Here is a 222514-nt window from a genome sequence, read left to right on the forward strand (position 1 = left end):
TCGTTGGTGTCGCATCCGGTGTTAAATTGATCGGAGCCGACGTATTCGATGGTGACTTTGCTGCGTCGATTGATATCGGTGACGGTATTTTGTATGCGATCGAGCAGGGAGCAGACGTCATCAACCTGTCGCTCGGACAATATGAATTCGATCCCTACATGGAAGAAGCAATCAAAAAAGCAGAAGCGAAGAACATCCTTGTCGTTGGAGCAGCGGGGAATGATGGGCGCAATAAAGTGCTCTTCCCAGGTTCGATGAGTCAAGTCGTCGCCGTTGGGGCTGTTGGCACACTCGGTCGAGCGTCGACGTTCTCGAATTACGGCAAAGGACTTAACATCATGGCACCGGGTGAAGGGATTTATTCAACGATCGTTGGGAATAAGTATGGTTACTTAGACGGGACATCGATGGCAACACCGGTCGTCAGCGGGGTATTGGCGCTTGCGAAATCAAAGAATCCATTCGTCACGAATGAAGCGATGCGCAGTAAACTGTATGCTGCTGCGACCAAAAAAACAGGAGATACAAGTTCACATTACGGAGTCGGTCGCTTGAATGCCGGAATGTTAGCGGCGCTTCCAGCGCCAATTTCTAAAGTGTCGCTCCCTTCAACAGTCAAACCGAATCAACTATTCGCGTTTTACTTTGACGAATATTCGAATGCGAAAACGACGACCCGTCTTTATAAAGATGGGAAAGTTATTAAAACGTTCACCCAGTCGAAATTAAAAAATGGGACGCACAAGTTCACGTATCAATTGAAACAAAAAGGGTCCTATAAACTCGTATTCAAGACGAGTGGTGGACGCCATACGCGAACGGTCGAACGACTCCTGACCGTGAAATAAAAAAAGCGCCTCCCACCGAGTGGGAAGCACTGTACGAGACCTGAAGGTTACTTCGGGTCTTTTCCTTTTTTATAGACGGGCGTCGGAGGTGTTAATGCCTCTCCAGTCCACGTGATCATCGCTTCCATCTTGTATCCTGTGTCATCCTCATGGACGAACGACAAGCGACTGGAATCGATCAATTGGTATAAACCATAAGCGACCTGGTCGGCCCAAGAGCGTAACGTCATTGCTTCATCATACAACGGGATTTGCTCAGGGAAACGTTCATTCATAAGCAAGATATCGTGTTGATCGAAATGATAGCTACGTTTTGAGAGTGCATCGGGCGCCTTGACGTTGAACGGCTCGAACGCGTGGATGAGCTCTCCTTGACGATAGAAGGCGAAGATGCCGTTTCGCAGATGAAGTGCCTTGATCTCATCGATCTCGATCAGGAACGTCAACTTGCGAACCGTTCGCCGGTTCGTACCAGAGCGTCGTTTTTTCATACTGCATGCCCCCTTCTGAACTCTTGTACTATACCGTGAAATGAGGCAGGGACGCAACTTTTTCGTTTATAAAACGAGAATTGCCTCTTGCAGGAAAGCGGCATCTACGCTACACTCATAAGCAGTGACTATGTTGGTTCGGACAATCGCGGGGCATTTCGGTGCTTTGAGGAAAGTCCATGCTCGCACAGCCTGCGATGGCTGTAGTGATCGTGCTACACAAAAAGATAAGTGTAGGCAGCGTCAAGCTGACGGCAGAAGGAACGCCTAAGTCTTCGGATAGGGCCGAAACTTCTTGAAGGTGCCACAGTGACGGAGCTTCATGGGAAACCATGAAGGTGGAACGAGGTAAACCCCACGAGCGAGAAACCCAAATTTGGTAGGGGAATTTCCTGAGCGGAACTGAACGCGAAGGAGAGCGTATGCAAATACGGAGATAGATGATTGTCGCCTGCGTGTGAGGGTCAAACCGTTTGAAACACTAAGGAACAGAACATGGCTTACAGGACCACATAGGCTGTTATTTTTAAGTTGAACGAGAGTCCAGGTCCACCCTGGGCTCTTTTTTTATTGCAATGAAACGATCCAGTGGAAGAAAAGATAAAGGAGTGAACGCGATATGGCAAAACGCTTAGTCATCGCGACAGCGGCGATGGGAATCGAAGCGCTCGTCGCAAAAGAAGTCCGTGCGTTAGGATACGAATGTACGGTCGAGGACGGAAAAGTCTACATCGATTGTGAGATGGAGGACATTCCCCGTTTGAACATGTGGCTTCGGACAGCGGACCGGATCAAACTCGTCGTTGCTGAGTTCCGCGCGACGACATTCGAAAAATTGTTCGATCAAGTCAAGGCACTGCCGTGGCACGAATTGATGCCGTGGGATGCGAACTTCATCGTCAACGGTCGTTCGGTCAAGTCGAAGCTGTTCTCGATCCGTGACTGTCAGAAGATCACCGAGAAAGCAATCGTCTCGCACATGCAAGAACAGTACAACAAAGGAACGGAATGGTTGCCAAAAACCGGCGCAAGTTATCCGATTGAAGTTGCTTTGTTAAAAGATATCGCGACATTAACGATCGATACGTCAGGCGACGCATTACACAAACGCGGCTACCGTGAATTCCACTCAGCAGCCCCACTCAAAGAAACGATGGCAGCAGCGATGCTGATGCTGACGAACTGGAAGCCGGATATGCCGCTCTACGACGTCTTCACCGGTTCAGGTACACTGGCGATCGAAGCAGCGATGATCGGGCGTAATATCGCACCAGGCATCAACCGCGAGTTCGTCTCACAGGAATGGAAATGCATTCCGAAGAAGGCATGGTTCGATGCGATCAACGAAGCGAACGAAAAAGCAGAGTGGGACAAACCGTTGAAGATCTACGCAAGCGATGTCGATCCAGAGATGGTCAAGCTCGCGAAAACGAACGCAGAACTCGCAGACGTCCGCGATGCGATCAACGTCATGCAACGTGACGCAGCAGACTTCAAACCGAAGGAAGACTTCGGTGTCATCATCGGGAACCCGCCTTACGGGGAGCGTTTGGAGGACGCACGTGAAGTCCATCAGCTCTACCGTAAGATTGGAACGGCGTACAAAGAATTCCCATACTACAGTGTCTATATGATCACGTCGTATGTTGAGTTCGAAAAAGCGTACGGTCGTCCAGCGACGAAGCGCCGGAAGCTCTATAACGGGAACATCGAAGTTCAGTTCTACCAATACTATGGTTTGCGTCGAAAACGTCCGCAGGCTTAAGCCATTTCTAGCACCTATAAAAATCTCATTGCACAGTTGATGTGAAAATCGGGATTTTTCTCACGAACCGCTCTGTTGAGCGGTTTTTTATTTTGAATTTCTACTTTCTTTTATGACTAAGGTACAAAGTTCCTGAATAAACATTTCATCTGACCTGTTTTCTTAGTTCTTTAAAACTATTTCGATAAATAAGTAGGGAAATTAGACTAGTCTATCGAAAGTTATCCTTAGAAAAAATCTAAGAGGATTAACTTCTTTAATGAAGACTTTGAAGTGGAGGGAACATGTTGGATAATTTTTTAATGATATCGTCAACGATTTCAGCTCCAATCGAGACCGTATGGCGTCTGTGGACAGAACCGCAGCACATGATGCAATGGTATCGATCATCGAATGGCTGGTATACGACACATGTCGAGAACGAATTAATGGAACAGGGACATTTTAAAAGTCGAATGCAACGCGAAGGAAGTCCGACATATGTTGAATATTTGGGTACGTATCAGGAAGTCTCACCCTTAGAGCATTTGCGCTATCAATTAGAAGATGGACGACTTGTCGAAGTCATGTTCATTCCGTTGCGCCATCGAACGAAAGTGATTGAAATTTTTGAAGACGATCAAGTGAATGATCCGGATGCACAACGTGCTTCATGGCAAAGTATTCTGGATCGTTTTACGACTTATGTCGAAGCAGGTAACTATACTCTTGTTGATCAGTTAAATCCATAACACTCTAAAAAAGAGAAATGTATCGTTTTGCATATTAAATCCCTTCTTACATGGACTTTAGTCTAAGAAGGGATTTTTTTGTGAGTAAGGTATAGAAAGTAATGCTGTTTAGTTTGTAAAAAGATAAAAAATAAAAATATAAAATTTTTAATAATTGTTAAATGATGTTATTTAAAGTATAATATAAACATTTTATTTAGAGAGAATGATATGATGGAAGAAAGGAGGTCAAATTATGCTTAGAAAAGTATTGCTCGTGTTTTTAACAATGTGCTCCGCAGTGGCATTATTATTCATCGCATCAAAAAATGCAGTGGGAGATCATGTCATTTCGTTAGAGGAGCCGTTAGCCTTTCGTATTTCGGTGATCATGACTATCGTATTGTTCTTACCACCGCTCATTTTATCGTTCTTTAACCATCCACTAATCAATATCATCAATGTAGTCTATCAATCCTTTATTGTTCTAACATTTATCGGATTGATGCCAATTGGCTTCATGATACAAAATGGAATGACGACAACATTATTTTCGTTCATTGGAACGATTTTAAGTGTTTTCAGCATCTGGAGTATTTATAAATATCGCTCAACACACGCTTGAAAAACGCGTCTTATTAAAGTAAATGAATGATGCCAAAATTTTATGAGTGAAGTAGCATGATGCATACATAGTCTTGAAAAGCGTTCAAAACGAACGGTATTATACAACGATTATCTTTGGGGGAAATGAAAAATGTGGATCATACTGGGTTTACTGGCGATTGGATTTACGGCACTGAATATCATCTTTTATTTGATCGGTAAGGACTATCGTTTCCTGATGGTGCTCGGACTGAGTTTTACGGCACTGACGCTGTGCGCGGAATACCGACTCGTCGCAGAATTCGTGGCGCGGGAGGACTGGGCAGCGTTACAAGACGTCGTACCAGGCATGGAGCGGGCACTGTGGGTATTGACGTTCATCTCGATCGGATTAAATGTATTGCCGCTACTGTTAGACTACCGAAAGAATCGATCTCGTTGAGGAATCCAAGAGGAGCTGAATCCTGATGAGCTATACATTTTCACCGCTGACGCAACGACAGGCGGAACAGATTGCCTACGAGTGGCAATATGACGGGGCGTTTGCATTTTATGATATGCCGAATGACGAAGAAGATTTAGCAGAATTTCTCGATCCAGCAAAGCGGACGGAACATTATTTTGCTGTGTTGGATCGGGAAGAATTGATTGGTTATTATGTATTTGAACCAAACGCAGACGTCGTTGACGTCGGACTTGGCATGCGACCAGACTTGACGGGCCGAGGAAATGGAGTGGCATTTTTAGAAGCCGGTCTTTCGTTCATCATGGACCGATATGCACCTAAACAAATTGAATTAGCTGTCGCGACATTCAACGAGCGGGCGATTCGCTTGTATACGAAAAGTGGCTTCCTTCCCGTCGAACGGTTCCAACAGGCGACGAATGGTGGAAGCTATGAATTTTTGAAGATGCGTTTACAACCCATCCACTCGACGGAACCTTTTCCAAACTCTATAAGTAGATAACAGAAAAGGAGATGATGTCATGGCACGCTGTACGAATTGTCAGTATAAGTTCAGCACAAAAGAAGTGCTCGCTGTCAGTGTTGCGATACATGGGAAAGGCAAGACGTGTCCGAACTGTGGCGTGAAACAATACATGTCCCGGAAGTCGCAATTTTACCTATCACTCGGGAATATCAGTCTCTTGTTCGTCCTGTTCTTGCCATTTCTAATTCGGTTGAGCGACCGGGAAGAATCGATGAGGTAAGATGTCGGTTACTTTTATTTTCATGAAACTTTTTCCTGAATCCACCAGTAGATAAGGAAGAAGGAGATGGTCAGATGGTACGTTGTACGAATTGCCAATATACGTTCAAAACGAAAGAAGTGCTCGCTGTCGGATTTGCGAAACATGGAAAAGCGTGTCCGAACTGCGGCGTGAAGCAATACATTTCAAAAGACTCGCAACATTACTTATCGCTCGGATACGTCAGTCTCTTGTTCGTCTTGATCCTACCGTTCGTCATCAAACTGAGTGACAAAGAAGAGACAATCTGGTAAAGCATTACGCGCATGCCTGAAAACGACAGGATGCGCGTTTTGTCTTATACTCGGGGCAAAGGAGCTGGGAAACATGCAAACCGTATACGATGCAACCGTACAAAACGCAGCGGGCGAGACTGTTTCATTAGGTGACTATGCGGGGCGTGTCCTCGTGATCGTTAACACGGCAAGCAAATGTGGGCTCGTCAAACAACTTGGCGAACTACAGGCATTGTACGATAAATATGACGAGCAAGGAGTCACGGTGCTTGGCTTTCCGTGCGATCAATTCAATCAGCAGGAGTTCGCGAGTCAGGAAGAGACGATGCAGTTCTGTCAGCTGAACTATGGCGTGACGTTTCCGATGTTCCAGAAAATCGACGTCAATGGACCAAATGAACATCCGCTTTATACATTCCTAAAACGCGAACGCTCCGGTCTTCTGTCGTCGAAGATTAAATGGAACTATACGAAGTTTTTAATCGATCGCCAAGGACGTGTCGTACAGCGGTTCAGTCCAGTCGATTCCGTCCAGTCGGTTGAAAATACCTTATCTTTGTATCTATAATCCAAGTAACCGTCCGGCGCGAGCCGTTGGGCGGGACGAACGAATACCCTACCTTTGGCGAGGTAGGGCTTTTTTTATGTCATTCAACGCTAAAAGAATCAAATGAATAGGTGACAATCGCATCGCTGCGCTTATGTCCGAGGTCGGTCAGAACCGGTGGACGGGGGGACAAGACATGAAAATCCTGCTCGAACGCCCGGAGCCAGTAATGAACCCAGTCTTTTGTAGGATCGAGATTCATCATTTCACGTGCGAATGTCAGCAGCTTTGAATCGGTCAGCGTCAGAAGTGGAATCGGGTTGATCTCGACATCTTCTTTTAGTTCATAGAGGTCCGGTGAACGAAGCAGAATCGCATCCGCTTCGAAAGTCAATTGAAAGTAATTACAGCTGTAGTCGCCGACGATGACCATCGTCTCCTCCGTATGTCCACGGAAATGAAAGATCAATCGGTTACCATTTGCGACATCGATCAAGAACTGATCGAGTCCGATGTGATAATCCTCGCGAAATTGTAGTTTCTCAAGCGTGATTTCTTGCATGATTTAGCCTCCAGTCCGAGTTTGTCGTTCTTCTGTCAAAACGGTTTGGCGCGCTGCTAGGCGAGACGAACCGATCAATAAGGCGATTCCGAGTAACAATAACGAGATTCCGAACCAAGCCGTACGACTTAATTCTTCACCAAGGACGAACACACCAAGCAAGGCGGCAGTCAGCGGCTCACCGAGCGAGAGCGTGACGGCAGTCGACGATGGTACGTTCGACAGTCCTTTCGCGAATAACCAGTAAGCGAGTCCGGTCGCGACGACGCCAAGATGGAGGCTGATTCCGGCACCACGTGACGTGAACAACCAGGAGAGGTCGAATAAAAACAGCAGAGGTGACAACAGTAAGGCGCTCGTCGTGAAAATGACGGCAACGACTGACAGCGGTGCGTGTGTCTTGACGAGGTCTCGACTGACGAACGTGTACCCGGCAAACGACAGTCCGGCACCGAGTGCAAGGATGATTCCGATTGGATCAATTGCGACCGTTCCTTGATTGTTCAAAAGCAACAGACAACCGGTGATCGATAGTCCGGTCGATGCCCACCACAGCAGCGCTGGACGTTTCTTGAGGAACAGCCACTCGATACATCCAGAAAAGATCGGCGCGCTACCGATTGCGACGACGGTACCGACGGCGACACCGATCATCAATACAGCGGAGAAGAACAGCGGTTGGTAAGCCGCCATGCTGACGGCAGCAAGTAAAATCGTCCGCACCGGCCAGTCGCGTAACGTCAGCGTTCCTTTGAAGAGAACGAGACAGAGTAAGAACAGTCCACCGACAGCAAGACGAACGGCACCAATTGCAATCGGGTGTGCATCTTCCGGCGCAAAGGCTTGTGAGGTTCCCGTCGTGCCCCAAAAGATCGCAGCGAGTAATATGAGCAACATCGATGATGATTTAGACATGGGTCACCTCTTCGAATGCAATTTTTTAAAATGATATTAGAACGAGAATACCACAGAACGAATAGGACGGAATACACCAAATAATTGAAAAAATGGTTATGTTTATAGGGTGAAGTCGTATCATTCACGAATACGAAAATGAAAAGGATGGGACCCATGAAAGAAATGAACCAAATCGAAGCAATTCTTGACGTCTTATCACAAAAAATCAATCACGGGTCGACCTTCATTCAGCGGCGATACGATACAGGAGTCGCTCAATTCAATTTAAATGATCCGGTGACGGAACAGGCGATTCAGTCATTTGAAAAACAGTTTAAACTAACGTTACCAAGTGAATATAAGACATTCCTCCGTTTACATGACGGAGCGGAGTTGTTCATGATTCAAGGTCTCGGCATCGAGCTCTATCCGCTTGAAAAAGTCATTGAAATGACGATCCAGGCTAAAGAGTACGACCTGATCCATGAAGACTATGATCATTTCTTGATGATTGGCGAAATGAACGAAGGATATGTCTTGATTCAAACGGAAGATGCGAAGACAGATGAGACACCCTATATGCACTGGATGTTTCATGAGTTGTCGACAGAGGAGACTGATCCGATTGGACAGAACTTCGGCACGTTCCTTGAATATGCGATCATTGCGCAAGGGGATATGTTCTGGGAGTTCAAGGACTTCTCGATTGCAACAGATGCTTATTATGTAGAGAATCACAATTCTGAAGAGGAAGTGAACAAACCACGACCGATTCGCTTCGTCGACTCGGTTCGCGTTGAAATCGAGTATCCGATTGCGAAAAGGGATGCGTATTTCTCGGTTAAGATTTTCGAAGGGAAACAAGAAAAAGAACGTCTTGGCAGTAGCTACGACTCGGATTCGCGCTTTGAACAAGTGATGCAATCGGTTCGAGAATATCTAATGGCAGAGCGATTCCAGTATTCGTCGATCATGGTTTTTCAAACGGAACATCGGTTTTGGCAGAACGAGGACGAGACAGGTGATCCGTTGATTCGTAACCATAATCCGCAGCGTCAAGGACTGAGCTTCGATGGATATCGTGCCTTCGTTGAAGAGCAACCACGACCACTTCCAGGGTGGGAATGATACAATCACTGTTTGAATTCGATGATTTTCACCATCGAAACTCAAAATAAAGTTTTATCTTGTATCCCCTCATCTTTCAAAAAAGAATTGACAATGAACTGGATGAATCTGTATGCTAATCAAAATTACATAATCAAGGCAATGACGAGAAGAGTAGGAAGAAATTGACGGTGCCAAGCGAGTCCGAGATGGTGAGAGCGGATGACCGGTTTTCTCTCTGAAAAAAGCCTCCGAGCTTCGTACGGATTCCGATATGGATGATGCTACGATGGGTTCTCCCATTATCGAGAGCATGTATGATTGTACATGTGAAGGTTCGTCTGGTGACAGGCGGACGAACAAAGGTGGTACCACGGGAAGCTGATTCTCGTCCTTTAGGCAACTAACGGGCGAAAATCAGCTTTTTGTCTACTACTGGAGGAATCATCATGCATTGGGCAGAACACACTGCAAGAACCATTATCGAGTGTCAGCCAGATAAAGAGACATACGTCTGTGCTGCCGGGATCAGTCCATCGGGTCCCGTTCATATCGGCAATTTCCGGGAAGTCGTCACGACGTACTTCGTTGCGCGTGCGCTGCAAGACCTCGGCAAAGACGTCCGCTTTTTGTTTTCATGGGACGATTACGATCGTTTTCGAAAAGTACCAGCGGATGTCGATCAAGCATTTACTCGATACATCGGGATGCCTTATAGCGCCGTTCCGGCACCGGATCGATCCGACATGAGTTACGCGACGTACTTTGAACAGCAATTCGAAACGATGCTGACAGCATTCGAGATCACACCAGACTACCGTTATCAACACGAAGCCTATACGTCTGGCATTTATGCTGAACAAATCATCCACGCGTTTCGCCATCGTCACGCGATTTATGACATCTTGATCGACCATAAGACAGCAGCAGGATCCGATGATGAGCGAGCAGCGTTTTACCCGGCGACCGTCTATTGTGCTGCTTGTGGAACCGACGCCACTACCATCGATTCGTTCGATGAAGCTGAAGCCACGTACCATTACAGCTGTCGATGTGGTCATATGGCAACGGTCGATATGCGGACGGAACATCGGATGAAATTGAACTGGAAAGTCGACTGGGCGATGCGCTGGGCACATGAAGGCGTCGATTTCGAGCCGGGTGGAAAGGATCATTCAGCAGCAAACGGAAGTTACACGGTTTCGTCCCGGATTGCGCAAGAAATTTTCCAACAGCCGGCACCGCTCTATCTCCCGTATGAATTCATTCGTCTAAAAGGGGAGTCGAAAAAAATGTCGAGTTCATGCGGTGGTGTCTTGACTCCGCAAGATCTACTCGCCGTCTATCCACCGAGCATTCTTCTGTTCTTATTTGCGAAACATCGTCCGAATCACGCCTTTCATATCGGGCTAGATGAAGATGTGTTACGCAATTACAGTGAGTTCGAGCGTTTTGTCGCACACTCATCGCGTCAATCCGAAGACATTCAGCAAAGTCTGCGTTGGAGTCATCGTGGAACTGCTCATCTCGTTTCGTTTACGCAGTTGACGATGATTGGTCCGATGGTTGGTTTTGAACCTGATTTGATTGAAAATGTGTTTTGCGCGAGCGTTCCGCCTGAACAGATTGACCGTGCTCGTACTTTCGTTACGCAATGGTGTCCGGAGCGGGAACTTCATATCAGTTCTGTTCCGAATTATGAACTACATGCGCAACTGACGGGAACGGAACAGGACTGGATCCAACAATTCGTCGTTGCTCTTCGAACGGATGAAGACATCCTCTCTGCCTTCTACCGTTTGACACGGCAAGCTGAAAAAAAGGAGACGCTTCGCCTGCAGAAACACTATGCGACGCTACTCTATCAACTGACGATCAATCAATCCTACGGACCACGCATCCCATTACTCGTCGCGACGATTGGACGGGAGCGAATGTCTGCGTTATTGGACTTTGCGAATAAGGAAATTACGACAAGCAGGAAATCAAGAGACCGAGCCTGAAAAAGAAGGACAAAACCTTATTTTTATATATCGAAATTTAATTTCAAAATTAAATAAATAATATTGAATTAAAATTTCTTAATTGTATAATAAAGGGAGGGAAGAGAAAGGGTGAAGCAGATGTTAGATCAATTAGCAACGGAACGTCGAAATGAACGGACGATGCAACTCGATGAGATGACAGTCGAAGATGTCTTACGGGTGATGAACGCTGAGGATCAAACGGTCGCGACGGTCATTCGGGAACAAATCCCCGTCATCGCGGAAGTCGTCAAACACGTCATTGCATCATTCAAAAACGGAGGACGCTTGATTTACATCGGTGCCGGTACGAGCGGACGGCTTGGGATTCTCGACGCGGCAGAATGTGTGCCGACGTTCGGGGTCTCACCAGACATGGTCGTCGGTTTGATTGCTGGCGGCGAACGCGCGTTGATCAAAGCGGTCGAGGGAGCAGAGGATAGTCGGACGCTTGCCGTCGACGATTTGAAAGGGCTCCAGCTAGAAGCTCGTGATACGGTCATCGGGATTGCAGCAAGCGGTCGGACGCCGTATGTCATCGGCGGGCTTGATTACGCGAAGGAAGTCGGAGCGGTGACGGCAGCGATTTCTTGCAACACGGATGCGGTCATCAGTGGGCACGCGCGTTATGCGATCGAAGTCGAAACAGGTCCGGAAGTCTTGACGGGGTCAACAAGACTAAAGGCTGGAACGGCACAAAAGCTCGTCTTGAACATGGTTTCGACAGCGGCGATGATCGGTGTCGGCAAGGTCTATCAAAACCTGATGGTCGACGTCCAGTCAACGAACGAAAAACTGGAGATTCGGGCGAAGCGGATGATCCGTGAGGCCACAGGAGTCGATGCCGTAACGGCGGAGCGTGTCTTCCATGAAGCACACGGGCACGTCAAGACGGCGATCGTCATGATTCTCGCGAATGTTCCGCATGCGGAAGCCGTCGAACGATTACAGCAAGCGAACGGATTTGTCCGAGACGCACTCTAAGGGGGAAACACGATGAAGAAGGAAGAAGTGCTGGCACACGCGATTCTCGAGCACGTCGGTGGAAAAGATAATCTCCGGCAGCTTGCGCACTGTATGACGCGGGTTCGTTTATCGCTAAAGGATCCGACGCAAGCCAATATCGATGCGTTAAAGCGGATTGATGGGGTCATGGGGGTCATCGATGACGAGACGTTACAAATCGTCGTCGGTCCGGGAACGGTCAATCGGGTAGCAGAACACTTAAGTCGCGAAACAGGACTCGCGATCGGGGAAGAGTCCGTTGATCCGAACTTGACGCCAGAAGAACGAGCTGCCGTCGAACGGCAAAAAGTAAAAGCAAAACAACAGTCACCATTCAAACGCTTCTTGCGCCGAATCGGGAACATCTTCATCCCGCTCATTCCGGGACTCGTCGCTTCGGGGATCATCAACGGCGGTGCGAACTTTGCTAAGAATGCGGGTGTCGATGCAACACAGACATGGATGCAGATTTTACTCTTGATCGGTGGGACGGTCTTTGCATATCTCGCAATCCTTGTCGGATGGAATACGGCGAAGGAGTTCGGCGGCACGCCGGTGCTCGGGGCGATTGCTGGTGGGATTCTATTCAACCCCGTGCTTGCGGACATCACGATTTACGGGGAACCGCTCGTTCCAGGCAGGGGCGGCTTGTTTGGTGTCATCTTCGCTGCGTGGTTGATGACCTATCTTGAGAAACACATCCGTCGCTTCATGTTCGCATCGATCGATATCATCTTTACGCCACTGTTTACGGTGCTGATTGTCGGATTCGCCTCGCTCTATGCGATCATGCCGGTTGCTGGACTCTTGTCAGACGGTATCATGAAAGCAATCAATGCCGTACTTGAGGTCGGTGGACCACTCGCCGGGGCAGTACTGGCCGGCTTCTTCCTACCACTTGTCATGGTCGGTCTCCACCATGGACTGACACCAATCCATCTCGAGTTCTTGAACACGATTGGCAACACGCCACTCTTACCGATTCTTGCAATGGCAGGAGCGGGTCAAGTCGGAGCGGCAATGGCGATTTTCGTCAAGACGCGCAATCCGCGCCTGCGTAACATCATCAAAGGGGCGATTCCGGTCGGATTCCTCGGAATCGGTGAACCGTTGTTATACGGTGTTACGTTGCCGCTCGGTCGTCCGTTCGTAACGGCATGTCTCGGCGCAGCAGTCGGTGGTGCCTTCCAAGCAACGATGAAGACGACGGCACTTGGAGTCGGCGTATCCGGGTTATCATTGACACCGTTGATCGACAACGGAATGTACTTGACGTACATCGGTGGTCTCGTCATCTCGTACGCGGCAGGATTCCTGTTCACGTACTGGTTCGGTTTCAAAGAAGAGATGGCAGACGGTATTTAAGGTGTGGACCAGCAGTTGAATCCTTCCCAAAAGAAGGAATCAGCTGCTTTTTCTCTAAGTAGAGAAGTGAAGGAGTGAGTCGATGAAAGGATTATCAATCTATTTAAGTGAACCGATCACAGACGAGACGAGCGAGTGGCTACAGCGGATGCGTGTTGTTGGCTTTACGTCGCTCTTTACATCGCTGCATATTCCCGAAGACGATTCTTCACTGTACGTCGAACGCTTGCAAGCGCTCGGTCGTTTAGCACGTGAGCTCGGTTTCGAACTCGTGGCGGACATCGCACCAGCGTCGCTCGCGACGCTTGGCAAGACATGGGAGACGGCAGCGACGTTAACGGACTGGGGTGTGACGGGACTCCGTCTTGATTACGGCATCAGTCCGCAGCAAATCGCGACGTTATCGAACCAAATGATGGTTGCGCTGAACGCCAGTACGTTAACAGCAGATGAATTAACCGAGATGAAGGCACAGGGTCTGCGAATCGATCACACGGAAGCGTGGCATAATTTTTATCCGCGACCGGAAACGGGACTCGACCGGACGTGGTTTGACGAAAAGAATGCCTGGTTGCAGGCGCAAGGATTGCGCGTCCAAGCGTTCATACCGGGTGACGGAATACTTCGTGGACCGTTGTTTGAGACGCTACCGACACTTGAAGAACACCGGCATACGTCACCGTTCGCCAGTTATATCGATTTACAATCGACCGTCGATCGAATCCTCGTTGGAGATCCACGATTGACGGAGGCGACAATCCGGCAATTCGAAGCAGAACAAGACGGAATCATTATCCTCCGAGCCGTGGCGAACGGACGACAGATACAACGAGAGACGGAAACGAATCGGTTTGATCCGGCGCGGGATGTCATTCGGTCCGTCGAGTCGCGGATGAAGCCGTCGACGATCGATCTGACACCGCAAGACCCGTCTGTCCGCCCGCTTGGAACGATCACGATCGATAATGAAAAATACGGGCGATACGCGGGCGAGGTTCAAATTACGAAACGTAATCTACCTGCGGATGAGCGAGTCAACGTTCTCGGACGTGTCATTGAGGCCGATCAACCATTGATTGCACAGCTTGGTCCAGGAAGTAAGTTTCGGATCGAATGGGTGATGCCATGAAGCAGCTCGTTGCGGAACGACTCGCCTATTTGTACCGGGGAGAATTGTTCACAGTAATTACGATTTTACCGCTGAGTTGGTTTGGTAATCGTGTCTTTCCTCGACTGCAGTTATTTGAACTCAGTGCCTTTTGGATGTCACTTTTTTTGTTTGAGCTGTTGTTGATTCAAGGAGCTTGGTATTGGTACAGCAAGTCAAGGCGTCTGAAGAAGGAAGGAACGTCGATCACCCCGGAATCCGTCATCCGACGATTACGTCACTGTCGTGTCTTCAATCTGGCTTTGATCGTCCTGACAGCATGTGCATTTGGACTCGATTGGATTCGCTTTCAATCCGATTTTCCAGTGTACGGGTTACGAATCACGTTGTTTTTGTATGTCTTTGCGATTCTTGAATACATTAATTATTTCCACATCCAACTGATGTACGATAACCGGTCGGATGTGCAATACTTAATACAGAATAGACGTTTGAAACGATCGGCTTTATATAAGGATATGCAACGACTTCGTCCAGTCATCTAAGGGTTCATCGAAAATAGGAGGGATTGTATGCTCGATATGCTCATTCGTGGCTATCGAAAGTTACGGAAGTTAAGAGGGCGATAAAAAGGAGGGTGTTATGAATGAAATGGCTCAATCGACCGACACGGATCAAGGAGGAAACACCATTACGTTTCATGACGGATCCAGATACGGATTTTTGGCGCAATACCCATTATCAGTTTAACCGTCTGACAGGTCATGCGTTGTTACAGGATGCTCCGGACGGGGAATTCAGGTGCAGAATCGAAGTAAAATTAAACCCGAATGCGACATATGATCAAGCGGGGATTTTGCTTTATGTGAACGACGATCACTGGGTGAAAGTGTCGGCTGAATTCATTCCGGATGGTCCGTCACATCTCGGTGCCGTCGTGACGAGCTTCGGGTACTCGGATTGGTCGTGTCGGGACGTCGATAATACGCTGTTTGATGCACCGCTGGTCTTTGAACTCCATTACCTCAATCAAGACGTCACGTTGTATCACGTGACAGGAGAGCACAAAGAGCAACTCCGGATCGCACACTTACATGACGTGACGGATTTGAAGATTGGACCGTATGCGTGTAGTCCGGATGTAGAAGCGGCAGGGTGTGAAGTGGAAGTACTAGATTTCTCATTAGAGACAATCGTTAAATAAAACGCCATAGCAAATGGACCGATGTCAGACATCGGTCCATTTTTTGATCGTATCTAGAGACTGATTAAAACTTAGCTGCTTGTTCCGGCATCTGTCCTGTATAGGACGATTGTGGTCTGAAGATCCGGTTATCTTGCGATTGTTCGAGGATGTGTGCCGTCCAGCCGATGATACGGCTAGAGGTGAACGTCGGTGTGAACAGTTCTTTCGGAATGTCGAGTCCTTTTAAGACGGCTGCCGCGAAGAATTCAACATTCGTATACAGTTTTCTACCCGGTTTGTATTCCTCGAGTAAATCGATCGCTGTTTGCTCCATTTGTGTAATCAGGTTGAACCAATCGCTCTCTTGCGCGAGATCTTTTGAGACGACTTTTAAGGCTTCTGAACGCGGATCGCGTGTTTTGTAGACGCGGTGACCAAAGCCCATCAGTTTTTCGCCTTTTTCTAACTTGTTTCGGATCCACGGTTCGATGTTGTCGATCGTTCCGATCTCATCAATCATCTCAATGACTTCTGACGGAGCTCCACCATGAAGCGGTCCTTTCATGGAACCAATCGCGGCACAGACGCCAGAAATCATTTCCGATTCCGTCGAGACGACGACACGGGAAGCGAATGTCGAAGCATTCATACCGTGTTCAATCGTTAGGATCAGATACGCCGTCAGCGCTTTAATCTCAACTTCACTCGGCAATTGTCCTTTAATCATATAGATGTAATTCGCGACGTGATCGAGTTCCGGATTCGGTTCGATGAAGTCAGCGCCTTGATTTTTTTGATATTTATAGGCGATGATCGATGGTAAGAGTGCTGTTACGTGCATCGCTTGATCAATTGTCGGTGGCCAAGCGAAAGCGGGTGTACCGAGTGCCGAGATCGCTGTTCGCATCGTACTCATGACATCCATCTCGTTCGGCAATGTATCGAGAATCGTCTTAATATAAGAAGGAAGTTCACGATAGCTCGTCATCTGTTCCTTGAATGTGACCAGTTCCGCTTCAGTCGGGAATTCACCATTCCAGATGAAATACGCGACTTCTTCAAACGAATAAGATAATGCGAGTTCCTTTGCCCAGTGTCCGCGATAAATAAGGTGACCTAACGTTCCATCGACTAAACCGATTTGTGTTTCAGCGGCAATGACGCCTTCGAGTCCTTTTTTGTATTCCATCTTTAACACTCCTTTTCTATTACCTACAGTCAGTATGACGTACGTTACCACTAAATCACCAGTAATTTGAATGCGTTTACAAAATTATTCTGAGGAGTGGTATAAACTAAGGTATGTGGGAGTCATCAGTTTATGCCGAATGTTCCATCTTTTTTCAATAAATCTAATATTTCTTAAGACACTTGGATTTTCTATAGTTTCTCATACCTTAACGTAACTATATGTGTATATACTATCTTTTATCAAAATGCATATCGCAATCCAAGGTATGTTTTAGATGTACTCATTAAAAAAGACTAGGACATCTACACAGTCCCAGTCTTTTTATATTAAATGTGAAGAGATCATCCTCCTAATTCATTATGCATGATCTCTTCGTTTAAATAGATAGATCAGTTGTAATCCATCGCTTGGAAATCCACTAAATAAACGAAGTGGTAATAGATTGAAAATGACGAATATAGCGGACATACGTACGAAAGCTTGTAGAATGTAATGCATTGTTTCATTATGCAATAGAAAAAGGATCAGACTCCCGATCACAACACAAATGAAGTTAAACAATACACCACCTAGATAATAAAAAGATTTTTGCGTGCGATTTAACGTACTGATAGGGCCGTCCGGAGTATATAACCCTTCCCAAATGTACTTTCTAGAAATAAAGAAATGTCCCAGTTGAAAAAATGGTTTTCCTTTTCCTAATGCAATGGATTTAATCGGAATACCATAACATCGTGCAGCGAACGCATGACCATACTCATGAATAATCAAACAAGGGAAATAGAAGAGAAACATGATGAAGTTGTAGAGTAAAACATCCATATTCAGTCATCCTTTCATAAACTCATGTTACAAAATATGGATGATGGTTTCAAGAGGAGAGTATATACGAAAATGAGCAAACGACACCACTGTGTGACGTTTGCTCATTGATTAAAAAGATATTAGGTACTCGCAATCAGCATCAATAGACGGCAATCGGACCGTATGGACCTTCGATGATCTCAAGTCGTGTCTCGAAAATCTCGGATAATAGCGCTTCATCCATGACTTCGGCGACCGTTCCGAAAGCGGCAATTTGTCCGTCCTTCATCGCACAAATGTGATCGGCATATTTCGCGGCAAAATTGATATCGTGTAAGACGGTGATGATCGTCCGTCCAAACGTATCAGCGACGTGTCGCAGGTACCCCATCATCTGGACCGAGCGGGCGATATCGAGGTTATTGAGGGGTTCGTCGAGTAGAATGTATTCTGTTTCCTGACAGAGTACCATCGCGACATATGCCCGTTGCCGCTGTCCGCCCGATAATTCATCGAGGTAACGGTTCTCAAGCGACGTCAACTCGAGAAAATCGATGTATTTCGAGATGATCGTCTCATCGTCAGCCGTCAAGCGACCTTTCGAGTAGGGGAAACGTCCGAAGCCGACGAGCTGCCGGACGGTCAACCGGGTCACGAAATGATTTTCCTGTCGCAAAATCGTGATGATCTTCGCTAAGTCTTTTGATTTACTACTTGTCACATCTATGCCAGCGACTTCGATCTGTCCGGCATCGAGATCAAGCAAACGACCGATCATCATCAACGTCGTCGACTTACCGGCACCGTTTGGACCGATCAACGCTGTGAATCCGCCTTTAGGGATCGTTAAGTCGATTGGACCGATTCGGACCTCATCCGTATACGATTTTTTAACTTGTTCAAGTGATATCATAGGGACCTCTTTCTAAGCAACACGATAAGGAATATCAGTCCGCCGAACAGTTCAATGATGACGGAGACGACGCTTGGCGTGTTGAAAATGTGATACATGAAGAAATAGGCAGTCGTCAAAACGAAGAAACCGATTGCGAATGCCATCGGGAAGACGTATTTATGATCGTACGTCGCAGCGACCTGATAACTGAGTGTCGCCACTAAAAAGCCGAAGAACGTCAACGGTCCAATCAATGCCGTTGACATCGACATCAGGAGTGAAATCAGAATCAAGAAGTAGATGACACTGCCACGATGATTGACGCCGAACGATGTCGCGACCTCTTTACCGAGTGCGACGACGTTGAGTCGTCTTGACGAGAAGAAGAGCAATAGACCGACGATGAGGACGACCGGAATGACAATCGGGAAGTAAGACGCGTCGGCATTCGTGACCGAACCAAATAATCGTGCTTGTAAGATATCGAATTCGGACGGTGCAAGCATTTTTCGCATGAATGACGACAGCGAGTTCAGACCCGTGCCGAGAATGATTCCGACGAGTAACATCAGCTGCAGGTTCGCGTATTTTCCGGATAACAACCATCCGTATAATAAGAGACTCATCGCGAGCATGATCGCGACCTGTGTCAAAAAGGCGCTCGTGCCGGTAAAGCCGACGAGTGCTCCCGCACCGAAGAAGAAGATCATCGATGTCTGGATCGTCGAGTAGAGAGCATCAAAACCAAGCAGGGATGGTGTGATGATCCGGTTGCTCGTGACCGAATGAAAGGAGACGGTCGCGAGACTTTGACAAATTGCTGCGATCGCCATCGTGATGACGGCGGTAATTCGGCGTTCGACGACCGGCCAAAAGGATGGAGAATCAAACGGGACCGGATTATTGTAGAGCAAGAGACCGATCGTACTGAGCACTCCGCCGCTGAGGAACAGAATGAGGAGAATCCAGTAGCGGCGCTCGAGTCGTTTCGACTGAAACGCAGACGCCCGGCGATTGGTTTCACGTGTAACGCTCGGTTGAATTCGTGTATGTTCCTGTTGTTTAATCGCAGTACTCATCTGACACCTCCAGTCTTCCGTCGACGTAACAGAATGATGATGAAGACGGCTGCCCCGACCGTTCCGAGAATCAACGAGACCGGTAGTTCAAACGGACGGATGATCGTGCGTGAAATCAGATCACTGATTAAAATCGTTGCCATCCCAATCAGACAGACCCACGGCAAATTACTACGGAGATCGTCACCGCGAAACATCGAGACGATGTTCGGAACGATTAAGCCGAGGAAGGGCAGATTGCCGATGACGGTCGCGACGACACCGACGGATAGGGCGATCAGCCCGGTCGCGATCAGCATCAGCCGATTGTAGTTGACGCCAAGACTCGTCGCAATGTCTTCGCCGAGTCCAACGAGCGTCAAGCGACTCGCGAGAAAGAAGATGCAGACCGTGACACCGATGATGATCCAGAGGTATTCGTAGCGACCGATTTGGACGGACGCGAACGAACCGACGAACCAGCCTTCGATCGCTTGGCTGGCACGGAAGAACAACCCGAGGAACGTCGAAATCGCGGAGATGACGGCTCCGAGCATCAGACCGATGATTGGAACGATCAACGATGACCGCAATCGGACCGAACGGAGAAACCAGAAGAAGACCATCGTCCCGATGAACGCAAACACGATGGCTCCGGTCATCCGCATCAACAAGGACGGTGCCGGAACGAGTAAGTAAACGGCTAACAGTCCGAGTCCCGCCCATTCGATCGTTCCCGTCGTCGTCGGTTCAACGAGCCGATTTTGCGTGATCAGTTGCATGACGAGTCCAGCCATTGCCATCGCAGCACCGGTCAGCATCAAGGCAAGTGTCCGTGGAACACGTGTGATCCAGAACATATCGAAATCGTTCGCGGCACTCCGCAGTTCGTAGACGCCTGTGAAGAGGGACGCCGTCGCGAGCGCTAAGACGAGACATAAGGTTAAGACGAACGGCTTCGTCCAAACGACAGAAAAGGAAGGTCGAGCGGGTGGCTCAACTCTTCCATTCATTTGTTGCTGTGCGTGTGCCATTACTTCTCGAGCGCTTTCGCGATGTCAGTGAAGAATTCCGAGTACGTCTGAATCGATTCATTCAAGTACGTATCTTTCGGTGCGTAAACGATGTTGTCGTCTTTGATTGCTTTTGTTTTCTGCAGAGCAGGCGCACGGTCGATGACATCTTGCGCCGGTACGGCACCTTCTGCGTTTCCAAGTGGTGCGTCACGGTCAAGAACGAGTAACCAGTCCGGGTTACTTTGAGCGATTGCTTCGACCGAAACTTCATCCCCTTGGTCGTTACCTGATTTTTGTTTGACTTCGAGGGCTGGTTTCCAGTCGAACAAATCATACATTGGTCCGAAGACACGTCCACTCATCGGAGCCGAGAAACCGATATCGCCACCTGAGACGATGACCGACATGATGCTGTCCTGTCCGTTATATGATTTTTTAACGTCTTTGATCGATTGCTCGAGCGTCGTCACGAGCTGATCCGCTTCTTGTTTTTTATCAAAGATCTGTCCGAGTGTCTCAGTCGTATCTTCAAGTCCTTTGACAAGTAATTCGCCTGGCGTACCAGAGTCTTCCGGTAAAGTGATGTCAAGGTCGATGACAGCGGCGTTCGGAACAAGTTTTTTGATGTCTTCATAATGATCAGCGAAGCGCTGGCCGACGATGACGACGTCCGGATTAACACCAGCGATCGCTTCGAGATTCGGTTCGAAGTGCATGCCGACATCGACGATATCCTTATCTTTCGCATACGGTGACTCAGCCGGGAGCAGTCCGACTGGTGCTGCTGCGAGTTCGACGTCCCATGCGGCAAGCGTCTCGAATGTCCGGTTGTCGAGTGCGACGACCTTCTTCGGATCAACCGGGACGTTGACCGTTCCATGTGCGTCCTTGATTTTGACCGTCTTCGGTGCTTCCGCGTCTTTCTTCGTGTCTGCTTCTCCTGCGTTCCCGCATGCCGCCAGTAAGACAGCAAGCGAACTCACGACGAGTGGTGTTTTCCATTTCCCCATGATGATTCAGCTCCTCTTGTTTAATTTGATAACGCATGAATCACGGATTAAGTAGCAGATGGATTATGTAGTTCTATCTGAGTCATCTGTTCTTAATAAGTGATAATGATTATCATTGTCATGTTCACTGAGAATGATAGCAGACGATTTTAGAAGACGCAATGCTCATTTCCAGTCAAATGGCTGTCCGAATTTTTACCTTCTATAAACTATACGAAAATAAAAAAATGATAATCTTTCTCATTTAGGACTGGAAGTAGGAACATTGGACGCTTTTGACGAAAAGAGGTTTAGGTGACTGAAAAAAGAGAAAGTGGTAATAAATGTAACCTTTTCGTTTTTTAAATCAGAGACGCTACAGAAGATGACTTCGAAATGAGGTGCTGTATGAATCAACCATTCGAAGACTTGAAGATGTATCAAAATTTTGATGAGCTCGCAGATGATGTCCTCGATTTCGCAAAAGAGATTCTACCGGACCAGATGCTGTATTTATCAGCGATCGAAGCAGGGCAACAACGGATGTTGAAAATCGCGAACGATAAAGCGGATATCCCGATGGTGGAAGGCATGCAGCTTGAATTGAACCAATCGTTATGTAAACTGATTGATTTCGAGACGAAACAGCCGGTCGTCCTCGAAGATATTCCGAACGCGGAACAACTCGGCGACTGGCGAAAAGGTCTGGAGGAGGCTCACGTTCGGTCCTATTTAGGTATTCCGATCGTCTTGACGAGCGGTGAGACGTTCGGAACGTTATGTGCGATCAATAATCAGGTCAGCTTGTATGAGCAAAAGAACATTCAGCTATTGCAACGCATCGTCCGGTTGTTTTTGTACTACTTGGAGCTCGAGCGTCATGCTTGGAAAGACGCGTTGACAGGACTGCACAATCGGAGGTACTTAACGAAACAGTTCGAGGAGTATCGCGGGCAGACAGGAGCCGTCTTCTTCCTTGATTTAGATGGCTTTAAGCAGGTCAACGACGTTTATGGACACGAGACGGGGGACATCGTCCTGCAAGAAGTCGCACAACGCTTGCGACAATTCGTACGTGAACAGGATGATGCGATAGCCGTGCGACTAGGAGGCGATGAGTTTATTCTGCATTTTGGACATGCTGATTCGAGGGAAGGCTGGGAACGACTTGCGGAGCAGATCGTCACCGCGTTAAGTGAGTGGAAAACGGACTACCGGGTGTCGACGAGCATCGGGATCGTGATGTATGACGGTGAGTACCGTCCAGAGTTGCAAGCCTTGTTACAACAGGCAGATGCCGCGCTATATGCCGCTAAGTCGTTAGGAAAGAATACGTATCAGTTCTATGAGTTGGCGAAGAAATGAAAGAAATGAAAGAAATGAAAGAAATAAAAAATGACCTGACGCTTCTGAATCTTCTCAGAAACATTCAGGTCTTTTTAGTTGCCATGAAGACGATAGACGATCCGAATGATGTCCTTTTTCGGAAGATCAGGGTACTTGAGACATAACTGTTCGACACATGTCACGGGATCGACATCTTCTAACAAGCGGATGGCTTCTTGGACGATTGGCTCATGTTGTGCGCTGCCTTCAGAAGACGAAGCAGTCGAATCGCTCGATTGATGAATCAGGTAAAACAATACCGTATGTACAGATACCAGCACGACTTTTGTCGCGAGAGAAATCGTGATCGACGCAACGTAGAGGTCCATCCAAAGTAAGACGCTCAAACTGACGGAACCGTTCACGACAGCAAACAGTATGTTCGAGAAACGACGCTTGAACAGTCCGCCAAGCGCACGCATCATCCCGTCGAAGACGACGCTGACGACCAGGCTAGCGAGATAGAAACATACGAGAAACACTAGACAACCAACGAACGAGTCGTAGGACACATCTCCGACGTATAAAATCAGTCCATCGATCATCAGTAAAGGGAGCACTAAGAGCAGACTGAGCAAAACAAGCGAGACGGAGGAAACCAGTCGTGACATCCTATCATCCTTTCCGTGCAATTGATTTCGTTAGACAAGAAATGCAGCATACAAACTAGGATACCGTTTAACACAGTTGATTACAATTATTTACAAACAAGAGACGTACACAGAATGTTACTCAGTTAAGCGTGGAAATCCTGTCAAAAAGCGCCTGTACGTCCAGTTAACATCTAGATTATCCATTGACAATCCTTCCCTTTCCCTCATACAATTGAAAATGATTATCAATACAAGTTGGGAGTTCTGCCTACCATGAACGTTAACCGTAAAAAATTACTGATTTCTACCGTCTCGATCCTGTCTTTGACATCTTTATTGATCGGCTGCTCGAACCCGGGCGAGTCGACAGGAGAGCGAAAAGATAAAGATACATTGACGCTCGCGTGGCCACGCGACGTCGGAACGATGAACCCGCACGTTTATAACCCATCACAACTGTTCGCACAGTCAATGATCTATGAACCACTCGTCCACTACGGAGAAGGTGGAAAGCTCGAGCCATACTTAGCCTCGTCTTGGAAGATTTCTGAAGACGGAAAAACGTATACGTTCACGCTCCGTGACGGCATCAAGTTCTCGGACGGTTCGATGTTTGACGCAGCGATCGTCAAAAAGAATTTTGACGCGATCCTCAAACAAAAAGCCTTACATAGCTGGCTTGGCTTCATCACGAAAATCGAGAAGACGGAAGCCGTCGATGCGAAGACGTTCCGCCTGACATTATCTGAAGCCTATTACCCGACGATTCAAGAGCTCGCGGTCGTCCGCCCGGTCCGTTTCCTCGGAGAAGCGGGATTCCCGGGAAACGGCGATACGTCGAAGGGTGTCAAAAAAGAAGTCGGGACAGGTCCATGGATGCTTGACGAATACAAACCGGATCAGTATGCGACGTTTAAGGTCAATAAGAACTACTGGGGTCCGAAGCCGAACATCGATCACATCAAGGTCGACATCATCCCGGACGCGGAAACGCGTGTCTTAGCACTCGAAAAAGGACAGGTTGATCTGATTTACGGTGAAGGGGCGATCAGCATCGATGCCTTCAATCAGTTGAAGACGGATAAATCCTACAAAACAGAGATGTCCGAACCAGTCGCGACGCGTCTCCTCGTCTTGAATACGAAAAATAAGCGTCTGTCTGACGAACGCGTCCGCCAGGCGCTCCAGCACGGGTTTGATAAAGCCGCTCTCGTCGAAGGGATCACGTCGGGAATAGAAGCACCGGCTGACTACCTGTTGCCACCGAACATGCCGTACACGTCGAACCTGAAAGTGAAGCAACGGGATTATGACGTCAAGGAAGCGAATCGTCTTCTTGATGAAGCAGGTTGGAAACTGCCGAAAGGTGAAAAGGTTCGCGTCAAGGACGGGCAACCGCTGCAAATCGGGATGATGTATGATGCGGCCGAGCAGGTCCAAAAGGCGATGGCCGAAACGTTGCAGTCGGAATGGTCGAAAATCGGCGTCGAGCTGAAGACGGAAGCTGTCGAATTACCGGATCAAGTCCAGCGCTTCAAGGACAACCGATTTGACATCAACTTCTACAGCAACTTCGGTGCACCGTATGATCCGCATACGTTCGTGAACCTGATTGATACGGATGGCTTCGGCTTCAAAGAAGCGATTTCGGCTTATCCGAATAAAGAACAACTGTTGCAAGAGATCAAAGATGTCTTGAAGACGACAGACGAGACGAAGCGTCAGAAGATGTACGCCGACATTCTGCCATCACTCCAAGATCAAGGGGCATTGATTCCGATTTCGTACTTGAAGAAGATGGCGGTCTATCAGTCGGACGTGACGAACTTCCAGTTCCCGGCGAACCGGGATGAGAGTCCATTTGCCCGAATCGGAATTAAGTAAAGGAGGGATGACATGGGGGTCTTCCTCGTCAAACGCATATTATCCGTCATCCCGATCTTGTTACTTGCTGTCTTGATTCTGACAGGGTTGATTCATTTGTCACCAGTTGATCCGGCACAGGCCTATCTATCCGCTGCCCATATCCAACCGACGGATGAACTGCTCGCTGCAAAACGAGCAGAATTCGGACTCGATCAACCGTTCTACAAACAATACTTCGATGCCGTCATCCGCTTGGCGCAGCTCGATTTCGGCACATCGTATCTTTCCGGCAAACCGGTCCTAGAAGATGTCTTGCTTCGCTTACCACCGACGGTCGAGCTAGCAGTGACGAGTCTGCTGCTCGCACTCGTCGTCAGTATCCCGCTCGGGTTCCTTGCTGGGATCAAGAAGAATGGCTTCTTTGACCATCTCAGTCGGGGGATCGCATTCATCGGTGCCTCGATTCCGTCGTTTTGGCTCGGGTATCTGTTCATCTTCTTCTTTGCCGTCCAGCTGGATTGGTTTCCAGTCGGTGGAACGGGAAGTGTGATGCACTTGATCTTACCGGCATTGACACTCGCCTTTCCGTTAATTGCCTTGTATACACGATTGCTCCGTGGCAGTGTGATCGAAGCATTGAACGAACCGTATGTCTTGTTTGCCCGGACACGTGGCTTAAAGGAAGGACGGATTCTTGGGAAACACGTCCTTCGGATGGCGATTCCGCCGATGATCACGGGTCTTGGGATGAACCTTGGGAAGTTGCTGACGGGAACGATCATCGTCGAGACCGTCTTCTCGTGGCCAGGATTCGGTCGTTACTTCATTGAAGCGATCTTTGACCGGGACATGCCGGTCATCCAAGGCTATGTCTTTCTCGCTGCCCTCGTCTTCATCGGGAGCAGTTTGCTCGTCGACATCATTCAAGCCGTGCTCGATCCACGCCTAGCGAAAAAAGGAGGGACGGTATGAACACTCCACTTCCAGCAACGATGATCCGGTCGCGGTATACACCGCTTCTTTATCTTTGTGCATTCGTCTTAATCGGGATGGCAGGCATTGCTTTGTTCGCACCATGGATCGCGCCGCATGATCCGAATCTCGTTGACTTGACGCAAAAACTACACGGTCCGTCGCCGGCTTATCCGCTTGGCACTGACCAGCTCGGTCGGTGTCTGTTGTCACGCTTGATTTACGGCGCGCGGATTTCACTCGGCTGTGCCGTGTTGATTTTCGTCGCCTCACTTGCGATTGGATTGTTCGTCGGAACACTTGCCGGTTACCGTGGTGGTTGGGTTGACCAGCTCTTGATGCGCCTGTGTGACGGTGTAATGGCATTTCCGAGTCTGATTCTCGTCCTCGGTCTCGTCGGTATTTTCGGTCCAGGTCTCAAGCAGGTCATCATCGCCTTGATGCTCGTCCAGTGGGTCTACTACGCGCGGATGTTCCGCGGAATGGTCATGACGCTGAAAACGGAAGCGTTCATCGCTGCTGCTCGCGTCAATGGTTCGTCTTCGTGGAAGATCATTCGGACGCACATCCTGCCGAACATCTTACCGCCGCTGCTCGTCATCGGAACGCTTGAGATGGGCTGGGCGATCATGGATATCTCGGCGATGTCGTTCCTTGGGCTTGGTGTCCAGTCACCGACAGCCGAGTGGGGGGCGATGATTCACGAAGGAAAATCGTACATCCGGACGAATCCGGAATTGATGATTTATCCGGGACTTGCGATCATGCTCGTCATCATCAGTTTTAACCTAGTAGGAGAACAGTTAGCAGAACGATTCGGTGTATCAAAAACGATGAAATGAGAGGAGGTGCCCGTATCGAACCGATCTTAGCTGTCGACGGTCTGAACGTCCGTACGAAACAACAAGTAACATTGATCGAAGGGGTGACGTTCTCAATTCAAGCTGGACAGATTCTTGGTCTTGTCGGAGAGAGTGGCTGTGGGAAAACGGTGACGAGTCTCGCTTTAATGCGTCTACTTAATCCACAGACAACAGACGTCACTGGCGATATTCGACTGAACGGAACATCAATTCAATCCTTATCAGAACGCGCTGTGCGAACGATTCGGGGCGGTGAGATTGCGTTCATCATGCAAAATCCGATGAGTGCCTTCACACCGGTCTACTCGATCGGGCACCAGATGATCGAGACGATTCAGACCCATACGCGTTGTTCAAAACGTGAAGCGAAACAACAAGCGATGACGGCACTCGAAGAAGTCAATCTGACGGATGCCGCCCGGTTGCTCAAAGCTTATCCGTTCGAGCTGAGTGGAGGGATGTTGCAACGGATCATGATCGCCTTAGCTGTTGCCCTGCGCCCAAGCGTCTTGATTGCCGACGAACCGACGACAGCACTCGACGTCTTCAATCAGAAGACAGTTCTTGAGTTACTCGAACGGATGTGCGCGACCTATGGAACGGCGATGTTACTCATCACACACGATCTCGGTGTGATCGCTGAACTTGCAGACGATGTCCTCGTCATGCAGCAAGGACGGATCGTTGAGCAGGCAGATGTCTTTGATTTGTTTGATCGACCGCAACATCCATATACACAGTCCCTTCTTGCCCAACATCTAGGAAGGGAGGCGTTCGGATGAGTTTACTACAAATCGATCAAGTCTCACACGTCTACAAACGCCGGTTTCGACCAGCTCAGACCGTCTTACATGATGTCTCGTTGACGCTTGAAGCGGGGCGGTGTCTCGGACTACTTGGGTCGAGTGGTGCCGGCAAAAGTACGCTCGGACGATTGTTACTCGGACTCGAACGTCCGTCAAGCGGTACGATCTGGTTCAACGGTGTCGACCGGCATGCGACAAAACGACCGTTTCAAGGAGATGTCCAAGTCGTCTTCCAGGACTCCTTCGCTGCTGTCAATCCGAAGCTGACGGCGGCCGATATTATCGCCGAACCGCTTGATAACTTCATTCGTTTAAAGGGTGAAGCACGGCGACAGCGTCTCGTCACGCTAATTGAACAAGTCGGGCTCAAGGCGACGGATCTGACGAAATATCCGGCGCAGTTCAGTGGTGGGCAACTCCAGCGGATCGCGATTGCGCGAGCGATTGCTGCTGAACCACGTCTGATCGTTTTAGACGAAGCAGTCAGTAGCCTCGACATGGTCAACAAACGATTGATTCTTGCATTGTTAGCTGACTTGAAACGGCTACACGGTCTAACATATGTCTTCATCACCCATGACATTAAAGCTGCCGAACAACTGTGTGACAGCTTTGCGATTTTGGAGCAGGGACGTCTCGTCGGGCATTACCCGAGTTTAGCAGCGTTCGATGCTGCGACGGATCCTGCCGTTGAACGGATGCGCCAAGCAAAGCTTGCCGTGCATCCAAGGCAACGAACGATTCGAAAGACACAAGCAAACAAAGGATAACGGACGGCTGAACGGCTCCGTTATCCTTTTTGTGTTGTAGCGGTGGATCAATAAGCTGTTTTTCGGAATCGAAGAGCCGACCAGCCGAGTGTGAGAAGAATCCAAATGAGACAAGAAGCGACACCAATCAGATGAGACGAAGAAAAAAACGACGTGTGCGATGGGAGCGACAGTAGCGCACTAGGCATAAAGAATAGAATGTCTGGCATTAATGAAGGAAGTGCAACAAGTAGTAAGGAAACGACGAGCGACAGGATACCAATCGGAACAGCACGTCGCAAGAAAGTGCTGATCAGAAGTGTCAGACTGACGACGAATAACGTCCAAAGACTAAAATCGAGGGTGATGCGTAGTGCAAGCATCGGCGAAAGGGATCCGAACCAATAGACGGTCAGACAGTAGGATGTGAGGGCGCCGATCAGCATCCCGAATAGACTAATCATCCCGTGACTGAACCATTTCGACAGCAGATAGATATTTCGCGAGACGGGACGCGTCAGAATGAAATCCTGCATGCCAGTTTGTCGGTCTGAAGCAAGCAATCCCATGAAGCTCATGATCAGGACGATCAAGCCGAGCTGATTGAACTGTCCGTGGATCGTTGCGCTGAAGACGTCAAGCGGTTGCGGAGTAGGACGATTCGGATCAACGATGATTCCGTCTGCATTTCCGACGTGTGCGAGCAAGACATCCATGTACATCAACAGCAACGGTTGGGTCACACCGAGAGCAATGAAGAACAGCGGTAACCAAACGATCTTCCATTCTTTCCATGCTTCCAACCACTCGGTCCATGTCAGCGTATAAAAGGTCCTCATACGTCTGCCACCATGTCGAGGAACCGTTCCTCAAGTCCGATTGGTTGATAGGCAATCGAAGCAATCGACCATCCCTGTTGAATCAGAGTAGTCGCTAACTGTGAGAGATCAAGCGGCTGCTGTGCGGAGAACTGATAGCAGCATGGGTTGATTCGATCAATTTCGACTCGTGGAAATCGTGTCGCAGAAAACGACGGGGCAGCTGTAAGCGTCTCGACTTTAATCCTGTATTGATCCACGTTGCGCTGATTATCGAGCGGTCCCAGCAATTTTCCGTGTTTAATGACGAGGAAGCGGTCGCAACACGTCTTTGCGTCTTCTAAGAGGTGCGTCGAGACGATGATCGTCATCCGTTTCTTTAAGCGGAGAATCAATTGATTGATATCATGTCGACCACTCGGATCTAGGGCGGAAGCCGGTTCGTCAAGAATCAAAAATGTCGGTTCATGTAAGATCGCTTGGGCGATTCCGAGACGTTGGCGCATGCCGCCGGACAGGCGTTCGATGACTTCTGTTTGTTGATCGTGGAGTCCAACTTCATTTAGAACGTTCGGAATCCGCTTATTTAACGTTGCGCGATCGAGACCTGACAAGCGACCGAAAAAACGTAATGATTGTTCGCATGTCATCCAAGGCTTAAAGTCGGTCTGTTGTGATAAGTAGCCGATCGATTGCTGGTTTTGACGGATGGAGCGCGAAGACATCGTGATGGAACCACGGTCACTCTCGATCATGCCGCTCAGACATTTCAGGAGTGTCGTCTTTCCGGCACCATTCGGACCAATCAGTCCAAGACATTCATGTTCGTGAATCGTAAAGGAAATATCGTCTAGGATAAGACGTCTTTGAAGTGAAAGCTGGAGATGAGAAATCTGAATCATGCTGTCATCCTCCTTCCGAGGACGAAGTAGAGAATCGAGCCAATCGGTTGGACGAGGAGAATAATCAATAACCAAGTAGTCGGTGTCGCGATCCGGTCCTTCCGTCTAAACCAATCGATACAGGCGCAGCTGAGTAGAATCAGGTTGATGGAGATGTAAATCAATAATAGGGGCAGGAATCGTTCCCAGTCGATTTGTGATAAGGCAGAGAAATCTGTATTCATAAAAACCCTCCTTTTCTATTACCATTATCAATAATGAAAATAGAAAAGTCAATGCCATAGACGAATCATCGTTAGTTCTCAATCAGTTAGAGCTATGATAAACTTCTCTTATCAAAATTTTCCAAATGCGATTTGAATCAAATCGTTTAGATGAAAGGCGAACTATCAAACGAATCATGATGTCGAGGAGGATTATATGCAGATTTATCAATTCAAAAAAGAGGTGGGTAAGAAGATCACGAAATTCGATTCGAACTTCGTGATGTCACGGATCATGCAGACGGAAAAAGTGACGCACATCGGATGCATCCATTTAGAGAAGGATGGCGTAGTCGGTTATCACCAGGCGGTCGTGCCGCAACTCTTGTTAATTGTAGAGGGTGAAGGATGGGTAAGAGGAGAAACGGATGACTACATAAATGTTCAGCGTGGAGAAGCCGTGTTTTGGAATCAAGGAGAATGGCATGAAACGAAGACGGATACGGGGTTAACAGCGATCGTAATTGAAAGTGAAGAACTCGATACATCATCTCTTGTTTCCATATGACGAAACCAAGTGCGATACATAAAAAAAGCTATCTCAAAAGAAGAATGATTCGTTTTCTCACGCCCTTTCCTCACGCGAGGCACAAGCCAGTTTTCCTGCTTCATTCAAGCAGGAAAGCGGGTCTTGTTTGTCTCTGACAGCGCAAAAATGCGCTTTTCCTATAGGAGTGGTGTGTAAAGCATCATTCTTTTTATCTTTGTAGAGACTAAAGTTTACGTCAGCCTCTACTCTGATTCCGTACACCATTTTTCTAATTCTTCGAGGCATAGATGTAACCGAGCAGTGATCATTTCTCGATTTCCCATCTGTTGCGTTGTTTTATGAGTGAGATGAGGCTGATGTAGAATGTCGAAGTGCTCATACGCTTCTTGCAATATCCATAGTGTATACTCATCCAGTAATCGTCGAGTTTGCGTGGTGCGTTCGTCTCCAACCACGTTAAAGCAATATCCGCTTATAAATCCATCAGCTATGTTATTTAGAATATTACTTTTTTCTTGATACGCTTGATTTATGTATCGTGGAGCATTTGAGAAGGCTGGTAACAAAAATTTGTAACAAAAAACAAAGTAAGCTGCATATTTCAAATCAAAATCCAATCTTGGAAACGGATCAATGATTGCAATGTGTTCATCACTTAAAATTAGATTTTCTGGTGTTACATCTTGATTCACGAGCGAGATGTTTTGAACCTGAGTTCGTCTATTCTCAATTAAAGCATGAATATGCTGACTGACTTTTTCTTTATCAAAGCAAAGACTAGAGTGAATGAGCATATTTAAGGCGGTTAAGACGTGTTCATTTTCTTCCTGCCATAATTCATCCCTGTTTTTTGAATCGCTACCTCGTAAAGTTCCCCCTTGCCAATGCAATTCCCCGAAGCCTGTAATAGAGGTTTTCTGGTTGTGTATATGATGATAAATTTGTCCTAATTTCGTACCGTAAGAATGGGCTTTATTCTGATCGAGTAACAATAAATCTGTTCCACGACCCATGAACGTTTCTACTGTAAATACTGTGTCATTTTCAATAAAATAATTATAAAAGTCAGGACAGATATTTTGATCACTTGTATTGGCATGTAAATAATAAGCTTTCGTAGACTCATACTCTGTAGTCAACTCTTGTTCATCAATTGCTTGTAATTCACCGTACGCTTCGTTCTTTTTTATACGAATCACAAGGTCTTGATTATCTAATCTAGTTACTCTATAAACAGAGTGCCAAGCTCCTTCACCAATCTTTAGAATCTGTTCTGCTTTTATGTTTAACGTATCCAGTACAATTGCATCAAGATCTTCTTTGATCCGTTTCATGGGGTCTATTTTCTCTCCCTCACAATGTTGTCTCGTTTCAGTTTGGTGAAAATACGCTTCTAGAAACGGAGCGTGTTTAGGGCAAGATGACGAGTGAGACGGTCCGTTCAGTTGCCTGGTCTTCTGTCTCTAGGTGATGATATTTTTCGAGCAATGTTCGCATGTCCTGTTGGAAATCGTTGAAGGTTTCATCCGTCAGGTGCAATTTCGCGATCGAGAACGTCGAGTGGTCCTGACCTTGCGTTTGAACGGTCTGTTCGAAGTACGTCTGGTACTGCTGCAAGACGTACATGAAGTAGAACGAGACGAAGTTCACTTTTTCATCGTACGTCGCACTGTTCCAGTCTGCTTCGCTGATTTGATAGCCGCTTGTGTTCAAGGCATAGATCTTCTCTTCGACTTTTCCAACACGCTGGACTGCGACGACCTTCAACAACTGATCGTCCATCATCGCATTGACTTGTCGGTATAAGGTCGACTGCGGTACATCCGTTAAGCGTTGATTCAGTTGCATGATTGATAAACCGTCTTCGCGATCAATTAATTCAAGTGCAATCTTAAACCGGGCATGATTTTTGAATAAGTTAAAGTTCACGACGTGTTTCACTCCTTCGTTCAATCGATTCTAAAACTATCTTATCATGCTTTTGGAAACATTCTTAAAAATGATAATGTAAAAAGAGGGAATTTGATGTATTCCTTGAATGATTTAGATTAGAGTATGTTTTAGAAAGGAGTCGTCATATGAAAAATACAAGTTATCGCTATGGTACATATGCACTCATTACAAGCTTTTTCTTATTCTTCATCGTTCAGATGTTTCGTGCGTATGTTGAGTTATCACCAGAGTTTCTAGGAGAAAATCTTGGCGAATACTACTTAACATACTTCCCAATCGGTGCATTGATCCTTGGACTCGTATTACTGATCCACGGCTGGTGGACTGAAGATGAGAAAAAACAGCGTGAAAAGCTAGCTGCAAAAAATCAGCAAGAATCGAATGAATCGGTGTGACATTATACCGTTGATACAGAAGACCGACAACGCATTTTCGTTGCCGGTCTTTATCGTTTCATGTGTTCAATTATTTAAATCGCTTAATCGCGAACGGTCCGATCGGTTCGGTCGTCGATCGTTCCATGATCAATTCACTGAGTACTTTTCCGACTAAGCTGCTGAACTTGAATCCGTGACCGGAGAAGCCGGCGGCGATCGCGATGTGCGGATAGTCCGGATGCAAATCGATGATGAAATCTTCGTCTGGCGTCATCGTATAGAGACACGGTTTGCCGTGAGCTAAAGTATCGATTGAGGGCATGAACGTATTCGTGAACTGTCGTAAATCAGCCAGATCACCCGTCTCTTGACCGAAAGGACGGCGTGGTTGATTCGGATCAACCGGGATGCCGCCGTCGTGGCGTCCGATTTTCAGACCGGCTTGAGCGATACTTGGAAAACCGTAATAATAACCGGCGGGTGTATCAAAGGCGAAGGCAGGGAACACCGCGTCATTGAATACCTCTTCCGCTGCTTCGAACCAGGCGAACGTCTTACGGATAGGGCGCAGCGGTAAGGAGAGTCCAGTCTGTTCGAGCAACGGACCAGACCAGGCACCGGCTGCGACGATTAACGCGTCAGCTGAGTAGGTGTCTGCTCCGACGGTTACGTCCACACCATGAGTGTGGGCGGTAAGCGTCGTCACTTTCGCATTCGTCCGGATGTCGACACCGTTCGCGACAGCAAGATCGCGGTATGCTTCAATACAATCCTCGCACTTCAACACACCGGACGTCGGTTCAAAACAACCGATATACTCGTCGGGCATCGTTAAGCCGGACCAACGCGTTCTCATTTCGTCAGCCGTCAGGATCTCAAGCGGTAAATCATATTGCGCTGCACTCCTGATGATCGTCTGCATCGAACGGGACGAGCGGTGACCAGCGTTTAAGACTCCGGTGTTCAGGAACAGACTCCGACCGCTGATCTGTTCTAACTCATACCACAAGCGTTGCGCGGCTAACGCCAGCGGCACATAAGCTTCACCTTCCCCGTAGGCATGGCGAATGATCCGTGTCTCGCCATGATGGCTCGCTTGATCATGCGGTGGATTATGGGCGTCTAGTAGTAAGATGTTTTGATCGGTTCGTGAGAGATAGTAGCCGGCTGCCATCCCCATGGAACCGGCACCGACGATGATGACATCATAATGGGACATCTGGTTCGACTCCTTCATATGTAAGTTCACACCAGTATAGAGTGAGAACTAGAAAAGAACAAATGAAAGATTAAATCTCGAAGCGACGGGCTTCTTGTTTTAAGTGTTCTGTTCGTGCGTTTAAATCACCGACGAGCGTATGCAGCGTCGTAATCGTCGCAATCATTTGTTCAGACGCAGCGGCAACTTCCTCGTTACTCGCCGTATGTTCTTCCGCGACAGCGGCAATTTCCGTCAAGGCATTGCGAATGAATCGTTCTGCCTGCAAGACGTCTTCCATCTGTTGCGTCATCTGTTTTGTTGCCGTTGAGACGTGCGTGACTTGATCCGTTAATCGTTCGAACGTCGTATCTGTATCGAGAACGATCTGTTCACCGGCTGCTGTTGCCTCGACCGTCGTCTTAAAGCTATGTTGCATCTGCTGCGCACTGGCTTCGATTGACGTGACAATCGTTGCGATCTCACTGACACTGCTAGCGACATGGCTCGAAAGATTCTTGACCTCGGTCGCAACGACAGCGAATCCTTTGCCTTGTTCACCAGCCCGTGCCGCTTCAATCGCGGCATTAAGGGCGAGTAGATTCGTCTGTTCGGAAATTCCGCGGATGATACCGACGAGCGTTTGGATATCTGATGATTGCTGTTTCAGTAGATCAATCTGTTCAGCAGATTGCGTGACGTGCTGATGAATGTGACGCATCTGTTCGACGGAAGCGGACATTTGCTCCCGTCCGACTCGTGTCAGTGTTGCCATCTGCTCCGTCGTTCCTTGAATTTCGACACCAGATTGATTCGTCGTCTCGATCAATGTTGCGAACCGATTCATCTCATCATTCAATGAAAGCGTGACTTGGGTCTGACTTTCGGTTCCGGTCGCGATTTCCGACATCGTATGAGCGATTTGCTCAGAACCGTCGAGTACTTCCGACGTACTTTGGTCGATCGATTGACTCGTCGTCGAGACGAGGGTAGCCGTCTGTTTGATGTCGACAATCATCGTCCGCAGCATCTCGTTCATATCACGAATCGAGATCGCAAGCGCATAGATTTCGTCTTTCGAAGCAATCGTCAAATCGGTCAACGTCTGTTTTGCCTGATCCAGTCGTCCCTCGGCAATCAAGGCAGCGACTTTCTGTAACGTCTCGAGCGGACGTAACTTTCGACCGAGGACGATGTAGAGCAATATGAGTGTGGCCGTTAACAGAAGAAGTAAAAGTCCAATGAAAATCGGAGCATTTTGTTTTAATAATTCTGTTGTGAGGGCATCGATTTCCTTCGCAGCGATGTCGACGCCAAGAATTCCGATGATTTGACCAGACGCATCCTTTAACGGAACGTAGACACTCATATACTGTCCATATACAGGATCATCAATGATGTCCGTCGCGTGTGTTCCACCATTTAATACGTCCTTCATGTCAGTAACTTTTGCGCCACTCGCCGGTTCATTAATCTTTGCGGCATCTTTCTTAGGGAGACCGTCAATCAGCAAACGGACCTTGTTTTGGTCGATGCGTGCTGTGTATGTATACAAGAGTCCGTTTTGTTTACGTAAGGTATCAAGTTGATTCCGTAGGGTTTCATACTGCTCGGACGCGACAGGCGATTGTAGGAATTCGCTATAAGCCACTGTGTCGAATGTTTTGCTGATGCGAAGCGCGTCCTTTTCGGCGGTCGCTTTCAGCGTTGAGACCGCAGTTTGTTTCGTATTGAAGTATAAGGCCAGACTACTAAAAACAAAAAAGGCAATCAAAATCAAACTGATCATTACTAAAAGACGTGTTCGGATGGAATGGTTCTTGGTTGTGTTTTTCACATGCAACCGTCCTTTCAACTCATATTTTCTATCTGTAATTCATTTATCGGTCGTTAAAATACATATTAAACAGGACCTTTTGACGATTTTTTTATAAAAGGTCGTAAGAAAAACCGTTTTTTCTTAAAAAAGGATTTATTAAGAATGATTCAGGGCACATATTAGATAGAAAAAAATACAAGTTGAGGGAAGAGGGATTGAGATGGAAAGTGAAGTTGATCATCGAATCAAGGCAAGACATGTATATGAAAATGAATTACGAAGACACGCGGTCAGCACAAAAAAAGCCACATTTCGATTGATGACATGTCTACGTTGTCAATCGAAGATTCTGTTGAAACAGGGACATCAGGATAGCCATCAATGTGACGCGAATTAAAAAATCCCGCTCTTAGGAGCGAGATTGAACAAAGTGCTAGGTAGGAAAAGCAACGGATAGAATGACAAAAACAATCATGAGCACTTGTTTTTCGGTCGTTCACGTTAGGATTTCATCGGCAACACATAGCGTAATAATAATTGTTGGATACAGGCAAGTAGCGTTCCGATTGTCAACGGAGTAAGAATCAAACCCATTCCGATGATAATCAGACCAGGCGCGTCGTCAATCTGACCAATATAGAAAAAGACGGGAAAGAGACATGCCGTTAAAATAGCAACGATATAAAAAGACAATTTCATCGATTGAATGGAAGCAGTGATGAGTGGAAAAGCCGGAGGAGCCATCGACATATATCGAAGGATTCGGAGCGCATGGAATAAAATCAAAAGAGTCGGGATGAAGATAAGGTATGCGGTCAATAGAACACTGTAGCCAGGTCGCTCGAGTAACAAGTTTTTCGTGATACCATGCCAGACAAGTAGGATACCAAGACCAGCTAAACCGAACAGACTGAAGATGATACCGAAGACGATAAAGCGTAAAAACCGGACTTGCCAGACGAAATGATTCACGATATCAACTCCTTTCGAGGCAACAAACGTTTCTTTTAGTATACTGCATCCCCCGAGAGGCTAGTAGAAAATTCAAGTGAAGAGGCAACCGCACTTTAAAATAGTGTCATTAAGATGAAATAGATTAAGGAAATGGAGGTCACGTGATGAAACGAGAGCAACATGTCACGCCACATCCTAAAGGTGGCTATCAAGTGAAAGCTGCTGGTGCGACTCGAGCAACAAAGCGATTTGCTACACAGAAAGAAGCGATTGCAGAAGGGCGTCGGATTGCGAAAAAACAGAAGACGGAGCTTGTCATTCATAACAAAGAAGGGCAGATTCGCGAAAAAGATTCCTACGGACACGATCCATTTCCACCACGAGGTTGAGCTATCATATACGACACGTTCTGAGCATCAGAACGTGTTTTTTAATGATTTTCGTGTCAAATGTTTTTGACATGAGGATGGAATTTCATTACAGTAGAGATGTAAAAAGAATTTGACACGTCGTGGAGGAATGGACATGAGAAACCACATTAAGGAGCGACGTCTAGCGGCAAAATTATCGCAACAAGAACTGGCTGACCGCTGTCAGGTCAGTCGGCAGACGATCAATGCGATTGAAAACAACAAGTATGATCCGACTTTACAATTAGCGTTTAATATCGCCAAAGTATTGCAGACACAAGTCGATCATCTGTTCATTTCAGAACAGGAGGAATGGGATGTCTAAGAAAAAAACGGGTTTATTTTTAGTAACGCTCGTGATAGTGGCGAGTCTTACCATCATTAGTATGATCATCGAAAACAACGTAACGTTCTTCTCGATTGTTCAATTGGCGATTTTGTTGATCATGTTCTTCTCGTATTTTACGTGGGCACGTTCAGGAGAAGACAGTCGACCGACACCGAATGATGAACTTGGAGAAAAGATTACGACGGAGAGTGGGCTCGTTAGCTACAAAATTCTGATCGTCCTGATTTTTGGATTCATCTGTCTCGATTACTTTTTGCATGAATCAGCGAATCTGTTATTGATCGTCTTGTTCGCGATCGGACTGACACTGTTGCCGATCATTGAATTCCTAAAGGCACGATCCTATCGATGAAAAGGAATGGCAGTCGATCTTCTGCAATGGATGTTAGATACATTACTGGGAGAGACGACTCGTGTAAAAGTGCAAGTGCCAATTAACAGCGATTTTTTATGGAGGAAGGGAATCACCGTGACAGAATTAGAGTACCGATTAAGGAAACATATTGCTGAGATGGATTTCGAGAAAGCAGCGAAACTATTTTTAGAGTTAACAAAAGAAGAGCAATTCAACATGATTCTTAGTGCAGGGTTTGATACGTTTCATCTCACGATATATGCCTTTATGAATTATTTACTCCAACACCACGAATCGAGCGAGATACATGATTTGACATCTTCATTGATGCTACATCCACTTTGCCATCTCGAGGGAGCTTGCGTAATCGCTTTATTCCATGCAAAAAAAGCAGTCGAACTAGATCCTGATAACATCGAATGGTACATCAATTTGTTGATGTTTGAAAAGCATCCCGATGCTTGGTTTGCGCAATCAGAAGTAGAAGAAGTCTACCGACGGATCAAAGAGTTAGAGTCGAAGAACCTAAAGTGAGATCTTTGACAGACCACTCACTCCGCAAAATCGAGTACATATACAAATCATCGAACTGACCACGTGTTTTCTCATATTGACGAAGCAACCCTTCACGCTGAAAACCAAGACGTTCAAGCAATTGGTGTGAAGCAGTATTTGCTGGTAAGACAAGTGCTTCGATACGATTTAAAGAGAGCTCCTCAAACCCATATGTGATGACTGCAAGTGCTGCTTCTTTCGCGATGCCTTGTCCCTGATAAGCTGGACTCAACTCAAAACCAAGTTCTGCCCGCTGATGGCGTGCCGACTGATTCAAGAATCCGCAACTGCCGATGATGACATCGTCTTCTTGTAACGCGATCCCGAACCGGATGCCCGTGCCATCGCGACGAATCGAAGCGTACCAGTCAATCTCTTCAAGCGCGTCTGCTTCTGATTGAAAGGGGTCGAGCCCCATCTGTTTGACGACTTGTTCGTCTGATAAATAGGCGAGGACACTCGTAGCATCTTCGGATAACACTTCGCGTAAGACGAGACGGTTCGTTTTAAGCGTTGGGAAAGTATGTAACATTCAAAAAAACTCCTTTGCAAGAAAATGTATAAAGCTGTTGTGCAGACTTTAAGTCATATGGTAAGATTCTCCACAACAAGAGCATATCATTTCGTTGACGAGAAAGAGTAATGATTGTCCCTCTGCCTTACAGAAAACCGGGATTGCTGAGAGCCGGTAGCCAGATCAATCATGAAGATCCTCTCTGAGAAGTCACGCTGAACCATTCAGTAAGCGTGACCGGGTGTCCACCGTTACATGGAATGCGCATGATAGTGTGCAACTAAGTGCTGTCGAGAATAAGCATTCTCGGCGGAATATGGGTGGTATCGCGGTGAAGTCCGTCCCTGTCAAAGGGGGCGGACTTTTTTGTATTCTCTTAGTTACCGACAAAGGAGCGAACAAGAGATGACGTCACAAAATCAAGCAGAAACCGTACAACAACGCGAGGAGCGTGTCCGCAACAGATGGAAACAAGACCAAGTCTTCGCACGATCGATTGAACAACGCACGGAAGCGGAATTCGTATTCTACGAAGGACCGCCGACCGCGAACGGCTTACCCCACGTCGGTCATGCACTCGGACGAACCGTCAAGGATACCGTCGCCCGCTATAAGACGATGCAAGGATTCCGGGTCGAACGAAAAGCTGGCTGGGATACACATGGACTACCGGTCGAACTCGGAGTCGAGAAACAACTCGGCATCTCCGGCAAACAAGCGATCGAAGACTATGGTGTTGAAGCATTCATCGCACGCTGTAAGGAAAGTGTCTTCTCCTATGAAACACAGTGGCGCTCCTTCACGGAAAAACTCGGCTACTGGGTCGACATGGATGACCCTTACGTGACGATGGAGGACGAGTATATCGAAAGCGTCTGGCACATCCTCGGGACGATCCATGACAAGGGCTGGTTGACGAAGGGACATCGTGTATCACCGTATTGTCCGAGCTGTCAGACGTCACTCAGTTCCCATGAAGTCGCGCAAGGCTATCAGGACGTGACGGACTTATCGGCGACGGTCAAACTCCCGATCGTCGGCATGGAGCAGACGTTTCTACTTGCATGGACGACGACACCGTGGACGTTACCGGCAAACGTCGCGGTGGCGGTTCATCCGGAATTGACGTATGTCACAGTAGCGTTTAAAGGAGAGCGATTCATTGTCGCAAAAGCGTTAGTCGCTGAACTGTTCTCAGAATCCGTCGAGGTCGTATCCGAACAGCTCGGTGCGGAACTCGTCGGCTTGCGTTATGAACCACCGTTTGATTTCGTGACGCCAGAGAACGGCCACACGGTCGTCGAGGCGTCCTTCGTCCAAGCGACGAGCGGAACCGGACTTGTCCATCTTGCTCCAGCGTACGGGGAAGAAGATTACCGGGTCGTCCGGGAAAACGGACTGTCATTCGTTAATGTCGTCGATGCTGCTGGGTGTTACACGGATGCCGTTCCATCACTCATTGGTCGATTCGTCAAGGAGTCAGACGTCGCGATCATCCAGCTGCTCGCTGAACGGGGACGCTTGTTTGCGAAAAAACGCTATACGCACAGCTATCCGCATTGTTGGCGATGTGACTCACCACTGCTCTATTACGCACAAGACAACTGGTTCATCGAGACGACGGCCGTCAAGGAACAACTCCTTGCGAACAATGCTTCTGTGACGTGGTACCCCGATCACGTCAAGGAAGGGCGGTTCGGAAAGTTCCTCGAGCAACTCGTCGACTGGAACATCAGTCGTAATCGCTACTGGGGTACACCACTGAACGTCTGGGAGTGTGAAGCGTGTGACACGACGTTCGTTCCAAAAAACAAGGCTGACTTGTTGCACCGGACGACGACATCGACGGAATCCGTCGAGTTGCATAAACCATACGTTGATGCGTTATCGGTCTCGTGTCCGACGTGTCAGGGAGTGATGCACCGGACACCAGAAGTCATCGATGTCTGGTTTGATAGCGGAGCGATGCCGTTCGCGCAACAGCATTATCCGTCACGGACGCAGACGCTTAACCGCTATCCAGCCGATGTCGTCATCGAAGGCATCGATCAGACGCGGGGCTGGTTCTACAGTTTGCAAGCGATCTCGACACTCTTCACGGGACAGCCTGCCTATAAGCGCGTCCTCGCACTCGGGCACGTCCTCGATGAGAACGGACAGAAGATGTCGAAGAGTCGCGGGAATGCCCTCGATCCGGTGGCGTTAATCGAAGCATATGGTGCTGATAGCCTGCGCTGGGCGCTACTCGTCGACAGCAGTCCGTGGAGTGCGAAACGGTTTGCCGAGCGGATCGTTCAAGAAGCAAAATCAAAGCTAGTCGATACGCTGGATCATGCTGTCCAGTTCTATCTGACGTATGCCGAACTGGACGGATTTGAAAGTTCACGTCCGCAAAAACGGACGCGTCTCGACGAATGGTTGCTCTCGCGTGTCCATCAGACGACGCAAGACGTGACGGATGCAATGGACGATTATCAATTGACTCAAGCAGCACGGAGTCTTGCGCAACTCGTCGATGAGATCAGTAACTGGTACATCCGCCGTTCGCGGGAACGTTTCTGGCAAGCTGACTGGTCGCAAGAGAAACAAGCCGCGTACACGACGCTTCACTTCGCACTTTCGACGACGGCACGACTACTCGCTCCGTTCACGCCGTACCTTGCTGATGATGTTTATCAGCGATTAACAGGAATGAGCGTACATGTAGCGGATTATCCGGTTGCCGATCCAAAGATGCTCCGACCTGATCTGGAATATGAGATGACACAAGTCGTGTCTGTCGTCGAGTTAGGACGACAAGTACGTAATACGCACGCCTTAAAAGTCAAACAACCGCTTGCTAGCCTAAGCGTCCAATCGAGCGAAACCTTTTCGTGGGCGGACTATACGGCAATCATCCAAGAGGAACTGAATGTAAAAGACGTCCAAATCGTCCCGACGACCCAAGCGACGACACAGTTCCGTCTTAAACTGAACTTCCGCGTAGCCGGAGCGAAATTCGCACAGCAAGCGAATGCGATCCATCAATGGCTACAACAATTGTCTGCACAGGAGACTTCAGACTTGCTCGAGACCGGAAAATTGATCTACCGGACCGCTTCAGGCGATGAAGTCGAGGTGCGTCAAGCGGACGTCATCGTCGAACCAATCGTCCAGACGGGTTTTGCTGCTGCGACGAATGGTGGACTCACCGTGACGCTCGATACACGAATCACGGAAACACTGGAGCAAGAACGCTGGATGCGGGAGCTCGTCCGTTATATCCAGTCGGAACGAAAGGCACAAGCGTTATCGCGGGACGCCCGAATCGATCTCGTCTTGTCGGTCGATGCGACGTTCCAACCGATCGTCGAGACGTTTGAGCCTTTGTTATTCAAACACCTTGCCTTGTCCTCCGTGCGAACTGAACCGCTACAAGGAGCAGGGGATGTTCAGCTAGGCGGACACGATGTCGGTGTCTCGTTCACACCAACGAAAGAATATTGTTAAGGAGAAGAACATGATTGTATTAGAAGCATTAAAAGATCGACTCGTCGACGGTTTGTTAGAGGTCCAAAAAGAAGAAGGGGAAGTAGCCCGAGAACGTTTCATCTTTAACCGAGGAGCGACGGACGAACAGCTCGCGCTGTTACCTGCGTGGACGGCAGACGACTATCAGACGTTCTTACGTCAACATAACGGGGCGAAGCTGTTTCAGCAAGAATCGTTATCGTACAACGATGGATTCGAACTCTTTTCGATCGAGGATTGCCTGACGTATAGCGAGATTTGGGAATGTCCCGAAGACTTCTTAGCGATCGGTGCAGGACCAGACGGGGAGTGGATTGTCTACGAGATGAATCGCCCGGCAGGAAATCGGATTTGGAGTGGGGAATTTCTTAATTTCGAGGAATGGGAGGAAGACGCGATGCCGTTCGGCTTCGAGCGATGGCTCGACTACTTGATCGTCGCGCAGGGCACGCAATTTTGGGAATGGTTCCGGTAAGAGAGGAAGAGGTTCAGTGGACATTCAATTACAGACAGCGTCTCTTGCAGACGCTGCGAAGCTTCATACGCTTCAAATCAAGGCGTTTTCAGAAACGCTTGAGCGGTATCAAGATTTTGCAACGAATCCGGCGAACGAATCGATCGATCGTGTCATTCACCGGATCACGCATCCGAGCAGTACGTTTCATCAAATCATCGTCGACGATGTCGTCGTCGGCGGGATTTGTGTCGTTACGAAAGCACCGAGTCGCTACGCGATCAGTCCGATGTTCTTAGATCCAGCCCGTCAAGGTGAAGGAATCGCCCAACGCGCATTACAGCTCGTTGAAGCAGCGTATCCGGCTGCTGCGACTTGGGAACTGCGGACGATTCGCGAAGAGACACGTAACTGTTATTTCTATGAGAAGATGGGCTATCGATTGACCGGTGTCAGTCAACCGCTCAACGAACGAGCGACACTCGTTTCTTATCAAAAATCGGTTTCGGAATGAACGGGTTTTGTCGGAAGGAAGAACCACCACAGATTCGTTAATAGAGCGGCAAGGACGGCAAAGTTAAACAGATAAAGGCAAAAGAAGAAGACGAACTCACCGATGTCCTCAAGGTTAGCTAACGGATTATCGACCAGGTATGATTCGTGACTGATCCCGAAGATGAATAAAGGAAAGAAGACATAGAAGTATCGTTTCCAAAAGAATGACGCACGACCTGTTTGAGACATATGAGCACCTCCTGAAGGAATGGCACGCTTCTTCTGACCGGAAGAAGCGTGTGTTCGTTTACGATAAGGATGGTGTACTGACGACTTCGACGTGGCGCGTGACCGTATCAAACAGACGTGTCCGCGTATCGTTATGAGACAACAGCAACGGCTCACCCGTCTCGTCATAGATGAAGGCAAGCGGAATCGAAAAACCACAGTTGCGGTACGAACCATCGGCATGACTTGTTCCGATCATGAGTGCTTGTTGCGCCTGACTGATGATGCGCGCTTCACCGGACCACTCAACGTACTGTTCCTCGCTGAACATGCCGACGCCAATCGGGTTGAAGATGAGATCAAGTCCGGATTCCTCGCGTAGTCCGTCGTTTCCTAAGAAGATTTCGCGACAGAGGACGTATCCATAGCGGAACGACCCGTCGTTTGCTGTTGAAGGTGTATATAGCGGTCCAGCTTCTGGTGTTTTTGCGCGATTGAGCAGAATCGTCCCGGTCGCATCGATGATGGCAGCACGATCGAGATTCGCTTCATCTTTGTAACCGAGGACGATTGCTGTCTCGAACTGCTTGGCAAGATGTTGCACGCGTTCGAGTTCGGTGACCGTACAATAGCCTTCCGGGTAGACGATCAGGTCGACTTCAGGATAAGCGGCGATTTCACGTTCGAATTGTTCGAGTCCGGTCTCGCGTTTTGGTTGAGCGATTAATAATTTCATCAAAACATCCTCTCAGGCATAAATATATCTGAAAAATCAGACTTTCCATTCGTCATGATTTTACCATTAGTGGTAAAATAAAGCATATCGCTTTTTGATAAATTTTACTGCAAATGAAGGAAGGTCATCAGCTTGAACATTTCAAAAACCATTCTTGTGACACGCAATCTACAGGCGATGAAGGCTTTTTACATAAACCAGATCGGATTCCCGCTCGTCTCGGAAACGAATGATTCGTTTACGATGCAAATCGGTACTGATCAGCTGACATATCGACAGACTGACGATGTTGATACGCAATACCATATGGCGTTCAACATTCCGGAAAACGCCTTCCAACAAGGAAAAGCGTGGCTCGTAGAACGGACACCACTCTTGATCGAAGATGGACAGGACGAGATTTATTTTGACTTTACGGATTCGCATTCCTGTTACTTTTATGACCCGGATGAGAACGTCTTGGAACTGATCGCGCGGCATCAAATTAATCCGTCTAAAGCGGAACTGACGTTTGATGTATCCGACATCCTCGGAATCGGTGAGATGAGTCTGACGGTGAAAGATGTGCTTGAAGTCGGTGAGCAGTTAGCGGAGATCGGCGTTCTCGAGCGACGGGAACGTCCGCTCAATGGCGCGTCACTCAACTTCCTCGGACCGGTCGCGGATGGAACGCATATCTTGCTCGTCCCAGAAGGTCGGACATGGTTGTTCTCACCGAAGACGGCGAAGGTCAGTCCGATCGAGATGGAACTCGACGGCAGACATCGGGTCCGGCTTGATGCAGCGGGCGTATGGCATCAAAGTACCGTTTCTTCATAATTCATTATTCTAAAAAGTGAGGGAAGTAAGATGAACAAAGCGGTGAATGTGAGTATCGCGTTCGGATTATTGTTGTTCGTATGTGGTTTCTTTTTTCTGTTTGGCTATTTGACCCGGTCGATGCCGATTCAGCAAGGCGGTGACCCGGTCATCTTACCGGTCGCAGCACTCCTCGTTCTCCTACCATTCGTGATCCGTGAAGGCATGCGCGTTTTGACGTATGTCTCGCTGACACGTCGACAGGTCGGAGTACTCATCTTACTTGCAATCAGTGGAATCATACTAAGTAGTTGGATTGAGATGCAGCAGAATGTGGCACTGATCGATTTCCGTTCCTTCTTTACGATTCATACGTACGTACTTTTTGTTTCGGGCATCATCTTGTTGTGTCTTCTATTGACGGGACTCAAACGGATGCGCGTCCGAACGAAAGTGATTTAAATGGAAAAGGACTGAATGACATGGGATATATCACAGAATTACGCAAACTCGTCGGCACACGACCGCTCGTCATGGCAGGAGCGTGTGTCATCGTCGTCAACGATAAACAAGAAGTCTTATTACAACTTCGGCAAGATAACGGATGCTGGGGACTCGCTGGTGGAGCGCTTGAGATCGGGGAAACGCTCGTAGAGACGGCAAAACGAGAATTAAGGGAAGAGACCGGTCTTGAAGCAGAGCACCTCGAATTATTGAACGTCTATTCGGGTGATGCGTTTTACTATAAGTATCCGCACGGGGATGAAGTCTATAATGTCATCTCAGCATTTCTGTGTACGGCTTATACGGGTGAAATCGTTCGGGATCCGTCAGAAGTCGCGGAATTACGCTTTTTCGCTATCGATCAGCTACCAGAAAAACTCAATCCACCGGAACGACCGATCTTGATGGAGTTTGTTCAAAAACAACAGACAGCGCATCACGTCTCCATTTGAAGCAAAGGGTAAAACAAAAATCTTGAATGAACTGTTCATTCAAGATTTTTTGTTGCACTGGGATGCGTTTCAGCCTGTAGCATCAAGAGGACACGAAAAGGAGGAAACGCGATGCGATGCTTTGCGATTGATTTAGATGGAACGTTATTGAATAAGGAACACAGAATTTCGGCGGGAAATCAGGTAGCCATCAAGAAACGGCAGGATAAAGGAGATATCGTCACCATCGTCACCGGGCGAGCTGCCTTTGATGCGCGGCGGATTCTAGCGCAACACGAACTGGATTGTGCGCTCATTGGTGCGAACGGGGCAGAGGTCGAGGTGGGACAAGGTAGACGGTATTTTTTGAACCGTTCCAGCAGTCGAACGATTTGGGAGATCGTACGATCTACAAACGTATTCATACATATTTATCTACAAGACAACATCCTGTTACCGCAGTTTTCGCTTGCTGCTCTTCAAGGCGGAGATCGTGCGTTTCAAGAAGCGATTCAGGCTCAATTAACGCAATACGGTGTTGAGGAAGTTGACGAAATCGCAATCGATCAACTGGACGTCATCAAATTCATGTTCGTCTCACCTGACACATGGCAGCTCGAACACCTCGAGCAACAACTCCTTCAGCTGAAGATCTGTTCCGTGACACGTTCAGGTGCCTATAACTTAGAAGTCATGGCAAACGGCGTGACAAAAGGGACTGCCCTTCAAGACATCGCGAGAGCGTACGGGATGACAGCCGAGGACATCATTGCGATCGGTGATAATCAAAACGATCTACCGATGTTCGAAGTGGCGGGAACATCGATTGCCATGGGAAACGCTGAAGCATCTGTCAAAAGCAGAGCGACATACCTCACCAGTGATCATGATGAGGACGGTGTAGCGGAGGCATTAAACGGCTTAGAACGATGGGAACAAACGAAGGAGGAACAGTATGGCGAACATCTCGGATATCGCTAAACAAGCGGGTGTCTCGAAGTCGACGGTATCCCGTGTCTTAAACGGTCATAAGCATGTATCAAAAGAAAAGCGGCGGATCATCTTAGACGTGATGGAGCGACTGGAGTATAGTCCGAACGGAAATGCGATCAACCTCTCACGCGGTAAGACGAATACGATTGGTGTCCTCGTGCCGCGTGTCGGTCATCCGTTTTTTCATCAATTACTCGAGGGGATCGGTCAAGTGTGCATGGAACGAAACCACACACTCCTTGTCATCCAGACGGAACACGATTCAGCAAAAGAAGAAGCGAGTATGCAATACCTTCGCGATAAGCGGATTGACGGATTGATCATTGGCGCCATCAGTCAGCCGCAGTTACTTGAGACGATGCGGACGCTTGGACCAGTCGTTGCCTGCGAAGACCATCAGGATATCGTGCCGTCGATCTCTTTTAATCATGGAAAAGCGATGACGATGTTACTGCAACATGTAGAAGAACGAGGAGCAAAAACAGTCGGTCTCTGTCTTGGAAATCCAGATAGCGGAGTCGGAAGAGTCAGACGGGAGGCGTTCGACCAATATCTCAAGACGTCTACGCTCCGTCATAGCTATCAATGGTACGCGGATCGGTGCTATTCTTTCGAAGACGGACAAGCACTAGCAGGTCAACTTCTAACGATAGACTTGCCAGACGCCATCATCGTGGGCAATGACGAAGTCGCAGCGGGTCTCATCCATCAATTTCGCAAGGATGGCATTCGGGTGCCAGAGGATATCGCGATTACGGGATTTGATGACGTACCACTTGCCAGAGCGCTTGAAATAACAACGATCCGACAACCGGTTGTAATGCTTGGCAGACTGGCAGCAGAACAATTATTGGATGACGCGCTGAATCAGAGTGAAAGCGCTAATTCTTTACTGGAACCTTCTTTGATGATTCGACAAACGACATAAGAGACTGGGGGTTATACAGATGAATAAGGAAAAAACCGGTGCGACCGCTACCGTGATGACGATCTCTGACGAACGAGTCCGTAAGTACTTTCAAGCATCGATTGAAAAACAACGGATCACTCAGGAATTTCGCATGCTCGAAGAACTTGAGCGGACGGCCATCCCGACACCAAACGTATATGCCGTTGAATTAGAAGATTCGCCTTTCATTGAGATGCAGCGGGTCGACGGCAGCGAATTGTTAGAGTTGTTCGAACCGGAGCGAATAACAGATTTTCTTAACGCCTTCGCGACATTACATCAACGGATTCATCAGCAACAATCGCGTGTAGCTCCTGAATGGTACGATGTCACCGAGCACAAAATACGTCATCTATCACTAGAGTTACGCTTGAAGGCGGAACGATTACTCCAAAAACTTTACGTTCCGCAACAGCAAGGATTGCTCCACGGGGACTTCCATTTCCAGAACATCCTCGTGACAGCAGATGAAACGTTCGTCGTCATCGATTGGCATGATGCGACGACAGGTCCACCGATCGCGGATGTCGCGCGGACGTTGCTCTTGCTGTGGACAGCAGGTGAAACAACAGTATCGGACGAGGTGCGACGATACGTCTGTCGCGAATATCTTGACCGTTATCAAGCTGTTTCGTCAATCCAGCTATCGAATCTTTCAGACTGGTTACGACTCATGGCCGTTCTTAGGACGCTTGAGCAAATCCCGAGTGCAGAACAAAGGCAGTTAAAGGAATTGATCAGTCATCCAGACCTAGGCGCTTATTTTTTTAATACTTAAAGTATATACAAGTAGGAGGAACACCATTCATGAGAACCATCCTCTCGATCCAAGGCGGCATGGCATCAGGGAAGACGACATTAGCGCGAGCGCTTGAAGACGCTTACCCGGAGTTGCATGTCTATTATGAAAATCCATATCCGATCGTTCAAAAACGAAAAGAGCTCGGATTAGACATCCATACCGAAGACGGATTCGTTGAGAATCAGCGCTTGTTCATTCAAGCGGAAATCGAACGATTTCGCCATTTTCCCGATGGACACATCATATTAGATCGTGGTCCGGAAGATCTTGAATTCTACACGCTTCATTATCCACAGATACATGGAAACGACTGGGATATGGAACTCCGTTTAAAGACGGAACTTGAGGCATTAAGGACGTGTCGGTCCGACCAGATTCTTTATTTACAGGCATTAGACCATCTCTTACAAGAGCGGCGCGACGCTGATCAAGAAAGATCTCGTCAATCTTTTGAACAGCATCAACCGCTTTGGGCACTCGAAGAAAACTGGTATAAACAGTTTCCGGTCTATTCGATTGATACGACAGCAAAAACGCCGGAGCAAGTCCGACAAACAGCGGTGCAGTTACTTGCGTTTGGAAAATTCATATAAAAAAATTTGTTCACTAGGTAAAATCATCTTGGCGCTGCTCAAGATGGTTTTTTCGCTTTCCTGAAGCCGGTTGTTGTAAAATGAACTAAAGACAGAGTTGATAAAGGGGCGAACCGACATGGGGAAGCGATCCATTCAAGATGCAGCCTTTCTAGGGAAGAAGAAGCAGGTCATGCGCTGTATCGAACGAGGGGATGATCTGAATGAGTGGGATGAAGAAGGATTCGCGGCACTACACTGGGCAATCCAGGAAGGACACATCGCGATCGTCGCATTGTTGCTCGACCACGGAGCAGACATCAATCTACCCAATCAAGATGGAATGACGCCGCTACACATCGCATTGTATGACCGGAAATCTGAGATTGCTTTGTTATTAATGAAGCGCGGCGCCTATTTAGATTTAACAGGTGATGGATTTACAGCACTACATCTAATATCAGGTCGGTCTGGCAATAAAAAAATCCTGCGTCAATTGGCTCAGGATATGGAATTATTACACGAACGAACTGAAGAGGGTGAGGGAATGACGCCTCTACACATTGCCGCTCAGGCAGGGAAAGCAAAAAAAGTCACCTTATTGCTTGAAGCGGGAGCGGAAATCGAGGCAGAGGGTCCAGAGGGCATCACACCACTGTATTTAGCAGTTGAAAATAATCATCCGAAAGCCGTTAAGGCGTTACTCAAAGCAGGAGCAGATCATGAGATGAGTCCATCAGAGGACGGGGAGACGGTATTGACGCTAGCTAGCGCGAAGGGATACGAACGCATCGTCCGAATATTACTTTCTTATGGAGCAAATCCGCTTTACCGCGACGCTGCAGGGAGTTCCGCACGCGATCTAGCTCTTGCGAACGAGCATCATCAAATTGCGGAGATTTTACGCCAAAAAGAGATCGATGCGTTGTCTGAGGAAAAGAATAAGTGAACGATGGACGACAAGACAGGAAACATCTGCGGATGCTTCCTGTCTTTAATTTTTAAAGGATTTTCAATTTGCTTTGTCAAAATAGAGATTAAGAGAACGCATATTCGGGATTGAAAGGAAGGATATATCATGAACACAATCGATTGGATGGTATGGAATTTAAATGAGGTGAGAAGAAGAAGCACTAAAGTCTGGCAGTCAATTCCTGAAGATAAATTGAACTGGAAACCGGATGAGAATGCGATGACGTGTTTTGAGATGATCCGTCATGTGTTAGATAGTGAGTATTATTATTACTTAGCGTTGCAGAATCGAGGCAGTCTACCGTCGTATGAGTCCCCGTTTGAAGGGCGCGACTTCGTATCCGTGCAAGAGGAATTAGACTTTGCGGAAGCCTATCGCGACGAATTCATGGCATATGTTAAGCAACTATCCGAATCTGATTTAGCGACGGTTCAGATTGACCGTTCCGAATCGGGATATGTGCGTTCACTCGGTGATATGCTGTTACGGATTGCCTATCACGAAGCGGTACATACGGGACAGTTACTCGATTATCTGAGAACAGCAGGTGTTGAGCGGGTACGAGTTTGGGACTAAGATGAGTGGATAAGAAAAAAATAGTAGTGGTATGAGCTACTAATACAATCTGTCAGGTAGGGGTGAAATTTTTGAATATACGTTTAGCAACATCCAACGACATGAAGGCAATAGCAAAGATTTACGTTGATACGTGGAGGACGACATACGCCGGTTTAGTGCCCGATGTATATTTAGAACAACTCTCTGTTCAACAAGCTGAACAAAAATGGACACAGTTTTTGAACGATTCCTCACAAGATACATTTTTATATGTGGTATTGAATGAAAAGGGAATGATAATGGGATTCGCAGCAGCTCAAATTCATACTATTGATGGTGTACGGAAAGGAGAGTTGTCTGCCCTCTATATATTACCTGAAGCACACGGTTTAGGGATTGGTAAAAAGTTGATGGCGACTGTCAGCTTGCATTTCCTAAAAGCAGAGGTCTTCTCGATGATGGTTTGGGTAATGAAAAAGAATGAGCCGGGACGAGCATTTTACAAACGGCTTGGAGGTAAATACCTAGGTCACCGTGAGAGTCGTTTTGGGAATGTCATGGTAGAAGACGAAGCATATGAGTGGCTGGATGTCGCTACGCTTGTCCATTATCAGAATTAAAAATAAGGAGGAAGCACGATGCCATTGTACTTCCTCCTTATATGAATCACAGACTCCATTTCATTAATAATCCAGCTTGTGTCAAACCGCCACCGAATCCATATAACAGCAGCATGTCATCCGTTTTGATTTTCCCTTCTTTGACACCTTGATCTAAAGATAAGGGAATGGTCGCTGAAGAAGTGTTGCCATAATTGACTAGGCTGAAAAGCGTTTTATCAAAGGAAACACCACTTTTGTCGCAGATTGATTGAATCATGCGAAGGTTTGCACTATGTGGAATGAACCAATCGATTTGATTTAAAGTCATCGATGCCTGATCCACTACCTGTTTCATCCCACGGGGAACCGTGCTAACCGCCCACTTGTAAACTTCGCGTCCATTTTGGATGATTTTATTAGTATGAATGATAGGATCTTCGAACAAGTGATTTGACAGGTTCGAGCAATATAGATTTGCTCCCTTTTCTCCTTCCGAGTTCAAGTAGAATGAAATAAAATCAGACTGGACTTCATCGCGTTCCACAAGAACTGCTCCGCCACCGTCTCCAAACAAAATACATGTATTTCGATCCGCGTAGTCAGTAATTTTAGAAAGTGTTTCTGCACCGATGACAAGAATCTTTTTATGAAGACCAGATGAAATTAATCCGTTCGCTAGGTGTAATCCGTATGTAAATCCTGCACAGGCAGCGTTCAGGTCAATTGCTCCGGCATGTTCGATACCAAGTTTTGCTTGCACCAATGACGCGGTACTTGGGGTCTTAAAATCAGGTGTCATCGTACAGATGATGATCATATCGACATCTTGGAAATCTTTATTGTAACGCTGTTTTAAATTCATAGCCGCTTGATACGCAAGATCACTTGTCGATTCAGTCTGAGCCGCGATTCTTCGTTCTTTGATACCTGTTCTTTGAACTATCCATTCATCATTTGTCTCTACTAGCTTCTCTAAATCATGGTTCGTCATGATTTTCTTTGGGACATAAGAGCCGATTGCTGTCATTCGAGCATGATATACAGTCATAAGTAGTTCCTCCTCATCGAAAATATTTATACTTGGTTTTAGTACTAGGTACTAATTTAAATGTATTTTCTTTTAAATACAAGTAATATCACTTGCCGTACGCATTATCAGGTCGACTAGTTGAAAAATAGAGCAGTTTCTAGCGAATGCACGAAAGGAGAAGGATGGAATGATTGGTATCAGCATCGCCACCAGATGGGAGTTCGATGCGACGCTTGCGTATTTTCATGTCTCACCTGAAGAAAAAATCACCTATCCGTATGGTGAATATTTCACGCGCGAGATGAATGGGAAAACGCTCTTGTTTTACAGCACAGGCGTTCGAAAAGTAAACGGTATCGGTGCGAATCAATATATGATCCTCCGCTTTCCATTGACGAAGGTCATCGTTGCTGGAACGTGTGCCGGGATCGACCCGAGGTACGACGTACTCGATATCATCGTTCCGAATCGCGCCGTTCAGTATGATTGTACGGTCAAAGAGATTGAAGCACTTATCAAACCATCGTTCGTCGTCAATCTCGATGTGTCGAAGTATGGCAACGATTTTCATACTGGAACGATCGGAACGGCAGACCGCGCTGTCGTCATGTGGCGAGACTATATCGAACTGCGGGATAACGGTCTGACGATTGCCGATACGGAAGCGGGAGCTGTCGCGTACATCTGTCAGAAAAACGCCGTCGAATGTATCATCATCAAAGGCATCTCCGATTTTCCGACCGAAGAGAAGGACGAGGATGCTGTCGAGGCAAACGTCGAACAGATGCGGATCTATATCGAGAACACGCCGAAAGTCATGACGAAAATATTTGATTTGTATCTTAACCGATTTTTATAAATCAACTCTTTCAAAAAAATTCAACGATGTTTGCTTCTATAGTCAAGTTTCTGTCATCTCATTTCATTTACTTCATTCATTAAATTGCTCCTAAACATACTTTTCTATTAAACATATGTTATGTTTCAACAAACTATATTCTACGCAAAAGGATGATTTGAATGTGGAAGGCGTTATTGTTTAATTCTGTTTGGATGGGTATCACAATACCAATTCTTTTGAGTATGGTTTTTACAATTTTGCATCCTCTACTTGTTTCTGATAACAGTGGTGTTCTCATGATTGTCGTTGCGTTAATCATTGGCATAATCGATGTTTACCTATCAATTCGGATTTGGACATGGATCGAAGGAAAGTCCTACAAACGAAAACGGTACATGTGAGTGAAGCCTAACGGATGAACACTTTAAAAAGTCGCTTTACCTTTTTACATTGCTATGAGATGGCTTCGGTATTGAACCGGAGTCATTTTTGTCGTTTTCAGATGTCACGATACCCTCCATTAGGAAAAAATAAAAAATCCCAAAATTGTATTATGAAATATATAATATATGGTAGAAGATATTTATTGGAAATGACATTTTTTAATGTCATGAAATGAGGATATAAAAATATGAATTACATAGAACACTTAGAAGCCCATTGTGGTGAAAGTACTGGTCACCTTGAGATGGAAGAATTACAAGATCATGCGATTCAAATGTTGCAGTTTCAAAATGCACCGTTTGCGAATGCGAATACCGTGACATCACTTGGATTATTGCATCACCCATTGCAATTCGAGAACGGTGCCGTTGTCCATCAAGAAGTGATGCTATCCGTCATGCAACAAGATGCCGAGTCGGATTTAATTGAGTTGATCTATCGCTTGACGCTGGAAGCATTAAAGACTGGACACGCTTATGATTTAGGCGAGTACTTACCGATGCCGGTTGGGTTGTTATCGAAGTACGACTTCGCTGCCCTATACGTGACGACACCGTTCTACTTTGAAGAATCATTTCAAGTCTATAAAGGGAACACGGCATTCGGGGAACCGGAGACGGTGTTACCAGTCTGGTTCGTACCCATCTTTGCTTCGGAAGTCGCTTACATCGAAAAATACGGTACTGAGGAATTTAATGAGATGTTATATGAAACTGAGATGCAGCTGCTTAATTTAAAACGACATCCGCTCGTGGGAGACAATGAAGAAATTGAAGAATCGATTTTTAACAGGGAGGTATTCGTTTGCGAATGCGAAATTACCGACGCCCTTTTTGAAGACGATATCCAACGACCATTAGTACTAAATGGACCGCTAGCGAAAGCGTATCACATGAGTGTTGAATCGGGAGAACAAGGCGATACAGATCAAAATGAAACTTTCCTGTTTGATTTTCTAAATCATCAAAATCGTTTTCCGATCTACGTGACCTTTTTTGCTTTTGAAGAGGAAGACAAAGACAACAGGGCTTTTTTCTCGCAACATCATATGTCGTTCACTTCACATGTCTTGTCTAGACAGAAACAAACGAACGGTTGGTTACGTGGAAAACGAACATCGACAAGTGAGAGTCATTTTTTCACGGTAAAGATTGAAAATGCTAGGATGCTCGAACTCATCCTTGAACACGCTTATAGAGTTGCGTCGATGAACGAACTGTTCATGTTTTCGTATTCCAATCGCTTGTCGATTCAACAAGAGGTCGAAACGACGTACCGAAAAACACGTGTCTTAGAAGATCGGTTCGTTTATCCGGAAGATACGACCGTCGTGATTGTCGGCCATGATGGAACAATGCTTTATCTGCTATCGAACGAAGAACACTTCGCTTATGATCTTCGGACGGACTGGGCGAAACGACTACGACAACAGTTACCGAACGATACGGTGATTCGCCAGCTGAATGGCGAATTGTTCGCAGACCTATAAGAGTGGAGGGAACTTCATGCAACTCATCAAACCAATGAACGGTCAGAATCATTTTTGGCTGTTCGAAAAGGATGGACGGACACTCTACACGTTTCACGGCATCTTGGGAGAGAGAGTGAAAGAACCAATGAGCGAGCAAAAGTTCTCGCGCTTTTTTAATCTAGATGCCTATATCCGAGAACTCGTAGCTGAGAAAGAAAAGGACGGATACTCGGTCGTTCAAGAAGCGGATTACCACGAAGTTGTCGTAGAGATCTTTTGTCAGGATACAGAGTATGACGTCATCTTTGAGCGTCGCTCGAGCATTGAAGAAGACCTCAATGAATTTCTTTTTGAAATCGGCAATGGGTATTTTGTTGAAGATGAATATGGTCCAGAAGCGATCGAATTCGTCCTTCATATCTTGGAGCCGTCTTATATCGTTGAACCCGTCATTGATTATTTTAAGGACCAGTTTAATCTGAAGAAAATCCGAATGGGGCAGGCAAAAGTTCATTACGGCAGACGTTTGACCGGACTTTATCCCACAGGCAAGAACTTTAACCGAAAAAATTAAACACAAAATGTATAACGAGGAGTCATATAGATGGCATATCAAATCGGTTTACCAGGCGTCACAGAAGAGAGATTACAAGAGGTAGAAGCAGAACTCGGCTTCGAGCTTCCAAAAGAACTACGAAGTAGGTACAAGCACGAAAATAAATTTAGCATCGGCGAATGGGAGTTTCATCCGATCAAGGACGAGCAATATATCAAGCGGACATGGGACGACCTTGTTCGTGTTAACACGACGGATGCGGAGGACTACCCATCCGGTTTCTTACGAATTGCCAGTGACGGAACAGGTGACGAACTCGGATATCAGCTTCTGGACACAGAGACGATCGTCTTGTGGGACCACGAAGAACAAGAACTATTTCCGGTAGCACCGACGTTGAATGCGTTCGTTAAAAAGGAACAACAAATGGAACAGAGTGCGGAACAAGCAGAAGATTTCTTACAGACGGTTGTTGAGACGGGTGCTGTCTATGGTCTATCGAAGTTGGAACAGACGGGCTGGGCGTACTGTCCGTCGAATCAAGAGGAAACGGACGTCCTGTTATTCTTTTCGACGGAAGCGGCGGCAAAAGCACTGCAGACGAAGGAATGGGCGGACTATCATCTGATTCGATTGGATTTAGACTTGTTTATTAACGGTTGGTTACCGAACATGATTGACGACGATCTGTATTGTGGCTTGGATTGGGGACCGGAGCTCGTCGGACTTGAGCTGGATCCAGAAGATGTCCTAGCAGATCTGGAGGGTTAACATGATTCGGACGCTTCGTAAACAAGTCGATGGAATGACAGCCGTTTGGCTCATCTATCGCGATGGACGAAAATTGTATACGTATCACGGTGTCATAAACGAAATTCATCAGGACGATATGAAACAAGCGATGGAAGAGCGCTACTTGTTCCGATATCAAGCGAAACGTCGGATGGATACGTGGATTTCGGAAAAACAGGCAGAAGGATACATATTCGAGGACGTATTCGGACTGACACCGAACCGCAAGAAAAGACAGACGTTCAAGCGTCGAATGATCGGACTCGCGTCTCTGCTGATTAGTGTCGGTTTGTTTCTGGTAGTGATGCCTTTTCTCGTCTCTCCAATTATCATCGCAGTGCTTGCGCTACTTCAAATGGGAATGGTCGTTTTCAGTAAAGACTATTTACCGGGCTGGCTACGCACGGTTTGTTTCATCAGTTGCTGTGTCATGAACGTTGAATACCAAGAGGGGTTATACGCTGGTTTCGCGATTGGAACGGGTACACTCCTGTTGTTTTATGTCCAAAACACATACAATCAAACGGATTTTCTAGCGGAACAGCCGAACCATGCTTCTATTTAAAAACTGCTACAGGAGACCAATTCAATTGATAAGGATGATAATTTAATGATTGTCACGCTCAGTAAACAAGTGGATGGCATCATCTATTTCTGGTTCATGTACCGGGATGGTCGAACAATCCAGATGTATCACGGTGTCACCGAACAATGGAAACTCGATCAGGATGTCAGTGATTCAATTGAAGAACGATATACATTTCGGCGTCAAGCTAAACGACGACTGAAGGAATTGATTGCTGAGAAACAGGCTGAAGGATACAGGCAGGATGATTTTTACAGGATGCAACCCGGACGTAAAGAGCGTGAGAAATTTCACCGCCGGACGTCCTGGCTCGCTTATCTTCTTCTGGGTCTCGGTCTGTTCCAGTTCGTGATACCGTTCACTATATTACCGTTTGTTGTATTAGGTATCGGTATCACTCTGATGTTCTTAGCGTTTCTTAGTAAAGATCAGTTTCCGATGTGGCTACGTGTCATCTGTTTCGTCGATTATTTCTTAATGCATGTCAGTTTTCGGCAAGAGCAGTATTTCCCGCATCTATTTCCGGTTCTGTCGATTGGAACGGGTTTACTCCTCTGGTTTCATCTTCGAAAAACGAGACAACAAATGAAAATGGAGCAATGACATTTTAGAAGGAAATGAAAGATGTCGCTTCTAGATAAGTTACTACAAGAACCTGCCGTTTCTGAGGTACCACGTTTACATAGTGCTCTTCTTGCGAAAGAACGAGGCTTGCGCAAAGCGTGGTTGTTACATATGGAGGGGTTCATTGAAGAAGCGGATACATGATACTTCGAACGACAGCGGACGTTTGTGAGTTGGTTATTATCTACCTGTGAAGGAGAGACAGACGCTTCGTTCCTCTTGATTCATCCGCTAAAAGAACGTCTTCTAAAACCGACTTTGAAGAAGTGGATGAAAGAGTTGCCGGATGACGTCCGACCGTATCGCTGGTATGGTCTTTTCTTTGATGAAGATGACCGTTTCATCTACTTACAAGAGGCGATTACACGAGGGGGAAGACGGGAGCAGTTAGCGATCGAGACGATGATTGATCATCACTTGTATGGACTTTGGTATTCTTTCCACCATCTCGATGATGATTTGTATTTAGGAGAAATAGAAGAGGACGCAGCAACCTTATCAGTGGCTTGGTTACTAATCGAGCAACTCGAAGATGCGCTTTTCAAATCGGAATGTATTAACGAATGGCAGAAGATGAATCAAACCTTAACGGATTGGACTCGTTTCCGGCAAGAGCAAACCACCGGATTCATGGAGTGGCGCATGCAACAAGAATCAAGGGTTGAGTTTGATTAATCCAATGGCATTACCAAGTTAGAAATGTCCTCTCCGTTATATTTAAGAAAGAGGTATTTAACATGAAAAAACTAGGCACGTTTACAAGTCACAAAGGGAATCTGATTGTCTCGGATCCGGCTTTCCTTGAGCCGGATGTAGAATACAACGTGACAATTCCAGTTGAACAAGGTTCGATTTGGACGGTCTTCTATGACGAAGATGAGTTCGAATCAATCAATTTGCTTTACCTAACAGTGAACGAAAAAACGGAGATAGCTCCATCCGATTTCGAACCGCTATCCGATCTAGTCGTCGTCGATTCAGCGCAACTCGTCGTCATGAACACAGCGGATTACGGGAGACGGGAAGCCATCGACTGGGAGATTCGAAATACGCTAGAGTTCGACGAAGAAATCGATCCGTTCTATATCGCAATCTCAGATGAAATGATGGAAGATGAAATCTTCCTGTTTCCGTTCGGTGTCGCCGTTCAGTTAATGGGGGACGGACACTATGAAGTCCTTGTCCGACGGGAAAACGGTGACATGACAGGGATTGCGATCGTCCTCGGAGAACATGAGGCTTTTGAAGAACACGATGACGAGAAAGAAATATCGCTGGAAGACGTTGAAGTTCCACGACTGAATCATCAGAACACTGCTTTACCAGACGATGTCTTTCTTACAAATATCCTTCAGGCGATGCGACTATTTTATGTGAACGATCAAAAATCCTTGAAATACAGTATTCCAATCGAAGGTGAGAAGGTGGAGCACAAGCTGTATTTGTATGATTATTCATCCTCCATCCAAAACTATCAAGTGTCCGTGGAGAGTCCTTGTCCAGAAGCCCGCATCCAAGCATTCGAGATCGATCATTTTGCGATTCCGGAGTGGTATAAAGGTATTTTGAAGGTATGTAACGGTGTACGTTTTACCGAAGAGTTGAACTTATACGGTATACCGCTAACGAGCTGGAACGGGTTATCGCATGAGATCCAGGGCAATCTCTCGGACAGTCTCGATGAATACGCGTTAACCGAGTTCGATGCAATCCGTGACAAGTATTTCTTTTTTGGCTCGTCGTTTAGACAGGACGAATACTATGCAGTATTGAAAGAGCGTCCAGACGAAGCCGTCTATCGCTTCGATTATAGAACGTTGAAACTCAAACCGAAGGCAACGACTTTCCAAGATATCATCCGTGATGCATGGCGCGCGTGTAATCTGAAAGCACTACATAAAAGAATGTGAGGATAATATCATGAAAATAATCTATTCTCGTGAAGACTTACTCGCACTCGAAGATCCCTTTGAATATGAGGTGGGTCTGCCGATTCGCATCAGAGAACTGCCGGCTTCCGTCATCGAAGAGGAGCTTCCGGATAGCCGAGAACAATTGAATCATCTTCTGAAAGAGGGCTATACCTTGGTCATTCAAAAACCGCGAATTCCGAATCCTCCTGTATTCGCGGGGTTACACGTGATATCGGAGAACACGGTCATGAAATTATATGTCTACGAGGCGAATCATTGTGAAGATGCGTTATGGGATGTCCTATCCGAAAATGAATACAATCGGCACTGGGCATATTTTTTACTGAAGAAAATCGAAGGTGTCAGATTCGAATGGCCTTATACGAATGAAGCTCAAAGTTCGCTGAAACTGTCTAATCTCAAAACAAATGAACTCGTACATCTACGATTTGAAACCAATCAAAGCGTAACGTGTCAATGGGAATGAAAAAGGAGATACTTCATGAAAACGTATCTTGAAGAGCATAGCGATGCGACACGCATCTTTCCATGGCTTGCGGATGCGAGTTCATCAATTCGCTGTCTATGTGTGGTCGGTGAGATGCTTTTGTTTCCAGAAGATATCGTCCAGTTCAAACAAATCAGTAGTGAGATGTTCCGTGATGAGCTAGCGAAAAAGCATGCGCTAAGCACGTATCGCTTTTATGTAGTAGTGTGTGTCAGAAATGAGTTTCAGTCCAAAAGAATCTTTGATTATTACAAGCTGTGGCGTCTACTCGAACGAGAAGAGATGCTCGAGGGCTTCACCTCTCGAATAGAAGTACTGGTCCAAGTGGGGAAAGAACCGTACTACGTTGGGATTGCTGAATTTGGTATCGAACAGCTCACAACAGCTATCGAGATGATTAGTGATTCTCCAGCTATGTATACCATTATTTGTGCGAATCATGATCGACCGTCACACTGTCAGGAGTTACTTGATCAGGTGCTCGAGATTGGCTTAACAGAAAGTGGAAACTTACCAGTTGTCGAGATGGTCACGACACTAACCGCACAAGGTTATGCCATCTGCACATGGGGAAGTTCGAGTGAAGAACAGGAACTACAGTGTTTTTATACGGCAGCTTTCTTATAACAATGTAGAAAGAAGGAATTCGATGAGTCTGCGTGGCGTATCGTTTGAAATTCCGAATGAACCGGGACGTGTCTTGCTCGACATATTAAGTGCGATTGAAATGAAGGCGTATGATTGGTTTCTTCGTAACTTTGATTTTCCGATCCAAACCATGGGTGGGGAGTTGTATGACAGTTTAGAAGAGTTTTCAATCGATCGGATAGCGACAGGACATGAACTAGCGAAATGGCTAAGGGGACCAAGCAATTACTTGATCTTTGCTGAATTGTTTGCATTTCAAAGTGGTCAGACTGAAGAAGTGGGAACAAGTTATGAGTGGTTTCAGGAAAGCAATTGTCAAATCGCGATTTTGGTATATGACTGCATGTACGTCGATATCTATTGCAAGGAGCAGCACGTATCTGAAGCATTTTATGAGAATGCGATGAAACGTGGGTATACCGGAATCAAGTGGGTGACCGATGACAATGATCCTCGGACTCGTTTGTCGGTATGGGCTGAATAAGACACTGTTCAGACGAACAGATGTAAAAGCTAAACGTTCAAGATAAGAGACATGAACTACGAACTGTTGATGGAGGAGCGAAACTACTCATGATCCAACTGACAAAACAAAACGGCTCGGATACGCTCTACCAAACAATCTATACAGAGGGACGCCTCATCGTTCAACATCAAGGAATCGTTGGAGCGTGGGTGAAAGCAGAAAACGTAAAGCAAATGCGTGTCTCGCGCTTCAAACGATTAGGTGTACAGATTTTGCAGCTGATCGAGAAGTTTGAACGTCAAGGCTATCGCGAGCTGAACGAGACAGATTACCGGGAATTAATCGTCCAGTTTTCTTATGAAAAGGATCAGGAAGAAACAGCGCTCGAGCGACGTTACATGATGGAAGAAGTAATCAATGATGGTTTGCTTCATACGGGGAACGGCTACTGCGAAGGGGGAGATATCGGTAGCGGTACGACGAATATCTTTTACCATGTCCTTGATGTCGAGGCAGCCATTGCACTAATTTTTGAAGAGACGAAAGCACGCGATGTACAAGACGAACCAAAAATTGCAGTACAAGAAGGAGCAGCGTACACCGTTCTATATCCTCAAGGAGCGACGTTCGATTTGATTGGTGAAGGTAAACCATGGAGCTGGATTCCGATGACGCAAGCGGAGGACGAGAAGATATGGCACGTCATTGATCAACAATTTCAATTCGCACCCAGTACGACAGTTTTCCCCTCATACCATGCCCCGAGTCCGTTCATTACATACGAAGTGGATTATGAAAAAAGCGAAGAAATCGAGCAAACGTTAAAGCGTATTCTGATCGAGCTAAGTGTTGAAGGAGAACGCGTCATGGCGCTCGATTGGAATCATCAAGGGTATTGGATCGACCCAAGACATCCGTTTCTTCGCAATGAAGAAGGAGACTGGATGATTCCAGCAGTTCCAGATGGCGATTACTCCTTTTTCATCGCTCGTGATTTTCGCTGGGGATATCTCGGTCACCCGTGGGAGGGTAGCATCACGTTGTTTGGAGAAGACATGATCTCTGCGTTTCAAAGAACGGAGAGTTTTTCGAATGAAATCCGAAGAGGATAAAAGGAGGACCGGAAGTGAGAACACCATACGACGAGTATCACGGAACCGCATTATGGCAGGTCATCTCGGAGACAATCAATGAATTAGTTGACAATGATGATCTTGAAGAACGGACGACGCATGAACATATCGTGGGCTATCTTTGTAGCAAACTAGAAGGTCGGATGAAAGATGAAAAATAAGAATAGGATGCTACTTGACCGAAACGAGTGGATCGATGTGTTCCGGGAACTGCTACCACGCGATGATTGGCAAGACCTCGTCCGTCTTCAAGTAAGTCAGCATTCGTATCCATTTGAAGTAAAGTTACTGGAACGACCACTCAAGCAGAATCCAAACATCGACGATTTTTCAGATTGGACGGTCCGATCTCACATGATTATGACCGACGACTCAAAGCTTGAAAGATTTCTCGAACACCTTGTCATCGAACAGCAGGAAATGGCGACTAAAGCAGAAGTGACGCTCATTATCCAAAAACAAGGACAAGGAATCGTCCGAGTCACGAACGATTGTGTCTCGATGTATGGAGTCGCGTATGAGGAGCTTGATGACGTTGGAACAGAGTATGAGAACTTTTTCGATGCAGTTTTACCGCATGTCACGTTTCCAGTCGAGATTGTCTTTTGTGGTCGGGATGTTCTAGATAATGATGGTTCGATTCACGTGTTGACGTTGCACGACTCCAATTGGCAAGCGGTATTTGAAGAATGTTTATTGCATTTGCTGAATCGAAAAGAATTCACGCCAGGATTTTTTTCGAGAGATGCACGTCCCGCACGGCAAACGCTTGAAGACTTCATGTCTGAATTCTCGTTATTGATGCCCTATAACTTCATCGTGACCCGCGATGCAACGAATCGATTTGGCATGCTCGATCACTTTTGTACGAATGGAAAGATCGCTCATTTTGGAAAGATGGACGATCGAAAGACGTTTTTCAACTAACGATGGAAACATCATACATAAGGAGGAAGCATAATGAGCTTAGCGTCATATATTTGTATGGAGAGACAAATTCCTGAACAGTATCTCAATTTATATGAAGAAGATGAGACCGTTCCTTTATATATCGGTCCCTGTTTTGCGGATGAAGACTGTCTGTATGAAGTAAAAACGAAGCATTTTCACAAATGGTATGTATATGAAATTTCGAGTAACTGGGGCATCGAGATCGTTGAACCTTTTGATTCTGAAATTGCACTGGAGTCGAAAGAAAAGCTACGTTATCTGTTTACGTTCATGAATGACTTCTTAGACGAGGGTGAATCGTTCGAATTGTATACATGTTGGATTGGGGAAGAGTACTATCCAAAAGTAAAAAGTATGACACTATCTTTGGAACTTGATCAGTTAGAAGACATTGAGATTCCTGAAAGAACGCATATTTTGATCACGAAACAGAGTAAAAACTAAAAAGCCGCTGATCCACAGCGGCTTCAGTTTATTTGGTTCACCCTTGTGCATAGACGATATCTGCGATGGCGTGGACTTGCGTAAGTATTGACTCAGGATTATTGTAATGAATTAGGCGAGGTGACAGAAGCAGTCTTATGGCTTCGGTGGGCGATTTTTGAATATGAACGCTGTAATTAGAAGCAAGTAATCATAAATTTTAATGGAGATTTATTTAATGAATTATCTTGATCATTTAGAACAGCATTGCGGAGAATTCACGGAAGCATTTCCAATCGAGGAACTTGAACGAAAGAACGTCCAAATCTTGAAACTCAAAGATGCACCATTTAATGAAACCTATACGATTGCATCCCTTGGATTACTTTTTCATCCACTCCAAATGGAAGACGGTTCACTGATGCATCAAGAAATAATGATGTCAGCGGAACAACCAGACGTTCAGGATGAGATCATTTTTCTACTCTGGCAATTGGCTGAATACGCTATGAGAACAGGACATGCATTTGATGCAGCAGAGTATTATCCACTCCCTGAAGGAATATTTGAAAAGTATCAGTTCTCCTCTGTTTATGTTACAAGTCCTGTGTACTTTGATGAATCCTTCTTCCTATTTGAAACAGATTCTAATGTTGGGAATGAGCCAGATACCGTATTGCCAGTCTGGTTCGTACCGATTTTTGAATCTGAGGAGAAATATATTGAAAAACACGGAGCGGATCAATTTGAAGATCTTTTGTTTGAGACAGATGAGTTAGTAGATTTTAACCGTAAACCTTTAATCTAAAGAAAGTAAAGAAGCAAAAACACCTCTGATGTTAGTACTTTTTTTTAAGTGTACTATTCAAGAGGTGTTTCGTATTTCCTCAAAATTTAAGACTAGATCACTTTAAACGTACGTAAGTTCTAGTCATCTTATTTATAGATATCCCTACGATGTCCGATTTCAAGAATCAAGATTATGACTTTTTCATCTTGGATGTCAGCAATCAGACAATAGTCGCCGATGCGATTCCGCCATTCACCTGAGTGGTGCGATATGAGTCCTTTACCATGACGACACCGATTATCCGTTCCAACAAGGTTCTTCTTGATCCAGGACATGATGATCCGCGCCTTTTGGGGGATTCATCTTCTTGAGAGACCTTTGAGCTCCGCGCTCAAATTCTACTGTATATGCTATCATTTTAAACCGAGTTCCTTCATCATGGCGTCGAAAGAGATCGCTTTTGATTTTTTACGGTGCACTGATATGGAATCATGATAGAGTTGTAAATCGATTTCGCCTTCGATGTAGTCGAGGGCGGCATCGCGAACTAGTGTAGAAATCGTGATGTTCTTTGCCTTCGCATATTCCTTGATGAGTCGTGTATCCTCTTCATCCAGACGTACAGAAATGGTACTCATGATTATCAACTCCTTTGTAATACATTGAAATACAAATTAAGGTTTTAGTATATAGAATTAGTCGATAATCTTGAATAATGACTCCTTGAAGGCTGAAATTTGAATTGTAAATATTTCAGATGGGTACGATTAAATCTAAAAAAAGTGAATGAAATCATATTCAAATTGAAGTAAACATAGTCATTTGTCTTTGTTTTGACCATGTTTAGGGAGGCGATGATCATTATAAGTTCTTTCATTCTCCTCGTTTGCGAAAACAGGATATGCATCAGACGGCGCCGTGTATCTATTACAAGAAAACAAAAAATGTTTAAAATTGAAGAAAGATCAAGATACAGATCTGTTTAAAGCAGCTGTACCTTGATCTTTTTTTTGTCATAGATATTGGTCCATATTAAGATGTTATTGAGCTCGGTAGAGAAATTTCCCTAGGACACGTAAGCTGTTCTTGTTATTTCATCTGTCTGTTTTTTATGGAATATATCAAAAATATACTTTTCTCACTGAAGTAACTTTTGGTATTTGTATCCTTTCAAAAGATCAGCTTCACCTTTAAAGGACCATTCCTCTATTTTAGAATCTGGATGTAATTTAAAATAATGATTGAGGATATCGTGTCCTAAATTGTAGTTACTCCACCGGGGGATGTCTTTTTGAGGACTACCGCCTACGAGGTCCTCGTAAGTAGCTTCACCAGTTTGAATCAACTTTGCGACATGTTTGATTGTCGTATCATCCATGGGTTCATCCCACGGGGCCTTCACATTTTTTAAGACTCGATCAGCAAAAGCATCTGCTTTTCCCTCAACAATGACCGAATCGAGTAATTTATTCATCTGATATTCTGGTCTATCTTGAAGGATTAAATGATGGTATTCATGTGCAACGGTATAGGCGAGAGCATCCTTATCAAAATCTTCCGCCAGATAGAGCACGACCGCATCTTTGTACGTTCCTGCTGCTACTCCACCCATCGGTTCGGTCATCGTCGTATATTCCGAGTTAATCGGTACGATGAAAATCGTACTCTTTTTCTTTGGAAGGACTTTATGCGCAGCAGTGTAGTTTTTTGTGATGATTTTTTTAATCTCGTCTTGTCGTTCTTCCAGAGCATCGATTCGATCAAGCAGTGCTTGCTGATAAGCAGTCGATTGCAGCATGAAGAAACCTTTTAAAGAAGTAGTATCAAAATCTTCTTTTTCACCCGTTTTATCGATATCGTTTAGAACATATTTTATGTAATTTTGTTTACTCACTTCAATATCATTATCTTTTAGTGAAGCTTTTAAGTATTTTTGATAGGGGGAGTAAAGAGGAACGATATTCACTTCACTGTCATTGTTGATTTCAATGGACTCCGATTTAAATTTTTCGCTTTGACTTTCTTCTGAACATGCGGTTAAAACGACTAAAGGAACACATAAAAAAGGTATAAGTATTCTTTTCAACATATAATCATCCCTTCAACACATACATGAATATCCTGGAATATTATTTAAAAAATAAATAATCACTATAATAAAGATAACATTCTGTCTCTTTATAGTCAAAATATGTAATTTTAGAGTCGAAAATACATGTGTTATGTTTCTATATACTAAGTGAAGGGATAAGAACTATTACTACTTGTCTTAGACAGGATGTCTATCTCTTCGACCTTCATGTAAGTAAAAAAGCCACCTAGTACGGTGACTTTTTTACTTACATCTACAGCTTTATGAATGTGGAACACTCAATTCTTCTGCTTTTCGTTAAAAACTCTTCATGGATACCTGTGACACCGTTTTGCGCCCAATTTCCTGGGGGCATTTCTCGAATAAGAATCAATATCTTATCTCCCGGTGCATGGGTGAAAAGCGAGAGAACTTCAGTTAACTTATTCACCCAAGCATCTTTTGTTTCTTGATCGAACGTATCCCACACATCGATCGTCAAGATAGCCATTCCTACGACCGGAGTGGCGTCAGTTGCATAAGACGTTCGTGTCTGCCAATTTGTTATGCGACTATCGGAAGAAAAGGTTGGGTCGGATGCCATGGCACCCGCTTTTCCAAAGTTTTCTGGTTTTTGTTCGTGAATCATGACTCGAATCTTGTCAGGAATCATGTTCAGTGTCTCGACCGTTGTATTCGTCAGTTGATGGATGAGTTGTCGTTTCGTATCACGTGACATCACTGGCCAAGTATTTAGAGAAAGTAATGGCATCAGAGCACCTCCCGTTCGTTTAGATAAGTACGCAATGCATTTACTACGATCTCATGATCTTCTTCAGGAGTTAACCCTGAAACGGTGATCATTCCGACAATCAGTCCACCATCGAGTATGATCGGGAAAGAACCACCGAAAGCAGCAAAGCTTGAGTCTAATCGATGTTCCTCGTTATACGTCATCTCACTACGTGCAGATCGTAATTGCATGAAGTAAGAACTGTGAAGATGGTAGTCGACGACTCGTTTTTTTCGTTCGATCCATTCGCCGTTGATACGGGTCGTACCTGGCATCTTATAATGGAACATCGACGTACCATTGACGGTAATATCAATGGCGATGGATACGTTGTTTTTCTGTGCTTCTTGAATCAAGGTCAATCCTAACGGAAAGATATCATCGTGTGCGAATCGCTTAAAACGTAAAGTATGTTCTTCCTGTTGTGTTTGTTGTATCAAGTCTTCGATCGACATCGATAAGCTCCTTTTCAGAGAAGATAGAGTCTCTGTATTGATTAAAAGTCAAACGTATCTGGATCCGGTCCACTCCGAAGATTCTCATTCAATTGGTTTAATCGTTCCATATCTTCTGGAAGGATTTCGAAATCAGTGATGCGCAGATTTTCTTGCATCCGTGAAGGCGTCATGGACTTAGGAATCGTGATGATGCCCTGCTGAATATCCCATCGTAGAATGATTTGAGCAGCTGATTTTTTGTATTGTGTAGCGAGCTCCTGAATGACCTCATTTTCTAGAAGTTCCGCATTCATAAGCGGTGACCAGGCTTCAATTTGAATCCCATGTTCACTGCAGAATTGACGCAACTCTGACTGAGTTAGCTTCGGATGGAGTTCGATTTGATTGACGACAGGTATGATGGATGCATGTTGCAGTAAGTCTTCGAGATGGTGGATTTGAAAATTACTCACACCAATCGCGCGGACCTTGTCCGTTTGAACCAATTCTTCAAGTGCTTTCCAAGGAGCTTGATACTTGGCTTTCCCTGGCCAATGGATCAAGTAGAGATCGAGGTACTCCAACTGCATTTTTTCTAAGGATTCTGCGTAAGCAACAAGTGTTTCTTCATATGATCCATGTGCATTCCAGACTTTTGATGTCACGAATAGTTCTTCGCGTGTTACGAGTCCTTCTTCGATAGCTTTCGCAATGCCTCTGCCGACACTTTGTTCGTTACCATAGATGGCTGCAGTATCGATACTACGATAGCCTTCGCGAATCGCAGTAACGACCGCTTGCTCGAGATCCGCACCGTCCTCGACACGAAATACGCCATATCCGACTTGTGGCATGTCCACGCCATTGTTTAACCGTACTGTAGAGATTTTCATATTCATCTAGCTCCTTTATCAAAATTACAGCAAAAAAATCATGCTGTCTGTGTGACATCATCATATCGGGAGCAATCAGAAATAAGAAGACGGCACTTTAAAGTTCCATAGTCACCAAAAAGTGACTTTTCCTAAATCACAGGGGCGAGGGAAGTAAAAAAAATCAAACAGCAAACAGCCCTGCATTCGAAAATGCAGGGCTGTTTAGGGAAGTACAGAAAAATTAACAGCTATTCTTCAAGTGTTCATTTTGGAGATGTTGCTCTCCCCAGTCACATAAGACATCCATGGTCGATTTTAATGATCGTCCATAGTCCGTTAACTCATATTCGACCTTAGGTGGAGCTTGGTGATAGATGACACGTCGAATGACACCGTCCTGTTCTAATTCTCTTAATTGCTGGACCAGCATTTTTTGAGAGACATTCGGCATGAGGCGTTTCAACTCACTCGTCCGGTACTTATCTTTAAACAAGTGGCACAAGATGACGACTTTCCATTTCCCGCCGATTACTTTTAAAGCAGCTTCGACAGGAATACTAAATTTACTCAACACGATAACTCCTTTATCCATAAAATTAAAATACAATGACTGATTCCTTCGTTAAAAGAATTACCAAAACGAAATATAGCATAAGTTGTACTTTATTCAAAAGAAGTGAACTCGTATGACTATATCAACTAGTACTGAGCATTACTCGTGTTGTAAAGCATGACGTTAGCAAAATATCCGATGTAAATTTTCTTAGACGTAGCTGTACGTTATTTTATTTTGTTGCCTCTGCTTCATACTTTTCTAAAAATTCATCAACAGAGAACTTCTCATTTACTTCACTCGTTGATTTACTCGAGGAAATGGTGTGGGACGGTCCTTTTAAATCATCTGGACTTGATTGGATTTCAAGCACTAATGTATCACCTAAACCCGTTTCAAGCCCACTTCCGAAGTTAAAAGTTCGTGTTACATAAGCTTCAGCGTAATTTCGTTGATTTTCGGAGTACACTTTTACGTTAGAAATTTTATAACTAAATGAATGTAGCTGTTTTTTATCCACTTTTGTACTAGATAGAAAAATTAATACAGCCTCGTCGCGTGAAGATAATCTCGATTGATTGGTGTGTGCTAACGGTGTATTGTTTAAAAAATCTGCCTTTTGTTGCTCCAGGACTTTCGTGAAAAAAGTGAAGGCTTGCTCCTTTGAAATCGTGCTTTCAGATTTTTCCTGTGAAATATTAGAAGTCGCTATTGCGTTACTGATCAAAAAGCCAGAAGATAGAAGTACACCTAAAGAGAGTGATAATAAAATAGTTTTCTTCAATATCAAAACCTCTTTCTGTTGTATGGATAATGTTACTATATAACAAAAAAAACCAAAAAAGGAAAGGTTGAAAAAGATGGGTAAATCGAATTCTAAGAAAAAGAACAGAAAGAAAATAGTCCTGATATGTTTCGGAACGCTAGCTATCATCGTACTACTCATGCCGATCCTATCACCGGTTCTGTTTACGGATGCTTCGCCGAGAGGTGCTCTAAGACACCAACTTTATAAAGAAGGCTATTTCTATCAAAGTTACTTTGCAATCATTACGGAACAAGATCCACAAGCGGAGCGTTACCATATGTTTTGGTACCATTGGAAAAGTGAAACAGGCGGAACTCCTTTTGTCTGTTATTCGAAGAAGGTGAGTGAAGAAAAGTATGCGGTCTCTTGTGGTACAGGTCCATGACCTGATTTTTTCGGACAAGAATCTTACATAAGAAAAGTGAATACATCAATGCGAAATAGGAGTGCAGACTGGTGCGATGGAAGCGTACATAGTTTTGCACTCCTTTTGTGAAAAATCGAGATATAAAAGAAAAAATCATACGCCAAACATCATAAATATAGACCAGACATAGAAAAATTCCAATGAAACTTAATAAAGGAAAATATCGTAATTAATAGTTGTATAATAACTTCATGAAACAAATATATTCAAAGAATACATATGTCGGAGGAGACGTCGATGGTGGTACCGTTTCTTGGACTTGGTGTCGGGATATTCTTGTTGACGTTAGGCATCTATTTCATCCGCTCAAAGTATGCGAAAAAGACACCGTTAGAAGGACACGGGGATAGTGTCGACACGGTAGATTCATTCGTACTCAGTATCATTTTGTCAATTGGCGTCATCCTATTTTGTTCGTTGACCGTCAGACATTATGGTTACGTCTGTGTCTTAGGTGGACTGTTCATACTATACGCTGTCAGCGCAGCATGGTGAGACCTATAAGAATGTAGAAAGTAAGATAAAGGGAGCACAAATCATGATTCAATTAGTAAAACAAATCGACGATCGTGTGCATCACATCGTCTTTCACCAAGAGGGGCGCACTTTATTCTGCCGGGAAGGTGTTGCCCGAAAAGAGCAGGCAATCGATAGCGGGGATACGATGGAAACGAATGAAGAGTCCGCAACGAAGCGGATTGTTTTCAAAAATCCGTTCCTCGCGTATCGGCAGAAAAAAACGTGGGTCCGTGAAAAGTTAGACGATGGATACATCCGGTCACCTTTTGCTCTGTCTGAAGCGATGGATTTTCGAGCCGACCGACGAATCATAAAGTTGCGTATTTTAAGCGCTCTATTGATCTTATTCAGTGGATTACTGACGCTGACTGATATCTTGCCGATTCCAGGATACATAACACTCGTCGTTCTGATGATTTTCTGGCCGATGCATCTCGAAGGAAAATCTGCACGTACTCGCATGTATCGCTGGTCAGGAGCACTTTTCATGTTCGCCTTAGCGGGCTCATCAAAAAACTATTTATCACCAATCAATCTCTCGATTAACGGATCGGTCTGTCTCATTTCAGGGTTCATTCTCCTGTTATATGCGTCAGGACAATTACAGGAACTTGCGACGAAAGGAATCACATATCATGACGAATCGACAAACGAAGGTGATTGAACTCAAGCGCGACAATGGTCAAGCGACCGACTACTGGGTCAGTTACCGGATGGGGCGCACGCTGTATCAGGTATCCGTGCAAGAGCAAGCGGATGGTCAAACGGATGAAGGGGAGGTCGTCAAAGAACGTTTTCCGTTTTATTTCGGGATGAAGAAACGAATGCTTGAGTTAGCGGAAGCGAAAGAAGCCCTTGGTTTTCGACCATTGACCGAAGCGGAGAAAGCAGCGCCCGTCATCGAGGAAGAGGAAGCGCAGCTCGATCCTGCTTTCTTTAAGCCCGCTATTCGATACGCTTGGTTGATGCTTGGTCTCGGCATTCTTCTCTTCCTCCTTCCTTCGCCGATCCTGAACGGACTCGCGTTCGGACTTGGCTTATACATTTGGTATGAGACGTTCAGACAGCCAGGAATACCGCGCAACTATCAAAGGTATTTTCACGGGATGCTTGCGGGATTGACAATCTTACAGGTGCTATCGGCGATTGAGTTGGAGCGATTTACACACCCATATTATGCGACAATTTGTGTGCTATCTGCGATCGTATTGGTGTTGCTCGTCGTTCAGCACCGTTTGAAAGAAACCGATCAAATCGGTCAGGAGGAAAGTGTTCGGGTTAGGAAAATGAAAGACTATTCTGATTTGGATCTTTAAAAACTTATTTGCTTAACTTTCATAAGGCTAGAAGAGTTTGTATTGCTGTAAAATATAGGTATCAATCGCATTCAATCAGCCTATTGAAAAGGAGAGTAAATCATGGATGTACAATGGAACGATAAGACTATCCTTGAACTCATACTCATCGTCTGGGTGATCGGTGCCATCATCATCATCGTGAGCCAGGCGCGGAGTAAGAAAAGTTTGAAAGCTAGTCTGATTAGTGGAACAATCATCAATCTTCTTTATACGACGGTCATTTCATTACTGTGGTTTTACACGATTGCTGTCGATGGGATTAGTCAGGTGTTAGTCGTCTATTTCTTCGTCGGCATCTTTACAATCCTTGAGTTTCTATTCGTGATCGTTTTGTTGATCGTCAAACGCAAAAAAACAACGATCTCTTGAAAAGTAAAGAAAGGATAATTAACACTTAAAAAAAGATTTAGTTTACATAATGAAGTAGAAGGAGGCATGTCTCTTCTTCTACTTTTTTTGTAATTATGCAATCGATTGCATTCGTATGCTAATTCAACATCCAGTAAAAGGAATTATATTTCTTGCAAAAAACTAGTTTTTATTTCACACGATTTATGCAAGAATAGAACACAACAAACTGCGAGAATTTTTAGAAAAGTGAATGACTAGACTATTCATCCTTTTGAGTAGAAGAGAGAAGTCATCGTTTTTCGAATTCTAAATAACTTATTTTTTGTAAGCCTGGAGGGGAACGTATGAAAGTGTTGAAGATGTGGAACCAAATCAGTTTAGTGAAACAAATCGCGATTGGCTTGATCGTGGGTATTATTTTAGCCGTCACGATTCCTGAAGCGGCGAAATCCTTGACCATTTTTGGGACTTTATTTATTTCTTCCCTGAAGGCAGTCGCGCCGATTTTAGTCTTTTTCTTAGTTATGGCATCAATCGTGCAGCATAAAAAAGGACAGCAGACGAATATGAAATCGATCATTTTCTTGTATCTGCTTGGGACGTTCCTAGCGGGAGCCATTGCGGTCATCGTTAGTTTCCTTTTCCCAGTGAACATTCGATTAACAGAAGGTGCGGAACAATTGGCTGCTCCGGGGAACACGGTTGAAGTTCTTCAGAAACTCGTCTTAAACATGGTTGATAATCCAGTCAATGCGCTCATCCAAGCGAACTACATTGGCATTCTGACTTGGGCGATCGTGTTAGGAATCGCTTTAAAAAATGCGTCCGATACGACGAAGACATTCATCTCGAATTTCTCTGACGCCATTGCGAAAATGGTCGGATGGGTCATCAAATTGGCTCCTCTTGGTATCATGGGAATCGTCATTGGTTCTGTTACGGAAAACGGTCTTTCTTCATTGCTCGATTACGGGAATTTATTATTGGTATTGATTGGCACGATGCTTGTCGTAGCACTCATTGTTAATCCTCTCATCGTGTTCATCAACGTTCGTCAGAATCCATACCCACTCGTCTTCAAATGTATCCGGGAGAGTGGAATTACCGCTTTCTTCACACGAAGCTCAGCTGCAAACATTCCGGTCAACATGGAATTATGTAAGAAACTTGACCTCGATAAAGAGACGTACGGGATCTCGATTCCGCTCGGTGCCACAATCAATATGGCGGGAGCGGCCATCACGATTTCCGTCTTAACGTTAGCAGCGGTTCATACGCTCGGTATCCCAGTCGACCTTCCGACAGCCATCATCTTGAGTGTTCTCGCTGCCGTTTGCGCATGTGGCGCATCCGGTGTCGCTGGCGGTTCGCTCCTCTTGATTCCGCTCGCATGTAGCTTATTCGGGATTCCGAATGACATTGCGATGCAAGTCGTAGCAGCGGGTGTTCTAGTCAGTGTGTTACAAGATTCGTTTGAGACAGCACTCAACTCGTCAACAGATGTCTTATTCACGGCGACAGCAGAATATCGAAAACGACTTAAAGAGGGAGAAACGCTCTCGATCAATCGTCAGTCGATGAATGAAGATGTATCTGAAAAAGTCGTCAACGGCTGATTAGCTTCTCAATTATCAGCATGATCTAAATAAGAAAAGGCATCCTTAGCTGAGGATGCCTTTTCTTATAGACAAATTAACCTTCTCCTAAAGCAACGTACTTTTTTAATTTCCCATTGAAACTCACTAGCAAAATGTCATTTCTTTCTTTAGTAGAGTATAGGACGGTACCCTTATAGAGTTTCGTAGCAGTCCCATTATCAAAAGCGTCTTTATCCGAACTTCTTCTTTTAATTTCTCCAACTTTTTCATTCTGAGTGACTTCGGTTTTTTCTGCCCATGCTACGTCTGATTTGTAGATCGTATCATTGAATTGAAAAATGTCTGCTTTAGCATCTTCGCTCAATACTTCGGATGCCGTCGGTTTTTCACTAGTACTTTGCATTATCTCTTCATTATTATAACCAACTAATATCCATACCGTCATAATCGAGAAAGCGAATGATAAAACGACTTTTTTCATGATATAACCTCTTTCCCGTTTTGTAAGTTATTCCATGCCGATACACGTTAACGTCAACTGCTCTTCACGGTTGCCATCCCATTTGATTCGGACATGGTACGTGTCAGTATCTTTAAAGATTTGTAAGGCGGCACTCGTCTCAAAGGTGGCGCCATCTCTTTCGGTTCCAATGAAGCTTTGGAAATGGCTAGAGTGTTTAGCATATCGACCATCTGACAACTGACTATCGACAAACCAGGTCACAGGTTTCTGTTGGTGCTCCACTCGTTTTAGATCCTGTCCGATATATGTTAGGGCGTAGCCTTCGCTTACCCGGTAAGATAAAGGACGTTCTTTGACTTGCCGTACATGAATCACGGCGTTCCAGGATTCGCCTTTTGCCTGAAAGATGAGGTGTTCGGGTTCAGATATCGCTGAAGCGCGGTGAATACCATAGAGCGTGAAAAACGTGAGGAAAAGTAAGCATGCAATCAGTAATGTTCGCTTAAATAAGCGTTCGGACATGAGGATCACCTCTGAACAGCAGTTTCCTTTAGTCTAGCAAATTCAAATGCTTTTCTTAGTCAGAAATCTTAAAAAAGGGGAATCCATTTTTAGGATATCCAGCGTCCGATCTGCTCACCCATCTTGACGCTACGTTCGATGCCTGGAGCGAGTTCGACCGTGTCCGGTGGCAAGACGAGGATGACAGTTGAACCGAACGAAAAGTAACCGAACTCTGCACCACGCTCCAGCAGGCGTCCTTGATGTGTCTGAACGATCGTATTGACGTTCAGCGCACCGACCATGACGTGCTCGATCGTGCGGTGATCGACTTGCAGACGGGTGACGCGGCGATAATTACGTGTCAGCGGACGTTTGCTGAATCGTAGCCCCAGGTCATTGACGGGTGCCGATTCTCGCCCGAGTGTATAACTCGTCGTGATCTCACCCGTGACTGGCGAGTGGACTCGGTGATAGTCGGTCGGACTCAAATAGAAAATCAAGGCGACACCGTTCGCGTAATCCTCGGCGCGTTCGCTTGAGCCGATCAGCTCAGCAACGGTATAGACCTGTCCTTTGATTGTAAACCGACTATCTTGCGTTAATGCCGGGACGATGGAGAGGACGGCGTCACTCGGACTGACGAAGGCATCCGTCGTGGTTGCGATTGGTCGCATACCGGGACGTAACTCGCGTACGAAACAATCGTGCAGCGAGGTAAACGAATCGACAGACTTCAGCGCTTGATCCGTCTGAATGTGATAGGTGCGAATGAAAGGTCGGATGAGCGGTTTACTAAAGCGACTCATTGCAAACCGTTTTAGTGTGTTCGCGACAACTGGTCGAGCATTTAAGTGGACGATCGTATCAAAGATGGCTTTTTTCATGAGGTAAAAACTCCTTTAAGTTGTAATCTACCTCTTAGGATACGATCGAATTCTGTTGATAGACGGAGTCTCTTTCTTAAGTTTATCTTAAGAAAAACACGTACCGAAGATGCGGCACGTGTCAGAACGTCATGATTTTCGAGTCAACAAATAAAGTAGGGGTCCGAACGCACCAATCGCGAGGGTGATGATTGCCCAAAGCGGAAAGCTTCGTCCGGTACGACGTGTATCATGGCGGAGCCAAACGATGATGAAGAGGGCGCAGAGAATCAGGTCGACGAAAATCTGGAGCGTCGCCGTGTTTTGTGTCGCTTCCGTAAAGATGCCAAGTACACCAAAATCAATTATCGAAAAGGCAGTTAAAACAGCGAAAGCGATCGTAATGACGAGCAATAAAGGTTTCGGGATGCTGTCTACAAATGAAGCTTGAGATTCTTTCATAAAGGATCCTCCTTGAAATGTAGTGGTTACTACAAATTAATGTAGCATGTACTACATTCATGCGTCAATCTACTTAGATGTTGTATGATGAAAAAGGAGAAGGGAGAATCGATCATAATGGATAAGTTTGAACAGAAGCGACAGGATTATACGCATCAGATCGCAAAAGCGACGTTAGCATCAAGCATCAAGGAAATGAGTCTGAAGAAGATGGCGACCGCTGCCGGGACGAGTGACCGGATGCTGATGCATTATTTCAAGGATAAGCAAGATATCGAGACCGCAGTGTTGACTGCGATCAGCCAAGAACTGATTGATTTACTGCAGCAACCGGATTTAAAACTCGAGTTCACGGCATTCGTCCGCTTTCTACGTCAAGCAATCGATGAGCCACGAATCAAGCCATATTTGAATCTTTGGTTCGAGATCACCCATCTCGCAACGAGTCAGGGAGAACCGTATACGTCAATCACGCGGACGATCGGGGAGTCGTTCGACGATTGGATTAAACAGATCTACGTGCCAACAGAGGGGGAAGATGTCGAACAGCAAACTGCGTTGCTCTTTGTCTTCACGGAAGGACTCGTCGTTTTGAATAAGATTGGTTTACAAGACCGGATGGACGCGGCGGTTGAAGCGATGATTGCATTAACAAAGGACAACATGCCTCGTAACTGAGGTGTGCTGTCCTTTTTCGGCATTTCACTGAAAAATCGTTACAGCTGAATAAAGAAGTAAGGTACACATAATGACGCGAAACGCGACGTCGTATCTTTGAAATAACGAACGAAACAACGAGCCACTTCCTGCCCAAAGCAATAAGGCAATCCACCCGAGAATGATGGCATACAACGTGTATTGAACGATTTCTACAGTAGACGTGCTGTGCGGCAGAATGAACGTCGATAAAGCGGTTAAGAAAAAAAGGATACTCTTGACGTTGATGAGTTGGAACAACAGACCGGATAAAAATGTCGCTGGCACGGTATCGATCTGACTTGCTGTCTGCTTCGGGAAACCAATCTTATAGGCAAGGTAACCGAGGTATGCGGCACCAAGCCACTGAAGAATCGGTTCGATCATAGGTAAGGTCGCTTGTAATACTGTCGTCCCTAATGCGCTGATCAACCCGAGTATCATGAACCCTAGTAAGATTCCGGTATTAAATCGCCAAGCACCACGAAAACCGAAGTGGCTCGATTCATGCAGGACTAACAGATTACTTGGTCCAGGTGTGATGGACGTAATGATGACATAAGATAAAAAAGCAACAACATTCATGAGAACACTCCTTTTTCGTTCTATCGAATACTTGAATTCTAGTGTAAGATGACAAGATCGATAAATAAAATTGAAATAAAGAATCATTCCATCATTTTTTTCGATGGACGATGAAAGGAGAGTCTTGAAATGGAAATTCGCCATTTGATCAGCTTCTTGAAGATTATTGAGACGAGGAGTTATACGGCAGCTGCGAGTGACCTCGGCTATACGCAATCGACGATTACGTCCCATATGCAACTGCTCGAACAAGAAGTAGGCGATGCTTTGTTTTTCTATTCCAATCGTACGCTTCAGCTTACACCGCTAGGTCAGGAAATCATCCCGCTTGCTGAAGATTTACTAGCGACACACGAGAAAATCAAGTCGATTCAACAACAGGATCCCTTTGAAGGCGTCTTGAAGGTCGCTGCGCCAGAGTCACTGACGATCTCTCGTCTTGGTTCCGTCTTACAGACGTTCATGACAGCATATCCGAATGTCAACATCATCTTATCGAATGGAACTTGTAAGGGAAATCAAGACGAACTCTTACATGGACGGGTCGATGTCGCCTTGATGCTGTATCCAATGTTTTCCGCTGAACGTTGTACGCATGATGTTTTGACAGAAGAGAAGATCGTCATCATTGGTCATCCGACGATGCCGGATCATTTTGACGCGATTCGATCTTTCGCGGACACATACGTCTATCTGACGAATGAAGACGGGTGTAGTTACCGAACGATGTTTGAGGCGTGCGTCAGAAACCAAGACATCTCGTTTCAGACACAGGAATTGTGGAGTATCGGGGCAATCAAGAAGATGGTGATGAACGGTCTTGGTTTTGCTGTGTTACCGCATGTGACGGTAGCAGATGAAGTGGAAGCAGGTGCGATAAAAATCATTCAACATGATGAGACGTTCGAACCGATGTATGCCCATCTGCTTACGAAACAGTCGAAGTGGGGTTCACCCGTAACACGCGCGTTTCAGGAAATCGTCCTGGACCAATTCACGAAGTCAAAGTGAATCGAGTATCTCGACCCAGACTTGATAATATACTTCTTCATCGAGGTGAACCGTTGCCGACCGTACGCGATAGTCTGGGTTTTCCGCTAAATAAAAAGCAAGAATCGTCGCGACTTTAAAGTCAGGGGTGCAATATCCGGTGATTGGACGACCATGAATCTCATTCGTGATCGAGTCTGCCCAAACTTCGGCTTCACGAAATGTCTCGAACTGAATCATCTCTTCCTTCCAACGAATCGCCATCTTCATATCCTCCTCTACTGTAGTTAATGTTAGTATATGGAAGAAATAGTGTGTTACTCAAGGGGGAACGTTAGACATGAGTCGTTTTGGAATACATCAGGAAGTAATCAATCCGCCGCTCGGTGCCGCCTTCATCGGTTATCACCGAGAAGAAGGTGTCGCGAGCATACACGATTCGCTATATGTCACAGCGAGCATCTTTGAAAGTGAGCAGACGACATCGGTTTTCGTCAGCATCGATAACATCGGTTTGCTCGTCGCAGATACCGATACCATCCGTGAAGGAATCGCCGACCGGCTAGACGTCTCGAAGGAACAGATCATGGTCGTCTATACGCATACACATTCAGGTCCAGCGACAGCGGGAACTGAACCGTTGACCGTCGCCTATAAAACGATCTTGACGCAACAAGCGATCGTATCTGCCGTCAAAGCAAGCGAAGCGATGCAGTCGGTCGAGATGGGTTGGGGTGTGACGCAGGGGAAACTCGGCGTCAACCGTCGGGAGAAAAGGAATGGTCATGCGGTGATGGGAACGGATCCGCTTGGGGTGACGGATGACCGAATCGGGACGCTGTTGGTTCGACGTGCCGATAATGCGTGTCTCGTCGGAGCCTTCGTTTTCTGTACAGCGCATCCGAACGTCTTGAAATCAGACAGTGTTGTTTTATCCGGTGATTATCCGGGTGTCACTCGAACGATCCTCGAACAGGCACTCGGCTGTCCAGTCGTGATCGTCCAAGGGGCGACGGGGAATATCAATGCGAAATATCGCGGGGATCTAGAAAGCCTACAGAAGATGGCGCTTGCTTTAAGTGGACACGTCTTAACGACGATCCCAGACATGTCGTATCAACCGTTAACGCATCACCGGATTCAGTCGGTGATCTATCCGATGCGCTTAACAGAAATACCGACGATAAACCAATTACAAGACATGGCAACTTACGCTGAACAGACTTGGGGCGTCAGCGCAGCACGCTGGTTAACGTACGTTCAAGAGCAATCGGGAACAACACTCACCATCCCGGTCGAAGTTCAATTGTTTGAACTAAATGAGGGTTCGTTCTCAGGCATCCCGATGGAGCCGTTCTGTGAGACAGCGCTACAGATAAAGCGGATGCGTCAAACGGAACTCGCCTTTTTCGGAGGCTATACGAACGGTTACATCGGTTATTTGCCGACAGCGGAAGAACATCCGTATGGTGGGTACGAGGTGGCAATCAATCCCGTCGTCTACGGTCCAGTAACGGGGCTTTGGATGCCACCTGTACCGGAAACGGCAAACGACATCGTGCATCGCATCCGACAACTCTATGAAACGAACAACAACCCGGCTTCTCTCGTCTGAGAGACCGGGTTGTCGTAGTTACGATTTTATTTTTCTGATGAACCGGCGTATCGCAAAAACAAATCCGCATGTCAGCAGGGCGAATAAAAGAAGCGTAACTAGTAGGTAGGCAGATAGATTTAACATCAAAGACCTCCGTAAATAGGTATAGCTGGATTTTCGAACTTTCGAATAATAATAGAGTAACATAGTAATTAACATTATATAGGGAAATGACTTGTGGTTTTATATATTTTTTAAATGATTTACTTTTTATATGAATGAATAGTTGCTTTATTCCATTTTGAAAAAGAGAGGGATATCATGATTATCAAAAGATTTATTTTTAGTGCCATCATTAGTTATTTATTCCTCAGTTTGCTTTTATCCTTCAGCATCGGATATACGATTGATTGGATTCCGGAAGCAACTTTGGCTCAAAAGATAAAAGGGTACGCTTTTGAAGGGTTCACTCGGTTTAATTTTATTAAAGTTTTGATTGCTGTAGGTGTAGGTACTTTGTACAGCCTACTCTACTTAAAACTAAGATCACCGAGTTCTTCAAAGCGTTGATTTCCTTTATTTCGAAACTTTTCTTTGTTTGGTTCGTTTATTAGGATGAGAACGAGTCAACGTATTGGGGGAAATAAACATGGAAAAGACAGTTGGTGCAATCGCCTTAGCGAGCGGCATGCTAATACTCAGTGGTTGCGGAACAGCCGCAACACAAACCGATGTATTTGATCAACAAGGTACATATCTAGGGGATAACAGTAACGTACGAGACATCGTCCAACAGCTACCTCATGGCGATCAGTTAAAGAAAATGGAACTGTCGACGAAGGATAAACCGTATCAACTCACGTTACGTTATGCTGGATATGAAGAAGGGCAGGTCGAACAAAAAAGTAATCGTACGGCAATCTACAATGCAACAGCACTGTTCACATTGATTCCGAATGTCGACCACGTCAACATGACGATCGAGGATGCTTCGTATCACTTTACGAAACAACAACTGCGCGATTGGTATGGAAAAGACTTTACGTCTTACAATAATGAGAAAGCACTTAAGGCGTTCACGAAGCCTTTTATCGAAGATTCGAAGAAAGTAAACGACTTATTGAATTGAACCGACCAAGCACGCTCTTGAAAAGGAGCGTGCTTTTTTGTTGATTCATTCCCATAAGTTGTAAAAAGTACTTTGCATTACAGAGTAATTCGGTTTATCGTTAAGTTACGGATAAAACCAAATATAGGAAGAGGTTGAACGGGATGGAAATTGACAAAGAACTGTTAAAGGGGCACGTCGACACGATCATCTTGTCGTTGCTGAACGAACAAGACCGATACGGGTATGAAATCGCGAAGACGATCCGGAAAACGTCAGACGATCAGTTCGAACTGAAAGAGGCGACACTCTATTTGTCACTCAAACGACTCGAGAAAAAAGGATTCGTCATATCCTATTGGAGTGACGAAGCAGCAGGCGGAGGGCGGCGTAAATATTATACGCTGACGCCTGAAGGAAAAATCCTTCTTGCGAAAAAACGACTTGAATGGCGTTTTCTAAAGCAACTACTCCCGAAGTTTCTTGAAGAGGGAGACGGTGCGCTTGAATAAACTCGATCATTTCGTCCGTGACTTGTATCAAGATGCGGATGTGACGGATCCGGAAATCATTGACGTCATGGAAGAGACGCGTAGCCATCTCGAACAATCGATGCGAGACTTGATGATTCAAGGTTGTTCGGAAGAAGAAGCGACGAAGCTTGCCATGTATCGCTACGGTAGCAAAGAGCATGTCGATCAGCTCTTGACGTGGGTCTATCGAAAAGAGCGGACGTTCGCTTCGTGGTTGCTCCGCATCGGAATCAGTATCGCCACTGCAACGATATTGTGCTTTATCGGCACGATGATATGGAGCCAGCATCAGTCGCTCGCCTATGCGGATGCCTTTTATAGCAATGAACGCTCAATCGAAGCGTATGAACGTCTTCTAGAAGATCATCTGTTGCTGGTATCGATTTCCGGACAAGACGCGGCGTCCTCGCGTGATTTCACCATTCATAAATCGATTTGGTTACCGGAGTTGTTCATTTCACATGGCATCTATCTGATTGACGAGCAGCACCTGACGACGACAGAAAGCTTTGACGTCACGAAATTCGGTGCCGTGCTCGCGTTGATCGGCATGACGATCTATCTTGTGACATCGGTCATTTGGAGCATCATCAAGCTCTATCATGCAGGACGATTGCATCTATTAAGTATCGTCTCAGTCGTATTCTTTAACGTCCTGGGTTATTGGTTTTGGGCATTACGAAAATAGGAGGGGTCATATGTCGCAGCAAATCAAGCTCGTTTGGTCGCAAGCGTTCACGGTGAAACGATGCGTGTTATATCTTCTGATCATTCTTGGGTTACCGGTGCTTCAATTCAGTTTCATTTATGAAGGCTATCAGTTCTTCTTACCGATCGAAGTGTTCGAGGAGACGCTATCAGGAATGATCCCGATGCTGTTTCCGGTACTTGCGGTCTTGATCTTCTTGCCAATCTTCATCGCTGAATACAAGGATAACTATCTGACATATGTCCGAACACGTGCGAGTCTAAAGGATTATCTGCTTGCGGTCGGTTTCGTCAATGCGACACTGACAGGACTCGTATTCTTTTTAATGACAATCGTGACGTTCGTCCTCATTCATTACGTCGAACCAATCATCGGTCTCGTTAATTATTGGTCTCTCAGCGAAAAGACATATGAGACCTCAAATGCATTTTCGTTCTTAGCGGACATTCATCCGTTACTCTATGCCGTCCTCTATGCTGCCTGGATTGGACTCAACGGAGCAGCGTATGCGACGCTTGCTTATCTGTTGATTTTGGTGCTCGAACAAGTCTATCTCGCAATTTCGTTACCGTTCGTCGCTTATCATATCTTTAATTTCGTTGCGGGTATCATGCAAGCACCACAGTTCTCGCCCATCAGTACGGTCTTTCCGTTCAATATCACGGAACAACCGCTTTGGACGGTGTTCGTGCCGTTTACTATTTTGGTCGTCGTTAACATCACGCTCTATCTGACGATGATTCGACCGAAACCGGAGTGGATCTTCCAATCATGAAGAGGACACGAAACATTTCGATTGTACTGAACAGTTTATTCTTCCTCGTGATCAGCTACGTCGCATGGTATAGACGACAAGAAGTTCTGTCCGAAGCACAAGAATTCGGTAAAGACGTCAACTCGTGGGACATCACATTTGCGATTCAAAATGATATGTACCTAATCCTCTTTTTCCTGATGCCGTTACTGCTATTCCTCTCGTTTCGAACGATTGAACAGCAGTATGAACCGACGATTTTGATTCGGGTTGGCTCATTTCGGAACTGGGTGTACTACTCGACAAAACGGTATGTACGCGCTGTTCTGACACTGTTCGGATTCGTCATGTTGCTGAGTCTTCTTAGTGCCGTTGATCAACCGTTTACGTTGCAGTGGAGTCCATACAGTCAACTTGCAACGAGTGATAACATCAGTCATTATCTCATTGCGACTTTCCATTCACCCCTGTCAGTGATTTTATTACAACCGATTCTGTGGTTGCTTACAAGCATTGTCCTACATGGATTGATGTGTCTTATGTTTCTGTTGCACGAAAAGCGTAATGGCTTGTTGCTTCAGGCGGCAGGGGTAGTGATTTGGTGTATCTTTAGTTTTAAATCATCGTTTGGAGTAGGAGAGTTCTTTTCACCCGCAACATATTTCTCTGTCGGGGCTGTATCCAATATAATGCATCCCTGGATCGCACTCGTTATCCTCAGTCTTGCGATCGTGCTGATCTATTTACTGGCGCAATGGATGCGACCGCTTCGTCAGCTACTGACTTCGCGAAATGAGTTCGTACCGTATCTCACCTATGCGATGCTTGCTAGTCTGTACATCTTCCTCAGTAGTAGTCGAGCGTCAACTGAGTTGCAAACGATTGGTGATCTGTTCGTCGTCGTGTTTTACGGTGTCAGTGCGGAGGGCAGTTCGTTTCTCCAACTCGTGTCGCATCTGATCCTTTTCTTCGGACTCGCTTACTTAAGTCAATTGCGTCTGCAGGATCAAATGACGGCAATCGGACCATACACGTGGATGCGTTACCAACGAATCGAAAAATGGGCACTCCATGTCTTCGTAAAAGAAGGGCGTTTTTATCTACTTGCTCTCTCACTTCTGATCCTCGGAACGATGGTAATCGGAATGCTGCAAGGCGTATCGCTATCGCTTTCGACTAGCCTTTTATCGATTTCACCGATGCAATTGCTGCTGCAACTGTTTGGCATCTCGATGCTACAATTAATGCTTTATTCTCTTTTCAGCTTCATCTTGCTGTGGCAATTCCCAGATGGATACGCGATGCTCGGTTTGTTCGGCGTCTTATCGGTTTTCTTACTGCCCAACTTCAATCGGTATGGCATCTTTCCGTCCGGATTGAATGGATTTGCCCAATTGCAGTCGTTTAGTCTGACACACCTCTTAATCGTTTTGTTGATCTACGTTGGGCTTTCACTTGTCTGGTTATATGTTCTGTTTCAAAAAAGCATACGAATATAAGGAGGATGTATCATGGAAATGATCAAGCTCGAGCAGGTCACGAAAGGGTATCAAGGCAATCCGTTATTCGCAGACGTCGATTTGACGATTCTAAAAGGAGACATCGTCGGCATTACGGGACCGAACGGTTCAGGAAAGTCGGTCTTATTCAAGATGATTTGCGGATTCATCCATCCGGACGCGGGAACGATCACCGTCCGGAATGAACAGCTTGGTCCGACGCGACGCTTTCCGGAAAACGTCGGCGTTATCATCGATCGACCGGGTTATATCGCCCATAAATCAGGATTTGAGAACTTAAAGCAACTCGCAGCGATCCGAAAAGTGATCACAGATGCTGACATCGAACAAGCGATGCGGACCGTCGGATTACAGCCTGGCAATCGTCAGAAGGTCAAACAATATTCGCTCGGAATGAAACAAAAGCTCGCAATCGCGCAAGCCATCATGGAACAGCAGGACATCTTGATCTTGGATGAGGCATTCAATGCACTCGATCACGATAGTGTCTTGCGTCTGCGGGAACTTTTGTTGTCGTTCAAAAAAGAAGGGAAGACGATCATCTTGACGAGTCATAATCAACAGGACATCGATGCACTTTGTGACTCCGTCTACCGCATCAATCAAGGTCGACTCGAACAGGTCGGCTAACACAAACAGGGAGTGGATCAACGGATCCACTCCCTGTTGTATTACGATTGATTATTTTCCTGGTTTCGTCTTGTAGAAGCTGTAGAAGACGCTGATCAAGATGACGAGGACGATCGTACCGAGTGACATCCAGATTGGCATTTTGTAAACGTCACTGAAGATCATCTTCGCTCCGATGAAGACGAGCATGAAGCTAAGACCGTGTTTCAAGTAGTAGAAACGATCAATCAAGTTCGCGAGGACGAAGTAGAGACTACGGAGTCCAAGGATCGCCATGATGTTCGCATAGAAGATGATGAACGGGTCACGCGAGTACGCGAAGCTTGCTGCGACCGAGTCGACGGCGAAGACGATATCCGAGATCTCGATGAAGACGAGCGCAATCAAGAGCGGCGTGAAGAACAGTTTCCCATCAATTCGTTTTGCGAACTTACCAGACGAGATGTCTTGCGTGATCGGTAAACGTTTCTCTAACCAACGAATCGTTTTGTTTTCTTCGAGCGACGTCTCTTGACCGATGTTTTTATACATCATCCAACCCGTGTAGACGAGGAACGCTCCGAAGATGTAGTAGACCCAAGCGAAGTTCTCAAGCAACGAAACACCAGCGACGATGAAGATGACGCGGAAGAAGATTGCACCAAGAATACCCCAGAATAAGACTTTGTGCTGGTACTTCAATGGAATCGCGAAGTATGCGAAGACGAGTGAGAAGACGAATACGTTATCAATCGCGAGAGCCTTCTCGATGAAATAAACGCTCGTATATTCGATCGCAGCGGAACTTCCTTGATCGAAGTAGAGCCAGCCACCGAAGGCGACGGCAATCGCGATCCAGACGAACGTCCACGTCCAGGCCTCCCGAAGCGAAACTTCATGTGCCTTACGATGGAAGACTCCAAGGTCAAGGGCGAGCATGATGAAAACGATGGCTAGAAAAGCAATGAGTAGTGTCAACAGCGCTTCCTCCTTTAAGGTAATTGTTATCTTGAATTTATTATAAGGTCATGAGAACTCAAAAGTAAAGCGAAAAATGTTTGGAATGTGCATTTGGTTAAAAAACAATCCCTGAAAGTGGACGAATGTATTCGACGTGATGTGCAATGAAACGACATGAAACCCAGTTCCGAAAAGGGACTGGGTTTCATGCAAATTATAAAGTGATTTTTAAGGCATCATGATAAGGGAGGGAAATGCGGCACGACATACGTTCCGAGTTCATCGATGACGTCTTCTGCTGATCGCTCACCGTCGAATAGGGCGAAGAACAGATGATTGACGCCAAGCTCGCGGTACAATTCCAGCAACTCGATCAATCGATTGCGCCCGATTCGAAAACCGAGTCGAATCGGTGTCGCTTCCTCGTTCGGATCCGCGGATAAATCAAGATGCATCGGCATCGAAAACGGGCGGAACGTTGTGTTACCGGCTGCTTGACTGGCAGCACGCCATTGTTCGATGGCACGTGCTTGTTCGAACGGTCCTTGCGGATAATACATCCAGCCGTCACCGTTTTTTGCGAGCCAGTCCATATCCTGCTGTGCGAAACCCGTGATCATCGTCGGGATTTTTTTCTTTGGTCGTGGCACGAGTGTCGCACCACGGACTTCTCCATACGTCGAATCAATTTGCGGATAATCTTCATATAAAGCTTGTTCCATCACTTGCAGTGATTCCTTGAACTGAGCACCACGACTTGGGTGATCGACACCGAGTCCATGGAAGTCGGCTTGCCGGTCACCAGACGAAACACCGAGAATCAGGCGTTCCGGGAACAGCGCATTAATCGTCGCGACTTCTTTCGCAGAGCGTAACGGATGACGGAGCGGCAAGACGAGTGCTGACGTTCCGAGAGCAATCTGTTTCGTCTGACTAAGGAGATGCGTCCCGTATATCAGCATATCGTGAATCTGTCCGACAGCTGGATCAAGAAAATAAGGATCCTTCAATAAGACGTCACGCAACCAGAGCGTCGTAAAACCATAGTCCTCTGCTTTTTGTGCAAGCTCGACTTGATTGACAAGCGTTGGTGTTCGCATCTTGAAATTTTCAAGCGGGACGTGGAGACCGAGCGTGAGCTCGCCCTCCCGGTACATCCGCTGATAACTTGCATGATCGTTAAACATAGTAGTCCTCCTTATTGATGTTCGAGACGACGCGAGACACCAGTCAAGATGACGGCAAGGATAACCATGATCCCGCCGACCCATGGCGTGTGGACGAGACCGATCGTATCGGTGACGAGACCACCAATCGTTGCTCCGAGTGCGATGCCGATGTTGAAGGCTGCGATATTCAAGGCAGATGCAACATCGACTGCTGCTGGGACATATTTTTCAGCCAACTGAACGATATAGAGCTGGAGTCCAGGGACGTTCATGAACGCAAGGAGTCCCATTAAGATGATACCGATGATACCGGCGACCTTGAACGGAATCATGAACGAGAGGGCGATCATGACGATGGCATGGATAATGAACATATAGAACAACGCTTTAATCGGATTACCGTTCGCGAGTTTTCCGCCGACCGTGTTTCCGATCGCAACCGCGATTCCGTAGACGAGCAGAATGATACTGATTAAGCTCGGACTGATTTTCGTGACGTCCTGCATGATCGGTGTCAAGTACGTAAAGGCGACGAACGTTCCACCGTAACCGAGGGCAGTGATCAAGAAACCGAGCATCAAGCGTCCGTTCGTCAACAATTTGAACATGTCGGAGAACTTGGCAGGTGGTGATTGTTTCAAGTCTTTTGGAATCAAGAAGAAACTTGCGATGATCGCAATGATGCCGAGTGCAGCAACCGCGAAGAACGTCGCGCGCCAGCCGAACGATTGACCGATGAATGTTCCGAGTGGTACACCTGTGACCGTTGCGACTGTCAGACCTGTGAACATCAAGGCGATGGCACTCGCTTTTTTATGCTCTGGTACGAGCTGGACGGCAATCGTCGCACCGATTGAGAAGAAGACACCGTGCGAGAAAGCAGTGATGAAACGAGCAGCGATCAACAATTCAAACGTCGGTGAAATCGCGGAAACGAGGTTACCAACAATGAAGACGACCATCAATGCCATCAGTAACGTTTTCCGATTCATTCGGTTCGTTAGTGCCGTCAGGATGGGTGCACCGACGGCGACACCGATCGCGTAACCAGAAATGATGAGACCAGCGAGTGTGATGCCGATATTTAAGTCACCAGCGATCGCTGCGAGCAGTCCGACGGGAACGAATTCCGTCGTACCGATACCAAAAGCGCTGATTGCTAAGGCAAGTAGGGCAAGTCCGCCGTTTCTTGGGACCTGTTCCTCCTGGATCCGTGAGTTTAATTGATTCATAGGGATTCCTCCTAAAAATAATTTCAGTAGGGATCGTGTTCAGTGGGCCCGACCGAACATGATCCGATTGACATGAACCCAGCATAACCGGGGTGTTTCATTTCGGGAAGTACGCACTTTAAAGTGCGATAGGCACTAAAAAGTACCCTACTCCTTCATTTAGATGCAAGGTCTAAAAGGAGGTTGTACTTTCCGTTGACAATTGCTATCATATAGCCAGCTAATCTGCTTGGGAAGTACGCACTTTCAAGTACGATAGGCACTAAAAAGTACCTATGCCCTTAACGGAATCACGAAAGGATGGAACATATATGCCATACAATATCCCGGTCGAAGCAACACTTGAAGTCATCGGCGGAAAGTGGAAGGTCGTCATCATGTGTCATTTGATCAAAGGCGAGCGTCGGACGAGTGAGCTCCGCAAGCTGATGCCGACGATCACTCAAAAAATGCTAACGCAACAATTGCGCGAGTTAGAAGAAGACGGCGTCATCATCCGGACGGTCTTTGAACAAGTCCCACCAAAAGTCGTCTACTCGTTATCCGAGTACGGCTGGTCGCTGAAGCCGATTCTTGACGCGATGTGCGCATGGGGAGAAGGACATATCGATTTGACGGGTGGAGAAGTCGTCTCGTCATGACGAACAAAAGTGAGTCTCGCTCGAGGCTCACTTTTTTGAATACATATACAAGGTGGGGAAAAAAGATGGAGCAATCAATCGTTCAGTTCGATTCGATTACAGTCAGTTTTGAGGATAAAGCCGGCAGACGCCAGTCAATCGAGGAGTTTGCACAAGGATTCGAGCATGGCATCTTATTTTTCGGTCATCCGCCGGAAACCAATGATATCAAAGTCGTCCTTGATCTGAAGACAAACTTTGGTGAACGGACGTTTCGATTTAACTTTTGCCGGATGGACCGGGCAATCGGCCATTATCTAATCGATGGGTTGGTCTGGAAATGGGTCATCTTGTGGGAATGGTACTACCAGGAGAGTTATCAAACGGGTGAGTCCTACCATATCAATCGTCCAAAGGAAGGAATTCGTGATTTTTATCGACAAATCGATGTACAAAATGAGACCTGTTCGAATGATTATTTAGAGTCAGGCATTCACGAGGAGGACGTATCGTGTACGGATAGTTATACAAATTTTGAGAACCTAGATTGGGTCACCGAAGGAGATCCGATTAATACATTAGAACGGATGCGGAACCAAGGTGTCTTTTTCGAGTATTATTTTAAAACCTGGATTGATTTAGAGCATTCATTGCCCGCGATTCGACGCGTCATGGATGAATTGTATGCACATACACCTGAATAATGCTTAATCAAATAAGCACCGCTCCCTCTGTCATTGACAGAAGGAGCGGTGTTTTGGTTAGAACGCTTTACGTTGACCTTTTAAAATCGTCTGTTGCAGAGGACCAAAGTCCCCTGGAACCGTCCGTTCCATGAACAGGTACGGTTTTCCATCGACGATGAATTTTCGATCTCCAAGATACTCGAAGTGGCGACCGTCATCCTTTAATCTTCGCTTAACAGCTTGAATATGGTCTTCATGGTGGATGAACCGCTCGTTAAACGTCATGACGATATTTCCTTTTTTGAATCCGAGTAAGAAGACATAGTAGAACCAATATCCAACGAGACAAATACCAACGGCCAATAACAAATCAAACATATGTGTCGAGCTCCTTTCGTGTATACAGATTTTTACGAATATTTCTGTAAAAAGATTCAATTAATTTCAATTAAAAGTAAAAAAAGTATTCATCCGAAGATGAATACTCGTTATTTTTGAGCGATATATCTCTTTTGATCGAAATCATATTTAAATTCAACGATCATCCATTCATCACCCGTTGGATTCCGATACGAGTAAAAGAGCGATGTCTGTTTTTCTGGATATTCGACTGTACTGTCATTGTAGGCTTTTCCGATCTTAGAGTAATCTTCTGTGCGGTGAGCCGTCATGACACCTAGCCCTTTACCTGAAAGAATATGATCGAATTCAGCCATCGTCATGCCTGGTTTAAATTTCTTTCCTGGTAAGAGTCGCTTTTTCGAAGGCGTTTTAGGGGTGTATTCCTTTTGCGCAAGATATAACGTGTGACCTTTTTGTTTCGTTTTGAAGATCAGATGCATGCGCTGTAAAGACCAATGATCGTTTTTTTCATCGTACGGATAAAATGAGAAAGCGTATAAAGCATAGTCGTCTTTGATTTCACTCAATACTACATCATGATTGAGTGTCGTGACGTCATGTTCTTTCTTTATGTATTTCTTATATGATTTTCCGTAGAGCGATTTTGCGACGTCTGTCGCGGTCATACCGAGTTTTAGTTTTTTGTACGACGTATATTCCTTTGTCGCCGCGTCGACAGAATGAGGTGCGAAAACAGCACCAATCATCGAGAGCGTGATCAGAAGCGCGAAGAGTACTTTCGACTGAAGAAGGTGTAATTTTTTCGTACGTGCCATCATGATTGTGTCTCCTTTGACAAACGTATTAAAAACCGTGCGATTCTTTTCGTTTGAGATACCAGAGTAGTCCTAGGGTAATGAAAAACCCAATCGCACCTATGATTCCGATGAACAGGAAACCAATGAGATCATTACCGATATTCTTTTGAAAAAAATAGGATGAACCAAAAATCGCAGTGGTAATCATGAAAATATTGCGTAGATGGCGAAGTACTTGGACTATCATGGATAACCCTCTTTCTTAGTTTTTCGTTCGACGGATCTCGGTCGCGACAATCGAGTCCTTTGCAAACGTCACTTGAATCGTATCACCTGTTTGAATGGCAGCCGTATTATCCGTTTTGCCATACACGATCGTGTCCGTTGTGACGCGAATTTCTGTTAATGCATACTGCTCGTCTGGATGTTGTTCACTTGGAGCGACGAATAACGTATCCCCTGTAACTTTCTCGACGATACGTGTATCGTTCTCGTGTGTACAGGCACTAAGCGGCATACTAAGGAATAGAATAAAAGCGAAAAGCCACCGACGTGTCGGCATGAACCAAGCACCTGCTTTCGTCAGTTAATAGGGTTAGATGAAATCTTATTATTATATAAATTTTACCAGTTGTGATACTGATTGATGCGAATTAAAAAAACTTTCTTACTCCAAAACAACAGGAATTCGGATCGAAATCGGCGTATGATTAAGGGAATACCATCATCTCGATATGAGGAGGCATTACGATGAAGGCAGCCATCTGTACCCGCTACGGATCCCCGGACGTCTTGCACATCACAGAGGTACCTCGTCCGGTTCCAAAATCAAACGATCTACTGATTAAAGTACATGCATCTGCCGTCCATTCCGGAGATCGTCGCATGCGTTCGCTCGATGTCCCACTGTTAGGGAAACTTCCAATGCGTCTGGCTGTCGGCTTCAAGCGACCGCGACAACCAATCCTTGGCGTTGTTCTTGCCGGTGAAGTCGTCGAAGTCGGTCAAGACGTCAAGCAGTTCCAAGTCGGAGACCGTGTCCATGCCTTGACGGGATTTGGCTTCGGTGGATACGCCGAATATGCGTGCGTGTCTGAGAAACGTTGCATTGCTAAAATGCCACAGCACGCATCGTACACGGAAGCGGTCTGTCTCCCGTTCGGTGGTACGACGTCGCTTCATTTCTTCCGGAAACTCCAAATCGATCAGATGAAGACAGTCTTGATTTACGGTGCGTCGGGCGCTGTCGGGACGGCTGCCGTTCAAATCGCCAAAGCAAAAGGGCTGCAGGTGACGGCTATCTGTAGTGGACGAAACGCGGAGCGGGTCAAAGCACTCGGTGCCGATCACGTAATCGATTATACAAAGGACGGTTACGATGGATTGTTGCTGAAGTACGATGCCGTCTTCGATGCGTCCGGAAAAATCAATAAGACGCAAGCGAAACGGCACGTCAAACAAAATGGCGCCTTTGCATCCGTCGCGGGACAAGGTGTGGCGAGAGAACGGAAAGAAGATCTACACTATTTAAATGAACTGTTTAAAGCGGGACGATTCAAAGCCGTCATCGACCATATCTATTCACTTGATGAGATCGTCGAAGCGCATCGTTATGTCGATACCGGGCAAAAGTTCGGTAACGTCGTCGTGTTAGTAGCAAACGAATGATTCATCGAACCACCTGATTCAGGTGGTTTTTTTATGGTTATCCAATATATGTTAAAATAAAATAGGCTATTTTAAGGATGGGGGGATATAGCGATGATGAAACAGATTCATGCGTTTGAGACAAAAACGGACTATGAGAAATACGAAGCGGTCACGCATCGCTTTCGAACACGGTTAGACGAGTATCAAACGATCTTACAAGAGAAGTATCAACTGATCGACGTACCGAAAGGAATCGTTTGGACGTCAGCGGAACTCGCGACGACGGTCTTCTCAGACATTCCGATTCCAGCATTTACGAATAAGGACTTGATTTACATATCACCAGACGTTGCAGAATGGCGAACGTTATTTTTGTCTCAACTCGACGGGAAGGACGTACCGCATATTCGAGCGTTCTACGAAACGCTCGCGGAAGATCACGTCTTGACGATTGCTGGTCATGAACTGACCCATCATTTGGATTTGTTCGTTGATGAATTCGACGATGAGAGAGAAGACGGAATCTGGTTCGAAGAGGGAATGTGTGAGTACCTGCCCCGGAAGCACCTGTTGTCGGACGAAGCATTCAAGCGAATTACTTTAATTGAGACAGAGCTGGTCGAGCTCTTTCAGGAAGAGTATGGAGCGCGTTCGATTGATCAATTTGGGAGTGCCTCCTATGCCGGTAGTCTGTCGAGTATCATGTTTGATTATTGGCGGAGCTTTCTCGCGATCCATCATCTCATCGAGGAACGATATGCCGGGGACGTCTTACGCGTTTTCGAAGCATATCGGAACTGGCATGAGCAGGGGCGGATCGTGCCGCTATCGGAATACTTTAATCTTCAGTCGGTAAGACGCTAAGCTGTATTTGTAGTGGAGGAGGGCTTATGAATCGTTACAGTATTCTTTCGTTATCTGCATTCATCTGTTTTTGTTTCTTATTTTTCCTGATGAAGAGCGGAGTCAGTCTGAAAGGGTTTGGAACTGCCTATATCCTGCTTCTGTTTATCATTCCGTTAGTCGGCGTATACACAGGGTACAAAACGAAGCACCGAATACTCAAGTGGAGATTCGTCGGCATCCATCTCATTACGTTCTGCATGATGTCATATTTACTGTTACTGGCTTACGGTATTTCGGAGTCATAAAACAGATTAAATAAAAAAGTCAGCTGATTCCATGTAAAAAGGAATCAACTGACCTTTACTAATATGTAGTGTGAACCAAGTTACCATTGCGAACTCTAGTTTCGCTTCGGCAAACTAGTCGTTGTGCCCACCTCAACGACTCGGTCGTCTTGAAGACGATATAGCAAGTATTCCTCTTTTTGGAGCCCTTGACCACGGACTTTTACGGCAATCTGATAGCGTTTTTCCTTATCGCGGTGTTTGTCGTCATAAGCAGAGTGGAGTGAGACGACACGAGCTGGACCGTATTTTTTCTCGACATAGGTTTCGACTTTTGTGCTGACGTGCTGCTCGAATCGTTCATCGTATCGGACGTCTAAGTAAAACAGCAGTCCACCTAATAGGAGTGAGGCAACCAAAACGTTCATTCCGACTTTTTTCAATTCATCACTTCCGATCGTTCCATAGCATTGAACCTAGAAAAGCTATTACAGATGATCGGAAGACGATACATCATAACAGGGATTGAATCATTGATTTGAAAATCTACATCATTTGAGTGATTGCTTTAGATATCGACTCCAACTAATTTAAGAATGATGACGATTGTGATAGCTGAGAGCGCAAAAGAACCGGCAAAAGCAAGCTGTTTTTTCAAAAGTATCTCCTCCTTATGAAAGGGTTACCATTATTATGCCATTAAGTAAGATGTCTGTAAAATTAATTCCAATTAGAACCCTGGATTTTCATCATAAAATTTTAGGAATAGATGACAACATCCCCACTCCTCGTTTTGTCAAGAGAGCAGGGATTTTTCATGTTTCCTACATTCTACTTTATTAATAGTCGATGAATCGCCCTTGCCTCAGCATATGTCGATTCCTGTCCGAACCAACGATAAGTGAGAGTTGATAATGGCGAAGTTCCAGTGTCATTCAATAAAGCGATAGATAAATTATTCTTCCGATCAACGATTAAAAACTGTCCGCCTGATCCCACTCCCCATAACAGAGGATTTTTAGAATTTGATTCTAACCACCAAAGATATCCATATCCTGAAAAACGATCGACGTCCGAAATCTTAGAGTAAGCCATTGTACTCTCCTCAACCCACTTGATTGGAATAACGGATCGTCCTTTCCACTTACCATCTTGGGCATAAAGCGCACCAAATCGGGCAAGGTTTTCGGCAGACATATAAAATCGATACATCGGAATGGATGTTTCTTCATTCTTTTCATAAGTGACATGAGAAGGGCTGAATGTTTTCATGCCAACAGGCTTGGCGATCCATTGTTCAAAAGCATCTCCGATTTTCATTTTCGTCTCTTTCTCAAGAATAAGACCCAACATGTTAAAATCCCAATTGTTATAGTAATAAAAACTTCCTGGAGTATGACTTTCACGTTTTGGACGTAAATCTTTCATTCGTTGTGATTCACCCAATGCGTTTAAGTAGATACCTGATCGTGCTTGTAATAAGTCCCGAATTGTTGCGGACTTCTCTTGTTTCGTTAAGGGTTGCTTGGAATCATCGACAGAGAGTTGTCCCAATGTCATATCCAAGTCTACTAACCTTTTCTTCTCTGCAATCCCAAATAGTGCACTGATGATGCTTTTACGAATAGAAGCAACATTATACAATTCGTTCGAAGAGCCGATGGATGCCACTTGTTGGGTATCCTGAATTGCATATAATGCGTCCGACTCATTGCGTTTCATCTGCTGTTGAAGACTTATCTTCAACTGTTCAGTATCTGTTTTACTTTGAAGTGAAATATTTTCATTATCTGTTTCGTTTTGTACGAAAGGGCGGGTAAGATAGACGAAAAGACTCCCAATTACTATTAGAGATAAAAATAAAAGAGTACGTTTCCTTCTTGACTTCATAGTTCAGTTCTCCTTCAATCAATGTTGTGATGACACTGATTGATTATCAACCTTCAAGTAACTTTAAGGTCAAGCTTTCTATAAAATATAGTTTAAAAGGAGAGATAACTTGAGTTTATTTAAAATTGGAGAGGCTGCAAAACAAAGTGGGATACCTGCATCGACACTACGATATTATGATCAGATTGGTCTGATCCGTTCGCGTCAAATCGATCCACATAGTAAGTATCGATATTACACACAACACGACATCACACATATGAAAATCGTCCAGCATCTGCGCAGGATGAATTTTTCTCTTGAAGAAGTTCAACTTTTTTTAAACGAAAGAGATATGAATCTTCAACTTGGATTGTTAGATAAGAAGAAACAAGAAATTAAGTTAAAGCGGTTGGCACTTCTTCAGACTGAGAAGGAAGTGCATCGCCGAATCGAATCTATAGAAAAGGAATTAATTTCGTCAACAATCACGAAAAAGGATAGTTGGGAAATAGTAGTGAAACATTTTGATGAACGACCTATTCTATCGAAGCGAAAGATTTTCGACAGAGGCGGAATTGATATCTATCAAGACGCGTTTCTACAGTTACTCAAAGAAAATTCGTTTGAGGATCTACCCGTTACATCGCTCGTGTTACAGCATCATCATATCCAACTAAATGAAGAATTTTCTCACTTCGAAAGACATCTTCCAGAAATCGATTTAGAGGTAGGCGTGCTTCTTCCTTCCATGACATCCCCGTTTCAGAATGCGACTTTGCCTAGTGGTAGTTATGCTTGTATTGTGAGTAGAGGTATGGCAGGGAAGGAACGATTTCGTAAATTATATTCATTTCTACAAGAATGGCTTCAAGAAAACAACTATAAAGTCGAGGGACCATTAATTGATATCGTCTTAACAGACCTCACTCAGTTAACTGCGATTGATTATACGGAAGATATACTTTCTGAGACTCAATTTCGCATTACACCAAATAATTAGTAGTGTGAAAGCAACAATCATTTTGTACTTTAATTTTATATATGTAAAATTAATTCTAAAAAAAGTCGCAATTTCTTATTACAACGTTTCATAAAGAAAATGACAACATCCCTACTCCTCGTTTCGTCAAGGCAGTAGGGATGTTTTTTTCATGTCCACCAAACCGGTGGAGTATATCTCGTTAAAAGATCTTTCTCGACGAGTCGCTGATTCACATAAGATGTGACGCTTGGAAGTAGCGCATCCATGTTGGCAGGGTGCACCATGACTTCAACGGATGAACCGGGTGTGATTGAATCAAGTGTCGCAAACGAAACGCCCTCTCCATAAAACCGCTCATCGAAGCGATTCGTCAGCCAGAGATCCCGGTGCTTCTCGTTCTCCGCAGCACGGAACGTCGTTTGATATTCATTAGCGAGTTCGACGATGACAGAGTCGATCGCCGACCAGCCGTGGATATGATGGTGACTGTCTAGGTGATGCAGCGACAGCCCGGTAGCAAGAAAAGCTTCAATCTGGGCTTTCCATTCCAGGTAGACGTCTTCAGGATCCGGTGGCTCTTCTTTCAAAAAGCGACTCGTGAAACGAAACGTCCCGTCCTCCTTCGTTAACGACTGACTTGTCGAAGCGAGCGGTTTTCCCCAAGAGAGCACGAGATGTACGCCGACATGCAGGTCCGGGTGTTGCTGAGAAAGTCGAACAGCTTCTTCGACCGCATGTCCGTTCATCATCAGCGTCGTCGAATTGACGGGACCGTAAAGATGACTCTCGATGATGCCTTGGTTAATACCCGTCGTCAAACCGAAATCATCAGCATTGACGATTACACGCGTCTTAGGCATGTGCCGTGCCAGTCAGTGAGAGTGCTTGATCAAGCACTTGATCGCCCTTCATCAACCCGTATGCCATGTTGTCAATCACAGCAACCGGCACGTTAACTGCTGTACGGATTTTATTCTCGAGGTAGCGGACTTGCGGACCGATCAAGATGACGTCCATCGTTGTATGTTCCTTTAGTCGCGATTCGGGTACTGCTTCGATCGTTGCGTCAAGCCCTCGTGCTACGGCTTCCGTCCGCATTTTTTCTACTAAGATTGAAGTGGACATGCCTGCTGAGCAGACGAGTAAGATATTCATTTCGTTTCCTCCAGTCGATTGATTTTAGTGATCATGTCAATCATCTCGGTCGCCAGTTCCTTGACCGTCATCGCCGTCATCAGATGATCTTGAGCGTGGACAAGTAGGACACTCATCTCGTTGCTCGTTCCTCGTGCTTCTTCTTGCAAAAGTTCCGTTTGAAGTTTGTGTGCCTCAAGAAACGAAGTCTCTGCTTCCTCGAGTTTCGCTTGGACAAGTGCTTCGTCACTGCGTTTGGCAGCAGCAATCGCCTCAAAAGCACTCGAGCGTGCATTTCCGGCATGTAAGATGATCATGAACGATAATTGTTGGATCGATTCTGTCTTCAACTGATTTTCTCTCCTTCGTGGATGCTGTCTTTGTTTCGATTGATTTCGGCAGTCATGGCGCGTGCTCCTGCTACGACGAACGGGATGTAAATGAGCGTCGCGAGCGTCAAGTTGAACATCTGAAGTAGAACACCGCGGATGCTACCACCGGTGACGAGATACCCGCTGATGATCGGTGGTGTCGTCCATGGTACGATGGCGACCGTCTTTGGAACCATCCCGGTTGATAGTGCGATATACGAGACGACCGTCAAGACGACCGGTGCGAGGATGAACGGAATCAGCATGACCGGATTGAGCACGATCGGCATGCCGAAGATGACCGGTTCGTTGATGTTGAACAGACCAGCTGGTGCTGATAGCTTAGCGACTTGATGATAGGGATGATTGCGTTGTTTCCGGACGACGATGAAGATGGCAAGTAGTAGTGACAACGTCGTACCAGAGCCACCCATGAAGACGAACGCATCGAGGAACGGTTTCGTTACCGTGTACGGGACGTCATAGGCGGAGGCGCCAGCTTGAAATGCAGCTAAGTTCTGTTCGATCAGCGGCAGGTAGATCGGCTCGATGACCGAACCGATGATGTTCGTGCCGTGTAATCCGAAGAACCAGAGGACATGGTTCAACAGAGCGATGATCAGACCGGCAGCGAGCGAATCTCCGAAACCTTGAAGCGGTTGCTGGATTGCCTTGAAGATGACTTCGAAGATGCTGAGCTCGAGTTTTACTTGAATGAACAACTGGATCGCAGCAACGACCGTCAAGATGATCATTGAAGGAATCAATGCTTGGAACGATCGGGTGACACCACCGGGCACACCGTCCGGCATCCGGATCGTCAGCTTCGTATGAATGAGAAGGCGGAACGCTTCCGTCACGAGGAGCGAGACGATGATGGCGACGAATAAGCCTTGTGCGCCGAGCCAAGCGAAGCTAAGTCCCCAGTCCTTCGTGACCGGAACAAGCATGACGTAAGATGCGATCGACAGGATACCAGCGGCAAGACCGTCGATATCGTAGGACCGTGCCAAGTTATAGGCAATCGAGAAAGCGACTAGTAAGCCGAGGATCGCGAAGGAGGCATTCCAGATGTTTCCGCCGAGCCGTTGCCAACTGCCTTCACCAAAAGCGTTATTCATCGAGCCGACGAAGTCGAGCGACCAGCTGCCGAGCTGGATGGCAGGGAAGTTATTGATCAGGATCGCGAGCGAACCGACGATGATGAGCGGCATGACGGAGACGAACCCGTCACGGATGGCGACGAGATGGCGCTGGGAACCGATCCGTCCGGCGATTTCAATGAACTTGTTCATGAGAGAACCTCCTTAAGTTGGAATTGGGGTAAGTACAGGTGATGCGCGCGAAACAGCTCTTCAAGTAAAGCGTCGATCCGTTTTTCGTCTTGGATCAATGGGTTCATCAGGGCAGCGAGATAAGCATCCTCATACTTCCCGGAGATGGCGGCTTGAATCGTCAGTTGCTCGAATGTCTTTAAGTTCGTGATCAGTCCACGCACGTGGAGTGGTAAGCTACCGATCGACAGAGGACGTGGCCCAGCTTTTGTGATGACGGCGTTGACCTCGATGACCGCATCTTCAGGTAAGTCACGGATCGTCCCTTGATTCAGCGTATTGATGGTCTGGATATCACCACGGTCGTTATAGAGCGAGTCCATTAAGTTACACGCTGCATCCGAGTAGTAGGCTCCACCGCGTTGCTCAAGCTCCTTCGGTTTTACATCGAGCGATACGTCTTGGTATTGCTCGAACAGTCGGCGCTCGACTTCTTGGACGACTTCAGCGCGTGTCCCATTCTCTTCGTAAGCCTGTAAATCTTTAGCGAGCACGTCACGCGTTTGGAAATAATACTGATGGTACGGGTTCGGCAACATTTTAATTGAATTCAGGAACGACTCCGACCAGCCGAGTCCGACGATATTCGCTGGTGAGTAGTCATTCCCTTGACGCAATGCAGCAAGAACGTCTGCCGTCCGGTCCACACCATTCACTAAGACTTGTCGACCGAAGATGAAGTGATTCAATCCGATGAATTCGATCGAGACGTGCTCGACGGGGGCGTGCAGGATTTCAGCAACGGAGTTCCGCATGTTGAACGGGATGTTACAGACACCGATCACCTTCTGATGCTTGGAATGTTTCAATAGTGCTTCGGTCACGATTCCTGCAGGATTGGTGAAATTGATTAACCAGGCTTCGGGACAGAGTTCCGCCATCTCGTCAGCGAGCTCAAGTAAGAGGGGAATCGTCCGGAAGGCTTTGAACATACCGCCAGCGCCATTCGTCTCTTGCCCGATGAAGCCATGCTTCAGTGGGATGCGCTCGTCAAGCGCACGTGCCGCAAGACCACCGACCCGAATTTGCGTCGAAACGAAGTCGGCTCCACGTAGCGCTTCTTTTCGATCGAGCGTCCAACGAAGTGCGATCTTCACGTTAGCCTTGTCAATCATGCGTTGAGCGAGTTGACCAACGACTTCAAGCTTCTCTTTTCCGTCTTCGATATCGACGAGCACGACCTCATCGACCGGAAAGGAGCGGTGACGCAGAATGAATCCTTCGATGATTTCCGGTGTATAGCTGGAGCCTCCACCGATGATGACGACCTTGAGTGGCATGTTGTGAATTCCTCCTTATGAAAGCGATTTCTTTTTGTTGTAACAAATGTAACAAATAATACAACTTAGAGCAATATAAAATACAAATAAAACAAATTGTGATTTGTATTTGCATTTGTATGATGTCTGTATCACAATAAAGGCACAAAGGATTAGAGGAAGAGGTGGGGGTATGTCGCAATCGACGTTACAGACGGCAATCAAGGAAGAGTTACTGTCGCGAATCAAGAGAGGCTATTACGAAGAAGGGAAAAAATTCCCGACGGAGTATGTACTTTGTGAAGAGTTCGATGTTAGTCGGACGACCGTTCGGGGGGCATTGAACCAGTTGACGCTTGAAGGGTATCTGATTCGACAGCAAGGGCGTGGGACGTTCGTCGCCGGTAAAAAAGTGCGGCAGACATTGTCGCATACACCGAACAACTACGCCGCTCAGTTAGCGGTGCAAGGTAAGCGGGGCGAGGTGTCGTTGATACAATTATCCGTCGTCTCAGCGACCGACGTCTTGACGGAAGTCTTCCCTGTAAAAGAACAAGCACCCATCCAGAAAATTGAACGGATTCGTCATGCTGACGGTGAACCGACACAATATGAAATCTCATTCATCCCGTGGTCGATTGCTCCAGGAATTACGAAGGAACAAGCAGAACATTCGTTGTTTGATACGCTATCGAAGGTCTTCGATATCCAAGTGGCGAAAACGACGGAGTCACTCGAAATCGTCTTAGCGGATGAAGCCATCAGTAGTCATCTGAAATGTCCGGTCAATGCGCCATGTTTTTATATCGAGACGGTGACAGAGGATCAGGAAGGTCAGATCATTGAGTATTCACGATCCTACTTCCGTGGGGATAAGACGAATTTCGTGATTGAACGATCGTATCGTTAAATGGAATAGCATTGTTGCCGAGAAGCACGAAAAAAGGTTGAATCCCTTCACACATCGAAATGGATTCAACCTTTTTTGACGTCATCATTTTGTTTCAACTCACATTATGCTAAGTAATAGTTGAGGCTGTTCGGAGAGTAAGTAATCGTTTTCGACGTAGCGATGATAGGACAATGACGAATCGTTCACATGAAATAGCGTCAACTGTCGACTCTCGAAGTCGACTTCTTCTATGTAGACAAGTTCTGTAATGCCACCGGAATGATGGGGAGGAAGCAGTTTTAAGGATAATCTTTCCCGTAAAGCGATGAATAACATGACGTCCATTTTATAAGTCATAGTAACGGAAGTATCATTGTGAAGAATAATGGATGAATCGATGGAGAGACAAATAAGCGGATTCATAGTGGGTAACGATACCGGATGAGTCATTTCTTTTTGAAGGTGCTGCATGATGAACCTCCCTATAATAAGAACGTATGTTCATATTATGGGGTATGAATACATTTTTTGCAATATTATTTGAGGTGAATCGTTTATCAAGGCATCAATCATGATTGTTCAAAGAGTTTGAATGGAGTTTTATAGCTGGATTCTGGTACAAACGATAAGATCATGCTTTTCAAAAAAGGATGCTGAATTTTCATAGGTTTTGAGATAATCGGATCATATCCGTGCACCGGATTCCGTTTTCAATGATTTCCTTTTTGTAGTGCCTCAAGAAGTAGTTCGTATCGACACCGATTATTCGAAATCTAGACGTTTGACTATCTTATATGAGGGTTCTGCCACTAGCAAAAAATTCATCGGAGGATTTTCCTGATGAGACAATTGACGAATGTTTACATTCATAACTGTATTCTTCTTACATTTTAAGATGAATTAGAGAACCACTATTTTTATTAAATATAATATCAATTAATAAAAACCAGCATCTGATAAATAATCAGGTGCTGGTTTCATATTCTAAAGAGTCTATATCCAAGACTAATAATTTTTTAACTCGGCATATGTTGAAGTTCGTCATAAAGAACGTAGCTTCCTGATGGAATGTCTTTCGCACGATACATGGCGAGATCCGCGTGCTGTAGCATCTCGAGCATACTCGAGGCATCCGTCGGATAGCAGGAGATACCGATGCTTGGCGGACAAGAAATCATATGATTGGCAATCTCATAAGGTGCTTGTAACGTGCTCAACAACTGATTTGCCATACGATGAAGTTGTTCGTATGATTTAACATTCTTTAAAAGTAATGTAAATTCATCACCGCCTTGCCGTGCCATCATGTCAAAATCCGCATCGAATGATTGTAGTCTTCTAGCGACCGCTTTCAATAATTGGTCACCGACATCGTGTCCCAGAGTATCGTTGACTGCTTTGAATTGATTTAAGTCCATGAAAAATAAAGACACATTTGATGGAGGATGAAAAGAATCACTTTTAATGAGCTTTAACAGGCGTTCTTCGAACGCAAGGCGATTGAATAATCCTGTCAACGCATCATGATAGGCAAGGTATTGAATACGTTGTTCATTTCGCTTTATTTCAGTCACATCCTTACCGATACCGAAGATTCCAACAATTTCGTTTTGGACGATGATTGGAACATTGGTGATGTTCATATACATACTGGAACCGAATGCATTTTCAACAACGGTCTCATAACTTCGGGGCATACCTTTAAATACTTCCTTTAGTTCTTCTGCGACCGTCATCCGATGTGTATCTTTGACATAGCGAAGGCTATTTTGACCCATCAAGTCGGTCTTAGAGACGCCGAGCAGATCGCTACAGGCAGTATTCGCACTATCAAATTGACCTTTAAGGTCAGTTGAGTACACTGGATCTGGATGATATTCGAACAAGGATTTATACCGTTCTTCACTTAATTCAAGCGTTTGTGCTTGATCGTAGTAGCGACGGACTAATTTATGATTCTCGATAATAATTAAGACTTGCCGGGTAATGACGAGTAAAATGGAAAGTCCTGAACCTACTGTCACGATATCGAAACTACGCGAGTGAAATCCCATGAAGACGAACAGAATCAAGACTCCCCCATAAGGCGTGAGCATTTGAAAAATATTTAACTTTTCGTGATGAGTCGTTAACGTTGTACTTATAGTATTTGGCTGATGTTGAAGACCTGAAAAAGCTAAAACGATCATTGCTATGATGAACAGAGGATCAATTAAACTACCTGAGATGTATGTGTCTTGAGCAATCAAATACAAGTAAACAGAGTCAGCGATTGCTTGTATCGTGACGGCTGCGATAATGAGATACATAGATAAACTTTTATCCTTACTCGTAAGGTTAAAGAATAAAAAGGAAGCGGCGACTAACATGCCCAAGTCTCCTAAAGGGTAGATTAGGGAGACAATGAGAGCATTCATGGTTGCCGCACTCGTATCCAAAATAGGCTCGATTAAAAAGTGCCAAGAGAAGGTACTCGCAACGACTAAAATAATCATGACATCGAATAAAAATGAAATGCGTTGCTGTATAGCTGCATCCTTCAAAATTTTGTAAATCAGAGCGTAAAGCAGGAAGATAACTTGTAGAATGTAAAACACGTCTGGCCATCCTGGAAACGCCACGTTTTTGTGAAAAATATTTTCTGTGAAAAACCAAATCAATTCGGCGATTAAATAACAAAAGGTGCCGAAAGTGATAAGTAACCAGAACTTACGATCATTTGAATCAGCCCATTTGATAGCAATCCTCAAGTAGAGAAGGGCGATCAACAATCCTGCAATTGAAAAAATATTTCCCCCTAGTGCTTCAAGAAATTGAGAATCAGAAAAAGTGACAATCCATCCATAATAGCCTAAAGCATAAAGTAGAATGATGAGGATAAAGCTTTTAGGTTGTTTAAACATGCTATTCTTATACTCCTTCTTATCATATTCACTTAGTATACAATGAGCTTATTTTTTGAAAAGAATTTGTTTATAAAACAGGTCTATACTGGTTTATCAGCAGAGCATCTTAAAATTATTCCTTAAGATCAAGATAGAAAAATAAGTCGCCATCATAAAGTGCATGACATAAATGATCAAACGTCATCTACGGCATGCACTTTAAAATTTTTAGAGAGATGTGGTCTTCAAAACATCTTGTGTTTGAAGCAATGTAACAAATGCGTCAAAATCGATTGGACGAGAGAATAAGTAACCTTGACCGATCGTACATCCGTAAGAAGTAAGAACCTCTTTTTGTTCAATCGTTTCGATTCCTTCCGCTACGACGGTTAAATTAAGATTCAAGCCGAGCTCGATGATCGTCTTGACCATAGGCGATTTTTGATTAGAAAGCAGGCGATCGATAAATGACTTATCGATTTTCAATGTATCAATCGGAAGTTGCTCGAGTACATTCAAAGACGAATACCCTGTTCCAAAGTCATCGATGGATGTTTTAATCTGCGAGGTCTTCAAACATTGCAAAATCGAAACGCTCTCTTTGATGTTTTGAACAATGCTCTCTGTAATCTCAAGTTCGAGCCACTGCGAGTCAAGAGATGTCTCCTCGAGAATCTCGATGACACGCCGGCAGAAGTTTGGACTCTGAAATTGAAGAACAGAAACGTTGACCGATAGAAGTAAGGGTTCAAATCCTAAAAGCTGAAGTTGTTTACTTTGGTAAGTCGCAGTGAATAGGACCCACTCTCCGATTTCATTGATCAGACCTGCTTCTTCAGCGATTGGGATGAACTCAGCTGGTGAAATCCACCCTAACTTTGGATGATGCCAACGGAGCAATGCTTCCATACCAACGATTCTCCCAGAACGAAGATTGACTTTAGGTTGATAGTAGACGCTCAATTGATGCTCACGTATCGCATTTCGTAAATAAGATTCAATTTCAAGCTTTCGTACTAAGTTGGATTGAAGTTCAGTTCCATAGGAAACAAATGCGTAATTTCCATTCTGTTTAGCTTGATAAAGAGCTTCAGCTGTATGAGCCTGTATTTCTTCGATCGTCAAACTTTGGTCAGGAAATACACTGACACCACCATGCGCTACAATATTCAATTCTAGCTCCTTCAAACGGATAGGAGCTGCAAGATGAATAAGTATCTTTTCATTCACAACAGTGATATTAGATCTCTCTGTTTTCAGAAGCACAATCATAAACTCATCTTCACTGTACCGATACATTTTAAAATTCTCTTTCAGTACATGTTTTAAGCGGAAAGATACTTCTTTCATGATCTGTTCTCCAACATGATGCCCGAAAATATCTGTGTACATCCGCACTCGTTCTACTTGAAGCAATATGAAGGCAAGCGGTGCGTGTTCATCTTTAAGGCTATTTTTGGTGTCTTGTAAAAATGATGCACGATTACCTAAGCTCGTTAATGGATCGATATATGCGATTTGGTTTAATTCAGCTAATAATTCACTATTTTTCATGACAGTAAAAGCTTGTCTAATGATGATAAGAAAAAAAATCATGATCCATCCTGTACTTAAGGCATTTAAATTCCAGGCATAACTTTGCATCATTAGGATGGAGAGGATCAAGATGCTCGAATAAGGAAAGATAAATTCTTTTTTAGTTGAGACATTAAGAGCAAATGGATCAATCATATTTCCTTGTCTAGGCTCTTTTTCATGATATCGAGCGGTGTAACCGATAAATAGTAATGCGATAGTCCAAATCAAATCGACACTGCCACCTGATATATAGCTATTCTTAATTGTAAATTGTGCAAAAGTGATATCTCCGATGACTTGTAAAAATAAACCGATGATGAGATAAGTCAAATATGCATTTCGTTTGTTGAATAGAATTAAATAATAAAGCGTGATGATAAAAAAAGAATTCCTAAATCGGCAATTTGGAAAAGAAACGTGTGGGCGATGTACCACAAAGACTGCTGATTAATCTGATAAAGCGGATAAAGCAGGTAATGATAACTAATTGAAGTCGCGGCTATCATATAAATCATTGTATTAAAGAAGAATGCCGAGTTTGAAAATTTTCTCGTTTGATTCATAAGTTGATTTAACAGGGCAGCAAAGTAAAAAAAGTAAGAGCAGACCCAAGTTAAAGATGATAAGTCCGGTGTATTTATGACATGATTCGTAACAAGTAAGATGATCCAAACAAGTGTGCCAAGGGCAGAAAAACTTGTTCCAAGACCTAAAAACATCCAAAAACGTCTAGCGGATTCATTCTTGAGATAACTTTTTATGATCCAACTCGTACTTAAAATACCGACGAACAACTGGACCGTGTTTAATAGAACCAATCGCATCCATTCAGATCCTTCAAAAAAATGGTTCCCATACCAAAACAATAAACCAATTCCGATGGACAGAAGGAAGGGATAACTTATAGTTGTACGCAAAGATTTTTCCTCCCTTATGTTTAAATAGCTTTCAAATAAGTATCGGATATATTGGATTTATATTTAACGTAATGTTCTAATGTCGTTCGGATTTTAAAAATAGCTACTATTAAAATATAGAACTTAAAAATAAGCCTAGTTCTCCCAATTGAGTTGATCTAGGCTTACATTTAGTTTGTTATCGTTTTTTATTTTTTGATTTAAACGATTTAAAAGCTTTTTTACTGTCGTGTCTAGTAATTTGAAGCTTTCAAGTTTACAAGATAGTACGTCGTTTTCGTTCCATTCGTGATGCTGTACGCCAGTACACCGTCATGGTAAAGAGGAATGGAAACCAACTCTTCAAAGTTAGTCAGAGGAGCGACGGTCTTCGCTTTTAAGTTCGCATACATCAACTGATGGATGCCTTCGCGGAAGATGACTTGTGTATTTGAGAGGAACTGAATGCCGTCGATCGTCGTCTGGGCACTGGAAGCGGAATAGTTCAGCGTCTGTTCGTCCAATCCGATGGGTTGGAATATGGCGTCGCCTTCTGTTCCAAGAGCGAGATAGGTACCGCTGCGACTGAAATCAATTAATCCGGATATCTCTTTTTTGTAGGCACCATCCAGCGTCTCAAGCACACGGACGTTCTTTCCGTTGTTAAAGTGAGACGTGTATAAGGTCACGCCGTCATCGCTATCGCGGTGCTCGTATGTGAATAGACCGTCTCGTACCTTTCCTGTTTTTAAGATGAAGGACTGGAGTGGTGTGATCTTTCCGGTTTTTAAGGAATACGTTTTTATCGTGGAGACCGTTTTTTGTGCAGTCGCTTCTTGCGTGATCCAGGAAACCCGAGTTGACGTAACATCGATTCTCGGAGGGGACGTATCGAAGCGACTTTCACCGACATCGAGCGTCGTCACCTGATTCGTCGTAATCTTCAATTGACGAATCGACCATTTTACACCTGTTTTCGTCGGTTGTTCCGTTTCGACCCATAGTAAAAATTCACCTGTACCCGTCATCATCGGGATTGCATGCTTCGTCGCATGGACGATTTTGTTGTGCTGTCGTTTCGTATCGTATGTATAAATGGTGCTCTTATTTTCTTGTAGATCCAAGTAAAACATCTGGTTTTGATAAGCATACTGTGGATCGATCGAGACACGGTGTTTGCTTAATAAGGAAGAAAGGTCGTACGTTTTCGTTTGACCTAACGTGACGCGCTCCGATTGCTTTTCTAATTCGATTGCTTGTTGGTTCTTGGTGTCGGTCGTTGCTATCTTGGAGGAAGTGTTCACTTGTTCAGATGACGCGACATTTTTTTTTGCTACACGCGGTGTTGCTTGTTCTTCCATCATAGTACAACCCGCTGTCGTCCAAACGATGGTCGAAAGACAAAAGACAGATGCGAATCGATGTAATTTCATATCGGATAGCTCCTTCGAAGATTTTCGGAAACGTAAGTCAGTGCTGCATTTCATGGGAAGAGGGACTCGGACGACGGGTGTGAAGAAATACGAGATACCACCACTTTAATGTGTAGGCGATTAAGAAGACACACATCCATGCCCACGGTCGCAGTGTCGTCAATCCTTCGTAAAAATGTCTGAACTCTGTAATGTCAAGACGGTACATGGAGTTCCAAATGAATAGTGCATACAGGAAAAGCATCGCTACCACCGCTCGGATCGACGCTTTTCTCAAGGCTGGATGCTTGATCGCGACGAAGATTGCACTGATAAGCGTGATGAAAAAGAATGCGTAGGAAAGTACCCACACCCACATGTCATTGGTTGGTCCCATATGTATTTTCCTCCTCAGTTAATCATGGATGCGTCTAGACGATCGTCTAAACAAAACAGAAAGAATGACATCAATCAGTAAGCCAATCAAGAACCAACTGATCAAGGTCAGGATATAGATCAGGAACAGTGGGACATGGAAGGAATCTAGCCATGTTCCAAGAAAGGATCGTGATTCAAGAAGCCAGAAAACAGGGCTCGTCAGAAACAACAAGATATTTTTGTCGTCGTAGCCAAAGGCATTGAACAGACAGACGGCAAGTGAAAGTAAGGGAAGCCAGAGTCGAAAATCTTTACGCATTGTTATTCATCTCCTGTTTGAGTGGGGGGTTCATCGGACCTGAATCAAAAAGGCGGATAGACCGTCACCATGTTCGTTCCATCCGGCAACGACCTCATAGGTATACGTACCTTGAGAAGAAGGTGCGATAAGAATGTCGTTTTTTAATGAAACCTGTTCACTTTTCGTTTTCGAATCTCAGCGTACGACTTCGAGCGAATCGGGTTTACGATCAAACGAGAGATGAATTTTGTCAGAGGGTGAGACGATGACGGGTTTACTTTTTTCAGTCATGTGTAAAGCATCCACATAGATCATGTCCGCACATTGAGCACTGAACAAACTGGACCAGCAATAAGAACCTTGGACAGTTGGAATCGCTTTACCGTTTACTTCGACGTCGGGGTCGTAGGGTTCGATCCGAAATGGCTCAAAATAGATAAAAAAGCAATCACGGCAAGTAGTGAGCCAATCAAAATGAATTTAAGGATACCAGCTCCTCCTTTATTGAATAAATAATAGTGTTAAATCGGAAATTAAAATCAATCAAGTCATATATCATGCAAAAGAATCTTCATATAGAATCATTTTCCACAATAAACTATCAAATCCCTTCAAATGGATGAAGGGATTATGAATGAGGCACACGTGTCTCTTTGAGACGACTAGGTGCAATGAAAGAATAGAGGTTAAGAAAGTAGTTATTTGAACTCCTATACTTTTTTTAGACGACTTCTTAGCGCTTAAAGAGCGTAATATCGATTTTGCGAGGAACCTAAATGAAGTGAAACTAGCTATGGTTCTTCAGAATGGAACATATGACGAAACAATCAGCGTCTTTTGAGGAAGTCATTTTCCTTTTACGAAGAATAGAGGAATCAATGCTTCTCCCAGTGGGCTTGATAATCGAGAATATATTGACTTAGGGGAATCGGCTCGGTGCCAGTCACTTCGCGGAATTGACTGTTCGTTCGTTTCGTGAGTCCAAGACTAATCGGGAGGTGTAACATGATGACTTCATTGACGTAGCTTTTCGGATATCCTTTTTGGACCATCTTCATTTGGAAGAATGGAATCGAAGGGTTCGTGTAACGAATCGTCTTTCCTAAGAGTAGCGTCATCAGACTTGCGATCTCATGGAAACCGAAAACTTCCTCGCCATGCAACGTATAGACACGATTGAAATGGGGAGCAGGATGTTCGAGGCAATGGATGACGAACGTCGCGATATCCCGGATGTCGATCATGCTTGTCTTCCCAAGACCAGCGGGCGTAACGATCTGCTCGTGAAAACGGATGTCATCACGCATGAAGAGATTCAAATTTTGCATGTAGTATCCGGGACGGATGATCGTAAACGGGATACCGGTCTCTTGAATGATTTTTTCGATCGTATGGTGAGGTGTCAGCGGAAAGACTGGAACATCCTTGAACGAGAGATAAACAATGTGCCGGACTGAGGTGAAGCGCAAATAGCGCAGAAAGAGATGGAACTGTCGTGTTGATACTTGGGACGGATACATCAAAAAGAGTTGATCGACGCCTTTTAACGCTTGTGAAAACGTTGAGATATCGGCGTAGTCCAGGTGACGATAGTGAAAAGCATTGCCGAATTTCTCTGAAGCAGCTGCTGGGTCGATGACAGCCGCATGAAAGGGAATATGTCGCTTCATCATTGCATGACCGACGGCTAGTCCGACGTTTCCTGTGAATCCTGTTACTAAAATCGTCATGTGTAACGTCCTTCCTGTACACTTGACTGAACTGCTGTTTGATGAGAAGTAAATCATGATATGTCTAAGAAAAAGTGAGGTGGTAAATCGTCCGCTAATTGCTTTATCGTAACTTGATTGAGCGTATTAAAGAACGAAATCAGTGCAACATCTAATAGTTGATCTAACGCACGTACCTGATAACGCGTTCCCGGGAAAAGCGGACGTTCGAATAATGCGACGACTTCTCCGACCCGGACAGTATGACTCAATGGAAGGAGTTGAACACCACCTTCTCGTCCAGCATGGGTTCGTAAAAGACCTGCTCTTCCTAAAATTGAAATGATCTTCGTAAGATGCTCGTACGAGATGTTACATTGAAGCGAAATATCTCTCGTCTTTACGTATTCTCCTCTTCGTGTCATCGATTTTGAGGTGTGTGCCAAAAAAAGTAATGTCAGTAAGCCATGTTCCGTAGAACGTTTCAACCGCACGATCGCATCTCCTTTCATTTTTGACTGACGATGATTTCAGACAATCAAGAGACAATATCGCGTCATGGAGGAAAAGGGCGCTTTCGTCATGTAAACATGCGTGTAGGAATCATCGAATGTGATCAAAGCAGAAATGAGGTGTGCGCGAATGTACCGACAGGAGAGGCTTCGCCGTTGAGGCGTAATCAGTTCATCTCTTCGAGAGTCGAAGTCGAGCAACAATTGCAATGGGTACTCTGTGAATATCGTCACCTGACAATGAATGCCGAGCCGGTGATAATAATCGACGATGCATTGACGAACGAACAGTGCTCGTTCATGAGTAATCATATGCTTTGCCCTCCTCTTCATTTACCCAATCGGATAGGTGGTCTTTTATATATTGCCGAAGGGTGATCGGTCGTTCACCAATTAGTTCTAGAAAGTGGTTATCCGTCTCATCCGCTAGACCTAATAAGATTGGCACATGAAGTTTGATGATTTCATTGGTTTCTTCGTAAGACAATCCATGTTGCATCATAAAGGACCGGAAAAAATCAATCGACGGGTTCGTATACATGATCTCTGTTTCAAGTTCTTCTCCGAGAAGTCGGGCGACTTCGTAAAAATTGTAAGCCGCTTCACCGCTGATCGTATAGATTTTATTGAAGTGAGTGGCTGGGTTTTCAAGACACGTCATCACGACGGTCGCTACGTCACGGGCATCAATCATGCACGTCTTACCAATTCCTGCCGGTGCGAAGAGGTGTGCATGATCTCGTAACATATCTCGCATGAACATGTTTAAATGCTGCATGTAGTAGCTAGGACGAATAATCGTGTAGGGAATGTCGGTTTGGCGAATGACGACTTCAATACGATGATGTGGCGTGAATGGGAGGGATAGAGCGTCTTTGCTTGAGAGGTAGACGATGTGTTGCAGGGCAGTCTGTCTGAGATAATGAATAAAATATTCGAATGTCTCCAAGTCCGCGTTTGCAGGAAATTCGAGAAAGATTTGATCGCATCCTGCGAGTGCCTCTACGAACGTCGAAGCATCTTGGACATCGAATCGACGAAAGTCAAAATGCTCTCCATATAATTCGGAAGCGGCTTGTGGATCGGATACCCCGATGCAAAAAGGCTGTTCTTCCGTGCGCATACGTTGGCTGACGAGCTGCCCGATCGGTGAAGAAAAGTCCGTAATGAAAATCATGGGAAAATTCCTTTCCTCTCTTAGATGAACGAGGCATCACTGATGTTGGAAAGTGGTAAATAAAATACTTGTATTAGTTATATAATACCCTAATTATCCTTCAAATACCGGATAGATGATAGTTCCTGCTAAAAACATAATTAAGTATTCCATTTATTCAATATATGAACCTTAATATTCAAAAAAATTAATTATTAATACTTATGTTTACATATCTAGGTTTATTATGAATATTACTCGACGTACTTGTCGTGAAGGCTATCGTAAATTTGCGCGTATGTTTCCTTGAGTGACCTAATCGCATTCACGTCTGTTCCGATGACATCCACTACATCAGTCGACACATACAAAAGGAAATCCGAGTCAAAGAAGACGATGTAAGCTGCCGTGTGCCCTCGATAAACGTTTAAGCAGTAGGAGATGACTTCATCTAGCTTTATATGTTTCACATGTTCATAGACGACACCCGTATAATCTCCTTTATCTTCCACGATATACTCTTTCCAGTTTCGAATCGTAATCGACGAGCCTACTCGTGCTTTTGCTGAATAACGCCGATGACGATGAATGTACGCAGCGACGAATAAAAGATGGATGGATCTGTCTTCTTGAAAAATCATCTGAAGAATTTCTTTCAACTGCGAGGCAGTTAGGTCTTCCATTAAAAAGCGGATACGGCGTTCTGGTATTGACTGAAAATAGGGTGTTGGCTTCCTGATATCAAGCTCGATCTGGAACTGAGATAAATCAAGCATATAGAAGTCTCCTCATTCTATTAGCGATTTGGTGACGAATAGGGAATGTGACGGATGAAGGCATCCAGCTGAATGTCGAAGTACGCTTCAAGATCGAATCGCAGTTGCCTTTCTAAATCAGACAAGCACGTCACTAAGGTGTCGAGCGGAAAAAAAACAGTGTTCATCCGTTCATCGCCCCAAATCGATTGAATGTTTCCTTGATCAGCAGAAGGAACCATCGATACGATTGCCCCTTCTTCATCATGGTCAAACTCCACCGAATAATAATAAAAGGCAGGAGTACATGAAGGTGTCACCAATCTTTTCCACCGATACAACGATTTATAAAACTCGAAGATGGCTAATGATGTTTCAAGATATAGTGCATGATCAATGATGATTTTGACATTCGCTTCAATCGACAGAATGGTGGGGATGTCTCTTGCTGAAGCATTTGAAATAGCGTTCGGTGAATTTAAAAAATCATATGTACATGTGATTCGAGACATATTTATCACTCCGGTTTAAAAATTGAAATTAGCTGAATACTTTATTTCGTTGCCGAGACGGACGGATCCCTAGAGCAATCGTAGCCCCGATGCAACTAAACAAACAACCGATGACTAGAGGAAGGGATAGCGTCGATTCACCGATCAATACTGATGCCATACCGCCAATCAATGGGAATAGCGCGACCATATAACCGCTCTTCGCACCACCGATCCGTTCGACGAGTTTCAAATAAAACAGCCACGCAAGAAACGATGCGATCACAGTTAAATACATTAAGGCAGAAAGATACGTCACGCTTGTCGGGAGCGTAAGCGGTGTTCCCTGTAACCAGACGATTGCGCCCATCAGTAGACTCGCGACAGTGAATCCGATCGCATTGGCATGAACCGGATGGATCCGCTGCTTAGCGTTACGCGCTGAACTGGCGTCACCCACTGCCGTTAATAGCGTGCCGACTAGAGCAATCAAGACACCTTTCAGATTGGTCAGTCCATGGATGCTGCTTAGACTCGGAACGAGCAGAACACCGACACCGATGATGCCAAAACATCCGCCGATCCAGACGCGCGCATGGAGCGTCTCTTTTAAAAACAGACGCAGAGCGATTGGTGTCAGAATGACCTTTAGTGAGAAAATCAACGTCACGATGGCAGCAGAACTTAACATCGTCGCGTAATAGAGACATAAGTAACTCAGAGCGAAGTTACAGACACCGAATACGACGATGAAAGGCAGGTCCGTTACGGTAGGTTTGTTCGTTCGTTTAACGAATAACGCGAAGGCGATGAAGAGAAGGGCTGTCATCGCTAATCGATAGGTCAGGGATACTTCCAAGGCGACGGGAGTTCCTTGGATTTTGACAGCAATGAAATTCAGTCCCCAGACGATTAAACAAAATAGATACATGAAATATGTCATAGTTGATCCTCGTTTATGTATTTTTATTTCCAAATCTTTTCCTGTCTATCATCTTAACAAATATGAACGTCTAGAAAGAAGATTCCGTGAAAATCTTATTCTGGCACAAAAAAATCACTGATCGTCTGCAGGCAGTCAGTGATGGGAAACACTAAATCGAAAAATACAATAAGTTAGAAAATAATCACTTATCGTCAGCTTCGACGATTGATTTTAAAGCTAAGAGTCAATTCCATTTCCGCATAACAATCTCATCAAACGAAATCCCTTGATAGGATACAGCATCAGGAATCGTTTCTACGATGTGAAAGCCAACTTTTTTATACGCAGCGATGGCTCGCTCATTATGTGAAAACACTTCAAGTTCAAGTTGATGAAGTCGAAGTTCCTCGAAACAAAATTGGAAGATGCAGGAGATCGCCTCTGTCCCGTAACCTTGACTGGTCCAGGGGAGGGCACGCATCGAAATACGAAACCCCGCTTGTTTCAAGTCTGCCTCAATGTCTAAAATGGAACACTCACCGATTATTTCACCGGAGTTCAAACAGAGGGCGAAATCAAAGCGTGTTGGATCAGCTTGAATCGAAAGAATATGCTGTTCAATCTGTTCGAGCGAAAATGTCGCCGTCGTACCAGTCAGGTAACGTAGTGTCTCATCCTGGGTTTGTTCGAATAAGACGTGTGCATCGGTCACGTCAAGCGGACGGAGGAAAATTCGTTCTGCGGTCAGGTTCATGAATACCTTCCTTTCTCACGACGAAAGCTTGATCGTTTCGTCTGTTTCCATCGTAAAATAATGCCGTTTCGTTCGATCCTGGACGATCCAAACGATCCATCCACCGATGAGCAGAAAGCTGACTGCAGCAATGGTATATGTTAATCGAATCGAGGTCTCGGCATAGAAACCGATCAACGCCGTCAAGAGAATGACACCAGCTGACTGCACGACGTGGATGCTACTGAGGAATCGTCCCATCGTTTCGACCGGAATGTGCGTTTGAGCGAACGTCATGAAGCCGGTGTTCGCAAACGCAAGGGCGAACGTCAGCAAGAAAAAGCCGATCGCTGCCGTCAGGAATGACGTCGCTGTGGCAAAGATCACATAACCGATCGGTGTCATCAGTGCTCCGAATTGAATCAAGAAGCGGAGCGACAAGCGATGCGTGAAGATCGCATTGACGGCAGAACCACAGATGATGCCGATTCCGGCGATGCTGACGAGAAATCCATACGTGCTCTCATCCAGCTGCAGGACGATCGTCGCAAACGAGGCTTCGAGCGAATCGAGTCCGCTCATCAGGACGATCATCAGCGCATAGAAGGCGTAAACGAGCGTGATATAGCGTCGCGTCCGTGCAAACTGAAGCGTCTCTTTCCAGTCCGCAAGAATCAATTGGAGTGAGAAGGGTGTCGCTGGAGTCATCACCTGGCGGACGTCGGGCAAGACGAATAGTAAGGCAGCAGAACACAACAGCGCTCCTGCATTCAGGACGATTGCCGTCTCCGGAGAACCAATCAAAAATAAGAATCCAGCAATCGACGGTCCGAGAATAAAACCTGCCGACTGAATGAAATTTTTCAACGCATTGAACCGTTGGCGGCTGTTCTCCGTGACGAGCTTCGTCATGTAGATCAACGACGATGTCTCAAACAGCGTGTTGCCGATGTTCAGGATAAAGACAAGCGCATAGAGGACATACAACGAATCGATCAGTGTCAGTGAAAAGACGAGCGCGGCACGCGCGACGTCAAGCATGACGAGCAAGCGGCGCTGATTTATCCGATCAACGACACTACCAGACCAGAGGCTCGTCAACAGTGCGGAGATTGGCAATAGAATATAGAGAACGGAGACGGCGAACGCAGATCCCGTTCGTTCGAGGACTATTAAATTCAAGGCGATGAAGTAGACCCAAGCGCCGACGTTCGAGACACCGACACCAAGTAATAGCAACCCAGGGTATTTCCAATTTGACATATGACACACTCCTTTTTTATTGTGTTTTAAGCCAATAAAAAAATCCCACCTCCAAGACGTTGGTCTTGGGGACGAGACTGTACGTGTCGTGGTGCCACCCCTGTTCGCGAGACCGTCACCGGTATCGCCTTCATCGGTACGACCGTTTTCAAACGGCAAATACCTGAGCTCGATAACGGGAGCACCCGTCACGATATCCCCGATTCGGTTCCACCGTGCTGCTCAGAGGCTTGGTTCGGTCAATGGCTGATGCTCCTTTCCACCAATCGGAGCTCTCTAGGAAAAGCCGAGATGACGTACTGTTCTCTTCGACGCGTTTGAATCATGTAATTTTTACCATCCTATCATGAGTTTCCTGAACCTGTAAATAGGAAATTGAAATGAATCAGTTGACAACGGAAAGAAAGGATTGTAAATTAGGAGCATGAATTTAAATGTTTAAACGTTTAAACGGAGGCGCTATGAGAAAAAATGAACAGGATGTACAAGCTCTAGACGCAGCGGTAGGGTATTTTCAAGATGCGATTCCGATCTTTCAAGTCTTATCGGATGTCAATCGTCAAGCGATCATCATTGAATTGGCACGGTACGATCGTTTGAACGTCAGTCAATTGGATGAAAAAATTTCGTTATCTCGACCAGCGATTTCGCATCACCTGAAAGTATTGCGGGCAGCAGGAATCGTCGCTTCTGAGAAAGTCGGTACGGAGAACTACTATTATCTGACTTTACAAGAAGCGGTCAACGTCTTAAAAACATTGACGGCAGCCATTGAAGAAGATTGTATCCTACGCTGAACGAGGCTCTTTTCTCACACATGAGAAGAGAGTTTGATTTTACACTAAACGTTTAAATGTTTAAACGAAAGAACATAATGAAAGTGAGCGATGAATGATGCAACATCCAACCATGATTTTACAAGATCAAGCCGTAACCGAAGAAGTCTATAGTGGGAAACGTGCGTTCTTTGATGCAGGGAAAACGAAGACGATCGATTTTCGGTTACGTCAGCTCGAACGGCTGGAACAGTTAGTCCGATCAAACGAAGAACGGATTCTCGTAGCATTAGCAAAAGATTTAGGAAAACCGACATTTGAAGCTTACACGTCAGAAATCGGCGTGCTCTATCAAGAGCTACGTGAAGCGAAAAAACAATTGGCGCGCTGGATGGAGCCGAAGCGAGTCGCAACACCACTCGTCCTGCAGCCGTCAAAGAGCTTCATTCGGCACGATCCGCTCGGCGTCGTCTTGATCATCGGACCATGGAATTACCCGTTCCAATTGTTGCTTGCACCCGTCATCGGCGCAATCGCAGCCGGGAACTGCATCGTCTTGAAACCGTCGGATTTGACACCGCATACGTCGGGTTTGATTGCAGAGCTCATCGAAACGACGTTCGATCCAGACTATATCAGTGTCGTTCTCGGTGATGGGGCAGTCGTTGGTGACCAGTTACTCGATCGATTCCGCTTCGACCATGTCTTCTTTACGGGAAGCCCGGGTGTCGGACGACATATCGCCATGAAGACGGCTGCCAAACTGGTACCGGCGACACTTGAGCTTGGCGGGAAGAGTCCCGTCATCGTCGATAAGAGTGCCAATCTGCAGATAACAGCGAAACGGATCGTCTGGTCGAAATTTTTCAATGCTGGTCAAACGTGTGTCTGTCCGGATTATCTGCTCGTTGAAGAGACGGTCAAGGATGCGTTGATCCAGTTGCTAAAAGCAGAAATCAGACGTGCTTTCGGAGCGGATCCACAAATGAGTGAAAGTTATGGACGCATCATCAATGAGCGCCGCGTACACGCTCTGCAACGTCTGATGCAACAAGGCACGATCGTTCACGGAGGACGAATCGATTTAGCGGATCGCTACGTGGAGCCAACATTGCTTGACGCTGTATCGCTTGAGGACGACATCATGAAAGAAGAAATCTTCGGTCCGTTACTTCCGATCGTATCGTTCAGCTCACCGGAACAAGCTGTCTCGATCATTCGTCGCAATCGTTATCCACTCGCCTTATATCTCTATACGGAATCATCGGAGATGGAATCCTACTTCTTGGAGCACGTCGAGTTCGGAGGAGGATGTATCAACAATGGCATGGTGCATCTGATGAACGCTGAACTGCCGTTTGGTGGAGTCGGTGGTAGCGGGATGGGGGCGTATCACGGCAGACACACCTTTGAGACGTTCTCGCATGCGAAGAGCATCGTCAAAACGTCGACGAAACTAGATCCATCATTACGCTACGCACCGTATACGTCGAAAAAAATGACTATCGCAAAACGTTATTTTGCACGCTAAGTCCAACAACAAAGGAGAATCCACAATGAAACAAAAGAAAACGATTGTCATCACAGGAGCATCTAGCGGAATCGGACGGGCAACCGTCGAACGGTTCAGTCAGGAAGGATGGCATGTCGCAGCAACGATGCGAAAGCCGGAGACGTCAAGCGACCTCGCCTCGTTACCGGGCGTTCGCTTGTATGCACTGGATGTCACGGACGAGAGGAGCATTCGTCTAGCCTTTGAAGCCATCACAAACGATTTCGGTACGATCGATATCCTGTTGAACAATGCAGGGTACGGTGCGGTCGGGATCTTCGAGGAGGCGACACCGGAGCAAATCAAGCGTCAGTTCGATACGAACGTCTTCGGCGTCATGAACGTGACGCGTCAGGCATTGCCACTCTTTCGAAAACAGCGAAAGGGGAAGATCGTGACCGTGACATCCGTCGGGGGACAAGTCACGTTTCCAATCTATAGCCTGTACCACAGCTCGAAATGGGCTGTTGAGGGATTCATGGAATCGTTGCATTATGAGCTTGCTCCGCTCGGGATCGCCGTCAAACTGATCGAACCAGGACCGATCAAGACCGACTTCTACGGACGGTCGCAAGATCTCGTGCAAACGGACATCGCGGATTACTCCACCTATATGAAAACGGCACTCAAAAATTCGAACGCAGCAGGAGAAGAAGCCGAAGGACCGGAAGTCGTCGCGGGTGCGATTCACCGTGCCGTGATGGATGACTCGAAAAAGATGCGATATCCTGTCGGCAAGAATGCAGCGAACTTAATTCGATTGAAACGATTCTTGCCGCACGCGGTCTTTTTCCGAATCGTCCGTCGTGTCATCGAAAAAGCATGATTAGTCGAGACTGACGCAAAAAAGAATGAGGTAAGGATGGTAGATCATCATTCTGCCATCCTTATTTTTATAGGGACTAACTTTTGAATCAGCCTCGTTAACCGATTGATCCGTTGACAAGCGATCGGTCGCTTCATATAGTTTAGTTAACTTAACTATAAGGAAAGGGAGTCTGATTCATGGCAGTGCTGAGGAATCAACGCTTTGTCTTCATGTGGTTGTCCGGTATGACATTAACGCTCGGTTTTGCGATCTTCTTCTTGAGTGTGTCGTGGTTGACGATTGATGTCTTGCGACAGCCTGCTTTGCTTGGTCTGATATTAACAGCCGTGTCGTTGCCCCGGGTCATCATGATGGTGTTTGGTGGCGTGTTCGCCGATCGATTCCAGAAGAGCCGTCTTCTTTTTTGGACGAATCTCGGACAGGCGTTCTTGATGCTTGGTGTCGTGCTCTTACATTATGCCGATGCGTACTCGGTAGGGACACTCTTGTTGATTTCTGTCGTGTTTGGCATTTTGGATGGCATGTCTTATCCTGCTTTATCGTCCTTGTTGCCGTCTCTCGTCCCTGCGTCGCAATTACAGCGGGCGAATTCCTTATTTCAAGGATCACTCGAATTGATGTTCGTCATCGGTCCGTTTCTCGCAGGACTTCTGCTGACGCAAGGGGGATTTGGACTGAGCTTCGGGACAGCGATGATCTTAATCTTTATTGCAGCCGTACTGGTCCTGCCGCGGCTAATTCGCGATCCTATTCCTGATACCTCCGTCCTCTCGATACGTCAGGTCTTACGCGACTTGCGTGAAGGGATTCGATATGTCAAAGAGACGCCCGTCTTACGTGCCGGTACGTTGTCGATTGCCATCGTCAATCTATTCGTCATGGGACCGTTGATCATGAGCATCCCGATTCTCGTCGGCGCAGCGAAAGGGTCAGCAGCGGATCTCAGTCTCATCGAAGGTGGTCTTGCTGTCGGGACATTTGTTGCCAGTGTCGTCGTGTTGTTTCTAAGGTCGATTCATCGCGGTCGGTTCGTCTTTCGTACGCTGTTTTTGACGTTAGGTGCTTTCTTGCTGTACACCCAGGTGGCATCGATTCCGTTACTTGCCTTCACGGCGGCGATGAGTGGATTTTTGTTGATGCTCGTTTATCTGCCGACCGTGACGATTTTACAGGAGCGGAGTGATCCGGATAAGATCGGACGCGTCATGAGCATCATGGCGCTTGCCGCTTCCGGTCTAGAACCGATTGCGTTCGCGGTCTTATCGCTGCTAGTCGCGATCGAAATTCCTATCCAGTTCCTACTGATTGCGTTCGCAGTGATTGGTGTCGTCTGTGGTCTGTTACTCTATCGCAGAAGTCGAGATTTTCGGAACATTTCATGACAGGAGGAAAACAATGGAAGGATCAAAAAAACAGGACATCTTGACGATGTATCGGCGTATCGATGAACTAGATCTTCAGCTGGCGAAGTTTTTCGCAGCGTTGAATCCGTTTGCTTTGAGTCAACAACAGGAACAGCTACTGCTATTGTTCAAACGAAAAGACTCCTGGACGTCGACGGAAATCGCACGAACGATGGGAATCTCGAAGAGTGCGGTCAGTCAAGTACTCAAGATTTTGGAAGAACGTACATTCATCAAGCGTCGAAAGAATCCAGCAAACTTAAGGGAAAGTTTCATCCAACTCGATACGAATGGGGTAGCCTACTTGCGAAAGATGGATGAGATTGAAGAGCAATTGGCGGAGGAGATGACGACGATTCTTGACGAAATGGAACTGGACATCATCAATCGTTCCCTTGTGCGCATGATTGATCGATTTCAGGAACTCCATCGATCGTAAGTAAACGGATTTTCATAATCAGAACGAATCAAATGGGAAAATCCTGGAATGATTTGTATGATACGCTAAGTCATAAGTGATTCAGAAACACCTTTTATATTGATTCACTGAAAGGAGAATGACAGTGAAATTCTTTATACTTAGCGTATTGCCACTACTTGTCGTACTCAGCACGCCACTCTTCTCGATGACTGAGCCAATCTCACAAACGCTCTACTTTTTGGTAGTGTTCTTACTGACATGTCTGTCGGCGATGATGCTCGTTGAGCGACAACGTTTTTTCAAGCGTTTGAATACAGTACGACCGCTATACGGGATCGTGATCGGAATTCTTGGGCTTACTAGTTTTATTGGGATACTGATCTGGCTCTCGCCAGTCTTGTTGCAGACTGGTCTTGGAGGTCGCATCCTGACGTTCATATTGATGTATCTTGGAATCTTGATTCTTGGTTTCATCACCGGTTGTTTCTTCGAAGGCATTACGCGCCAACCGAAGGATCAATTGATTCGCCCGGTCTTTCTGTTCATCGGGACAGGGTATATAATCTTGACTGTCTTTGGCATTTTGCAACTTTATCACCAAGCAGGATGAAATAACCCCCTTGACGTCATCGTACGTCAAGGGGGTTATTGTTTCACTGCACTTTCAGTAAGAATCCGAATTGTCCGTCTCCTTGTTTCCAGCGCGAGTTTAGTTCGTACGCATAGAGACCAGGTTCTGTCGGGACGTTGAATTGGTCATCTTTCAATACAACAGGAGATTTCTTTTTCTGTTCGTCCCATTGTGTTAGCTTAACTTCTTCTGGATTGCCTGATAATTTGACGCGAACGGATGCGCCGGCAGAAACATTAACTGCTTTTTGTCCATTTGCCATATCGAGTCCATCGCGGTAAATTTTATCACCGCATCGACTGCGAAGTAAGCTATCCCAGCAGTAAGACCCTTGGACGGTCGGAACATCCTTTCCGTTTGCCTCGACTTCGGGATTCGGTGGCGCACCACGGAACGGTTCGAAAACGATGACGCAAACGACGAGGATCAGTAGGACGGCTAATGTTAAACCACGTTTCATGAGGCACCCCCCAATGGATTTTCTTTATTTTACCAAAATATAGAAAGGGAACATTGCTGCCTTTTCAATTGAGGTCATTCATTTTTTTAAAAACTGTAGGCGATGTCGCTTCCTAGTCAGGTTCTATTCACTCTCAAGTCAAACCGTATTTATCGAGGTGAGATTCCTTTGATGATTACTTCTGAGAAATTCGACATGTAAGGTAAGAGTTGCTCGTAAATCTGGGGATGTGACAGACCTTCCGCAAGTGTTTGGAAATAGAGTAGCAAAAACTCATCGGAATACTTCAAGTCGATCTTCTGTTCCTTACGACCACGGTGAAATAAATCAAGCATCATCGCGTGACTATCACTTGCGAATTTCTCCACTAGTACTGACAAACCATCATCCTGTTTCGTTGTGATTTGTCGCATCATCTCAAGATAAAACGATTCATCGAGATTCTTCAGAAATCGTAATTTATTGAAGCTGATCTCAAGAAGCGTTTTTTCGAAAGACTCATTTTTAGATAAGATGACCTCTACGGATGTACTCATCTCCGTAATGAACCGTTTATAGACTTCTTGGACCAATGCCTCTTTATTACCGAAGTATTTGAAAATCGTCGTTTTAGCGACATTTGCCTGTTTGGCAAGTTCATTGACTGTCATTGTCTTATGACCATCTTGTTGATTCATCAAGCGAAACGCTGTATCGAGAATCTGTTTTTTCTTTTCTTCTGTTCGTTTTTCAAAACCATTCATTTGTCTCACCTCTTAAAAAAAATACTTCTCCTTCTAGTGTAATGGATTAGAAATGGACTATCAAATTATCTTTAGTACATTATTATCTTTACATGCAAAAAAAAAATATAAAATGAACTTAAATAGATTGAATAGTATTTTATTTAAGCTGATTGCATTAGTTTGAAACCACAATTATTGATTTAGTTTGTTTTAAGTCTGAATTTAGAGATGAAGAGAGGAAGGAAGAAACATGAATCCGATTATTGAACTAAAAGGAGTTAAAAAGAAATTCTCGAAATTTCAAGCTTTATCCGACGTCACGTTCTCGGTTCAACGAGGTGAAGTGATTGGCTTTATCGGTCCGAACGGTGCAGGGAAATCAACGACAATTCGGACGTTGCTCGGGATCATCAAACGAGATGCGGGAAAGGCGGAAATCTTCGGGAAGGATGTCTGGCGCGATAGTGTTGAGATCCATAAAAGAATCTCATATGTGCCAGGGGACGTCGCATTATGGGGGAAGCTGACGGGTGGAGAAATCATTGATCTATTCATGAAGTTACACGGTGGTGGAGACCAAGCGAAGCGTGATGCTCTAATCGATCGCTTTGAACTTGATCCAAAAAAGAAGGCGAAAAGTTATTCGAAAGGAAATCGGCAAAAAGTCGGTCTGATTGCCGCGTTAGCAGTCGATTCCGATCTCTACATATTCGATGAACCAACATCCGGTCTTGATCCATTGATGGAATCTGTTTTTCAAGAAGAGGTAGAAAAAATCAAACAAGCTGGAAAATCGATTTTATTGTCATCGCACATTCTCAGCGAAGTCGAACGACTAGCGGATCGTGTCGTCATCATTCGAAAAGGCGAAATCGTTGAGACGGGAACGTTACAAGAACTGAGACATTTGACACGATCGGTCATCACTTTAGAGACGAAACAGGATCTTTCATTGATTAAAAACTTGGACGGTGTTCATGACTTCACGCAGCGCAGTATAAATCAGGCAGTATTTTCAATGGATTCTTCTCGCATGAATGCGGTTCTGACAGAGGCGATAAAACTGGAAGTAGTTCATTTAGAAGCAGTGCCTCCATCACTAGAGGATCTGTTCATGCGCCATTACGAAAAATAACGACGGTATATACTACGTGCTGCAGATGATAAAGAGGAGGAAGACGAATGCGATTTCAATTTACCTGTTGGCAGATCCTGTTGTCTCAGTATCTCCGACGGGATAGCAAAAAAATCATAATATGGACGCTCGGTGTGACCTTATTTACGGTTGGCTTTATTCCTTCATTCGAAGAGATGGCGAAAGGGGATAGTCTGCGTGGATTATATGAAACCTTGAAAAATCCAGCGATGATCTCGATGATCGGTACGACGCCTGTTTCAATAGCGGACTATACGTTAGGCGCCATGTTCTCACATCAAATGCTCATCTTCTGTGCATTATTGTCGATGGTCTTATCGTCACTCCATGTCATTCAACACACACGGAAGGAAGAAGATTTAGGGCTGACGGAGTTGATGCGTTCTTTTCAAATCGGACGACAAGCCAATTCACTCGCTATTCTAATTGAAGTGATTTTAATCAATCTTAGTATTTCGATACTGATTAGCGGTGCGTTGATTGCTTTTCAAGTCGAGACGTTTTCAAATGCGGGTGCAGCTTTATTCGGTCTTTCGGTTGGGGTTGCAGGGATCTTAGGTGCAATGTTTGCCTTACTGATTGCTCAAATCATGCCGTCGTCTTCTAGTGCGACGGCAGGTGTGATGGGCTGGATTGGTATTCTTTATTTAGGACGCGCCGGTACGGATGTATCGAATGACCAACTATCAGTGCTCAATCCGCTGGGATGGACGTACTTGACCTATCCATTCACGGAGAACAATTGGCTGTTTCTCGTAATGGCGATCGGAGTGAGTTTCATTTTGATGACCGTGGCTCTAGTTCTTGAAAATCATCGGGACATGGGCGCTGGGTATCTGCCTGAAAAAGAGGGTCGTGCTACAGCCAACCCATCCTTGTTATCGATCCGTGGTCTGTTGATTCGGATTAGTCGCGGGAGTATCATCGCATGGATGGTCGCTTTTCTAGTCATGGCTCTTGCGTATGGTTCGATTTATGGAGACATGCAGACATTCATTGACAGCAATACAGCCATCCAGCAGATGTTCACGGTTTCAGGTGTTACGGTTGAAGAATCCTTTACCGGCACAATCATGATGATCATGATGGTCCTCGTTGCAATCCTACCGATTACGCTCATGAACCGGTTATACACCGAAGAGGACCGTCGGCGCTTGAGTCCGTTGTTCGCGACGAAAGTCTCACGACAGCAACTGTACTGGAATACAATCGGTTTAGCTGTCGCGTCATCTCTCATCTCGATGTTCATCGTCATCAGTAGTCTAGGTTTTACTGCCATTTCAGTGATGGGACCGGACGCGACCATGACATTCACTGACTTTTTCATTGCCGGAATCAACTATCTGCCATCAGTTCTCCTGTTTCTTGGATTGGCTGCTCTTTTCATCGGGTGGCGACCAACGTGGAGCAAGTTAACCTATGTATATGTGACCTATTCCTTCTTTATTGGGTATTTCGGTGGAATCATCGACTTACCAAAATGGGTGGAGTATACGGCGATCCAAGGATTGATTCCGCAAGTACCGACGGAAGACTTCGATGGAATACTGTTCGGTGTCCTGCTCGTAGTAGCATGTCTACTTGTTGTCATCGGTCAAGTCGGATATGCACGTCGTGATTTTCAGGAAGGATCTTAAACGAAGCAGCCTGTCTCGATTTAGTGGCGAGACAGGCTGCTGACGTATTAAGGCGAGGTATATTTCATCACTTGGAAAACACCTGAAGTCGCTCATTCATTAGTTCCGCGACATAAATCGTTCCATCCGAACCGACCGCGATGTCGTGCGCGATCCGGAGTTGTCCCGCTTCTTTGCCCCATGCACCAAATCGTTTCTCGATCTTTCCTTGTTTGTTCAAGATGACGATTTGGCTTTGCGCGTTCTTTTTTTGTCCATTAAGATAGTTTCCACCATCGGCGACGTAGACTTTACCGTTCGCACCGACTTCGATCCCGTACGGTCGACCGAGTTCTTTTGACGACCACGTATCGATGTGTTTGCCATTTCGATCAAAGACTTGAACCCGGGCGTTGTCCCGGTCCGCCACATAGAGATTCATCTCATCGTCGCTACTGATCCCATGCGGCAGATTGAACTGTCCGTCTTGTTTGCCGAGTTCATTGACTTCCCATTTGACTGCTCCTTTTGGATCAAACATGACGATGCGACTATTCCGGTAGCCGTCAGATACGGCGAACGAGCCGTCCTTGAAAACGGTGACGTCTGTCGGGCGAGCGAACGTCTTTTCATCTAGCTGAAGCGGGATGCTTGGCAAGACGTTTCGGATGCGCAGACCGACTTCCGTGAACGGACCATATGCGTTTCCGAACGTTTGCAAGACTTTACCGGACGCATCGAGCTTGAAGACTTGGTTCAGACTGATGTCGGTAATCCAGATATTGTTTTGGTCATCGACTTCGAGACCGTGCGGTGACTTGAATAGTCCTGCACCTAACCGCTTCTTCACCTGCATCGTCTTTCCGTCGAGCACGATCAATGTCGGTTCTGTGATGTAGGTGTCATCCCCGTATGAATTACTACCTCGGTGTAAATAGTAGACGTCACCGTTCGGAGCAACAGCGACGCCGCTCGCTTCCCCGGCAATCGAACGATCGCGCGTTTCTAGTGGCCAAGCGACCTGTCCGCGATACGTCGTATCTTTTGGGATGGGTGGATAGTTGTCTTTCATGACGGGATCTGCGCCACCTCTCGACCAGGAAATACCCAGTACCGTGATGGTTGCTAACGTCCCCATAAAGATCAATCGTTTTTTCATGCATCGTTCCTCCAGACGTGAATTCGTATCCATATTATATCTAGATATTAAACGAGGACGAATCGTTCTATAGGAGGAGACAGCGGGTTACGGAAGCAGGATATTAAAATCGAGATGAAGGGGTAAAGAATAGAGATATCATATGGAGGGAAGAAAGTGAGGCAAAAACATGAAGGCAGTCACCGTAACGGGGCATGGTGGGCTTGAGCAGCTCGCCTATATCGATCAAGAGACACCACAACCGAAACAAGGCGAGGTACTGATTGAAATCAAAGCTTGTGCCTTGAACAATACAGAAATTTGGATGCGGGAAGGCGCCTATGGTGCGGAGAGTGAATCCGGCTGGAAAGCAGAAGGGGTGCAGTTCCCTCGGATTCCCGGTTCAGACATTAGCGGACGGATTGTCACGGTCGGAGACGGTGTCGCCGAGACGGAAATCGGACGCGACGTCGTCTTGTTCCCGTTCACGGCGAGTGGAGAAATCGCTGACGAACAGAGTGCCGAGGACTTATCATTCATCGGTTCCGAGTACGACGGCGGATACGCAGAGTATGTCTGCTGGCCGCTAGAACTCTGTTACGACATGCCGCTTGCTTCCTATACGGACAGTGCCGTCTTCTCGGTCAGTGGATTGACGGCGTGGCACATGGTCGAACAACTTGACTTACAACAAGGACAGACGTTACTTGTAACAGGTGCCAGTGGTGGTGTCGGCTCACTCAACGTCCAGATTGCGAAACGGGTCTTCGGAGCCCGTGTCGTCGCACTCGTCGGTGACTTGAAGCTGACGGATCAATTGCACGAACTCGGGGCGGACCTGGTCGTTTCCTACCGTGAGCCGGACTGGGATCAGCAGATCATGAAAGAAGTCGGTCCGGTCGATGCGATTCTCGACGTCGTCGGCGATGCGGTGTTTAAACAAGGACTGGATCTGCTGAAGCGCGGCGGAACGTACTGTATTTCCGGATCTTCCGGGGGGCAGGTGACGTCGCTCGATTTTCGGACGCTTTATTTAAAACATATCCGCCTACAAGGATCCGTCCTTGGCAATCGCCATGATTATGAGAAATTACTGGAGGCCGTTCGGACTCAGACGATTCAGCCCGTCATCGACCGGACGTTCCCGCTCGCTGAAGCGCGAGAAGCCCAAGCGTACTTCAAACGAGCTGGCAAATTCGGCAAGGTCGTCTTGCTACCATAAGAGAAACCGAACAAAACGAGCTATCCTCTTCCTGTGATGGAAAGGATAGCTCGTTTTCGTATCGTTAACGATTTGGCAAGATGTAAAAAAGCGTGACGGTCGAGCTGACAGGCTCCTCTTCCGTATAATCGATGAATTCCTCCTGTGATTCATGAATCGTATACCGGTTGCCCGGCAAGAGTTCGGTTACCCAGGTCGGAACGTGTGAAGCGAGAGGGAACGACTGAATCCGCTCAAGTGGGAATGGGGTTCCGTCCGGATTCGTCGAGTGGACATGTAGTGCGTCTTGTGAAGCATCCTCGAGGACAATCGTTATGTAAAGCTGATGTTCAATCTGTTTTTCCGCTAGTTTTTGTTGCATGTCCTGCATAGCGCTCAATGCAATCCGAAGATGTGCTTTACGAATACGCAGACTCGCGTTGCCATGTCCATAAAAGTCAGGATGCTCGTGCCAGTCGTTAAACCAAACGTCTGAATCAATATAGGCTGGAGAAGAAAAACTGTTGAATTCAAGCTCGAGATTTTTAAAGTAACGGCGTTTGCCGCGGAATTTTTTCATGAGCAATGTACCTTTCAGTTAAGGGATTTTTATTTTTCATATGGGAAATAAGGCGAACACACTAAAAACGGGTAAATAAAAACCAATGACTTAAATGTTGTGACTCGTTTTTAAGTGACGAACTGATTGCGCGGACGTTCCCGGTGTCGTAATCGCCACCGCCTTGTTGACAATGGTCTATACGATTGATTACGCCATTATGAATCAGAACATGACCTACGCGCTCGGTGCAGATATCTGTTTCTGATCAACTGTAGTTTTATTTTGATCGCGACGTTGATCGGTGTCAAATAGCTCCTACGGACGGATTAAAGTTTACAGATCCAGTCATCAAAACGAATTGATTATTTCCTGATCTCTGACTTGAATCAACTTGATCCTGACCAACTAGAGAAATTGTTCAATGAACGTGTGCCGTAATGACGGAACTGAGGAGGAGAGAGCATGCTGGCGTTCTTTATTTTGATCCGAAATTTTTTTCATGTCATTCGTATCTTATTCAAGCAAGAAGAACAGAAGGCATTGATGATCATGGTCGGGGCACTTTTTTTGATTGGAACGGTCTTCTATCACAATGTCGAACAGTTCAGTATTCTGGACGCCTTTTATTTCTCCGTCATGACGCTCGCGACGGTCGGATACGGGGATCTCGTCCCACAGACAGCGTTCGGTAAATTGTTTTCGATCGTTTACGTCATGCTTGGCGTAGGTGTTCTCAGTGCCGTCATCGTAAACGTCAATATGGCATTAAAACAATATCACCGGGAGAAGAAAAAGGAGCAGAAATAAAACCGGATCTGATGTACTTCTTGCAATGATCCGCGGAGCAATCGTTGAGTTCTATATAGAGGAACTTCTAACGAAACATTTTGGAAATCCTCTCTCATTATGCGATAAATAAATTTATGACTTACTAAATTATTCGTTATTTGTCTTATGGATTGAATGAATCTATACTTTTTAGAAAGACCAAGCAAAAGGAGAAACCATATGATTGATTTTGAATGGTATCGCAGTTTCATTCATGTTTACCAACAGCGTTCCGTCTCGGCAGCGGCAAGAATTCGTTTTTTGACGCAACCGGCGGTCAGCCAGCATATCGCGGCACTAGAAGCAGAACTGGAGACATCCTTGTTCATCCGTGCGCCACGGCAAATGATTCCGACGGACGCGGGAACAGCTCTCTATACACAAGTCGTCGGATTGATTGATCGGCTCGAGGAATTATCGCTTGAGATGAAGTACGAAGCAGGGGAACAACCTCGTCCGGTCTTGAAATTCGGGGGACCGACGGAATTCGTCACGCATGGGATCGTGCCGAAGCTACCGCTCGATGTCGCACAGTTCACGGCAGTCTTTGATTTGACGGTTCCTCTTTTGCAACGCTTGCTTGCGAATGAGCTCGACTTCATCATCGCAACGAAGCGGATCGATGAGCCGGGCGTCCAGTACGTCCCGATTGCTGACGAACGCTTTCATTTGATCGCCCCGATTGGCTACGATGCTCCGGAAGCGGATCTAAAGGAATGGATGGACCGTCAGCGCTGGATTAGCTACGGACTTGAGCTGCCGATCATTCGTCGGTACTATCAGACGCAGTTCGGAGAACGACCTGGGATCCGTCCGGAAATGATCTTACCGAATGTCGATGCGATACTAAAAGCGATCGAAGCAGGACACGGGATTAGCGTTTTGCCCGATTATCTCGTCGAGGCAGCGGTCAGTGCTCGACGAGTACAGCGGATTGCGCCGGAACGATTCGCGACGAATCAGTTATATGTCGCCTATCGAACGGACTCGCGCCACAATCCGGTTTTGCAACAGGTGATTAAGGCGTTAGGTTGAATCGTATGAAAAAAGTCCAATCCACAAGCAAATGCTGAGAGGATTGGACTTTTTTGTATGAAATATACATTACTTTGATACGTCATCTAAGAACGTCACGTTTCGATCAACGACGAGATTGGCACTGTCTGCTCGATAGGCTTGATAGTGCGATGATGCGACATGCTGATCGAAAGCGTCTTGATCACGCCATTGTTCATAAAAGTAGAAGACGTTCGGATTGTCGATGGCGCGATGTGTCTGATACGTCAGGCACCCTTCTTCTGCACGCGAAGGTACGATCACACCTTCGATGATAGAAGCGAGCTGTTCGCCTTGATTCGGATGCGCTTCGATTCGGGCAATCAGTTGAATCATCGATAGAACCTCCTATGAAAAGAGATCCTTCATCCAAAGGATCCCTTGTTTTGATTAGTTGAGTGTATTGATGACGGCTTTCGCGACCGCAATCGTAGATTGTGGATTTTGACCCGTGACAAGGTTTCCGTCGACTTGGACGTTTTCCGTGAAGTTGTCAGCCGTGATGATATTCGCACCGAGTTCACGAAGACGTGTCTCGAGCAAGAATGGCATGTAGACGTCAAGACCTGTCGCGCGTTCTTCTTCATCCGTGAACGTTGCGATCGTCTTTCCAGCGACGAGTGGTGTTCCGTCTGAGAGTGTCGCACTGACGAGTCCAGCGGGTCCGTGGCAGACCGCAGCGACCGTCTTATTCGCTTCAAACAATGTCCGAAGGGCGTTGTTTAAGGCATCACTTTGTGGCAAGTCGAACATCGTACCGTGTCCACCTGGCATGAAGATTGCATCAAATGTTGAGAAGTCCTGGATTGATTTCAAATCAAGTGTCTCTTTCAAGAGTGGAGCTGTCGCTTGGATCTCAGCTGGAACTTCGTCTTCAAGGCTCCGAGCGTCGATTGGTGATTCGCCGCCGTTCGGACTTGCGACCGTTACCGTATATCCTGCGTTTTTGAATTCGATGTACGCTTCCGCGAACTCAGACAACCAAAGTCCAGTTGCGTGACCTTCCTTCATTTCTTTTGCGTTCGTGACGACCATTAAGATGTGTTTACTCATGATATGTTCCTCCTTTTTCGTTTGCCGATTGGCTACGTGATTAGAATACGCCCGCATGAATCAAAAAACAAATTAATAAAAATGAGCTTATCGATAAATAAATTTATACATAAAATAACCAGATGATTAGCACCATCTGGTTGATCATGTTTCGGACGAGGGACGTAAAAGTGTCGTCCAATAATACATCCCCTGAAAGAGGATTAGAAGTAAGGTCAGGAGCATCACGAGTAGCAACAAGAGGGGAGGAAGAATGAAGAAACTTCCGATGAGTAGGCATGTCAGCAAGAGACGGAGTTGGAGGAAGCGTCTCGTCATTCGAACAGACACGGTATCTTTTTGGCCAGTCAATCCGATACCACCGGTCGTCCAAATGAACAGCAGAGTCGCGCTGAAAAAGAGCAGAACAGCATCCGGATCAGTTGCGACATAACCTGAAAAAGCGCTACGGACGAGCAATAAAGATATCACGATACCAAGGTTCCACATTCCCCACCAATAGACGTGCCAGGCGGTCGGATGATACAGGCGGTAGATGACTTGATCGTAGTAGATCCAAAAACAGCAGACGAGATAGAGGAAGAGTAAGAACGGGAACAATAAATCTTCTCCTGCTGCCAGCAAGTCGATCACGCCAAGGACACCTTCTCCAAGGACAAGCATCGTGAACAAGCCAAACCGCTCAGGCAAGTGATTGCGTGTCAACTCGGGAAGTTGTTCGTGAGCACGTAACGTCCACAGCGTCTGAAATAACTCAATGAGTAAAGCAAGCAGGACGAGCGGTAAAAATGCAACCCAATAACTGAATGTGACGAGGAGCATCGCGGTGCCATGTCCGAGCAATAAAATACGGAAGGTTCTTCTTTGTGCCTCTTCCGTCATTCGGACAGTACCCCACATGAATAAGAGCCAAAGACGTGAGAGGATAAAGCTTAGGACGAACCAGCCGACATGTCCTTCGACGACATGGTGAACAGAGTAAGCGAACAAGCCAATCGGCATCATCAAGGCGATCAAGAGAAGACGATGGCGGCTTGTATTTTCCTCATAGCGATCGGAATAGAACGTCGTACTCCGCCAGACGATCCAAGGTGCGATGAAAAATACCAAGAAGAGTAGAAGCGTCGACATGATGCCTTCGGATAGATGCGCTTCAACGAAATGAATCGCTTCGACGAGAGAAGCGATGAAAACGAGATCAAAGAACAGTTCAATCCACGACGCCTGTCGGTGCCCAGTCGTCGTATGAATCGTTGGTCGTGACCATTCGTGCATGTTCAGACCCCCTTATGCTTCAAGCAATTCGATGACACGCATTGCGACTTCCTGTCCCGATTCTTGCTGTTGCCCGGTGATGAGATGTCCATCGACGACTGAAAACGGTGTCCACGGGGAGGCGGAGACGAACACCGCACCAAGACGCTTCGCTTCCTCCTCGATGCGAAACGGCATGACACGCATGCCTGTTGCTTGATCAGCTAGAGCTTCTTCCGCGTTCGTAAAGCCGGTCATGCGTTTGTCTTTGACGAACGGGCGCGCGCCATCCTTTAGATAAAGTAATAGACTCGTACCGTGACATAGTGCCGCTGATGGTTTTCCTGCATCATAAAAGGCGAGAAAGGCTTCATGGAGTGAAGTGGCTTGTTCAAACGTAAACATCGGGGCTTGACCACCAGCGACGAGAATGGCATCAAATCCGGTGAGGTCCAGATCATCGATGCGCGGTGTCGTTGACAGGCGTGTCAAAAATTCAGGGTTATCCCGATACGACAGTGAGAGCTGATCATGAGCCGAGTAACCGCTTGGATCAGTAGGATCACTGAGTGCATCCCAGTCAACTTTACCGCCATCTGGACTTGCAATCGTTACGTGATACCCGTGTTTTTGAAACGTTTCCAGCGGATGGGTCAACTCTGATAACCAAAACCCGACCGGCCATTGTGTTGTCGATGAGACGGTTGGATTCGAGACGACGAGTAAGATCGTTTTCATGAAAAAATCCTCCTGTTCGTGGTGTGATGGATGACTTAATGTCATCGTATCAAACACGTTCAGAAGGACAAGTACGCACATTAAGGTGAGTGGGGTGCTTTATACTGCATTCCCCATTGTTGCAAGGCACGTAGAATCGGCTCGAGGTCACGTCCCTGATCCGTCAGACCGTATTCGACGTGCGGTGGGTTCTCATGATAGTCGTGACGGAAGATGAATCGTTCCTCTTCAAGCACCTTTAACGTATCCGATAAGACTTTATGGCTGATGCCGGGAACGAGACGTTTCAATTCACCATACCGACGATTTTTTAAGAACAGTTGCCATAAGACTAACACTTTCCACTTGCCCATCAAGACGGTCATGCTGAGCTGGACCGGACAGTCGAATTCACGTGTCTGGTAGAGAAAACGTGCCATGTGAGACCTCACTTTCGGATGGGAACTTGAAGTGTCTGTTCGATGAGAGATGCCGTCGCCTTTGCTAATGCTTCATCGGATAAGGTGCGGACGCCGGACAAAATGTACGGGGGTAAAAACGTCATCCCCGTCAAATTCGCCATCGCTTGAAACGGTGTCGTCAATTGATCAAACGTGAAGCGATTTAAACCCGACGGTTGGTAAGCTTCCGCTGGACCGCCCGTTGAAAAAGCGAGTAACAGTTCCTTCCCATGCAATCGTGTACCAGCTTGACCATAAGCCCAGCCGTAAGCAAGTACCTCGTCTTGCCATAGTTTCAGTAAAGCGGGGCTGCTATACCAAAAGAACGGAAACTGGAGTACGATCCGGTCGTGTGCCATCAATAACTCTTGTTCCCGTTTTACATCAATCTTAAAATCGGGATAGGCGGCGTACAAATCATGAACCATCACGTTTTCTTGCTGTTGAAACGCGTGCATCCACGTTCGATTGATACGAGAGTTTGTTAGATCCGGATGGGCGACGATAACGAGTGTCTTCATTGTTGTTCCTCCTTGTAAATGCGTTCGATAGCTCGATCTTGACGAAGCTCATGTAAGGCTTGCGCGATATGCTGTGGTGCAAAGTAGGTTCCTTCTTTGACGAAACCGGCGATCGTCAACGTTCCGACATGGATCGATTGTTCCTTCAACTCGTCACGCAAGCTATACGCTAGATTTCGGAGTGCCGCTTTACCGAGCGATAAAGAAGCGACTTCGGCAACAGGTGAGAGCGCAAGTCCACCACCTGTCAGCAGGATCGATGCGTCAGGTGATAAGTACGGGAGTGCTGCATTGACGCTGTTGAGTGCACCGATGACATTGACTTCGAAGTCCGCGCGTAAATTTTCTGCGCGTAACACTGTTGGACGACCTGGCGTGTTAGCTAGCGCATTATAAAGCAGGACATCAATCGAGCCATGAATCTGTTTAATGACTTCAAATTGCGCCGCAAGCGAGACGGTAGTTCGTACATCCGCGACATGAGCGGTCGCATCGTATCCTTGATCTGTCAGGCGAGTGACGAGTGATTGAAGACGTTGTTCATCCCGCGCCATCAGTGCGATGCGATAGCCGTCCTGTGCGAAACGAAGTGCCGTATGATATCCGATTCCGGGACCGGCGCCAATGATTACTATGGTCTGTTGTGTAGTCATGAAAACACTCCTCAATAGTTGTATATACAAACGTTAGGGCAAAAAAACTCAAGCACGCTCAAGTTTTTCATTTGCATCCCGAAGTGATTTGCTCAGTTGCTTACTCTCGTCCTTGCCAAGAATCGCCGCATAATCAGCGAATAACTGCTTCAACGATTGACGAAACGAGCCGTAAACTTCTTCCCCCTCTGTCGTCAAGCGGACGTGAGATTGTTTCCCGCGTGACGTACGATGAATCCATCCGAGTGCTTCGAGTTTGTCTAAGAACCGTGTGCTCGTTGAGGGTGCGAGTGATAAGCGCTGACTCAATTCCTTTTGTGTGATGTCTGGATGGAAATGGACGACGAGCATCATGTAGTAATAAGAGGGTGCGAGCTCACCATCGATGGCTTGATCAGCCAATTTTGCGATATTACGGGCAAAGCGGCTCGATGTGAAATAGAGACAGTAGGTCAATAAGTCTTCCTCTTCCTGAATCAATGACATGAATCATGCTCCTTCCATAACGTTTGTATATACAACTTAAAACGATAAAAGCAGGATGTCAAGAGAGACATCCTGCTCAGGTAGTCGATTCACTTTAAGACAGGTTGGAACGTCGTACTCCGCGTAGCGACGATGACACTAGCAAGACTTGCGACCGTTCCAAGGACAGCGACGATGATCGTCGAGGATCCGTTCGGAATCAAGAAGCCGACGGGAATCAGTCCGACGAAACTGAAGACGATCAAGGATTGATAGACGACATTGATGATCTTCAGGACAGGATGTTCGAAAAATGATAGGACGAGCGGTGGTACGAATAAGAAGACAATTAGTCCAATCGCGATGTAAACCGATAATGGCTCTTCAAACGAAATGGTGTTTCCAGTTGAGTGGCGTGCAGCGACAAGGATGGCGACGATCGCGACGCATAAGGTCACACAAACGAACGTTAACCGTTTTAACATATGAACCCCTCCTTTTTACTCTAATTCCATAATAAACCATTTTTCAAATGGGAGACAATCTTTTTCCGGACGTCCAGTAGTGACGAATCGCTTCGATGATGACGTCAGGGCGATCCCAGTGTAATAGATGTCCTGTCTCCGGGACGAAATGGACCGTCGCTTGTGTCATCTCATGTAATCGGTTCGTTGCCTGCTGACGGATCGATGCTTGATCTGTCGGTAACGTTGCGACGTACAACTGAATGTCCGCTGGTGGAACGTCCGGGAGGAAATCAAGAACATCCTCGTGGTGAAGCGCGCGTACGATCGCAGCAGCCGTCTCTCCTCGCGCATGCCAGTGGAATCGTCCTTCCTCCATCCGAAGGAGATCGGCACCAGCTAAATCGAGGGAGTGCGAGCGACGTGCATCCGGAGCATAGACAGCAACGTCTAAAAATTCGTCCCATGTTGAAACGGAATCCTCGAAATCTTGTTCATAAAAGACGACTTCTTCCTCTACGGAAAGACCGTAAAGCCGTTTACTATGATAGCCGCCGTCAATCAGAATCGTGCCGAGCACACGATCCGCATGTTCAATCAAATAATACAGTGACAGAACACTTCCCCATGAGTGCGACAAGGCATAGAACCGCTTGACATCAAGGATGTGTAAGACTTCGTCGATCCAGTCCGTAAAGGGTTTCATGCGATAGTGTAGAGGATCTAAGAAAGCTGGTGTTTTGCCGTGACCGGGTAAATCAATCGCAATCAGACGGAATTCATCAGCGAGCGCTTCGGCGATTTCGATGAAGCTGAGACTCGTACTGCCGAGTCCATGAAAGCAGACAATCGTCGGAAGCTGTTCGGTTCCCCATTCCGTAATGTGGACGGATTGTTGCTGACAGGTGATCGTATAACGTTTCATTTGCCGTCTCCTTTTTTCTTTTACTGTACCATGAGGAGAATGTTGGGAATTGAAAAATAAGGAAACTTTCTTTAAGGAGTAGCGTAGAGTAAGATAACACGTCATTTACATAGAGGAGAATTTACATGGAAACCATCATCACGATGCTCTTAACAGCCGTTACCTTATATGGACTCGGTGTCCTTGTCACGAAAGTAAAACAACGCTTGCGTTAATCAAAAATAAGTCCAAAGGAGTCCGTCATGTTTCCAATCGTAAAACAAGAATTCACGAGCAGCTTCAAAAGCATCAAAGCGATTCTATTGATTCTTTTTCTGACGATCACGTCCGTCTTCACAGCCTCGTATTTGACGAGGCATCCGGAACTGCTTGCTGGCGTTAATCAACCGTCTGCCTATACTTCAAGCATTAAGTTCTTCATCCTGTTCTTCGGTTTTCTGTTCGTGGCTGCGTTATCACACGACATCATCAATCGTGAAATCGAGACACGGACGATTCGTTTACTGGTCACGAAGACGTCGCGTCTGCGAATCGTTTTGGAGAAGTTTCTCGGATCATTGTTATTCTGGTGCGCGACGCTTACGATCAATTTCCTGATTGTCTCGCTCTACGCGCAGCAATGGTTCTGGATGGATTATCTGACGGTTCTGATCGTCATCCTATACATCACCAGTTTCAACATCTTTTTATCTACGATGATTGCGAAGCCTGGTTTGACGATGTTCCTCGGTATTTTTCTCGGGATCGTCGTACCGATCATCGGTCTCTGGTCAGCGTTCTCGGAAAAATGGTACCTGGTACCGTTTCAATACATCTTGCCGTACCACGCTGTCATCATGTCTGGGACGTTATTACTGTTACCTGTTTTGTGGAGTGGATTGTTTTTGACGATCTCCTATCTCACGTTAAAGCGAAAGGATTTGTAATATGAGTGCAATTGAAGTAATAGGATTGAAGAAATCGTTCGGTGCGAAGGAAGTCTTACGAGAGGTGAATTTGACGGTCGAACGAGGAGAAATCTTTGGTTTTTTAGGTCGTAATGGTGCTGGGAAATCGACGTTCATCCAGATTATGACCGGAATCACACAAGCGACAGGCGGAACTGTCGCACTTCTCGGTGAACCCGCTGATCGACTGGATGCCATCAAACAACGGATCGGGGTCATGCCGGATACATCGAATCTGTATCATGATATGACGGCACGTGCGTTTCTTAACTACATGGCAGGATTATCAGGAGTTCGCATCACGAAGCAAGAAATTGGACGATTGCTTGAACAAGTCGGATTAAGCGGAACGGAGCGACAAAAGATCGGGAGCTTTTCGTTCGGGATGAAGAAAAAGATCAGTATCGCACAAGCGCTCACCGGAAATCCGGAATTACTTTTTTTAGATGAACCGACGTCCGGTCTTGATCCAGAATCGGCGATCGAGATCCAGCGATTGTTGCTTGCATTAAAAGCGGACGGAAAAACGATTTTCTTAACCTCGCATAACTTGAATGAGATCGAAAAGATGTGTGACCGTGTCGCCATCATGGCGGAGGGAAGAATCGTCCGCTTCGGAACCGTTGCGTCCTTACAAGAAGCAATGAGGCAGGAGATTCAAATCCGTATTCGGACTGCTCCGCGATTAGAGACATCGCATCTGCCAGCATACGCTCGACTTTTGTCGCAAGCTGGTGATTGTACACGGCTTGATTTATCGATGGAAGAGGATATTCCAGAGTTACTCGTCACGCTTGCGAAACAAGACGTCAAAGTCTACGAGGTGCAGATCGAACGTCAATCGTTAGAAGAGATTTTCTTAGCGGTCTGACCGACTAGCCTCTGATTCCGTCTCCGGAACATCTTCGAGTAAAAGACGACCCCCGTCATTCCACTGACCGTACATCTGATTTAGTTTCGTTTTTTCAATCAACGTTTGCAGACGTTTTTCATAGAGAGCGGGATCCTTGCGTACACTTTGAATCGTATCAATCCGGATCCGTCGATAGAGCTCCGGGAAGTCATTAAACTGTTCATAGACGATCGGGTCTTCTTGTAAACGCTCCTGGATCGTGTCATCGATGACGAATGCATCAGTGCGCATGTCTGGTAGAACCTGTCGTCCGGACGGTTGCATCAAGCCGAGGCGCTCTAAGCGACGGACCCGTTCCTTGTTCAGTTCGGTCCAGTTACTGTTCTTTCGACGTGGGGTGAACCGTTGCGCCAGTTCACCGTCTTCGGTCTTCTTTGCAATTCCATCAATCCAGCCAAAGCAAAGTGCCTCTTCGACGGCATCGAGATAAAGTAAACCGTCCCCGATTTGTTTTCGACTGAGAATCACCCAACAGAAGGTCGCGCGATTCGCGTGTTTCGTCAGCCACTGTCGAAAGCCATCGCGATCGGTAAAGCGTAAGACATTCGTGATTTCCACGTTCGTTCCTCCATTTCAGATAGCAGTGCCCCCTCCACGTCACGCGAGGGGGCACTTTTCGTATTCATCGCAACGGGTCATGATGAAAGACACAATTCCGACCACTCTTCTTCGCTTGATAGAGGGCAGCGTCTGCCTGCTGGATCGTCTGCAGAAAATTATGGGTCTCAGACGGTTGATGCGTTTGGCGAGACACCCCAATCGATAACGTCACTTGCAACGGTTCCGTCGCTGATAACTCATACGTCCGTTTGGCACTGGCTTCACAGATTTGTTCCGCGAGTCGACGCGTCTCCGGCAACGAATGCTCCGGCAACAGCATCATGAACTCTTCACCGCCGAATCGTCCGAGCACACAAGTTGGGGGACAATACGATGCTAGCAAAGAGCTGATTTGCCGTAAAATATGATCGCCGCGGTCATGACCGTAAGTATCATTGACCTGTTTGAAATGATCGACATCGATGATCATGATTGAAAAGTCCGTCTGTTGTGATTTGTAACGTAGGACGGTCTCTTCTAAACGACGTCGATTATCAAGCCCTGTCAACGTATCCGTCAAGGCAAGACGCCGATGCATCCGGACTTGAGTGAAGTGCCAGCGGACTTGATGCAAGATGCTGTGCAAGAGGAGACCGGCGCAACCATTCCCGACGAGAAAGATCGTCATCGCTGTCACGTCATTCGGTTGAACATGTTGAACGTATGGTAAACAGAGAATGAGTGAAATGCCGAAAATGATTGGAAACGAGATGAATCGATCCGGTGCTTCATTTTGTAAGTACAAGACAACGATGCTGACAATCAGATACGTACCGATCAGCCAATAGGCATGAGCGGAATCAAAAACGAACGTTTGAAGGGAAGCGAAGACGAGGGTCGTGATGAAGCCGCTACTAATACCTCCATAAATGAAGGCGATGACAATCAAGGTAATCGATAAGTCGAATTGAAATCCCTCATAGGTGATGGCATTATGGATGACCCAGTAGCCGGCACCTGTCGCAAGAATTAGTACTAACAGATTTTTCTTCAGCCAGCTGTCGAGCGTGTTTCGAAACTGAAATCGTTTAAAAAAGAACAGGGAGATGAGCACGAAGAAAAAGGTCAGAGCGACGTTGAGGATAAGATGGTTCAGCGTATTCCACATATTCGTGTTCCTCTCGAATGAGTTCTGAAAAATAACTACAAAAAAATGTTTCATTCAATGAATATTTATTCTATATAGCCAACGATACCCTAAAGATGTATGAAAATATCTTAATTTCCGTATATTTTAAAAAAGATTAGATTTCTTCAACTAAGTTAATAATACTCTGAGATTTTCTCACGTGAAGACTCGACGAGATAATCAAGTGAGACGAAATTGCGAATGAATGCATACGAGCCAATTTCCTCGATGGATACGCCTAATCTCTCTGCCTGTTGATTGCGGACGTCTTCTGATGATTGCAGAATCTCGAAGCCTGCTGCTTGCATCCGCTCCCCGTCAAATTCGAGCGTAACGACATCTCCATCCTGCCAATCACTCTTCAATTGATGAAAATGCGTTTGATACGCTACGCTTGGAGGATCGACTTCAAAGGCGATCCATCCTGTTGGTGCATCGATTTGAAATGTCGGTGACAATCCACCGCGCGTCACGATTGATTTCATGTGATGCCGATGTGTCATATGACGTAATAGCATGGTCAGACCACTCCTTTTTCCTCTATTATTACGCGACAGCGTCAGAATATCGAGAAAAATTTTCAAAAGAGATGGAAGAATCTTGGATTTTTCTGGTATACTACGTTTTTGGAAAGCGTTTGCACAAAAAGGGGGAGAATACATGCAACCATATGCCGTCAAAGCAACGGGACTGACGAAACACTATCAAATCCTACAACGGGAACCGGGATTACGCGGAGCGATCAAAGCGTTGTTTCACCGGACGTACCGGACGAAAGAGGCGGTCAAAGCGATTGATTTGACGATCGCACCAGGAGAACGGGTCGGCTATATCGGTTTTAACGGTGCCGGGAAATCAACGACGATCAAGATGCTCGCTGGAGTCTTGCGTCCGGACGCGGGGAACGTCCGGGTATTCGGAATTGATCCGCATGCCGACCGCGTCAAGAACGCATCGCAAATTGGAGCCGTCTTTGGTCAGCGGACACAACTGTTCTGGGACATTCCGGTCCAAGAATCGTTTGAGCTGTTGAAGGAAATCTATCAAGTACCGACGTCCGAGTTTGCGGAGACGCTCGCGTGGTTTCGGGAGAAGCTCGATCTCGCACCGCTTTTAGACGTACCAGTCCGACAACTGTCGCTTGGACAAAAGATGCGCTGTGAACTAGCCGCAGCCTTCCTGCATCGACCAAAAGTCGTCTATCTCGACGAACCGACGATCGGGCTTGATATCGAGATCAAGGAGACGATCCGTCACTTCATCCGCGAGATGAGTGATCGCTGGGGAACGACCGTCATCTTGACGACGCACGACATGCAGGACATCGAGGAAGTCTGTGACCGGGTGATCGTCCTCGACGACGGTAAAATCATCTATGACGATACGATCGATCAGTTGAAGGCATCTTTCAGTCACGAGCGGACACTTCGAATCACGCTCGAAGAAGCGGTGCCGTTCGCTTTACCGACGGCGTTGATCAATCGTGTGATCATGTTTGAGACGGATGAACAAACGTACGAGCTCGCTTTCGACGACCGAGAACTGTCGAGCGGTCAAGTCATCAAGGAAATCGTTTCGCTGTACGCCGTTCGGGACGTCTCCGTGTCCGTCCCGAAGATGGAGACGTTAATCCGTAAGCTCTACCAAGCGGGGATCAGCGCATGAGAATCCGTAAATATACCGCATTGATGCGGTCCCAAATCAAGGTTGATCTCGCCTACACGGCCTGGTACTGGGCAAGCATGTTCAGCGTGACGATGCGCTTGTTCATCCTCTATTTCTTCTGGCAAGCCGTGTATGCCAATAAGACCGATGTCTCCGGTATCTCACTGTCGACGATGCTGACGTATGCGGTGCTTGCGACGATGATCGATCAGTTCCGCGGGGGTGCCGGACGCGATCTCGCCCGGATGATCAAACAAGGGGCAATCGCAGTCGAGTTACTCCGTCCGTATCACTTGCTTGATAAACTACTCGCTCAAGATATCGGCTCAAAAGTCTCGGTCTTGTTCCGCTCGATTCTGCCACTCGTCCTCGTCTCGATCTTGTTCATCGGCGTGGATCGACCACAGTCGTGGTTGGCTGGCATCGCCTTCGTTGGTAGTGTCCTTTGTGCCGTGTTGCTCGCGACATTGATTGATCTGCTCGTCGGCATCTTTGCCTTCTATACCGTCAACATTTGGGGACTATCCGTCTTACAGGACGCCGTCATCACGATCATGTCCGGTGCGATCGTTCCGTTGACGCTGTTCCCGGACTGGTTTCAGACGATCAGTCTGTACTTACCATTCGCTTCACTCGTCTACGTCCCGGTTGCGATCTATACGGGAGAGATCGGCGCAAGCGGCATCCTGCAAGCGTTACTGATTCAAATCGGCTGGTTGATTGGATTCTTTGTCATCTTGCGAATCACGTTCGCGCTCGCGATCCGGAAAGTGACGGTGTTCGGTGGATGAAACGATACATAAAACTCTACTGGCTATATGCCAAAAGTCATTTTAAGGTCATGATGGAATACCGAATTGACTTCCTGATCGGTGTCTTGTCGGTCTTCGGTCAACAGTTCGCCTCACTCTTTTTCCTGTCGGTCGTCTTTCAGCATATCGAGACGTTAAACGGCTGGGACTTTTACGAGATTCTATTCATTTACGGGATCGCTTTTTTAGGACGAGCCTTACACCATATCTTCTTTGATAACTTGTGGACGATCGGCTGGCAGTACATTCGGACCGGGAATCTGGATCGGTTGTTGATGCGACCAGTCAATCCGTTGTTTCAAATCATCGCGGAGCGTGTCCAGCAAGACGGGTTCGGTCAACTGTTGATTGGTGGTGGGGTGCTCTATGTTGCTTCCGATCACCTCGACATGATCTGGAGCTTCGGTGATGTCTTGATGCTGATCGTACTTGTTCTTTCGAGCGGAATGCTCTATATCGCGATCAATCTGTTTTTTGCGACGTTCTCGTTTTGGATGGTCGACAGTTTACCGATCGTCTCAGCAGTTTTCAGTTTGAGTGATTTCGCTCGTTACCCGATGACGATCTACTCGAAGGTCTTGATGTTCGTCTTGACTTACATCATCCCGTTCGGCTTCACTGCCTTTTATCCGGCGATGTATTTCTTTGACGGAAGAGGCTATGGCGTAATGGCGATTGCGACACCACTTGTCGCGATCATCGCCTGTTTGATTGCTTATCGGTTCTGGTTGTTTGGACTGAAGGCATTCGCGAGTACGGGATCATGAAAGAAGGAGAACCTTGAAGTGTTGCGACGCTTCAAGGTTCTTTTTGTTTCTAATCAATTTAGATATGGATTTCTTTATGTAAAATATGAAACTTTTGTTATTAAATGACAGTATGAAATATTGAGACATGAATCTGAGGGAGGGGTTATATTGAAAAAAGGATGGCTCGTATTACTCTGTTTGATATTGCTTACCTTATCGGGGTGTACCGTTTGGGAAAGGGCAGAAAACTTCTTTTCACAAAACGACGAAACGATTAAAAATAAGACGATCAAGATTGGTCAAGATGATCAGGTCAAGATCGTTCCGCTCTATACGCAATACAATCAGTACTTAGAAGAAGCGATGCAGACAGGGAACTCAGACGACAACACGAACAGTTACCTAAAACATGTCTTAGGTTACATCGATGAAATTGGTGAGCAACAGAATCTTGATCTAACATATATGAAAAGTTACTTTATGCTACAAGCAACTGAGTATAAAGAACAATTACTAAGTCGGACGAAAGAGCTGATGAAACAAGATACAGAGATCAAAACAATCATTGAAAAAAGTTACACTGCTTCACATCGGGCATTACCAAAGCAAACGAATACGATATTCATCGTGCCTGTTAACACGGAATTCATGGAGCGTATGGATGTCATGGGAGGGGTCGCAGGATTGGCAACTAGAGATTGCTTCATGCTATTCCTTACCGCTGACTACGATCAGAAAATGTTAGATTATGCGGTAGCCCATGAATATCATCATACTGCTTTGTATGATCGGATGAAGCTAGATACATCCTTAGAAGATGAAGCTAGTCCACTGATCCATTCACTCCTTCTTGAAGGAAAAGCGGATCAGTTCGCGAAACACGTGGTTAAAGGTGTGACACCAGCTTGGGTCGAGCCATTAGAAGAAGAGACGAAACAGCGTGTTTTACGTTTAATGAAAAATGGTGAGTTAACGCAAGATGATATCATGGACGGAAATAAGGATAAGGATGTACCTTTGTGGAGTATGTACCGATTAGGTAAAGATATCATGGACGCATATCTTGAAAAACATCCTTCAGAATCGATAGCAGATTGGACGACTAAAGACGCGGAAACGATTATAAAGGATTACAAGTATAAAAATGATCTACTTTGATTCAAAAAATAGACCCGTCAGCATCAAGAAGCTGATTGGTCTATTTTTGTACTTTTGAAATTTTTCGAAATTAAGTCGAACGCTTTTGAACGATGGATGAACAGAAATAAAACGGCGAACGTGTTTTTTAAGAAATATCAGTTCGGGCGAGTGAACGGATTGTTGTTGACATAGCAGGGGAGACAGGATGAATCTGTTCGATGTAATCGAGGATCACTAGTGCAGCCGTTTTATTATGCGAATAGCCTGGCATCATCTCTGAGAATTGGTTGACCATTTCTGGGAAACGTTGCTCAATCCGACGTTCCGGAGCAAACGGATCAACAGATGTCGCTTCCTCTTTTTCAAATGAGGACAGAACGTGTAACAATTGACCAACGGCAAATTGTTGAATCAAACGGAAAGCTGATAAGGTTTCGCCACGTGCTTCGCGACAGAGCCCGACATACAGGTTCGTCAGTGCTTCATGAATGGCGTAATCGACGGATGGATGTTCGCTCGAACTATTACGCGGTAGTGGGACTAAGCGTTCAAACGCGTCGAAGGAAGGGTCGCACCACACGATACGGCCAGCAGAAAATGCAATTTCAGAAAGCTCATCTAGTTCGAAGATCGCAAATTCGGCATAGATACCGTCGTCAAACATGACTTTATGTCCATCCTGCGTATTTTGAAATTGAAAGTGTAGCGAATGTGTGTTTTCTAACCAGTCGAGTTGCTCGATGAATCGAGTCTTTTTACCGGGTTTAGCGATGACGAAAAAGTCTAAGTCCGAATAGTCATCAAGTCGTCCAAGTTCTTGACCGACAGAACCGAGTCCGAGCAGGACAAGCGCATCATCCGTTTGTGCAATCGTTTGCCCGATTGCATCCAATCGGTCCAATAGTACGTCTCTATGTGTCATCTCTGTTGCTCCCTTGTTTTAGTGTCTCTATGTAAAAAACGCGGACGCCTCGATAGAAAAGAGTCCGCGGTTATCGGAAGTACGATCAAAAATGATCGCTTTGCATCTTATGGAGCAATTGGTCGAACGTCTCGTGGTCCTTTGATGTAAAGGCACGGAAATAACGATCATCAATCTCTTCGATCTCGGGAGCTGACGTTTGAATCAGCGCTGCACCATCTTCCGTCAAGAGAATCCGTTTTTCCCGGTTGATTCGTTTTCGGATGACGAGGTGTTCCGCGAGTAACTTCTTCACCGTTTGCGAAATGGCACCGCTTGAGAGTTCGAGCGTGCGTTCAAGTGATTTTTGTGTCGCACTCTCTTGATGATACAAGGTCATTAATAAATCGAATTGGGATTTTGAGAGTCCTTTTGGTTTCAATACATCGTTGACTTCTTTCGAATAACGAGAATGGATCCGCTGAATGGCGTTCCAATGTTGCATTGAAGATTCGAATGTGAAGGTCATGATTTTTCCTCCTCTTCTGTCATGCAGGGTTGAGCTTATCGAAGAAACGGATTAATTCTTCCTGTTGTCGAGCCGTCAAAGCGGCGAATTGTTCCTGTTGAAAACGTTCATAGGCAGGCAACACTTCTTGCAGAATGGCTGTTCCTTTTTCCGTCAAGAGCAAATAGTTCGTCTTCCATTTGCGCTTACGGGTGATAAGTTGCCGATCGAATAAGCGTTTGATTCCGTGTGAAATCGTGCCATCGGTCACTTGGATCCGTTCAGCGATTTCCTTCTGGCTCGTGCATGAGGTCGTCTGTAGGCAACGCAATACTTCAAGATTCGTATGGGAGAGATCCCACTGTTTCAAGAAAGCATTGACGCGCTTGATTTGTTGATTATGATACGTCGAAATCGTATGCCAGCATGTCATGGGGTATGTCTCTGTCATTATTGTCATGAGGAACCTCTTAAATGTAGAATGTACTGCTGATGAATTACTTTTACCATACCATATTAAAAATATGTAGTGCTACTAGTTTGAACGTAAACCCATCACTTCCCATCATTACCTAGGAACTGTACAAAAAAAGACCTGAACGTGTCAGGTCGGTTCAGGAAGGAATCCCATTCGAAAGCGTGAGATAGGAATCCGTTAACTGGAATCCATATTTCGTAAAACATTGATCTGAGACGCGTCCTTGTAAGGTGATTGTCGCATAATCGCCACGAATCGCGTAATGAGTGTACTTTTTTTCGATGTCATGAATCAACGACTCAAGTAACAGACCACGCTCGCCGAGTCCTTCTTCCCGAACGTTGATCTCAAGTAAACAGAATGTACCGTATTCGGTGAGGGATGTGCGCTTCGTTCGTTCATGAAGCACGGTTAAGAACGAACGTTTTGAAATAAGGGATCGACTATGGGGTGGTTCTAGAATCGTGACGTAATAACTGAGAGCTGGTGGACGTAAATTACGCGTGACTTCGACGACTTGCCGCTGATTGTTGTACGCGAGACCAACGAATTGTTCCTGCGGATGATGCGGCACGGTCAGTCCTTCTTGCTCACAAACGGTTTGCCACTCGGCTTCTGGAATCCAGACAGCCTCTTCGGTTTTCGCTAAAGCTTTAAAGAACTTCACGTTAAACGGATGACCTCCTATAGGGTATGTAAAATGACTATTCCTATCATGCCTGATGGCCAGACAAAAAACGAGTTACAATCTGACGACAAATGCTCTTTCTTTGCTATAAGTATACCGTGAAATTTCATTTTAAAACAGACTACACCTGAATGAATTGACTGTCTATACTGAATGTATCCAGTCAGGAGGCGAGCATATGAAACCAGTCGAAGGTCCGTTTTTCCATGGCACGAAAGCCACGTTGCAAATCGGTGACAAATTGAAACCAGGGCATGCATCGAATTTTCGTGAACAACCGCTCCAGCACGTCTATTTCACGGCAACACTTGATGCAGCGAAGTGGGGCGCGGAGCTCGCACAATCTGACGCTCCGGAACGTATCTACCTCGTTGAGCCACTCGGAGCGTATGAGGATGATCCGAACTTGACGAACAAACGGTTCCCAGGCAATCCGACCCGGTCGTATCGTTCGACGGAACCCGTGAAGATCATCGCTGAACTCGGAACGTGGGAACGGCATACAGACCAGGAGATTGAGAAGATGAAAGCATCCCTGCAGCGGTTACGCGCAGAAGGGAAGGATACAATCATCGACTAAACGAACGGGGGAGAAGACTTGCCTGAATATGATTTTAAATCGATCCAACCGACGAACAACGTCATTGATCAATTATTAGTTAATCACTTACATGCCATCCGCCTGAATCAAGACGACGAGCGATGGATCACGATCCTCGAAGATCCATTCGTTCCACCCATTGAAACGATTGTTGGAGTCTATTGTGTCTACCGAAAATCAATTCTTGATCTGTTGCAAGGTAGGATTGCCTCCATCGAATCGTATGACTTTCAGAATGCATCTGCGAACGACAAACTTCTGACAGCAGAAGATGTCGAAGGAGTGCTTGATATGGCGACATTCGTCGTCATCGCATCAGAAGACGATACCTATATGTCTCACTACTTCATCGGCAGTGAGGCAGAGAAACTTAATTCGATCTTAAATGTATGCTTTGGTCATCCGAATTTGATTGACGATCAATCGATGGAACGTTCCATCAAACGCTTCGAGCAGGATGTTTTGATCGTTGAAAAGATGGGATTCATGAAATTGCTTCGAAATGAATAGAGAAACGAATTGAATGTAAGATAAGCACTACCACGTATTTTTTTGTCAGAATGTACTGCAAGGTGAAGATGGAATGGTACAATATGTAAAAAGGGGGCGTTTATATGTCTCGCTTCAAACAAGAAAAGAAACAACCACTCGATCATCTCCGCGATGGTGTCGATCAAGGTCTCGGTAGTGCCGTACCCCGTGGGCAAAACGACGGAATGCGTGGTCTAGAGATGCTCGCGGTGCTTGTCGTCCTCGGTGGAGGATATCTACTGTATCAATGGTTCATGTAATGTAAAACGCATCATCCTGTATAGGACGATGCGTTTCATTATGTATTCATGTATTATTGAAGTTCTTTCTTGATTTTTCGAAGTGAGATACGAGATAAGACCCATTCAACCAACTGCATCGCTAGGAACGCACAACAAAACTTAACAGGGATCTCCATCCATCCCATTAGATCATGTGGCAAACCATCATGAACCGTCGTGATAATCGATAAGAATAAGCTGATCAACAAATGTTCTAACGTGTGTTTTCTCATTTTCTTCTCAAAGGATGTCTCATCATAAATATCTTGATCGTATACTCCAGCGAACGCCATTCGAATGATGCCATACACAAGATATGCTCCTATTATGAAAAAGCTAAACCCCCACTCAGCCAGCGGACGATCTAACACCATCCCGCGTACGATGATATCGAGTATCGCTATGCAGAAGACGAAGATTCCTGCTTCGAAAAACACTTTTGTCCCCTGTTGTTGAACCCGTTCATCCGTTTCTTTTTTAATACCAAAGAATTCTAACCACTTACTCATGCTGTTCCTCCCAAAATAATGTATTTAAATCCGTTTCTAAGGCGTGTGCGATGTCTAAACAAAGTCGAAGACTCGGATTGAACTTATTCGCTTCAATCAAGGCAATCGTTTGTCGTGTGACATGTACTTTCTCTGCTAGTTGACCTTGTGTTAAGCCTTGCTGCATGCGAAGTTGTTTCATCGGACTCAACGATGTAGACATATCTATCCACTCCTTTACAAATATTCCCTTAGCTATTATGTCATATATAGATGACATATGCAATGTATATATTGCAAAAAAACATCGCCCCTCATGAGGACGATGCTTCTTTTTGTTCGATTTCACTGACGATATCATCCAGTGTGACGTGAGCGAGCACCTTTTCAAGAGCAGATTGCGCAAGCTCAAAGATTGGTGTGACCGTCGATTGGATGTTTCGTCCAACCGGGCAATCTGGGTTCGGTGCGGCATGGACGCCGAACAGTTCCTTGTCCGGTACGACAGCGACGGCTTGATAAACGTCAAGTAGCGTGATGCGAGATAACGGGCGTGCGAGTCGCGCACCGGCGACACCCGGGCGGACCTCAATCAGATCGGCTTTTTTGAGCATGCTCATGATTTTACGGATGACGACCGGATTCGTATTGACGCTGCCAGCAATCAAGTCGGATGTCATCTTCTCGTCGGTCGCGATCAACGAGAGAATATGGATGCCGACGGAAAAACGTGTACTGATAGCCAACGGATGATCCTCCTTCTTAAAAACATTGTTCTCTCATTATACGTCGTATTGTTCATTTGGCAAGAAACGGGGAATAGGAACAACACGGTTGACAAACAAAGTGATTGTAACTATATTGGTTACATGTAATCAAAGTAGTTACATATCAAAAGGAGGAATCATCATGAACATCGGAATCATCGGCGCAACAGGAAAAGCAGGACAATTGATTTTACAAGAAGCAATCACACGCGGGCATGACGTCACGGCAATCGTCCGTAACGCAGCAAAAGTGACCGCAGACGTCACGATTCTCGAGCGCGATGTGCTCGCGCTGACGAAAGACGACTTGAACGGGTTTGACGCAATCGTCAATGCGTTTAACGCAGCACCGGGTGAGGAAACGAAACATATCGAAGTCGGTCGTCATTTAATCAACGTGTTAGCAGGAAGCAAGACACGACTATTCGTAGTCGGTGGCGCGGGAAGTCTATTCGTCGATGCTGAGCATAATGTACGTGTCATGGAAACACCGGATTTCCCGGAAGCGTATTATCCGACAGCTTCGAACATGGGGAAAAACTTGATCGAACTGCAAGGGCAGCAAGACGTGACATGGACGTATCTCAGCCCCGCTGGATTCTTTGATCCGAGCGGTCAACGTACAGGAGCGTATACAGTCGGCGGTGAGCAGATGATTTTAAACGCAAAAGGGGAAAGCTACATCAGTTACGCGGATTACGCTATCGCTGTAGTCGATGAGCTTGAAAACGCGCAACATCTCAACGAACGGTTCTCGGTCGTTGGCGAACAAGGGTGATGGTGTAAGACCGACTTACGTAGTCGGTCTTTTTTAATGGGCGGAGCGAGAGATACAGCGGAGGACGGATGGCATAATAGCATGGTTTGTTTAATATGAGGATAGAAACGACTAAAGGAGTATAAATCATGATGCGACGAGTTTTTAGTATCATCAGTCTGTTAGCTGTCTTGATCGTCTGTACGACGTCGACGCAACCGTCCCGGTTCGAACGTTCGAAACCGGTCGCGACGATCGAGGATCATTACGAGGGACAAATCAATTGGCCGAGTGAAAGTGATCCGTTGCTGGAGCTTAACGCCAAACCGTGATCTACATATTGCCGACCAAAGCCCGTCTCCTTGAAGAAGACGGGCTTTTTGGTGACGTTAGATGACAGTCATTGCGTTCAAGAAGACGAAGAAGAACGTGATGCCGCTCGTCAAAATCAAAAAGGGGAGGACGATCAATAATTCAAGATGCGGACGAACGCCATGGTAGAACAGAAAGAACAGTGACAAACAGGCGGTCGTGATCGTCAGCGCAAGTGAGGCAATCAATTCATGAAGGGGTTCAACGAACGGAATGAGGGACGATCCAGTGATCGTGTCGAAGGCGAAACCGAAGGACAAAAAAATGAGTAAGTACAAAAGTGATTTTTGACGAAACATGCGGCATGTCTCCTTTACAGAATGTACGAGCGAGAAAGCCCACTCCTTTAGGGGTGGGATGATAGCGAGTTCGGGGACGGGGTGTCTTCAGACACCGCATGTCCCCGACTGTTCTTCCTGATGAAATGCATTTATAGTAAATCTATAATGGAGTTAATTATTAGGATGAAGGAGGTGTCGAAGATGAGTCAAGTCGTCACGGTAGAAGTTCGAATCTATGCCACGCGTCGTCAGGATGCCATCCTAAAAATGATGGGCAAGACCTATATCCAGACCGCCAACCGAGTCGTGGCGAACATGGTCGCCTCCGAGGACGGGAAGAGGTGGTCGAGCAAGGACATCGACACTCCCCTTCCGAGCGCCGTGAAGAACCAACTCGCAGGAGATGCCGTCGGCATCTACAAGAAGGCGAGGAAAGAGGATTTCAAACGCATCCCTGTCCTCAAAAAGCCGGTCTGCGTCTGGAACAATCAGAACTATTCCTTCGACTTCGAGAGCATCTCCTTCCCCGTTTGGATGGACGGGAAGTCCGTGAAGATGCGATTCCGTGCTGCCATGGTTGACAAGGACAATCGGAATACCCGACTCCTTGCCAACAAACTCGGGACGCTCAGGGTCACGAAGAAGGGAAGGAAGTGGATTGCTCAGATTTCCGTCCATGTCCCGACCGTCCCTCGGACGGGGGTGCGGGTGATGGGGGTTGACCTCGGACTGAAAGTGCCGGCGGTCGCCGTCACCGATGACGACACGACCCGTTTCTTCGGGAACGGTCGTAAGAACAAGTATATGAAACGCAAGTTCCGTGCGGAACGGAAGGCACTCGGCAAAAAGAAGAAGCCGAAGGCTATCAAACGACGCAATCAGAAGGAACAGCGGTGGATGCGGGACAAGGACCACAAGGTCAGCCGAGCCATCGTCGATTTTGCAAGACAGAAGAAAATCTCTGTCATTCGCCTCGAACTCTTGGCGAACATCCGACAGACGGCAAGAACAAGCCGTAAAAACAACCAGAACCTCCACTCATGGTCGTTCTATCGTCTCGCGTCCTTCATCGAATACAAAGCCGCCTTGTCGGGCATCAAGGTTGAGTATGCGAACCCCGCCTACACGAGTCAGACCTGCCCATCCTGTTCCGTCAGGAACAAGGTGAGGGATAGGGTATACACGTGTGCCTGTGGGTTTAAAGGACATCGGGACGCCGTCGGTGCGATGAACATTCGATACGCACCTGTGATGGATGGTAACAGTCCATCAGCCTGAGAACCTATACGGTCTGTCTCAGGAGGGGTGATGGCACACCCCTACCTCAAGGCTCGGACGAAGCAGAAATGGATTGAGTCCGCCAAGCACTTGAGAATCCCACCCTCACCAACGGTGTGGGCTTGCGGCTTTAGCCGTGGGAGTGTCAATGAACGATACATTCAGTATAATGCCTAGCTTGTCATTCTTACCTAACAAAAATGTAAGAATGTGGCTGATTTCAAACAACTGAATCTTTTTTGTATAGTAATGTCAAACGTGTCATCAAAAAATAGAGGAAGGCGGCGCTACTCGCGATCGCCTGAAAATAGAGCGGTTGAAACAGACCATTGAAGACGATTAATAAGATGCCACCCATAAGGAAGGCGATGCCTTGATTCAGGAAGAGATGTGATGTAAAGGAAAGTGGACGCGTTCGGAAGCCGAAGTAACGAATCGCGTCAGTCAGGATGCCGCCGACCGTGATGACAATCATAAACGACAGCAATGTCTCGAAAACACCTGAATAATACCCAGCGTCCGTCTCTGGCATAAGGCGTGGTGACGACGGGAGATGTTGATACAGCATCAAAAATATCCAATTAGTCATCAGTAGTCGAAATGACAGACGGATCATGGTGTTCCTCCTTCCCGGTTTTCATGACGATGAATAGACGGGTGACCATTACGTATAAGAAGGCAGCGACTACGTTTCCGGCGAAACATACTGCAGGAACCGAAGTCAACAAAATGAACGCGCCAGCAAACACGAAGACCGTGCCTTGATGAACGAGGAGATGTGTCGTCCACGGTAGCGAGCGCTTCGTAAAACGAACAGCTAACAGCATGTCAGCCAGCGCGATGCTGCTGAAGAACAGTAGCATGACAGCATCCAACTGTTCATTGACCAACTGCTCCGTGTATGACAAAAACGGAACCATCATCGTCATCGAACCAAACAAGTGGAGAAATAAAAAGAAGCTGAGGACGGTCCGACCAAGCCACCCGAATAGATAGGGGAGGAATGCCGGATACTTCCGCGCTGATTCGGAGACAAGAAGATACACCAATGCTACTCCAGAACAGAACAAGACAAAATAGAACGAAAATGGATTGGGTTGCACAAGTAGATAGAGGACGATACTTGCGAACAACGCGACGACTTGATTGAGGATGATCCGTTGTGCGAATGAGATAGTCGAACGGAATAACAGGCGCGGCAGCCCTTCTGTCAAGAGTGCGCCGATTAGGATGACTGGACCGGCAAACAGTAGACCAATCAGGAAGAAGTCGGTGAAGGACGTGTCGTAGATTGCTGGATCCCCCATCTCATGCCCAGCAATCAGTGCGTACAAGAAAGCGAACAATATCGCGGAAATGAAACTGTTCTTTACGATTGATGCCATAGAAATAAGTCCTTTCCGTTTGTTGCTCAAAATAGTTTGTACCAATACAGCGTCAGATCGATGTGTGGATTGGCGGATTGTTTTAGGCTATCGACACCACCGAGCACGAAGCCTTCTCGCGCGTAAAACCGGCAAGCCATCAGATTATCGTCCTGTGCTTCAAGGGACAGACCGATCAACTCACGTTGCTGTGCCCAATTCGTCGCAGCGGCGAGCAGTTGGTGTCCGACGCCTAGTTTACGAAACGATTGTTTGACGGCGATGTTCTCGATGTAGGCGAAACGGTTCCAGTCACGTACGAGACGAATCTGACCGATACAAGAAGTGCCGGAGAAGGCGAGTAGGACGATACGATCTTGATGATCAATATAAGTAGACCAATCGAGACGGTCGTCCGGGAAATGGGTCTCGGTAGTTGTTTCATAAAGTTCTTCCGTGTAGGACCAGGTGGTACCAGAAAACTGCGGAACGATGCGTCCGATGATTGGAAACGGATCGTTGGCATCATTGACGAGTGGAATACTCTCGATCGAGAGAGGGCGAATTTTCAATTGTTCAGTCTCTTTCATCGTCATCCTCCTTCTATCTTTAAAGATATAGTTCACTCTCTTCATCATCGCCTAAATGCTGAGAACTGTCACGAGGAGAGGTACGAGAACAGGTCAATTTTTAGCTGAAAACGGGTTTTAATTTTTCTAAAAAAGGAATTGCATGAACAGGAACGAATACATAGTCAGAAGACTATGAAACAGTACAGAGAGACAGCAGTAGAGGACGTGACAACATGAACATGGATACGGTCAACCAGTATCTCGATGCCTATGGATATGGCGTTATTTTCATTTTTTTATTTTTTGGCATCGTCGGGATCCCGGCACCGGAAGAATCACTACTCGTCCTGATTGGTATCTTAAGTGGTCAGAACGAAGAACGTTTGATTTATTCGATCTTGACGGCATTCGCCGGAACGTACGTCGGCATGTTGACGGCATATGGCGCGGGGCGCTTCTTTGGACCGACCGTCTTACGATACGGTCGGTTCATCGGATTGACGAGGGAGCGCTGGGAGCGGGTGTCAAACGGCTACATGGGACGCATCAATCGGACGATCATCGCGGGTCTTTATATTCCTGGCGTGCGGCAAATCAATCCGTATTTTGCGGGGATGAAGCAGATTCCGTTCAGTCGTTATTTCTGGGTGTCAGCACTTGGTTCCGCGCTATGGGTCGTTCCTTTCGTCTTACTCGGTCACTTTGCCGGAAAAACGTTTCATATCAAGCCGGAAGTCGTACCGTATTTCGGACTTGCCTTACTCGTGTTGTTCCTGCTCGGTGTACTCGTCAAATGGCTCAAGCGTAAACGGCTTGAAAAACGCGTCGTTTCAGGGAAAAACCAAGCGGGAAAAGAAGACTAAGCGATACTTCTTTTTAAAGGATTTTTGCGGATAGTTTGAAGGAGTGGACATACGATGCAAAAAATAGTGATCTTTCCTTTTTTAAGGATGCGATCCGGCCATCATCTCGTCGCGGAAGCCATCGCTGAACGATTGCAGGGACCAGATGTTGAAGTCAAGGAAGTAGAGTTACTCAGTACGATCAGCCCGTTCGCGGAATGGGTGACATCGAAGTTTTATCTGAACTGGATCCGACATTTCTCAAACGGTTATAGTCGTTTTTATCATCGGCATATTGCCGGGCGTTCGAGTAACGCGCGCTCGACCGGATGGACGTCGCATTATTTCCAACAGCAGATGTTACGAATCATCCGAACGGAACAACCGGATGTCATCATCTGTACGCATGCATTTCCGTCCTATCTCTTGAATCAATTGAAGGAACGAAACCTTTGTGATGTCCCCGTCATCAATGCCTATACGGATCTATTCGTCAGTCGCGTCTGGGGAAAGACGCATATCGAGTATCACTTGTTGCCGAATCGTGAGGCGATGCGGGAATTACACGCGCATCATGCTGTCCCAGAAGAGCGGTTGTTCGTAACGGGAATCCCTGTCCATCCAGCCATTTTTGGTGGTTCGATCATTCGTTCGACGCAGTCCCGCAAACAAATTCTGGTTGCGGGCGGAAACGGTGGGCTCGGTCAACTCGAGACATTGCTTGCGCAAATCGAACAGTGTACGGAAGCCGATTTTCATGTCTTGTGCGGGAACAATCAGACGCTCTATAAACGCTTAGCTTCGCGACGTCATCCACATATTCATCCACTCGCCTATATCGATTCACGAGATGAGATGAATCAACTGTATGAACGGATGGATGCGATCGTCACGAAGCCGGGAGGCGTGACGGTCAGCGAAGCATTCGAAAAACGTGTTCCGCTGTTCATTCAACACGTCCTACCGGGGCAAGAAGAGATCAATCGTACGTATTTGATGGAGAAAGGGCTTGCGTTCTCCTTTAATCAAACGGATTCACTCGCGGATGTCATCCGTCGGACGCTTGAGAACCCGGATGTCATGCATGCTTGGCAACAGGCGGTCACGCAGTATCAAAATGATTGCGTCATGGCCGATCAGCGGTTTTTCGCGGAACGAATTGCGGGTTGCCTGCAAGATCGTCGTCAAAAAGTAAATGGATAATAAGGGAGTTAGTTTACATGCGTTCACGTCTTGTCACAGCGGGAGTTCTCGCGACACTTGCTTATACGGTCGTTCCGTATATGGCGTCACGCGTCTTTGGATGGCGCGTGACGAAATCACTGGACTCACGATCCATCGCCTTGACGTTCGATGACGGTCCAGATCCTGTCTATACGACAGAACTGCTGGATCTCTTACAACAAGAAGGCATTCACGCGACGTTTTTCGTCGTGGGTCATAAAGCAGAAGCACATCCGGACCTCATTCGCCGGATGCACGAAGAAGGGCATCAACTCGGGATCCACAATTATGTCCATCGACCGAACTGGTCGATGCGACCGTCGACAGTCCGGACAGGCATCGAACGGACAGCAGCAATCATTGAACGGATCACGGGCGAACGACCGACGGTCTACCGTCCACCGTGGGGTGCGCTCAATGCTGGAGATGTCCTCTGTCCTCCTTCTTACAAAATGATTCTCTGGTCGAAGATGGCGGAGGACTGGAAGCTAGAGGGCGGGACCGCAAAAATCAAACGATTGTTGTCGCATGTGTCAGAAGGCGACATCATTTTATTGCATGATAACGGGGATACGTTCGGTGCGGATCCACAAGCACCCGTGCAGACGATTGCGGCGCTGAAAGAACTCTTACCGGAGTGGAAAGCACGTGGCTTACAGTTTCGGCGAATCGATCAAGCGTAAAGAAAGAGGACTTACCGGTTTCATGGTAAGTCCTCTTTTGCATGGATTAAGCATTGCGTGACATGTCGTCCTCGTCTGCATGGCGATGATGGATGATCTGTTTTTGCATCACCCAGCGCAGTCTACTCAATAATCGAATGCGTATGATAAAGATTAAGAACGGACCGGTTCACGGTCTTGCGTCGTCATCGCCGCCTCAGCATCGACCTCGTACAGAATGACACGGTTCCGCCCTTGTTCCTTGGCGGCATATAACGCTTCGTCGGCAAGGATATTCATCCTCTGGGCAGCGACGTGTTTCCCATGGGCGATGCCGACGGACGCTGTGATCGAGATGGCGGGAAAGCCGTCGAGCTGAAAGCGCGTGTTCGCGATCCGCTCCCGGATTCGGTTGGCAACCTTCGCGACTTTCGAAGGCGTCAAATCATAGACGAGGACCATGAATTCCTCTCCCCCGATGCGCGCCGTGATATCATGCGGACGCGTTTCTTCCTGTAAGATCCGTGCGAACTGTTGCAAGACGAGATCCCCGTTCGCATGCCCGTATGTATCGTTGACATGCTTGAAGTGGTCGATGTCGAGTGCGAGCACATTGTAGACACGTCCTTCCTCTTCAAGAAAAGCCGTCCGTTCGTCCCAAACACGGCGATTGTACAGTCCCGTCAAATGATCGAGTTCCGCTGATTGTTTGTAGCGCTGCACCTGTTCGTTGAGCAACTGAAAATCAATCGTCAACAGACTCGATAACAGTCCGACCGCCAGTCCGATCGTCCATGTCGAAGCGAGCAAACGAAGAGCGGCGTCACTAAAGCCGAGATTGATCGAGACGGCAATCGTAATCATGAACAACGCCCAGACGTTCATGATGAGATTTTGCAGGAATGGTCGGTGGAGCAACCGTTTATGGATGAAGTACATCCCGGTGCTGATACCAAGGACTGCAAGAAACGCTACGACCGCTTGTGGTGTCCAGCCGAAATAGAACCGGGAGCAGCCGATGATCAGCGTTGCGATGATCAGGGGCGAACGGACGCCATAAAAAGCGAGTAAGACGAGTGGTAAATGACGCAAATCCATCCGTAACGACTCGTTGACGGCAATCCCCTTAAACATCAACAGTACCCCGAGCAGCCCGGTCGCGAGACCGACGATGAGGGTTTTCAAGTTACTTGACGCAAGACGCTGACTATAGATGATTTTAGCGATCAAATAAAAGCCGGTGAAGGCGATGCAAGCATTCAATAACAACTCGGCAATGAACATCGGTTCCACATCCTTGAGTATGATACTTTCACGATAGCAGTTTGATAAAGGATGTCAACGAGAGACTCTCAAAATTTTAAATATTCAGGTAAAGACTTGCTTAAACAAATTCATTTGGTAAAATTAGAGAGCTTTAGGGAAGGAGTGGGATGAGAATGGAACCGAAGCATGTCACGATGGAAGCGCGAAAATTTGATGGACGTCCGCACTATTCATGGGACGGCTATGTCCTTGAACAGACGGAAGCGTATCTGCTCGTCGCGAATACGCCCGGGCGGACTCTTTTGCATCATCGTCGCGAAGCGGTTTATACATATGACAATTATAGTCTCGAATTCTATCCGCTTGATGCTGATTTTACGGTCGGTCTCGATTTAGAGCGGACGGGAGAGGTGACGTACTACTGTAACATTTGCTTAGCGCCAGTTCTTCAAGGAAATACCTTATCGTTCATTGATCTGGATCTCGATCTCGTCCATCGCGAGGAAGTGTGGACGGTCGTCGACGAGGACGAATTTTTAGAGAACCAACAATTGTACGATTATCCGACTGATGTGATTGAACGAGCCCGTGCATCGTTACTGAACCTACAAGAACGAATCGCGCAGCAACAGTTTCCGTTTGACGGCTTTTTGGATTCATTCATCCCGACCGTCCTACAGATGAAGAGAAGGGGGAATGACACATGAAGACGATTCGTTGCCACCGGGCATTTGGTGTCTATGGATTATTGATGAAGGAGGATGCCTTACTCGTCATCGACAAGAATGGTGGACCGTATATCAATCGCTATGACTTACCAGGGGGAAGCCTCGAAGAAGGAGAGACGCTCGCTACGGCGATGCGCCGGGAATTCACGGAAGAGACAGGGCTCGAAGTGGCACTCGAACGACAGATCGGCGTCGCGGACTTCAAGCTTCCGTGGGATTGGCGCGAGTTCGAAGAAGTCCATCACATCGCTGTCTTTTATCTCGTCCGACAGACGGGTGGAACGCTGAGTATCCCCGAACAATTCGTCGGACAAGACTCACTCGGTGCGCGCTGGGTCAAGGCGAGTGACGTCTCGATTGATAACGCGTCACCGCTCGTACTCGAAGCGTTTCGCTGGATCGAGGAACAGCAACTCGATCTCGAGGCACGACACTTCTCGAATTGGGACGTCTTAAAATGAACAGGAGCGCTCTTCGTTGACGGAGAGCGCTTTTTCTTATAACCGATTCGCTAACGCAGCATCAAGCCGTCGTTTTTGGTGGCGATGGTGCGCGAGATGATACGTGACGAGAGCATACCACTCAGCGGCATTCAACCAGCCCATCCCACCGTGGTGCGTCTTTTGGTCAGAGGCTGTCGACTGGGCGACCATGGCAAGTGATGCGTGACGATCGGTCAACTCAAGCCAACGCTTCCGTAATCGGTCGACGCGAGCCGTCTCGTCCGGTGGTGCGTTCATCGCATCCGGTAACCGAATCGGTGTCGCCGGAAACGCACCGGCAGCAAACAGTACCTCGCCAAACGGTGACTTCCCGGACGTGGTCATGGGTGCGAACTGGCACGACTCGACCTCATCCAAATACTCATGACTGACGACAATCAGATGATCGTACATCTGACTGATCGACCATGTGTCATGATCCAGATGATGAATCAAGGAATTCGGTTGATAGTGATCAAGCTCCTGTAGATAATAGGTGAATAGTTCGTTCATCCTGTCACTCCTCTCAAAAAACATCTCCCTATTCTTTTCGAACAATCTGCGACTTCTTCCTGTCATATTTCCTAGAAAGGAGGAATCACCATGCAAGCCCCATATCTCCAGGTTCCCCATATGCTCTTACGGAGCGGGACGGCATTTGCGTCCGTCCATGAAAAGATGATCTATCTGATTCTTGAAAGCTTCAGCGGTCAGGATGGTCAAGCGTTCCCGTCCTATCAAACGATTGCCGACGCTGTCCCGTGCAGTAAATCGACGGTCAAGTCGTGTATCCAGTCCTTGGTTGCAAGCGGTCGGATCGAGAAAGTCGAACGGTTCACGAAACACGGGGGACAGACCTCGAATGCTTACCGTGTCCTGCCCCGTGTCGAGACACCTTCCTCGGCGAGTCAAGTGACGACTGCCCCCGAGGTTTCTGCTGCCTCCGAAGAAGAAGTCTTGAAGAATACGACTTTAAAAAAGGAGCTGGTGCAGCAGTACGAAACGAATCTAGGCAAGGCGACACCACGAATCGAGCAGGAATTGCTACAGCTGGCAACAGACCATCCGATTGAGCGCATCCAGTATGCGATCGAAGAAGCGGCGCGAGCGAACAGTCGTCATTTTGGCTACATCGAGCAAGTCGTCAAGCGTCTTGCGACTGGATTACCGGCTGAACGGCGGAAACGAATAACCAAACGTTCAAGAAGAGACACTTCATTATTTCAATTACCGAATTGGATGGAAAGAGAAAAAGCAGCGCAACGAGTGTATGAAGCACACCAGAAGGAGAACCAGATCATACCTGATGACGCCGAAATTGCTGAACTATTACAAGGACTGACAAGGGAGGGAGCCTGATGCAACTGGAAGAAATACTCCGACGTGCCAATCAAAAACTATCCGTTCCGGGCATGCATCCGTCTGTCGTCCGGATCGCGCGTGACGCGATTCGAGAGCTGTATCCGCATGGAATCAAACTCGGTATAGCGCAAAGTTTTCGGAGCATCGCGGAACAGAACGTATTGTACGCAAAAGGACGGACGACACCAGGACCCATCGTGACGCAAGCCCGCGGTGGACAATCAAACCATAATTTCGGTGTCGCAATCGACGTCTTTCTCTATCAGGATGGAGCATTGTTCCTTTCTCCGCCAGACGCGCGACTCCGACGAATCGTTGCAGCGATGAAACGACGCGGAATGGACTGGGGAGGGGATTGGTCTCGTTTTCCCGACTACCCACACTTTGAACTGTACGATCATGTCAGTCTAGCGCGTCATCACGTTCCAAAACAAGGACGCTATCTCCGGGAAAAAATCCAAGCACCGGAACTCGTCCGAGCCCTTGAAAAACGCTTGGGACTTGTGGTGACGGGAGTCTTTGATGCCCGATTGACGCACGCCGTTCGAACGTTCCAACAGACGTGTCGTCTAGTCGCTGACGGGATCGTTGGTCCTCAAACATGGCGTCGTCTCTTTCCGGTGTCCCCATGATTCGTCTTCAGGCGTGGATTCGCCTCTTGATTCCTCTCTATGTTTTTCTTGAGTTACTCTTACCGACGCTCGGTTTTACAGCATTGCCAGTATCGTCAAGTGACGTCGAACGGTTCGTGACGGGTCTGATCGGACTGGTCGGTCTACTCGTCGCTTGGTGGAAGAACAATGATGTGACAGAACGAGCACTGAGACGAAGGCAGTCACAGGAACAGCTGGAAAACACATCCCTGACCGATTAAGAAGGCTGGAAGCGTTTGGAATGTGCTAGCAACGGGCATTATTTCATACAAACGACTAACAGTTTGATTTCAAGACACCGATAGAAGGGATAGACTTTAGTCAATTAGAAAGAGAAAGAAAGGTCGGTCTTTTTGTGAAATGGTCAACGTTGCAGCGCTATTTGTTTTTGGCACTCTGTGCGCTATTGTTTACAAGCGTCTGGAGTTATCAAGCTTTCCTGAAAATCGAACGAGAAAATGCACGCATCTTAAACGAGGCGATTCCGATCTCGACGGAAGCGGCGGAGTTGTTTCCGGCGTTACTAAATCTTGAACTGGTCGTTCGCAGTTACATCCTCTCACCGAACGAGGCGGATCTAGCGCAGTATGATCGGACGATTGATCGGCTAGATCAAACGGTCGAACGACTCAATCAACTCGATGAGAATCATCCGATCATGCGAAAGCTCGTCCGAACGGAAGCGATTCCCCGGATCGAGACAGCCATCCGATTTTATGATGCCCAACTGGCACTCGTTCGAAACGGGGATCAAGCAGCCGCTGAGGCAAAGCGTTATCAAGGGATGCAGTTCATCGAGACGTTTCGCCCGATTGATGCCCGTCTACGGACGGACGTCAACCGAATCATCGCCGAAGCAACGAATCGTTCCGAGCAAGCATCGAGTGCTGCGAAGTGGGTCATCGTCGTTGTCGCAAGCATTGCCGTTCTTGTCTTGATTGCCTTCATCCAGACGTTTCGGATGGAACGCAGTAAACGAGCCTTGATTCATCGTTCGCTTCACGACGCCTTGACCGGTATCCCGAATCGGCGGGCGTTCGATGAACGATTAGAACATCTTCTCGAAGAAGCCAAACAACAGCAGACACCACTCTCCCTGATTTTGATCGATGTCGATGCCTTTAAATCGTATAATGATACGTATGGTCATTTAAAAGGGGATGAATGTTTAAAGGAAGTCGCCCGCGTCTTGAAGCGTCAAGCACGGCATGGGCAAGTCGCACGGTACGGTGGGGAGGAGTTCACGGTCCTGTTGTCGCGTGGAGCAGAAGAAACCCGGCACATTGCAGAACGAATTCGTCAGGACATTCTCGATTTGAATATCGTACATGAACGGTATGAACCACTTTGCCGGGTCAGTGTCAGTCTTGGCTTGACGTCGCTCGTACCTGGAGCAGAGACGACGGAAAAAGAGGTGATCGACCAAGCCGATCAAGCGTTGTATCGGGCGAAAGAGAATGGTCGGAACCAAATCGGTGACATGGCAGGGTAATGCATAATCAGATGGGAATGAAGAATGGTGATACAGGTAGGATTTGTTTTTGAAAAAACGGAAAACATGGAAAACGCTGCTCGAACGGTCTTGGATGCATTTCATTCAGACATACGAGTTCTCGGATACAGTTACGCGACGGATATTGATGGATCACATTGGGGCGAGGAAAAAGGTCTTCCGAAAGACTGGCGTCCATTGCTGAGTCATCATTACGGGAATGCCTCGCTCGTTTTCTTTGCGTATCATGGTTTAACGACAATACCTGTTCGAATGACGATTGAAAAAGAACCAGACTGTTTCGGTTTTCAATTCGGTTTTCAAGAAGAGAATTTAACTGCGTGGTCACTCGATCAGCAGGAGACGATTTTCATGGAGGATATGCAGAGGATTGCCAATCGATCGAATGCTTTATATGCCTATTGTGATTTTGATGCAGAAATCGAGCATTTGATAACAGAACGGGAACGCATCAATCAAGAATATGCGATTGTCTATTGGTCCAAGGAGCAGACTTTTTTAAAGAACGCATGGAAAATCGATGGTTTTACAGACCGATGAACAGAAAAATACCCCGCGTGAGAGTTTGCTTCTCATACGGGGTATTTTAAAGTTCATTGTAAGATGACGCAATACGATCGATCGGAAATGAGAGGAGCCGATATGATGTAGACCGTTTTGACGGGAACACCCCCGACACGTGCATCGAGTTGTGTGAGCTGAGACCGAATCTTGCGGCTTAAACCATAGCGAATTTCAGTACTAAGTTCATCGACATCTTCTTGTACGTGTAAGAGAAGTTGGAACGGTTCAAGCGAAAAGATTGAAAAATCACAGGAAATCCGCGGATCTACAAATTTCTCATTCAATTCGTTCTTAATGTAATAGGCTTCTTGGGCACTGATCATCTTCTCTCACCTCACTCTCCTAATTGAAAAATTTTTCTCTACTATAGTCTATATTACCCAGTTTTCTGGCAACTAATCGTCTGATTTTGAAAAAAAGTCAATTCAGTCTGTAAAGTCCTCTAAAATCTTTTTTCAAAAGCAATCACATCTGTAAACACAAAAAAACCGCCAAGCTTCAATGCGCAAGGCGACTAGATTCAAGAAATTGATGACTGGACTTGGCAGTTCCGAAGATATCGCTCCATCGCTTGGACGAAGAAGGTCAATTGATGTGTCGAGATGACCGGTATTTTCCCATATCGCACTTCAAAGTAGAGCGGATCAACAGGAGATGGAAACGCAATCCGGTCGAACCATTCTGTTACTGTCTCGTGGGTCCGGCGTTGTAAGGAAAGCGGCAATTGTGCATTAAAGTGAGCGAGTTGATTTCGAATCGAGTCAGCAGGCAGGTCTTTTGTCTCATAAATGAAGATTGGAAATCGTGGCGGAAGCACATACCCTGATGGATCGATACGCGGTCGACGCAACCACTGGAGATAATGCCAGAAAAACCAGCTACAAAACAGGAGAACGAGACATAGTACGAGAAGATAAGGAGGTGTCGTCACCGAAGAATCGAACCCTGTCCGGAACCATGGAGCTGGTGGATCGACTTCGCTCATCGTGACCGTGCTTTCACCATAAGACGTTCCTTCTTCGATCGTATCGAAGATCGATTCCTTTGGACCGCAACGGTCAACGCAATATGTATTCGTTGCTGAATCAATTCGTCCAAGAAGTGACGTATAGAGCGACGGGACGAATTGTTGCACGGTAAGTAGTAGTAGACAGACAAGTGGAATAAGGAGCAGTAGGCGAGTGCGAAGCGTTTTCACGATAGGGACACCTCCTTTGACGAGTACGTTTAACAGACTTTCGCTACACAGTATAGCAAAAGTGGAGAGGGAATATTTTGATTTTTTCAAAAAATAGTCATTGATTTAGAAGGGAATGAAAGAGATGGATTTACGAACGAGTTACCAAGAAACGACGAAACGTTTAGATGGACATGGTAGTCGGACGGTCGGCGTGTTACAAGAAGCGTTGCATGGCGTTGCTGCCGATCAAATGAGCGATATCTATGGTAACGGCGAATTAATCAAGACGTTTGAGCGCAAGATGGTAGACTTACTCGGACACGACGATGCGGTCTTTTTCCCGAGTGGCACGATGGCGCAACAGATTGCGCTACGTATCTGGTCGGATGAACAGAACAATCGTAAGGTCGCTTATCACCCGCTCTGTCACCTTGAGATTCATGAACAGGACGGCTTAAAGAAGTTGCACGGGATCGAACCAATACTAGTCGGAGAAGCCGATCGGTTGATGACGATAGACGACGTCAAAGCTTTGCCGGACGTCAGCTGTCTGTTACTCGAACTACCACAACGCGAACTCGGCGGATTGCTTCCGTCGCGTGAAGAACTCGAAGTGATTTGTGCGTATGCCCGCAAACAGAATATCCGTCTTCACTTGGACGGTGCCCGTTTACTTGAGGTCTTACCGTATTATGAGGCAGAAGCTAAGGACATCGCGCAACTGTTTGACAGTGTCTATATCTCTTTTTATAAGGGACTCGGCGGTGTCGCAGGAGCAATCTTAGCTGGACCAGAACCGTTTTGCCAAGAGGCACGGATCTGGAAACGTCGCTACGGCGGTGACTTGATCAGTCTATATCCGTATATTCTGTCTGCCGATTTTTATTATGAACAACGAAAAGACCGCATGGCGAAGTACCATGCAGCCGCAAAGGAGCTTGCGAGCCGATTGAATGCGATCTCAGGCATCTCGACTCGTCCCCTTGAGCCGGTCTCGAACATGTTTCATCTCTACTTCAAGGCAGAAAAAGCAGTCGTCGAGGAAAAATTGATTGAAATCCAGTCGCACGGAAAAGTTGGTATCGCTGGCTATCTAGTTGAGAAAGATAGCGGCTGCGCGACGGAAGTCAACATCGGCGACAGTTTTCTTGCGTTGCCGCCTGACGAGCGTGAAACGGTCTATCGTCAATTGACGGAGGCGTTCTCAGAGGATTGAACAACATCAGGAGCGGGAATCGTAGGATGGAGGCGACGATAAGTGTCGACTTTTTCTGCAATCATTCGCTCCGTTTCCTGTAATGCTGCTAGTTGTGCTAAGACGTTCGCATGGTGGGCTTCAAGCAATGCGAGCCGTTCTTGCGTCGTATCCTGCTCGCCGTGAGCAAGAAACAGCGTCACGTAAGAACGGATTTGCTCGATCGGCATATGCGTTTCGCGCAAGCGGAGGACGAACCGAAGCCACGTCACATCTTGGTCGTCGTATCGACGTTGACCGTTCTGGCGCTTCGGAAACAGTAGCCCTTCTTTTTCGTAATAGCGGATCGTATGGGCACTCGTATCGGTCAATCGACTGATTTCAGAAATCGTATACATACATCTCACCTTTCTGCTTGACTTAGAGTTCACTCTAAGGATTAGACTCTCACTATACCAAATCAAAAAGGGGATATGCTACATGAAGTACACGGTCATTACAGGAGCAAGTTCAGGAATTGGATATGAGACGGCAAAACTACTCGCAGGAAAAGGAAAATCACTCGTTCTCGTCGCGCGACGGACGTCTGAGCTCGAAAAACTTCGGGATGAAGTCAAACAAATCTCACCAGATAGTGATGTCATCCTCAAGTCGGTCGATCTCGCAGATAACCAAAATGTCCATGATTTATATGAGGGACTAAAGGAACTCGACATCGAAACGTGGATCAACAATGCTGGATTCGGCGATTTTGATCTCGTCCAGGACATTGAGCTCGGGAAAATCGAGAAAATGCTTCGCTTGAACATCGAGGCGCTAACGATTCTATCGAGTCTGTTCGTCCGCGATCATCATGACGTTGACGGAACGACGCTCGTCAATATCTCGTCAGCAGGTGGCTACCGGATCGTGCCGAACGCGGTCACGTATTGCGCGACGAAGTTCTATGTCAGTGCTTACACAGAGGGTCTCGCGCAAGAACTGCAAAAAGGTGGGGCAAAACTCCGGGCGAAAGTACTGGCACCAGCTGCGACTGAGACAGAGTTTGCGGATCGTTCGCGCGGCGAAGCAGGGTTCGACTACAGCAAGAACGTCAAGAAGTACCATACGGCAGCTGAGATGGCAGGCTTCCTGCATCAGTTGATCGAAAGTGACGCGATCGTCGGTATCGTCGACGGTGAGACGTATGAGTTCGAATTGCGTGGTCCGTTGTTCAACTACGCAGGATAAAATGGAACAAGGTCCCTTTTTCGAATGAGAAAGGGACCTTGCTTATGTAAGCATAATTGATACGAATTTCAGGAATGAATCAAAAAAGGACATCCATCACTTATTTTTTAAAGAGTTTTTTTGCTAATTTCCATACGACTTAGACGACCGCGCCAATGATCAGAAGATTCATCAAGGCACCGAAAATCATGAATTGCCCCACGAGTTAACCAACTCTACATACTTTTTTAAAGCGATAAGCATCCTATTTACGTTTTCGCTTTGAAAACCTCAAACTGATAAAAAATAACGCCATCAGCACGATCGCGATGTTCACGGCTAACGTTAATCGCTCATTTTCAATCACTCGACCATTCAAGAGATTCAAGATGATAACAAGCAACATAAATGACAATAAAAAGTATTTTATGGATTTTTTTATCATGAATGACTTCCTTTTTTTGTGGTCTTATATTAGTTTATACATATCTAGTTTTTAAAACAAGGGGAATGGCATCTGGAAATACGATATTTTTCTTATTTCTACTCGGGAGTGATGGAATGAAACGAATTTATGTATGGATTACGATAGTGATGATTCTAGGAGTGGGCATTATCGGTGCTTCAGCCTTTAAGGTGTTTTACTATGATGAAAAACAAGAGGTCACTCAGGAAATCGATCATTATTTGAAGCAACAGAAGTATATGACATATGTGAAGAACAAGGAAATTCGATACGATACGAGCACGGGTGAATTCATTGCACGAGTCGTGTTCCAAGATGAACCGGAAAATGAATATGAGATTTATCGATCGGGATCTCATCGCTTTAAAGTCACGGGATTCAAAGACGGCGAACAAATTACGAACAAACAAGAAGGACGGTATATTTCAGAGTATTGACAGCAAGGAGTCAAGAATGGAAGTGAGATGACAAAATGAAAAACATGATCTTTTTAGGAAGCGTCGTTGCGCTACTCATGGTACTCTTTTCACTTCATTACGGATTTCACGTAATCAGTGATACAACGCTTAAAATATCTTTATTGGCTTCTCTGATCGTTGTATTGATCGCGCGGAAAAAATGGAAGATTACGTTTTCTACGGCGGAATGATCTAGAGAACGTATGAAGGATTGGGAGAGATAACGTATGAGTATCAATGAATTTTTTGACTGGAAAATCAATTTAGAGGATGAACTATATGCCGTCATTGATGAGAAGGCGAGAAAAATGGTAGTGATGGGGGACTTCATCGAACTGACTGCGGTCTTGTGGTTGGATCAAAATGATGTCCTTCAGTTAAAACCGACATGGGATTGTGTCATATCCATCGATGATGCTACAAAACAAATTACGATTCGCTCGGCAGAATCACTGAACATGAAAGAAGAATGTTAAGAGGTACATAAATCGAGTTCATTCGTGCGATTGCTGAATGGGCTCGATTGTTATTTAAAATACGATATCTATTTTAATTCATGTTGAACGGAGCCAATCACTTCAACATGATGCTGGTCGTATACAGTCGTCAGTACATGATCTTCAACGATTTCATAGTTGTATGTATAGTCTGGTTCATTCGTGTATTTGATTTCCGACACGTATCTTCCGGTCTTCGACTCAAAGATCGTTTCTTTTTTTGAAATATCTTGGTCGTATCCTGATTCAACTAACATTCGTTCAATCTTGATTTCAGTCATCGTTTTAGAAACGAAGAGGTAAGTCGGATAGGCAGTTATCAAGATGACGAGAACGATAAGTGTATAGATGAGTGGACGTACTTCTTTTTTCATACAATCATATCCGTTTCGATGAAATGAATAGAGAAGCTAGGTTTTCTATATTGAAGATGAGGAGAGATATGTGATGGGAAAAAACAAAGACGAGATACCGTACTATATGAGGAACGTTCCGTTCTTCTTCCTAACGGCACTCCTCGCACCCGTCGCGGTACTACTTGTACTGCTCAATTGGGATAAGCTCTCTACACAAATGAGAAGTAACCATTTGACGTTCTCGATCTTAATGACCATGTTATACATCTCGAAAATACTGCCTGACGGTCTGTTTAAAATCATATTCGCGGTCTTTACGTGGACGTTGATTCTTTTCGTGACATACATCTACTTCGGTGGCGGAAGAAAAGGAGGGAAATCATGAGTAAGTATCATTTATCGAGCATTCGGTTAGTTCTCATTGTCGTCATTACGTCGTCGATCTTGTATTTTGGATTCGATTGGGAACTCGGGTATGGCATTATCTGGTTGATTGGTTTAGTAGGATTTACGATTTATCGCAACTTTGAGGCTGCTCGGAACGAGAAAATCGAAGCACAAACGAAGAACGATTGATTTCATCTGAAGTCCATCGTTCTTTTTAAATATGACCCCACAGAATTAAATCTTCGAGGTGCTCATTATCTTCTTCACCGACACACTAAAATTAATTCACCTACTTTTACACAAGTAGACCGTTAGATGAGTCCTACGGTCTACGCTCGTTATTTGTCGTACTATAAAATACACTTTATCGTATTAGATCATCTTATATCCCATCCGTTTTGCCTCGATGAAAGCAGAAGCAAGAAAGGCGAAGACCCCCCAAAGGATCCATGCTGCCCCACGTCCAACGAGTAAGGGATCCGTTCCATACAGAGATGTGCCCCACGTTAGAACGATTCCGTCTAAAAATGTAGCCACTAACAGTCCGAGACTGACACCCGGCACCATCTGTTCAGCATTCAAGCATGCAACTTTTTTTATGATGATGACGGAAATCCACGAAACCGGTAAACCAATCAGGAAGGCAATCACGTTTCCAACATTTTCGAACATGCCGATTCCAGATCCGAATCTGACTGACAGGGCACCGACGAACCAAAATGCTGCACCAAGTACGACCAAGACGATAGTTTGTCCTTTCGAGAATAGAGGGGGCTTATCATGTGTCATTTGTATTTCCTCCTTAAAGATGTAGTATTTACTACATAAATAAATGTAGCATCTACTACGCTTTTTGACAATGCCATGGTGTATCGATTGTAACTGTCACAATATTTTTATCGAAGTGATTTCGTTTTCGTGAAAAACAACTTGAATAATCGCCGATTCAGCTATAAAAAAGGTCAATCGATGACGATAGATAGGTACAGATTGTTCTTTTGAAAAACTGTCTTAGTACATGAACGATACATAGAAGGAGTTAATGACACCATGAATGAAACCTTACCGAGACCGCTACGCTCACCAGCGATTTTGTCGAGCCTTGAAGCAAACGTCGCGATGATCTGTTTTGATCGCCAACGACGCGTCGTCGACGTCAATGACTTGTTTGCGAAAACGATGAAATATAAACGAGACGAGATGATTGGCTTACAACACCATACGTTTTGCACACCAGAATTCGCGAACAGCCGTGAGTATCAGGACTTTTGGACACGTCTGTTTTCGGGCTTCAGTACAGCGGATAAAATCAAACGAGTCGATGCCCGGGGCGACATCTTGTGGCTTGAAGCAACCTACATGCCGATTTTTGAAGGAGAAGAGGTCGTCGGTGTCGTCAAGATTGCGAGTAACATTACGGACCGGATCGACCGCGTGCAAGGATATGCGAAAAGCTTCCAGACGCTTGCTGAAGGACTGAATTTGCAATCGGTTCAAGGATCGAAAGAGGGCAACCAGCTTCAAGAGACGATGACTACGATCGCGAGTGAAACGGCAGAAAACCAACAGACGTTCGAAACGCTGTATGACCAAGCCATCGAGATCACGAAGATTGCTGATACGATCAAGGAGATTGCTGCCCGGACGAACCTGTTGTCACTGAACGCAGCAATCGAAGCGGCACGTGCTGGAGAACACGGTAAAGGCTTTACGGTCGTTGCAAGTGAAGTCAAAAACTTATCGGACCTAGTCGGCAGTGCAGTTATCGAAGTGCGCACGAATACGGAAACGATGAATCGTCAAATCATGGCGATGATGAAAAAGATTGAAGCGTCCCATCTCGAAGTCGCGTCGAGCCTTGCGACGGTAAAAGAAACGATGCAACGCTTTACCGCAATCGAAGAGGTCGCACGACAACTCGAGCAGCAAACAGAGGATTTCCGGTCGTTCATTTAAAACAATTACATGCGATATTTCAGCAATGTGAGGGAATCACATTGCTTTTTTGATAGTGTTGAATTATCTAGGAAATGATAATGGAGTCATGAGAGTAGATAGTCAGGAGGATAAAAATGAAGCAATTTTGGAATAGATTCATCGATCAACAATATGCGAAACCACGGGGAATCATTGGAGCGTCAATTGGTGAGATCATGGTCCGGCAACATCATGAAGAAATGAAATGGACGATCGACATACTTAACGTTCAGGCAGGAGAAACTTTTCTAGAACTCGGTACAGGTGCGGGACATGGCATTGCCTATTTGCTTTCGCAAACAGACACGAAGCACGTTACAGGTCTCGATCTGTCAAAGACGATGGTCCGGTCAGCAACTTTTCGTAATCGGCAAGCGATTCAAGCAAACCGAGCGACGATTCAACAAGCCGATATTAATCATTTAAAATTACTCCATGAGACGGTCGACGGGATCTTTAGCATTCATACGGTATATTTTTGGGAATCCGTCGATCAGACATTACAAGAACTGTATTGCGCTTTACGACCAGGCGGGCGATTCGTTTTAACATACTGTGATGGAAAAGCAGGGATTGAGTGGTTAGATCTTCAAAAACAAATCGAACAGGAGTTCATTCCACTTGCTGAACAAGCTGGTTTTATAAATGTCGCATTAATACGCGGTCCAATCATTCGGTCGTTTCATACGGTAGCACTTGTGGGATATAAAGGATGTGCCCGTTGACCAAAGGGAGGAGCCACGTTATAATTCAAATAGACGTTTGAATGAACTGATAAAGGAGGCAACGTCATGGCACATGATCATCATCACCACCATCATACCGACAATAAAAAGGTACTGGGCCTGTCGTTCCTGATCATCACTGCGTTCATGATCGTCGAGGTCATCGGCGGAATTTGGACGAACAGTCTCGCGTTGTTATCGGACGCTGGGCACATGTTAAGTGATTCGATTTCACTTGCGATCGCTTTGTTAGCCTTCCAGTTCTCGAGTCAAGCACCGGATGCGAATAAGACGTTCGGTTCAAAACGCTTTGAAATCTTAGCCGCCATCATAAATGGCGTGACGTTAATCGTCATCGCTCTCTATATTTTCATTGAAGCGATTCAACGCTTCATCGATCCACCCGCTGTCGCAACGACCGGGATGCTGATCATCAGTGTCCTTGGCTTGCTCGTCAACATTCTCGTTGCCTGGATCATGACACGCGGCGGAGGACATGAACATAACCTCAACATGCGCGGTGCCTATCTGCACGTCTTAAGCGACATGCTTGGATCGGTCGGTGCGATTGCAGCTGCTCTTCTGATCATGTTCTTCGGTTGGGGATGGGCGGATCCACTAGCGAGTATCATCGTCGCGATTCTTGTCTTACGGAGCGGCTATTACGTGACGAAGGCATCCGTTCACGTCTTGATGGAAGGAACGCCGAGCGACGTCGACATCGATGAGGTCGTTTCGACGATTCAGACGAACGAAGCCGTCCTCGGGCTGCATGATCTACACATCTGGTCGATCACGAGTGGTTATAACGCGTTATCGTGTCACGTCGTCGTCAAGGAGGACATGACTGTCCGGGAGTCAGAGTCGATTCGCGAACAGATTGATCACGATTTAAAACACGTCGGGATTAACCACGCGACCATCCAGGTCGAGACGGATCAGCATGCTCACGGTAATACGTTGTATTGTGACGGCAAACACGAATCGCATACGCATTAAAAAAACGAGCACGCGTCCAAGTCGGACGGGTGCTCGTTTGCTTATGCTCAAATGATCGGCACCGTTGGTAGAAACAGCGTCGCGAACAGACTGATACTCAAGAACATCGAGTATCCGAAAAAGGTCGTTTTGGCATTTCCAGCCGCTCGGTTACCTAAGTACATGAAAAAGACGATGGATAAGAACGTCAAACCCGTCAATACGGACGAGTGGTGTTGATCCGGCGAAGGAGCAAGCGACTGGACAAGATGCGCGAGACCAAGCGGCAGGACGATCAAAAGAAAGTAGTAGCCTAGACGTGCCTCGGATGGGACGTCGACCTGTTCCTGTTCGGTTTCATAGTCATAACGCGTTTGCGTTTTCATGGATCTTCACCTCCCTATGCGTTTTAGTATAGCGAATGAACATGTCGGCTCTGTTACAGACGGGTAAGAATGCCTTAACAGACGATGACGATGTGATGACGAAAAAAGAATGGGCAGCAATTGAGAAAAATTGTAAGATAGACAAGAAGTCGTTTTAGGAAAGGAATAAAGCATCATGTCACGTGCGTTTCGTTTTATGTATGTCTCGGATTTGTTATCGACCGTCGGGACGAGTTTTGTCTATATCGCAATCTACTGGGTGAGTGCGGAAGAGATTAGTGCTTCTGGCGTCGCCTTGCTTGCGACTGGTGTCTTTTTGATTCGTTTTCTCGTTTCAACGTTCGTCGGACCATGGATCGATCGATTCGTCAGTGCATCCTTGTACCAAACGTCGCTACTCATTCGATTGCTTGCGCTTGGGATCGCGTTAGCGGGAATCGGTCTGACGAACGTCGTCCTACCGTGGTTACTCGGCTTACTCGTCGTGCAGACGATTTTGCAAATCATTGGTGGCAATGCCGTCTTCACGTGGGTCGTTGATTTAGTCGAAGATGACCAATTGCCGCAAGCGAATGCGTACCTTGCTACGATTGAACGGATCGGTACGTTGAGCGGATTTTTACTCGGTGGGATGATGGTCGCCCATTTCTCGATCGCGAGTATCTTATGGCTTGATCTTGGTCTACATCTCGTCGCCTGGTTACTCGTTCGACATATGACAGGGCAAGTCGCAGAAGAGGCGCGTCATGGTTCGTACCGCGAAGCGTTGCTCGCAGGGATCGGACACGTCGTCCGTGACGGTCGCCTGAAATGGATCCTTGGTTGTGCGATCCTCGCAAACTGGATGATCACACCGATGAATACTTTACTTGCGCCATATGCCAAGAGTGTCTTGTCGGGAAATGCCCAGATGTTTTCTGCACTCGAACTGGCGACGGTGATCGGGGGAATCGCGATGTCGCTCCTATACGGGAAGTGGGTCGCCTCCGTACGACAGGATAAGCTGTTTCGTTTTGCCGTCGTCTTGCAAGGTCTCGCAATTGCGATCGTCGCCTATGTCTCATTCGTCCCAGTGGCTGTTGGTGGGTTCATCTTGCTCGGCATGGCGCTGACGTTATTCGGGATTCCATTTGCGACCTTGTTGCAGCGCTCGACGCCTGCGCATTTGCTCGGTCGGGTCCGGACGGCGATGGTCGCAGCATCAACGGCATGTTCCGCGCTCTGTTACGGATTGTCGTCGTACTTGACGTCGTTCTTTAGCATCTCGTTCGTCTTTTTGTTCTTTGCCTTGAGTGGTCTTGTCATGACCAGTGTCTGGTTACTGATTCATCGTACCGTTTCCTTTTCTGAAGTACGACAGGACAAGGTCGGATGAAATATCCGCCTTGAGGTGGAGGTAAGCGGTTTCGCGATTATGTACACTAGAGATAGAAATGAACGATGAGGAGTGGAGTCGATGGAGAGTTTATGGATCACAGCGTTATTGTTTTTGATTCCGATTAGTGGGATGACGGTCTTCTTGAATGTACTGTGGCGCCGAATGGAAACGGAAGGCGTTTCGGAGTAAGGATGAACTAACTAAACAGTGCGTCTGCTTACCAATTTTAGATTGGACAGCAGACGTTTTTTTCATTTGAGGCATAAATGGTCGTAGAAGAATGACCTCAGATTCGTTAAATCAATACTTCCCGTGTAAACTGAAGTAGCAAGCGGTTTTATGATTTTCGATCGAAGATAAGGGGGAAGCATCAACATGAAAGCAATCATTACAGGTATGAACGGTACGGTAGCACCCGTCGTTGCGGATGTCTTAGCAAAGCACGACATCGAGACAGTCGCCTGGGACCGGAAGAAAGTCTCAACGACTGACGAATCGGCGATGCGGACATTTTTAGAAACGGAACGACCAGATTATTTCTTACATATCGGAATGGGGTCTGTCAGTTGGACGGAAGCGCTCGTCCGCTTGTGCCAAGAATATGCGATTCCATTTTTCTTCACGAGTACGGTGTCTGTTTTCTCGGACGACGTGCCGGCACCGATTGACAAGGACGCAGTACCGGATGCGACCGATGAGTATGGTGCTTATAAGATTGCTTGCGAACAAGCGATTCAAGCACTCGATCCACAAGCGAAGATCGTCCGGATCGGCTGGCAGATCGGAACGGAAGCTGGTTCGAACAATATGGTCGATTTCTTCACGAACGAGATGAAACAGCACGGCGTCATTCGGGCGAGTCGGAATTGGTATCCGTCGAGTTCAGTGCTTGAAGATACAGCTGAAGCGCTCGTTACGATTTTACTCGAACAGGAAGCGGGGCTCTATCAGTTGAACGGAAACGAGCGTTATTCAATGTATGATTTAGCGCGTGCCTTGAATACGCTTCATGCAAAAAACTGGACGATTGAACCGGTCGATGAACCACGCCGTGATAACCGAATGGCAACGGACGTCGTCTTGGTCCGTCCATTGTCAGAACGATTGCCACTCTAATCAAACATCCCGCTCTCCTTGACGTGTGTCAAAGAGAACGGGATGTTTTTTATTGCGCAACTGGTGTTTCTACTGCAAAAGCAAGCGTTGGTCCAAAGATTTCGTAATGCAGTTTGTCGGGTGACGCCGTGAAGTGTTCGATCACATATTGAATCATTGCTTCCGGACCACAGACGTATGTCGAATCCGTGATACCTGCGATAACGTCTTTCGGCAGGCGACCCGCTTGATCCATTGCCTGGTGTTCTGCGTAACGAATGACGCGTGCGCCACGTTGCTCAAGCAAGGCAAGTTGCTCGTTAAATGGACGATTGCGTTCGTCTTGGACAGCGTGATGTAACGTGACCTGTCGACCAGCAGCTAACGCTTCGTCAGCCATCGCAAGCATCGGTGTAATCCCGATCCCACCGGCAATCAGCACGACTGGTTCGTCTGACGCATCGAGTGTAAAAGCACCCGCTGGCGCACTAATGAACACCGTGTCACCGACTTGCGCTGCATGTAAATAGTCCGAGACGATGCCTTCTCGTTTGACACCAATCGTATATGTTTCCATGTTCGATGCCGTCGTCAGACTGTATTGACGATTGTGCCATAAGCCATCTTTGTCTTGAATCCGCACCGTAATGTATTGTCCGGCTCGATAAGCGGGGAGTGGACCGTCCGTGCGGAAGGTCAAGGCGCGAATCCCATCCGCTTGCTCCTCGACATCCGAAATCTCGACTGTCTGATATCCGGAAAATCCTTTTGCTTGTTCATCCTGTGCGTAAAGTTCGGCTTCAAGCGTGATGAACAGATTGGCAATCTCCCCATATGCTTCTCCCCACGCGCGCAAGATGTCTGGCGTTGCGGCTTCTCCTAAGACATCTTGCATTGCCCCGAGTAATTCGTGTCCGACGATGGGATACATTTCCGGTTTGATTTGTAGACTACGGTGTTTATGGAGCACAGGTAATAAGACCGGCTTTAACGTCTCGAGTTGATCGATGTGAGCAGCAGCGGCATACACGGCTGTTGCGAGTGCTTGCGATTGGCGGTCGCTTCGTTGATTCGATTGATTGAAGACGTGTTTCAGTTCCGGATGAGCTTGAAACAAGCGCTGATAAAAAACTTTCGTGATCGCGGCACCGTGCGACGCAAGGACGGGAACCGTCGATTGAACGATTTGAATGGTAGAGGTTGATAACATAGGACCACTTCCTTTTCACTAAGTAATGAAGACAGTCTTAGTATTTCGCAGCCTCACTTTTAATGCAACATTTAAAATACTGGATTAAAAAATAGTGTGTGTTTTGTCACAAGCAGGTCAAGATTTCGTCAACGATTCGTCACGATTGGTTGGAGATCCAGAGCTTCGAGAAATCAAAGTAACCGAACGAGTCGATCGTGATGTTTTGCAATTCGATCGGATACGGAATCAGTCGTGTATCGTGATAGAACGGGATGAAATACGATTCGTCGATTAAGTAACGCTCAATCGATTGGTGGATCGGGAGCCAGTCTTCGAACGGTGTCGCGTCATATTGTTCAATCGATTTCAACATCTCTGGCATCTGCTGAAACAAGCGGATTGGTGGTGAGAACGTATTCGTCATGAACTGATAGAAGGCGTACTGGACATTCCGCTCGAACACTTCGGCATGGACGGCGAGATCAATCGTATCGTACGCGTGAAAATCCGTGATGCTCTCTTCAAAGCCGACCTCGACGAACTCATACGGAATTCCGTCCTGATCAAATCGCTGACAGAGCCAGCGTGTCACCTTGTCCGTAAAATCAGTCAGCTTGATTCGGATCGGTTGCGTGAACAAAACGGCAGGACCATCCGGGACAGTATACGGTTGACTATAGGACTCAAGAAAACCACAGTCGTTCGGTTGTGCCCGTTCATGGAAGTCATGAATGTCACCACGGACTTCCGCGACGAGCCGGTGGATATAATGCCGCGCGGCTTTGGATTCAAACGGACCACCGGCGCGCGGATGGAGCAAGACGAGACCAAATCCGGATTGTGTCGCGATCGTATCAATCGGACTAGAATCAGAAGCCGATGTCCGATAGACCGGGTCATATTGCTCCGGCATCTGGATGAATTCGATCCGGTCGAGCAGGGCACGAATGCCGAAGTAGTTCGGGAACGCTGTCAGAACGGTCTTCTTATCGTCATGCTGCGTCAGTTGGAATGGTCCCGTCCCGACACCGTCCTTGATGATGCTCGTGTGAATCGAGGCGAGTTGTGGCAAAATTGAACTCCGGCGCTGATCAAGTGTGAGGTCGACCCGGTACGGACCGTTCGAGACGATCTGTTTCACGTGCCGGTAGGAATAAGCGTAAGCCGGATAGGCAATCAAAGCACGCAGGCTCTTCGTCACTTCCTTACTCGTCAGGAGCGAGCCGTCATGAAAGCGGACGTCCTTCCGTAAGAAGAGACTGAGCGTCGTCCCGTTCCAAATATAATGATGGGCGAGTTCACCCTGGATGTTGCCGTCAACATCGATCGTAAACAGCCGGTTGAAGACGTTCTGGACGAGATGGGCACTATGGATATCCGCTGCTTCTAACGGGTGGGTCGTCAGGAAATTCCGTTTTCGAGGAATCAATAACGCATCAGCCGTCGTCTGTGTATAGCCGAATTTTCGTTCGAGCTGCCGCATGAAGCGTCCTGCTTGCGCCGGCGATCAGTCCCACGTCAATTCCTCCGTCACCGACTCGATCGAGTCGCGATCGATCCGTTCGAGCATCCGTTTCGCATACTCTCGTTCGACGTGGCGTAACCAGACGAGTTCACTTAAGTTGCCCCGTCCGCGACCACTCGTGTAACCAATCCAACCGTCTTCCTGCCATTTATTGAGATATCGTTTCGTTTGTTTAGGACTGAGATGGATGGCGTCGGCAAGCGTCGCAATCGAGTAGTGTCCATTTCGGCAAGTCTTCCATAACATAAAAAGATAAGCATCCATCGTCCTTCTCCTCCTTAAAAGGGGACATCTTTTTTGAATGACGTCCATTTTTCCTGTGTCTTGTCTTGTTTATGATACAGGTAGAGAATGGAAGGTGACAATATGAAATGGAAAGAAATACCGAAACCAATTAAAGTACGTCTTATCACATCGTTTTTCAACCGGGCTGTCTCGTTCTCCATCATGCCGTTCATGGCCCTCTTGTTCGTCCAGGCATTCAACGAAGTCATCGCCGGTGCATTTTTGATCGCGATGGTCTTCGTCAGCTTCATCACGAATCTACTCGGCGGATATCTTGCCGACCGCTTTTCCCGCAAACGTCTGCTCGTCACGACTTCTGCGCTCACAGCGCTGACGTTCATCACGATGACGATCTCATTGACACTCGACTGGATGCTGTTGTTCATGGTCATTTACGCTGTCTTCTCGGTGACAAGTAATCTTGGTCGGCCGGCAATGGGGGCGATTATCATCGATGCAACGACGAAGGAAAACCGCCAAGCGGTTTATGCGCTCGACTACTGGCTGATCAATCTCTCGATCGCCATCGGTACGGCGCTCGGGGGCTGGCTCTACGTCAGTAACCAACTGCTGTTGTTCGGGATATTAAGCTTCACGTCGTCCGTTTTACCGATTGCCTATTATCTGTTTCTTGACGACACACCACGGACGTGGCAGCGTCAAAAACTACGTGGTGTCCTCACGGATATCTTCACGAGCTATCAACTCGCTTGGCGGGATCGTCCGTTCGTCAAGGTCGTTTTCGGTTCGATGTGTATCTTAGCGGCTGAGTTTTCGATGGGCAGTTACGTCGCCGTCCGACTCGCCGATTCGTTCGAACCGCTATCATTTGCCGGGTGGTCGATCAACGGGGTCCGGATGATGAGTATCATCAACATCGAAAATACGTTGCTCGTCGTCACGTTGACGTTCATCGTCCAGCGATTAGCGAAGCGTTTGTCTCCGCGCCGGACGCTCGCTGCGGGTCTCATGCTGTACACGATCGGCTACGTCGTCGTGACGAGTGCCAACAGCATGACGGCACTGATGGTCTTCATCTTCATCGCAACGATCGGCGAGTTGCTCTACTCTCCGGTCTTGAACACACAAAAAGCGAACATGATGCCAGCCGATCAACGTGGGGCGTACTCAGCGTTCGCGGGAACGTCGTTTGCTGGAGCGGATTTACTTTCTCGGTCGACGATTCTCGTCGGGACCTTCTTGATTCCGTCGATGATGAGTGTATACCTCGGATTGATCCTCCTAACGGGCTTTGGATTAGTTTATACGAGTCTGTTCGTGAAGGAATCTGTCGAGCGAGAGCGAAACGTATCTTAATAAGGGGGAATATAGATGAACTTACCAGATACTATTGAAACGCCACGGCACCTGTTACGCCGTTGGCAAGACGACGATGCAGAAGCATTGTATGCTTACGCGAAGGATCCAAATGTTGGACCAAAAGCAGGCTGGGCGCCGCACGCGTCACTTGACGAAAGCCAAGAAGTGATCGGCATTTTCCAAGCGTCACCTGGCGAATATGCAGTGACCGATAAGGAAACTGGTGAAGTGATCGGTAGCTTCGGTTTTCACTTCAATCGTCGTCCGGACGATTCAATCACCCATGACCGTCAAGTTGAGATTGGCTATGTCCTCGCGCCTGATTACTGGGGAGAAGGGCGGATGCCGGAAATCGTCGAAGCAATACTTGATTTCATCTTCCGGGAACTGCCGATCGATGTCGTCTGGTGCGGGCACTTTGATTTTAATGACCAATCACGCCGTGTCGTTGAGAAACTCGGTTTTACCCCTGTTCTTGACCGACCATTCGTCTTAGAACGAATCGACGGTCGGACCGTGACGAGTCATGTCTACAACTGGACGCGTGAGCGGTATGAAGCAATACAAGGGAATTGATCACTATATAAAATAAAAAGGCGTGCACCGGTGCACGCCTTTTTATTTTATATAGTGATGTCTAAATAGACATTAAAAACGAATACATTCTGTTATGGCTTAACTTTCATATCTTCATACCAAAAAAGAGAATAATCCATCATCAATGAGGGTTCATTTTGCTGCCTTAACATGGTAGTAATGTTCCCCAGGTGATACGTACCGTGATTGGCTACATGTAAAAGAATTTCTTCAAAAGTCGTTTCCCGTGGACCAGACCAAGGATTATCCACATGTATCGTCATAGTAAGAGTTGAGTTCTGATTTAAAAATAGTTGATACTTTGATGCTATATTTTTGAATGCTGTTTTGAATTCTTCAATTGTATATGCATCAGTTAATGGTAATTGACTCATCGCATCTTGTAGCGCTTGTTGAAATTCTACTTTTTCTAAAACATGAATCCACATAGTATCAACTGCAAGAATATGACTAAGTGTTTTAGCGATTGTCGGATAAGAGCTTTTCACCTCTTTATTTAATAGATTTTCAGGTAATGCATCCATATGATCTAACATCAACTGTATCGCCCAATTGTGATATTCATACATCGTTTTTCCGGCATTCATCCAAATCGCTCCTTTAATTGTAGTAAGAACTGTCTAACTACGTTCATTATAAAAAAGGATATATGACATCTGAGTGTCATATATCCTCATATAGATTAACTATTTTTTTGGCTTCATTTCTTAATATGTCTTGTAAGTACAAGGGATGAATAACAACTACACCTGATCTGAAGCTTAATAAAATGTTGATTAACCATTCCGCATGTAAAGGTGAAGGTAACAATAAAGTCATCGTAACACTACCATCTTCTTCAAAAACCATCGATTGATGCTTAAAATGGTTTAAGACTACATGAATGGATTCAGGATGAATTCTTAACGTGATACTTTCCCGTGCGGGTTTCACGACAGCTCTGTCTCCAGGAATGGGATGGTTATCCTGAATAGATGTTGAAAGTCTTTGAAGGTTGAGCATATGTGACACTTTGAATTCGCGGTAATCATTTCTTAAATAACAATAAGCATAAAGGTACCATGTACGAAATTTATATCGTAGAAAAATGGGATCTACTTCTCGAATGGTCTGTTCCTTTTGAGCACTGATGTATTGAAACAGAACTCTTTTTGATTCTTTGATACTCTTTTGAAGATCAATTAAGAAAGTAGGCTCAATGGATTGATCAGCTAAATCAATGTGCAAATGGTTATTTTGTTCTTCTGTCGTAAGAATCGATAGCCGTTCTAGCGTATTTTTTAAATCTTGATCATGTAATTGCGCTGATAAACTTTTCATTAAAGATAGAACATCGACCATAGAAGACGCATTTAAAAAGGTCTTATCCCATTTATAATTCTCAATAATACCGAAACCTCCATTAGTTCCATGATAAGAAGTAACGGGAATTCCAGCTGCACTAATGGTTTCAATATCTCGATAAATCGTTCTCTGAGAGACATTTAATTCACTAGCTAATTGAGCGGCCGAGATCGTAGAGCGATGCAGTAACTTAAATATGATAGTCAGTAATCGTTCGAGTTTCAAAAAATTCTCCTTTGTATTAAGCACGACTATAGTTTGAACCGTCATTCCATACAAATAATTACGTTTAGTATAATTGATTTATTCGTTCTATGGAGAGATTAAAAAGTACTTCGTAATGAATTGAATCAAAATCCAAAGAAAAAAGTATGCATCACGCATACTTTTTGTGGTTTTCCTTATCTTATTAGATATGTTTGGGTTGTAAATCTAATTCAATATGTAATTTTGACCTATTTCTTTAAGAATTTATTCGGCGATAAGACAGCTACCACTTTGAAGTCGGGAAGCTAACACCAAAAAAATGAAAATTACTTATGAATCATAAAAATGTAAAATCAAAGGTTACGTATGGAAAAGGAAGTAAGTTAAAATTCGGTTCAATTCAAATAAAGTCCTTATCTAAATAAGAAGGAGAGTGGGAAAAAATGAATCAGGTTGCAGCCATAAGTATGCTAGGAAACGTCTTTATTTTTATAGTCGTTTTATACTTTAATCAGAACCAAATCGTTTCTTCAGTGCTTTGAGACGTTTGACTGATCTTGTTTAGATTCGCGAATAAAAGCGACTGTCATTGTAATGGCAGCAACAACATATCCGACGAGTACAGAGGTCAATTCCGACCAATCAAATACAGAACGGAGAATGATTTGGGGAACAAAATAGACGAACACTGCAATCGGTAAAATCCATGTCTTCGTCTTCCATGCCGTGACGAGAATCCAGGCAATTAGAAGGGCACCAATTAACCAACCAACGCTCGGAGATAACGTGATTTTGGGCGAATCAATGAGTCCGTTGACGATCAACAGTCCGACGATCAGAAGAAGATGAACACTCCCATGAATCCCGTAACGCAGGAGGCGTGGTCGAGCAGTATCGCGTAAGGCGTCTTTGCGGAACAACAATGCAAGTGTCGTCAAATAAACAGCGCTTATCAGTAAGAAGCCACCGACGAGCAGGATACTGTAAGTCATCGTGCCATTCAAGAGATTTTGTAAGTATAGAAAGCTGGAAGCACCAAGATACACTTGCATGATCGTCCAAAAGGCTTGTTTTGAATCAAATGCCATCTCGTGTGAGATCGACTGGATGTAGGCGGCAGGACTGTCACCCGTGATGGAACGAACCGATTTGCCATCCGCTTCCGCTTCAATCAGATGGTCTTCGAGTTCAAGGACGATCTCGTTCGTCGCTTGTTCATTTTTTCCCGAAGCAAGCAGGTAGACCTTCAAGTCTTCCAAAAATCGGGTTGATTCCGTTGATAGGGTCATCTCAATCATCCTCCTTTAAAATACTTTCAACACTTCTCGAAAGGTGTTGCCATCTTTCCTTGAATGCGGTGAGTTCTTCTGCACCGCTCGTCGTGATCGAATAATACTTCCGTTTCGGACCGGACGGAGAGACGCGTGAAGTCGCTTCGATCCAGCCCAGTTTTTGCATCCGGATCAACAATGGATAGATCGTTCCTTCGCTGATGTCAGAGAAACCGTATGCTTTCAGTTTCGTCGCCAGTTCATAACCATAAATCTCTTCTTCCGCGATCAGTGCAAGTAAACAACCGTCGAGAATCCCCTTTAACATTTGCGTCGATGACATCCACATCATCCTTTCGCTACTTGGTATTACAAGGTAATGATATACCAAGCTATTTTGTATTACAAGGTAGCTGGAGGAAAAAGATTCATTTCCCTGAAAAAAAGGTAAACAAATCATAAAGTAGATACGTCGCTTGTTTAGAAAAGGGAGGTATTGATCGTGGATAAGCGGAATACTGTCGTCTCGGCGACCGTCGTCTTCATCATCATGGGTATCGTCATGGCTGTCTCTGCGTTTGGTTTCGGCATTCGTTATGGTGAACCGGAGTTGTTACGTATCGCGATCTTCGGTGAAGTCGTTACAGCGATTTTTCTCGTCTGGTACATTCGTCGACATGCCACGTTTGCTGCCGTCGGGTTTTCGAAACTGCAGTCGCGGGGTCTGATCTGGTACATTCCGTTACTGCTGATCGTTATCGTTCAAGTCGGATTGATCGTCAATGCGATGCTCACGACCTCGATTTCATCATCGGCACTCCAACTTATCGGAATCGTCTTCCTGACGACCTTATTCGTTGGTTTCAATGAGGAAGTCTTGTTTCGAGGCATCATCTTACGTTACCTTCGACCGAACGAACATCCGTATCGTGCCGTCCTCATCAGTGCGCTCCTATTCTCATCTTTCCACTTGCTTAATTTGATCGCCTTGATTCCCCCAGCAGCGATGTTGTTCCAACTTGCGAACACATTCGTCTTTGGTGTTTTCTTAGCGATCATCGCACTGAAGCTGAATAACCTCTGGCCATTAATCATTTTCCATGCGCTGTGGGATTTCGCGAGCATCGCAGCGGATGTCGTGAACGTCAATTTAGGCATCACTCCTCTTTTGACACAAGCTTATCTACTCGTCGCGATCGTCATTCAACTGATCTTGTTGAAACGGCACGATCTCAGTCACCTGAATGGACCGATGAATCCACGTAACGTTTGAATAGCTGACTCTCCGTTGTTTGACGGGGAGTTTTTATTTTTGAATAAAGCTAGTATCAATGATTAATATGTAATATATTACTTGTATGAAACCTACAGATGATTTAGCCATTGCACGACTTCCTCTCAGTGAGGAAGTATATCGACGTTTACAGCATCACATCATCACTTTACGCCTCGCCCCAGGCGAGAAGGTGAACGATCAAGCGCTCGCGGAAATGTTCGGAGTCAGCCGAACACCGGTCCGCGAAGCCTTGAAACGACTCGAGGAGGAAGGATTGATTTTTGCGAAACGGGGCTCGCGGACGATCGTGACAGAGCTTGACGCTGAACAGGCACAGCAAACCTATCCGATTATCGCGACACTGCACGGGCTAGCAGCGCGTCTAGCGGGACCGCAATTGACGGAAGACGACTTGATGGAACTTCAAACGATTCACCAACAGTTCACGACGGCAATCGACCAACAGGAGACAGAGACAGCGCTGACGCTTGACGATGCCTTTCACGATGTTTTTGTGTTGCGCAGTCAGAACGCTCAGCTACGGGAAACGATTCGCCGATTGACGCCGCTGATCCGCCGGCTCGAATACGCCCAGTTCGATCGACTCGGTCGTCAATCGATTGCCGATCATGCGGCGATTTTGATCGCGTGTCAACAACGGGATGTCGAGCAGCTCGTCCAGGCGACGGAACATAACTGGAATGGGCTCGGACGTTTACTCGTCTCGACACTAAAGGAGGAGCGCTGATGCGACCAATCATTTATGGGATCTTGGCGGCGATGTTCTTTGCCGTCACCTTCATCTTGAATCAATCGATGCAAGGAGCAGGGGGGCACTGGATCTACAGTGCGTCGCTTCGCTTCTTCTTGATGTTGCCGTTCTTCGTCGTCATCGTCTTGATGCGTCGGGGAATTGGTCGCGTCTTACAGGCACTGCGAGCAGACTTCGGTTTTTGGTTACTGTACGGTACAATCGGTTTCGGACTGTTTTACGGTAGCATCTGTCTCGCTGCAGATCATGCACCGGGCTGGCTGATTGCCGGAACGTGGCAATTGACGATTTTAGCCGGACCACTGCTTGCGCCCTTGTTCAAACAACGGATTCCGTGGTCGGCTCTCAAGTATTCCGTCTTGATCGTCCTCGGTGTCGTCGTCATGCAGTTATCCGTCGCAGGAAGTCTATCGCTACAATCCTTACTGTTCGGTTCCTTGCCGGTGCTCGTCGCTGCGATTGCCTATCCGCTTGGTAACCGGAAGATGATGGAACGGTATGGGGATGAGCTCGATGTCTTTGAACGGATCCTTGGAATGACGATCGCGAGTCTACCGTTTTGGATCGTGCTTTCCGTAATTGCTTACATACAAGTCGGCTTACCGAGTATCAGTCAAGTGACCCAGTCCGGCTTCGTCGCTTTATTCTCAGGCGTCATCGCGACATCGCTCTTTTTCTACGCGACGTCTCTCGTCCGGACGGAACCGGTCCGGTTAGCCGCGATCGAGGCGACCCAGTCGTTTGAGATCGTCTTTACCGTTCTCGGGGAGATTTTGTTTCTCCATGCGGCACTACCGACGGGACTCGCGATATTCGGGATCATCCTCGTCATGCTCGGGATGACGTTGCATAGCTTGAATCAGGTGGAGCGGACGGTCGTCCGTCCTGCGAAACGAAAAATCAATTGAGAAAGTAGGCTGTCAGATGGTTTTAACAGGTACACTCGTCAATACCGTCCTGATCATCGTCGGGACATTGCTCGGATTGATGTTCCACCGGATTCCGGAACGGATGAAGGAGACGGTCTTGCAAGCGATTGGTCTAGCCGTCGTCGTCCTCGGGATCCAGATGGGAATGAAAAGCACGAACTTTTTGATCGTCATCGGTAGTCTCGTTCTCGGAGGTGCGATCGGGGAATGGTTCCGTCTCGATGAGAAGCTCGACCGGATGGGGGCATGGCTCGAACGTAAGATCAGTCGCGGTCGTCCATCGAATATCGCGGAAGGCTTCGTCACCGCGACGTTGATTTTCGTCATCGGAGCGATGGGTGTCCTCGGTGCGCTCGACGGTGGACTGCGTCAGGATCACGATGTCCTCTATACGAAAGGGTTGATTGACGGCTTCACGGCGCTTGTCCTCAGTTCAACGCTCGGGATCGGCGTCATGTTCTCAGCGATTCCCGTCTTTCTGTATCAAGGAGCGATCGCACTGAGTGCCGTTGCGATCACGAAGTTCATTCCCGACGCCGCCTTGCAAGAATTCATCTTGGAGATGACGGCGACCGGTGGAGTGATGATTGCAGCGATCGGTCTTAATCTCGCCGGAATCACGAAGATCCGCGTCGCGAACTTGTTACCGGGCATCGTCATCGTCGCTGTCATTGTGACGGGATTACATCTATTCTAACGAGACATCCCCGCCTGTCCGAAAGGACGAGCGGGGATGTTGTGTTATGTCTCAATTAATTCATGTGTCTCGTATGCAGTGATTGTATGTCCATCGTAATGGAAGTCATGCAGTAATGGATGCTCGGTCGAAAGTACGACCGGTAAGTAGTGCCGGAGGTTGCTGATGATGCCCATGTTTTCGTCGTCTAGAATCCAGTCGAGTGATTTCCAATCGAGGATTCCTTCAACTGTCATGACCGGTGTTGGAAACGGACGCTCTTCTATATCAGCTAGGTAGAGGTACATGCCAGATGTCTCTTCCCCGTGTAAGCGGACGATGCCTTTTGATGTCACTTTATTGAGCATGATACCCGTCTCTTCGAACGTCTCGCGGATGACGGCAGCTTCCGGTGTCTCGCCCAGTTCGATCTTACCTCCGACGCCGTTCCACATGCCCATCGCTGGACGTTTTTGTCGATTGACGAGTAAAAAGTGATCCGCGTGGCGGATTAAACAAAGCGTATAACGATCCATGGTTTACGACTCCCTTCCTAAAAAGTGTGTGTTGTACAGCATCTCGAATTGGGCGGGACCTGCGACCGGTAACTCGGTCGTCGTCGTTTCTTCAATCCGTAACGTCCGCTCAGTCAACGTCTTTTGTCCGGTTGGCGTCCGCATCGCGACGAGGAGACCTTTATTGAACGGCGAAGCGTCGCTCTGCTGGATGATCTGTTCCATCTTCGATAAGTCATCTGTTGTAATGGATGTCTCGCGGTCGAACCGGTAGCCAGTCACAAACTCTGCTTGTCCCGTTCGCTTCATCTCAAGTGTGTCATTATTGATGATCCGGTAACTGCCGCTAGCGGAATGAACGGTCTCCCCACTCAACGGAACAGGAACGAGCGGTAAATTAACGCCGAAGCCAGTATCAAGCAGGTGTGTTTCATTCCAAATGATCGCGACATGGGTCGGTCCGGTCGCTGACCAGGCGTCCGACTTCGTATCGTAAACAGTCGCTTGAACGAGTCGAACAGGACAGTTCAGTTCTTGCAGGACTCGGTGTAGCAGTCCGTTCAGGTCGTAACAGACACCACCGCGTCGCTCTGTCAGAAATGTCTCGATGAAGCGCTCGTCGCTAAACGGACGGATTCGCTTCTCAAGGACGGTCGTATTCTCGAACGGTAACTGGTAGGCGAAGGCTTCGAGTAAGTCAGGTAATTGATCAAACGTGATTGCATCGAGCGGAAACGCAATTCGCTGTTCTAAGTCTTTCATCCAATCCATCTTTAGTCCCTCCTTTGTTCACTACCTGATTATCCCATATTGCTTCAGAAAATGTGGATTTCAGTCTATATTATCTGAAAATAAGGATTTCCCTTTTGTTCGATGGAAATCTTTGATATGCTGAGACAGGATTAATTAAGAATGATTCTCAATGTCGAATCACGAATCAAAGGAGGTCTCACCATGAGACGGAAAACTTGGATGACAGCGTTGACGCTCCTCGTGTTGAGCAGTTTGATGCTTGCAGCTTGTTCAGGTCAAGCAGAGCAATCGAACGAAAAAACGCGGACGATCACGCACGAAGCAGGAAAAACGAAAGTACCGGAAAAGCCGAAGAAGGTCGTCGCGCTCGAATTCTCGTTCGTTGATGCGTTAGACGAACTCGGCATCACACCGGTCGGGATTGCACAAGAAAACAAGACCGATGTCTCTGGATTACTCGGAAAAGACATCGAGTTCACGGAAGTCGGTACACGCCAACAACCGAATCTTGAAGTGATCAGTTCCTTGCAACCGGATTTGATTATCGGCGACTTCAACCGTCATAAAGGAATTTACAAGCAATTGCAAGAAAACGCACCGACGATCATCTTGAAGAGTCGCAATGCGACGTATGAAGAGAACATCGATTCGTTCAAGACGATTGCGGAAGCGGTCGGCAAAACGAAACAGATGGACGATCGCCTTGCCCTGCATGAAGAGCGCTTGCAGGCAGCGAAGAAGAAGGTTGATCCAAAAGATGACCGGAAAGTCATGGTCGGTGTCTTCCGCGCCGATTCACTGACAGCGCACGGTGAGACGTCGTTTGACGGTGAGTTGCTCGAGAAGATCGGTATCGAGAATGCCGTTACGAAAACAGCGGAACCGACTGTGACGATCACGTTAGAGCAGATGGTCAAGTGGGATCCGGACGTCATCTTTATGGCGGAAGCCGATCCGAAGTTATTGAAGGAGTGGAAAAACAATCCGCTCTGGAATCAGATCACAGCGGTCAAAAACGGAGAAGTCTATGAAGTCAATCGTGACCTCTGGACACGTTACCGTGGTCTGGACGCTGCTGAACAAATCGTTGACGAAGCAATTCAATTGCTCAAACAGAAATAACGAACGACAAAAAGCCGGAGCAATCTGGCTTTTCGTCTTGATGAAAGGGGAAAGATCCGGTGCAGCGGAAACGTCTGATTTTCGTACTTATCTTACTCAGTGGCTTGGCCGTTTATAGTAGCTTGTTCTTTGGTATCACACAGATGAATCCGGTCCACTTAGTGCAGGAGTGGATCAGTGGCACGACCTCTAAAGCGGGACTCGTCCTGACGAATCTGCGCCTGCCGCGTCTCTTACTCGGATTGTTGCTCGGAGCAAACCTTGCCGTCGCTGGAGCGATCATGCAAGCTGTGACACGGAACCCGCTCGCTTCACCACAAGTCTTTGGGGTCAATGCCGGTGCGTCGTTTCTCGTCGTCTTAAGCCTGCTCATCTTTCCGTCACTCGGAACGGCGAACTTGCTTTACTTCGCTTTTGCTGGTGCCTTACTCGGTGGCGTGCTCGTCTTTTCGTTCGCTTCGATTCGCGGGATGACGGCGTTAAAACTCGCCCTCGTCGGGATGGCGATTCATCTCTTGTTGACGTCGCTAACGAAAGGCTTGATTTTGTTCAACGACCGGATCACGAACGTCTTGTACTGGTTGTCCGGTTCGCTCAGTGACGCAAGCTGGCTCGAACTCCGGATCGTTCTCCCATGGTCGCTCGCAGGTTTGATTCTTGCGGCAAGTCTCGCGAAGTCGCTCGCCGTTTTCCAACTCGGGCAAGACGTCGCGGTCGGACTCGGACAAAAAGTGACGCGGATCCGTCTGCTTGCCGGCATCAGTGTCGTGTTACTTGCAGGGGTAACGGTTGCCGTTGCCGGAGCAATTGGCTTCATCGGTCTGATGGTGCCGCATATCACACGTCGACTCGTTGGCGAGGACTACCGAATCGTCTTACCCGTCTCTGCCGTCATCGGTGGTCTGTTGTTGACGTACGCCGATGTCCTGGCGCGCTTCATCGCCTATCCGTATGAATCACCAGTCGGCATCGTGACGTCATTGCTCGGGGCACCCTTCTTCCTTATCTTGGCACGCCGCCAGATGAAAGGGGGATTACGATGAGAGAGATGCGTCGGATTCTACTTGTCGCAGTAATCGCTTTCGTCACAAGCTTCGCCTTACTGTCGGTCGGTTCGATTCAGTTGTCGGTAACGGAACTCTGGCAGTCGTTCTTCGGTGGAAAGGATGCCTTCATCGTCCAAAATTACCGCTTGCCGCGAACGGTCCTTGCCTTTTTAGCAGGTGCGAGTTTCGCTCTTGCTGGAATCATCTTACAAAGTGTCATCCGCAATCCATTGATCTCACCGGACGTGATCGGAGTGACGAACGGAGCGTCTCTGTTCGCCGTTTTGACGATTGCCTTAGTGCCGGATGGTCCGCTCTTGTTGACACCGATTGCCGCCTTCATCGGAGCAGCAATCGTCATGCTGGCATTGATGATGCTTGAGCGGGGTGGAAACGTCTCCCGCAGTTCGTTTGCGTTACTTGGTATCGCCGTTAGTGCGATTTGTGCCTCAGGAACAGAATACCTGTTGATTAAATTTCCACTCCAGACGAACGATTCACTCGTCTGGCTCGCCGGCAGTCTGTTCGGGAAAGGGTGGCAAGAAGTGTTGATCTTAGCGCCGGTGCTCGTCGTGATTGGTGCGATCCTCTTCTATCACCATCGTCAACTCGATGTCTTATCACTTAGTGAGGAAGTCAGCATTGGTCTCGGGTTACCGATTCAGCGGACACGGCACGTCTTCTTAGCGCTCGCTGTCATCCTAGCCGGTGTTGCCGTCGCAACGGTCGGTGCAATCGGCTTCATCGGTCTGATTGCTCCACATATGGCACGGCGTCTCGTCGGACATAAACACCTCGCCGTCTTACCGATGGCGCTATTGCTCGGCGGTGGGTTACTCGTCGTCGCTGATGCGCTCGGTCGCGGGATTCATCCGCCGCTTGAAGTACCAGCCGGATTGATCACAGCAATCATCGGTGTACCGTACTTCCTGTATCTCTTACGAAGAGAGCGGGCGGCATGATATTCGATATACTAAAAATGGAGTCTTTGACGCAAAAAGTTAGGCGAGGCAATCTTAAGTTTTCGACACAATATAAAAGCATCTTCGTATTGTATACTTTTAAAAAATACTAGCTTCAATGGTATTTTTGTCTGTGTAAAAATGAATAACTAAGCGAATTAAAGCAGACACTAATAAATAATAAGATGAGTGGCGAATTAACAACAAAGAAAGAAATCATCTAACCAGTAGCCGTTTCTTATAGGAAACTGTTTGGAAGGTATAGTGATTGAATCTTTATACTCCGATTTGCTCGGATTTGACATTTGATGAGTTTTATTGCATCAGACTCCTTCTTTTAAGAGACTATGATGTATATTAAAGCACCCCAAAATATTTAAATTACTATAGAGAAGAAGAGATAAACCAAAAATTATGCTACCAGTACACCCTATACTTTCGGTGTACTGGTAGCATAATCAAAGTGTTTTATATGTGTCTCATACTGAAAAGTCAGTCTAGTCTAATACGAGGTCTTTTCTGTAGAAGTGTTACGCTTAATTTGGCAAATTGTCCAATTAAAAAGTTATTTTAAGATTATTGTAGTTCATAATATATTTCTCCTAATATTATAAAAATATTATTTACTTTTTTAATTAATTTATAAAAATTTATTTTTTGAAATAAATGCAAAAAACGTAATAAAATTTTAATACAAATATATACATTTGTGATAAAGTGTTTTTTGTACTCAAAAGAAAGGAGTGGAAACTATTTATATTGAGTATATTTTTTGAAATGAATTAAAATTTATTCTAAAGGGAGAGTATAATATAATGAATCAATTATTAAAATCTTCTGTAATAGCATCTATGGTATTTAGTCTCGCTATCGGTATTGCAGCTCCTGTAGGTGCAAATGCAGGTGTAAGAAACGAGTTAGAAAAAAACGTGTCCGAGTCTATTGAGATACTGGATACACTTGAAAAAGAAGGAACTATTGAAACTGCGCTTGGTAGTAATCCTACTGTGGCTACAGGGGAAGGCAATTCAGAGCTTCAAAATGGAACTGTGGGATTAAAAACCGATTCTGGGAATGCTTCGATAATTGCAGGGAAAATTGCAACTATTGCTGACAATCACAGCATTGTGTATGAATCTTTAGAAAGTGGAGATGCACGAGCGGTCATTAAAATTGATTCCCCTGAATCTCCGAAGGAATACTCTTTTGAAATGACAGGAGAGTACGACTCACTAGTCAAACGAGAAGATGGGGGCATCGATGCTCTTGATGATCGTAAGAATATCGTTGCTTCTATTGATTCTCCATGGGCTTATGATGCTAAAGGTGAAGCTGTTCCGACACACTTCACTATCTCGGGTAAAACGATTACTCAAGTCGTTGAGCATAATGAAAGTTTTGAATACGGAATTGTAGCTGACCCAACTTTACGAAAACATATTAAAAAAGTTATTGCTGGTTGCTTAGGTGTCCAAGCAGATACTTTTACTGTATGGGGAGTTTTAGAGTCTACTTTTACAAGTTGGAATAAAGCAATTAAATTTTTAGTTCGGCGGATTGGATTACTAGGTGCAGTAAGTTGCTTGGGTGGTATTGTTTACGAATATCTATAAATGACGGGGGTGCTTAGAGTGTTATCATGGCTAGGTATAAGTAAAGTCGAGAAAAAAGAAGGTCAATTTTTTGGTAATATCAAAAAGAGAGCTATAGCTATAGTGTTACTCTCATCTTTGTTAGTATTATATGGAGTAAAAATTTTGTTTACTTACTTAATTCCTAATGTGTATCTGAATGATTCAATCATTTCTGTTATGCCAGGTACACTAGGGGTGCTGGTTGCATTAGTATACATCTTGGTTTTAGAAAGAATACTTCAAGATAAAATTCGTAAAAGATAAGTCAGATGAATCTAACGTAAAGTCGGTTATGAACTGCTCCCTGTTAAGTAGACAGGACAAATAATAAAAAAAATTTAAACGGCTTGCGCTCTGTATTCTAACGGACCAAGCCGTTTTAAGCGTTGTTGCTATCGTTCTTCATTATTGAAGTGAATATATTGCTGAATCGCGAGTAGAGTTAGTCGAACTCCGCAAACTTATGTAGATAATAACTTTCGCACTTCAACGCTCTCTAAAAGGACTCAATATGGGACTGTTATCAACACATCTTCAAACGCGAGACCTGCTTTGTGTGATGCATGACACGCGTGTCATGTGACGAACCGTTTTCGAAAGATAGCGGAAAATCGAGTCAAAGTAAAGTTCGCATCGACGTTCGATTTCTCAAAGAAAGAATCCACATCTAAATCAAAAACGATTCATGCGAAGGGGACAACATTTGCCATTTCGATCACTGGTACATTTGATACCGCACTTCGTGATGAGGCAGAAAGGCAAGTCTTTAAAACTATTACGTCTATGTCGTCAACCGCTTCATCGAGTAAGGGGACATGGAGACAGCTTGGATATACCGCTACTTTGATGGATGGCGGAAGAACATACGATGTGACAGTCGGTGGAGAATTCATTCAACATGGTATTTCATCCACACACAACATTCCTCTGGAGTTTTATTGTAGTGCAGAAGGTGTGATCAATTAGTTCAAAGTAGCAGGGGAAGAGACATTGATTTGTATCCTATAAGGGAGTAAAAAGACACTTACACATCATGTAAGCTTCTTTTTTACTGCTTTTATACGTAAAGGAGAAGATTCAATCGACACGTGATTTCGACATTTTTTCACAAAAATCATCCGTATGATATACTAATTTATGTAAAATTGTAAAAGAGGTGAATGACATGGATGATAAAACACAAAAGATCTTACGGATGTGGCAGAGTATTCCGAGATGGATGCGTAATTTCGTTCCGGTTCTCCTATCTTTACTTGTTGTGCTCGGTGCCATTTTTAAAGGGATAGAGATGCTGATTCATCCTACTTCACTCTCGATCTCACTCTCGGATCTACTGATTTGTTTCATCCCGTCCCTTGTTTTAGCTGTAGTGATTATTAAAAATACGAAGTAATCGACAGAACACTCATATGTATAAAGGAGATGAGACGATGGATCCGCGTAAGAAAAAAGTATATTTTGTTGGATATATTCTCTTTTTAATCGTGCTATTGATAGATTATTTGTTCGTCCCGAATACAGCATTTTATTCTGTCTTGTGGGTACTGCTTGGTCTTTTTTTGGTATTTAACATTTTTCTGTTCTTCCTTAAACCCAAAACGGATTGAGAACGAGCTGAAGTCATTTTTAGCAATTCGCTGCTCTAAAAAATAGCTATATTCGAATAGATAGGATGTATACAAAGAGGGTGATCCATTTCAATAACGGAATGGATCACCCTCTTTGCTTTGATTAAATAAGGTAAGTGATGTGTTGCTTACTCTACTTCATCTAGAGCAGCAGCTCCGATGACGCCTGCCTGTCCTTTCAATTCGGCAAGACGGATATCGACCTTTGAACGAAGGGAAGGATATACGAGTTCGCGAACACGTTCCTGTAACGCTTCCCAGTATAAATCAGCAGATCCCGTAACACCTCCTCCAACGACGATGACTTCCGGATCAATCGTGTGAATGATGTTTGCAAGTCCAGTTGCTAAATGATTAGTAAAACGATCCCTCTCTTGCGGATGGGCGAGTAATCGCTCGATGGACGAGGCGTGTCGTTCGTTAGCTCGTGACTGTAGTGCTGTACCACTGGCATATCCTTCGAGAGAACCTTTGTTCAACACAGGATGCAGTGGACCCGATGAGTCGATAATCGTATTGCCAATCTCACCAGCGTATCCATTTGCTCCACGGATTAGTTGTTTCATATAGACATAACCTCCACCGATTCCTGTACTGACGGTCACATAGTAGACAGATGATGAGTGACGTCCCGCGCCGTATAACGCTTCACCGAGAGCCGCGGCATTGGCATCGTTCTCGAGAAAGACGGGTAAGTCGAATGCGGAGGAAAGTGGGGTAACCAAGTCGACTTCATCCCATCCTGGTAAATTTGGTGGAGATAACAGAAGTCCAGTCTTCGTATCGAGTGGACCAGGCGCGGCAATTCCGATGTTCGACAGGTGAAATTCCTCTGAAAAAACTTGAATGGCGTACTCGATATTTGAAAGCGTCTGGGATGGACCTGCTTTAGGATTGGTCGGAAACGACAATTGTTTAACGATTTTATGTTGATTGATCACAGCGACACGTGTTTGCGTTCCACCGAGGTCGATACCGATTCGATGAGGCGTTGTCATTTTAAGAGAAGGACCAGTGATCAAGACGAGACCGTTTCCTTTGATGAGAAAGGTGCTATTTGCCGGAAGAATCGCAGTCGCTCCGACAGACAGGAGGACGTGGTCCAATTCAATCGTACCTTCGATGACCGTGATGACGCGAAACAGACGGCTTACCTCTAAGATATGTGTCTGCCTGATCGACCACTCTTCGACAAAGAAGTCGGGTGTTTGTGTCAATCTTTTACGAAAAGGAGTGAGCGTGACGGCAGGTTCCGTGTACTGGAAATGAGGAAAACGAATGATACGACGGGCTTGTTCAAGATGAAGCGGGCGTACCTTTCCCGTCACCGGATCAGACCGGTCGTAATCAAATAGTCGATAGGTCGTATCTGAATTTTGTTGAATTTCAAGGACGACACATCCTTTTGTTAACGCGTGTACTGTGCCAGCAGGTACATAGATAAAATCACCTTTAGCGATTGGCACATGCTGAAGAGACTGCAATAAAGTACCCTGATGAATGGTCTCATCAAAGTTGTTTAAGGAGGTTAACGAATGACCATAGATAAGGACGGCGTCTTCTGGACAATCTAAGATGTACCAGCATTCATTTTTACCAAATGGCTGCTTTTCAAAACGATTGGCATCCTTGTCGTTTGGATGGACTTGAACGGATAAATCCTCCGAGGCATCGATCCATTTTACCAATAGTGGAAAATCAGAGTCGGTCTCCATACCAAAAATTTCAGGGTGATTTGACCATAGTTTTTCTAAGGTGAGTCCCGTCATTGGTCCAGTCTGGACGCGTGACATGCCGTTTGGATGACTTGCTACTGTCCAGACTTCTCCCGTCCGTTGTTCTTTAGGTATCGAAAATCCATACTCTTGAAGCTTCTGTCCGCCCCAAATTCGTTCTTTTGAAAGGGGAGTAAGATAAATCGGTTTTGTCATACAAATTCCTCCTTCATCTTATTTTCAATAACAACTCTACACTTTTATAAAAAAAAATAAACAAATTAATTATCAAGTATAGACATGAATGAATTAATCCGTATAATCAAATGTGTAAGCGATTACAAATGAGGAGGGAATTGTAGATGAGAAAAATCATGTTGGCGTGTAGTTCAGGAATGTCGACGAGCATTTTGGTGTCGAAGATGCAAGAACATGCGAAGGGACTCGGAGAAGAAGCTAAAATTTGGGCAGTCGGACAAGATCAGGCGATGAAGGAGATGTCTGGTGCAGATGTCATCTTGATTGGACCACAAATGCGATTTCTATTATCAAAATTTCAGCAAGCGACAGACAAACCGGTCGAAGTCATCGATATGATGGCGTATGGAATGGCAGACGGAAAAGCAGCTTACGAACAAGCTGTGAAGTTGATGGGGTGATCGATATGCAGACGAATGAACAGACGATGGAGCAAATTGCTTTCACGATGATCTTACACAGTGGAAATGCGAGAAGTACGATTCGTGAAGCGATCGAAGTGTATAAAGATGGCACGTTTGAAGACTTCGACCAATTATTATCAAATGCAAGATCGCAATTACAAGAAGCGCATCAAGTTCACTTTAGTCAGGTCCAAAAGGAAGCAAACGGTGAGCCAACGACGCTCTCCTTATTGTTATTACATGCAGAAGATCACCTGATGTCGACGCAGACGATGCTTGATTTAACGACCGGACTCATCGAACTCATGGAACATAAGTTTTCCCAAAAATGATAAGGAGTGTTTAAGATGACTGAGAATAGTAAGTGGTTTGATTTGCTAAGTCGTTTTTTGATGCCGATGGCGGCATTTTTAAACAATAGTCGATATTTGCAGACATTACGTGATGCATTCATGCTTGCTTTTCCGATTACGATGTTTGGTTCCTTAATTGTCGTCGTCGCGAATTTACCGTTCCTTGATAAGTTCATGTCTCCGGGTGTACTAGATGCCTTTAAGACATCACTTGGAAACGCTCCATCCGCCACAATGGGCATCATGTCATTGTTCGTCGTATTCGGTATCGGTTATTATCTGTCTAAAAGTTATGAGGTCGAAGCTGTTTTCGGTGGCGTCATCGCACTTGTTTCGTTTTTATTACTTACTCCTTTCTTTGTTTCAGTCGAAAATGTCGCCGATCCAGTCGGCAATGTCATTCCACTCGACCGTCTCGGCGCAAAAGGCATGTTCCTAGCCATGATCACGGGATTCATAGCAGGAGAGATCTATCGCTTCATCGTTCAAAAAAACTGGACGATCAAAATGCCTGCCGGTGTGCCGACAGCTGTCGCCAAATCATTCTCAGCACTCGTCCCGGCATTACTTACGCTCACCGTATTCCTTGGCATTAACATTGCCGTCACTTCACTGTTAGATACGAACTTACACGATCTCATTTTCAATCTTGTTCAAAAACCACTTGTTAATCTAGGGAACGGACTCTTCCCGACGTTAATCGCCATCTTCTTCGTGCAACTATTCTGGTTTTTTGGACTGCACGGACAAGTCATCGTCAACTCGGTCATGGACCCGATTTGGAACACACTCTCTCTTGAAAACTTGAATGCGTACACGTCAAATGGAGAAATCCCGAACATCATCAGTAAACAATTCATTGAAATCTATACGGTTGGGATCGGGGGTTCCGGTTCAACACTCGCTGTCGTTGTTGCCATCTTGTTATTCATGCGATCGAAACAAATGAAACAAATCGGAAAGCTGTCAATTGGACCTGGTATTTTCAACGTTAATGAACCCATGATCTTTGGACTTCCTATCGTCATGAACCCATTGATCATGATTCCATGGATCGTCGCACCGCTGATTACGGTGACCGTGACGTACTTCGCGATGTCAACGGGGATCGTCCCACCTCCGACCGGTGTTGCGGTACCGTGGACTGTCCCGATGTTCATCAGTGGAATGATGGCAACCAATTCGTTAGCTGGTGGATTGCTACAATTAGTCAACTTTGCAATCATCATGGCAGTCTGGTTCCCGTTCCTCGTCTTCATTGACCGTTTGAATTTGAAGAAAGAACGGGAAGAAGCGAATACTACTCAAGAGAAAAATCAACAGATCGGATAAAGTATACCGGATGAGTGAAAAATGAGAGATAGGATGTGCTAATGATGAATCAGATAGAGAACAAGACGACTACGATTAAAAAGTATGATTTTCCGACGGATTTCTGGTGGGGGACAGCTGCCTCTGCGACACAAACGGAAGGAGCCGCCTATGAAGGTGGAAAAGGTCCGAACATTTGGGATCACTGGTACGAGGTCGAACCGAACCGCTTCTTTGATGGTGTCAGTGCTTCAGTAGCATCTGACTTTTACTATCAATACAAACAAGACATTGCCTTGATGAAAGAGCTCGGGCACAATTCGTTTCGACTATCGATTTCTTGGTCGCGTCTATTTCCAACGGGAGAAGGAACCATCAATCCGGAAGCGGTCGATTTCTACAATCGTGTCATTGACGCGTTGATTGAAGCTGGGATCGAACCGTTCGTTAATTTATATCATTTTGATATGCCGCCTTGCCTTACAAGAAAAGGGAGGATGGGAGAGCAGGGAAGTCGTGATGCATTATGTTGCGTATGCCAAAACCTGCTTTAAACTGTTCGGTGACCGTGTCGGCAAATGGTTCACCCATAACGAACCAATCGTCCCGGTCGAGGGGGGATACTTGTACGATTTTCATTATCCGAACGTCGTAGATTTTAAACGAGCGGTCCAGGTCGCCTATCATTCGATTCTATCAAGTGCCCTTGCAATCGAAGCATACAGAGATACACGACAAACAGGAAAAATCGGAATTATTCTCAACCTGACTCCCTCTTATCCGAGAAGTCAAAATGAAGCGGATCGACAAGCAGCGTATCTAGCGGACATCTTGTTCAATCGTTCTTTCCTCGATCCGTCCGTTTTAGGTACTTTCCCTGCTGAATTAATCGAACTGTTAAAAGAGCAGGATGCCCTCCCGGCGATGGGTGAAACGGACCGAAAAAAAATCGAGACGTACACCGTTGATATCCTCGGCATCAACTACTATCAGCCGAGACGTATCAAAGTAAAAGAACATCTTCCGAATCCGAAAGCACCGTTCATGCCAGAGCATCTTTTCGATTATTATGAAATGCCGGGACGCAAGATGAATCGACATCGTGGTTGGGAAATTTACGAAAAGGGTGTGTATGACATCCTGACAAACTTACGTGAGAATTATGGAAACATCGAGTGCTTCATTTCAGAAAACGGGATGGGAGTGGAAGGAGAAGAACGCTACCGAGACACGGACGGTAGTATCCAGGATGATTACCGGATTGACTTCATCGCGGAACATTTGAAATGGGTGCATCATGCATTAGAGGAAGGATCGAACGTCAAAGGATATCACCTTTGGACGTTCATGGACAATTGGTCGTGGAGTAATGCCTATAAGAACCGATATGGTTTCGTCGGTGTCGATTTGACGAATCAAACGCGTACAGTAAAAAAGAGTGGTTACTGGTTCAAGCATCTCATCGAAGAAAATGGATTCGAAGGATAAGAAGAAAGGATCGGGGTATATCTAGCCCTGATCCTTATTTTTTGTTATATTATATGTATATGTCTATACATGGGGTGTTGTCATGTCTAATAAAAAGAAACCAAAGTATGAAAAAATTGCAGATGAATTACGAGAACGGATTCTTCATGGCGGATACAATGTGGAAGAAGCGATGCCAGACGAGATTCAACTAGCAGAAGAGTTTGAGGTCAGCCGGATGACCATGAAACGTGCTCTAGAAATCCTCGTACTCGAGGGGATCATCTATCGACAACGAGGACAAGGGACGTTCATTTTACCGTCAAGCTTTTCCCAAGGAAGAATCAATGTATTAAACAAAGAGTCACAAGGGTTGACAAAGCTGCTCGGAGAGCGGGCTGTCAGAAGTGAAGTTCTTCAGTTCGAGGTTCGTTTTCCGGAAGCCGAGGTCGCACGCCATCTGATGATCGAGAAGACCGATCCCGTTTATGAGATACGGCGTGTTCGATATGTTGACGACGAACCATACGTGATCGAACACACGTTTATGCCGTCTTCATTAATTACCGGAGTAACGCGAGAAGTTCTTGATAGTTCGATTTACCGGTATATCCAAGAAGAACTCGGTTATACGATCACGAGCTCGCATAAGATGATTCGGGCAGACAAGCCGAATCAATGGGATCATGAATATCTCGGGAACGAGGAGACCGATCCTGTCATCGAAGTAGAGCAAGTCGTATTCCTTGGTAACGGAAAACCGTTCGAGTATTCGTTTTCACGCCATCGTTATGATAAGTTCGTCTTTACGTCTGTCCATATCGGCAGATGATAAGATTTAATCTGTTTGAGATTAAAGCGATACGTGATCATGTCAATCATTCAAAAGATATGTTACTTTTTCATCAGGAACAAAATGGTTTATATCGATTTGATGATCAGCTAACGTTAATGGATTATAAACTGAAACAAGTGCTCGATCGTGACGGTCATTCACGGGAGATCATGCAATTTGTTCTTGGATCAGCTACGATTATGAAGCATGATCAGTTCGAGTCGGAACGTCATTTGAAGAGTAGTGTAATAATTGAAGATTCGCTTGAAAATTTAAAAATATGGCTCTTCAAGATACGTCGACAAGAGATGAGTCGATTTCAAGTCAAACAAATAAAGGTCAGAAAACAATCAGAAGCGATTAAAGTATATGCATGAAAGAGAGCGGCAGGAATATGCGAAGTATATGGACGATCTGAACTATTTGAAGCGAGTCACGTGTATAAATTTTCGGATGGTGACCCTGATCATACTGAACATGTCGTAGCAATTTGTCCGCACTGTCATGCTCGCATTCATCGCTGAATAGATGGTAGTACGTATAATCAGAAATTAATAAAAAAATTGATGCAAAGGAAAATTCTTTTCGATTCAGACGAATTTATTAAGATAATTTTATACGAAAGGAATAAACTGATGGGCATCTAAATTTCATCAAAAAAGTCTGCATCTGTACAAGATGTAGACTTTTTTGATGAACGTTATATTAGTTTTTCAATACGTAACACGTGTTTAAGTGTATGCCATGTTTCTTCTAACTCAGGTTTTTCAAAAATATAAATAATTAATCCATCTCGATTTCTCGTCAAAATGACACGATAGGCATCATTTGGAATGGAATGCTGTAAGGCTTGCGAAAACTGATGTTGATCGATCTGTAAAAAATCTTGAATCGTACCACTCCATCCAACTGACATGTTTAACACTCCAAACGATGAGAATTTTAGAAAAACAAATGTATACGTAGATAACGTTATAGGTTCTTAAAAATGGTCTATGAACAAACTGAAACTTACTTTTTATGGATAGATGGAAAATAAATCTATATAATTATTTTATAAGCGTTATACGATACAATCATTTCAACAATAAGGTGGTAAATAATTTTGAGAATACGTCTAGCGTTCTTTTTATCAATACTCATTTGTTGTGTATCAGGATGTACATCCCAACCGACGCAGTCGACTGAGAAACCCAAGTCCACTATTCGAGAAGTTGAACTAGCAAAAGACCAGCATGCAAAAATCATTACATTGTACCCAGCCTATATCGACTACTTCACAAAAGTTCAGAAAAAGATGAAGGACACAAACGTCACGGACGAGGACCTACAGCGAATCTTCGATAAAACCGTCCGTCGGGAACTGGATCGCATTCAGAAAGAGCAGGATATCTTTCTTGATTTCAAGGGGTTCAATGACGTGTTTTCCGCCACTTCTTATTTGAACGATTTAAAAAGATTGACGAAACGTTTGATGCATGAAGAGAAAGAAAATATGAAAGCTGTTCATGAGGCACTCCGAAAATCAGCTGACCACCTTCCTGGTAAAGATAAGATTATCCTGATGCTACCCTTATCGGAAGAGCATCGATACGCCGCAAAGGCGACGAGCGGGCTGATTGGTTTTACGATGAGCGATGGTAGTATGGTGATTATGTTAGGTGAAGAGTATACGCATGAGATACTGGAGTACGTTGTTGCGCATGAGTATAATCATTCCGTAGTGAACGAACATCCTGAAATCAGACAACCAAGTTCCATCGACTATCTCATATTCGAAGGTAAAGCGGAGGTGTTTGCGAAGGAACTTTATCCTAAAGCGCCCCCTATAGAAACAGAAAAGATGGCTTTCAACGATAAAAGAAGATACTCGAACAGGTTAAGAACAACTCCTTAAGCTACGAAGAACTTAGCACTGGAAGTGAAGCGAAGGATGTCCCTCGATTAACTGTTTACAGTTTAGGAACGGAGTTAATGTCAGATTTCCGACAAAAAAAATCTGAGCAGACACTGCAAGAGTTTTCATTAACACCAGTTTCAGATGTCATTCATGAAGGAAAGTTTAAATTGATTCTTGAGTAAAGAGGAGAAGGTGCATAAAAAACACTGACGTTTGAAGCGAAAAAGTAAATACTTTCAATCTAGAAGGTCAAAACGCCAAAAGCAACCGAAGATATAATAGAGAATGTGAAGAGCATACTCTCAGATAAAGTTATGCTGAAATGACTGCGTGACGATCTATTGGATATATAAGAATGTTTTCTCTCTTACATATACTCTGAGGGAGCGTTCTTATTGGACTGTCACATCTTTGTAAGAGCTTAGACATTCGTTATCCAATTCGATCGATTCGATTTTATGCGAAAATCCCTAAAAAATTCAAGACAGATAGTACAAATAAAATTAAAAGAACCATCATTAAAATAAAAGCTAACATTTTGCCTATACCTCGATTACTAAAGATAGCAGCTAATAAAGCAAGGACCAGACCACCAATGAGGATGGCGTCGCCCCAAAATCCATTAATCGGGAATGTAAAAAGTACCAAGAAAGTAAGAACCATTAATCCGATAGAAATCCAGCCAAGTTTTGCTCTCAAGAGAAGACCCCCTTTTATTTGTATAAATTTCATTATCAGTATACAAAAAATGGGATGTTGTTCAAGCAATTAGAGGTATACGTCTCTCTTCTAAACGCCTGTCATCCTATCTCACTTACTTAATGATAACTATGAATCATCCTCTTATACGTATCGTAAATTTTGATTAGGTTAGTTTTTTTATTAGGTTAGTTTTTTTATATTGATAAGCATTTTTGGTGAAAATCCTTAAAGTAAACTTACTTTTTAGTACAAATATAAGGTCGTATGGTAGAGTGATGATTGTCAACTATTAGCTATGAATAAAGGAGATTTGAAGACGTTATCTTGGCTCGGTATACATAAAGTAGAGAAACAAAGACATCAATTTTTGGGAATATCGAAAAGCGGACTATAACTTTAGTTTTACTGACGTCCGTGTTGGTTTCATATGGAATCAAGATGTTGTTTACGTATGTAATTCCATTCGCATATTTGAAGGATCCCATCGTTGCTGTTTTGCCGGGAATAATTGGAGTATTGTTTGCTGTAATATACGTATTCGTTCTAGAGAGACGACTTCAAGAGAAACACGATGAAAACATGAAGCAAGGCTGACGAATTAATAACATAAATTGATAGATTCATGCTTGGAGGTACTTATCATGTTTACAGTCGAAAACTATATTGATTCAATTAAGATCCATCTTGAAAAGCAGTCAGGTTTAGTGGAGGACCAACTCCAGAAAATCTTTTCTTATCCGTTCTCTAAGGACATCGAAGTACTAGATTTCACAGCATTCATTGAACCGACTAGATTCGAACTTTCGGTCATCATGTTCTCAATGGATAAAGAAGCAAATGAAGTATTTAACGAAGGAAACGATTCAACTGTTTTTGCTGGGAGCGAAGATGTATTACAAGAAGTCGAATATCATCAAATGAACGACAGTCAACTCGATGTTTTTTTTGAATTTCATGAGCAAAATGAAGAAAAGTTAATTCCACAAGAACAAAGCGTTTTTGCACAATGGTTCAGATTGTGCTGGGAAAAAGCTGGTGGAGCGTCACTAAATCTTCCATCGTACTTTACGATACACGATAGTGATGATTCTCTTGATTTAAAAAACAATTGTTGGATGGATGCTGAAGAAAAATGGTCTTGATGAAATAAGAATGGTAAGCTCCCTAAAAAAGTAGACAGCTTTGATATTTCAACTGTCTACTTTTTGGGGGAGCTTTTACTATAGCTACATCTAGATTTTGATAGGTCAAAAACAATACATCATTTTCGTCACGATGGGTGAGGATGGAACAGACTCGATTAAGTCAATCGCCTCGCTCTTCGAGTTTTCAGTCACGCCCTTGAATAGTTGAAGGACAAAATATCGCATGGGAGTATTCTCTACATTTGATAATCGAACAAAGTGGACACGCTAACCAGAAGAACTAAGGATGAAAGCTTTACATGCGGTTCTGACTCAAAAGGAATCGCTCTCTAGCGCTAAAGTATTTTTGGTAGGAATCATATAGTAGAACGATGTTCAGCTCACTATCTTGGTTGATCACTGCGGTCTTTGCTCTTACTTGATCACTTGAGTGTTATTCCTTACACGCAGATAGAATCAATAAAGGGATACAGATAATGGGTACGATTAAGAGTTTCAACATACGATTGTTCTTTCGGTCATTTACTAAATCAACATATTACTGTGGTAGTGCACTTATGATATTTTATGAAACGCAGACTGCTTATAGAACGTAAATGGATAAATAACATGATATCTATTAAAACAGGAGAAAGGAGCGAACGACTTTGAACGATTCCATCGTGTATGTCGTGATTTTAATCCCCATGCTAGTGTTTGCGATCGTTTTATCAAGAGGAAAGGGTGCCTCATTGCTTGCAGGATATAATACGATGTCAGAAAGTAAAAAGGAAACATATGACGAAGTCGCCCTGTGTAAATTCATGGGGAAGATCATGTATGGGATTAGCTTTAGTCTATTATTGATCGCATTCAGTGAGATATCTGGATATTCGTTTTTATTCATAGTAGGCTTCGTTCTACTCGTGTTTTTTATAATTTTTGCAGGCGTCTATACGAATACGAAGAATCGATTTAAAAAAGAACTGTAAGTTCGTCTAAGTCAGTATGTCCTTAGTCGTTTAAATCATAATGTAATTTAGAGAAAGGGCGACTAATCTTAAAATCGAAGTCAATCAACGTCTGTATATCATTTTTTTGACGATAAAGTTCTCTCATGAATTGTAAGAAGATGTAGCGACATGTGTATAAATCGTCTCCTGTATCTTCTCGCATCGCTGCGTAATTAATCTCCTCACCAAGCGAATCATACACGATCGTCTCAAATTCCAGATTCGTATGCCACATGAAATCTAAAAACCCATGCAGGACTGCTTTTTTATAGGTCTCTAGTGAAAAAGTAGCCAAGAGTTGATTTTGATAATGAAATTCTACTCGTTTTTTTCGATAGAAAAATCGAATCATGAACTGGTTAGAAATTTCTTCGTTTTCATATGGAAGTGACCAATCGAACTTTTCGATGTCATGCAAATCATTCGTGGTCACACTTTTTATTAACGCATGCCAAAATTGGAATAGCTCGCTCACGTGTGCGTTAAAGGGGAGAGGCATGCCCTCTATACAAAAGAAGACTTTTCCAGCAGGATAGCCGCCAGCTCGACCAAAAGCATAGTTAAAGATATCGTTGTCGATCGTATGGGTCATCTCTACGAATCCTGGATAAGTGTGATTCACATCATGTTCTTCTTTTTCAGGCGGAATTTCAAGATAGCTTTTAATTTCGAGATTCATAAAAACGTCCTTTCTGTTATCTCATAAGAGTAAAGCTTTAATAGTTGCTGTTGTCGCTCACTAGAACGTATTAAGCGTCATCAATATTATAAGCGAAAATATACATGGGTGAATTCGTCGTCTCAATCGCCTCAACTAAAGTCCAACCTAATTTTTTATAATATGCTGAAGCGTTTTCTGTTTTTAAATAGATCGTTGTGATCTGTCGTGATTTGGCGTAGATGATTAGTTGATTGATCAGTTGCTGCGCGATCCCTTGATTCCGATAGACTTTTTCAACGAATAAAGAAGCGAGCCAAGGCGTATAGGCTGGTCGTTCCTTCAAGTCATTTTCAAAGAGGGAGACGGTTCCGATACACGTGACATCATCTAAGGCAATCAACGTCACAGGATACGACTCATCTGATTTTTTGTCTAAAAAGGCTTTTATTTGTTCATAGGGTGTCGTTCCTTTTTTCTTTTGAACGAATTCGGTATGAATCATTGTGGCAACTACTTCTAATTGTTCAGGATGATTCGATAATGTATCAATGATCATCTTTTCATTCTCCATTCTAGACTTGTGATATCGATCGTTAAATTAATCTGTCCTCATCAGAATAAAGGAGCTTTGGAATGAACTTCGAACAATACTTGCAACACCATTTTGGGAAGGTAAACTTATTTGATCGTTCCTTTGTCGAGAAGGATTTCGTAATTCATGTAGACTTAGTAAAGGACCTGTATCAGTTAAAGAAAAATTCAGATGAAATCAACGAGGAATACTTCAAACAGGCATACCAAAAATCAAACGAATTGTTTGAGGATCTATTCCGAGAAGAGGAGTCCCTTTACTTCATCGTGCATGTGAGAAGTGAGCGCGGTAAGTATCAAAAGTCAGCGACGAAAGTATTCCGTCACTTAAAAAGAAGAGAAGATCAATACAACATAAAGTTCGTAGAGAAAATGATGGATGAAGAAGAGCAGGTATCCGAATATGCCGTGTTATTACCGAACAAAAACGCATTAGATTATAAGCGTTTAATCAAAGCGATCTGCCATCAGGATTTCCCACCGCTGCAACCAAGATTTCGTTAAACATATACAGACTATCCGGAAGTCTTTTTCGTGAACGTGGATCAAAAGATCGTCATGAATATCTATGATGATCGCGGTTGTTTCCTACTGTTCGGTGATTCAGTAACGTATGACGTGTTCAAGAAGAAATATCGTAATGATATCAGCTAATCGAATGTAATCGCTTTTAGAAATACTCAAGCTAGTGCCAAGAAGCCGATCACTGAAAAAATAAAAAGCACCAATAGAGAAGTGAGCAATGTTAACGCAAGGATTTTCCCCGTATTTCTTAGACTTATGATGGCGCACACTAGCGCAAGCAATAGTCCAGCTAACATATAGTTCGTTCCCCAAAAGCCATTGAACGGTAAGAGCTTAACAGTAAGGAAAGTAAAAACCACAATACCGATTGAGATCCATCCTAAGTGCTTTCGCATAAACTGCCTCCTCTTAAATGAATACGTATAGTCATAATTTGGTTCTTTTTTAGCATATCATTACAAATGTTTACAGCGAAAGAGTTTTGTAATCGTCGCTTAAAGATAACCTGAATGAAATACGTGTCAGACAACTGCTCGTCACGGGACATACCAACAAGCAGAAAACAATTGAACAGTCATCGATCAACAAACAATCCCTCACTCTAATCAGAATGAGGGATTGTTTCGTTTCATCATTAGACCGTCAACTCAATCACATTACCTTCCGGGTCTGCGATCGTACTTTCATAATACCCGTCACCCGTCGTCCGGGGACCGTCAAGGTGTTGTATACCGGCGTCCCGTAACCGAGCCGTCCAGTCGTCGACCGCTTGTTTGCTGCCAAGCGAGAAGGCGAGGTGGGCATACCCGAGCGCATTCATCGTCCGTTCCGTGATATCCGTCCGTTGCATCAACTCAAGGCGCGCACCACTCGAGAACGTCAGGAAATACGATGTGAACCCTTTCGCCGGATTATGATACCGCTCGCCTGCCGTAGCATCAAAATGTGTTTCGTAGAATTGACGCATCCCGTCCAGGTCTGCCACAAAGAGGGCGATATGTTCAATCTTCATCTCCATTCCTCCTTTTTTCAAGACGCTTTTGCCAATCGCTGTCTGAATAACATCCGGTTCAAGCCTTCCGTAGCGACCAGCATCAAGAAGATGAGACTGATCGTAAACCAATGGAACAACGATAAGGAATAGGACGTCGCCAGCCATCCGAACAATGGCGGCATGAAGGTACTACCGGTATAGGCGAATGCCATTTGTACCCCCATCAGCCGTTGCGCCGCAGCCTCCCCGAAGCGAACCGGCGTCTCATGGAGCATTGCCGGATAAATCGGTGCGAGACCAAGCCCGACAAGTACGAAACCAAGCGGCATCCAGGCAGCGGGTGCGAGGATGAAACAGGCGGCTCCGACGAATGCCGTCCATTGACCGACACGAATCAAACGACGATTCGACCAGCGCAGCGACAGAAAACCACTGATGAATCGACCCACGGTGATACTTCCGTAGTAGACGGAAATCCACGTCGCTGCTGATGTTACGGAAAAGGACCGGACTTGGACAAGATAACTACTGCCCCACAGCCCGACGACGGCCTCGACGCCGCAATAAAAGCAAAACGCTGCGAGAGCGGCAATCAATCCACGTGGTTTTCCAGAAGACGTATTCACGGTCTGAACCTGTTCGGACACCTGTTTCGGAGCCCGCTTCCAGAGTGGTAAGCTGACGATCAAGATGATCATCAAAACGAGTTGCAATACGCCGACGACGAGGTAACCAACACGCCAACCGGAATCGAGCAATACGCCAGCCATGATGAGTGGACCAGCTGTCGCACCAATGCCCCAGAAGCAATGGAGCCAGTTCATATGATGCGCTTGATAATGGGTGGCAACAAAATGATTCAACGCCGCGTCGACGACTCCAGCACCCAGTCCAAGCGGAATCGCAAGGACGAAGAGCCAAATCAAGGACGGAGCAACGTAAAAACCAATCAATGTCAGTGCCGTCAAACCGGCAGAAGCTGCCGTGATCGGACCCGTTGAATAACGTTCGATCAGACGACCGCTAAACAGACTCGAAACAATCGTTCCTGCAGCAATCGTCATAAAGAGCCAACCTGCCATGTCGAGCGGTGCTTCGAGATCGAGCCGCATCACGGGCCACGCCGTACCGAGTAACGCATCCGGCAGACCGAGACTGATAAAAGCGAGATAAATCAAAGGTAATAGTAGACGGGTCATCGGGCGAGACCTCCTAACGGAATTTGTTCAATGAATGACTGGATGCTCAGTTGCATCAAACCATCTAAATAATCGGTTTCCCAGTCGCCTTGCCGCAACTGAGGTAATTTGTCGAGCGGAAAGCGCTTGGCGCATCGTTCCGTCAGCCGAGCTAATCCGTCATCCGAGACATCGGACGACGTAAATAAGATGGCATCCGGATTCAAGGTGACGCTAAACGAGAGGATGATCCGACTTAACGCTTCATACCAGTCGTCAGAGTGTGGTGTAGTCGTCGCGAGGACTTGTCCGACATTTCGCTTGTCGTCAAACGGGATGAACGAGATCTCTCCAGCGAAGTGATGCGCTCCGCGGATGACATGACCGGAAACGGCGACGCCGGCTCCCGGTCCGTTCGTTCCGAGATACACATAGACAGTCGTCTCGTTATCAGAAGCTTGGGCACGAACCGCAGCGTTCATATCATTTTCGATGACGACGGGTCGCCCGAACCGTTCCGTCAGTTCTTGTTGCAAGGGGCGACCGTCTAGCGTCGGATAATCCGGGGCGAACAGGATCGTGCCGGTGGTATCAACGGCACCGGCAACACCAATCGCAAGCGTTTGAACATCTGGATGATCGTCGAGTAATGTTGATAGCGTTTTCAATAAATGAGATCCATGATCCGTCGAATCGAAGTTCAGGCGATCCGTTGCGATCAGATGACCACCGACGTCGTGGATGCGATACTGCAGATACGTGCGTTCGAGATAAAGAGCGAGTCCGTGGAAGTGATCCGCGCGATAGCGATACCGTTTTGCCGGACGCCCTCCGCGAACCAATTCAAGTGGTGTCTCTTCAATTTCCCGAGCAGCGATCATCTGATCGATCTGTTTGCTTGCAGTCGGAAAACTGACATCCAAGACTTGACGAATCGCAGGGATCGTATCCAGATGGTCGACTAAAAAAGCGTGACGTGTAAGTGAAATGAGTTCAGTCAAACAAAGACCTCCAATCTAAATCACTTATTAAAAAAGTTTAATAAGTTTTGATTTGAGTATAGCAGGTCGGAAGAAAAAGACAAGTTTAAAAAAGAGGTGTAGGATAAGAATATTTAGAGAAATAACGTTTCATCCTATCGTTGTCTGGATATATAAAAAGAAGATAAAAAAATTTTAGTCATATATCTTTAATTCATACTATTCCGATTTGTAATATCTTGGATAGCCTGTAACAGGAGGTAGATGGCGAGAGGAGCTTGTAATCATGACCACCCAACTTTCAACCGACCTAGGATCCCAAGAAATTTTAGCCTCCATGCGAGATAACGTCGCGATGATTCGATTCGATCGGCAACGTCGTGTCGTCGATGTCAATGGTTTGTTCGCAAAGACGATGAAGTATAAACGAGAAGAGATGATCGGGATGCAGCATCATCTCTTCTGCACGACGGAGTTTGCAATGAGTGACAGTTACCAAGCATTTTGGCAGAAGCTGTTTAGTGGCTTCAGTACGGCAGATAAAATTGAACGCATCGATGCGCATGGTCAATCGATTTGGCTAGAAGCAACCTATATGCCGATTTACGATGGAACGGAAGTGACCGGTGTCTTGAAGATTGCTTCCGATATTACGGATCGTCAGCAGACGATTCAAAAGTTCGCGACTTCGTTTGACACGATTGCTAGTGATTTGAATACTCGGTCGACGCATGGCGAGCAGGAAAGCGAAGCGTTACGGCGAACGATCGAACAGATGGCCGAGACGACCCGTGATAACCATCAGACGATTGAACGGCTGCAACGCCAGGCGCAGGACATCGCTCAAGTGACGGAGACGATCAAAACAATTGCGTCACAGACGAATCTCTTGTCACTCAATGCATCGATCGAGGCAGCGCGAGCCGGAGAACACGGCAAAGGATTCAATGTCGTCGCGACTGAAGTCCGAAATCTCTCAAAGCTCGTCGAACAAGCCGTCGTCGATGTCCGACAGACGACGCAGCGAATGAATGATGAACTGCAGCGGATTGCCCGTGCGATGACGCAAGCAACGTCGGATGCACAAGCAAGCGTCACGGTCGTCGCAGAAACGGTCGATCGCTTCCATGACGTTCAGAGTGCGGCATCGACGTTAACGGAGACAGCGCGAGACTTTACAAAAGCAATTTAAGTGAGAGACGGCATTCCGGTAACGGAGTGCCTTTTTGTATAAAAAAGTACCTCTACACTTTGGAATAATATGTTAATATACTACAAAACGGAAAGGGAGCGAACTACTGATGAATATCCGCACTGCTCGACCTGACGATTTTCAGGCATTGATTCCATTGTTCCAGCAAATTCACGATCAACACGTCGCCTTACGACCCGATCATTACCGTCCGCACGAGATGCCGGTTCCGGAAGACTTATTTCTGTCGCAACTCGAGAATCCGGATTTTGCATTACTCGTTGCGGAACAAGGCGGGCTTGCCGGTGTGATCGTCCTAAAGGAAGACATCGTCGAAGGAAGCGGCTTCGTCTTCGATAAGCATTACTTACGCATCATCAGTCTCGTCGTTGCGGATACGCATCAAAAACAAGGCGTCGGGAGACGATTGATGCAAGCCGCTTACGCACATGCGGAAACGATTGGCTGTGACAAAATCGAACTCGGCGTCGATGACGCCAATCAAGAAGCGATCGCCTTTTACGAGGCACTTGGAATGGCTGTCCGCTCGAGACGAATGGAATGGAACGTGACGTCAAGCAGGGAAACGACGACGTAACGTCAAACAACAGGTACTAGAAAGGAGAGAGGTCATGTTCAGATTACAAGTATCCGATCACGTATCGCTTCAATTGATCGAACGGCACCATGCGGAAGGATTGTTCGCCCTCGTCGATGCCAATCGCCCCCATCTCCGCGAATGGCTCGGTTGGGTCGATGGTGCAACAGAGGCAAGTACATATCAGGAGAGCGTCATTCCAGCATGGCTGCAACAGTTCGCCGATGGTAACGGCTTTACATGCGGCATCTATCTTGAGGACGAGCTCGTTGGAACGATCAGTTTACATGAAATTAATCGGCATCTCGGGCAAACGTCGATCGGCTATTATCTAGGAGAAAAGGGCCTTCGAAAAGGTGTCATGACGGACGTCGTCCGGTTCGTCACGAACTATTGTTTCGAGACGCTCGGCTTAAACCGTGTCGTCATTGAGTGTGCGACTGGAAACGTCCGGAGCAGACGAATCCCGGAACGACTCGGCTTCACGGAAGAAGGTATCTTACGGGACGCTGAGAAATTATACGGGACTTATCACGACATCCAGGTCTATGCGATGTTACGACGGGACTGGACGAAAACGCAGGAGGTGGCAGCATGCGCATCGAGCCAATGAATCAAGCGACCTATGAGTCGTATCTACCGGTAGCAATCGAGGAATATGCGGCAGATAAGTGTCGCGCTGGTACGTGGTCAGAGAACGAGTCGCTTGAGAAGGCGACTGAAGAGTTCGCGGCGCTGTTGCCAGAAGGTCTGAAAACGAAGGATCATTATTTGTTTACGTTTCGTGATGAGACAGATAGCGACATCGGGATGGTTTGGGTCCATGTGGCGGAAGAATCACGCGGACGTTCCGCCTTCATCTTCGACGTCAAGATTACGTCCGACAAGCAGAACCAAGGCTACGGCAAGAAAGCGCTCCGATCACTAGAAGTGATATTAAAACGGATGAACGTCAAGAAAATCTCCTTACATGTCTTCGCGCATAACGAACGGGCGATTCATGTGTATGACTCGCTTGGGTACGAGAAGACGGATTATCATATGTCGAAACGTCTCGATGTCAGCCATTAAAAAGCTTCCTCTTGCGCAAGCAGGAGGAAGCTTTTTCGTTTAACGCCACGTCTGTAATGTATTCGCGAACTGAATGTTTGTCTCCAGTTCACCTGTGATCTCGCTTGCTGTGAAGTCATTGCCAGCGAGCCAGTCGGCAAAGTCGAATGTGACCGGTTCCTGATCACCACCAAGCGCGAACCAGACCTTCAATTCTTCCGGGAAGTAGGCAGACGTATGGATCGTTCCCGCCCACTGTGCATATAAATCAGCGAAGACGCCTTTATCGGTATCGTTGAGTAGTCGAAAAGCGGACTCCGCATCTTGAATCATATGTTGATGCGTCTTTAGCTCCATCATCCGACGTTTCGAGTCATCGAGGTGATAGCGGTTTTCATGCTGTAGCAAATCGAAGTGATTGGTGCACATGTTCGATTCCCGTACTTGGACGTCGCGTGCTGTCGCCTCGATGACGAACGAACGCGCGGATTTATCATGGACGACGTACGTGAACGATCCGCGATGAGGAATCTCCTTGACGAGTGAGATCGCATCGTCGACCGACGTGCACATCTCGAGGATGATCCGCCCGATCATGAAGCTGACGAACCCATCGCCCGGACGGCGACGATTAATGAAGTTATAGCCCATCGCAAGCCCATGTTCATTCATCCCGTCCATCCGACCGGTCACCCGCGATGCGGGACCGATGATTGCTGAGCCACCATCATTCGGTTGAAAGACGGAAAATCGACCATCATATGTCATCGGATGGTAATCATAGTTACGGACGAGGAAATTATCACCGGTCATGATCGAACAACCACTTTTCGGTCCTTCGACCCGGTAATGCCCGAAATGGAGTAACGTATCCGGAAGCGACAGTTCAAGTTCGTCCTGGAGTCCAAGTAACTCGTCCCAAATATGCGGGGCGTACCGGAGAAACATCTCCTTCGTCTCGACCGGATCGACTTGAAAGCGCGGAACACGGATCTTCCAGTTGTCCTCCCGGTTATGGAGCAACTGGTTTCGTTTGACGTAACGCCCTTGTTCGCGACCGAACTCATAATGACTGCCGCGGAATTGTGTGATCTCATTGGCTACACGTTGCATGGAATCCATCCTTTCTTCACCTGCTGTATGCTGATTATATCGAACACGAGAGAGAAAGTCGTACGGCAGGGCTTTGCTTGAGCACATCAAAATATAGGAATATTGAAAAATCAATCAACTATTTTAATCCTGAACCGATAAAAAAACGGGAGGGGATGGAATGAAACACATGTCAGTCAGACGGAAGATTCAAGTATTGATTGCGACAGCAATCATCTCAATGCTCTTAATCGCAGGAGCAGGACTCTATTTCTTGAATCAGATGTCGAATGCTTCACGCACGATGTATCAAGAAAATCTGATACCAATTCAAGAGGTGGCACAGATCCGAATCGATACACGGGCACTCGATTCCTTTTTAGTCGAGATGATTTTAACGAAGGACGAGACTCGAATCGGTGAACTGCAGGCGGATATCGATACGCGACAAGCGCAAATCCGTTCATCGCTCAATAAGGTAGAAGATACAGGACGATTTACCGCACAGTCAAAAAAACAATTAGAAGACTTAAAGGATAACGTCCTAGCCTATGATAACGGGATGAGCCTCGTCCAAGATGCCGCGACGCGAAATGAGAACGAAGAGGCCTATCAAGCCTACTCGGATAGTTTGGAGCAAGTCCGGGACAATGTTGCCAGTTCAGCGAAGTCGTTGATGGCTTCGATGACGAGACAGGCGAAGGATCTAAACGCTCAAAATCAGTCAGAAAAACAGACCGCCTTTTACTTAATGCTCGGGATTATCTTATTAGGTGTCGTCCTATTCGTGGGACTTGCTTTATACATCACGCGTCTGATTACCCGTCCGATTCGTCGATTACAAGGCTGGATGGACCAATCGGGTAACGGTGATTTGACAGTTCGTGGCGATTATGATTCTAAAGACGAACTCGGTCAATTGACGACGTCCTTCAATGAGATGATCGCGTCACAACAACAAGTCGTTTTAGAATTGACGGGAACAGCAGAGCGTGTCGCTGTTGCTTCAGATGAACTCAGCGTCAACGCAGAGTCGACGACGAAAGCAACCGAGATGGTCGCTGTGACGATGGAAGAGATGGCAAGTGGTGCGAGCCAGCAGCTGCACCAAGTGTCCGATGCTTCACGGACGATCGAAGAATTAACAACATCTGTCCGTTATGTCGCTGGAAATGCGCAGCAGATGACGGATCGTACAGCAGATGCGATGGAAAAAGTCGCACTCGGTGGTCAGGTCGTCGGAACACTCGGGACACAGATGGGACGGATTCAAGAAGACGTCTCGCGTCTCAGCCACGTCATCGATGGTCTCGGTAACCGATCGCAGGAAATCGGACAAATTACGGATTCGATCAAGGGTGTCGCAGCGCAGACGAACTTACTCGCGTTAAACGCAGCAATCGAAGCAGCGCGCGCCGGCGAACAAGGACGCGGATTCGCCGTTGTCGCAGCGGAAGTCAAAACGCTCGCTGAGCAGTCGGCAGTCTCGGCAAAACAGATCGAGTCGTTGATTCGTGTCATCCAACAAGAGACGGAAGCATCGGTTGTCTCGATGGAAAAAGTCTCAACCGAGATGACGAGTGGAATCGCTGTCGTCGATCGGGCAGGTGCCTCATTCTCAGAAATTGAGACAGCCATCACCGACGTGACAGGGCACGTCGAGGAGGTATCCGGTGCCGTTCAGGAAATGGCGGCGGCGAGTGAACAAATCGCATCTGTCATGCGGACGATTCAAGCAGTGACAGAAGGAACTGCTGCCGGAACGCAAAACATCTCCGCTTCAACCGAGGAACAGATGGCGTCGATGGAAGAGATTGCATCCGCGTCCCAATCACTCGCAACGATGGCGGATGATTTGAAACACGTTACCGGACGATTTACCGTATAAGATTAAAAACGACCTCGATGGAGACATGATCGAGGTCGTTTTTATGTAGGGATAAATGGGAAAAGAAGGTGATTCATGGAGACGCGTCGTATGTATCTGAATACTATATTTTAGGAGGCATACATATGAACTTTCAATCGTTATCGACAAATAGGCTGGATTTGATTCGCGTTACGGAAAGTCACGTCAATGATTTCTATACGATCTTATCTGATTCACGCGTGACTCAATATTATGGCATTGATCCGCTCACGTTTCTTGAGGAAGCAAGTCAGATCATCCATTCATTTGATCAAACGTTTTCTATGAAACGGGGAATCCGATGGGGCATGATCGACCGTTCGACAGGGCGGTTCATTGGAACGGTCGGACTCAATAACTGGAGTCCATATGCGAAAAAAGCCGAACTTGGATTCGAATTACATCCAGATTTTTGGCGACGAGGCTATGTATCGGAAGCTGTTCAAGAAGTCATCCGGTTTTCGTTCAAAGAATTGGCGCTTCATCGGTTAGGTGCGGTGACATTTCTTGAGAACGAAGCATCCTATCGCTTACTCGAAAAACTCGGATTTACGTTTGAAGGCGTCTTACGCGGCTATCTCTATCAAGGCGAAAGGTCGCATGATGCACGGATGTACGGTCGGTTACGAACGGACGTTATCACGCCTCAGGTAAAGATTGAAGAAACTGTTTGACAGCACGACGGGACGTCAAATGAATGATTTGTTTATCGGACGTCGCTTTAAGCGTTGAGAGGATACTCGGTCGTTTATCGATCGGGAACCGCCAAATCCATTTCAAAAAATCAAACGATAGTTTCTCCGGACAGTCTGCTGCCATATCCGGTCGACCGGTCTTGCGGTAGCGCCACGTCCGTTTCAGTGCCCGGTACAGACAGATCGTCCGCGGTAGATCAAGGAAGATGATTGTATCTGCGGCTTTGATTCGTAAGTCAAGCGTTCCACCGTAGTTGCCGTCGATGATCCACGTGTCGCGCGACGTGAGCATGTGTTGAATCTGGCGTTGCTCCTCACGCGAAACCGCCTCCCAGTTCGGACGCCATAATAAGGTGTCGAGATGATCGACGGGATAACCGAGTTTTTTGCCCATCGCACGAGCAAGCGTCGATTTACCGGATCCACCGGAACCGATCAGGATGATTTTTCGCATCATAAACCTCCTATTTTTTGTCATAGGAATTGATCATACCACGGTTTTCTAGTCGAGGATAGAACGAAAGGAGTGGATAAGATGGTACCGAATTTCATAATCGAAGGGATGACGATTGCTTTTCTATTACTCGTACTGGGATGTGGTGTGATTTGTCTTCCGAAACGGTGGAAGCGCTATGGCTTGATTTTACTTGGTTTGGTGGCGATCGGGTGCAGTTCCTTTTGGTACATCCGACCGACGCTCGTCAATCAACAGATTGCTGAGAATGAGAAATTGCTTAAGATGGAACTAGCACGTCAATTCCCTGATGAAGTCTACACTACAAAAACACAAAAATTTTCGTATGAGTCTTCGGCGAATCCGGCTTCAATCGAAGTCGAATTTGCAAATGAACCTAACGTAACTTATTTTCTAGATATGGATGGGAAAAGGATTAGGCTGTCAAGTTTTGTATTTAAAAACGGAGGATTTCCACAGGATTTACAGCATGAATTCAAATAAAGACCGGATGCTCAAAACATCCGGTCTTTTGATTAAGTGGATTTCAATTTTTGTGTTGCGGACATCGTCTTGACGGCGAAGAAGGCAATCAGACCGAATCCGACCTTGTTGATCAAGTCAGCGAAGTTATAGATCAATTCGCGGACGAGTTGCACCTCGATACCGGGTGCAAACAAGGTGACCGCGTAACCGACCGGATAGATCGCCCATCCGATCAAGATGAACAAGCGCATCTGCAGCAAGGCTTTACGAATCGGGGCAGGCTTATCTTCAGCGGCTTTCGTGACGTTCGTGAACAAGAGATAAATAATATAAAACCATGCGACACAACCAACGACGTATGCCCAAAGACCAAGTTGTGTGAAGCCACCTGCTAGATTGATCGAAGACTCGCCGATATACCCACCGATGATCATGATGATGTCTGCGATGACGAGTTTCGTCAGAAGCGAACGTCCTTTCCCACCTTTTAAACCGAGTAACAGCGGAAACTTGATCAATAAGAGAGGCGTCGTCACGAGCCAGTCGATGTAGCGGATTTCAGTCGGAAAACCATCAATCTCCGACAACAAACCTGATTCCCCAACAACTTGCTTCATGAAATAGTAATGAATCGCAGCGACGAACGTGACGAGAGCAGCGACTGTTGCGGTCGAGCGGTATTCCGGGGCAAGGGAATTTCGTTCGACGAGAAAATAGAGCGTACCGGCGGCCATTCCGACGAATCCGACCCAAAACATGTACTGGGTCGCAAGAACGAGAAGGTTGACATCTTCCATGTGAATCGACTCCTTTTCGTAAGTGGACACGACCTTTCATACTTTTATTTTACTAACGATACAGTCTTCAGATACTAAGTCGAAACGCTCTAAATGTGCTGTATATCAACGAATTGACAACATTTCGACACACTTGAGGAGGAGTGACGAATGCCGATTAAACGAACGGATCATATCAGTCTGAACGTCGTGAATTTAGAAGAAGCGATTCACTTTTTTTCGCTTTGCGGTCTCGAAGTACGCGGACGATGGGAGATGAAAGGAGAGTTACTCGATCGTTTATTGAGTCTAGAGGGAGCGGAGACGGAGTGTGTTGCACTCGGATTACCAGGTGAACCGTTATGGCTTGAACTCGTTCGATTTAAACACCCGCTCGACACGGCTTCCGTGATCCAATCCGTCCACGCAGGTGGATTGCGTCATCTCTGTTTTGAAGTAACGGCACTCACCGCGCTCGTCGAACGTTTAGCGGACAATGGATATCAGTCGATTGGCGACATCGCGAATTACGAAAATGAATATCGCCTATGTTACGTAAGAGGACCAGAAGACGTGATCATTGAGTTGGCAGAAAAAATCGGACCCGTCTAAGACTGGTCCGATGTATATTTTTAAGAACAACAGGAAGTCGATGATTGTGG

276 protein-coding genes, 1 other RNA gene, 2 pseudogenes and 1 other annotated feature (2 of these 280 running past the window's edge) are annotated in these 222514 nt (G+C 45.9%); of the genes and pseudogenes, 156 read left to right on the top strand and 123 right to left on the bottom strand.

Annotation, left to right across the window (positions count from 1 at the left end; translation table 11 throughout):
* Positions 1-848, top strand: the 3' portion of a protein-coding gene (locus EXW93_RS06340; RefSeq protein ID WP_023467923.1) for a S8 family peptidase. Its footprint begins 496 nt before the window's first position; 848 of the gene's 1344 nt are visible here — the last part of the coding sequence; its start codon lies off the left edge, out of view; it ends in the stop codon at positions 846-848.
* A gap of 47 nt (positions 849-895) precedes the next feature.
* Here the strand turns inward: EXW93_RS06340 and EXW93_RS06345 are convergent, their stop codons facing one another.
* On the bottom strand, positions 896-1339 hold the full coding sequence (locus EXW93_RS06345; RefSeq protein WP_029341396.1) for a hypothetical protein: 444 nt from the start codon (positions 1337-1339) through the stop codon (positions 896-898).
* 134 nt (positions 1340-1473) lie between these two features.
* Between EXW93_RS06345 and rnpB the strand changes: the two genes are divergently transcribed.
* From rnpB to EXW93_RS06390, 9 genes are all read left to right on the top strand, one after another.
* Positions 1474-1847, top strand: an RNA gene (rnpB, locus tag EXW93_RS06350) — RNase P RNA component class B.
* Positions 1848-1958: 111 nt separating this feature from the next.
* Positions 1959-3104, top strand: coding sequence for a THUMP domain-containing class I SAM-dependent RNA methyltransferase (locus EXW93_RS06355; protein ID WP_029341397.1), 1146 nt, complete (start codon positions 1959-1961; stop codon positions 3102-3104).
* Positions 3105-3388: 284 nt separating this feature from the next.
* Positions 3389-3835 (top strand): SRPBCC domain-containing protein, encoded by a 447-nt coding sequence (locus EXW93_RS06360; protein WP_023467987.1) that lies wholly within the window; start codon positions 3389-3391, stop codon positions 3833-3835.
* 235 nt (positions 3836-4070) lie between these two features.
* Complete coding sequence (locus EXW93_RS06365) at positions 4071-4439, top strand: hypothetical protein (RefSeq protein ID WP_174316162.1); 369 nt, start codon at positions 4071-4073, stop codon at positions 4437-4439.
* A 132-nt stretch (positions 4440-4571) separates the two neighbouring features.
* Positions 4572-4862, top strand: coding sequence for a hypothetical protein (locus tag EXW93_RS06370; protein ID WP_035397924.1), 291 nt, complete (start codon positions 4572-4574; stop codon positions 4860-4862).
* A 25-nt stretch (positions 4863-4887) separates the two neighbouring features.
* The gene (locus EXW93_RS06375) at positions 4888-5388 is read left to right on the top strand and encodes a GNAT family N-acetyltransferase (RefSeq protein ID WP_174316163.1); all 501 of its coding nucleotides are present in this window, start codon (positions 4888-4890) and stop codon (positions 5386-5388) included.
* Positions 5389-5407: 19 nt separating this feature from the next.
* Positions 5408-5632, top strand: coding sequence for a hypothetical protein (locus EXW93_RS06380; RefSeq protein WP_174316164.1), 225 nt, complete (start codon positions 5408-5410; stop codon positions 5630-5632).
* 74 nt (positions 5633-5706) lie between these two features.
* Complete coding sequence (locus EXW93_RS06385) at positions 5707-5925, top strand: hypothetical protein (protein ID WP_174316165.1); 219 nt, start codon at positions 5707-5709, stop codon at positions 5923-5925.
* 73 nt (positions 5926-5998) lie between these two features.
* Complete coding sequence (locus tag EXW93_RS06390) at positions 5999-6475, top strand: glutathione peroxidase (RefSeq protein WP_174316166.1); 477 nt, start codon at positions 5999-6001, stop codon at positions 6473-6475.
* Positions 6476-6554: 79 nt separating this feature from the next.
* On the opposite strand, the gene EXW93_RS06395 is transcribed toward EXW93_RS06390, so the two are convergent.
* Both EXW93_RS06395 and EXW93_RS06400 read right to left on the bottom strand, forming a co-directional pair.
* Positions 6555-7016: a hypothetical protein gene (locus EXW93_RS06395; RefSeq protein WP_174316167.1), complete on the bottom strand. Its 462-nt coding sequence runs from the start codon at positions 7014-7016 to the stop codon at positions 6555-6557.
* 3 nt (positions 7017-7019) lie between these two features.
* On the bottom strand, positions 7020-7931 hold the full coding sequence (locus tag EXW93_RS06400) for an EamA family transporter (protein WP_174316168.1): 912 nt from the start codon (positions 7929-7931) through the stop codon (positions 7020-7022).
* 156 nt (positions 7932-8087) lie between these two features.
* Here EXW93_RS06400 and EXW93_RS06405 point away from each other — a divergent pair, with 156 nt between their 5' ends.
* From EXW93_RS06405 to EXW93_RS06435, 7 genes are all read left to right on the top strand, one after another.
* The gene (locus EXW93_RS06405; protein WP_254606186.1) at positions 8088-9041 is read left to right on the top strand and encodes an SMI1/KNR4 family protein; all 954 of its coding nucleotides are present in this window, start codon (positions 8088-8090) and stop codon (positions 9039-9041) included.
* A 428-nt stretch (positions 9042-9469) separates the two neighbouring features.
* Complete coding sequence (lysS, locus tag EXW93_RS06410; RefSeq protein ID WP_055967434.1) at positions 9470-11023, top strand: lysine--tRNA ligase; 1554 nt, start codon at positions 9470-9472, stop codon at positions 11021-11023.
* Between the two features lie 120 nt (positions 11024-11143).
* Positions 11144-12028: an N-acetylmuramic acid 6-phosphate etherase gene (gene murQ, locus EXW93_RS06415; RefSeq protein ID WP_023467998.1), complete on the top strand. Its 885-nt coding sequence runs from the start codon at positions 11144-11146 to the stop codon at positions 12026-12028.
* 12 nt (positions 12029-12040) lie between these two features.
* Positions 12041-13414, top strand: coding sequence for a PTS transporter subunit EIIC (locus EXW93_RS06420; protein WP_174316169.1), 1374 nt, complete (start codon positions 12041-12043; stop codon positions 13412-13414).
* Positions 13415-13496: 82 nt separating this feature from the next.
* Positions 13497-14543 carry a DUF871 domain-containing protein gene (locus EXW93_RS06425; protein ID WP_174316170.1) on the top strand — a complete coding sequence of 349 codons (1047 nt, stop codon included), beginning with the start codon at positions 13497-13499 and terminating at the stop codon, positions 14541-14543.
* Positions 14540-15067, top strand: a complete 528-nt coding sequence (locus EXW93_RS06430) for a general stress protein (RefSeq protein ID WP_174316171.1) — start codon at positions 14540-14542, stop codon at positions 15065-15067. Before EXW93_RS06425 ends, EXW93_RS06430 begins: the two co-directional genes overlap by 4 nt.
* Positions 15068-15168: 101 nt before the next feature.
* On the top strand, positions 15169-15726 hold the full coding sequence (locus EXW93_RS06435; protein WP_174316172.1) for a DUF1349 domain-containing protein: 558 nt from the start codon (positions 15169-15171) through the stop codon (positions 15724-15726).
* 64 nt (positions 15727-15790) lie between these two features.
* Here EXW93_RS06435 and EXW93_RS06440 read toward each other — a convergent pair whose 3' ends face one another.
* The 6 genes from EXW93_RS06440 to EXW93_RS06460 all read right to left on the bottom strand — a co-directional run bounded on the left by EXW93_RS06440 (position 15791) and on the right by EXW93_RS06460 (position 21683).
* Entirely contained in the window at positions 15791-16897 is a 1107-nt protein-coding gene (locus EXW93_RS06440; protein WP_023468003.1) for a citrate synthase/methylcitrate synthase, read from the bottom strand.
* Positions 16898-17257: 360 nt separating this feature from the next.
* Positions 17258-17722 (bottom strand): site-2 protease family protein, encoded by a 465-nt coding sequence (locus EXW93_RS16630; RefSeq protein WP_023468004.1) that lies wholly within the window; start codon positions 17720-17722, stop codon positions 17258-17260.
* 142 nt (positions 17723-17864) lie between these two features.
* The gene (locus EXW93_RS06445) at positions 17865-18617 is read right to left on the bottom strand and encodes an iron ABC transporter ATP-binding protein (RefSeq protein WP_174316173.1); all 753 of its coding nucleotides are present in this window, start codon (positions 18615-18617) and stop codon (positions 17865-17867) included.
* The gene (locus EXW93_RS06450) at positions 18614-19678 is read right to left on the bottom strand and encodes an iron chelate uptake ABC transporter family permease subunit (RefSeq protein WP_055967471.1); all 1065 of its coding nucleotides are present in this window, start codon (positions 19676-19678) and stop codon (positions 18614-18616) included. The genes EXW93_RS06445 and EXW93_RS06450 overlap by 4 nt, the downstream gene beginning before the upstream one ends.
* Positions 19675-20670, bottom strand: a complete 996-nt coding sequence (locus tag EXW93_RS06455; protein WP_035398616.1) for an ABC transporter permease — start codon at positions 20668-20670, stop codon at positions 19675-19677. Before EXW93_RS06455 ends, EXW93_RS06450 begins: the two co-directional genes overlap by 4 nt.
* Before the next feature lie 20 nt (positions 20671-20690).
* The gene (locus EXW93_RS06460; protein WP_058265312.1) at positions 20691-21683 is read right to left on the bottom strand and encodes a siderophore ABC transporter substrate-binding protein; all 993 of its coding nucleotides are present in this window, start codon (positions 21681-21683) and stop codon (positions 20691-20693) included.
* A 387-nt stretch (positions 21684-22070) separates the two neighbouring features.
* Between EXW93_RS06460 and EXW93_RS06465 the strand changes: the two genes are divergently transcribed.
* Positions 22071-23027, top strand: coding sequence for a sensor domain-containing diguanylate cyclase (locus EXW93_RS06465; protein ID WP_055967477.1), 957 nt, complete (start codon positions 22071-22073; stop codon positions 23025-23027).
* A gap of 74 nt (positions 23028-23101) precedes the next feature.
* Here EXW93_RS06465 and EXW93_RS06470 read toward each other — a convergent pair whose 3' ends face one another.
* Positions 23102-23659, bottom strand: a complete 558-nt coding sequence (locus EXW93_RS06470) for a hypothetical protein (RefSeq protein WP_055967479.1) — start codon at positions 23657-23659, stop codon at positions 23102-23104.
* A 255-nt stretch (positions 23660-23914) separates the two neighbouring features.
* Here EXW93_RS06470 and nikA point away from each other — a divergent pair, with 255 nt between their 5' ends.
* Genes nikA through EXW93_RS06495 form a run of 5 tightly spaced genes read left to right on the top strand, consistent with a single transcriptional unit; the run spans position 23915 to position 28918 of the window.
* A complete protein-coding gene (nikA, locus tag EXW93_RS06475; protein WP_174316174.1) occupies positions 23915-25525 on the top strand; it encodes a nickel ABC transporter substrate-binding protein in 1611 nt (536 codons plus the stop codon).
* A 12-nt stretch (positions 25526-25537) separates the two neighbouring features.
* The gene (gene nikB, locus EXW93_RS06480) at positions 25538-26479 is read left to right on the top strand and encodes a nickel ABC transporter permease (RefSeq protein ID WP_023468015.1); all 942 of its coding nucleotides are present in this window, start codon (positions 25538-25540) and stop codon (positions 26477-26479) included.
* Complete coding sequence (gene nikC, locus EXW93_RS06485) at positions 26476-27321, top strand: nickel ABC transporter permease subunit NikC (protein ID WP_082487013.1); 846 nt, start codon at positions 26476-26478, stop codon at positions 27319-27321. The genes nikB and nikC overlap by 4 nt, the downstream gene beginning before the upstream one ends.
* On the top strand, positions 27318-28124 hold the full coding sequence (locus tag EXW93_RS06490; protein WP_174316175.1) for an ABC transporter ATP-binding protein: 807 nt from the start codon (positions 27318-27320) through the stop codon (positions 28122-28124). Before nikC ends, EXW93_RS06490 begins: the two co-directional genes overlap by 4 nt.
* Entirely contained in the window at positions 28121-28918 is a 798-nt protein-coding gene (locus tag EXW93_RS06495; protein WP_035397877.1) for an ATP-binding cassette domain-containing protein, read from the top strand. Before EXW93_RS06490 ends, EXW93_RS06495 begins: the two co-directional genes overlap by 4 nt.
* A 47-nt stretch (positions 28919-28965) precedes the next feature.
* Here the strand turns inward: EXW93_RS06495 and EXW93_RS06500 are convergent, their stop codons facing one another.
* Genes EXW93_RS06500 through EXW93_RS06510 form a run of 3 tightly spaced genes read right to left on the bottom strand, consistent with a single transcriptional unit; the run spans position 28966 to position 30841 of the window.
* Entirely contained in the window at positions 28966-29736 is a 771-nt protein-coding gene (locus tag EXW93_RS06500) for an ABC transporter permease (RefSeq protein ID WP_058713577.1), read from the bottom strand.
* Positions 29733-30617 (bottom strand): ABC transporter ATP-binding protein, encoded by an 885-nt coding sequence (locus EXW93_RS06505; protein ID WP_058713576.1) that lies wholly within the window; start codon positions 30615-30617, stop codon positions 29733-29735. The genes EXW93_RS06500 and EXW93_RS06505 overlap by 4 nt, the downstream gene beginning before the upstream one ends.
* A complete protein-coding gene (locus EXW93_RS06510; protein ID WP_058713575.1) occupies positions 30614-30841 on the bottom strand; it encodes a PLDc N-terminal domain-containing protein in 228 nt (75 codons plus the stop codon). The genes EXW93_RS06505 and EXW93_RS06510 overlap by 4 nt, the downstream gene beginning before the upstream one ends.
* A 196-nt stretch (positions 30842-31037) precedes the next feature.
* Here EXW93_RS06510 and EXW93_RS06515 point away from each other — a divergent pair, with 196 nt between their 5' ends.
* On the top strand, positions 31038-31388 hold the full coding sequence (locus EXW93_RS06515) for a cupin (protein ID WP_174316176.1): 351 nt from the start codon (positions 31038-31040) through the stop codon (positions 31386-31388).
* 224 nt (positions 31389-31612) lie between these two features.
* Here the strand turns inward: EXW93_RS06515 and EXW93_RS06520 are convergent, their stop codons facing one another.
* Together EXW93_RS06520 and EXW93_RS06525 are read right to left on the bottom strand one after the other, a co-directional pair.
* Positions 31613-32704: a hypothetical protein gene (locus tag EXW93_RS06520; RefSeq protein WP_174316177.1), complete on the bottom strand. Its 1092-nt coding sequence runs from the start codon at positions 32702-32704 to the stop codon at positions 31613-31615.
* Positions 32705-32780: 76 nt separating this feature from the next.
* Positions 32781-33299 carry a transcriptional regulator gene (locus tag EXW93_RS06525; protein ID WP_174316178.1) on the bottom strand — a complete coding sequence of 173 codons (519 nt, stop codon included), beginning with the start codon at positions 33297-33299 and terminating at the stop codon, positions 32781-32783.
* A 149-nt stretch (positions 33300-33448) separates the two neighbouring features.
* On the opposite strand from EXW93_RS06525, the gene EXW93_RS06530 reads away from it, so the two are divergent.
* Entirely contained in the window at positions 33449-33718 is a 270-nt protein-coding gene (locus EXW93_RS06530; RefSeq protein ID WP_023468025.1) for a hypothetical protein, read from the top strand.
* A 70-nt stretch (positions 33719-33788) separates the two neighbouring features.
* On the opposite strand, the gene solA is transcribed toward EXW93_RS06530, so the two are convergent.
* The 3 genes from solA to EXW93_RS16380 form a co-directional block, all read right to left on the bottom strand.
* A complete protein-coding gene (solA, locus tag EXW93_RS06535) occupies positions 33789-34919 on the bottom strand; it encodes an N-methyl-L-tryptophan oxidase (protein ID WP_174316179.1) in 1131 nt (376 codons plus the stop codon).
* Between the two features lie 70 nt (positions 34920-34989).
* Positions 34990-36735, bottom strand: coding sequence for a methyl-accepting chemotaxis protein (locus EXW93_RS06540; protein ID WP_371811116.1), 1746 nt, complete (start codon positions 36733-36735; stop codon positions 34990-34992).
* Positions 36736-37218: 483 nt separating this feature from the next.
* Positions 37219-37689 (bottom strand): DUF2975 domain-containing protein, encoded by a 471-nt coding sequence (locus tag EXW93_RS16380; RefSeq protein WP_058713571.1) that lies wholly within the window; start codon positions 37687-37689, stop codon positions 37219-37221.
* A gap of 146 nt (positions 37690-37835) precedes the next feature.
* Between EXW93_RS16380 and EXW93_RS06550 the strand changes: the two genes are divergently transcribed.
* The 4 genes from EXW93_RS06550 (at position 37836) to EXW93_RS06565 (ending at position 39319) form a co-directional block, all read left to right on the top strand.
* The gene (locus EXW93_RS06550) at positions 37836-38060 is read left to right on the top strand and encodes a DUF2188 domain-containing protein (protein WP_058265324.1); all 225 of its coding nucleotides are present in this window, start codon (positions 37836-37838) and stop codon (positions 38058-38060) included.
* A 136-nt stretch (positions 38061-38196) separates the two neighbouring features.
* Positions 38197-38406 (top strand): helix-turn-helix transcriptional regulator, encoded by a 210-nt coding sequence (locus tag EXW93_RS06555; protein ID WP_023468028.1) that lies wholly within the window; start codon positions 38197-38199, stop codon positions 38404-38406.
* Complete coding sequence (locus EXW93_RS06560) at positions 38399-38782, top strand: hypothetical protein (RefSeq protein WP_035397856.1); 384 nt, start codon at positions 38399-38401, stop codon at positions 38780-38782. The genes EXW93_RS06555 and EXW93_RS06560 overlap by 8 nt, the downstream gene beginning before the upstream one ends.
* Before the next feature lie 117 nt (positions 38783-38899).
* The gene (locus tag EXW93_RS06565) at positions 38900-39319 is read left to right on the top strand and encodes a hypothetical protein (protein ID WP_055967510.1); all 420 of its coding nucleotides are present in this window, start codon (positions 38900-38902) and stop codon (positions 39317-39319) included.
* Here EXW93_RS06565 and EXW93_RS06570 read toward each other — a convergent pair.
* Positions 39288-39872: a GNAT family N-acetyltransferase gene (locus EXW93_RS06570; RefSeq protein WP_174316180.1), complete on the bottom strand. Its 585-nt coding sequence runs from the start codon at positions 39870-39872 to the stop codon at positions 39288-39290. The genes EXW93_RS06565 and EXW93_RS06570 overlap by 32 nt on opposite strands.
* Before the next feature lie 85 nt (positions 39873-39957).
* Positions 39958-40203, top strand: a binding site (T-box leader).
* Positions 40204-40259: 56 nt separating this feature from the next.
* On the opposite strand from EXW93_RS06570, the gene ileS reads away from it, so the two are divergent.
* Genes ileS through EXW93_RS16385 form a run of 3 tightly spaced genes read left to right on the top strand, consistent with a single transcriptional unit; the run spans position 40260 to position 44332 of the window.
* Complete coding sequence (gene ileS, locus EXW93_RS06575) at positions 40260-43343, top strand: isoleucine--tRNA ligase (protein WP_174316181.1); 3084 nt, start codon at positions 40260-40262, stop codon at positions 43341-43343.
* A 10-nt stretch (positions 43344-43353) separates the two neighbouring features.
* Positions 43354-43839 carry an SMI1/KNR4 family protein gene (locus EXW93_RS06580; RefSeq protein ID WP_058713568.1) on the top strand — a complete coding sequence of 162 codons (486 nt, stop codon included), beginning with the start codon at positions 43354-43356 and terminating at the stop codon, positions 43837-43839.
* A gap of 16 nt (positions 43840-43855) precedes the next feature.
* On the top strand, positions 43856-44332 hold the full coding sequence (locus EXW93_RS16385) for a GNAT family N-acetyltransferase (protein ID WP_058713567.1): 477 nt from the start codon (positions 43856-43858) through the stop codon (positions 44330-44332).
* Here the strand turns inward: EXW93_RS16385 and EXW93_RS06590 are convergent.
* Together EXW93_RS06590 and EXW93_RS06595 are read right to left on the bottom strand one after the other, a co-directional pair.
* Positions 44311-44562 (bottom strand): hypothetical protein, encoded by a 252-nt coding sequence (locus EXW93_RS06590; protein WP_058713566.1) that lies wholly within the window; start codon positions 44560-44562, stop codon positions 44311-44313. The genes EXW93_RS16385 and EXW93_RS06590 overlap by 22 nt on opposite strands.
* Positions 44563-44620: 58 nt before the next feature.
* Positions 44621-45277, bottom strand: a complete 657-nt coding sequence (locus EXW93_RS06595; RefSeq protein WP_058713565.1) for a carbon-nitrogen hydrolase family protein — start codon at positions 45275-45277, stop codon at positions 44621-44623.
* Between the two features lie 132 nt (positions 45278-45409).
* Here EXW93_RS06595 and EXW93_RS06600 point away from each other — a divergent pair, with 132 nt between their 5' ends.
* The 10 genes from EXW93_RS06600 to EXW93_RS06645 all read left to right on the top strand — a co-directional run bounded on the left by EXW93_RS06600 (position 45410) and on the right by EXW93_RS06645 (position 52477).
* Entirely contained in the window at positions 45410-46096 is a 687-nt protein-coding gene (locus EXW93_RS06600) for a glyoxalase (protein WP_058713564.1), read from the top strand.
* A 30-nt stretch (positions 46097-46126) separates the two neighbouring features.
* On the top strand, positions 46127-46537 hold the full coding sequence (locus EXW93_RS06605) for a hypothetical protein (protein WP_174316182.1): 411 nt from the start codon (positions 46127-46129) through the stop codon (positions 46535-46537).
* Between the two features lie 20 nt (positions 46538-46557).
* Complete coding sequence (locus EXW93_RS06610) at positions 46558-47031, top strand: NUDIX hydrolase (protein ID WP_064300054.1); 474 nt, start codon at positions 46558-46560, stop codon at positions 47029-47031.
* Positions 47032-47142: 111 nt separating this feature from the next.
* Positions 47143-47991 carry a Cof-type HAD-IIB family hydrolase gene (locus EXW93_RS06615; protein ID WP_174316183.1) on the top strand — a complete coding sequence of 283 codons (849 nt, stop codon included), beginning with the start codon at positions 47143-47145 and terminating at the stop codon, positions 47989-47991.
* The gene (locus tag EXW93_RS06620; RefSeq protein ID WP_174316184.1) at positions 47966-48931 is read left to right on the top strand and encodes a LacI family DNA-binding transcriptional regulator; all 966 of its coding nucleotides are present in this window, start codon (positions 47966-47968) and stop codon (positions 48929-48931) included. Before EXW93_RS06615 ends, EXW93_RS06620 begins: the two co-directional genes overlap by 26 nt.
* Before the next feature lie 19 nt (positions 48932-48950).
* A complete protein-coding gene (locus EXW93_RS06625) occupies positions 48951-49730 on the top strand; it encodes a phosphotransferase family protein (RefSeq protein WP_174316185.1) in 780 nt (259 codons plus the stop codon).
* A 29-nt stretch (positions 49731-49759) separates the two neighbouring features.
* On the top strand, positions 49760-50347 hold the full coding sequence (locus EXW93_RS06630; protein ID WP_174316186.1) for an AAA family ATPase: 588 nt from the start codon (positions 49760-49762) through the stop codon (positions 50345-50347).
* Between the two features lie 118 nt (positions 50348-50465).
* On the top strand, positions 50466-51275 hold the full coding sequence (locus EXW93_RS06635; protein WP_174316187.1) for an ankyrin repeat domain-containing protein: 810 nt from the start codon (positions 50466-50468) through the stop codon (positions 51273-51275).
* Positions 51276-51404: 129 nt separating this feature from the next.
* Positions 51405-51875 (top strand): DinB family protein, encoded by a 471-nt coding sequence (locus EXW93_RS06640; protein WP_174316188.1) that lies wholly within the window; start codon positions 51405-51407, stop codon positions 51873-51875.
* A gap of 71 nt (positions 51876-51946) precedes the next feature.
* Positions 51947-52477 carry a GNAT family N-acetyltransferase gene (locus EXW93_RS06645; protein ID WP_174316189.1) on the top strand — a complete coding sequence of 177 codons (531 nt, stop codon included), beginning with the start codon at positions 51947-51949 and terminating at the stop codon, positions 52475-52477.
* A gap of 46 nt (positions 52478-52523) precedes the next feature.
* On the opposite strand, the gene EXW93_RS06650 is transcribed toward EXW93_RS06645, so the two are convergent.
* A complete protein-coding gene (locus EXW93_RS06650; RefSeq protein ID WP_174316190.1) occupies positions 52524-53507 on the bottom strand; it encodes a ketoacyl-ACP synthase III in 984 nt (327 codons plus the stop codon).
* A 169-nt stretch (positions 53508-53676) separates the two neighbouring features.
* Between EXW93_RS06650 and EXW93_RS06655 the strand changes: the two genes are divergently transcribed.
* From EXW93_RS06655 to EXW93_RS06735, 17 genes are all read left to right on the top strand, one after another.
* Positions 53677-54348: a 5'-methylthioadenosine/S-adenosylhomocysteine nucleosidase family protein gene (locus EXW93_RS06655; protein WP_174316191.1), complete on the top strand. Its 672-nt coding sequence runs from the start codon at positions 53677-53679 to the stop codon at positions 54346-54348.
* Between the two features lie 613 nt (positions 54349-54961).
* Complete coding sequence (locus EXW93_RS06660) at positions 54962-56263, top strand: suppressor of fused domain protein (RefSeq protein ID WP_174316192.1); 1302 nt, start codon at positions 54962-54964, stop codon at positions 56261-56263.
* Between the two features lie 16 nt (positions 56264-56279).
* The gene (locus tag EXW93_RS06665; RefSeq protein ID WP_174316193.1) at positions 56280-56819 is read left to right on the top strand and encodes a hypothetical protein; all 540 of its coding nucleotides are present in this window, start codon (positions 56280-56282) and stop codon (positions 56817-56819) included.
* 30 nt (positions 56820-56849) lie between these two features.
* Positions 56850-57572: a DUF2750 domain-containing protein gene (locus EXW93_RS06670; RefSeq protein WP_174316194.1), complete on the top strand. Its 723-nt coding sequence runs from the start codon at positions 56850-56852 to the stop codon at positions 57570-57572.
* A 1-nt stretch (position 57573) separates the two neighbouring features.
* On the top strand, positions 57574-58158 hold the full coding sequence (locus EXW93_RS06675; RefSeq protein WP_174316195.1) for a hypothetical protein: 585 nt from the start codon (positions 57574-57576) through the stop codon (positions 58156-58158).
* A gap of 45 nt (positions 58159-58203) precedes the next feature.
* On the top strand, positions 58204-58782 hold the full coding sequence (locus EXW93_RS06680) for a hypothetical protein (protein ID WP_035397798.1): 579 nt from the start codon (positions 58204-58206) through the stop codon (positions 58780-58782).
* A gap of 21 nt (positions 58783-58803) precedes the next feature.
* Positions 58804-58947 carry a hypothetical protein gene (locus EXW93_RS06685; RefSeq protein WP_158408689.1) on the top strand — a complete coding sequence of 48 codons (144 nt, stop codon included), beginning with the start codon at positions 58804-58806 and terminating at the stop codon, positions 58945-58947.
* A 24-nt stretch (positions 58948-58971) separates the two neighbouring features.
* Positions 58972-59478, top strand: coding sequence for a hypothetical protein (locus EXW93_RS06690; protein ID WP_145981735.1), 507 nt, complete (start codon positions 58972-58974; stop codon positions 59476-59478).
* Between the two features lie 62 nt (positions 59479-59540).
* Entirely contained in the window at positions 59541-60713 is a 1173-nt protein-coding gene (locus EXW93_RS06695) for an SMI1/KNR4 family protein (protein ID WP_035397796.1), read from the top strand.
* A 10-nt stretch (positions 60714-60723) separates the two neighbouring features.
* Positions 60724-61203 carry a hypothetical protein gene (locus EXW93_RS06700; RefSeq protein WP_174316196.1) on the top strand — a complete coding sequence of 160 codons (480 nt, stop codon included), beginning with the start codon at positions 60724-60726 and terminating at the stop codon, positions 61201-61203.
* Positions 61204-61218: 15 nt separating this feature from the next.
* Entirely contained in the window at positions 61219-61851 is a 633-nt protein-coding gene (locus tag EXW93_RS06705; RefSeq protein ID WP_174316197.1) for a hypothetical protein, read from the top strand.
* Positions 61852-61873: 22 nt separating this feature from the next.
* A complete protein-coding gene (locus tag EXW93_RS06710; RefSeq protein ID WP_174316198.1) occupies positions 61874-62356 on the top strand; it encodes a DUF2691 family protein in 483 nt (160 codons plus the stop codon).
* Between the two features lie 89 nt (positions 62357-62445).
* Positions 62446-63450: a DUF2716 domain-containing protein gene (locus EXW93_RS16390; RefSeq protein WP_083639895.1), complete on the top strand. Its 1005-nt coding sequence runs from the start codon at positions 62446-62448 to the stop codon at positions 63448-63450.
* Positions 63451-63464: 14 nt separating this feature from the next.
* A complete protein-coding gene (locus tag EXW93_RS06720) occupies positions 63465-63632 on the top strand; it encodes a hypothetical protein (RefSeq protein WP_167368361.1) in 168 nt (55 codons plus the stop codon).
* On the top strand, positions 63622-64398 hold the full coding sequence (locus tag EXW93_RS06725; protein WP_254606187.1) for a hypothetical protein: 777 nt from the start codon (positions 63622-63624) through the stop codon (positions 64396-64398). The genes EXW93_RS06720 and EXW93_RS06725 overlap by 11 nt, the downstream gene beginning before the upstream one ends.
* Before the next feature lie 33 nt (positions 64399-64431).
* The gene (locus tag EXW93_RS06730) at positions 64432-64866 is read left to right on the top strand and encodes a hypothetical protein (RefSeq protein ID WP_058265349.1); all 435 of its coding nucleotides are present in this window, start codon (positions 64432-64434) and stop codon (positions 64864-64866) included.
* Positions 64867-65083: 217 nt separating this feature from the next.
* Positions 65084-65653 (top strand): suppressor of fused domain protein, encoded by a 570-nt coding sequence (locus EXW93_RS06735; RefSeq protein WP_174316199.1) that lies wholly within the window; start codon positions 65084-65086, stop codon positions 65651-65653.
* A gap of 128 nt (positions 65654-65781) precedes the next feature.
* Here EXW93_RS06735 and EXW93_RS06740 read toward each other — a convergent pair whose 3' ends face one another.
* From EXW93_RS06740 to EXW93_RS06775, 8 genes are all read right to left on the bottom strand, one after another.
* On the bottom strand, positions 65782-65970 hold the full coding sequence (locus EXW93_RS06740) for a type II toxin-antitoxin system RelE family toxin (protein ID WP_254606188.1): 189 nt from the start codon (positions 65968-65970) through the stop codon (positions 65782-65784).
* A 78-nt stretch (positions 65971-66048) separates the two neighbouring features.
* The gene (relB, locus tag EXW93_RS06745; RefSeq protein WP_174316200.1) at positions 66049-66273 is read right to left on the bottom strand and encodes a type II toxin-antitoxin system RelB family antitoxin; all 225 of its coding nucleotides are present in this window, start codon (positions 66271-66273) and stop codon (positions 66049-66051) included.
* Between the two features lie 500 nt (positions 66274-66773).
* On the bottom strand, positions 66774-67724 hold the full coding sequence (locus EXW93_RS06750; RefSeq protein WP_174316201.1) for a DUF2268 domain-containing putative Zn-dependent protease: 951 nt from the start codon (positions 67722-67724) through the stop codon (positions 66774-66776).
* Between the two features lie 256 nt (positions 67725-67980).
* Entirely contained in the window at positions 67981-68478 is a 498-nt protein-coding gene (locus tag EXW93_RS06755) for a tautomerase family protein (RefSeq protein ID WP_174316202.1), read from the bottom strand.
* Positions 68478-68954 carry a heme-degrading domain-containing protein gene (locus EXW93_RS06760; protein ID WP_174316203.1) on the bottom strand — a complete coding sequence of 159 codons (477 nt, stop codon included), beginning with the start codon at positions 68952-68954 and terminating at the stop codon, positions 68478-68480. The genes EXW93_RS06755 and EXW93_RS06760 overlap by 1 nt, the downstream gene beginning before the upstream one ends.
* Positions 68955-68995: 41 nt before the next feature.
* Complete coding sequence (locus EXW93_RS06765) at positions 68996-69835, bottom strand: aldo/keto reductase (protein WP_174316204.1); 840 nt, start codon at positions 69833-69835, stop codon at positions 68996-68998.
* A gap of 217 nt (positions 69836-70052) precedes the next feature.
* A complete protein-coding gene (locus EXW93_RS06770) occupies positions 70053-70382 on the bottom strand; it encodes a winged helix-turn-helix transcriptional regulator (protein WP_035397757.1) in 330 nt (109 codons plus the stop codon).
* Positions 70383-70596: 214 nt separating this feature from the next.
* Positions 70597-71148, bottom strand: coding sequence for a hypothetical protein (locus EXW93_RS06775; protein ID WP_174316205.1), 552 nt, complete (start codon positions 71146-71148; stop codon positions 70597-70599).
* 76 nt (positions 71149-71224) lie between these two features.
* Here EXW93_RS06775 and EXW93_RS06780 point away from each other — a divergent pair, with 76 nt between their 5' ends.
* The 6 genes from EXW93_RS06780 to sstT all read left to right on the top strand — a co-directional run bounded on the left by EXW93_RS06780 (position 71225) and on the right by sstT (position 75443).
* Complete coding sequence (locus tag EXW93_RS06780; RefSeq protein WP_371811121.1) at positions 71225-71557, top strand: hypothetical protein; 333 nt, start codon at positions 71225-71227, stop codon at positions 71555-71557.
* A gap of 279 nt (positions 71558-71836) precedes the next feature.
* Complete coding sequence (locus EXW93_RS06785) at positions 71837-72094, top strand: hypothetical protein (RefSeq protein WP_174316206.1); 258 nt, start codon at positions 71837-71839, stop codon at positions 72092-72094.
* Positions 72095-72137: 43 nt separating this feature from the next.
* Entirely contained in the window at positions 72138-72782 is a 645-nt protein-coding gene (locus EXW93_RS06790; RefSeq protein WP_174316207.1) for a hypothetical protein, read from the top strand.
* Positions 72754-73434: a hypothetical protein gene (locus EXW93_RS06795; RefSeq protein WP_174316208.1), complete on the top strand. Its 681-nt coding sequence runs from the start codon at positions 72754-72756 to the stop codon at positions 73432-73434. The genes EXW93_RS06790 and EXW93_RS06795 overlap by 29 nt, the downstream gene beginning before the upstream one ends.
* A gap of 102 nt (positions 73435-73536) precedes the next feature.
* Positions 73537-73845 (top strand): hypothetical protein, encoded by a 309-nt coding sequence (locus tag EXW93_RS06800; protein WP_174316209.1) that lies wholly within the window; start codon positions 73537-73539, stop codon positions 73843-73845.
* Positions 73846-74171: 326 nt separating this feature from the next.
* The gene (gene sstT, locus EXW93_RS06805) at positions 74172-75443 is read left to right on the top strand and encodes a serine/threonine transporter SstT (RefSeq protein WP_023468078.1); all 1272 of its coding nucleotides are present in this window, start codon (positions 74172-74174) and stop codon (positions 75441-75443) included.
* A 76-nt stretch (positions 75444-75519) separates the two neighbouring features.
* Here sstT and EXW93_RS06810 read toward each other — a convergent pair whose 3' ends face one another.
* From EXW93_RS06810 to EXW93_RS06825, 4 genes are all read right to left on the bottom strand, one after another.
* A complete protein-coding gene (locus tag EXW93_RS06810) occupies positions 75520-75906 on the bottom strand; it encodes a hypothetical protein (RefSeq protein WP_174316210.1) in 387 nt (128 codons plus the stop codon).
* A gap of 27 nt (positions 75907-75933) precedes the next feature.
* A complete protein-coding gene (locus tag EXW93_RS06815; protein WP_035397741.1) occupies positions 75934-76410 on the bottom strand; it encodes a hypothetical protein in 477 nt (158 codons plus the stop codon).
* An 89-nt stretch (positions 76411-76499) separates the two neighbouring features.
* Entirely contained in the window at positions 76500-77276 is a 777-nt protein-coding gene (locus EXW93_RS06820) for a phosphatidylserine decarboxylase (protein ID WP_174316211.1), read from the bottom strand.
* A 129-nt stretch (positions 77277-77405) separates the two neighbouring features.
* Positions 77406-77717 (bottom strand): DUF2834 domain-containing protein, encoded by a 312-nt coding sequence (locus EXW93_RS06825; RefSeq protein WP_041255079.1) that lies wholly within the window; start codon positions 77715-77717, stop codon positions 77406-77408.
* Between the two features lie 117 nt (positions 77718-77834).
* Here EXW93_RS06825 and EXW93_RS06830 point away from each other — a divergent pair, with 117 nt between their 5' ends.
* On the top strand, positions 77835-78395 hold the full coding sequence (locus EXW93_RS06830) for a TetR/AcrR family transcriptional regulator (protein WP_035397738.1): 561 nt from the start codon (positions 77835-77837) through the stop codon (positions 78393-78395).
* Positions 78396-78419: 24 nt separating this feature from the next.
* On the opposite strand, the gene EXW93_RS06835 is transcribed toward EXW93_RS06830, so the two are convergent.
* On the bottom strand, positions 78420-78998 hold the full coding sequence (locus EXW93_RS06835; protein ID WP_174316212.1) for a LysE family transporter: 579 nt from the start codon (positions 78996-78998) through the stop codon (positions 78420-78422).
* A 129-nt stretch (positions 78999-79127) separates the two neighbouring features.
* Here EXW93_RS06835 and EXW93_RS06840 point away from each other — a divergent pair, with 129 nt between their 5' ends.
* The gene (locus tag EXW93_RS06840; protein WP_174316213.1) at positions 79128-80009 is read left to right on the top strand and encodes a LysR family transcriptional regulator; all 882 of its coding nucleotides are present in this window, start codon (positions 79128-79130) and stop codon (positions 80007-80009) included.
* Here EXW93_RS06840 and EXW93_RS06845 read toward each other — a convergent pair.
* Positions 80001-80252, bottom strand: coding sequence for a hypothetical protein (locus EXW93_RS06845; protein WP_023468085.1), 252 nt, complete (start codon positions 80250-80252; stop codon positions 80001-80003). The two genes, EXW93_RS06840 and EXW93_RS06845, sit on opposite strands and share 9 nt — an antisense overlap.
* A gap of 76 nt (positions 80253-80328) precedes the next feature.
* Between EXW93_RS06845 and EXW93_RS06850 the strand changes: the two genes are divergently transcribed.
* The 8 genes from EXW93_RS06850 to EXW93_RS06885 all read left to right on the top strand — a co-directional run bounded on the left by EXW93_RS06850 (position 80329) and on the right by EXW93_RS06885 (position 86839).
* Positions 80329-81603, top strand: coding sequence for an alkaline ceramidase (locus EXW93_RS06850; RefSeq protein ID WP_174316214.1), 1275 nt, complete (start codon positions 80329-80331; stop codon positions 81601-81603).
* 303 nt (positions 81604-81906) lie between these two features.
* Positions 81907-82155 (top strand): hypothetical protein, encoded by a 249-nt coding sequence (locus EXW93_RS06855; RefSeq protein ID WP_174316215.1) that lies wholly within the window; start codon positions 81907-81909, stop codon positions 82153-82155.
* Between the two features lie 79 nt (positions 82156-82234).
* Positions 82235-82714, top strand: a complete 480-nt coding sequence (locus EXW93_RS06860) for a DUF4825 domain-containing protein (RefSeq protein ID WP_174316216.1) — start codon at positions 82235-82237, stop codon at positions 82712-82714.
* A gap of 143 nt (positions 82715-82857) precedes the next feature.
* On the top strand, positions 82858-83205 hold the full coding sequence (locus EXW93_RS06865) for a PadR family transcriptional regulator (RefSeq protein WP_174316217.1): 348 nt from the start codon (positions 82858-82860) through the stop codon (positions 83203-83205).
* Positions 83192-83914: a hypothetical protein gene (locus tag EXW93_RS06870; RefSeq protein ID WP_174316218.1), complete on the top strand. Its 723-nt coding sequence runs from the start codon at positions 83192-83194 to the stop codon at positions 83912-83914. The genes EXW93_RS06865 and EXW93_RS06870 overlap by 14 nt, the downstream gene beginning before the upstream one ends.
* 10 nt (positions 83915-83924) lie before the next feature.
* Positions 83925-84710 (top strand): hypothetical protein, encoded by a 786-nt coding sequence (locus tag EXW93_RS06875; protein ID WP_035397725.1) that lies wholly within the window; start codon positions 83925-83927, stop codon positions 84708-84710.
* Positions 84707-86188 (top strand): hypothetical protein, encoded by a 1482-nt coding sequence (locus EXW93_RS06880; RefSeq protein WP_174316219.1) that lies wholly within the window; start codon positions 84707-84709, stop codon positions 86186-86188. Before EXW93_RS06875 ends, EXW93_RS06880 begins: the two co-directional genes overlap by 4 nt.
* 12 nt (positions 86189-86200) lie before the next feature.
* The gene (locus EXW93_RS06885) at positions 86201-86839 is read left to right on the top strand and encodes an ATP-binding cassette domain-containing protein (protein WP_035397722.1); all 639 of its coding nucleotides are present in this window, start codon (positions 86201-86203) and stop codon (positions 86837-86839) included.
* Between the two features lie 51 nt (positions 86840-86890).
* Here EXW93_RS06885 and EXW93_RS06890 read toward each other — a convergent pair whose 3' ends face one another.
* The 3 genes from EXW93_RS06890 to EXW93_RS06900 all read right to left on the bottom strand — a co-directional run bounded on the left by EXW93_RS06890 (position 86891) and on the right by EXW93_RS06900 (position 90179).
* Complete coding sequence (locus EXW93_RS06890) at positions 86891-87796, bottom strand: TerC family protein (RefSeq protein WP_035397719.1); 906 nt, start codon at positions 87794-87796, stop codon at positions 86891-86893.
* A 218-nt stretch (positions 87797-88014) separates the two neighbouring features.
* Entirely contained in the window at positions 88015-88965 is a 951-nt protein-coding gene (locus EXW93_RS06895; RefSeq protein WP_174316220.1) for a TIGR03571 family LLM class oxidoreductase, read from the bottom strand.
* An 11-nt stretch (positions 88966-88976) separates the two neighbouring features.
* On the bottom strand, positions 88977-90179 hold the full coding sequence (locus tag EXW93_RS06900) for an MFS transporter (protein WP_174316221.1): 1203 nt from the start codon (positions 90177-90179) through the stop codon (positions 88977-88979).
* A 311-nt stretch (positions 90180-90490) separates the two neighbouring features.
* On the opposite strand from EXW93_RS06900, the gene EXW93_RS06905 reads away from it, so the two are divergent.
* A complete protein-coding gene (locus tag EXW93_RS06905; protein WP_023468096.1) occupies positions 90491-90820 on the top strand; it encodes a winged helix-turn-helix transcriptional regulator in 330 nt (109 codons plus the stop codon).
* A 65-nt stretch (positions 90821-90885) separates the two neighbouring features.
* Positions 90886-91503: a hypothetical protein gene (locus EXW93_RS06910; protein ID WP_174316222.1), complete on the top strand. Its 618-nt coding sequence runs from the start codon at positions 90886-90888 to the stop codon at positions 91501-91503.
* Between the two features lie 57 nt (positions 91504-91560).
* Here EXW93_RS06910 and EXW93_RS06915 read toward each other — a convergent pair whose 3' ends face one another.
* From EXW93_RS06915 to EXW93_RS06925, 3 genes are all read right to left on the bottom strand, one after another.
* Positions 91561-91863 carry a hypothetical protein gene (locus EXW93_RS06915; protein WP_174316223.1) on the bottom strand — a complete coding sequence of 101 codons (303 nt, stop codon included), beginning with the start codon at positions 91861-91863 and terminating at the stop codon, positions 91561-91563.
* A gap of 110 nt (positions 91864-91973) precedes the next feature.
* Complete coding sequence (locus EXW93_RS06920; RefSeq protein WP_174316224.1) at positions 91974-92666, bottom strand: hypothetical protein; 693 nt, start codon at positions 92664-92666, stop codon at positions 91974-91976.
* Between the two features lie 241 nt (positions 92667-92907).
* The gene (locus EXW93_RS06925; protein ID WP_058713537.1) at positions 92908-93207 is read right to left on the bottom strand and encodes a hypothetical protein; all 300 of its coding nucleotides are present in this window, start codon (positions 93205-93207) and stop codon (positions 92908-92910) included.
* Between the two features lie 188 nt (positions 93208-93395).
* Between EXW93_RS06925 and EXW93_RS06930 the strand changes: the two genes are divergently transcribed.
* The 3 genes from EXW93_RS06930 (at position 93396) to EXW93_RS06940 (ending at position 95446) form a co-directional block, all read left to right on the top strand.
* Positions 93396-94313, top strand: coding sequence for an NAD(P)-dependent alcohol dehydrogenase (locus tag EXW93_RS06930; protein WP_174316225.1), 918 nt, complete (start codon positions 93396-93398; stop codon positions 94311-94313).
* A 93-nt stretch (positions 94314-94406) separates the two neighbouring features.
* Complete coding sequence (locus tag EXW93_RS06935) at positions 94407-95159, top strand: hypothetical protein (RefSeq protein WP_254606189.1); 753 nt, start codon at positions 94407-94409, stop codon at positions 95157-95159.
* Positions 95160-95185: 26 nt separating this feature from the next.
* On the top strand, positions 95186-95446 hold the full coding sequence (locus EXW93_RS06940; protein ID WP_174316226.1) for a hypothetical protein: 261 nt from the start codon (positions 95186-95188) through the stop codon (positions 95444-95446).
* A 95-nt stretch (positions 95447-95541) separates the two neighbouring features.
* On the opposite strand, the gene EXW93_RS06945 is transcribed toward EXW93_RS06940, so the two are convergent.
* Together EXW93_RS06945 and EXW93_RS06950 are read right to left on the bottom strand one after the other, a co-directional pair.
* A complete protein-coding gene (locus EXW93_RS06945) occupies positions 95542-95868 on the bottom strand; it encodes a hypothetical protein (RefSeq protein WP_174316227.1) in 327 nt (108 codons plus the stop codon).
* Positions 95869-96256: 388 nt separating this feature from the next.
* On the bottom strand, positions 96257-97315 hold the full coding sequence (locus EXW93_RS06950; protein WP_174316228.1) for a serine hydrolase domain-containing protein: 1059 nt from the start codon (positions 97313-97315) through the stop codon (positions 96257-96259).
* 109 nt (positions 97316-97424) lie between these two features.
* Here EXW93_RS06950 and EXW93_RS06955 point away from each other — a divergent pair, with 109 nt between their 5' ends.
* On the top strand, positions 97425-98297 hold the full coding sequence (locus EXW93_RS06955) for a MerR family transcriptional regulator (RefSeq protein ID WP_174316229.1): 873 nt from the start codon (positions 97425-97427) through the stop codon (positions 98295-98297).
* 149 nt (positions 98298-98446) lie between these two features.
* Here the strand turns inward: EXW93_RS06955 and chbG are convergent, their stop codons facing one another.
* The 5 genes from chbG to EXW93_RS06980 are packed head-to-tail and all read right to left on the bottom strand — an operon-like array spanning position 98447 to position 102398.
* Complete coding sequence (gene chbG / locus EXW93_RS06960) at positions 98447-99139, bottom strand: chitin disaccharide deacetylase (protein WP_174316230.1); 693 nt, start codon at positions 99137-99139, stop codon at positions 98447-98449.
* Entirely contained in the window at positions 99132-99434 is a 303-nt protein-coding gene (locus EXW93_RS06965) for a PTS sugar transporter subunit IIB (protein WP_047390543.1), read from the bottom strand. Before EXW93_RS06965 ends, chbG begins: the two co-directional genes overlap by 8 nt.
* The gene (locus EXW93_RS06970) at positions 99431-99730 is read right to left on the bottom strand and encodes a PTS sugar transporter subunit IIA (RefSeq protein WP_029341536.1); all 300 of its coding nucleotides are present in this window, start codon (positions 99728-99730) and stop codon (positions 99431-99433) included. Before EXW93_RS06970 ends, EXW93_RS06965 begins: the two co-directional genes overlap by 4 nt.
* A 29-nt stretch (positions 99731-99759) precedes the next feature.
* The gene (celB, locus tag EXW93_RS06975) at positions 99760-101079 is read right to left on the bottom strand and encodes a PTS cellobiose transporter subunit IIC (RefSeq protein WP_174316231.1); all 1320 of its coding nucleotides are present in this window, start codon (positions 101077-101079) and stop codon (positions 99760-99762) included.
* Positions 101076-102398 carry a 6-phospho-beta-glucosidase gene (locus EXW93_RS06980; RefSeq protein WP_174316232.1) on the bottom strand — a complete coding sequence of 441 codons (1323 nt, stop codon included), beginning with the start codon at positions 102396-102398 and terminating at the stop codon, positions 101076-101078. The genes celB (EXW93_RS06975) and EXW93_RS06980 overlap by 4 nt, the downstream gene beginning before the upstream one ends.
* Positions 102399-102570: 172 nt before the next feature.
* Between EXW93_RS06980 and EXW93_RS06985 the strand changes: the two genes are divergently transcribed.
* Complete coding sequence (locus EXW93_RS06985) at positions 102571-103287, top strand: GntR family transcriptional regulator (protein WP_174316233.1); 717 nt, start codon at positions 102571-102573, stop codon at positions 103285-103287.
* Positions 103288-103386: 99 nt separating this feature from the next.
* On the opposite strand, the gene EXW93_RS06990 is transcribed toward EXW93_RS06985, so the two are convergent.
* The 16 genes from EXW93_RS06990 to EXW93_RS07070 form a co-directional block, all read right to left on the bottom strand.
* The gene (locus tag EXW93_RS06990; RefSeq protein ID WP_055967732.1) at positions 103387-103740 is read right to left on the bottom strand and encodes a hypothetical protein; all 354 of its coding nucleotides are present in this window, start codon (positions 103738-103740) and stop codon (positions 103387-103389) included.
* A gap of 545 nt (positions 103741-104285) precedes the next feature.
* Positions 104286-106172 carry a DUF4084 domain-containing protein gene (locus EXW93_RS06995; protein WP_174316234.1) on the bottom strand — a complete coding sequence of 629 codons (1887 nt, stop codon included), beginning with the start codon at positions 106170-106172 and terminating at the stop codon, positions 104286-104288.
* A 210-nt stretch (positions 106173-106382) separates the two neighbouring features.
* Positions 106383-108062 (bottom strand): putative bifunctional diguanylate cyclase/phosphodiesterase, encoded by a 1680-nt coding sequence (locus tag EXW93_RS07000; RefSeq protein WP_174316235.1) that lies wholly within the window; start codon positions 108060-108062, stop codon positions 106383-106385.
* Positions 108063-108088: 26 nt separating this feature from the next.
* A complete protein-coding gene (locus tag EXW93_RS07005; RefSeq protein WP_174316236.1) occupies positions 108089-108649 on the bottom strand; it encodes a hypothetical protein in 561 nt (186 codons plus the stop codon).
* 233 nt (positions 108650-108882) lie between these two features.
* Complete coding sequence (locus tag EXW93_RS07010) at positions 108883-110061, bottom strand: hypothetical protein (protein ID WP_174316237.1); 1179 nt, start codon at positions 110059-110061, stop codon at positions 108883-108885.
* Between the two features lie 37 nt (positions 110062-110098).
* Complete coding sequence (locus EXW93_RS07015) at positions 110099-110437, bottom strand: hypothetical protein (protein WP_174316238.1); 339 nt, start codon at positions 110435-110437, stop codon at positions 110099-110101.
* A gap of 18 nt (positions 110438-110455) precedes the next feature.
* Positions 110456-110737, bottom strand: a complete 282-nt coding sequence (locus tag EXW93_RS07020; RefSeq protein ID WP_055967746.1) for a hypothetical protein — start codon at positions 110735-110737, stop codon at positions 110456-110458.
* Positions 110738-111594: 857 nt separating this feature from the next.
* Complete coding sequence (locus tag EXW93_RS07030; protein WP_055967749.1) at positions 111595-112449, bottom strand: NmrA family NAD(P)-binding protein; 855 nt, start codon at positions 112447-112449, stop codon at positions 111595-111597.
* Positions 112450-112502: 53 nt separating this feature from the next.
* On the bottom strand, positions 112503-112922 hold the full coding sequence (locus tag EXW93_RS07035; RefSeq protein ID WP_058713522.1) for an RrF2 family transcriptional regulator: 420 nt from the start codon (positions 112920-112922) through the stop codon (positions 112503-112505).
* A gap of 36 nt (positions 112923-112958) precedes the next feature.
* Positions 112959-113252 carry a hypothetical protein gene (locus tag EXW93_RS07040; RefSeq protein ID WP_023468121.1) on the bottom strand — a complete coding sequence of 98 codons (294 nt, stop codon included), beginning with the start codon at positions 113250-113252 and terminating at the stop codon, positions 112959-112961.
* The gene (locus EXW93_RS07045) at positions 113239-114117 is read right to left on the bottom strand and encodes an NmrA family NAD(P)-binding protein (RefSeq protein WP_174316239.1); all 879 of its coding nucleotides are present in this window, start codon (positions 114115-114117) and stop codon (positions 113239-113241) included. Before EXW93_RS07045 ends, EXW93_RS07040 begins: the two co-directional genes overlap by 14 nt.
* Before the next feature lie 233 nt (positions 114118-114350).
* Positions 114351-114872: a hypothetical protein gene (locus EXW93_RS07050; RefSeq protein ID WP_058713520.1), complete on the bottom strand. Its 522-nt coding sequence runs from the start codon at positions 114870-114872 to the stop codon at positions 114351-114353.
* A 20-nt stretch (positions 114873-114892) separates the two neighbouring features.
* Positions 114893-115363 carry a DUF7878 domain-containing protein gene (locus EXW93_RS07055; protein WP_058713519.1) on the bottom strand — a complete coding sequence of 157 codons (471 nt, stop codon included), beginning with the start codon at positions 115361-115363 and terminating at the stop codon, positions 114893-114895.
* Between the two features lie 28 nt (positions 115364-115391).
* Positions 115392-116285: a DMT family transporter gene (locus tag EXW93_RS07060; RefSeq protein WP_174316240.1), complete on the bottom strand. Its 894-nt coding sequence runs from the start codon at positions 116283-116285 to the stop codon at positions 115392-115394.
* Between the two features lie 226 nt (positions 116286-116511).
* Complete coding sequence (locus tag EXW93_RS07065; RefSeq protein WP_174316241.1) at positions 116512-117021, bottom strand: GNAT family N-acetyltransferase; 510 nt, start codon at positions 117019-117021, stop codon at positions 116512-116514.
* Between the two features lie 15 nt (positions 117022-117036).
* Entirely contained in the window at positions 117037-118263 is a 1227-nt protein-coding gene (locus EXW93_RS07070; RefSeq protein WP_174316242.1) for an MFS transporter, read from the bottom strand.
* Positions 118264-118697: 434 nt separating this feature from the next.
* Between EXW93_RS07070 and EXW93_RS07075 the strand changes: the two genes are divergently transcribed.
* The 6 genes from EXW93_RS07075 to EXW93_RS07100 all read left to right on the top strand — a co-directional run bounded on the left by EXW93_RS07075 (position 118698) and on the right by EXW93_RS07100 (position 123854).
* Positions 118698-119060 (top strand): ArsR/SmtB family transcription factor, encoded by a 363-nt coding sequence (locus tag EXW93_RS07075; RefSeq protein WP_023468128.1) that lies wholly within the window; start codon positions 118698-118700, stop codon positions 119058-119060.
* 97 nt (positions 119061-119157) lie between these two features.
* Positions 119158-120570 (top strand): aldehyde dehydrogenase family protein, encoded by a 1413-nt coding sequence (locus tag EXW93_RS07080; RefSeq protein WP_254606190.1) that lies wholly within the window; start codon positions 119158-119160, stop codon positions 120568-120570.
* 25 nt (positions 120571-120595) lie between these two features.
* Complete coding sequence (locus tag EXW93_RS07085; protein WP_174316243.1) at positions 120596-121417, top strand: SDR family oxidoreductase; 822 nt, start codon at positions 120596-120598, stop codon at positions 121415-121417.
* Between the two features lie 179 nt (positions 121418-121596).
* Entirely contained in the window at positions 121597-122802 is a 1206-nt protein-coding gene (locus EXW93_RS07090) for an MFS transporter (RefSeq protein ID WP_174316244.1), read from the top strand.
* Between the two features lie 13 nt (positions 122803-122815).
* Positions 122816-123262, top strand: a complete 447-nt coding sequence (locus EXW93_RS07095) for a MarR family winged helix-turn-helix transcriptional regulator (protein ID WP_035397643.1) — start codon at positions 122816-122818, stop codon at positions 123260-123262.
* Between the two features lie 124 nt (positions 123263-123386).
* Complete coding sequence (locus EXW93_RS07100; protein WP_058713514.1) at positions 123387-123854, top strand: hypothetical protein; 468 nt, start codon at positions 123387-123389, stop codon at positions 123852-123854.
* 43 nt (positions 123855-123897) lie between these two features.
* Here the strand turns inward: EXW93_RS07100 and EXW93_RS07105 are convergent, their stop codons facing one another.
* A complete protein-coding gene (locus tag EXW93_RS07105; protein ID WP_058713513.1) occupies positions 123898-124335 on the bottom strand; it encodes a hypothetical protein in 438 nt (145 codons plus the stop codon).
* Positions 124336-124484: 149 nt separating this feature from the next.
* The gene (locus EXW93_RS07110; RefSeq protein WP_058713512.1) at positions 124485-125078 is read right to left on the bottom strand and encodes a TetR/AcrR family transcriptional regulator; all 594 of its coding nucleotides are present in this window, start codon (positions 125076-125078) and stop codon (positions 124485-124487) included.
* 232 nt (positions 125079-125310) lie between these two features.
* On the opposite strand from EXW93_RS07110, the gene EXW93_RS07115 reads away from it, so the two are divergent.
* On the top strand, positions 125311-126195 hold the full coding sequence (locus tag EXW93_RS07115; RefSeq protein ID WP_058713511.1) for an ABC transporter ATP-binding protein: 885 nt from the start codon (positions 125311-125313) through the stop codon (positions 126193-126195).
* 47 nt (positions 126196-126242) lie between these two features.
* Entirely contained in the window at positions 126243-127853 is a 1611-nt protein-coding gene (locus EXW93_RS07120) for an ABC transporter permease (protein WP_058713510.1), read from the top strand.
* Positions 127854-127920: 67 nt separating this feature from the next.
* Here EXW93_RS07120 and EXW93_RS07125 read toward each other — a convergent pair whose 3' ends face one another.
* Entirely contained in the window at positions 127921-128991 is a 1071-nt protein-coding gene (locus tag EXW93_RS07125; protein ID WP_058713509.1) for a peptidyl-alpha-hydroxyglycine alpha-amidating lyase family protein, read from the bottom strand.
* A 169-nt stretch (positions 128992-129160) separates the two neighbouring features.
* On the opposite strand from EXW93_RS07125, the gene EXW93_RS07130 reads away from it, so the two are divergent.
* A complete protein-coding gene (locus EXW93_RS07130) occupies positions 129161-130192 on the top strand; it encodes a zinc-binding dehydrogenase (protein ID WP_058713508.1) in 1032 nt (343 codons plus the stop codon).
* A gap of 64 nt (positions 130193-130256) precedes the next feature.
* Here the strand turns inward: EXW93_RS07130 and EXW93_RS07135 are convergent, their stop codons facing one another.
* Entirely contained in the window at positions 130257-130751 is a 495-nt protein-coding gene (locus EXW93_RS07135) for a hypothetical protein (RefSeq protein ID WP_023468137.1), read from the bottom strand.
* A 444-nt stretch (positions 130752-131195) separates the two neighbouring features.
* Here EXW93_RS07135 and EXW93_RS07140 point away from each other — a divergent pair, with 444 nt between their 5' ends.
* A complete protein-coding gene (locus EXW93_RS07140; RefSeq protein ID WP_058713507.1) occupies positions 131196-131540 on the top strand; it encodes a potassium channel family protein in 345 nt (114 codons plus the stop codon).
* A 201-nt stretch (positions 131541-131741) separates the two neighbouring features.
* Positions 131742-132596: a LysR family transcriptional regulator gene (locus EXW93_RS07145; RefSeq protein ID WP_174316245.1), complete on the top strand. Its 855-nt coding sequence runs from the start codon at positions 131742-131744 to the stop codon at positions 132594-132596.
* 69 nt (positions 132597-132665) lie between these two features.
* Here the strand turns inward: EXW93_RS07145 and EXW93_RS07150 are convergent, their stop codons facing one another.
* From EXW93_RS07150 to EXW93_RS07195, 10 genes are all read right to left on the bottom strand, one after another.
* A complete protein-coding gene (locus tag EXW93_RS07150) occupies positions 132666-132953 on the bottom strand; it encodes a putative quinol monooxygenase (RefSeq protein WP_174316246.1) in 288 nt (95 codons plus the stop codon).
* Positions 132954-133007: 54 nt separating this feature from the next.
* The gene (locus EXW93_RS07155; RefSeq protein ID WP_174316247.1) at positions 133008-133670 is read right to left on the bottom strand and encodes a type 1 glutamine amidotransferase domain-containing protein; all 663 of its coding nucleotides are present in this window, start codon (positions 133668-133670) and stop codon (positions 133008-133010) included.
* A 144-nt stretch (positions 133671-133814) separates the two neighbouring features.
* Positions 133815-134945 carry a low temperature requirement protein A gene (locus tag EXW93_RS07160; protein ID WP_055967795.1) on the bottom strand — a complete coding sequence of 377 codons (1131 nt, stop codon included), beginning with the start codon at positions 134943-134945 and terminating at the stop codon, positions 133815-133817.
* Between the two features lie 12 nt (positions 134946-134957).
* Entirely contained in the window at positions 134958-135662 is a 705-nt protein-coding gene (locus EXW93_RS07165; RefSeq protein WP_174316248.1) for a type 1 glutamine amidotransferase domain-containing protein, read from the bottom strand.
* 80 nt (positions 135663-135742) lie between these two features.
* Positions 135743-136081 carry a winged helix-turn-helix transcriptional regulator gene (locus tag EXW93_RS07170; protein WP_023468144.1) on the bottom strand — a complete coding sequence of 113 codons (339 nt, stop codon included), beginning with the start codon at positions 136079-136081 and terminating at the stop codon, positions 135743-135745.
* An 8-nt stretch (positions 136082-136089) separates the two neighbouring features.
* Positions 136090-136623 carry an NAD(P)H-dependent oxidoreductase gene (locus EXW93_RS07175; protein ID WP_035397624.1) on the bottom strand — a complete coding sequence of 178 codons (534 nt, stop codon included), beginning with the start codon at positions 136621-136623 and terminating at the stop codon, positions 136090-136092.
* Positions 136620-137276, bottom strand: a complete 657-nt coding sequence (locus EXW93_RS07180; protein WP_174316249.1) for an SDR family NAD(P)-dependent oxidoreductase — start codon at positions 137274-137276, stop codon at positions 136620-136622. Before EXW93_RS07180 ends, EXW93_RS07175 begins: the two co-directional genes overlap by 4 nt.
* 48 nt (positions 137277-137324) lie before the next feature.
* Positions 137325-137762, bottom strand: coding sequence for a MarR family winged helix-turn-helix transcriptional regulator (locus EXW93_RS07185; RefSeq protein ID WP_023468147.1), 438 nt, complete (start codon positions 137760-137762; stop codon positions 137325-137327).
* Positions 137763-137851: 89 nt separating this feature from the next.
* Positions 137852-138226, bottom strand: coding sequence for a hypothetical protein (locus EXW93_RS07190; protein WP_055967799.1), 375 nt, complete (start codon positions 138224-138226; stop codon positions 137852-137854).
* Between the two features lie 43 nt (positions 138227-138269).
* Complete coding sequence (locus tag EXW93_RS07195) at positions 138270-139130, bottom strand: alpha/beta fold hydrolase (protein WP_174316250.1); 861 nt, start codon at positions 139128-139130, stop codon at positions 138270-138272.
* Positions 139131-139372: 242 nt separating this feature from the next.
* On the opposite strand from EXW93_RS07195, the gene EXW93_RS07200 reads away from it, so the two are divergent.
* Both EXW93_RS07200 and EXW93_RS07205 read left to right on the top strand, forming a co-directional pair.
* On the top strand, positions 139373-140056 hold the full coding sequence (locus EXW93_RS07200) for an ABC transporter permease (protein ID WP_174316251.1): 684 nt from the start codon (positions 139373-139375) through the stop codon (positions 140054-140056).
* A 1-nt stretch (position 140057) separates the two neighbouring features.
* Positions 140058-140948: an ABC transporter ATP-binding protein gene (locus EXW93_RS07205; RefSeq protein ID WP_174316252.1), complete on the top strand. Its 891-nt coding sequence runs from the start codon at positions 140058-140060 to the stop codon at positions 140946-140948.
* Here the strand turns inward: EXW93_RS07205 and EXW93_RS07210 are convergent.
* From EXW93_RS07210 to EXW93_RS07220, 3 genes are all read right to left on the bottom strand, one after another.
* Entirely contained in the window at positions 140937-141548 is a 612-nt protein-coding gene (locus EXW93_RS07210; RefSeq protein WP_174316253.1) for a YdeI/OmpD-associated family protein, read from the bottom strand. The two genes, EXW93_RS07205 and EXW93_RS07210, sit on opposite strands and share 12 nt — an antisense overlap.
* 64 nt (positions 141549-141612) lie before the next feature.
* Positions 141613-142698, bottom strand: a complete 1086-nt coding sequence (locus EXW93_RS07215; protein WP_174316254.1) for a GGDEF domain-containing protein — start codon at positions 142696-142698, stop codon at positions 141613-141615.
* Between the two features lie 155 nt (positions 142699-142853).
* The gene (locus tag EXW93_RS07220) at positions 142854-143237 is read right to left on the bottom strand and encodes a hypothetical protein (protein WP_174316255.1); all 384 of its coding nucleotides are present in this window, start codon (positions 143235-143237) and stop codon (positions 142854-142856) included.
* A gap of 142 nt (positions 143238-143379) precedes the next feature.
* Here EXW93_RS07220 and EXW93_RS07225 point away from each other — a divergent pair, with 142 nt between their 5' ends.
* From EXW93_RS07225 to EXW93_RS07240, 4 genes are all read left to right on the top strand, one after another.
* On the top strand, positions 143380-144384 hold the full coding sequence (locus EXW93_RS07225) for an ABC transporter ATP-binding protein (RefSeq protein ID WP_174316256.1): 1005 nt from the start codon (positions 143380-143382) through the stop codon (positions 144382-144384).
* The gene (locus EXW93_RS07230; protein WP_023468157.1) at positions 144381-145175 is read left to right on the top strand and encodes an ABC transporter permease; all 795 of its coding nucleotides are present in this window, start codon (positions 144381-144383) and stop codon (positions 145173-145175) included. The genes EXW93_RS07225 and EXW93_RS07230 overlap by 4 nt, the downstream gene beginning before the upstream one ends.
* On the top strand, positions 145172-145963 hold the full coding sequence (locus EXW93_RS07235; protein WP_023468158.1) for an ABC transporter permease: 792 nt from the start codon (positions 145172-145174) through the stop codon (positions 145961-145963). Before EXW93_RS07230 ends, EXW93_RS07235 begins: the two co-directional genes overlap by 4 nt.
* 150 nt (positions 145964-146113) lie before the next feature.
* Positions 146114-147103, top strand: a complete 990-nt coding sequence (locus EXW93_RS07240) for a DUF2268 domain-containing putative Zn-dependent protease (protein WP_174316257.1) — start codon at positions 146114-146116, stop codon at positions 147101-147103.
* Between the two features lie 127 nt (positions 147104-147230).
* Here the strand turns inward: EXW93_RS07240 and EXW93_RS07245 are convergent, their stop codons facing one another.
* The 4 genes from EXW93_RS07245 to EXW93_RS07260 all read right to left on the bottom strand — a co-directional run bounded on the left by EXW93_RS07245 (position 147231) and on the right by EXW93_RS07260 (position 149639).
* Positions 147231-148007 carry a hypothetical protein gene (locus tag EXW93_RS07245; RefSeq protein ID WP_174316258.1) on the bottom strand — a complete coding sequence of 259 codons (777 nt, stop codon included), beginning with the start codon at positions 148005-148007 and terminating at the stop codon, positions 147231-147233.
* Between the two features lie 85 nt (positions 148008-148092).
* Positions 148093-148515 (bottom strand): MarR family winged helix-turn-helix transcriptional regulator, encoded by a 423-nt coding sequence (locus tag EXW93_RS07250; RefSeq protein WP_023468160.1) that lies wholly within the window; start codon positions 148513-148515, stop codon positions 148093-148095.
* Between the two features lie 19 nt (positions 148516-148534).
* On the bottom strand, positions 148535-148954 hold the full coding sequence (locus EXW93_RS07255; RefSeq protein WP_058265845.1) for a MarR family winged helix-turn-helix transcriptional regulator: 420 nt from the start codon (positions 148952-148954) through the stop codon (positions 148535-148537).
* A 154-nt stretch (positions 148955-149108) separates the two neighbouring features.
* Positions 149109-149639 (bottom strand): hypothetical protein, encoded by a 531-nt coding sequence (locus EXW93_RS07260; protein WP_023468162.1) that lies wholly within the window; start codon positions 149637-149639, stop codon positions 149109-149111.
* Positions 149640-149838: 199 nt separating this feature from the next.
* Here EXW93_RS07260 and arr point away from each other — a divergent pair, with 199 nt between their 5' ends.
* The 3 genes from arr (at position 149839) to EXW93_RS07275 (ending at position 151052) form a co-directional block, all read left to right on the top strand.
* Positions 149839-150240 carry an NAD(+)--rifampin ADP-ribosyltransferase gene (arr, locus tag EXW93_RS07265; protein ID WP_174316259.1) on the top strand — a complete coding sequence of 134 codons (402 nt, stop codon included), beginning with the start codon at positions 149839-149841 and terminating at the stop codon, positions 150238-150240.
* Between the two features lie 18 nt (positions 150241-150258).
* On the top strand, positions 150259-150771 hold the full coding sequence (locus tag EXW93_RS07270; RefSeq protein WP_174316260.1) for a hypothetical protein: 513 nt from the start codon (positions 150259-150261) through the stop codon (positions 150769-150771).
* A 104-nt stretch (positions 150772-150875) separates the two neighbouring features.
* A complete protein-coding gene (locus tag EXW93_RS07275) occupies positions 150876-151052 on the top strand; it encodes a hypothetical protein (protein WP_156357191.1) in 177 nt (58 codons plus the stop codon).
* 53 nt (positions 151053-151105) lie between these two features.
* On the opposite strand, the gene EXW93_RS07280 is transcribed toward EXW93_RS07275, so the two are convergent.
* The 3 genes from EXW93_RS07280 to EXW93_RS07290 form a co-directional block, all read right to left on the bottom strand.
* Entirely contained in the window at positions 151106-151582 is a 477-nt protein-coding gene (locus EXW93_RS07280; protein ID WP_035397596.1) for a DUF6773 family protein, read from the bottom strand.
* The gene (locus EXW93_RS07285) at positions 151575-151784 is read right to left on the bottom strand and encodes a helix-turn-helix transcriptional regulator (protein WP_023468167.1); all 210 of its coding nucleotides are present in this window, start codon (positions 151782-151784) and stop codon (positions 151575-151577) included. The genes EXW93_RS07280 and EXW93_RS07285 overlap by 8 nt, the downstream gene beginning before the upstream one ends.
* A gap of 91 nt (positions 151785-151875) precedes the next feature.
* Positions 151876-152307, bottom strand: a complete 432-nt coding sequence (locus EXW93_RS07290) for an Rrf2 family transcriptional regulator (protein ID WP_035397593.1) — start codon at positions 152305-152307, stop codon at positions 151876-151878.
* 163 nt (positions 152308-152470) lie between these two features.
* Here EXW93_RS07290 and EXW93_RS07295 point away from each other — a divergent pair, with 163 nt between their 5' ends.
* On the top strand, positions 152471-153106 hold the full coding sequence (locus EXW93_RS07295; RefSeq protein WP_035397591.1) for an NAD(P)-dependent oxidoreductase: 636 nt from the start codon (positions 152471-152473) through the stop codon (positions 153104-153106).
* A gap of 128 nt (positions 153107-153234) precedes the next feature.
* Positions 153235-153417 carry a hypothetical protein gene (locus tag EXW93_RS07300; protein WP_023468170.1) on the top strand — a complete coding sequence of 61 codons (183 nt, stop codon included), beginning with the start codon at positions 153235-153237 and terminating at the stop codon, positions 153415-153417.
* A 57-nt stretch (positions 153418-153474) separates the two neighbouring features.
* On the opposite strand, the gene EXW93_RS07305 is transcribed toward EXW93_RS07300, so the two are convergent.
* On the bottom strand, positions 153475-153756 hold the full coding sequence (locus tag EXW93_RS07305) for a hypothetical protein (RefSeq protein WP_058713492.1): 282 nt from the start codon (positions 153754-153756) through the stop codon (positions 153475-153477).
* Positions 153757-153939: 183 nt separating this feature from the next.
* Here EXW93_RS07305 and EXW93_RS07310 point away from each other — a divergent pair, with 183 nt between their 5' ends.
* A complete protein-coding gene (locus EXW93_RS07310) occupies positions 153940-155016 on the top strand; it encodes an RNA-guided endonuclease InsQ/TnpB family protein (protein ID WP_174316261.1) in 1077 nt (358 codons plus the stop codon).
* Between the two features lie 220 nt (positions 155017-155236).
* Here the strand turns inward: EXW93_RS07310 and EXW93_RS07315 are convergent, their stop codons facing one another.
* From EXW93_RS07315 to EXW93_RS07325, 3 genes are read right to left on the bottom strand one after another with little or no spacing between them, the layout of a single operon-like run.
* Positions 155237-155632: a hypothetical protein gene (locus EXW93_RS07315; protein WP_055967838.1), complete on the bottom strand. Its 396-nt coding sequence runs from the start codon at positions 155630-155632 to the stop codon at positions 155237-155239.
* Positions 155598-156401, bottom strand: coding sequence for a hypothetical protein (locus EXW93_RS07320; protein WP_174316262.1), 804 nt, complete (start codon positions 156399-156401; stop codon positions 155598-155600). Before EXW93_RS07320 ends, EXW93_RS07315 begins: the two co-directional genes overlap by 35 nt.
* Positions 156402-156427: 26 nt before the next feature.
* Positions 156428-156970: a GNAT family N-acetyltransferase gene (locus tag EXW93_RS07325; RefSeq protein ID WP_055967844.1), complete on the bottom strand. Its 543-nt coding sequence runs from the start codon at positions 156968-156970 to the stop codon at positions 156428-156430.
* A 215-nt stretch (positions 156971-157185) separates the two neighbouring features.
* On the opposite strand from EXW93_RS07325, the gene EXW93_RS07330 reads away from it, so the two are divergent.
* From EXW93_RS07330 to EXW93_RS07340, 3 genes are read left to right on the top strand one after another with little or no spacing between them, the layout of a single operon-like run.
* Complete coding sequence (locus tag EXW93_RS07330; RefSeq protein ID WP_055967846.1) at positions 157186-157815, top strand: DedA family protein; 630 nt, start codon at positions 157186-157188, stop codon at positions 157813-157815.
* A gap of 54 nt (positions 157816-157869) precedes the next feature.
* Complete coding sequence (locus EXW93_RS07335; RefSeq protein ID WP_055967849.1) at positions 157870-158997, top strand: MGDG synthase family glycosyltransferase; 1128 nt, start codon at positions 157870-157872, stop codon at positions 158995-158997.
* A gap of 17 nt (positions 158998-159014) precedes the next feature.
* Positions 159015-159701 carry a polysaccharide deacetylase family protein gene (locus EXW93_RS07340; protein WP_055967852.1) on the top strand — a complete coding sequence of 229 codons (687 nt, stop codon included), beginning with the start codon at positions 159015-159017 and terminating at the stop codon, positions 159699-159701.
* Positions 159702-159854: 153 nt separating this feature from the next.
* Here the strand turns inward: EXW93_RS07340 and EXW93_RS07345 are convergent, their stop codons facing one another.
* Entirely contained in the window at positions 159855-160964 is a 1110-nt protein-coding gene (locus tag EXW93_RS07345) for a GGDEF domain-containing protein (RefSeq protein WP_174316263.1), read from the bottom strand.
* Between the two features lie 155 nt (positions 160965-161119).
* Between EXW93_RS07345 and EXW93_RS07350 the strand changes: the two genes are divergently transcribed.
* Positions 161120-161653 (top strand): DUF402 domain-containing protein, encoded by a 534-nt coding sequence (locus tag EXW93_RS07350; protein ID WP_174316264.1) that lies wholly within the window; start codon positions 161120-161122, stop codon positions 161651-161653.
* Positions 161650-162135 (top strand): NUDIX hydrolase, encoded by a 486-nt coding sequence (locus EXW93_RS07355; protein WP_055967859.1) that lies wholly within the window; start codon positions 161650-161652, stop codon positions 162133-162135. The genes EXW93_RS07350 and EXW93_RS07355 overlap by 4 nt, the downstream gene beginning before the upstream one ends.
* A 36-nt stretch (positions 162136-162171) precedes the next feature.
* On the opposite strand, the gene EXW93_RS07360 is transcribed toward EXW93_RS07355, so the two are convergent.
* Positions 162172-162669: a DinB family protein gene (locus tag EXW93_RS07360; RefSeq protein ID WP_055967862.1), complete on the bottom strand. Its 498-nt coding sequence runs from the start codon at positions 162667-162669 to the stop codon at positions 162172-162174.
* 90 nt (positions 162670-162759) lie between these two features.
* Here EXW93_RS07360 and EXW93_RS07365 point away from each other — a divergent pair, with 90 nt between their 5' ends.
* The 5 genes from EXW93_RS07365 to EXW93_RS07385 all read left to right on the top strand — a co-directional run bounded on the left by EXW93_RS07365 (position 162760) and on the right by EXW93_RS07385 (position 166224).
* Positions 162760-163515, top strand: coding sequence for a helix-turn-helix domain-containing protein (locus EXW93_RS07365; protein WP_055967865.1), 756 nt, complete (start codon positions 162760-162762; stop codon positions 163513-163515).
* Complete coding sequence (locus tag EXW93_RS07370; RefSeq protein WP_055967868.1) at positions 163515-164150, top strand: M15 family metallopeptidase; 636 nt, start codon at positions 163515-163517, stop codon at positions 164148-164150. The genes EXW93_RS07365 and EXW93_RS07370 overlap by 1 nt, the downstream gene beginning before the upstream one ends.
* Positions 164147-164392: a phage holin gene (locus tag EXW93_RS07375; RefSeq protein ID WP_023468184.1), complete on the top strand. Its 246-nt coding sequence runs from the start codon at positions 164147-164149 to the stop codon at positions 164390-164392. The genes EXW93_RS07370 and EXW93_RS07375 overlap by 4 nt, the downstream gene beginning before the upstream one ends.
* 134 nt (positions 164393-164526) lie before the next feature.
* Positions 164527-165663 (top strand): GGDEF domain-containing protein, encoded by a 1137-nt coding sequence (locus EXW93_RS07380; RefSeq protein WP_023468185.1) that lies wholly within the window; start codon positions 164527-164529, stop codon positions 165661-165663.
* 24 nt (positions 165664-165687) lie between these two features.
* Complete coding sequence (locus EXW93_RS07385) at positions 165688-166224, top strand: Imm64 family immunity protein (RefSeq protein ID WP_035397551.1); 537 nt, start codon at positions 165688-165690, stop codon at positions 166222-166224.
* Positions 166225-166277: 53 nt separating this feature from the next.
* Here EXW93_RS07385 and EXW93_RS07390 read toward each other — a convergent pair whose 3' ends face one another.
* A complete protein-coding gene (locus EXW93_RS07390; RefSeq protein ID WP_023468187.1) occupies positions 166278-166571 on the bottom strand; it encodes a hypothetical protein in 294 nt (97 codons plus the stop codon).
* Between the two features lie 197 nt (positions 166572-166768).
* Positions 166769-167446, bottom strand: a complete 678-nt coding sequence (locus EXW93_RS07395) for a hypothetical protein (RefSeq protein WP_174316265.1) — start codon at positions 167444-167446, stop codon at positions 166769-166771.
* Between the two features lie 124 nt (positions 167447-167570).
* Between EXW93_RS07395 and EXW93_RS07400 the strand changes: the two genes are divergently transcribed.
* Positions 167571-168644, top strand: coding sequence for a threonine aldolase family protein (locus EXW93_RS07400; protein ID WP_174316266.1), 1074 nt, complete (start codon positions 167571-167573; stop codon positions 168642-168644).
* Here the strand turns inward: EXW93_RS07400 and EXW93_RS07405 are convergent.
* Entirely contained in the window at positions 168614-169021 is a 408-nt protein-coding gene (locus EXW93_RS07405; protein WP_035397549.1) for a MerR family transcriptional regulator, read from the bottom strand. The genes EXW93_RS07400 and EXW93_RS07405 overlap by 31 nt on opposite strands.
* Positions 169022-169103: 82 nt before the next feature.
* On the opposite strand from EXW93_RS07405, the gene EXW93_RS07410 reads away from it, so the two are divergent.
* The 3 genes from EXW93_RS07410 to EXW93_RS07420 all read left to right on the top strand — a co-directional run bounded on the left by EXW93_RS07410 (position 169104) and on the right by EXW93_RS07420 (position 171232).
* A complete protein-coding gene (locus EXW93_RS07410; protein ID WP_055967881.1) occupies positions 169104-169853 on the top strand; it encodes an SDR family NAD(P)-dependent oxidoreductase in 750 nt (249 codons plus the stop codon).
* A gap of 540 nt (positions 169854-170393) precedes the next feature.
* Positions 170394-170735, top strand: coding sequence for a DUF3139 domain-containing protein (locus EXW93_RS07415; protein WP_174316267.1), 342 nt, complete (start codon positions 170394-170396; stop codon positions 170733-170735).
* A 248-nt stretch (positions 170736-170983) separates the two neighbouring features.
* A complete protein-coding gene (locus EXW93_RS07420) occupies positions 170984-171232 on the top strand; it encodes a hypothetical protein (protein ID WP_055967891.1) in 249 nt (82 codons plus the stop codon).
* Positions 171233-171300: 68 nt separating this feature from the next.
* Here EXW93_RS07420 and EXW93_RS07425 read toward each other — a convergent pair whose 3' ends face one another.
* Positions 171301-171627, bottom strand: coding sequence for a DUF3139 domain-containing protein (locus EXW93_RS07425; RefSeq protein WP_023468197.1), 327 nt, complete (start codon positions 171625-171627; stop codon positions 171301-171303).
* Between the two features lie 73 nt (positions 171628-171700).
* Between EXW93_RS07425 and EXW93_RS07430 the strand changes: the two genes are divergently transcribed.
* A complete protein-coding gene (locus EXW93_RS07430; protein ID WP_174316268.1) occupies positions 171701-171994 on the top strand; it encodes a hypothetical protein in 294 nt (97 codons plus the stop codon).
* Entirely contained in the window at positions 171991-172185 is a 195-nt protein-coding gene (locus tag EXW93_RS07435; protein ID WP_023468199.1) for a hypothetical protein, read from the top strand. The genes EXW93_RS07430 and EXW93_RS07435 overlap by 4 nt, the downstream gene beginning before the upstream one ends.
* A gap of 183 nt (positions 172186-172368) precedes the next feature.
* On the opposite strand, the gene EXW93_RS07440 is transcribed toward EXW93_RS07435, so the two are convergent.
* A complete protein-coding gene (locus EXW93_RS07440) occupies positions 172369-172785 on the bottom strand; it encodes a hypothetical protein (RefSeq protein ID WP_174316269.1) in 417 nt (138 codons plus the stop codon).
* Between the two features lie 261 nt (positions 172786-173046).
* On the opposite strand from EXW93_RS07440, the gene EXW93_RS16595 reads away from it, so the two are divergent.
* The 3 genes from EXW93_RS16595 (at position 173047) to EXW93_RS07455 (ending at position 175697) form a co-directional block, all read left to right on the top strand.
* Positions 173047-173952, top strand: coding sequence for a methyl-accepting chemotaxis protein (locus EXW93_RS16595; protein ID WP_064300909.1), 906 nt, complete (start codon positions 173047-173049; stop codon positions 173950-173952).
* Positions 173953-174068: 116 nt separating this feature from the next.
* Positions 174069-174698, top strand: coding sequence for a class I SAM-dependent methyltransferase (locus tag EXW93_RS07450; RefSeq protein ID WP_064300910.1), 630 nt, complete (start codon positions 174069-174071; stop codon positions 174696-174698).
* Between the two features lie 66 nt (positions 174699-174764).
* Entirely contained in the window at positions 174765-175697 is a 933-nt protein-coding gene (locus EXW93_RS07455; protein WP_174316270.1) for a cation diffusion facilitator family transporter, read from the top strand.
* A 47-nt stretch (positions 175698-175744) separates the two neighbouring features.
* Here the strand turns inward: EXW93_RS07455 and EXW93_RS07460 are convergent, their stop codons facing one another.
* Positions 175745-176062, bottom strand: a complete 318-nt coding sequence (locus tag EXW93_RS07460; RefSeq protein ID WP_023468204.1) for a hypothetical protein — start codon at positions 176060-176062, stop codon at positions 175745-175747.
* 175 nt (positions 176063-176237) lie between these two features.
* Here EXW93_RS07460 and EXW93_RS07465 point away from each other — a divergent pair, with 175 nt between their 5' ends.
* Both EXW93_RS07465 and EXW93_RS07470 read left to right on the top strand, forming a co-directional pair.
* Positions 176238-177437: an MFS transporter gene (locus EXW93_RS07465; RefSeq protein WP_058265874.1), complete on the top strand. Its 1200-nt coding sequence runs from the start codon at positions 176238-176240 to the stop codon at positions 177435-177437.
* Positions 177438-177815: 378 nt separating this feature from the next.
* The gene (locus EXW93_RS07470) at positions 177816-178556 is read left to right on the top strand and encodes a sugar nucleotide-binding protein (RefSeq protein WP_174316271.1); all 741 of its coding nucleotides are present in this window, start codon (positions 177816-177818) and stop codon (positions 178554-178556) included.
* Positions 178557-178605: 49 nt separating this feature from the next.
* Here EXW93_RS07470 and EXW93_RS07475 read toward each other — a convergent pair whose 3' ends face one another.
* From EXW93_RS07475 to EXW93_RS16410, 3 genes are all read right to left on the bottom strand, one after another.
* Entirely contained in the window at positions 178606-179745 is a 1140-nt protein-coding gene (locus tag EXW93_RS07475) for a globin domain-containing protein (RefSeq protein WP_174316272.1), read from the bottom strand.
* Between the two features lie 139 nt (positions 179746-179884).
* A complete protein-coding gene (locus tag EXW93_RS07480; protein ID WP_254606191.1) occupies positions 179885-181210 on the bottom strand; it encodes an ABC transporter substrate-binding protein in 1326 nt (441 codons plus the stop codon).
* A gap of 24 nt (positions 181211-181234) precedes the next feature.
* On the bottom strand, positions 181235-181516 hold the full coding sequence (locus EXW93_RS16410) for an SgrR family transcriptional regulator (RefSeq protein ID WP_254606192.1): 282 nt from the start codon (positions 181514-181516) through the stop codon (positions 181235-181237).
* 102 nt (positions 181517-181618) lie between these two features.
* On the opposite strand from EXW93_RS16410, the gene EXW93_RS07485 reads away from it, so the two are divergent.
* Positions 181619-182854 (top strand): MDR family MFS transporter, encoded by a 1236-nt coding sequence (locus tag EXW93_RS07485; RefSeq protein ID WP_023468210.1) that lies wholly within the window; start codon positions 181619-181621, stop codon positions 182852-182854.
* 15 nt (positions 182855-182869) lie between these two features.
* A complete protein-coding gene (locus EXW93_RS07490) occupies positions 182870-183433 on the top strand; it encodes a GNAT family N-acetyltransferase (RefSeq protein ID WP_174316273.1) in 564 nt (187 codons plus the stop codon).
* Positions 183434-183525: 92 nt separating this feature from the next.
* Here the strand turns inward: EXW93_RS07490 and EXW93_RS07495 are convergent, their stop codons facing one another.
* The 4 genes from EXW93_RS07495 to EXW93_RS07510 all read right to left on the bottom strand — a co-directional run bounded on the left by EXW93_RS07495 (position 183526) and on the right by EXW93_RS07510 (position 186619).
* Positions 183526-184041, bottom strand: coding sequence for a DinB family protein (locus EXW93_RS07495; protein ID WP_174316274.1), 516 nt, complete (start codon positions 184039-184041; stop codon positions 183526-183528).
* A 76-nt stretch (positions 184042-184117) separates the two neighbouring features.
* Positions 184118-185023 carry a helix-turn-helix transcriptional regulator gene (locus EXW93_RS07500; protein ID WP_064300920.1) on the bottom strand — a complete coding sequence of 302 codons (906 nt, stop codon included), beginning with the start codon at positions 185021-185023 and terminating at the stop codon, positions 184118-184120.
* Between the two features lie 512 nt (positions 185024-185535).
* Complete coding sequence (locus EXW93_RS07505; RefSeq protein WP_174316275.1) at positions 185536-186294, bottom strand: hypothetical protein; 759 nt, start codon at positions 186292-186294, stop codon at positions 185536-185538.
* A 1-nt stretch (position 186295) separates the two neighbouring features.
* Positions 186296-186619 (bottom strand): PadR family transcriptional regulator, encoded by a 324-nt coding sequence (locus EXW93_RS07510; RefSeq protein WP_055967923.1) that lies wholly within the window; start codon positions 186617-186619, stop codon positions 186296-186298.
* A 159-nt stretch (positions 186620-186778) separates the two neighbouring features.
* Between EXW93_RS07510 and EXW93_RS16635 the strand changes: the two genes are divergently transcribed.
* The 4 genes from EXW93_RS16635 to EXW93_RS07530 all read left to right on the top strand — a co-directional run bounded on the left by EXW93_RS16635 (position 186779) and on the right by EXW93_RS07530 (position 189950).
* Positions 186779-187549: a CPBP family intramembrane glutamic endopeptidase gene (locus EXW93_RS16635; protein WP_174316276.1), complete on the top strand. Its 771-nt coding sequence runs from the start codon at positions 186779-186781 to the stop codon at positions 187547-187549.
* Between the two features lie 85 nt (positions 187550-187634).
* Entirely contained in the window at positions 187635-188300 is a 666-nt protein-coding gene (locus EXW93_RS07520; RefSeq protein WP_174316277.1) for a GntR family transcriptional regulator, read from the top strand.
* The gene (locus EXW93_RS07525) at positions 188300-189232 is read left to right on the top strand and encodes a DMT family transporter (RefSeq protein WP_174316278.1); all 933 of its coding nucleotides are present in this window, start codon (positions 188300-188302) and stop codon (positions 189230-189232) included. The genes EXW93_RS07520 and EXW93_RS07525 overlap by 1 nt, the downstream gene beginning before the upstream one ends.
* Positions 189233-189248: 16 nt before the next feature.
* Positions 189249-189950, top strand: coding sequence for a DUF554 domain-containing protein (locus tag EXW93_RS07530; protein WP_035397505.1), 702 nt, complete (start codon positions 189249-189251; stop codon positions 189948-189950).
* 44 nt (positions 189951-189994) lie between these two features.
* On the opposite strand, the gene EXW93_RS07535 is transcribed toward EXW93_RS07530, so the two are convergent.
* Entirely contained in the window at positions 189995-190465 is a 471-nt protein-coding gene (locus EXW93_RS07535; protein ID WP_174316279.1) for an NUDIX hydrolase, read from the bottom strand.
* A gap of 3 nt (positions 190466-190468) precedes the next feature.
* Positions 190469-191215: an arylamine N-acetyltransferase family protein gene (locus EXW93_RS07540; RefSeq protein ID WP_174316280.1), complete on the bottom strand. Its 747-nt coding sequence runs from the start codon at positions 191213-191215 to the stop codon at positions 190469-190471.
* A gap of 183 nt (positions 191216-191398) precedes the next feature.
* On the opposite strand from EXW93_RS07540, the gene EXW93_RS07545 reads away from it, so the two are divergent.
* The 6 genes from EXW93_RS07545 to EXW93_RS07570 all read left to right on the top strand — a co-directional run bounded on the left by EXW93_RS07545 (position 191399) and on the right by EXW93_RS07570 (position 197354).
* Positions 191399-192319, top strand: a complete 921-nt coding sequence (locus tag EXW93_RS07545) for an ABC transporter substrate-binding protein (protein WP_174316281.1) — start codon at positions 191399-191401, stop codon at positions 192317-192319.
* A gap of 59 nt (positions 192320-192378) precedes the next feature.
* A complete protein-coding gene (locus tag EXW93_RS07550) occupies positions 192379-193362 on the top strand; it encodes a FecCD family ABC transporter permease (RefSeq protein ID WP_371811129.1) in 984 nt (327 codons plus the stop codon).
* The gene (locus EXW93_RS07555) at positions 193359-194327 is read left to right on the top strand and encodes a FecCD family ABC transporter permease (protein WP_254606193.1); all 969 of its coding nucleotides are present in this window, start codon (positions 193359-193361) and stop codon (positions 194325-194327) included. The genes EXW93_RS07550 and EXW93_RS07555 overlap by 4 nt, the downstream gene beginning before the upstream one ends.
* A gap of 815 nt (positions 194328-195142) precedes the next feature.
* Positions 195143-195940 (top strand): hypothetical protein, encoded by a 798-nt coding sequence (locus tag EXW93_RS07560; RefSeq protein ID WP_174316282.1) that lies wholly within the window; start codon positions 195143-195145, stop codon positions 195938-195940.
* An 18-nt stretch (positions 195941-195958) separates the two neighbouring features.
* Entirely contained in the window at positions 195959-196225 is a 267-nt protein-coding gene (locus EXW93_RS07565; RefSeq protein ID WP_174316283.1) for a hypothetical protein, read from the top strand.
* A 901-nt stretch (positions 196226-197126) separates the two neighbouring features.
* Positions 197127-197354, top strand: a complete 228-nt coding sequence (locus EXW93_RS07570; RefSeq protein ID WP_174316284.1) for a hypothetical protein — start codon at positions 197127-197129, stop codon at positions 197352-197354.
* A gap of 363 nt (positions 197355-197717) precedes the next feature.
* On the opposite strand, the gene EXW93_RS07575 is transcribed toward EXW93_RS07570, so the two are convergent.
* The gene (locus EXW93_RS07575; protein ID WP_051353605.1) at positions 197718-199520 is read right to left on the bottom strand and encodes a type I phosphomannose isomerase catalytic subunit; all 1803 of its coding nucleotides are present in this window, start codon (positions 199518-199520) and stop codon (positions 197718-197720) included.
* 146 nt (positions 199521-199666) lie between these two features.
* Between EXW93_RS07575 and EXW93_RS07580 the strand changes: the two genes are divergently transcribed.
* The 6 genes and pseudogenes from EXW93_RS07580 to EXW93_RS07605 all read left to right on the top strand — a co-directional run bounded on the left by EXW93_RS07580 (position 199667) and on the right by EXW93_RS07605 (position 204309).
* Positions 199667-199963, top strand: coding sequence for a PTS sugar transporter subunit IIB (locus EXW93_RS07580; protein ID WP_023468230.1), 297 nt, complete (start codon positions 199667-199669; stop codon positions 199961-199963).
* Positions 199964-199968: 5 nt separating this feature from the next.
* Positions 199969-200298 (top strand): PTS sugar transporter subunit IIA, encoded by a 330-nt coding sequence (locus EXW93_RS07585; RefSeq protein ID WP_041255102.1) that lies wholly within the window; start codon positions 199969-199971, stop codon positions 200296-200298.
* 15 nt (positions 200299-200313) lie between these two features.
* Complete coding sequence (celB, locus tag EXW93_RS07590) at positions 200314-201651, top strand: PTS cellobiose transporter subunit IIC (RefSeq protein ID WP_023468232.1); 1338 nt, start codon at positions 200314-200316, stop codon at positions 201649-201651.
* A 41-nt stretch (positions 201652-201692) separates the two neighbouring features.
* Positions 201693-203118: pseudogene (locus EXW93_RS07595) on the top strand (glycoside hydrolase family 1 protein).
* A gap of 82 nt (positions 203119-203200) precedes the next feature.
* Positions 203201-203929: a GntR family transcriptional regulator gene (locus EXW93_RS07600; RefSeq protein ID WP_023468234.1), complete on the top strand. Its 729-nt coding sequence runs from the start codon at positions 203201-203203 to the stop codon at positions 203927-203929.
* A 119-nt stretch (positions 203930-204048) separates the two neighbouring features.
* Complete coding sequence (locus tag EXW93_RS07605; RefSeq protein WP_217448906.1) at positions 204049-204309, top strand: hypothetical protein; 261 nt, start codon at positions 204049-204051, stop codon at positions 204307-204309.
* A 323-nt stretch (positions 204310-204632) separates the two neighbouring features.
* Here the strand turns inward: EXW93_RS07605 and EXW93_RS07610 are convergent, their stop codons facing one another.
* Positions 204633-204848 carry a hypothetical protein gene (locus tag EXW93_RS07610; RefSeq protein ID WP_023468236.1) on the bottom strand — a complete coding sequence of 72 codons (216 nt, stop codon included), beginning with the start codon at positions 204846-204848 and terminating at the stop codon, positions 204633-204635.
* A 189-nt stretch (positions 204849-205037) separates the two neighbouring features.
* Between EXW93_RS07610 and EXW93_RS07615 the strand changes: the two genes are divergently transcribed.
* Positions 205038-205829 (top strand): DUF2268 domain-containing putative Zn-dependent protease, encoded by a 792-nt coding sequence (locus tag EXW93_RS07615; protein WP_174316285.1) that lies wholly within the window; start codon positions 205038-205040, stop codon positions 205827-205829.
* Positions 205830-206288: 459 nt separating this feature from the next.
* Here EXW93_RS07615 and EXW93_RS07620 read toward each other — a convergent pair whose 3' ends face one another.
* On the bottom strand, positions 206289-206531 hold the full coding sequence (locus tag EXW93_RS07620) for a hypothetical protein (protein ID WP_023468238.1): 243 nt from the start codon (positions 206529-206531) through the stop codon (positions 206289-206291).
* A 644-nt stretch (positions 206532-207175) separates the two neighbouring features.
* On the opposite strand from EXW93_RS07620, the gene EXW93_RS07625 reads away from it, so the two are divergent.
* Positions 207176-207676, top strand: coding sequence for a hypothetical protein (locus tag EXW93_RS07625; protein WP_174316286.1), 501 nt, complete (start codon positions 207176-207178; stop codon positions 207674-207676).
* Between the two features lie 689 nt (positions 207677-208365).
* Positions 208366-208650: a DUF3784 domain-containing protein gene (locus EXW93_RS07630; RefSeq protein WP_174316756.1), complete on the top strand. Its 285-nt coding sequence runs from the start codon at positions 208366-208368 to the stop codon at positions 208648-208650.
* Positions 208651-208672: 22 nt separating this feature from the next.
* Here EXW93_RS07630 and EXW93_RS07635 read toward each other — a convergent pair whose 3' ends face one another.
* Together EXW93_RS07635 and EXW93_RS07640 are read right to left on the bottom strand one after the other, a co-directional pair.
* On the bottom strand, positions 208673-209350 hold the full coding sequence (locus tag EXW93_RS07635) for a hypothetical protein (RefSeq protein ID WP_174316287.1): 678 nt from the start codon (positions 209348-209350) through the stop codon (positions 208673-208675).
* 70 nt (positions 209351-209420) lie between these two features.
* The gene (locus EXW93_RS07640) at positions 209421-209888 is read right to left on the bottom strand and encodes a GNAT family N-acetyltransferase (protein WP_174316288.1); all 468 of its coding nucleotides are present in this window, start codon (positions 209886-209888) and stop codon (positions 209421-209423) included.
* 77 nt (positions 209889-209965) lie between these two features.
* Here EXW93_RS07640 and EXW93_RS07645 point away from each other — a divergent pair.
* Positions 209966-210577 (top strand): annotated as a pseudogene (locus tag EXW93_RS07645) (DUF3885 domain-containing protein).
* Between the two features lie 26 nt (positions 210578-210603).
* On the opposite strand, the gene EXW93_RS07650 reads toward EXW93_RS07645, so the two are convergent.
* The 4 genes from EXW93_RS07650 to EXW93_RS07665 form a co-directional block, all read right to left on the bottom strand.
* Positions 210604-210843 (bottom strand): hypothetical protein, encoded by a 240-nt coding sequence (locus EXW93_RS07650; protein ID WP_069940649.1) that lies wholly within the window; start codon positions 210841-210843, stop codon positions 210604-210606.
* 239 nt (positions 210844-211082) lie between these two features.
* Positions 211083-211460, bottom strand: a complete 378-nt coding sequence (locus tag EXW93_RS07655) for a VOC family protein (protein ID WP_174316290.1) — start codon at positions 211458-211460, stop codon at positions 211083-211085.
* Between the two features lie 17 nt (positions 211461-211477).
* Positions 211478-212641: an MFS transporter gene (locus EXW93_RS07660; protein ID WP_055967982.1), complete on the bottom strand. Its 1164-nt coding sequence runs from the start codon at positions 212639-212641 to the stop codon at positions 211478-211480.
* Positions 212638-213621, bottom strand: a complete 984-nt coding sequence (locus tag EXW93_RS07665; protein WP_055967985.1) for an ROK family protein — start codon at positions 213619-213621, stop codon at positions 212638-212640. The genes EXW93_RS07660 and EXW93_RS07665 overlap by 4 nt, the downstream gene beginning before the upstream one ends.
* Positions 213622-213886: 265 nt before the next feature.
* Between EXW93_RS07665 and EXW93_RS16600 the strand changes: the two genes are divergently transcribed.
* The 4 genes from EXW93_RS16600 (at position 213887) to EXW93_RS07685 (ending at position 216461) form a co-directional block, all read left to right on the top strand.
* Positions 213887-214792 (top strand): methyl-accepting chemotaxis protein, encoded by a 906-nt coding sequence (locus tag EXW93_RS16600; RefSeq protein WP_174316291.1) that lies wholly within the window; start codon positions 213887-213889, stop codon positions 214790-214792.
* Positions 214793-214901: 109 nt separating this feature from the next.
* Positions 214902-215390, top strand: a complete 489-nt coding sequence (locus EXW93_RS07675) for a GNAT family N-acetyltransferase (protein WP_055967992.1) — start codon at positions 214902-214904, stop codon at positions 215388-215390.
* Between the two features lie 34 nt (positions 215391-215424).
* Positions 215425-216003: a GNAT family N-acetyltransferase gene (locus EXW93_RS07680; protein WP_174316292.1), complete on the top strand. Its 579-nt coding sequence runs from the start codon at positions 215425-215427 to the stop codon at positions 216001-216003.
* Positions 215985-216461 carry a GNAT family N-acetyltransferase gene (locus EXW93_RS07685; RefSeq protein ID WP_174316293.1) on the top strand — a complete coding sequence of 159 codons (477 nt, stop codon included), beginning with the start codon at positions 215985-215987 and terminating at the stop codon, positions 216459-216461. The genes EXW93_RS07680 and EXW93_RS07685 overlap by 19 nt, the downstream gene beginning before the upstream one ends.
* Before the next feature lie 39 nt (positions 216462-216500).
* Here EXW93_RS07685 and EXW93_RS07690 read toward each other — a convergent pair whose 3' ends face one another.
* The gene (locus EXW93_RS07690; RefSeq protein ID WP_023468255.1) at positions 216501-217553 is read right to left on the bottom strand and encodes a C45 family autoproteolytic acyltransferase/hydrolase; all 1053 of its coding nucleotides are present in this window, start codon (positions 217551-217553) and stop codon (positions 216501-216503) included.
* Between the two features lie 160 nt (positions 217554-217713).
* Here EXW93_RS07690 and EXW93_RS07695 point away from each other — a divergent pair, with 160 nt between their 5' ends.
* Together EXW93_RS07695 and EXW93_RS07700 are read left to right on the top strand one after the other, a co-directional pair.
* Complete coding sequence (locus tag EXW93_RS07695; RefSeq protein ID WP_174316294.1) at positions 217714-219420, top strand: methyl-accepting chemotaxis protein; 1707 nt, start codon at positions 217714-217716, stop codon at positions 219418-219420.
* 125 nt (positions 219421-219545) lie between these two features.
* Entirely contained in the window at positions 219546-220115 is a 570-nt protein-coding gene (locus EXW93_RS07700; protein WP_174316295.1) for a GNAT family N-acetyltransferase, read from the top strand.
* Here the strand turns inward: EXW93_RS07700 and EXW93_RS07705 are convergent.
* Entirely contained in the window at positions 220081-220590 is a 510-nt protein-coding gene (locus EXW93_RS07705) for a DNA topology modulation protein (RefSeq protein WP_035397451.1), read from the bottom strand. The two genes, EXW93_RS07700 and EXW93_RS07705, sit on opposite strands and share 35 nt — an antisense overlap.
* Positions 220591-220671: 81 nt before the next feature.
* Here EXW93_RS07705 and EXW93_RS07710 point away from each other — a divergent pair, with 81 nt between their 5' ends.
* Positions 220672-221094, top strand: a complete 423-nt coding sequence (locus tag EXW93_RS07710) for a hypothetical protein (RefSeq protein ID WP_174316296.1) — start codon at positions 220672-220674, stop codon at positions 221092-221094.
* 32 nt (positions 221095-221126) lie between these two features.
* Here EXW93_RS07710 and EXW93_RS07715 read toward each other — a convergent pair whose 3' ends face one another.
* Positions 221127-221873 carry a bacteriorhodopsin gene (locus EXW93_RS07715; RefSeq protein ID WP_174316297.1) on the bottom strand — a complete coding sequence of 249 codons (747 nt, stop codon included), beginning with the start codon at positions 221871-221873 and terminating at the stop codon, positions 221127-221129.
* Positions 221874-222023: 150 nt separating this feature from the next.
* Between EXW93_RS07715 and EXW93_RS07720 the strand changes: the two genes are divergently transcribed.
* Entirely contained in the window at positions 222024-222464 is a 441-nt protein-coding gene (locus tag EXW93_RS07720; protein WP_174316298.1) for a VOC family protein, read from the top strand.
* A gap of 20 nt (positions 222465-222484) precedes the next feature.
* On the opposite strand, the gene EXW93_RS07725 is transcribed toward EXW93_RS07720, so the two are convergent.
* A protein-coding gene (locus EXW93_RS07725) for an NAD(P)-binding domain-containing protein (RefSeq protein WP_174316299.1) crosses the window boundary here: on the bottom strand, positions 222485-222514 show its 3' end. The gene runs 1239 nt beyond the window's last position; the window shows 30 of its 1269 coding nt (coding positions 1240-1269); its start codon lies beyond the right edge, outside the window — the gene reads right to left on this strand; it ends in the stop codon at positions 222485-222487.

Origin of the sequence: Exiguobacterium sp. JMULE1 (assembly GCF_013337175.1) — a bacterium.
Taxonomy (GTDB): Bacteria; Bacillota; Bacilli; order Exiguobacteriales; family Exiguobacteriaceae; genus Exiguobacterium_A; species Exiguobacterium_A indicum.

Coding starts and splice junctions, on each gene's coding strand:
- EXW93_RS06345 (WP_029341396.1), bottom strand. CDS start 1,339: ATGAAAAAACGACGCTCTGGTACGAACCGGCGAACGGTTCGCAAGTTG.
- EXW93_RS06355 (WP_029341397.1), top strand. CDS start 1,959: ATGGCAAAACGCTTAGTCATCGCGACAGCGGCGATGGGAATCGAAGCG.
- EXW93_RS06360 (WP_023467987.1), top strand. CDS start 3,389: ATGTTGGATAATTTTTTAATGATATCGTCAACGATTTCAGCTCCAATC.
- EXW93_RS06365 (WP_174316162.1), top strand. CDS start 4,071: ATGCTTAGAAAAGTATTGCTCGTGTTTTTAACAATGTGCTCCGCAGTG.
- EXW93_RS06370 (WP_035397924.1), top strand. CDS start 4,572: ATGTGGATCATACTGGGTTTACTGGCGATTGGATTTACGGCACTGAAT.
- EXW93_RS06375 (WP_174316163.1), top strand. CDS start 4,888: ATGAGCTATACATTTTCACCGCTGACGCAACGACAGGCGGAACAGATT.
- EXW93_RS06380 (WP_174316164.1), top strand. CDS start 5,408: ATGGCACGCTGTACGAATTGTCAGTATAAGTTCAGCACAAAAGAAGTG.
- EXW93_RS06385 (WP_174316165.1), top strand. CDS start 5,707: ATGGTACGTTGTACGAATTGCCAATATACGTTCAAAACGAAAGAAGTG.
- EXW93_RS06390 (WP_174316166.1), top strand. CDS start 5,999: ATGCAAACCGTATACGATGCAACCGTACAAAACGCAGCGGGCGAGACT.
- EXW93_RS06395 (WP_174316167.1), bottom strand. CDS start 7,016: ATGCAAGAAATCACGCTTGAGAAACTACAATTTCGCGAGGATTATCAC.
- EXW93_RS06400 (WP_174316168.1), bottom strand. CDS start 7,931: ATGTCTAAATCATCATCGATGTTGCTCATATTACTCGCTGCGATCTTT.
- EXW93_RS06405 (WP_254606186.1), top strand. CDS start 8,088: ATGAAAGAAATGAACCAAATCGAAGCAATTCTTGACGTCTTATCACAA.
- lysS (WP_055967434.1), top strand. CDS start 9,470: ATGCATTGGGCAGAACACACTGCAAGAACCATTATCGAGTGTCAGCCA.
- murQ (WP_023467998.1), top strand. CDS start 11,144: ATGTTAGATCAATTAGCAACGGAACGTCGAAATGAACGGACGATGCAA.
- EXW93_RS06420 (WP_174316169.1), top strand. CDS start 12,041: ATGAAGAAGGAAGAAGTGCTGGCACACGCGATTCTCGAGCACGTCGGT.
- EXW93_RS06425 (WP_174316170.1), top strand. CDS start 13,497: ATGAAAGGATTATCAATCTATTTAAGTGAACCGATCACAGACGAGACG.
- EXW93_RS06430 (WP_174316171.1), top strand. CDS start 14,540: ATGAAGCAGCTCGTTGCGGAACGACTCGCCTATTTGTACCGGGGAGAA.
- EXW93_RS06435 (WP_174316172.1), top strand. CDS start 15,169: ATGAAATGGCTCAATCGACCGACACGGATCAAGGAGGAAACACCATTA.
- EXW93_RS06440 (WP_023468003.1), bottom strand. CDS start 16,897: ATGGAATACAAAAAAGGACTCGAAGGCGTCATTGCCGCTGAAACACAA.
- EXW93_RS16630 (WP_023468004.1), bottom strand. CDS start 17,722: ATGGATGTTTTACTCTACAACTTCATCATGTTTCTCTTCTATTTCCCT.
- EXW93_RS06445 (WP_174316173.1), bottom strand. CDS start 18,617: ATGATATCACTTGAACAAGTTAAAAAATCGTATACGGATGAGGTCCGA.
- EXW93_RS06450 (WP_055967471.1), bottom strand. CDS start 19,678: ATGAGTACTGCGATTAAACAACAGGAACATACACGAATTCAACCGAGC.
- EXW93_RS06455 (WP_035398616.1), bottom strand. CDS start 20,670: ATGAATGGAAGAGTTGAGCCACCCGCTCGACCTTCCTTTTCTGTCGTT.
- EXW93_RS06460 (WP_058265312.1), bottom strand. CDS start 21,683: ATGGGGAAATGGAAAACACCACTCGTCGTGAGTTCGCTTGCTGTCTTA.
- EXW93_RS06465 (WP_055967477.1), top strand. CDS start 22,071: ATGAATCAACCATTCGAAGACTTGAAGATGTATCAAAATTTTGATGAG.
- EXW93_RS06470 (WP_055967479.1), bottom strand. CDS start 23,659: ATGTCACGACTGGTTTCCTCCGTCTCGCTTGTTTTGCTCAGTCTGCTC.
- nikA (WP_174316174.1), top strand. CDS start 23,915: ATGAACGTTAACCGTAAAAAATTACTGATTTCTACCGTCTCGATCCTG.
- nikB (WP_023468015.1), top strand. CDS start 25,538: ATGGGGGTCTTCCTCGTCAAACGCATATTATCCGTCATCCCGATCTTG.
- nikC (WP_082487013.1), top strand. CDS start 26,476: ATGAACACTCCACTTCCAGCAACGATGATCCGGTCGCGGTATACACCG.
- EXW93_RS06490 (WP_174316175.1), top strand. CDS start 27,318: ATGAGAGGAGGTGCCCGTATCGAACCGATCTTAGCTGTCGACGGTCTG.
- EXW93_RS06495 (WP_035397877.1), top strand. CDS start 28,121: ATGAGTTTACTACAAATCGATCAAGTCTCACACGTCTACAAACGCCGG.
- EXW93_RS06500 (WP_058713577.1), bottom strand. CDS start 29,736: ATGAGGACCTTTTATACGCTGACATGGACCGAGTGGTTGGAAGCATGG.
- EXW93_RS06505 (WP_058713576.1), bottom strand. CDS start 30,617: ATGATTCAGATTTCTCATCTCCAGCTTTCACTTCAAAGACGTCTTATC.
- EXW93_RS06510 (WP_058713575.1), bottom strand. CDS start 30,841: ATGAATACAGATTTCTCTGCCTTATCACAAATCGACTGGGAACGATTC.
- EXW93_RS06515 (WP_174316176.1), top strand. CDS start 31,038: ATGCAGATTTATCAATTCAAAAAAGAGGTGGGTAAGAAGATCACGAAA.
- EXW93_RS06520 (WP_174316177.1), bottom strand. CDS start 32,704: ATGAAACGGATCAAAGAAGATCTTGATGCAATTGTACTGGATACGTTA.
- EXW93_RS06530 (WP_023468025.1), top strand. CDS start 33,449: ATGAAAAATACAAGTTATCGCTATGGTACATATGCACTCATTACAAGC.
- solA (WP_174316179.1), bottom strand. CDS start 34,919: ATGTCCCATTATGATGTCATCATCGTCGGTGCCGGTTCCATGGGGATG.
- EXW93_RS06550 (WP_058265324.1), top strand. CDS start 37,836: ATGAAACGAGAGCAACATGTCACGCCACATCCTAAAGGTGGCTATCAA.
- EXW93_RS06555 (WP_023468028.1), top strand. CDS start 38,197: ATGAGAAACCACATTAAGGAGCGACGTCTAGCGGCAAAATTATCGCAA.
- EXW93_RS06560 (WP_035397856.1), top strand. CDS start 38,399: ATGTCTAAGAAAAAAACGGGTTTATTTTTAGTAACGCTCGTGATAGTG.
- EXW93_RS06570 (WP_174316180.1), bottom strand. CDS start 39,872: ATGTTACATACTTTCCCAACGCTTAAAACGAACCGTCTCGTCTTACGC.
- ileS (WP_174316181.1), top strand. CDS start 40,260: ATGACGTCACAAAATCAAGCAGAAACCGTACAACAACGCGAGGAGCGT.
- EXW93_RS06580 (WP_058713568.1), top strand. CDS start 43,354: ATGATTGTATTAGAAGCATTAAAAGATCGACTCGTCGACGGTTTGTTA.
- EXW93_RS06590 (WP_058713566.1), bottom strand. CDS start 44,562: ATGTCTCAAACAGGTCGTGCGTCATTCTTTTGGAAACGATACTTCTAT.
- EXW93_RS06595 (WP_058713565.1), bottom strand. CDS start 45,277: ATGAAATTATTAATCGCTCAACCAAAACGCGAGACCGGACTCGAACAA.
- EXW93_RS06605 (WP_174316182.1), top strand. CDS start 46,127: ATGAACAAAGCGGTGAATGTGAGTATCGCGTTCGGATTATTGTTGTTC.
- EXW93_RS06610 (WP_064300054.1), top strand. CDS start 46,558: ATGGGATATATCACAGAATTACGCAAACTCGTCGGCACACGACCGCTC.
- EXW93_RS06615 (WP_174316183.1), top strand. CDS start 47,143: ATGCGATGCTTTGCGATTGATTTAGATGGAACGTTATTGAATAAGGAA.
- EXW93_RS06620 (WP_174316184.1), top strand. CDS start 47,966: ATGGCGAACATCTCGGATATCGCTAAACAAGCGGGTGTCTCGAAGTCG.
- EXW93_RS06625 (WP_174316185.1), top strand. CDS start 48,951: ATGAATAAGGAAAAAACCGGTGCGACCGCTACCGTGATGACGATCTCT.
- EXW93_RS06630 (WP_174316186.1), top strand. CDS start 49,760: ATGAGAACCATCCTCTCGATCCAAGGCGGCATGGCATCAGGGAAGACG.
- EXW93_RS06635 (WP_174316187.1), top strand. CDS start 50,466: ATGGGGAAGCGATCCATTCAAGATGCAGCCTTTCTAGGGAAGAAGAAG.
- EXW93_RS06640 (WP_174316188.1), top strand. CDS start 51,405: ATGAACACAATCGATTGGATGGTATGGAATTTAAATGAGGTGAGAAGA.
- EXW93_RS06650 (WP_174316190.1), bottom strand. CDS start 53,507: ATGACTGTATATCATGCTCGAATGACAGCAATCGGCTCTTATGTCCCA.
- EXW93_RS06655 (WP_174316191.1), top strand. CDS start 53,677: ATGATTGGTATCAGCATCGCCACCAGATGGGAGTTCGATGCGACGCTT.
- EXW93_RS06660 (WP_174316192.1), top strand. CDS start 54,962: ATGAATTACATAGAACACTTAGAAGCCCATTGTGGTGAAAGTACTGGT.
- EXW93_RS06665 (WP_174316193.1), top strand. CDS start 56,280: ATGCAACTCATCAAACCAATGAACGGTCAGAATCATTTTTGGCTGTTC.
- EXW93_RS06670 (WP_174316194.1), top strand. CDS start 56,850: ATGGCATATCAAATCGGTTTACCAGGCGTCACAGAAGAGAGATTACAA.
- EXW93_RS06675 (WP_174316195.1), top strand. CDS start 57,574: ATGATTCGGACGCTTCGTAAACAAGTCGATGGAATGACAGCCGTTTGG.
- EXW93_RS06680 (WP_035397798.1), top strand. CDS start 58,204: ATGATTGTCACGCTCAGTAAACAAGTGGATGGCATCATCTATTTCTGG.
- EXW93_RS06685 (WP_158408689.1), top strand. CDS start 58,804: ATGTCGCTTCTAGATAAGTTACTACAAGAACCTGCCGTTTCTGAGGTA.
- EXW93_RS06695 (WP_035397796.1), top strand. CDS start 59,541: ATGAAAAAACTAGGCACGTTTACAAGTCACAAAGGGAATCTGATTGTC.
- EXW93_RS06700 (WP_174316196.1), top strand. CDS start 60,724: ATGAAAATAATCTATTCTCGTGAAGACTTACTCGCACTCGAAGATCCC.
- EXW93_RS06705 (WP_174316197.1), top strand. CDS start 61,219: ATGAAAACGTATCTTGAAGAGCATAGCGATGCGACACGCATCTTTCCA.
- EXW93_RS06710 (WP_174316198.1), top strand. CDS start 61,874: ATGAGTCTGCGTGGCGTATCGTTTGAAATTCCGAATGAACCGGGACGT.
- EXW93_RS16390 (WP_083639895.1), top strand. CDS start 62,446: ATGATCCAACTGACAAAACAAAACGGCTCGGATACGCTCTACCAAACA.
- EXW93_RS06725 (WP_254606187.1), top strand. CDS start 63,622: ATGAAAAATAAGAATAGGATGCTACTTGACCGAAACGAGTGGATCGAT.
- EXW93_RS06730 (WP_058265349.1), top strand. CDS start 64,432: ATGAGCTTAGCGTCATATATTTGTATGGAGAGACAAATTCCTGAACAG.
- EXW93_RS06735 (WP_174316199.1), top strand. CDS start 65,084: ATGAATTATCTTGATCATTTAGAACAGCATTGCGGAGAATTCACGGAA.
- EXW93_RS06740 (WP_254606188.1), bottom strand. CDS start 65,970: ATGTCCTGGATCAAGAAGAACCTTGTTGGAACGGATAATCGGTGTCGT.
- relB (WP_174316200.1), bottom strand. CDS start 66,273: ATGAGTACCATTTCTGTACGTCTGGATGAAGAGGATACACGACTCATC.
- EXW93_RS06750 (WP_174316201.1), bottom strand. CDS start 67,724: ATGTTGAAAAGAATACTTATACCTTTTTTATGTGTTCCTTTAGTCGTT.
- EXW93_RS06755 (WP_174316202.1), bottom strand. CDS start 68,478: ATGCCATTACTTTCTCTAAATACTTGGCCAGTGATGTCACGTGATACG.
- EXW93_RS06760 (WP_174316203.1), bottom strand. CDS start 68,954: ATGTCGATCGAAGACTTGATACAACAAACACAACAGGAAGAACATACT.
- EXW93_RS06765 (WP_174316204.1), bottom strand. CDS start 69,835: ATGAATATGAAAATCTCTACAGTACGGTTAAACAATGGCGTGGACATG.
- EXW93_RS06780 (WP_371811121.1), top strand. CDS start 71,225: ATGGGTAAATCGAATTCTAAGAAAAAGAACAGAAAGAAAATAGTCCTG.
- EXW93_RS06785 (WP_174316206.1), top strand. CDS start 71,837: ATGGTGGTACCGTTTCTTGGACTTGGTGTCGGGATATTCTTGTTGACG.
- EXW93_RS06790 (WP_174316207.1), top strand. CDS start 72,138: ATGATTCAATTAGTAAAACAAATCGACGATCGTGTGCATCACATCGTC.
- EXW93_RS06795 (WP_174316208.1), top strand. CDS start 72,754: ATGACGAATCGACAAACGAAGGTGATTGAACTCAAGCGCGACAATGGT.
- EXW93_RS06800 (WP_174316209.1), top strand. CDS start 73,537: ATGGATGTACAATGGAACGATAAGACTATCCTTGAACTCATACTCATC.
- sstT (WP_023468078.1), top strand. CDS start 74,172: ATGAAAGTGTTGAAGATGTGGAACCAAATCAGTTTAGTGAAACAAATC.
- EXW93_RS06810 (WP_174316210.1), bottom strand. CDS start 75,906: ATGAAAAAAGTCGTTTTATCATTCGCTTTCTCGATTATGACGGTATGG.
- EXW93_RS06815 (WP_035397741.1), bottom strand. CDS start 76,410: ATGTCCGAACGCTTATTTAAGCGAACATTACTGATTGCATGCTTACTT.
- EXW93_RS06820 (WP_174316211.1), bottom strand. CDS start 77,276: ATGAAAAAAGCCATCTTTGATACGATCGTCCACTTAAATGCTCGACCA.
- EXW93_RS06825 (WP_041255079.1), bottom strand. CDS start 77,717: ATGAAAGAATCTCAAGCTTCATTTGTAGACAGCATCCCGAAACCTTTA.
- EXW93_RS06830 (WP_035397738.1), top strand. CDS start 77,835: ATGGATAAGTTTGAACAGAAGCGACAGGATTATACGCATCAGATCGCA.
- EXW93_RS06835 (WP_174316212.1), bottom strand. CDS start 78,998: ATGAATGTTGTTGCTTTTTTATCTTATGTCATCATTACGTCCATCACA.
- EXW93_RS06840 (WP_174316213.1), top strand. CDS start 79,128: ATGGAAATTCGCCATTTGATCAGCTTCTTGAAGATTATTGAGACGAGG.
- EXW93_RS06845 (WP_023468085.1), bottom strand. CDS start 80,252: ATGGCGATTCGTTGGAAGGAAGAGATGATTCAGTTCGAGACATTTCGT.
- EXW93_RS06850 (WP_174316214.1), top strand. CDS start 80,329: ATGAGTCGTTTTGGAATACATCAGGAAGTAATCAATCCGCCGCTCGGT.
- EXW93_RS06855 (WP_174316215.1), top strand. CDS start 81,907: ATGATTATCAAAAGATTTATTTTTAGTGCCATCATTAGTTATTTATTC.
- EXW93_RS06860 (WP_174316216.1), top strand. CDS start 82,235: ATGGAAAAGACAGTTGGTGCAATCGCCTTAGCGAGCGGCATGCTAATA.
- EXW93_RS06865 (WP_174316217.1), top strand. CDS start 82,858: ATGGAAATTGACAAAGAACTGTTAAAGGGGCACGTCGACACGATCATC.
- EXW93_RS06875 (WP_035397725.1), top strand. CDS start 83,925: ATGTCGCAGCAAATCAAGCTCGTTTGGTCGCAAGCGTTCACGGTGAAA.
- EXW93_RS06880 (WP_174316219.1), top strand. CDS start 84,707: ATGAAGAGGACACGAAACATTTCGATTGTACTGAACAGTTTATTCTTC.
- EXW93_RS06885 (WP_035397722.1), top strand. CDS start 86,201: ATGGAAATGATCAAGCTCGAGCAGGTCACGAAAGGGTATCAAGGCAAT.
- EXW93_RS06895 (WP_174316220.1), bottom strand. CDS start 88,965: ATGTTTAACGATCATGCAAGTTATCAGCGGATGTACCGGGAGGGCGAG.
- EXW93_RS06900 (WP_174316221.1), bottom strand. CDS start 90,179: ATGAATCAATTAAACTCACGGATCCAGGAGGAACAGGTCCCAAGAAAC.
- EXW93_RS06905 (WP_023468096.1), top strand. CDS start 90,491: ATGCCATACAATATCCCGGTCGAAGCAACACTTGAAGTCATCGGCGGA.
- EXW93_RS06910 (WP_174316222.1), top strand. CDS start 90,886: ATGGAGCAATCAATCGTTCAGTTCGATTCGATTACAGTCAGTTTTGAG.
- EXW93_RS06915 (WP_174316223.1), bottom strand. CDS start 91,863: ATGTTTGATTTGTTATTGGCCGTTGGTATTTGTCTCGTTGGATATTGG.
- EXW93_RS06920 (WP_174316224.1), bottom strand. CDS start 92,666: ATGATGGCACGTACGAAAAAATTACACCTTCTTCAGTCGAAAGTACTC.
- EXW93_RS06925 (WP_058713537.1), bottom strand. CDS start 93,207: ATGCCGACACGTCGGTGGCTTTTCGCTTTTATTCTATTCCTTAGTATG.
- EXW93_RS06930 (WP_174316225.1), top strand. CDS start 93,396: ATGAAGGCAGCCATCTGTACCCGCTACGGATCCCCGGACGTCTTGCAC.
- EXW93_RS06935 (WP_254606189.1), top strand. CDS start 94,407: ATGATGAAACAGATTCATGCGTTTGAGACAAAAACGGACTATGAGAAA.
- EXW93_RS06940 (WP_174316226.1), top strand. CDS start 95,186: ATGAATCGTTACAGTATTCTTTCGTTATCTGCATTCATCTGTTTTTGT.
- EXW93_RS06950 (WP_174316228.1), bottom strand. CDS start 97,315: ATGAAGTCAAGAAGGAAACGTACTCTTTTATTTTTATCTCTAATAGTA.
- chbG (WP_174316230.1), bottom strand. CDS start 99,139: ATGCCTAAGACGCGTGTAATCGTCAATGCTGATGATTTCGGTTTGACG.
- EXW93_RS06965 (WP_047390543.1), bottom strand. CDS start 99,434: ATGAATATCTTACTCGTCTGCTCAGCAGGCATGTCCACTTCAATCTTA.
- EXW93_RS06970 (WP_029341536.1), bottom strand. CDS start 99,730: ATGATCATCTTACATGCCGGAAATGCACGCTCGAGTGCTTTTGAGGCG.
- celB (WP_174316231.1), bottom strand. CDS start 101,079: ATGAACAAGTTCATTGAAATCGCCGGACGGATCGGTTCCCAGCGCCAT.
- EXW93_RS06980 (WP_174316232.1), bottom strand. CDS start 102,398: ATGCCACTCAAGGTCGTCATCATCGGTGGAGGCTCCAGCTATACACCG.
- EXW93_RS06985 (WP_174316233.1), top strand. CDS start 102,571: ATGTCGCAATCGACGTTACAGACGGCAATCAAGGAAGAGTTACTGTCG.
- EXW93_RS06990 (WP_055967732.1), bottom strand. CDS start 103,740: ATGCAGCACCTTCAAAAAGAAATGACTCATCCGGTATCGTTACCCACT.
- EXW93_RS06995 (WP_174316234.1), bottom strand. CDS start 106,172: ATGTTTAAACAACCTAAAAGCTTTATCCTCATCATTCTACTTTATGCT.
- EXW93_RS07010 (WP_174316237.1), bottom strand. CDS start 110,061: ATGAAATTACATCGATTCGCATCTGTCTTTTGTCTTTCGACCATCGTT.
- EXW93_RS07015 (WP_174316238.1), bottom strand. CDS start 110,437: ATGGGACCAACCAATGACATGTGGGTGTGGGTACTTTCCTACGCATTC.
- EXW93_RS07020 (WP_055967746.1), bottom strand. CDS start 110,737: ATGCGTAAAGATTTTCGACTCTGGCTTCCCTTACTTTCACTTGCCGTC.
- EXW93_RS07030 (WP_055967749.1), bottom strand. CDS start 112,449: ATGACGATTTTAGTAACAGGATTCACAGGAAACGTCGGACTAGCCGTC.
- EXW93_RS07040 (WP_023468121.1), bottom strand. CDS start 113,252: ATGATTACTCATGAACGAGCACTGTTCGTTCGTCAATGCATCGTCGAT.
- EXW93_RS07045 (WP_174316239.1), bottom strand. CDS start 114,117: ATGATTTTCATTACGGACTTTTCTTCACCGATCGGGCAGCTCGTCAGC.
- EXW93_RS07050 (WP_058713520.1), bottom strand. CDS start 114,872: ATGCTTGATTTATCTCAGTTCCAGATCGAGCTTGATATCAGGAAGCCA.
- EXW93_RS07055 (WP_058713519.1), bottom strand. CDS start 115,363: ATGTCTCGAATCACATGTACATATGATTTTTTAAATTCACCGAACGCT.
- EXW93_RS07060 (WP_174316240.1), bottom strand. CDS start 116,285: ATGACATATTTCATGTATCTATTTTGTTTAATCGTCTGGGGACTGAAT.
- EXW93_RS07065 (WP_174316241.1), bottom strand. CDS start 117,021: ATGAACCTGACCGCAGAACGAATTTTCCTCCGTCCGCTTGACGTGACC.
- EXW93_RS07070 (WP_174316242.1), bottom strand. CDS start 118,263: ATGTCAAATTGGAAATACCCTGGGTTGCTATTACTTGGTGTCGGTGTC.
- EXW93_RS07075 (WP_023468128.1), top strand. CDS start 118,698: ATGTTTAAACGTTTAAACGGAGGCGCTATGAGAAAAAATGAACAGGAT.
- EXW93_RS07080 (WP_254606190.1), top strand. CDS start 119,158: ATGCAACATCCAACCATGATTTTACAAGATCAAGCCGTAACCGAAGAA.
- EXW93_RS07085 (WP_174316243.1), top strand. CDS start 120,596: ATGAAACAAAAGAAAACGATTGTCATCACAGGAGCATCTAGCGGAATC.
- EXW93_RS07090 (WP_174316244.1), top strand. CDS start 121,597: ATGGCAGTGCTGAGGAATCAACGCTTTGTCTTCATGTGGTTGTCCGGT.
- EXW93_RS07095 (WP_035397643.1), top strand. CDS start 122,816: ATGGAAGGATCAAAAAAACAGGACATCTTGACGATGTATCGGCGTATC.
- EXW93_RS07105 (WP_058713513.1), bottom strand. CDS start 124,335: ATGAAACGTGGTTTAACATTAGCCGTCCTACTGATCCTCGTCGTTTGC.
- EXW93_RS07110 (WP_058713512.1), bottom strand. CDS start 125,078: ATGAATGGTTTTGAAAAACGAACAGAAGAAAAGAAAAAACAGATTCTC.
- EXW93_RS07115 (WP_058713511.1), top strand. CDS start 125,311: ATGAATCCGATTATTGAACTAAAAGGAGTTAAAAAGAAATTCTCGAAA.
- EXW93_RS07120 (WP_058713510.1), top strand. CDS start 126,243: ATGCGATTTCAATTTACCTGTTGGCAGATCCTGTTGTCTCAGTATCTC.
- EXW93_RS07125 (WP_058713509.1), bottom strand. CDS start 128,991: ATGAAAAAACGATTGATCTTTATGGGGACGTTAGCAACCATCACGGTA.
- EXW93_RS07130 (WP_058713508.1), top strand. CDS start 129,161: ATGAAGGCAGTCACCGTAACGGGGCATGGTGGGCTTGAGCAGCTCGCC.
- EXW93_RS07135 (WP_023468137.1), bottom strand. CDS start 130,751: ATGAAAAAATTCCGCGGCAAACGCCGTTACTTTAAAAATCTCGAGCTT.
- EXW93_RS07140 (WP_058713507.1), top strand. CDS start 131,196: ATGCTGGCGTTCTTTATTTTGATCCGAAATTTTTTTCATGTCATTCGT.
- EXW93_RS07145 (WP_174316245.1), top strand. CDS start 131,742: ATGATTGATTTTGAATGGTATCGCAGTTTCATTCATGTTTACCAACAG.
- EXW93_RS07150 (WP_174316246.1), bottom strand. CDS start 132,953: ATGATTCAACTGATTGCCCGAATCGAAGCGCATCCGAATCAAGGCGAA.
- EXW93_RS07155 (WP_174316247.1), bottom strand. CDS start 133,670: ATGAGTAAACACATCTTAATGGTCGTCACGAACGCAAAAGAAATGAAG.
- EXW93_RS07160 (WP_055967795.1), bottom strand. CDS start 134,945: ATGCACGAATGGTCACGACCAACGATTCATACGACGACTGGGCACCGA.
- EXW93_RS07165 (WP_174316248.1), bottom strand. CDS start 135,662: ATGAAAACGATCTTACTCGTCGTCTCGAATCCAACCGTCTCATCGACA.
- EXW93_RS07170 (WP_023468144.1), bottom strand. CDS start 136,081: ATGGCACGTTTTCTCTACCAGACACGTGAATTCGACTGTCCGGTCCAG.
- EXW93_RS07175 (WP_035397624.1), bottom strand. CDS start 136,623: ATGAAGACACTCGTTATCGTCGCCCATCCGGATCTAACAAACTCTCGT.
- EXW93_RS07180 (WP_174316249.1), bottom strand. CDS start 137,276: ATGACTACACAACAGACCATAGTAATCATTGGCGCCGGTCCCGGAATC.
- EXW93_RS07185 (WP_023468147.1), bottom strand. CDS start 137,762: ATGTCATTGATTCAGGAAGAGGAAGACTTATTGACCTACTGTCTCTAT.
- EXW93_RS07190 (WP_055967799.1), bottom strand. CDS start 138,226: ATGTTAAAACGGTTAACGTTCGTTTGTGTGACCTTATGCGTCGCGATC.
- EXW93_RS07195 (WP_174316250.1), bottom strand. CDS start 139,130: ATGAAACGTTATACGATCACCTGTCAGCAACAATCCGTCCACATTACG.
- EXW93_RS07200 (WP_174316251.1), top strand. CDS start 139,373: ATGTTTCCAATCGTAAAACAAGAATTCACGAGCAGCTTCAAAAGCATC.
- EXW93_RS07205 (WP_174316252.1), top strand. CDS start 140,058: ATGAGTGCAATTGAAGTAATAGGATTGAAGAAATCGTTCGGTGCGAAG.
- EXW93_RS07215 (WP_174316254.1), bottom strand. CDS start 142,698: ATGTGGAATACGCTGAACCATCTTATCCTCAACGTCGCTCTGACCTTT.
- EXW93_RS07220 (WP_174316255.1), bottom strand. CDS start 143,237: ATGCTATTACGTCATATGACACATCGGCATCACATGAAATCAATCGTG.
- EXW93_RS07225 (WP_174316256.1), top strand. CDS start 143,380: ATGCAACCATATGCCGTCAAAGCAACGGGACTGACGAAACACTATCAA.
- EXW93_RS07230 (WP_023468157.1), top strand. CDS start 144,381: ATGAGAATCCGTAAATATACCGCATTGATGCGGTCCCAAATCAAGGTT.
- EXW93_RS07235 (WP_023468158.1), top strand. CDS start 145,172: ATGAAACGATACATAAAACTCTACTGGCTATATGCCAAAAGTCATTTT.
- EXW93_RS07245 (WP_174316258.1), bottom strand. CDS start 148,007: ATGACACATAGAGACGTACTATTGGACCGATTGGATGCAATCGGGCAA.
- EXW93_RS07250 (WP_023468160.1), bottom strand. CDS start 148,515: ATGACCTTCACATTCGAATCTTCAATGCAACATTGGAACGCCATTCAG.
- EXW93_RS07255 (WP_058265845.1), bottom strand. CDS start 148,954: ATGACAATAATGACAGAGACATACCCCATGACATGCTGGCATACGATT.
- arr (WP_174316259.1), top strand. CDS start 149,839: ATGAAACCAGTCGAAGGTCCGTTTTTCCATGGCACGAAAGCCACGTTG.
- EXW93_RS07275 (WP_156357191.1), top strand. CDS start 150,876: ATGTCTCGCTTCAAACAAGAAAAGAAACAACCACTCGATCATCTCCGC.
- EXW93_RS07280 (WP_035397596.1), bottom strand. CDS start 151,582: ATGAGTAAGTGGTTAGAATTCTTTGGTATTAAAAAAGAAACGGATGAA.
- EXW93_RS07285 (WP_023468167.1), bottom strand. CDS start 151,784: ATGTCTACATCGTTGAGTCCGATGAAACAACTTCGCATGCAGCAAGGC.
- EXW93_RS07295 (WP_035397591.1), top strand. CDS start 152,471: ATGAACATCGGAATCATCGGCGCAACAGGAAAAGCAGGACAATTGATT.
- EXW93_RS07300 (WP_023468170.1), top strand. CDS start 153,235: ATGATGCGACGAGTTTTTAGTATCATCAGTCTGTTAGCTGTCTTGATC.
- EXW93_RS07305 (WP_058713492.1), bottom strand. CDS start 153,756: ATGTTTCGTCAAAAATCACTTTTGTACTTACTCATTTTTTTGTCCTTC.
- EXW93_RS07310 (WP_174316261.1), top strand. CDS start 153,940: ATGAGTCAAGTCGTCACGGTAGAAGTTCGAATCTATGCCACGCGTCGT.
- EXW93_RS07315 (WP_055967838.1), bottom strand. CDS start 155,632: ATGATCCGTCTGTCATTTCGACTACTGATGACTAATTGGATATTTTTG.
- EXW93_RS07320 (WP_174316262.1), bottom strand. CDS start 156,401: ATGGCATCAATCGTAAAGAACAGTTTCATTTCCGCGATATTGTTCGCT.
- EXW93_RS07325 (WP_055967844.1), bottom strand. CDS start 156,970: ATGAAAGAGACTGAACAATTGAAAATTCGCCCTCTCTCGATCGAGAGT.
- EXW93_RS07330 (WP_055967846.1), top strand. CDS start 157,186: ATGAACATGGATACGGTCAACCAGTATCTCGATGCCTATGGATATGGC.
- EXW93_RS07335 (WP_055967849.1), top strand. CDS start 157,870: ATGCAAAAAATAGTGATCTTTCCTTTTTTAAGGATGCGATCCGGCCAT.
- EXW93_RS07340 (WP_055967852.1), top strand. CDS start 159,015: ATGCGTTCACGTCTTGTCACAGCGGGAGTTCTCGCGACACTTGCTTAT.
- EXW93_RS07345 (WP_174316263.1), bottom strand. CDS start 160,964: ATGTTCATTGCCGAGTTGTTATTGAATGCTTGCATCGCCTTCACCGGC.
- EXW93_RS07350 (WP_174316264.1), top strand. CDS start 161,120: ATGGAACCGAAGCATGTCACGATGGAAGCGCGAAAATTTGATGGACGT.
- EXW93_RS07355 (WP_055967859.1), top strand. CDS start 161,650: ATGAAGACGATTCGTTGCCACCGGGCATTTGGTGTCTATGGATTATTG.
- EXW93_RS07360 (WP_055967862.1), bottom strand. CDS start 162,669: ATGAACGAACTATTCACCTATTATCTACAGGAGCTTGATCACTATCAA.
- EXW93_RS07365 (WP_055967865.1), top strand. CDS start 162,760: ATGCAAGCCCCATATCTCCAGGTTCCCCATATGCTCTTACGGAGCGGG.
- EXW93_RS07370 (WP_055967868.1), top strand. CDS start 163,515: ATGCAACTGGAAGAAATACTCCGACGTGCCAATCAAAAACTATCCGTT.
- EXW93_RS07375 (WP_023468184.1), top strand. CDS start 164,147: ATGATTCGTCTTCAGGCGTGGATTCGCCTCTTGATTCCTCTCTATGTT.
- EXW93_RS07385 (WP_035397551.1), top strand. CDS start 165,688: ATGGTGATACAGGTAGGATTTGTTTTTGAAAAAACGGAAAACATGGAA.
- EXW93_RS07390 (WP_023468187.1), bottom strand. CDS start 166,571: ATGATCAGTGCCCAAGAAGCCTATTACATTAAGAACGAATTGAATGAG.
- EXW93_RS07400 (WP_174316266.1), top strand. CDS start 167,571: ATGGATTTACGAACGAGTTACCAAGAAACGACGAAACGTTTAGATGGA.
- EXW93_RS07405 (WP_035397549.1), bottom strand. CDS start 169,021: ATGTATACGATTTCTGAAATCAGTCGATTGACCGATACGAGTGCCCAT.
- EXW93_RS07410 (WP_055967881.1), top strand. CDS start 169,104: ATGAAGTACACGGTCATTACAGGAGCAAGTTCAGGAATTGGATATGAG.
- EXW93_RS07415 (WP_174316267.1), top strand. CDS start 170,394: ATGAAACGAATTTATGTATGGATTACGATAGTGATGATTCTAGGAGTG.
- EXW93_RS07420 (WP_055967891.1), top strand. CDS start 170,984: ATGAGTATCAATGAATTTTTTGACTGGAAAATCAATTTAGAGGATGAA.
- EXW93_RS07425 (WP_023468197.1), bottom strand. CDS start 171,627: ATGAAAAAAGAAGTACGTCCACTCATCTATACACTTATCGTTCTCGTC.
- EXW93_RS07430 (WP_174316268.1), top strand. CDS start 171,701: ATGGGAAAAAACAAAGACGAGATACCGTACTATATGAGGAACGTTCCG.
- EXW93_RS07435 (WP_023468199.1), top strand. CDS start 171,991: ATGAGTAAGTATCATTTATCGAGCATTCGGTTAGTTCTCATTGTCGTC.
- EXW93_RS07440 (WP_174316269.1), bottom strand. CDS start 172,785: ATGACACATGATAAGCCCCCTCTATTCTCGAAAGGACAAACTATCGTC.
- EXW93_RS16595 (WP_064300909.1), top strand. CDS start 173,047: ATGAATGAAACCTTACCGAGACCGCTACGCTCACCAGCGATTTTGTCG.
- EXW93_RS07450 (WP_064300910.1), top strand. CDS start 174,069: ATGAAGCAATTTTGGAATAGATTCATCGATCAACAATATGCGAAACCA.
- EXW93_RS07455 (WP_174316270.1), top strand. CDS start 174,765: ATGGCACATGATCATCATCACCACCATCATACCGACAATAAAAAGGTA.
- EXW93_RS07460 (WP_023468204.1), bottom strand. CDS start 176,062: ATGAAAACGCAAACGCGTTATGACTATGAAACCGAACAGGAACAGGTC.
- EXW93_RS07465 (WP_058265874.1), top strand. CDS start 176,238: ATGTCACGTGCGTTTCGTTTTATGTATGTCTCGGATTTGTTATCGACC.
- EXW93_RS07470 (WP_174316271.1), top strand. CDS start 177,816: ATGAAAGCAATCATTACAGGTATGAACGGTACGGTAGCACCCGTCGTT.
- EXW93_RS07475 (WP_174316272.1), bottom strand. CDS start 179,745: ATGTTATCAACCTCTACCATTCAAATCGTTCAATCGACGGTTCCCGTC.
- EXW93_RS07480 (WP_254606191.1), bottom strand. CDS start 181,210: ATGCGGCAGCTCGAACGAAAATTCGGCTATACACAGACGACGGCTGAT.
- EXW93_RS16410 (WP_254606192.1), bottom strand. CDS start 181,516: ATGGATGCTTATCTTTTTATGTTATGGAAGACTTGCCGAAATGGACAC.
- EXW93_RS07485 (WP_023468210.1), top strand. CDS start 181,619: ATGAAATGGAAAGAAATACCGAAACCAATTAAAGTACGTCTTATCACA.
- EXW93_RS07490 (WP_174316273.1), top strand. CDS start 182,870: ATGAACTTACCAGATACTATTGAAACGCCACGGCACCTGTTACGCCGT.
- EXW93_RS07495 (WP_174316274.1), bottom strand. CDS start 184,041: ATGAATGCCGGAAAAACGATGTATGAATATCACAATTGGGCGATACAG.
- EXW93_RS07505 (WP_174316275.1), bottom strand. CDS start 186,294: ATGACCCTATCAACGGAATCAACCCGATTTTTGGAAGACTTGAAGGTC.
- EXW93_RS07510 (WP_055967923.1), bottom strand. CDS start 186,619: ATGTCATCGACGCAAATGTTAAAGGGGATTCTCGACGGTTGTTTACTT.
- EXW93_RS07520 (WP_174316277.1), top strand. CDS start 187,635: ATGAAACCTACAGATGATTTAGCCATTGCACGACTTCCTCTCAGTGAG.
- EXW93_RS07525 (WP_174316278.1), top strand. CDS start 188,300: ATGCGACCAATCATTTATGGGATCTTGGCGGCGATGTTCTTTGCCGTC.
- EXW93_RS07530 (WP_035397505.1), top strand. CDS start 189,249: ATGGTTTTAACAGGTACACTCGTCAATACCGTCCTGATCATCGTCGGG.
- EXW93_RS07535 (WP_174316279.1), bottom strand. CDS start 190,465: ATGGATCGTTATACGCTTTGTTTAATCCGCCACGCGGATCACTTTTTA.
- EXW93_RS07540 (WP_174316280.1), bottom strand. CDS start 191,215: ATGGATTGGATGAAAGACTTAGAACAGCGAATTGCGTTTCCGCTCGAT.
- EXW93_RS07545 (WP_174316281.1), top strand. CDS start 191,399: ATGAGACGGAAAACTTGGATGACAGCGTTGACGCTCCTCGTGTTGAGC.
- EXW93_RS07555 (WP_254606193.1), top strand. CDS start 193,359: ATGAGAGAGATGCGTCGGATTCTACTTGTCGCAGTAATCGCTTTCGTC.
- EXW93_RS07560 (WP_174316282.1), top strand. CDS start 195,143: ATGAATCAATTATTAAAATCTTCTGTAATAGCATCTATGGTATTTAGT.
- EXW93_RS07570 (WP_174316284.1), top strand. CDS start 197,127: ATGGATGATAAAACACAAAAGATCTTACGGATGTGGCAGAGTATTCCG.
- EXW93_RS07575 (WP_051353605.1), bottom strand. CDS start 199,520: ATGACAAAACCGATTTATCTTACTCCCCTTTCAAAAGAACGAATTTGG.
- EXW93_RS07580 (WP_023468230.1), top strand. CDS start 199,667: ATGAGAAAAATCATGTTGGCGTGTAGTTCAGGAATGTCGACGAGCATT.
- EXW93_RS07585 (WP_041255102.1), top strand. CDS start 199,969: ATGCAGACGAATGAACAGACGATGGAGCAAATTGCTTTCACGATGATC.
- celB (WP_023468232.1), top strand. CDS start 200,314: ATGACTGAGAATAGTAAGTGGTTTGATTTGCTAAGTCGTTTTTTGATG.
- EXW93_RS07600 (WP_023468234.1), top strand. CDS start 203,201: ATGTCTAATAAAAAGAAACCAAAGTATGAAAAAATTGCAGATGAATTA.
- EXW93_RS07605 (WP_217448906.1), top strand. CDS start 204,049: ATGGATTATAAACTGAAACAAGTGCTCGATCGTGACGGTCATTCACGG.
- EXW93_RS07610 (WP_023468236.1), bottom strand. CDS start 204,848: ATGTCAGTTGGATGGAGTGGTACGATTCAAGATTTTTTACAGATCGAT.
- EXW93_RS07625 (WP_174316286.1), top strand. CDS start 207,176: ATGTTTACAGTCGAAAACTATATTGATTCAATTAAGATCCATCTTGAA.
- EXW93_RS07630 (WP_174316756.1), top strand. CDS start 208,366: ATGCTAGTGTTTGCGATCGTTTTATCAAGAGGAAAGGGTGCCTCATTG.
- EXW93_RS07635 (WP_174316287.1), bottom strand. CDS start 209,350: ATGAATCTCGAAATTAAAAGCTATCTTGAAATTCCGCCTGAAAAAGAA.
- EXW93_RS07640 (WP_174316288.1), bottom strand. CDS start 209,888: ATGATCATTGATACATTATCGAATCATCCTGAACAATTAGAAGTAGTT.
- EXW93_RS07650 (WP_069940649.1), bottom strand. CDS start 210,843: ATGCGAAAGCACTTAGGATGGATCTCAATCGGTATTGTGGTTTTTACT.
- EXW93_RS07655 (WP_174316290.1), bottom strand. CDS start 211,460: ATGAAGATTGAACATATCGCCCTCTTTGTGGCAGACCTGGACGGGATG.
- EXW93_RS07660 (WP_055967982.1), bottom strand. CDS start 212,641: ATGACCCGTCTACTATTACCTTTGATTTATCTCGCTTTTATCAGTCTC.
- EXW93_RS16600 (WP_174316291.1), top strand. CDS start 213,887: ATGACCACCCAACTTTCAACCGACCTAGGATCCCAAGAAATTTTAGCC.
- EXW93_RS07675 (WP_055967992.1), top strand. CDS start 214,902: ATGAATATCCGCACTGCTCGACCTGACGATTTTCAGGCATTGATTCCA.
- EXW93_RS07680 (WP_174316292.1), top strand. CDS start 215,425: ATGTTCAGATTACAAGTATCCGATCACGTATCGCTTCAATTGATCGAA.
- EXW93_RS07685 (WP_174316293.1), top strand. CDS start 215,985: ATGCGCATCGAGCCAATGAATCAAGCGACCTATGAGTCGTATCTACCG.
- EXW93_RS07690 (WP_023468255.1), bottom strand. CDS start 217,553: ATGCAACGTGTAGCCAATGAGATCACACAATTCCGCGGCAGTCATTAT.
- EXW93_RS07695 (WP_174316294.1), top strand. CDS start 217,714: ATGAAACACATGTCAGTCAGACGGAAGATTCAAGTATTGATTGCGACA.
- EXW93_RS07700 (WP_174316295.1), top strand. CDS start 219,546: ATGAACTTTCAATCGTTATCGACAAATAGGCTGGATTTGATTCGCGTT.
- EXW93_RS07705 (WP_035397451.1), bottom strand. CDS start 220,590: ATGCGAAAAATCATCCTGATCGGTTCCGGTGGATCCGGTAAATCGACG.
- EXW93_RS07710 (WP_174316296.1), top strand. CDS start 220,672: ATGGTACCGAATTTCATAATCGAAGGGATGACGATTGCTTTTCTATTA.
- EXW93_RS07715 (WP_174316297.1), bottom strand. CDS start 221,873: ATGGAAGATGTCAACCTTCTCGTTCTTGCGACCCAGTACATGTTTTGG.
- EXW93_RS07720 (WP_174316298.1), top strand. CDS start 222,024: ATGCCGATTAAACGAACGGATCATATCAGTCTGAACGTCGTGAATTTA.